Genomic DNA, 225667 nt, shown 5'->3' with positions numbered 1-225667 from the left:
CCCACCCCTACCCGGCCCCGGGGAGCGGGACGGTCTCCGGCCATCAGGTCGAGCTCATGTACCACCACATCGTGCCCAAGAGCCCCAGAGTCGGGCTGATCTGGTTGTGGAACGCGGTCCTGGAGGACAAGGTCCTGACCGCCGCGGACCCGGTGCTCAACGCGATCATCCAGAACGTCGACAAGTACGGGACCACGCTGGTGCCCGCGGACCGTCAGCACGTCAAAGACCTCGCCACCGGCATCAAGAACAAGACCATCACCCACCAGGCCGGTGCCGCCCGGCCTACCGGCTGGGACAGCTTCGCCCAGGTCTACATATGGCTGCCCGGCAACCTCTTCACGGGCCCCAAGAACCGCGCCGACGACCCCGGCGACCAGTTCGACGCCGCCGTCCGCTTCATCATCGGCGTCGGCAGCGCCCAGTACACGACGCTCCAGACGGTGAACGGCAAGATCGACCAGTACGCCAAGGACCGTAAGAAGACCGGTTACGCCGAGGAGGCATACATGAGCCTCGGCACCATTGCCCGCACCTGCTTCCAGCGCACGCCGTTCACCAGCACCCAATGGACCTGGGACTCCGGCACGAACAAGCCGAAGGTCAAGGGCTCCTGACCCAGCCGCGCCGCACGCTCTCGCAGGAGCAATGGTCAAACCCCGTGGGTCAATGGGCCGTTCACGCGGCTTGTGAGCACGGGCGTTTGACGAGCTGCCCTCGTCCTGCGGGCAAACTCCCTGGGTGGGCTGCGGGTTGACATTGACGTCCGGTCTCCCGGTGTCCGGTCAGAACAGCGCCAGCCCTTCACCGCTGGTGTCCGCGATGACTGGCCGGGGCTGGGCGGGGAGGTCGTCCAGGCGGTCGGGACCGGCCGCGGCGGACACGGCAGGGGCGGTCTCGGCCAGCCAGGTGCGGAACTGCCCGGCGGCTTCGCGGTAGGGGACGTGCGCCAGGAAGCGGTGCTCGCCGGAGGGGCAGAAGTCGACGGTGACCGTGAGCAGGCAGGAACGCGGCGCGTTCTGGCTGCCGGTCCAGGACACGCGCAGCACACCGCAGGGTTCGCGCCCTCGGGAGACGCGGTGGGTCGGGCGCAGCGGCCGGCAGGCTATGTGGGCGGTCCATGCGGCGAGGTGGGGCAAGGGCAGGGTGGTGCGGGCGCGGCAGCCGGGGCAGCGGTGCCAGTGGCGCAGCCAGTCCGCGGCGTGGGTGTGGAAGAGGTGCCGGTAGTGGCCGGCCACGCGGATGTCGTTGCTGTACAGATGGTCGGGCCGCTCTTGCGTGTTGCAGGACCGGCAGACGGGGGCACGGGCGTAGCCGTGTTCGTGGCAGTGGTCGAGCACGGTGGCGGGTGCGGTGCGGCACACGGCGCAAGCCCACTGGGCCACCTTGCGGGAGATGCCAGGTTTCCTGCTGAGCGCCGAGTACAGCTGGCCCTCCAACTCCCCGTTGTACGGGCGCAGCGGGGCGGTTGGGCCCTCGGGGCCCGCCGTCTGCCGGCTGTCGGCAGCACGGGTCTGCCGGTGGTGAGAGGCCCGCTCGGTGGCGACCGCGCTTGCCTGACGGGCCGGCGCGGCGTGCAGCCACTGCGATTCGGCGTGCTCGGCCGCGTCCAGCAGCCTGACCACGGCACGCGGCAGCCACCATGTCCGCCCCGCCCCCTCACGGGTCCGCTCCACCATTACCTGCCGCCAGTCGATCCCCGCCAGATGGCATGACCTGCCATCTTCACCTCGTGCTGCCCGCCCCGGGCCGCCCGGTTCCTGCACTTCCCGCATGACGCGCCGGCGCCAGCGCAGCAGCGTCCCCTCGTTGCACTGCTGCTCCGGCGCGCCACGGAACGGACCGATACGGAACGGACCGATACGGACCAGGTCCCGGCAGTCCATCTCCAGCGTGCTCAGCTCCGCCGCCGCCCGGCGCACCTCATGCTCCGCAACACTCCACCGGCCGCCGCTTGTCTTCGCCATCCCCACCACACGGCCGCCGAGCAGGACGTACTCCACCCGGGCATCGGCAGGAGGGCCGGTGAACACCCCAGAAGCCGTTGGCACAGCACTGTCAGCCGTCAAACCGGCCCACAGGGCGTCCGCAGCGCCCAGAGAGATCAGGCCACCCGTGCGACCCAGGACGACATGCTCTGACATAACGACAGGCTATCGACCGGCATGCCAGACCAGTGGCGAACGGTGCGCTACCCGACGTCGGAAGCCGTCGGCTGACCCGGAGCAGGACAGTGCCCTGGCCGGCGTTCGTCCCTCCGTGGGGCTCTTGAAGCCTTCGGCCTCGATGCACTCGCCTGCGCTTCGACCCGCGTACCCAGGACTACTACGAACGCCGCATCAAGGAGGGCAGGACCCACATCAGGCCCCCCCTCATAGGGGCTGTCGTGACAGATGAGAGGGTCTGGCGGGTGAGTGAGACACCGGCGAACACCCTCCAATACCGCTCTGACGGGCCAGAAGACGCCCCAGTCCTGGTCCTGGGGCCCGCGTTGGGTACCACATGGCACAGGTAGGCGAAGTCGTCTTCTGGTGTCCATGTGGTCCAGGTCGGGTGTGTTTGACCGAGTTCGGATCTCACCGTCCAGGTGCGTCAACGCTGTTGGTGACACCGGCGTGACAGATGTTGACCCCCGTCGGCTTGTTTCGGCGGGGGTGCTGTCTGCGAGTTCGATGGTACGGCGGTGGTCGGCAGCGGCTGGGGAGGAGATGATTCCGGTAGGTTGCGGGACCCAATTATTCGAACAACTGTATGCGCCGTGGCGTGGTATGGCTACGATCGCAGTCGCTCGTCCGTGGCCTGTTGTGGGTGGAGATTGTGCAGCGAGGCGGCGGCGGATGACCGATGCGGAGCGATCCCGGGAGGCGGCCTACAGTCGCACGAGTGTCCGTACTAACCTTGCCGTTCGCTTGGACGCATTCCCGTGCCAGGGTCGGTTGAGGTCCGTTGGTTTTGTTGTTGAGGTTGCTTCCGGTGGCGCGGGGCAAGCGGTAAGGATGAGCGCGTACAGCCCTGCTGGGGAGAGCGTTGGTGCAGGACGAGAGCGGGTTGATCGATGGCGATCGCGGCACGAGAGCCCTTGGGTGTGGTTGCGGAAGCACTGTCTCCCGGTGATCTCGTACCCCGCGAAGCGAGCTTGGGAGTCATTGAAGCTTTTGGGGCGAAAGTCGTTGCGGCCTACCGTTTCGATGCGGGAGAGCGGGAGCGACGGGCAGCTGCAGGGATGGCTGCGCTGACGCGACCTGATGCCCTGAACCTCTTGATGGCGCTGCCCCTCGGCGAGCCTGTTCCTGCCGGATCACTGAGCGATAGGGAACGCCGGGCATTGATGTGCCTCCCCAAGGGGGCGGTGATTCGACGCGACGGATTGATTACCCGACAGGCGACCCAGCCGGTCCACGTCGACATGGTGTTCGTGCCCGGACGCAGCTGGGAGTCGGCGATGGAGCAGGCGGAGCGGTTCACACCGTTCACTGCTCGTTCCGTACTGATCGATGGTGTGTTTCGGCGCAAGGGCGAGGCTGCGATGCGCGCTGACTTCTACGGCATCGGATTGCTGCATGTTCAGGGGGCTGCGGTCGAGGTCGTTGTGCCGCCAAGCCCCTTCGTGCGCAGGCGCCATACGGTTGCCGGCTGGAGGTTCCTGGAAGACGTCCACCGTCAGCTGGCCTGAGGTTTCGCGTCCGATTACGGCGTGATGGGCAGCGTCGCCCATGCCTTGAGCGGCGCGGGTGCTTGGAATCCGGACCTGGGGGTAGCCCCCTGCCCGATGCGCTGGTTTTCCAGTGCGTAGCGGTCGACGGCGGCAGCGCACTTGTTGCGCCACCACGCCTTGCGCTCGGTTCCCGCCCGGTAGCTGGCCATGTCGCTGACCCATTCACTCCAGGTGAAAATGTTGTGGCTGTCGGCCTCACGCCGCGTTTCACCGTCGGACAGGAAGAAGCGGTCGAGACCCCGCCCGTTGCACTCCTCGCAGGCGCAGGCTGCCGGATCTGCGTTGGCGTAGAGGGTGGACAGCGACTCGGCGCCTTTAAAGCACATCAGCTGTGGCATCAGCACGTGCGGATACGTTGGTCCGCCACCTCGCTTGCCTGTCTGGGCCTTCTCGTCGGGCGGTATCGCGTGGCGGAGTGAGCTTCGGACGCCGATTCCCGCGCAGAGGGCGCCATGCGCCATCACGTCGAGTGCTGCGAGGTCTGTACGCAATAGCGACATGTGCTCGACCTCGGTGAATAGCCGCCGCAGGTTGGCCGGAATGTCCTTCGCTTGTTCCAGCGGGTCGAACTGGCGAAAGAGGATGACGGCCTTGGGGTGACGAATCTTGGCGCAGACCGCGATCAGCTGACTGATGTTCTCCCGGTTCAGCCAGGTGGCATCGATCGGCAGGGAGACCAGGGTGTCTGCTCGCTCGATCCGGTTGGCTTCCCTCAGTACTGCCTTGAGGGCAAGGGAGTTTGCCGGCGGTATGTAGCCGGTGGGTGTCAGCGCTGCGCTTGCTCCCCGAGCCTTTTGGAAGTTCAAGGAGTCGTGCACGGTGGCGAACAGTTCGTCGGGGGGAGCCATGAATGGCCTTTCCGCCGTTGCCGTGTAGGTGGTGTACGCGGCGCTGTCGATCAGAAGCGTGCCTGTGAAGCCGACATCGGCGCGGAGCTGGAAGGCGCGTGCGTCGGCGTTGGGGCCGGTCATGACCACGCCGCCCAGGTCATCATCCAGGGCCGGGCGCGGCCGGGGAATTGGCTGGGTATGTTCGTGCAGCAGTACGCGGCCCTGTAGGAGCGGCACCGCTGCCACGGTGTGGTCGAGCGTCTTCACGGCGGATGGTCGCCGCCTGGGATCGGGGGCGTTGCTCATGAATCACCTCGCAGAAGGGTCCGGCACGTCCTTGTGTCCGGACGGAGAAGAAGCGCACAAGTAGATCTCGTGGAACTCCTCGCGACCCAGGCCCGCCAGGTGAGCGGCCTCGGTTGCACTGAGGTGGTGCTGTCCCTCAAGCCGGGTGACGGCCTGAGCGATGTAGCGCGGGGTCTCGCGCCGGATGACGATTGGTTCGTTGGTGCGGTAGCCGAGTGCGGACAACTCGACCATGAGCGTGCGGTACTGCCATTCGCTGATGACTCCCAGGTCCACGGCCCGCCGGGTGAGTGCGGCCATCGACACCCCCCACCGTGCTTTGAGATCCATGAGGCGGGCCACGTCGATGCCGGGCTTCAGCTCGCCCAGGATCACCTCGTGTGGCATGAGGAACTCGGCGGCGAATCGGTCGGCTTGGACCTCCTGCGCGCGTCCTTCGCCCGGTTCGAGGTGCATGATCAGATGGCCCAGCTCGTGAGCGAGGCTGAAGCGTGAACGGTCACCGGGGGCAGTGGAGTTGAGGAGCACCAGCGGCGCCCTACCAGGCGGCCACTGGCTCACGGCGTCGAGTTCGGTGGTGCCCAGGTCGCGGACTACGACTAATGCGCCGGCGTCTTCGAGTAGAGCGACCAGGTCGTCGATGGGGCCGGCAGGAACGTTCCACTCTTCGCGTACCATCTCCGCAGCGTCCGCGGGAGTGTCGAAGTCATTGACCTCAATGTGCCTGAACCGGTGGGGATGACGGAGGGCGGCCGCTTGGGTCACCGCTTCGACCTGGAGGCGGGTAAGCGCCAGCGTCGCATGGATCCGGCGCAGCGCGGGGGCTCCCAGAGACGCCCGTTTGTGGTGGTGTATCAGCCCGATGCCGGCCCCGGTGGCATCAGCGGCCTGGCACAGCATTTCGGGAGTGAAGCGAAGCGCGGCAGCGAACAGGCGCACCCGCTCGGCCCGGACCGGGATGCGTCCGGCTTCGGCCCGGCTTACGTACCCCTGCGTGATGCGGGTGCCGTCCACGCGCGACATCTGGTCAGCGAGCTCGGACTGGGTCCATCCCCGCGAGTCGCGAGCCAGGGTGAGCATGGCGGGATCCGCGACCCACTCCTTCTGATCACTCACAGCCCACCTCCAATCCCGTTACGTCTCAACTCCGCTGAGGATACACAGTTTTATGCCCAAAAATATTCCGCTCATGATTCGCGGGATGTCATGCCTTCAGGGATACCACACGCCGCTGACAGTCCAACTGCACTGCTGCTTCCCGGCGTTAGGTCCAACCCTTGGGCGCTCACCCAACGAGGACGTAGGCGGAGGTCAGTTGACCCGCGTTGGTGGGGCAGTAAGGCGCAGGATAGGCGGCCCTCCGGTCCGCCCACGGACGCTGGCTCGGACCTCGTCTGAGGGTCGGTCGATGTTCACGCGGGGCGCGTTGAAGCGCGCTGGAGCCGCCCCTGCGGCGCGTGGAGCTTGAGGGAATAGGGGCGGGCTGTCGTCGGGAAGCATGACGACCACCACTGCTGCTGCACTGCGGATTGGCTCCTGACATCTCGGACCGACGTGTCCTAACCATCCTGTGTCGACGCGGGGCGATGCAGTGCGCTTGGACGCCGGACCGGGCGAACGTGTCTGGAGCACTGGAATGCGGGGTGTCCTTCTGCGCCGGGTGAGAGCGCGCCTATGAAGTTGAGCAGACCGTCCTTGCCCACCACGCCCTGCTCGGTCCGGCAGCAGCCGCGCCCAGTTCCATCGGTCAGTGGGACGACAGCCTTGGCCATTCCTTCCGGCGGTCACTTCGGAGAGTTCCCACCCGCTGCGATCGCGCCAGCTGGGCGCTCCCCAACGATGCCAACGTGGGCCAGCCCACACCGCTAGCGATCTGTCCATCGACGTCCAACCCATTGCGTTCACTGCCGCCTCGCCGCCAGATGCGGCCGGATACAAACAGCAGCGAACCCCTCAAGGGTCTACACAATCCCCGGTTCGTAACCGGGGATCACCTGCTATAAAGCGTCTCCCTCAATGCCCCTCACTCCGTGCCGCGACTTCGGCCAGGAGGCGGATCGGTATGGCAGAAGTACGGGGACACACGAACCGCGGAGAGGTCTGACACTCCAAAGGTGACGGCTCTGGCGGCATAGGTGAGCAGGAGGCTGGAGATGCTCAACAGCCAGCACAGCTCACTCGGACTCGGCGCCCCTGAGGCGGAGTTGAGCTCCACACCCTCCGTTCGGAGACAGTGCTTCTTGGTCGCAGAAGTGACGTCCACGGCGCGCTCCCCGAAGCACGCTCACGATGACGATCGCGTAGCGGCCGCGAAGGGCGGGGCAGACGGCGATCGCTCAAAGGAGAGGCCCGCCACCGGCGTTACTGCCGCGGCTCACTTCCGACGTGGAATGACTGGCGGCTGCGGATGGCGGGCGGGCTGCCACACCTGCGCCCCACGAGCATTCGCACTTGGATGTCAGAGGCCGCCGGTAAGTTGACGTCGTCTGTTGAATGGCCTGATGAAGGGGTGGTCGTAGGTGGCGGAGCGCGGTGGGCAGGCGGCAGCCGATGGTTTCCAGTACCAGTACCTTGTCACGTTGGAAGCGCTCCTTGACGCTGTAGAAGACCGCTTCCCTGGAGTCGCCTCCGCACTGATCGAGCCGGCGCTCACCCCAGATGGGGATGCAACCGACCCTGACGCCATCGACTTCGAACTCGTGAGCCATGACCGTCTCTCCGTGCGCGCAGTCCAGGTGAAGTCGGGCGGAACGGGCACCGAGATGTCCGGCCCGGAGGCCTTCGGCATCCTGCTGCGCATGGTCCGTGCACGTCCACGGGCGCAGACGTATCAACTGATCACGAACATGCGGCTGCATCCCAAGACCGTGCAGCTGAACCTGGCATTGGCATTGGATGATCCACAGAAGGTCCGCGCTCAGCTGCGGCAGTTGATGGAGCGCAGCCGACGCTGGCACCACGAGCCCGCAGCGTTGAGCGACGACGAGGTGGACCGTCTGCGCCACGCTCGCGTCGTGGTGGATGGCAGGGAGCGGTTTGAGCTGCGTGAGCAACTGCGGGAGCGGATGCGACGGATCCGTAATGAGCACCGCAGCGGACTCGGCTACGAATCCGCCGGCCGTCTCACGAACTACCTGGCGTTCGAGATCTTCCGTCGTGCTTCAGGCGAGTTCAGCGGAGTGTTTTCGCTCGGGGAGTTCCGCGAGGAGTTGCTGACGTCGAGCCGGTATCTCGCCTACGAACTCGGCGCGTTCGACTGGGGAATCATGGTGGGCGCGGTACCTGCCCCTCCTGACATTCCCCGCCCCGACCTCGTCAGCCGGATCCGCACGAGCTTGGCCGACAGCAGCGGAGAGCGCATCGTGGCCAGATGCGCGCTGCTCGGCCCGTCCGGGATCGGCAAGACCAGTATCGCCGCCGCGTACGCCCACGACGTCGCGGATTCCTACGACCACATCTTCTGGGTCAACGGCGAGAACGGTGCGTCCATCCGCGCCTCCTTCCAAGGCATTCATGACGTACTGCCCCACACGGACATGGGCGCTGCTGCGGACAGCAGCCGACTTCGCACCCGGGTGCGTGCCTTGTTGAGTGCCTCGCCACGGCCCTGGCTCATGATCATCGATAATGTCGTAGATCATGAGATCCTGCAGCCGTGGGTGCCCACCAGCGGACGTGGGCACGTCATCATCACCTCGACGAACCAGGCCAAGTGGGCAACGCACCGGGCCAAGGTAGTGGTGCAGAGCATGACGCCGGATCAAGCCACCGCCCTGATCCGGATGCGCATGTGCCAAGACGACGAATGGGATAGCCACAGCGAACAGACTGCGTCAGGTCTGGCCGAGCGGCTGGAGTACTGGCCACTGGCCATCGAGCTGGCCTGCGGCCATTTGGCAGGCGGCGAGTTCGGGCTCAACGAGGCAGCTCGATATCTCGAGCAAATCCGCGACTGGGCGCTGGACGACACGTCCTCCATCCCGGATGGATACCCCCACACGCTGGTCGGAGCAATCCGGCTGGCCCTGCGGCGCCTGCTGGACAAGGGAGACGAGCAGCCGGCATGTGCCGGTGCGGCCAACGCGCTCTTTCCTGCCGCCTACTTTGCGTCCAGGCAGATACCGATCTGGCTGCTCTACTTCTCCACCCTGATGTCCCCCGAGGACGCCACCCGGGTCGGGCTCCGCCATCCAGCAGTCCTTGATGCAACCGCCAGGGTCCCGTTCACCGTTGTCGACATGCATCGCGCACTTCGCACTGAGTCGCTGGCCCAGCGCGATGAGTCGCTGTGCGCCTTGCCGCCGCAGGAGTGGTCTGCCGTACACCGCGAGGGCGTCGACGACACCATCAGCGTGAATGAGATCGTGCAACACGTCATCCGCACGCTGGCGGAACGCGGCAGCGGCGTGTCCGGAATCCTGAGCCAAGCCGCCTACCACGCTCAGAGCTGGCTGACGTCGTTCAACGAGGCGGATGACGAGACACATCTGCTCGCTGTGCTGCCTCACGTGCAAAGCCTCGCCGACCACGCGCGCCGACTCGGCATCGCCACCGACGTACTGGCCGTCATGTGGGGCAACCTGGCCGGGATTTATGTAGCCCTCGGGGAACTTGCCGAAGCCCAGGCAGCGTTGGAGAACGAGCTCGCACACCTGCTCGCACGTCCGGAGCCTGCGCCCCTACTGGAACTCAAGACCCGCACCCAGCTCGCCGACGTCCTCTCCAACACAGGCGGGCCTGCGACCGTTTGGCTGCAACACCTGCACCACGCGCGCGACCTCGCCCGTCAGCTGGCCGAGTCACGGCCCCAGGACGTCTCAGTCGTCGTCGCGAACTGCCTCACCGTTCTCCTCAACCAAATCCGCCGCGGGTCAGCCTCAGCAGAACTACAGGGCCTTGTCAACGACTTCGAGGCGCTGCACCAACAGTTGCCGCACACGCCACGCTCACACGCTCAACGCGAGATCGGCCGGATCAACGCTGCGTTGAGTTCGGAGAACCTCACCAACGAGGAAGTAGAGCAGCGATGCCGGACACTCCTGGACAGCGGCGATCTTTCCCGCCCCCAGAGCCTCCAAGTGACCGCGTTCCTCACCGAGGCACTTGCGTTCCAGCATCGCTGGAACGCTGCCTTGGAACAGCTGCAGATCATCCACGAGTACATGATCGAATGGCCGCTGCACCCACAGCTCACGGCCAGAACCCTACACAATGTCGGCCTGCGTGTTGGACTGGCCGTGGCATCCGGCGAGCCGGAGTGCCGTGCAGCCTGCATCGCGCTGGTCGGCGGTGCCGAGCCCTCGCCCGTACCTGAGTGCCGACCACTCCTGTCCCTCCTCGTCACCATGGCATCACGCATGCCCGCCGAATACCTCAGCCTGGAAGCCGGGATGACGTGCATGCCATACAAACTGCAGACACTCTGCCTCCTTGAAGCAGTCTGCGATCAAGACCACGACAGGATCCGCGCCATTTACAGATCCATGGCCGATCTGGACACGGATGCCCTTACTCAAGATCACGAAATCGGTTGGCGGACCCTGTCCAACATCGTCACGGCCTCGAGCGTGAGCATGATGCTCGGAGGATCCTGACCTGGGCAGTTTCCGCGGCCGCCGGACGAGCGCGGGTTCCTTCGCCGTCCCCGTGCTCTTGTAGGGAGGATCCCTGAGAGTTCAGGGTGAAGGTTGACCGACCTGCGGTCGCGCAGGTCCGCGTAAATCGCGATGGCACCCTGTCGGCGGTCGGTCCAACAGTCTGCCGCGCGAGGCGCATCGTGTTCAGTTCGTCAGACGCGGCACGGAGGGAGCCTCCGAGCAACCCCGCGTCGTCGTAGTCCGGGTGGGAACAGGCGGATCGCGTCGGCATTCACAGGCGCGTGACGCGCGTCGCCAAGCGGTGCCAGTGCGGCCCGAATCCGGTGGTCGAGATCGACGTCGCCAGCGACGTGACTGAAATGCTGCACTGGTCAGACAGCTACAGCCAGGACCCCGTCATAGGGGCAGTCGTGAGAGATGAGAGGGTCTGACGGGTGAGCGAGAGACCACCGAACACCCTCCAATACCGCTCTGACGGGCCAGAAGACGCCCCAGTCCTGGTCCTGGGGCCCGCGTTGGGTACCACATGGCACATGTGGGACCGGCAGATCCCGGAGCTGAGCCGGAACCGGCGCGTCCTGCGCTTCGACCTGCCCGGTCACGGCGGCTCGCCCGCCGAGCCCGCGAGCACGGTCGGCGAGCTCACCGACCGGCTCGTCGCCACCCTCGACGCCCTGGGCATCGAGCGCGTCGACTACGCCGGCTGCTCCTTCGCCTCCGCCCTCGGCACCGACCTCGCCCTCCGCCACCCGCACCGCCTCTCCGGGCTCGCCCTGCTGGGCTCCGCGGCCCGCTTCAGCGCGGTCGAAGCGGAGGGGGTGCGCCGGAACGGTCTCGAACCGGTCGCCCGCGCCGTACCGGAGCGGTGGTTCGCACCCGCGTTCGCGAGCGCACAGCCGGCCATCGTGGACTGGGCCGTCCAGATGGTCCGCAGCACCGACCTCAACTGCTTCGCGGCGGCGTGCGAGGCGCTGGCCGCGTTCGACGCGCAGACGGACCTGGCCCGCATCGCCGCCCCCACGCTGGTGGTCGTCGGCGCGGACGACCAGGTCACCCCGCCCTCCCAGGCCCGCGCCCTGGTCGCGGGCATCCCCGACGCCCGCCTCGCGGTCGTACCGGGCGCCTGCCACCTGACGCCGGTGGAACAGCCTGCGGCGGTGACGGACCTGCTGCTGCGCCACTTCACGACACCGGCGTCCGTGCGCCCTGGTGGGCGCACGGACGATTGGCCGGTGCCGTCGGGGAGCACTCCGGCGGGCCCGGCTTCCGGGCCTGCTCGTCTTGGCGATGCGGCGGCGGGTGCGGGTGCCAGGCGGGATGACTGGCCTGTTCCGTCGGGGAGCACCCCGGCTTCCGGGCCCGGCCGCCCTGGTGACGCGGGGGCCGGTCGGGGCGATTGGCCGGTGCCGTCGGGCAGCGGGCAGGCGTCCGGTCCCGGGGGCGCGGTTGGCGACTGGCAGCCGGTGCCGGGTCCGCGCCCGGACGCCGCACCGAGGGGCGCCGCTCCGGCGGGCCCGGCCTCTGGGCCTGCTCGCCTTGGTGATGCGGGTGCAGGTACGGGTGTTGGGCGGGATGACTGGCCTGCGCCGTCGGGGAGCACCCCAGCGGCCCCGGCTTCCGGGCCCGGCCGCCCCGGTGATGCCGTGCCGGGCACGGGTGACTGGCGGGTCGGGCAGGCGTCCGGCCCTGGGTCCCCGTCCGGTGACTGGTCGTCGGCGCCGGCTCCGCGTCCGGATGCTCCGGCGGCTGCCTCGACGGTGACGGTCGGTGGCCGGCCTGTTCCGCCGACTGCCTCGCCGTCCCGTTCGGACGACTGGCCGGTTGCGGCGGGCAGCACCCCGCCGGGGACCGCCGTGCCCGCTCGCGCGGCAGGCGTGACGGATGACTGGCCTGCCCAGGCGCCGGGTGCGGTGGGCGGTGCCCTGAAGAACGGCACGCCCGGCGGAGGGGCTGCGCCCGCCCGGCCGCTGACGATCGGCGACTGGCCCGCTCCGGCCGCCCCGGGGACGGCTGGTGACTGGCCTGCCCCGCCTGCCGGTTCTGCCGCAGCCGGGCCGAATGGCGCGCCTGCCCGGCCGATGACGGTGGACGATTGGCCGGTTCCGGCCGGCAGCACTCCGGCGACGGATTCCGGCGCGCCCTCGGTTCGCCCGGCAGTCCCGACGGCTGCCGGGCCCGCCACGCAGGACGGCAACCCGGCCACCGTGCGTCCGACAGGGGCCGCGACAGGTGCCGTCGGCGTGCCGGTTCGCCCGTCGGGCGCGGTCGACGACTGGCCCGGGGCCGATGGCCCGTCCGCTCGTCCCGCAGTGGCGGTTGACGGTCGTGCCGTCCCGCAGGGCAGCGCTCTGTCTGGTGACTCGGCCGCGACTGGTGCCGCTGCTGTGTCCGTCGGCCCGTCGGGCGCGGTCGGCGACTGGCCGGTCCCGCCGGGCAGCGCCCCGGCTCCGGCAGGGCCCGTCGACGGCCCTTCCGCCTCGCCGTCCGGTGGCCCGGTTACCGCAGGTGCCGCTGCCGCTGCCGCTGCTGTGTCCGTCGGCCCGTCGGGCGCGGCCGACGGCTGGCCCGTCCCGCCGGGCAACGCTCCCTCCGGGACCGATGCCCCGTCCGCCCGTTCGGCGGCGACGATCGACGGCCGCCCCGTCCCGCCCCGCGAAGCCCCGTCCACGCGTCCCGCAGCGACGGTCGGCGGCCTCCCCGTTCCGCCGCCGCCCGGCGGCCCGTCCACGCAGTCCGCAGCGGCCATGGACGGCCTCCCCGTCCCGCCGCCCGGCGGCCCCGCCACCGCAGGAGCCGTCGCCCCGGCCGCCCGCCCGGGCGGCGCCGTCGACGGCCTCCCCGTCCCGCCCGCCGGTGTCCCCTCCGCCCCCGACGCCCTGGCCACGCGTCCGGCCGCGACCGTCGACCGGCGCCCCGCCCCCGCCGCGGGAACCCCTTCCGCGGCGGGCGCCGCGGCCGTGCCCGCCGCCGGGCTCCCCGTGCCGTTCCCGCTGCCCGCAGGGCTGCCGGGCGAGGACGATTTCCACGAGCTCGTCGTGGCCCGCGACGCCGCGATCTGGGCCCGGCCGGGGCTCGATCTGCGGAGCCGGCTGCTCGTCACGCTCGCCGCGCTCACGGCCGGCGGGCATCTCGACGAGCTGGAGTTGCACCTGCGGGCGGCGCTCCGGCACGGCGTGGCGGCCGAGGAGGTCAAGGAGGTGCTGCTGCAGTGCGCGGTCTCGTGCAGTCCTCCGGCCGTTCGCGCGGCCTACGCCGTGGCGCGGCGGGTCGTCGCCGAGGAGGGCGAGCAGGAGGAGGCCGGGGAACCGCAGCCGTAGCAAGATGGGCGGCATGAAGCTGACCAAGCACTCCCACGCCTGCGTCCGGTTGGAGAAGGACGGCCGGACGCTCGTCATCGACCCCGGCGGGTTCAGCGAACAGGACGCGGCCGTCGGGGCGGACGCCGTGCTCGTCACGCACGAGCACCCGGACCACTTCGACGAGGGTCGGCTGCGCGCAGCGCTGGAGGCGAACCCGGCCGCAGAGCTGTGGACCCTGCGCAGCGTCGCGGAGCAGGTGTCGGCGGCCTTCCCGGGCCGGGTGCACACGGTCGGCGAGGGGGACGCCTTCACCGCCGCCGGGTTCGACGTGCGCGTTTACGGGCAGCTGCACGCGGTGATCCACCCGGACATCGACCGGATCACGAACGTCGGCTACTTCGTCGACGACTCCGTCTTCCATCCCGGCGACGCGCTCACCGTCCTCGACCGTCCCGTCGACACGCTGATGCTGCCGGTGATGGCCCCGTGGAACAAGGTCTCGGAGGTCGTCGACTACCTCCGCGAGGTCAAGCCGCGCCGTGCGATCGACATCCACGACGGGCTGCTGAGCGATCTGGCCAGGCCGGTCTACGACCGGATGCTCGGCCCGCAGGGGCCGGGCGGCACCTCGGGGGCCGACCACGAGCGGATGATGGCGGGGGAGAGCCGGGAGCTGTGAGGGGCGACGCGGGGGCGTTGTCGGACCCGGCCGTTAGGGTGGCCCCATGCGCATCGCCACCTGGAACGTGAACTCGATCGGCGCCCGGCTGCCCCGGCTCCTGGCCTGGCTGGAGAGCAGCGGTACGGACGTGCTGTGCCTGCAGGAGGCCAAGTGCACGGCGGAGCAGTTCCCGACGGCGGAGCTGCGCGAGCTGGGCTACGAGGCGGCGGTCAACGCGACGGGCCGGTGGAACGGGGTGGCGGTGCTCTCCCGGGTCGGTCTGGACGAGGTGGTCACGGGCCTGCCGGGCGGTCCGGAGTACGAGGGCGAGCAGGAGCCCCGCGCGATCTCCGCGACGTGCGGGGGCGTGCGCGTCTGGTCGGTGTACGTGCCCAACGGGCGCGATGTCGAGCACGACCACTACGGCTACAAGCTCCGCTGGTTCGAGGCCCTGCGCGATGCGGTGGCGGCGGACGCCGCGGCCGACCGCCCGTTCGCGGTCCTCGGCGACTACAACGTGGCCCCCACCGACGAGGACGTCTACGACCCGGCCGTCTTCGAGGGCCTCACGCACGTCACGCCCGCCGAGCGCGCCGCCCTCGCCGCCCTGCGCGACACGGGCCTGTCCGACGTGGTGCCCCGCCCGCTGAAGTACGACCGTCCGTACACCTACTGGGACTACCGGCAGCTGTGCTTCCCCAAGAACAGGGGCATGCGCATCGACCTGGTCTACGGCAACGCCCCCTTCGCGGGCGCGGTGAAGGACGCCTACGTGGACCGCGAGGAGCGCAAGGGCAAGGGCGCCTCGGACCACGCCCCGGTCGTCGTCGACCTCGACGTGTAGGGCAACGGCTCGGCCGGTCAGACGAGTTCGCGCAGTTCCACGGAGTCGCTGAAGGCCCGCATCCCGGCGTCGTTGGGGTGCAGGTGGTCGCCACAGTCGAAGCGCGCCAGCATCCGCTCGGGGTGCTGCGGGTCGTGGACGGCCGCGTCGAAGTCGAGGACGGCGTCGTAGGAGTCCTCGTCGCCCCGGATGTGCCGGTTGACGGCGACGCGTTTCGCCTCGGCGGCGGCCGTGCAGTCGTGGAAGCCGCCGCACGGCGCAATGGTGGCCGCCACCACGCGCATCCCGCGCTCGTGCGCCTGTTCCGCGATCGAGCGCAGGGCGGCGACGATCTGTTCGGCCGTCGTGTTCGTCCGGATGTCGTTGACGCCCTCGAAGACGATCAGCGTCCGGGCCGAGGTCTGGGCGAGGACGTCGCGCTCCAGCCGGTGGCCGGCGCTGACCCCGGCCATGACGCCGCTGGTGCCGTTGCCGGGATAGCGGTCGGCGACGACCTGGTTCCCGGAGATCCCCGCGTTGAGCACGCCGAGGGCGGGCACGGTGTGCTGGGCGCGCAGCCTCCGCGCCAGCAGGTCGGGCCACCGGCCGTTGGTGCCGGGCGTCGAGCGCTCGCCGTCGGTGATCGAGTCGCCGAGCGCCACCACGGAGCCGGGCCCGCCCTCGGCGTCCACGCCGGTGAGCAGCGGCCAACTGCCCAGCGTCTGCCGGAAGGAAGCGTCGCCGCCCTCCAGCGTGCGGTCGCCGGCGCCGTCGACGGTGAGGTACGAGACCTGGTTGGTGGTGTAGCTGTGCACCGGCAACGACCGTACGGTGCCGGGCAGATGGAGGCTCACCAGCAGATTGCTGTCGGCCGGCACCCGGAAGCCCACGGGGTCGCTGAACTGCTGGGCCCCGGCGGGGATCTCGGTCCCGGGCCGGCCGCCGAAGGCGAGGGGGACGGGCCGTCCGGCCGCCGTGGCCCCCCTGCCCTGCAGGGCCACGCTGGCGGCGCCGATGCGCACCGGGCGCCCGGCGAAGGTGTTCTCCAGCCGGATCCGGGTGCGCGGGCCGCCCGCGCTGCTGTGCACGACGAGCCGTAGCGTCCGCTCGTTCCACGGGCCGACGGAGGCGTACCCGGACGTGGGTGCCGCCCAGCTGCCGGTCCACCCGTTCGAGGGAGTGCGGAGCGCCAGTGCGAACACGTGGAGCGCGGCGGAGCCGCCGGTGCGCGGCAGGACGACGGAGCGGACCTCGCGGTTGCGGACGACCGGCACGGTCACCGCGTACAGCCGTGCGGTCGTGGTCTGCTGTCCCGCCGGGGAGTTGATGTGGGGCAGCCCGACGGCCTTGGTGGCGAGGGGGCCGCGCTTCCAGTCGGGGGCGGTGAGGGTGTAGCCGCCGGAGGAGCCGTCGCGGTAGCGGACGGTGCCCCGGCCGCTCGCCCGGCCACCGGTGCCGGCCACGAGGAAGGTGAGTGCCTCCCCGCGGCCGGTCAGCTGTACGGCCTGCCCGGCAGCCCGTACGTTGTCGGGCTGCCCGGCGCCGGAACGGGGCCAGTGCAGCGGTGAGGCGTCGAGGGTCAGGGTGCGGCCGGGTGTCCAGCCCGCGGCCCGCAGGTCCTGGGCGGAGAGCGAGGCGCCCGAGCCGTCGAAGTCCGCGGCCCGGGCGCGGCCGTCGTCGCTGACCGCCGTATTGTCGAAGAGCCGCTCCAGGGGGAGCGGCTCTCGTGCTGCTGCCGCCGGGGCGGCGAGGGCGGGGGAGTGCGGGAGGATCAGGGCGCACACGGCCCCCGCGGCGACGGCGCCGGCCGCCCTCCGCCACCGTCTGTGCCGGGTCCCGCCGATCTTCGCTGTGCGCAGCATGCGACTCGTGCCTTCCTGCGTACCCGCTCCGACTGTGGCGGGATGAAGTTAAGGAGACGCCGGGGGAACGTCAAGGAGGCCGTGCCGCCACGTCGTGTGCAGCGCGCCTGTGGTGGGGCCATCCGTGCGAGTGACATCCTGGCCGGTATGAACATTCCCTTCTTGGACGGCTGGCGCAGGCGGCACGGCGCTGCGCGCGGGGTGGCGCTGCTCGGGACGGGAGAGTGGGACCCGGAGGGCCTGGCCGCGCTGCTGTCGGAGTGCGAACTGCTGCGCGCGCACGCGCAGTCGGCGGGGGTCGCGCTCGACGACTCGCCGGAGTCCCTGGAGGGGCTGGACCAGCTGCAGCCGCGCTGGCGCGAGGACCCGGAGCTGGTGCCCTGGCTCGGGAACGACGCGGGGCTGTACCTGGGCACGGTGGTGGTCCGCACGGTCGCGGGCGCGGGCTGGCGGGTCCGGTCCGACGGACAGCCGGTGGTGCTGCTGGCGAACGGCCGCGAAGCGGACGTGGTCGGGGCGGGGCGGGAGTGGGCGGCGGACGGTGCCCCGGAGCTCTCCCAGCTCTATGCGGAGCTCGCCGAGGGCTGACGCTCCGTCAGTTCCGTCAGGCCCGCCAGATCCGTCAGATCGGCTGGAAGGGGCTCAACTGGTGAACGGAATCGTGTACTCCAGCCGCCAGCGGTCCGCGCGGACCACGATGTCGGAGGTCTCCACGGCCCGGTCCTCGCCGTCGAAGTGGGTGCGCTCGACGACCGTGACGCACTGCCCGGCCGTACAGCCGAGCGCCTCCGCCTCCGGTGTGGTGGCCGGCCGGGAGCCGACCAGCTCCCGGGCCCGGACGACCCGGATCCCGATGGCCGCCAGCCGGCCGCGCACCCCACGCCGGGCGTAGGGGCCACGCTCGGGGAGGGCGACGTCGGTGCCCGCGGTGATGGTCAGCGGCTCCCAGCTGGTGGCCAGCTGCACCGGGTGCCGATTGGCCAGGTACTCGTACTGCGTGCACAGCACGGGCTCGCCGGGCCCGATCCCGAGCCGCTCGGCGATCGGTGCCGGGGCGGGCGTCTCGGCGGAGGTCGCCTCCCAGGTCAGGGCGGTCGCGGGGCGGCCCTGCGGCGGCACGGTCCCGTAACCGCGGATCTGTGCGGCGAACGGGGTGTCGACCGCGCCCGTCGAGCGCAGCAGCGTCCCCAGCGGTGCCCGGTCGGTGACGAACACGCCCCGCCCGAACTGCCCTTCCGCGTACCCGGCCGCCTTGAGCACCCGCACCGCGCGGTCCACCGTCTGGTCGCTGGCCGCGTAGGCGCGCTTGAGCTCGGAACGGGACGGGATGCGGTCGCCCACGGCGAGCCCGCCCTCGTCGATGCGCCTCCGCAGATCGTCCGCGATGCGCAGATACACCGGCCTGCTGTCCCCCACGCCAGGCTCCCCTCTCCCGGGCTCCCCCGTATGGACCCACAGGCTAGGTACCCAGGCTCGGTCTGTGTACCTAGGGCAAATGGCGGCTGATGCGGCCTCTATTCTGATCAATCCCCTTTTGCGTGCGTGTCGCCGCCGAAGTCCCGTACCGATGCGGATAGTTTGCGGCGACTGCGGGGCAGCTGAGGACAGGTAGGGCTGGTATGGCCGTCGAGCCGTTGATCGAACTGCGCAACGTCAACAAGCACTACGGCAAGGTGCACGTGCTGCAGGACATCAACCTGACCGTCGGCCGCGGCGAGGTCGTCGTCGTCATCGGCCCCTCCGGCTCCGGAAAGTCCACCCTCTGCCGCACCATCAACCGCCTGGAGCCCGTCGAGTCCGGCACCATCCTCCTCGACGGGCAGCCGCTGCCCCAGGAGGGCCGGGCGCTGGCGAAACTGCGCACCGAGGTCGGCATGGTCTTCCAGTCCTTCAACCTCTTCGCGCACAGGACCGTGCTCGCCAACGTCTCGCTGGCCCAGGTCAAGGTGCGCAAGCGCGGCAAGGAGGAGGCCGACCGGCGCTCGCGCGAGCTGCTGGAGCGCGTCGGGCTGCTCGCCCACGCCGAGAAGTACCCCGCGCAGCTCTCCGGCGGACAGCAGCAGCGCGTGGCCATCGCCCGCGCGCTGGCCATGGACCCCAAGGCGCTGCTCTTCGACGAGCCGACCTCGGCCCTCGACCCGGAGATGATCAACGAGGTCCTGGAGGTCATGCGCCAGCTCGCCCGGGACGGCATGACGATGGTCGTCGTCACCCACGAGATGGGCTTCGCGCGCTACGCCGCCAACCGCGTCGTCTTCATGGCCGACGGGCGCATCGTCGAGGACCGCACACCCGAGGAGTTCTTCACCGCCCCCGAGAGCGAACGGGCCAAGGACTTCCTTTCCAAGATCCTCAAGCACTGAGCGGGGTGACGACGCATGCGACGCCGCATTGCCGCACTGGCCCTCACCGCCGTGGCCCTCCTCGCCGCCGCCTGCGGCAAGGAGGGCAGCCCGCCCGTCAAGGGCCCCAAGCCCGAACAGCTGCCCGCCTACCACGTCGCCACCGGCTTCGAGCTGCCCGACTCGCCCACCTGGCGCGCCGCGAGGAACCGCGGCCACCTCGTGGTCGGCGCCAAGGAGGACCAGCCCTACCTCGGCGAGAAGGACCCCGCCACCGGCGTCTACTCCGGCTTCGACATCGAGATCGCCCGGATGATGTCCGCCTCCCTCGGCTTCGACCCGAAGACCATCGTCTTCCGCACCATCGCCTCGGCCAACCGCGAAACCGCCCTGCAGAACGGTCAGATCGATTACTACGTCGGCACCTACACCATCAACGACCTCCGCAAGAAGCAGGTCGGCTTCGCCGGGCCCTACTACATCGCCGGCCAGTCGCTGCTGGTCCGCAAGGACGAGAAGGGCATCAACGGCCCCCAGGACCTGGACGGCAAGAAGGTCTGCTCCGCGGCGGGCTCCACCCCGCTGCAGCGCATCCAGCGCGACTACCCCAAGGCCAAGGCCGTCGCCTACGACACCTACTCGATCTGCGTCGACAACCTCCTCACCCTCCAGGTGGACGCCGTCACCACCGACGACACCATCCTCATGGGCTTCGCCGCCAAGGCGCCCGACGAGCTGCGGATGGCCGGAAAGCCCTTCTCCCGGGAGCCCTACGGGATCGGCGTGCCCCGCGCCGACACCGCCCTGCGCCTCGCGCTCGACGACGCCATCGAGGAGCACGTGAAGAACGGCGACTGGAAGAAGGCCTACGACGCGACCCTCGGCCTGTCCGGGGTGCCCGCCCCGCAGCCCCCCGCCGTCGACCGCTACGGGACCGCCACATGAACGTCCTCACCGACAACCTCTCCCTGTACGGCAAGGGGCTGCTCGGCACCGTCGAACTCACCGTCTACGCCTCGCTGCTCGCACTGGCCCTCGGCTTCGTGATGGCTTCCTTCCGGGTCGCCCCCGTCGGCTCGCTGCGCGCCTTCGGCACGGCGTGGGTCGCGGTGCTGCGCAACACCCCGCTGACGCTGCTGTTCTTCGCGGTGCTGCTCGGCCTGCCGCGCTTCGGTGTCGTCCTGCCGTTCCAGCTCTTCGCCGTCCTCGCCCTCGGCTGCTACACCTCGGCGTTCATCTGCGAGGCCGTGCGCTCGGGCATCAACACCGTGCCCGCCGGCCAGGGCGAGGCGGCCCGCAGTCTGGGCATGACCTTCGGGCAGACCCTCGGCACCGTCGTGCTGCCGCAGGCCTTCCGCTCGGTCATCCCGCCCATCGGCTCGACCCTCATCGCCCTCGCCAAGAACTCGGCGATCGCCGGGTCGTTCAGCGTCACCGAACTCCTCGGCACGTACAAGACGCTCAACGAACTCGGCTACAGCATCATCTGGTCCTTCATCTGGATCGCCGTCGGCTACCTGCTCGTGACCCTGACCATCAGCGCGCTGTTCAACGCGTTGGAGAAGCGCTGGGGGATCGCCCGATGAGCACGACCGGCACCGCGCTGTACGACGTCCCCGGCCCGAACGCCGTCCGGCGCCACCGCCTCTACGGCGTCGCGGCGACGGCCGTGATCCTGGCCGTGGTCGCCCTGGTGCTCTATCTCCTGTTCGACACCGAGCAGTTCACGACGGCGAAGTGGCGGCCCTTCGCGTACAAGGGCATCCAGGAGATGCTGCTGCGCGGCCTCGGCAACACGCTCAAGGCGTTCGCCTACGCCGCCGCGCTCTCCCTCGTCCTGGGCGCACTGCTCGCCTGCGGGCGGCTGTCCGAGCACCGCGCCGTGCGCTGGGCGGCCACCGTGCTCGTGGAGTTCTTCCGGGCGATGCCGGTCCTCGTCATGATCTTCTTCGTCTTCGTGGCCCTGAAGGTCCAGCCCCTGCCCGCGCTGGTCACGGGGCTGACCCTCTACAACGGCTCGGTGCTCGCGGAGGTCCTGCGCACCGGCGTGAACTCCGTGGAGCGCGGGCAGCGGGAGGCGGCGTACTCGCTGGGCATGCGCAAGACGCAGGTGATGTCGTACGTGCTGGTGCCGCAGGCGGTACGGGCCATGCTGCCCGCGATCATCAGCCAGCTGGTCGTGGCCCTGAAGGACACCTCGCTCGGCTTCCTGATCACCTACGAGGAGTTCCTGCACGCGGGCAAGCTGATCGCGAGCAACCTGGACTACGACCTGCCGTTCATCCCGGTCGTGATGATCATTTCCCCGATCTACATCGGGATGTGCATGCTGCTGTCACGCTGCGCGACATGGGCCTCGCGCTGGGAGCGGCGCAGCGTCAAGACGGACGCGGTGGAGGTGGCCCCCGCAGAGCCGGGCATGCTGCTGCCGGGGGCCGAGGCGACTCACCCCTCCGCGCCCAGCCACAGGTCCGGGCCGAACACCTCGTAGTGGATGTCCGCGGCGGCGACACCGGCCTCCAGCAGCTGCGCCCGCGCCGCGCGCATGAACGGCAGCGGACCGCACAGGTAGGCGACGGTTCCCGAGGGGATGTCGAGCTGCGAGAGGTCCGCGCGGCCCGTCCGGTCGGCGGGCCAGTCCTCCTCCGGAGCCTCGTACCAGACGTGCGCCGCGGCGTCCGGCAGCTTGGCGACCAGCGAGTGCAGGTCGGCCCGGAAGGCGTGCACCGACGGGCTGCGGTCGGCGTGCACGGCAATCACCTTGCGCTGCGCGCCCGTTGCGGCCAGATGCGTCAGCATGCCGACGACGGGCGTGCACCCGATGCCGGCCGAGGCGAGCAGCACCGGCGCGTCCCCGTCCTCCAGGGCGACGTCGCCGAAGGGGGCGCTGACGAGAATCGTCTCTCCCACCCGCACGTGGTCGTGCAGGTGGGCGGACACCTCGCCGTCGCCGACCCGCTTGACGCTGAACTGCAGGGCCCCGTCCGGCTGTCCGGACAGGCTGTACTGGCGGATCTGCCGCGCCCCGTCCGGGAGCGTCACCTGGACGGACACGTACTGGCCGGGCCGTCCGGCCGGCACCGGCCGTCCGTCGGCCGGCTGTACGACGAAGGTCGTCACCTCGTCCGTCTCCCGGAAGCGGCCCACGACCTCGCAGGGGACCCCGGCCTCGCCGGGGACCGTCCCGGCCTGCTCGTAGAGCCGCGCCTCCAGCGCGATGAGCGCGTTGGCCATCAGCCAGTACACCTCGTCCCAGGCCGCGGCGACCTCGGGGGTGACCGCGTCGCCGAGCACCTCGACGATCGCGGCGAAGAGGTGCTCCTGGACGATCGGGTACTGCTCGGGGGCTATGCCCAGCGACGCGTGCTTGTGCGCGATGCGCGCGAGCATCGCGTCGGGGCGGACGTCCGGGTGCTCGACCAGCGCCGAGGCGAACGCGGCTATGGAGCCCGCAAGGGCCTGCTGCTGGCTGCCGTTGGCCTGGTTGCCGCGGTTGAACAGGTCGCGCAGCAGCGCGGGGTGGGCGGTGAAGAGCTTGTTGTAGAAGAGCGGCGTGATCTCGCCTATCGCACCGCCGACCGCGGGCAGGGTGGCGCGGACGACCTCGGTCGACTTGGGTGACAGCATCGACGGCTCAGCTCCTTAACTTGCATCTTGGATTCGCATTAAAGGGTGCGAGGAAGCGCCCCCGGTGAAGGCGGAGGGCCTGTCAGGTCTGCGGTGGGTGCGGGCTCAGGCTCAGCAGGACCGGTCCGGTGGGCGGGCCGGTCAGCTCCTCGACGGTGAGCGGGTCGAGGGCGGCGAAGAAGGCCTCCTGCGCGGCGCGCAGCGCACTGCGCAGCCGGCACGCCGAGCGCAGCGGGCACGGTGGGTCGTCCTCGCAGCCGACGACGTCGCCGGCGCCCTCCAGCTCGCGCACCAGCCGGCCGACCGAGCCGGTCCGCCCGGCGGGGGTGAGGCTGAGGCCGCCGCCCCGGCCCCGGCGGGCCTCGACGACCCCGAGGTGCTGAAGGCGGCTGACCACCTTGGCGGCGTGCGTGTACGGCACCCCGACCGCACCGGCCACCTCGCGGGTGGTCGGCGCCTGCGCTTCTTCGTCGGCAACCGCCAGGCGCATGGCGATGCGCAAGGCGATATCCGTGCTTTTGGTCAGTCGCACGACAGCAATCTATCTAATTGGATTCTTGAAGTCCAATTAAAGTGCCGCGCCGATGAGATTGACAGGCCGTTGACACGAGGTGAATCTGACCTGATGTTGATCACTCAACAGTGATCGCGTACAGATCTTTTTTCGACATTCCAGGAGGCGATGGTGTCGCAGGTGCAAGGACGCGGTGGGCAGTACGGAAAGGCACTGGCGGCGTTCGGCGCGGCCACGGCCCTGGCGGCCGGCGCGGCCGCCCCCGCGGCCGCCGCCCCGGCCGCCCGCGGCGGCGAGGCCTACGTCGCCCTCGGCGACTCCTACACCGCCGGCCCCGGCATCCCGCAGCAGTCCGGCGGCGACTGCGCCCGCTCCAGCGTCAACTACCCGTCGCTGACGGCCGAGAAGCTGCACGCGTCGTCCTTCAAGGACGCCAGCTGCAGCGGCGCCACCACGGACGACCTGTGGCGCGCGCAGGGTGCCAACCCGCCGCAGCTGAACGCCCTGAGCAAGCGCACCACGCTCGTCACCGTCGGCATCGGCGGCAACGACATCGGCTTCGGCAGCATCATCGGCACCTGTGCCCAGCTCTCGCCCACCGACCCGGCCGGCGCCCCCTGCCGCAAGCAGTTCACCGCGGGCGGCACCGACCGGCTCGTGAACCGCATCAACGATGCCGCGCCCAAAATCGCCAAGGTGCTCAAGGCCGTTCACCAGCGCGCCCCGCACGCGCGCGTCGCGCTCGTCGGCTACCCCGCGATCATGCCGGACAACGGCGTCGGCTGCTTCCCGGCCGTGCCGATCGCCGCGGGCGACGTTCCCTACCTGCGCGACACCGAGAAGTGGCTCAACGCGATGCTGCAGCAGCAGGCCCGCAAGGCGCATGTCCGCTACGTCGACACCTACCGCCCGACCGTCGGCCACGACGTCTGCAAGCCCGCCGCCGACCGCTGGATCGAGGGCGCCCACCCCGAGAACCCGGCCGCGCCCTTCCACCCCAACGCCAAGGGCGAGCAGGCGATGGCCGGTTCGGTGCTCGGTGCACTGCGCCGGCACTAGCGCCCCGAAGGGGCGCGGGGAACTGCGCGATCAGCCACGATGCACCTGCAGTTGAGGTTCTCGGGGCTCCGCCCCGGTCCCCGGGATGGTGCGTCGGCTGCGGGCGGTCGGGGGTTGCTCGCGCAGTTCCCCGCGCCCCTTACGGGGCGCTAGGCTCCGGGGCCCGTACGCCCGATCGGAGACAGTGATGGCACTCCCCAGACCGATCAACCACCGGCGCCTGACCGTTCTCGCCGCGGTTGCCGCCCTCGCCGCGGGGGCGGCAACCGCCCCCGCCCACGCGTCCGTTGCCGCCGCTCCGCCCTCGAAGTCCCCCGTCGCCGCCGGTTACGGCGGCGCGGTCGCCAGCGTCGACGCCGACGCCACGGCCGCGGGCATCGAGGTGCTGCGCAACGGTGGCAACGCGGTCGACGCGGCCGTGGCCACCGCCGCCGCCCTCGGCGTCACCGAGCCCTACTCCGCCGGCATCGGCGGAGGCGGCTACTTCGTCTACTACAACGCCCGTACGCACAAGGTCGCCACGCTCGACGGCCGCGAACGCGCCCCGCTCGGCGCGAGCAAGGACCTCTTCCTGGAGAAGGGCAAGCCGCTCGCCTTCGCCGACGCCGTCACCAGCGGCCTGAGCGTCGGCACGCCCGGAACCCCCGCCACCTGGGACACGGCCCTGCGCGCCTGGGGCAGCCGGCCGCTGGCCCACGTGCTGCGCCCGGCCGAGCGGCTGGCGCGCAACGGCTTCGTCGTCGACGCCACCTTCCGTCAGCAGACCGCCGACAACCAGGCGCGCTTCAAGGACTTCCCCGCCACCGCCAAGATCTTCCTGCCCGGAGGGAAGCCGCCCGCCGTCGGCAGCACCCTCAAGAACCCCGACCTGGCCCGCACCTACGCCCTGCTGGCCGAGCAGGGCGTGGACGCCGTCTACCACGGAGCCGTGGGGCGCGACCTCGTACGGACCGTCCGCAAGCCCCCCGTCGACCCGGCCTCGCACCGCCTGGCGCGACCCGGCGGCCTGACCGCGAAGGACCTGGCGGCGTACGGGGTGAAGCAGCAGGCGCCGACCCGGGTGACGTACCGCGGGCTCGACGTCTACGGCATGGCCCCGTCCTCCTCCGGCGGTACGACGGTGGGGGAGGCCCTCAACATCCTGGAGCACGGCAACCTCCGGAAGGCGGACCAGGCGACCTATCTGCACCGCTACCTGGAGGCCAGCCGGATCGCCTTCGCGGACCGCAACCGATGGGTCGGCGACCCGGCGCAGGAGAGCGTCCCCGAAAAGGGGCTGCTGTCCAAGAAGTTCGCGGACTCGCGCGCCTGCCTCGTCACGGACGACAAGGCGCTGACCAGCCCGCTGGCCCCCGGCGACCCGCGTCACCCGGCGCCGTGCGGGACGCAGGCCGGCACGCCCGCCCCGACGCCGTACGAGGGGCAGCAGACCACGCACCTGACGGCGGCCGACAAGTGGGGCAACGTCGTCGCCTACACCCTCACCCTGGAGCAGACGGGCGGCAGCGGCATCACCGTGCCCGGGCGCGGCTTCCTGCTCAACAACGAGCTGACCGACTTCTCGTTCACCCCCGTCACCCCGGGTGTGCACGACCCCAACCTCCCCGGTCCCGGCAAGCGCCCGCGCTCCTCGATGTCGCCGACGATCGTCCTGGACCACGGCAGGCCCGCCTTCGCGCTCGGCTCGCCCGGCGGCGCGACTATCGTCACGACCGTGCTGCAGACCTTCCTCAACCACGTGGAGCGCGGCATGCCGCTCGTCGACGCGATCGCCGCGCCGCGGGCCAGTCAGCGCAACGCGGCGAAGACCGAGCTCGAACCGGGCCTGTGGAACAGCCCGTTGCGCGCCCGGCTGGAGGCGCGAGGGCACGCGTTCAGCCTGAACCCGGAGATCGGTGCGGCGACCGGGGTGCAGCGCCTGCCGGACGGGCGGTGGCTGGCGGCGGCGGAGAAGGTGCGGCGCGGCGGCGGCTCGGCGATGGTGGTGCGGCCGAGCGGTCCGTCGCACTGAGCACCGGTCCATCCCCCGTACGGGTGTATCGGCCTGCGGATCCGGTTGATCCGCGCGGGCGCTGCACAGCATAAGTCCCGTGGGGGAGAATGCAGTTCACGCAGTCCGGCGAGTCCTGCTCGCCGGTACGGCCGCGTCGGTCCTGCTGGCCGCCGTGCTGGCGGCGTTGGGGTTGTGGTCCGCCGTCCCCGCGGCGGCGGCCACGGTCCCGGCTGCCGCGTCGGGCGTTCCGACGTGCGAACTCGGGGCCTATCTCAACGACTTGTACAACCTGGACCCGGTCAAGCACTCCTTCGACGCCCGGTTCACCCTGTGGTCCGTGTGCCCGCAGAAGGACCTGGACCCGCTGCCCACGGTGTCCTTCAGCAACGGCAACAACCCGCAGAAGGACGACCCCAGGCTGTCGGAGTCCCGGGGCATGTTCCGCGATCTGGTGCGGGTGCAGGGGACGTTCCGGCAGGACTGGGACCTGCGCGCCTTCCCCTTCGACCGGCACCGGCTCGAGATCGTGCTCACGGCCAACTCCGACATCGAGCACTTCCGGTTCACCCCGGACAACGCCAACTCGGCACACAACGCGGCGATCGCGCCGGACGGCTGGAAGCTGACGGGCTTCCGGCTGGCTCCCGCCGAGCGGAACTTCCCGACCAATTTCGGTGACCCCGCGCTGCCCCACGGCGCGGGCAGCACCCGCAGTGCGGTCGTCATCGAGGCCGACCTGGTGCGTCAGGACCCCACCGTCTTCTGGAAGCTCACCGGTCCGCTGTACCTCACGCTGCTGCTCGTCACGGCGACGTTCCTGCTGCCCGCGCACCACAGGGAGTTGGGCGTGGCCGAGCGCCTGGACTCCCTGCAGAGCCGGCTGGCCCTGCTGGGCGGCGGGCTGTTCGTCGTGATGCTGAACATGCAGCAGGCCGGCACGGTGGTCACCAGCACGCGCGGGCTGACGCTCGTCGACTGGCTGCACCTGCTGACCCTGGCCTACGTGCTCCTCGCCGTGCTGGCCACGGTGCTGTGCTGGCGCTGGACGGTCGACGGGGACGACCCGGCGAAGGTGGAACGGCTGAACCGCCGTGCGGCGGTGCTGGGGCTGGTGGGGTACTGCGCGGTCGCCGGCGTGCTGGTGGGGCTGTCGGTCGGCTGACCGGCCGGGTCAGCCCAGCAGCGCGATGACCGCGTCGGTCGTGTCCGTCTCCGCCAGCCGGGGAAAGATCTTCTCCAGGCTGTTGCGGTGCGCCTGCGCATCCAGGTCCGTGACCGCGTCCGTCGCGATCGTCACGTGGTACCCGTGCTCGTGCGCGGCGCGCGCCGTCGACTCGACGCCGATGCTCGTCGAGATGCCCGCCAGCACGATCTGCGTGACGCCCCGCCGCCGCAGCTGCAGGTCCAGGTCGGTGCCGTAGAACGCGCCCCACTGGCGCTTCGTCACGACGATGTCGTCGTCCGTGCGGCCCAGTTCGGGCCGCAGCTCCGTGAACTCCGCGGGGAATTCGGCCGCGTGCCCGGCGACGTCCGCCCGCCCCGGCGGCGTGGCGGCGACGCGGACGAGGATCACCGGCAGGCCGTGCTTGCGGAACGCCTCGGCCAGGCGGGCGCCGCGTTCGACGATCTCCTCGGCGGGGTGGACGGTCGGCAGGGCGGTGATGCCCTTCTGGAGATCGACGAGAACGAGTGCGGTCCGAGGGTCGAGCGTGGTGGCAGTCATGCCGCCAGCCTACGAAATAAAAAGGGAAACTTGCAAGCCTTCCTTTCGAGTGCGTGCCTCCGGCAAACCGCGGGAGCGATGGTCTTGCCACGGCGAGTGACGGGTCCTACGGTCGCATCCATCCCCACGCGGAGCGGATCTTCGCGTGCCAGCCAGGCGCAAGCCGGTTCCGGCAGAGGAGCAGCTCATGGCCAACGTTGTCCGCGCCGCCCTGGTCCAGGCCACCTGGACCGGCGACACCGAGTCGATGATCGCCAAGCATGAGGAACACGCCCGCGCCGCCGCTGCACAGGGTGCCAAGGTGATCGGGTTCCAGGAGGTCTTCAACGCGCCCTACTTCTGCCAGGTGCAGGACAGTGAGCACTACCGCTGGGCCGAGCCCGTCCCTGACGGGCCCACCGTTCAGCGCATGGGCCGGCTCGCCCGCGAGACCGGCATGGTGATCGTGGTGCCGGTCTTCGAGGTCGAACAGTCCGGCTTCTACTACAACACCGCCGCCGTCATCGACGCCGACGGCAGCTACCTGGGCAAGTACCGCAAGCACCACATCCCCCAGGTCAAGGGCTTCTGGGAGAAGTTCTACTTCAAGCCGGGCAACGCCGGCTGGCCCGTCTTCGAGACGGCCGTCGGCCGCGTCGGCGTCTACATCTGCTACGACCGGCACTTCCCCGAGGGCTGGCGGCAGCTCGGGCTCAACGGCGCCCAGCTCGTCTACAACCCCTCCGCCACCTCGCGCGGCCTGTCCGGCTACCTCTGGCAGCTCGAACAGCCCGCGGCCGCCGTCGCCAACGAGTACTTCGTCGCCGCCATCAACCGCGTCGGGCAGGAGGAGTACGGGGACAACGACTTCTACGGCACCTCGTACTTCGTCGACCCGCGCGGCCAGTTCGTCGGCGACGTCGCCAGCGACACCAAGGAGGAACTCGTCGTCCGCGACCTGGACTTCGGCCTCATCGACCAGGTGCGTCAGCAGTGGGCCTTCTACCGGGACCGCCGCCCCGACGCCTACGAGGGGCTGGTCCGGCCGTGACCGGCCTGCATGCGCGGCACCGCGCCGTCATGCCCGAGTGGCTCGCCCTCTACTACCGCGAGCCGCTCGAACTCACCCACGGCGAGGGCCGGTACGTGTGGGACGCCCAGGGGCGGCGCTACCTGGACTTCTTCGGCGGCATCCTCACCACCATGACCGCCCACGCACTGCCCGAGGTCACCAAGGCCGTCGCCGAGCAGGCGGGCCGCATCCTGCACACCTCCACCCTCTACCTCGACCGGCACATGGTCGAACTCGCCGAACGCATCGCCGCCCTCTCCGGAATCCCGGACGCGCGCGTCTTCTTCACCACCTCCGGCACCGAGGCCAACGACGCGGCCCTCCTGCTGGCCACCACCTTCCGGCGCTCCAACCAGGTGCTGGCCATGCGCAACAGCTACCACGGCCGCTCCTTCTCCGCCGTCGGCATCACCGGCAACTCCAGCTGGTCGCCCACCAGTCTCTCCCCGCTCCAGACGCTCTACGTGCACGGCGGGGTGCGCACCCGCGGCCCGTACGCGCAGCTGTCCGACGCGGAGTTCACCGCGGCGTGCGTGGCCGACCTGGAGGACATGCTCGGCCAGGCGCACGGCACCGTCGCCGCCCTGATCGCCGAACCCGTCCAGGGCGTCGGCGGGTTCACCGCCCCGCCCGACGGCCTCTACGCCGCCTTCCGCGACGTCCTGCAGCGGCACGGCATCCTGTGGATCACCGACGAGGTGCAGACCGGCTGGGGCCGCACCGGCGACCACTTCTGGGGCTGGCAGGCCCACGCCGCGAGCGGCCCGCCGGACCTGCTCACCTTCGCCAAGGGCATCGGCAACGGCATGTCGATCGGCGGCGTCGTCGCCCGCGCCGAGGTCATGAACTGCCTCGACGCCAACTCCATCTCCACCTTCGGCGGCAGCCCCGTCACCATGGCCGCCGGCCTCGCCAACCTCACCCACCTGCTGGAGCACGACCTCCAGGGCAACGCCCGCCGCGTCGGCGGCCTGCTGGCCGAACGGCTGCGCGCCGCCGCCGCGGGCCTGGCCGTGGTCCGCGAGGTCCGCGGCCGCGGACTCATGATCGGCATCGAGCTCGCCGAACCCGACGGCACGCCCTCGCCGCGCGCCGCCTCCCTCGCCCTCGAACACGCCCGCGAGGCCGGGCTGTTGATCGGCAAGGGCGGCCGCGAGGGCCACACCCTGCGCATCGCGCCGCCGCTCAGCCTCACCGTCGCCGAGGCCGAACAGGGCGCGGAGATCCTCGACAACGTGCTGCGCCGGGTCCAGGAGGCCGTCGGCGGGAAGGAACGGCCATGACGCAACGGACCGTCATCCGCGGCGGGCTCGTCATCACCGCCGCCGAGGAGACGTACGCGGACGTCCTCGTCGAGGGCGGCACGATCGCGGCCCTGGCCGCGTCCGACAGCGACTGCGCCCGGGCGTGGACGGCCGACCGCACCATCGACGCGACGGGCAAGTACGTCATCCCCGGCGGCGTCGACGGCCACACCCACCTCGAACTGCCCTTCGGCGGCACCTCCTCCTCCGACACCTTCGAGACCGGCACCCGTGCCGCCGCCTGGGGCGGCACCACCACCATCGTCGACTTCGCCGTCCAGCCGCGCGGACAGGCCGCGCGCGAGGGGCTCGACGCCTGGCACGCCAAGGCCGAGGGACGGTGCGCCGTCGACTACGCCTTCCACATGATCCTCTCCGACGTGAACGAGGGCGTGCTGAAGGAGATGGACCTCCTCGTCGGCGAGGGCGTGACCTCCTTCAAGCTCTTCATGGCCTACCCGGGCGTCTTCTACAGCGACGACGGGCAGATCCTGCGCGCCATGCAACGGGCCTCCGGCAACGGCGGGCTGATCATGATGCACGCGGAGAACGGCATCGCCATCGACGTCCTCGTCGAACAGGCCCTCGCCGCCGGGCGGACCGACCCCCGCCACCACGGCGAGGTCCGCAAGGCCCTGCTGGAGGCCGAGGCCACCCACCGCGCGATCCAGCTCGCCCGCGTCGCCGGCAGCCCGCTGTACGTCGTGCACGTCTCGGCGCAGGAGGCCGTCGCGGAGTTGGCGCAGGCCCGCACGGCCGGGCTGCCGGTCTTCGGCGAGACCTGCCCGCAGTACCTGTTCCTCTCCACCGACAACCTCGCCGAACCGGGCTTCGAGGGCGCCAAGTACGTCTGCTCCACACCGCTGCGCCCCCACGAGCACCAGGCGGCCCTCTGGCGCGGGCTGCGCACGGACGCCCTCCAGGTGGTCTCCACCGACCACTGCCCGTTCTGCTTCGCGGGCCAGAAGGAGCTCGGCCGCGGCGACTTCTCGAAGATCCCCAACGGGCTGCCCGGCATCGAGAACCGGATGGACCTCCTCCACCAGGCCGTCGTCGACGGGCACCTCACCCGCCGCCGATGGATCGAGATCGCCTGCGCCGCCCCCGCCCGGATGTTCGGCCTGGCCCCGCGCAAGGGCACCATCGCCCCGGGCGCCGACGCCGACATCGTCGTCTACGACCCGCAGGCCCGTCAGACCCTCTCCGCCCGGACCCACCACATGAACGTCGACTACTCGGCGTACGAGGGCAAGGAGATCACCGGACAGGTCGAGACCGTCCTGTCCCGCGGCGACGTCGTCATCGACCGGCGGACGTTCACCGGACGCGCCGGACACGGCCGCTACATCCCCCGCACCACCTGTCAGTACCTCCCGTAAGGAGCACGTGCACCGTGGACTTCGGCCTCGTCCTGCAGACCGACCCGCCCGCCACCGCCGTCGTGGAGCTCATGCACCGCGCCGAGCGCGCCGGCTTCCGCTACGGCTGGACCTTCGACTCGGCCGTGCTGTGGCAGGAGCCGTTCGTCATCTACAGCCGCATCCTGGAACGGACCGAGCGGCTGATCGTCGGCCCCATGGTCACCAACCCCTCCACCCGCACCCCGGAGGTCACCGCCTCCACCTTCGCGACCCTCAACGACATGTACGGCAACCGCACGGTGTGCGGCATCGGCCGCGGCGACTCGGCGATGCGGGTCGCGGGCCGCAGGCCGAACACCCTGGCCGCGCTCAGCGAGTCGATGCGCATCATCCGTGACCTCGCCGAGGGCCGCGAGACGGACGTCCACGGCACGGCGCTGCGCATCCCGTGGGTGCGCGACGGCCGGCTCCCGGTGTGGATGGCCGCGTACGGGCCCAAGGCGCTGGCCCTGGCCGGGCGGGAGGCGGACGGCTTCATCCTCCAGCTCGCCGACCCGTACCTGACGGAGTGGATGGTGAAGGCGGTGCGGACCGCGGCCGAGGAGGCCGGGCGCGACCCCGCGTCCCTCACGATCTGCGTGGCCGCGCCCGCCTACGTGGGCGACGACGTGGCCCATGCGCGGGAGCAGTGCCGGTGGTTCGGCGGGATGGTGGGCAACCACGTGGCCGACCTGGTCGAGCGCTACGGGGAGGCCTCGGGGGCCGTTCCCGAGGCCCTGACCGCGTACATCAAGCAGCGGCACGGCTACGACTACAGCCACCACGGCCGGGCGGACAACCCGTCCACGGACTTCGTGCCGGACGACATCGTGGACCGCTTCTGCCTGCTGGGCCCGGTGGCCGCGCACCGCGAACGGCTGGAGCGGCTGCGGGAGTTGGGCGTCGACCAGTTCGCCATCTATGCGATGCACGATGCGCGCGAGGCGACGATCGACGCGTACGGGGAACACCTGATCCCGGCCTTCGCCTGACGTTCGCCCGACACGGCGGAGGCCGCGGGGCCCGGTGCGGCACTGCGCGCCCGGTCCGCGGCCTCCCCGGCTCATGCCGTGAACGGCGTCAGCCGGCCGTGTTGGTCTGCCAGATCGCCTGTCCCTTGGAGTAGATGACCACGTTGTGGTCGTCCTGGACGACGAGGACGGCTCCGGGGTGGCCGGAGGTGTTCGAGGCCCAGACGGCCCTGCGGTCGCGGTTGTAGAGGACGAAGTTGCCGTCCTCCTGCATGATGGCCTCGTAGCCCTGGTGCCAGGCGTTTTCGGCCTGCCAGGCGGGCTTGGGCTCGCCGGTCACCTTGTAGACGACGAGGTTGCCGTCCTCCTGCAGGCGCAGCAGGGTGTTGCCGCTTCCGGATGTGAACGCCATGTTGTGGGTCATCCTCGACCCTGCGGGGAAGTCCGCGTTGGCCATGTCCGCACCTCCTGGAACCGGACCGGGGTCCCTCCCCGGACGCCCACCACGCTAGTCACGGGCCCGTCGCGGCCGGAGAGCGAATGCCGCTGACCGGAAGAGGCGGGGGAATACCGTCGGTTCACGGCCATGAGTGCGAGAGAGGGTATAGAGGGAGAAACCCCTTGTGCAGGTGGGGAGTTGGCTCATTCCCGCCCTTATCTCTGGCGTGAGGTGTGACGTGGGTCACGCACTCCCGGCCATGCGCCGGTCCTGTCCGGATCGTCGAATGTCCGGCAGTGCACGGTTGACGCGCGCCGGAGCGCGCCCCTGCTACGGGACGCGCGCGGTCCACTCCTCCGTCGCGAACTTCGCCGCGGCCAGCTCCTCGGCCCGCGCCAGCTCCTCGGGCGTGACCGCGCCGTCCGTCAGCCCGTAGCGGCTGCGGAAGGTGTCGATCATCCGCTCGATGACCTCGGCGCGGGGGAGCCCGGTCTGCCGGCGCAGCGGGTCCACGCGCTTCTTGGCGCTCTTGGTGCCCTTGTCGGAGAGCTTCTCCCGGCCGATGCGGAGGACGTCCGTCATCTTGTCGGCGTCGATGTCGTAGGCCATGGTCACGTGGTGCAGCACGGCGCCGTCGCCGGAGACCATCCGCTTCTGTGCCGCGCCCGCGATCTTCCCGGCCTCGGTGGCGATGTCGTTCAGCGGCTGGTACCAGGCCTTGACGCCCATGCCCTCCAGGGCGCCGAGCACCCAGTCGTCCAGGTAGGCGTAGCTGTCGGCGAAGGACAGCCCCTGCACCAGGGCCTCCGGCACGCTGAGCGAGTACGTGATGGTGTTCCCCGGCTCGATGAACATCGCACCGCCCCCGGAGATCCGCCGCACCACCGTCATCCCGTGCCGGGCCGCGCCCTCCGGGTCGACCTCGTTGCGCAGCGACTGGAAACTGCCGATGACCACGGCCGGGGCGCCCCACTCCCACACCCGCAGGGTCGGCGGGCGGCGGCCGGCGGCGACCTCGGCGGTGATCACCTCGTCCAGCGCCATGTGCAGGGCGGGGGACTGGGGGCCGGTGTGGATCAGCTGCCAGTCGTAGTCGTGCCAGTCGGTCGCATTGGCCAGCGCCCGCCGTACGGCGATGCCCACGGCCTCGGAGGAGAACCCGAACATCACGGTGCCCTCGGGCAGCGCCGCGTCGATCCGCGCCCCGAGCTGCGGGGCCGTCAGGTCGGCTGGGGCGCCCTCCAGGGCACGGTCGATGTCGAGGAGCGCCTCGTCGGGCTCGAGGAAGAAGTCCCCGGCGACCCGGACGTGGCGCAGCACGCCGTCCTCGGCTTCGAGGTCCACGACGACGAGCTTGCCGCCGGGCACCTTGTACTCACCGTGCACGGTATGTCTCCTTCTGCGTGAATGCTGCCGGGGTGCCACGGTAACCCCGCCCACGGGCACCCTTGCGCACGGGTCGCGAACATGCCTTGCTGGGGCCCATGTTCACCACGCGCCCCACCCTGCAGGGCACCTTCGGCATGGTGTCGTCCACCCACTGGCTCGCCTCGCAGTCGGCCATGGCCGTGCTGGAGAGCGGCGGCAACGCCTTCGACGCCGCCGTGGCGGCCGGGTTCGTGCTGCACGTCGTGGAGCCGCACCTGAACGGGCCCGCCGGGGAGGTGCCCGTCGTGTTCGCGCCGGCGGGCGGGGCCGTGCAGGTGCTGTGCGGGCAGGGGCCGGCGCCCGCGGGGGCGGACATCGCGCACTACACCTCGCTCGGCCTCTCCCTCGTCCCCGGCACCGGGCCCCTCGCGGCGGCCGTGCCGGGCGCGTTCGACGCCTGGATGCTGCTGCTGCGCGACCACGGAACCAAGCCGCTCGCCGAGGTCCTCGGCCACGCCATCGGGTACGCGGAGACCGGCCACGCCCCCGTCGGGAGCGTCGGCCGGTCCGTGGCGGCCGTGGAGGGGCTGTTCCGGAGCGGGCCCGAGTGGGCGGCCTCCGCCGAGCTGTACCTGCCCGGTGGCAGACCTCCGGCCATGGGCCGGCTCTTCCGCAACCCCGCGCTCGCCGCCACCTGGCGCCGCCTCCTCGCCGAGGCCGACGCGGCGGGCGGCAGCCGCGAGCAGCGGATCGACGCCGCGCGCCGGACCTGGCGCGAGGGCTTCATCGCCGAAGCCCTCCTGCGCACCGCCGCCCGCCCCACCCTCGACACCAGCGGCGAGCGGCACACCGCCACCCTCACCGGCGACGACTTCGCCGGCTTCCGGGCCACGTACGAGGACCCGGTGACGTACGACTGGAACGGGTGGACCGTCTGCAAGCCGGGCCCCTGGTCCCAGGGGCCCGTCCTGCTCCAGCAGCTCGCCCTGCTGCCGGACGCGCTGCCGGAGTACGGCACCGCGGACTACGTCCACACCCTGATCGAGGGCAGCAAGCTCGCCATGGCCGACCGCGAGGCCTGGTACGGGGACGCCTCCGGCGGCGCCGGCGTGCCGCTGCACACCCTGCTCTCCGGCGAGTACAACGCGGCCCGCCGCGCCCTGATCGGCGCCACGGCCTCGTACGAGCTGCGCCCCGGCAGCCCCGACGGCCGCACCCCGCGCCTGGCCGCGGCCGCTGCGGGCGAGGTCCAGGGGGGTACCGACATCGGCGAGGGCGAGCCGACGGTCGCCATGAACGGTGTGGTCCACGGCGACACCTGCCACGTCGACGTCGTCGACCGCCGGGGCAACATGATCTCCGCAACGCCCAGCGGCGGCTGGCTGCAGTCCAACCCCGTCGCACCGGAGCTCGGCTTCCCGCTCGGCAGCCGGCTGCAGATGACCTGGCTGGAACCGGGGCTGCCCAGCTCCCTCACCCCCGGCCGGCGTCCGCGCACCACCCTGTCGCCCTCCCTCGCGCTGCGCGGCGGCGAGCCGGTGATGGCTTTCGGCACCCCCGGCGCCGACCAACAGGACCAGTGGCAGCTGCACTTCTTCCTCGCCGTCGCCCTGCGCCCGTCCTGGCGCGGCGGGCCCGATCTCCAAGGCGCCGTCGACGCGCCCAACTGGCACCAGGCGGGCTTCCCCGGCTCCTTCCACCCGCGCCGGGCGCAGCCCGGCAGCATCACCGTCGAGTCCCGCATCGGCGAGGAGACCATCGCGGAGCTGCGCCGCCGGGGGCACGACGTGACCGTGGGAGGGCCGTGGTCGGAGGGGCGGCTGTGCGCCGTGACCCGCGACCCGGAGACCGGGGTGCTGTCGGCGGCCGCCAACCCGCGCGGGATGCAGGGGTACGCGGTGGGGCGCTGAGCCGGCCGCGCGGCCCGGCCGGCCACCTGTTCACCTGTAATACGTGCTGCATACACCCGGGCCTCATCGATTGTCGGTGGGGCATGGTTCGATGGATGCATGATCGATGAGTTTCTCGCGGGTGATCTGAACGATGTCGAGGAAGCGGTCCGCAAGGCCGCGGCCGCCGAGATCATGCCGCGATTCCGGCAGCTGGCCGCCGACGAGATCGTCGAGAAGAACGGCCCGCACGACCTGGTGACCGTCGCCGACCGGCTCGCGGAGGAGCGCCTCACGGCGGATCTCACGGCGCTGCTGCCCGGCTCCGTGGTCGTCGGCGAGGAGGCCGTGCACGCGGACCCGGCCGTCCTGGACGCGCTCGGCGGCGACGCCCCGGTGTGGATCGTCGACCCGGTCGACGGCACCCGGCAGTTCGTCCACGGCGACTCCGGCTTCGCCACCCTCGTCTGCCTCGCCCACCACGGCGAGCTGCTCGCCTCCTGGACCTACGCCCCCGCCCTGGACCTGATGGCCGTCGCCCGCCGCGGCGGAGGAGCGGTGCTCAACGGCGAGCGGATCCACAGCGGTTCGCCCGGGCCCGGCAAGCACCTCGAAGTCGCCATATCCCACTACGACTTCACCACCCCCGAGGAGAAGCGCGTCCTCGGCACGCTGCTGACCGACGGCATCACCCCGCGCCCCTGCGGCTCGGCGGGCCTCGAATACCTGCACGTCGCCCAGGGATCGCTCGACGGCCTGGCCTTCTCCTGGGAGAACGCCTGGGACCACGCCGCGGGACTGCTGCTGGTCGCCGAGGCGGGCGGCGCGAGCGCGACCGTCGCCGGCGAGCCCTTCCGCATCACCGGGGGCAACGCCCTGCCGTTCGCGGCCGCCCGGGACGCGGAGACGCTGCGGCATATGCTGGGCCTGCTGGCGTCCGCCGGCTGACCAGACTGCAGGGGATCCCGCAGGGGAGCTCGCAGGGGACGAGGGGAGTCCGACCGGTGGCCACCATGCTCGACGCGGTCGTTGTAGGGGCCGGACCCAACGGGCTCACCGCCGCCGTCGAACTGGCCCGCCGCGGCCTGGCGGTCGAGGTGTACGAGGCCGCCGACGGCATCGGCGGCGGCGCCCGCACCGAGGAGCTGACCCTCCCGGGCTTCCGCCACGACCCCTGTTCCGCCGTGCACCCGCTCGGCGTCCGCTCGCCGGCCTTCAGCGCCATGCCGCTCTCCCGGTACGGACTGGAGTGGGTCCACCCCGACCTGCCGATGGCCCACCCCTTCCCCGACGGCACGGCCGCCGTGCTCTCCCGCCTGGTCGGCGAGACGGCCGGCTCGCTCGGGCCGCGCGATGCGGGTGCGTACCGCCGGCTCGTCGCACCGTTCCACGGCAAGTGGCCCACGCTCGCCGCCGACTTCCTGCGCACCCAGTGGGACGGGCTGCCGCGCGACCCCGTCACCTACGCCCGGTTCGGCCTGCTCGCCGCCCAGTCCGCCGCGCTGCTCACCCGCCGCTTCCACGACGAGAAGGCCCGCGGCCTGTTCGCCGGGCTCGCCGCCCACGGCATCGCCCCGCTCACCGGCTTCGGGACCGGCGGCATGGCCCTGATGTTCGCGATCGCCGCCCACGAGTGCGGCTGGCCCGTGCCGCGCGGCGGTTCGCAGTCCATCGCGGACGCCCTCGCCGGGTACCTGCGCGCCCTGGGCGGCACGATCCACACCGGCTTCGAGGTCAAGCGGCTGGACGACCTGCCGCCCGCCCGTGCCTACGTCTTCGACACCTCGCCCACGGCCATGGCGCGCATCGCCGGGCTCGGCAACGCGTTCGCGAACTACCGGTACGGCCCCTCCGTCTTCAAGATCGACTACGCGCTGGACGGCCCCGTCCCCTGGACCGCGGAGCCGGCCCGCAAGGCCGGTACGGTCCACATCGGCCCCACCTACGGGGAGATCAAGGGCGCCCTGGGCGCCGCGCTCGACGGCAGCGACCCCTCCGTCCCCTTCCTCATCACGGCCCAGCCGACCCTGGCGGACCCGACCCGCGCCCCCGAGGGCAAGCACACGTTCTGGGTGTACGGCCACGTGCCCAACGGCTGGGAGGGCGACGCGACCGAGGTGATCGAGCGCCAACTGGAGCGCTTCGCACCGGGGTTCCGCGACCTCGTCCTCGCCCGCGCCACGGCCGGGCCGCCGCAGCTCGCGGTCCGCAACGCCAACTATGTGGGCGGCGACATCGCGATCGGCTCGGTCGCGGCCCTGCGGCTGGTCGTCCGGCCGAAGCTGGCCCGCGTGCCGTACGCGACGGCGCACCCCGCCGTCTTCCTGTGCTCCTCGGCCACCCCGCCCGGCCCCGGGGTGCACGGCATGTCCGGCCACCACGCGGCCAAGGCGGTGTGGCGGAGCCTGCGCCGCGCGCGGTAGCGCCCCGTCAGGGGTGCGGGGCGGTGACATTGTGCGGCTTCGCCGCGTGGGTGCGACCAGCCACCGACGGCCTGCAGCCGGAGCACTGCCCCAGAGGTCCGGGGCGAAGCCCCCTGGGGGAGGTAGCCGGGGGAGTCGGCTGCGGGCGCGTCGTGGCTGGTCGCGCAGTTCCTCCCCCAGCTACCGCTGGGAGGTGCCCCCAGCGCCCCTGACGGGGCGCCGTGGCTCAGGCGGCCTGTTCCAGCTCCGCCAGCAGGCCGGCCCGTACGGACTCCATGTCCGTGCCGAGCCTGACCAGCAGTGCAGAGGTCTGCTTGTCCTCCGGGTCGAGGATCCCGAGCAGCACGTGCTGGGTGCCGATGACGTTGTCCTTGCGAGCCTTCGCCTCCCGCAGTGAACGTTCCAGCACCTTCTTCGCGCGGGGCGTGAACGGGATGTGCCCCTTCGGCACGCTCTTCGTGCGGTCCAGCGCTCCGGGGCCGAACACCTCCTCGACCCTGTCCCGTACGGCACTGAGGTCGATGCCGATCGCGCCGAGCGCGGCCGCGTCCTCCTCGTCGAGCTCGCCCGCCCCGGCCGGCGTGAGCGCGGCCCGGCACGCCGAGGGCGTCACGCCGAGCCGCTCCAGCGTGGCCGCACCGGGCGCTCCGGTGCGGGAGGCGATGCCGAGCAGCAGGTGCTCGCTGCCGATCCACGAGTGGTGCAGCATCCGCGCCTCCTCCTGCGCGAGGACGACGACGGTGCGGGCTTCTTTGGTGAACCGTTCGAACATGCCTACCTCCTGGCGTGTTTCTTGTGCACTGCCTGCCTGCTGACTCCCAGGGCGGCCCCGATCTCCTCCCAGGACCAGCCCTGTGTACGCGCGTTGTCGACCTGCAAGGCCTCCAGTCGTTCGACGAGCCGCCGCAGCGCGGCGACGGCGCGCAGTCCCACGCGGGGGTCTGCGTTCATGGCTGCCTCGGTGGTGCCGAGCGCGTCCTTCGCATCCGTTCCGGCCATGGTGTCAATGTAGGTTGACGGCCCACGGCGTGTCAACGTCTGTTGACGGTGGATGTTGGGTGTGATGTCGATTTTGTGGATGTGTCGACTTTTCGATGGCGCCATCACTCCCGCGGAGTCGTTTTGTATGCCCGCGCATCCCCTGCCGGGGTGATGCGTCGATGGCATCCGGGCCAAGGTCCGGGCCCGTCTCGGCAGGGTGTTCCCGGCGGTGTGGTCCTGTGCGACTCGAGGGTCCCTGAGGGTGAAAGGAGAGACATGTCGCTATTTCGAGGACGAACGGCGACGGCGGCATCGATGCCGGGACGCGGCGCTGTCACGACGGGCGTGGTGTTCGCGCTGTGCGCGTCGGCGGGCGGGGCCGCGTTCGGCCTCGCCGGCGGTAACGAGCAGGACGGGGTGCCCGGGAAGGTGGTCTCCCGTACGGGCCAGCACGTGCGCAGTGAGCCCACGACGACCTCGCGGATCGTCGGTACGCGCGCGTCCGGCGAGCGGGTCCTCATCGCCTGCAAGGTCGTCGGCGAGGTGGTGTCGGGGGACGGCTACTGGTATCAACTCGCCGATCGTGCCGGGTGGATGAGCGCGCACTACGTGCAGAACTACGGGGAGGTGTCGCTGTGCGGGGGCGGGCCGGGTGGCTCGCAGGGGGGTAAGGGGGAGGCCGGATCCGCCGGTCCGGCGGGGCCTGTCGGACCGAAGGGCGACAAGGGCAACCCGGGGCCGACGGGACCGGCAGGACCGATAGGGCCTGTTGGCCCTGCGGGGCCAAGGGGAGACAAGGGGGAGAGGGGGGAGAGGGGCGATGCAGGGGGGTCGGGAGGCTCGCCCGGGCCCAAGGGGGACAGGGGTGACAAGGGGGAACGAGGGCCTGCCGGGCCGACGGGGCCTGCCGGTCCTGCAGGACCGGCAGGACCGAAGGGGGACAAGGGGGATCAAGCTGCCCCCGGGGGTCCGGGGCCGCAGGGGCCTGCCGGGCCCAAGGGTGAGAAGGGCGACCCGGGCGCGGTCGGTCCGGTCGGCCCGAAAGGCGACAAGGGCGACCCCGGGGCCGTGGGTCCGGCGGGACCTGCCGGTCCGCAGGGGTTCGTCGGCCCGAAGGGTGACAAGGGCGACGTGGGTCCTGCGGGACCAGTGGGAGCAGGAGGACCAGCGGGCCCAACAGGGCCGTTGGGGCCCGTCGGCCCTGCCGGGCCCAAAGGTGACCCGGGCGTCGTAGGTCCTGTAGGTCCGGCCGGTCCCGTCGGCCCGGTCGGTCCCGCGGGGTCGGCAGGCCCCGGTGGTCCCGTGGGCCCGGTCGGCCCCGCCGGTGCCGTTGGTCCTGTGGGTCCGGCGGGGCCCGCCGGCCCTCTCGGTCCCGTGGGGCCCAAGGGCGACCCGGGCGTCGTGGGGCCTGTGGGTCCGGCCGGCCCTGCCGGTCCGGTCGGTCCCGCGGGCTCGGTCGGTCCCGCCGGTCCCGCCGGCGTCATTGGTCCTGTGGGCCCGGTCGGTCCCGTCGGCCCTCTCGGTCCCGTAGGTCCCAAGGGTGACCCCGGCCTCACTGGCCCTGTGGGTCCCACGGGCCCCCTTGGCCAGCAGGGTCCCGTCGGCCCGCAAGGACCCGTCGGGCCGCAGGGAGCCAAGGGGGACAAGGGCGAGCCGGGTGTCACGGGCCCTGCAGGTCCCGTGGGGGCAGTCGGTCCGGCGGGACCCGGGGGACCGGCCGGGCCCACCGGTCCGTCCGGTCCGGCGGGGCCCACAGGGCCCATCGGTCCCGCTGGTCCCAGAGGTGACAGGGGAGAGCAAGGACCCACGGGCCCTGTGGGTGTTCAGGGGCCCATGGGCCCTGCCGGTCCCGCGGGCCCCGTGGGGACTGCCGGGCCGCAAGGGCCCGCAGGGGCCAACGGGCTCACCGGTCCCATGGGGCCGAAGGGCGACAGGGGGGACGTCGGACCGATGGGCCCGACCGGTCCCGTAGGCCCCCTCGGTCCGCAGGGGCTCGTCGGCCCCGCCGGCCCTGCCGGTCCGAGCGGCCCCACCGGCCCCATGGGCCCGACCGGGCTCACCGGCCCCGTAGGCCCTCCCGGCCCCCTGGGACAGGTCGGCCCCGCGGGACCGGCCGGACCGCAAGGACCTGCAGGGCCTGCCGGACCCGTCGGCCCTCCCGGTCCCGCGGGTGGATCCGGCGGCGGCGTACGGCCGTTGCTGGTCCAGCAGGACTTCACCGTGCCGGGCACGGCTGCCCGTGGCCCGGCGCCCGCGGGGCAGCGCATCGTGCTGAAGAGCCCGCCCTGTCCTGCGGATTCACGGATCATCAGCGGCGGCTACTTCCAGGTCGGCAGCTGGGACGGCACCCTGCAGAAGATCGACTCCTATCCCAGCTTCGAGGAGAACCTCTACCTGGTGGGGGTGAACAACACGAGCCCGACCGCCGTCACGCTGAGGGTCTACGGGGTCTGTCTGCCCACGTGACCGGAACGGCACCGGCGGCAGCCGCAGGGCGGGTCAGGTGGGAGAACCACCGGACCCGCCCTGTGCCGTGTACCGATCCAGCACCTCCGGCAGCGCATTCCCGATCGGCTCCCGCACCAGTTCGTCGGCCCGATCGTCATAGGGGGTCGGCTCCGCGTTCACGATGACCAGCCGCGCCCCGTGGTCGGCCGCCAGGCCCGTGAGCGAGGCCGCCGGGTGCACCGTCAGGCTCGTACCGACCGCGACGAAGACGTCGCACGCCTTGGTCACGGCCACCGCCTCGCCCAGCACCGCCGGGTCCAGGCCCTCGCCGAACATCACCGTCGCCGACTTCAGGATGCCGCCGCACGCCGTGCAGGCGGGGTCCGGATCCCCCGCCTCCACCCGGGCCAGCGCCTCCGCCATGTCCGAGCGGGCCTTGCAGCGCGTGCACACCACCGCCCGTGCGGTGCCGTGCAGTTCGAGCACCTTGCGCTCCGGCATGCCCGCCGCCTGGTGCAGTCCGTCGACGTTCTGCGTGATGACGCGCACCGGGGTGCCGGACCGCTCCAGCCGGACGACGGCCTCGTGCGCGGCGTTCGGTCGTGCGTGCCGTGCCGGGGACGAGAGCCGCATCTGCCAGGAGCGCCGCCGGAGGGCGGGGTCGGACATGTAGTACGCGTACGTGACGAGCTTCTCGGCCTCGGGGTCGCGGCGCCACAGCCCGTGGGGGCCGCGGTAGTCGGGGATGCCGGAGTCGGTGGAGATCCCGGCCCCGCTGAGGATGGCCACCAGGGGGCGGGCTCCCGGACGTGTGCTCTCGCCGCTGCTCATGGCGTGAGAGTAGACCGTGGGCAGACGGGCTGGATCTATGGATGTGTCGACATTTTCGGTTCGCGGCGCCGGTCACCTGCGTGGAGTCGTTCTGTATGTCCGTAGGTCCCTCGGGTGGGTGATGAGACAGCGGCATCCGGACCAGGAACCGGACCCGTCTCGCAGCTGTATTACGACAAATATGTTCCTGTGCCACTTCAGAGTCTCTGTGAGTGGAAGGGGCGACATGTCGCTTTTTAAGACTCGGGCCGCGTTCTTTATGACAGGGCGCGGAGCCGCCGCCATGGGGGTGACGCTCGCCCTGTGTGCCACGGCGGGCGGGGCCGCATTCGCCATCGCGGGGGACGGGCACAGCAGCAGGGTGCCCGGCATGGTGGTCTCCCGTACGGGCCAGTACGTGCGCAACGGGTCGACGACCACCTCGAAGGTCATCGACAGCCGTGGGCCGGGGGACGGGGTCCTCATCGCCTGCAAGCTCCAGGGCGAGACCGTGCAGGGCGAACGCTACTGGTACCGGCTCGCCGAGAACCACCAAGGCTGGATGAGCGCGCACTACGTGAAGAGCTACGGCGTGGTGCCGCTCTGCCACGCGGGCGGCGCCGCCGGAGGGGCTTACAAGGGGCCCGGAGGCAAGGGGCAGGGGCACGGGAAACCCGTCGCTCCCGCGAAGCCTGCGGGAGCCGTGAAACCCTCGGGGCCCGTGAAGCCCGGCGGCCCTCCCAAGCCCCTCGTGCCGAAGGGGAGCGGCGGCCCCGTCGCCCCCTCCCGCCCGCCCAAGGGCAATCCCGCGGCACCGGTGAAACCCGCCGCGCCCCCGCGGCCGAGCGCGCCCGTGTCCCCCGCCGTGCCGAAGAGCGACCAGGGCAGACCGCCGGGCCTCGCCCCGTTGGCGCCCTCCCGGCCCCCCAAACGGTGAGCGGCATCCCGTAGGACCCGTACCCCCCTGAGGAACGGCCGGTGGCCCGCCAGCAATGGCGGGCCACCGGCCTTTTGTCGTCGTGGGTCCGCGCCCCGGAATATCGTTCGAACTGGCGACTCGTCACCCGTATCGTTCCCGGTCGAACGTCCGATACATGAGAAGGCAGTGGCCAGGTGAAGCACAACGGTTGGGCCGACGAGGGGTTCGGGCCCGTCGCGGACGAGTTCTCGCGCAACTTCGACGAGTTCGGGGAACTCGGCGCGGCCGTCTCCCTGTTCGTGGGCGGGCGCAAGGTCGTGGACCTGTGGGGCGGCATCGCGGACGAGCGGGACGGCAGGGCCTGGGAGGCGGACACGGCCGCCCCGGTGTTCTCCACTGCAAAGGGCATCGTGACCGTCTGCGCCCTGCTGCTCGCCCAGGAGGGCCGCCTCGACCTCGACGCCCCGATGGCCTCGTACTGGCCGGAGTTCGCGCAGCGCGGCAAGGAGGGGATCACGCTGCGCATGGTCCTCGCACACCGCGCCGGACTGCCCGTCATCGACCTGACGCCGACCTTCGCCGAGATCATGCAGTGGGACCCGGTCGTCCGGGCCCTGGAGGTTCAGGAGCCCTACTGGGAACCGGGCACCGCGCACGAGTACCACGGCCACACCCTCGGCTGGCTCGTCGGCGAGGCGATCCGGCGCGTCACCGGCCACACCCCGGGCGCCTACTTCCGCAAGGCGATAGCGGACGACCTGGGCCTGCGCACCTGGATCGGCGTGCCGCAGGAGGAGGTCCCCCGCCTGGCCCGGCTCACCGAGGCCGAGGGCCGGCCCGGGCTGCCGGGCACCGACTCGATCTTCTACCGGATCCTCACGATGAACGGCGAGTTCGTCTTCCCCGGCATCGACGACCCGCGCGGCTGGAACTCTCCCGCGATGCTGACCGCCGAGGTCCCCGCGACGGGCGCGGTCTCGTCGGCGAGCGGCCTGGCGGCGCTGTACGCGGCGGTGGCGACCGGTGTGGACGGCCGGCCGCGCCTGCTGTCGCGCGAGACCGTCACCGATGCGTTGCAGGAGCAGACGGCCGGTGCGTCGTGGGGCGGTCTGCCGGACATGGGCGCCCGCTGGGGCACCGGCTTCAAGCTCGACGCGCCGGGCCTGTTGCCGATGCTCGGGGCGCGCAGCTTCGGTCACGACGGTTCGGGCGGCCCGGTGGCCTTCGGCGACGACGAGTTCGGCGTCGGGTTCGCCTATGTGCCCAACCGCATGATCGGTTACGGGGACCCGCGCGCCGAGCGGCTGCTGGCGGCGGTCCGGGGGTGCGTGAAGGGCTGAGCGGCTTCTGCCGTGCACAGAGCGCCGCCCGGGGGTTCCGCACGCCCGGGCGTCCGCCTGTGCGCCGCACCCTACGGGGAGACGGAAGCGGTACCTCCGCCCACACTCGTACCGCCAACCCGAAGGAGGCGCATGATGCACGCCATACGCATGCACACCACCCGCCGGTTCAGCGGTCGCGTCAGGAGACTGTCGGCGTGGGCCGGTTCCGTCGCCCTGATGGCGACCGTGGTCGTCGCCGGACCGGCCGCCGTCCCGGCCCGGGCGACCCAAGGGGACCTGGCCTGCGAGGGCCAGTTCACGATGGCGATGAGCCCCGCACTCAAGCCCGGCGGGAGCGCGTCCGTCAACGTCTCGGCCACCCTGGCCAGTTGCACGTCACCCGACGGCAACTACCCCCAGCTGCAGTCCGCCACGGGACAGGCGAGCGGCACCGCCACCTCCAGCGGTACGGGCAAAGGCCCGTGCGGTGTGCTGTTCACGGCACAGGGCACCGGCACGCTCACCTGGTCCGACAAGTCCACGAGCACCATCGCGTTCACGGTGAACACCGACCCCACCAACGGGACCGTCACCTTTCACTGCGTCATCACCGGCGGCGCGATGAACAACGACGGGGACACGGTGGTACCCGTCATCTCGAACGCCCAGTGCTGCCCGGGCGGGCTGCAGTCGATGAGCGCCCACATGGCGGTCGACTTCGCCTGAACGCGGACGCGACGCGCCCGAAGGGGCGCGGGGAACTGCGCGATCAGCCACCGCCGGCTCGCAGTCGACGTACTGCCCCTGGGGTCCGGGGCGAAGCCCCGAAAACCTCGACTGCGGGAGCGCCGTGGCTGGTCGCGCAGTTCCCCGCGCCTCTGACGGGGCGCGAAGATCCGCTGGACACCCCCTAGCCCTTGCCCCCCTCCGTGTCGTCCCCCCGCTCCCGCGCGCTCTTCGCCACGCGCCGCAGCCGCGGGTGCCGCACCGGGCCCGTCTCCGTGACGGCCTCGCCGACCATCGTGCGCAGCGCGTCGCCCAGGCCGTGCAGCGCATGGTGCCGGGCCGGGCCCGCGCCCGGGTCCTCGCGGAGTTCGCTCAGCAGGGACCAGCACAGGGCCAGCATCACCAGGACGAACGGCAACGCCACGAGGATCGTCGCCGACTGGAGCGAGCCCAGCCCGCCGGCCACCAGGAGCACCGCCGCCACCGCGGCCATCAGCACGCCCCACGTCACCACCAGCCACGTCCGCGGGTGGAGCGCGCCCCGGCTGGACAGCGAACCCATCACCAGGGACGCGGAGTCCGCGCTCGTGATGAAGTACGTCATCACCAGGACCATCGCCGGCCACGACACCACCGTCGACAGCGGCAGCGTGTCCAGGAGCGCGAACAGCGAGGCCTCCGCGCCCTCCTTGACCGTTCCCGCCATGTCGGCCGCACCGGTCATGTCCAGCCGCAGGGCGCTGCCGCCCATCACGCAGAACCACACCACCGTCGCCCCACTGGGCACCAGCAGCACGCCGATCAGGAACTCGCGGATCGTCCGGCCGCGGGAGATGCGGGCGATGAAGGTGCCGACGAACGGGGCCCACGACAGCCACCAGGCCCAGTAGAAGACCGTCCACGCGCCGAGCCACTTCGAGTCCGTGAAGGCGCCGGTGCGCGTGGCCAGCGTCAGCAGGTCGTGGAGGTAGCCGCCGGCCGCGGCGGGAATCGTGTTGAGGACGAAGACCGTCGGGCCGACCACGAAGACGAACAGCATCAGGCAGGCGGCCAGCACGATGTTGAGCGTGCTGAGCCACTTCACGCCCTTGTGCAGGCCCGAGAAGGCGGAGAGCACGAAAGCGGCCGACAGGACGGCGATGATGACGAGCTCCAGCGAGCGGGAGTCCTGGACGCCCGTGGTGATGTTGAGGCCCTTGGAAACCTGGAGGGCTCCCAGGCCCAGGCTCGTCGCCGTGCCGAAGACCGTGGCGAAGACGGCCAGCAGATCGATCACCCGGCCCGGCCAGCCGTCCGCCCGCTCCTCGCCGAGCAGCGGGGCGAACGCCGCGCTCAGGCGGTTGCTCCGGCCCTTGCGGAACCCGGCGTAGGCCAGGGCCAGGCCGGACATCCCGTAGATGGCCCACGGGTGCAGGGTCCAGTGGAAGAACGAGTACTCCAGCGCCGTCCGGGCCGCCGCGGGGGAGCCCGCGGTCACCCCGCTGCCCGGCGGCGGGGAGACGAAGTGCTGCAGCGGCTCGCCGACCCCGTAGAACATCAGGCCGATGCCCATCCCCGCGCTGAACATCATCGCGATCCAGGCGAGGTTGCCGAACTCGGGCTGGTCGTCGTCCTTTCCGAGCCGGATCCGGCCGAACCGGCTGAAGGCGATGACCACGCACAACGCGAGGAAGACGTCCGCGGCGATCACGAACAGCCAGGCGAAGTTGTTCAGCACCCAGCTCAGGGCCGTCCCCGACACCCGGTCGAAGGAGTGCTTGCCGAGAGCCGCCCAGGCGACCACCGCCAGCACGGCGAGACCGCCGATGGCGACCAGCGGCCGGTCCGGAGGGCCCGCCTGGGGATCGTGTACGTCGGTGCTCATGACGCCCCACTATGGCCGGGAAGAGGTCGATTGCCCGGCCTGGCACGCCGCCCTGCCCCTGGGCGTCACCGGTTCCCGCCGATAGGGTCACTGCGGCGCGACGGACGGAGGGTGGCGGAGCGATGCGAGTGCTGATCGCCTCGGACAAGTTCAAGGGCTCGCTGACGGCCGTCGAGGTCGCCGAGCACGTCGGTGCCGGGCTGCGGAGGGCTGCGCCGGGGACCGAGGTCGTCGCGCTGCCCGTCGCGGACGGGGGCGACGGGACGGTCGACGCGGCCGTCGCGGCCGGCTTCGAGCGGCGCGAGGTGCCGGTCACCGGCCCGGCGGGCCGGCCGGTCCGGGCGGCGTACGCCCTCCGGCGCGCGGACGGCACCGCCGTGGTGGAGATGGCCGAGGCGTCCGGACTGCGGTACGGGGCCGGGGCGCCGCTGACGGCCACGACGTACGGCACGGGCGAGCTGGTGCGGGCCGCGCTCGACGCGGGGGCGCGGACCGTCGTCCTCGGCGTGGGCGGCAGCGCCACCACCGACGGCGGCGCCGGGATGCTCACGGCCCTCGGGGCGCGGTTCCTGGACGCGGGGGGACGTCCCGTCGGGCCCGGGGGTGCGGGGTTGGCCGGACTCGTCACGGCCGATCTGTCCGGGCTCGACCCGCGGCTGCGCGGGACGGCGGTCGTGCTCGCGAGCGATGTCGACAATCCGCTGACCGGGCCGCGGGGCGCGGCCGTGGTGTACGGGCCGCAGAAGGGGGCCTCGCCCGAGGACGTGGCCGTGCTGGACGCGGCCCTCGCGCACTATGCGCGGGTGCTGGACGGCGCCGGGGGCGCCGATGCCCCCGGCGCCGGGGCCGCGGGCGGTGTCGGGTACGGGGCGCTGGTGGGGCTGGGCGCGACGTTCCGCCTGGGCATCGAGGTGATGCTGGACGTCCTGGGCTTCGCCCGCGCCGTGGCCGGCTGTCGCCTGGTGATCACGGGGGAGGGGTCGCTGGACGGCCAGACCTTGCACGGGAAGGCCCCGGTGGGGGTTGCGGCGGCTGCGCGTGCCGCGGGCGCCGAGGTGGTCGCCGTCTGCGGACGGCTCGCCGTTGCGCCTGCGGCGCTGGCCGGGGCGGGGATCTCGCGCGCCTATGCTCTGGCCGAGCTGGAGCCGGACGCGGCGCGGTGCATGGCCCACGCCGGTCCGCTGCTGGAGCGGATTGCGGAGTCCATCGCGCGGGACTTCCTGGGCTGAGCTCAGAGCCTTTCCCGCCCACCCGCCCGTTACCCGGAATCCGGGCTGTGCCGTGAACGGCATTGGGGGCACAGGCCAGGTGCCGGGTAACGGGCGGGTGGGCGGGAAAAACAACGGGCCCCGAACCATGACGGTTCGGGGCCCCACGTGTTACCCGGAACTACGGCAGCTGCGCGGCACGCGCCTCGCGGCGGTTGTCGCGGAACGTGTTCACCCGGCGTGCCGTGGCGAACAGCGGAATGACCGCACCCAGGACCACCTGCAGCGCGCACCCCGTCTGCATCAGCAGCTCGCCGCCGGGGGCCTCGAAGGCCCAGGCCGCCAGCAGGCCCATGCTGAGGACGATCCAGCTGAGCATCGCCACCGCAAGCCGGCCCCGCGGCTTGGGGTACTCGACCCGGCTCACCATCAGCCACGCCACACCCACGATGGCGAGCAGCGTCGGCACGAAGGGGAGCTCCAGCAGCACGATGGAGACCACCGTCAGCGCCCCGAAGGGGCTCGGCATGCCCCGGAAGATGCCGTCCCGCATCGGTACGCACGAGAAGCGGGCGAGCCGCAGCACCACGGCCAGCAGCACCACGATCGCCGCCACGGCCGAGACGCGCTGCATGGCGTCGTCGGCGACCATGCCCCAGACGACCACGAAGTACGCGGGCGCCAGGCCGAAGCTGATCAGGTCGGAGAGGTTGTCCAGCTCCGCCCCCATCGCCGAGGCGCGCAGCTTGCGTGCCACGAGCCCGTCGAAGAGGTCGAAGACCGACGCGAGCAGCATCAGCATCACCGCGGTCGCCGCGCTGTGCCGGGACATGCCGCCGTCCTCGTTGCCCGTCAGGTGCGGGATGAGGACGCCGGTGGTGGTGAAGTACACCGCCATGAACCCGCAGATCGCGTTGCCCAGGGTGAGGGTGTCCGCTATCGACAGCCGGGTCGACAGCGGCATGTCGTCCGTGCCGTCGGGGTCCAGGGGGTCCGCCTCCGGGACCCAGGCGGCCTGTGTGTCGGGATCAATCACGGTCAAGGCGGGTCACTCCTGCCGTGGTGGCCTGACCGACCTCGACCGCGACCTCGACGCCCTCGGGGAGGTAGATGTCGACGCGCGAGCCGAAGCGGATCAGGCCGATGCGGTCGCCCTGCTCCACCTTGGTGTCCGCGGTGACGTAGGGCACGATGCGACGGGCGACGGCGCCGGCGATCTGCACCATCTCGATGTCGCCGAGCTCGGTGTCGAAGTGCCAGACGACGCGCTCGTTGTTCTCGCTCTCCTTGTTGAACGCCGGAACGAAGCCGCCGGGGATGTGCTCGACGGACGTCACCGTGCCGGCCAGCGGCGCGCGGTTGACGTGGACGTTCAGCGGGCTCATGAAGATGGCGACGCGGGTGCGTCCGTCCTTCCACGGCATGATGCTCTGCACCACACCGTCGGCGGGCGAGATGACCCGGCCCCGGGTGATCTCACGTTCCGGGTCGCGGAAGAACCACAGCATGCCCGCCGCGAGCGCGGTGGCGGGCACGGCCAGCGCCGCCCAGCGCCCGGAGCGGCGGGCCCGGGTGAGGCTGACCGCGGCCGTGGCGACGGTCGGGAGGAGCCACGGCGATGCTCCGCGCGCGAGGCGTACGCCGGCGAGGCTGTCTCGATGTGCAGAGGAAGAGCTGTGGGGCATGGGTGACCTTCGTAGCGGAGGGTGCCGCGTAATGATCGGGGGACGGCGGCTTTCCGGGGATGTTATCGGTTGCGGGCGGCAACTGGCCAAGCGCCAGGGCCAGTCACTGGCCGGACAACGATGACGGGGTGTGATCTTCTTCTCTGCTATATCGCCTCTTACCGGACATTCAACCCTGGATCCGGTACTCCTCGAGTAGCCGGCGCCCAATGATCATTTTCTGGATCTCGGCGGTACCTTCACCGATGAGCAGCATCGGCGCCTCGCGGTAGAGGCGCTCGATCTCGTACTCCTTGGAGAAGCCGTAACCGCCGTGGATGCGGAAGGAGTCCTCGACGACCTCCTTGCAGTACTCGGAGGCCAGGTATTTGGCCATTCCGGCCTCCAGGTCGTTGCGCTGACCCGAGTCCTTCTTCCGCGCCGCATTCACCATCATGGCATGGGCCGCCTCGACCTTTGTAGCCATTTCGGCCAGTTTGAACTGGATCGCCTGGTGTTGTGCGATGGGCTTTCCGAAGGTTTGACGCTGCTGCGCGTAGGAGACGCCCAGTTCGAAGGCACGCTGTGCGACACCGCAGCCACGCGCCGCGACGTTGACGCGGCCCACCTCGACGCCGTCCATCATGTGGTAGAAGCCACGTCCGGTGACCCCGCCGAGCACGCGATCGGCCGGAACCCGCAGGCCGTCCATGATCAGTTCGGTGGTGTCGACGCCCTTGTACCCCATCTTGTCGATCTTGCCGGGGATGGTCAGTCCCGGCTTGACCTGTCCGAATCCGGGTTCCTTCTCGACGAGGAAGGTCGTCATCGACTTGTGCGGCGCCGTCCCCTCGGGATGGCCCTCGTCGGTCCGGCACAGCACCGCGACGAGGGTCGACGAGCCGCCGTTCGTCAGCCACATCTTCTGGCCGTCGAGAACGAAGTCGTCGCCGTCGCGCACCCCCTTGGATGTGATCGCCGACACATCCGAGCCCAGGCCCGGTTCCGACATGGAGAAGGCGCCGCGCACCTCGCCCGTGGCCATGCGCGGCAGGAAGTGGTCCTTCTGCTCCTGCGTGCCGTGCTGCTTGAGCATGTAGGCGACGATGAAGTGCGTGTTGACGATGCCCGACACGCTCATCCAGCCGCGGGAGAGCTCCTCCACGCACAAGGCATATGTGAGAAGGGACTCACCGAGGCCGCCGTACTCCTCCGGGATCATCAGCCCGAACAGGCCGAGTTCCTTGAGGCCCTCGACGATCCGCGTCGGGTACTCGTCGCGGTGCTCCAGGCCGGTGGCGACCGGGAGGATCTCCTTGTCGACGAAATCGCGGACGGTGGCGAGGATTTCCCGCTGGACGTCCGTCAGGCCGTCGGTCTGCGCCAGGCGCCCCATGTCACTTCTCCCGGACGATCGGCTCGGGGCGGCCGGGCTGTTCCCCGCCGCGCTTGTCGGTGTATTCGGCGGTGGGAACCATCACCTTGCGCCGGAAGACGCAGACGACGGTGCCGTCCTGTTTGTAGCCGCGGGTCTCCACGTACACGATGCCGCGGTCGCTCTTGGACTTCGACGGCGTCTTGTCCAGCACGGTCGTCTCGCCGTAGATCGTGTCGCCGTGGAAGGTCGGCGCGATGTGCCTGAGCGACTCCACCTCGAGGTTGGCGATCGCCTTGCCCGAGACGTCCGGCACGGACATGCCCAGCAGAAGTGAGTAGATGTAGTTGCCTACCACCACGTTCTTGCCGAAATCGGTGGTCTTCTCGGCATAGTTGCCGTCCATGTGCAACGGGTGATGATTCATCGTGAGCAGACAGAACAGGTGGTCGTCGTATTCGGTGACCGTCTTTCCCGGCCAGTGCTTGTAGACGTCCCCGACGGTGAACTCTTCGTAGGTACGGCCGAACTGCATCGCCCTCACGCCTCCGGGATCTCGAACTTGGACGTGCGGGTCATGCCGGCCGCCCGGCCCTTGCCGGCGACGACCAGGGCCATCTTGCGGCTCGCCTCGTCGATCATCTCGTCGCCGAGCATCGCCGAGCCCTTCTTGCCGCCCGCCTCGGAGGTGCAGTAGTCGTAGGCGTCCAGGATCAGCTCGGCGTGGTCGTAGTCCTCCTGCGAGGGCGAGAAGACCTCGTTGGCCGCCTCCACCTGGCCCGGGTGCAGCACCCACTTGCCGTCGAAGCCCAGCGCCGCGGCGCGGCGGGCGACCTCCTTGTAGCCCTCGACGTTGCGGATCTGCAGGTACGGGCCGTCGATCGCCTGCAGGTCGTGCGCACGGGCCGCCATCAGGATCCGCATGAGGATGTAGTGGTAGGCGTCCGCCGGGTAGCCGGGCGGCTGTTCGCCGACCACGAGCGACTTCATGTTGATCGAGGCCATGAAGTCCGCGGGGCCGAAGACGATCGTCTCCAGGCGCGGCGAGGCGGCGGCGATGTCGTCGACGTTCACCAGGCCCTTGGCGTTCTCGATCTGCGCCTCGATGCCGATGCGGCCCTGCTCGAAGCCCATGGTCCGCTCGATCTGCGTCAGCAGCAGGTCCAGGGCGACGACCTGCTGGGCGTCCTGCACCTTGGGCAGCATGATGCAGTCGAGATTGGGGCCCGCGCCCTCGACGACCGTGATGACGTCGCGGTACGTCCACTGCGTGGTCCAGTCGTTGACCCGCACCACGCGCGTCTTGCCCGACCAGTCGCCGGTGTTGAGCGCCTCGACGATGGTGTGCCGGGCACCCTCCTTGGCCAGCGGTGCGCAGGCGTCCTCCAGGTCCAGGAAGACCATGTCCGCGGGGAGGCCCTGGGCCTTCTCCAGGAAGCGCGGGTTGCTGCCCGGGACGGCGAGGCAGGAGCGGCGCGGGCGCAGCCGGTTGACGGGGGCAGGCGTGGAAGACGCGGTCATGCGGAAACCTCCAGAGGGTCGAGCCGGTTTGCTGTACGGATCTCGTCGACGATACGGCCGATGATCTCCGTGATCCCGAAGTCCTTCGGGGTGAAGACCGCTGCGACGCCAGCTGCCCGCAGGGCGGTGGCGTCGGCGGACGGGATGATGCCACCGACGATCACGGGCATGTCCTCCGCCCCCGCGCGCCGCAGCCGGGCCAGGACGTCCGGGACGAGTGCGGCGTGCGAGCCGGAGAGGATCGACAGGCCCACGCAGTGGACGTCCTCGGCGACGGCCGCCGAGACGATCTGTTCCGGGGTGAGCCGGATGCCCTGGTAGACCACCTCGAACCCGGCGTCGCGGGCCCGTACGGCGATCTGCTCGGCGCCGTTGGAGTGGCCGTCCAGGCCGGGCTTGCCGACCAGCAGGCGCAGCTTGCCGCAGCCCAGGTCGGCGGCCGTGCGCGCGACCTTCTCGCGGACCGCGGCCAGCGGGGTGCCGGCCTCGGCGGTCACGGCCACGGGGGCGCCCCCGACGCCCGTGGGCGCCCGGTACTCGCCGAAGACGTCCCGCAGGGCCCAGGACCACTCGCCGGTCGTCACGCCCGCGCGGACGCACTCCAGGGTGGCGGCCATCAGATTGCCGTCCCCGGCCGCGGTCTTCTTCAGGGCCGACAGGGACTCCTGGGCGCGCACCTCGTCGCGGTCGTCGCGCCAGGAGTGCAGGGCGGCGACGACGCGGGCCTCGTTCGCCGGGTCGACGGTCATGATGGCGGTGTCGAGATCGGCGGTGAGGGGGTTGGGCTCGGTCGTCTCGAAGCAGTTGACGCCGATGATCTTCTCCTCGCCCGCCTCGATCCGGGCGCGCCGCTCGGCGTGCGAGGAGACCAGCTGGGACTTCAGATAGCCGGACTCCACGGCCGCCAGTGCGCCGCCCATCTCCTGGATGCGCGCGATCTCGGCCGTGCACTGTTCGACGAGGGCGCCGACCTTGGCCTCGATCACGTGCGAGCCGGCGAAGATGTCGTCGTACTCCAGCAGGTCGCTCTCGTGCGCCAGCACCTGCTGGATGCGCAGCGACCACTGCTGGTCCCAGGGGCGGGGCAGCCCCAAAGCCTCGTTCCACGCGGGCAGTTGGACGGCGCGGGCGCGGGCGTCCTTGGAGAGGGTGACGGCCAGCATCTCCAGGACGATCCGCTGGACGTTGTTCTCCGGCTGTGCCTCGGTCAGGCCGAGGGAGTTGACCTGCACGCCGTAGCGGAAGCGGCGCTGCTTGGGGTTCTCGATGCCGTAGCGCTCGCGGGTGACCGTGTCCCAGATACGGGCGAACGCCCGCATCTTGCACATCTCCTCGATGAACCGGACGCCTGCGTTGACGAAGAACGAGATACGGGCGACGACCTCGCCCCTGCGCTCCTCGGGAACCTGGCCGGAGGCGAACACGGCGTCCAGTACGGCGATCGCGGTGGACATCGCGTACGCGATCTCCTGCACCGGCGTGGCGCCCGCCTCCTGCAGGTGGTAGCTGCAGATGTTGATCGGGTTCCACTTCGGGATGTGGTTCACCGTGTAGGTGATCAGGTCCGTCGTCAGCCGCAGGGACGGCCCCGGCGGGAAGACGTGCGTCCCGCGCGAGAGGTACTCCTTGACGATGTCGTTCTGCGTCGTCCCCTGCAACTGCGTGATGTCGGCGCCCTGTTCCTCCGCGACCACCTGGTACATCGCCAGCAGCCACATGGCGGTGGCGTTGATGGTCATGGAGGTGTTCATCTGCTCCAGGGGGATGTCCCGGAACAGCCGCCGCATGTCCCCGAGATGGGCGACCGGGACCCCGACCCGGCCCACCTCGCCGCGGGCGAGCACGTGGTCGGGGTCGTAACCGGTCTGCGTCGGGAGGTCGAACGCGACCGAGAGGCCGGTCTGGCCCTTGGCGAGGTTGCGCCGGTAGAGCTCGTTGGACGCCTCGGCGGTGGAGTGGCCGGCGTACGTCCGCATCAGCCACGGACGATCCTTCTGACGCTCAGTCATATCGTGGTCTCACACGTTCCTGAAGCGGTTGATGGCGTCGATGTGCTGCGCCCGCATCTCCGCGTCACGCACGCCCATGCCCTCCTCGGGCGCCAGGCACAGCACGCCGACCTTGCCCTGGTGCAGGTTGCGGTGCACGTCGTACGCCGCCTGCCCGGTCTCGGCCAGGGCGTAGGTCTTCGACAGCGTCGGGTGGATCTTCCCCTTGGCGATCAGGCGGTTGGCCTCCCACGCCTCGCGGTAGTTGGCGAAGTGGGAGCCGATGATGCGCTTCAGCGACATCCACAGGTAGCGGTTGTCGTACTGGTGGTTGTAGCCCGAGGTCGAGGCGCAGGTGACGATCGTGCCGCCCTTGCGCGTGACGTACACGGACGCGCCGAAGGTCTCGCGGCCCGGGTGCTCGAAGACGATGTCCACGTCCTCGCCGCCGGTGAGTTCGCGGATGCGCTTGCCGAACCGCTTCCACTCCCGCGGGTCCTGGTCGTGCTCGTCCTTCCAGAACCGGTAGCCCTCCGCGCTGCGGTCGATGATCGCCGTGGCGCCCATCCGGCGGCATATCTCCGCCTTCTGCTCGCTGGAGACCACACAGATGGGGTTGGCGCCGCCGGCGAGCGCGAACTGCGTGGCGTACGAGCCGAGTCCGCCGCTCGCGCCCCAGATCAGCACGTTGTCGCCCTGCTTCATCCCGGCGCCGTTGCGGGAGACCAGCTGCCGGTACGCGGTGGAGTTGACCAGGCCGGGGGCGGCGGCCTCCTCCCAGCTGAGGTGGGCCGGTTTGGGCATCAGCTGGTTGGACTTCACCAGGGCGATCTCGGCGAGCCCGCCGAAGTTGGTCTCGAAGCCCCAGATGCGCTGCTCGGGGTCGAGCATGGTGTCGTTGTGCCCGTCGGCGGACTCCAGCTCGACGGAGAGGCAGTGGGCGACCACCTCGTCGCCGGGCTTCCAGGCGTTGACGCCGGGGCCGGTGCGCAGCACCACGCCCGCCAGGTCGGAGCCGATGACGTGGTACGGCAGGTCGTGCCGCCTGCCGAGCGGGGAGAGCTTCCCGTAGCGCTCCAGGAAGGCGAAGGTGGGGACGGGCTCGAAGATCGAGGTCCACACGGAGTTGTAGTTCACCGAGCTGGCCATGACGGCCACGAGTGCCTCGCCGGGCCCGAGTTCGGGCACCAGCACCTCCTCGACGTGGAGCGACTTGCGCGGGTCCTTCTCCCGGGAGGGGAGTCCGGCGAACATCTCCGCTTCGTCCTTGTGCACGGTGACCGCGCGGTACGACTCGGGGACGGGCAGCGAGGCGAAGTCCTCGCTCGATGTGTCGGACGCGAGGATCGCGTCGAGTATCTGGTTCACGGTGGGCCTCCGGCGAAGCACGTCTACGAACGGCTCGAGGGAACGTCGGGGGTGGTGCAGAGGCGGTGCCGTCGGTTCGGCGGGGTGGTGCTCGGCGAGCGCTGGTGGCGCAACTGATGCCTGTGACGCAGGCGTCCGGGCGCACAAGGTGCTTGTGGGGACAGCCGGCACACGACGTTGGTGTCTGCGTGCCGGCCGCCCGGACATGCACAACGTATGACACCGCGTGCCACTCGACAAGGCACTGCGTGCCAACAATTTCTCTCAGATGTCATCTGAGGGGCGCGAATGAGCAACAATGGCCGCCCCGTTGGGGCAGCCATTGTGCCGATATGGGTGGTATCGCGCCTCGTAAGGGGCGCGGGGCTGTTACTCCCCCAGCTACCGCTGGGGGTGCCCCCAGCGGCTCCGCCGCGTGGGCGCGACCAGCCACAGCCGGCCCGCAGCCGCTCAAACCTCCTTGAGCGCCCTCTCGATCGTGCGCATGACCTCACCGAGCGGCGCATCGGTACGCGCCACGGTGACCAGTACCTGCCCCTCCGCCCGCGCCGAAGCGGCAGGCGCCCCCGCGTCCCGCCCCGCCCCGATCCCCGTACCGAAGGTCGCCCGCACGATCGCGAACGCGTGGTCGAGCTGCGCCTCCAGATCGCCCTCCCCGCCGCCGCGCAGCCAGCGCCGCAGCACGTGGTTGTGCGCCGTGACCACTGCCGAGGCGGCGACCTCGGCGAGCAGCGGGTCGTCGCCCGTGTGGTGGGCGCTCTCGTCGAAGTGGCCCAGCAGATAACGGGTGAACAGCCGCTCGTAGCGGGCCACCGAGGCGATCTCGCGCTCGCGCAGCGCCGGTACCTCGCGCGTCAGCTGGTAGCGCTCGACGGAGACGGCCGGGGAGGCCGCGTACATCCGCATGACCTCCTTGATCCCCCGGCAGACGGTGTCCAGCGGGTTCTCGTGCGCGGGAGCGGCCTCCAGCACGTCGGCGGCCCGCACGAGGGTGTCGTCGTGGTCGGGGAAGATGGCCTCTTCCTTGGAGCGGAAGTGGCGGAAGAAGGTGCGGCGGGCGACCCCGGCCGCGGCCGCGATCTCGTCGACCGTCGTCGCCTCGTAGCCCTTGGTCGCGAACAACTCCATGGCGGCCGTTGCGAGTCGGCGGCGCATGGTGAGCCGCTGGGCTGCGGCACGGCGGGAGCCGGCGCCCAGGGAACTCGCGCTGCGCGGCGCCCGGGCACTCGCGGGCGCGGCGGGTTCGGATGCGGCGGCGCTCCGGGAGGCGCGGGTGCCGTGGGCGGACTTGGCGGGCTGGGACATGTGGGGAACGTAACACGCGTCCGAGTGGGCGTGCCGGGGCGGACCGCCCGTGGGCTCCAGCAGTCCGCCCCAGCCGGCGTCCGGGTCAGGCCTTCGCATACTCGCGGAAGCCGCGGCCCGTCTTGCGCCCCAGGCGCCCCGCCGCCACCAGGTGTTCCAGCAGCGAAGCGGGCGCGAGCCCGGGGTCGCGGAACTCGCGGTGCAGGACCTTCTCGATGGCCAGCGAGACGTCCAGGCCCACCACGTCGAGGAGTTCGAACGGTCCCATCGGGTATCCGCCGCCGAGCTTCATCGCCGCGTCGATCTGGTCCAGCGACGCGTAGTTCTCCTGCACCATCTTCACCGCGTTGTTGAGGTACGGGAACAGCAGCGCGTTGACGATGAAACCGGCGCGGTCCCCGCAGTCCACCGCGTGCTTGCCGACTCCGGCGCACACGTCGCGCACGGTGGCGTGCACCTCGTCGGAGGTGAGCACCGTCCGCACCACCTCGACCAGTTTCATCGCGGGCGCGGGGTTGAAGAAGTGCATGCCGATCACGTCCTGCGGGCGCGAGGTCGCGCGGGCGCAGGCCACCACGGGCAGCGAGGACGTGGTCGTGGCCAGCACCGCCCCCGGCTTGCAGATCTTGTCGAGCGCCGCGAAGAGCTGCTGCTTGACCTCCAGGTCCTCCGCCACCGCCTCGACCGCCAGGTCGACGTCCGCGAGCGCGTCGAGCGAGCCCGCCGTGGCGACCGCCGCCAGCGCCGCCGTCCGCTGCTCCGCGGTGATCCGGCCCTTCTCCACCGAGCGGGCCAGGGACTTGGCGATGCGCGCCCTGGCCGCCTCCGCCTTCTCCGGGGTGCGGGCCACGAGCACCACCTCGTAGCCCTTCTTGGCGAACACCTCGGCGATCCCGCTCGCCATCGTTCCCGACCCCGCGACGCCGACGCTCCGCACGCCGCGTCCGACCGTCGCGCCCCGCGTCCCGCCGGGGCTCTCCGCATCCGCGACGACCACGGCGGAGCCGGGGGCCTCGTAGGTGTAGAAGCCGCGGCCCGCCTTGCGGCCGGTCAGTCCCGCCTCCGACAGCTGGCCCAGGATCGGGGCGGGCGCGTGCAGCCGGTCGTGCGAGGCGGCGTACATGGCCTCCAGGACCGTGCGGGCGGTGTCGATGCCGATCAGGTCCAGCAGGGCGAGCGGTCCCATGGGCAGTCCGCAGCCCAGCCGCATCGCCGCGTCGATGTCCTCGCGGCTGGCGTAGCGCGCCTCGTACATCGCGGCCGCCTGGTTGAGGTAGCCGAACAGCAGCCCGTCGGCGACGAATCCGGGTCGGTCGCCGATCGCGACCGGCTCCTTGCCCAGCTCGCGGGCGAGCGCGGTGACGGCGGCGACGGCGCCGGGCGCGGTGAGCACCGAGGAGACGACCTCGACCAGCTTCATGGCCGGCGCGGGGTTGAAGAAGTGCAGGCCCAGGACGCGTTCGGGGCGGGCGGAGTCGGCGGCCAGCCGGGTCACCGACAGCGCGTTGGTGCCGGTCGCCAGGATGGTGTCCGGGCGCACCACGGCGTCGAGGGCGGTGAACACCTCGTGTTTCAGGGCGTAGTTCTCGGGCACGACCTCGATCACCAGGTCCGCGCCGGAGGCGTCCCGCAGCTCGCAGGAGGTGCGGAAGCGGGCCAGGGCGGCACGGCGCTCGTCGTCGGTGATCCGCCCGCGCTCCACGGCACGGGCGGTCGCGGCCTGGAGCGCGGCGGTGGCCCGGGCGGCGGCCGCCTCGCTGACGTCGATGCCCACGACGGTCCGGCCGGAGCAGGTGAGCACTTCGGCGATGCCGGTGCCCATGGTGCCGAGGCCGACCACGGCGACGGCCGGGAACGGGGGGAGGGGGGACGGATCGGGACGGGACGGTCGGTCCATCACGGACTCCAAGGGAAGCCCCCGTCTGCGGACACGGGGGAGACGGCGGCCGGCGGGCCCCGCACGGGGCGCGGCGACTGAGGAAAACCGCGGACGGGTAACGGGTAAAGGGGGTCCGCGGAACGGGAGTTGCTGGCGGCGGGCCCTGTCCCGGGGCCTGCCGTACTGCCGAACCGACGTCAATGCAGGGGCGGCTGCGTCACCAGGCCGCCAGAGCCGGGGGTACCTCCTGGGGGCACCTCCTGGGGGCACCTCCCAGCGGTAGCTGGGGGAGGTAGCCGGGGGAGGGGCGGCCCGCTCTTGCCGGGAGATTAACTCACGGGTAACCAAGAGCACCAGGGGCTGTGCGCGCGACTTACGATGTGGTCCAGGCCACTCGGGGAGGAGAGCGGGAAATGGAAGAGGAATTCCGCGCGCTGCTGAAGCGGGTACGGGCCGAACTGGTCTCCCCTGCCGAGTTCTCGGCGTACGAACAGCTCCTCGCGCTCGTCCGCACCGACGGCCGCGCGGCGCGCGACGAGCTGGCGCACGTCCTCGTCGCCCCCGAACGGCCGCTGTGGGCGCGGGAGATCGCCGCCTTCGCCCTCGGCTCCCAGGGCGACCGCCGGGCCTTCGAGACGCTGGTCCTCCTCCTCAACTACCGCGAGCCGGTGCGCTGCGCGACGGCCGCGCGCGTCCTGGCCCGGCTGCGCGACCCGCGCACCGCCAAGGCCGCGGCGGCCCTTGCCACCAATCCGCTGCGCACGGCGTACGCCCTGCACCCGGTGCGGCTGCTCACCGAGCTGCGGGCCCCCGAGTCGGTGCCCGCGCTCCTCTCCACGCTGGAGCGGCTGCTCGCGGCGCGCGACCACTGCTGGCCGGTCGCCCGCGCGTGCGTGGAGGGGCTGGGGGTGCTGGGCGACCGGCGCGCGGAGGCCACCTTGGTGGCCGCGCGCGAGCATGAGCGGTTGCGGCCCGCCGCGGTGGTGGCGCTGGCGCGCCTGGGGGGCCGGGCGCCGCGGTAGGGCTCGCGCCCGTAGGGGCGCGGGGCTGTTTTGATGTGCGGCTCCGCCGCGTGGGCGCGACCAGCCGCGACGCGCCCGCGCCGGGCGCCCCGTCAGGGGCGCGGGGCTCCTCTCGATATGCGGCTCCGCCGCGTGGGCGCGACCAGCCCCCACCGGCCCGCAGCCGACGCACCACCCCAGGGGTCCGGGGCGCAGCCCCGAGAACCTCGACTGCAGGCGCGTCGTGGCCGGTCGCGCCCACGCGGCGGAGCCGCACATCGAAACAGCCCCGCGCCCCTGACGGGGCGCCCCGGTGCCCCGCACCCGGATTTGGGCGGCTACCCGCAAGGGTGGTTGGCTGAGCCCACACCAAGTACGAAACGTCCGGAGGACAATGCCATGGGCCAGGTCGAGGCGACCACGGAGCGGATCATCGCGGCGAGCGCGGAGGACGTGTTCGACGCGCTGGCGGACTACAGCGGCGTCCGCCCCAAGCTGCTCCCCGAGCACTTCAGCGAGTACGAGGTGCGCGAGGGCGGCGACGGCGAGGGCACCCTGGTGCACTGGAAGCTGCAGGCCACCAGCAAGCGGGTCCGTGACTGCCTGCTGGAGGTCTCCGAGCCGTCCACCGGCCGCCTGGTGGAGAAGGACCGCAACTCCTCGATGGTGACGACCTGGACGGTCACCCCGGCCGGCGAGGGCCGCGCCAAGGCCGTGGTCCACACCGTCTGGAACGGCGCCGGCGGCATCGGCGGCTTCTTCGAGCGGACCTTCGCACCGAAGGGCCTCTGCCGCATCTACGACGCCGTGCTCGCCCGCCTCGCGGCCGAGACCGAGGGCGGGCAGAGCGCCGGCTGAGCGTCTGCCGCATCCCCGGCACCCGGGCCCGGACCGGAACAGGCCGTTCCGGGCTCACCGGTTCGAGTGGTTTTCCCGGCCGGGCTTCCCCCTTCCGACCGCCCCCGACCCCGCTCCGACCGGCGGAAAGTCCGTCTGTACGGCAATCTGGGGTGAATCGTCGCGCTTGCCCGCCCTTGCAGCTAAATGCGAGAAAAAGGCGGCAACGCAGGCGCGACGAAGGGGAGAAGTTACGTGGGCGGGTCCATCGTCGAGACCACCGTGGTGAAGGGCGACAGCACACTCCCCCCGCCCCCGGCCGCAACCGTACCCGTCGACGGGGAACCCCCGCCGGGCCCCGCGAGAGTGCGCGTGGTCTTCGCCGGGCTGATGCTCACGCTTCTCCTCGCCGCCCTCGACCAGACCATCGTCGCCACCGCCCTGCCCAAGATCGTCGGCGAACTGCACGGTCTCGGCAGGATGTCCTGGGCCGTCACGGCCTACCTCCTCACCTCCACGGTCGTCCTGCCGCTCTACGGCAAGTTCGGCGACATCTCCGGGCGCAAGACCGTCTTCGTCTTCGCCATCGTCGTCTTCGTCGCGGGCTCCGGCCTGGCCGGCTGGTCCCGCACGATGGAACAGCTCATCGCCTTCCGGGCGTTGCAGGGCGTCGGCGCCGGCGGGCTGCTGATCGGCGTGCAGGCCATCATCGCCGACATCGTCCCGGCCCGCGAGCGCGGCCGCTACATGGGCATGATCAGCGCCGCGTACGGACTGGCCTCCGTCGCGGGCCCGTTGCTCGGCGGCTTCTTCACCGACCACGCCTCCTGGCGCTGGTGCTTCTACGTCAACGTCCCCTTCGGGCTCGTCACGCTCGCCGTCGTCGGCGCCGCCCTCAAGCTGCCCCGGCCGCCGCGCCGGGCCCGCTTCGACGTCCTCGGCGCCCTGCTGCTGACGACGGCCTCCGTCTGCCTGGTGCTGCTGACCACGTGGGGCGGCACCGAGTACGCCTGGACCTCCCGCACGATCCTCGGACTCGGCGCGGGGGCGCTGGGCACGACGCTGCTGTTCGCCGTGGTCGAGCAGTTCGCGGCGGAACCGATCATGCCGCCGCACCTGTTCCGCGACCCGGTGTTCACCGTCACCGCGCTCGTCGGGGCCGTCGTCGGCGTCGCCATGTTCGGCGCCGCCAGCTATCTGCCCAGCTTCCTGCAGATGGTCGACGGCGTCGGCGCGACCGCATCGGGCCTGCTGATGCTGCCCATGATGGGCGGCATCGTCGTCGCCTCGCTCCTCGCCGGCCACCTCATCAGCCGCACCGGTCACTACAAACTGCTGCCCATCCTCGGCCTCGCCCTCTCCTCCGAGGGCATGTACCTGCTGTCCCACCTCGACACGAGCACCGGCCGGATCGTCTACAGCCTCTGGATGGCCATCCTCGGCGTCGGCATCGGCCTGTCCCTGCCCGTCCTCGTCCTCGCGGTGCAGAACTCCGTGCACCCGCAGGACCTCGGCACCGCCACCAGCGCCAACAACTACTTCCGGCAGATCGGCGGTTCGCTCGGCGCGGCCGTCTTCGGCACGCTCTTCGCCCACCGCCTCTCCGCCCGGCTCGTCACCGAACTCCCGCACCGCGCGGACCTCCCGGCCCCGGACTCCATCACCCCGCAGCTGGTGCACGCCCTGCCCGCATCCCTGCGCGACGGCTACGTCCGGGCCTACGCCGAGGCCATGCCGCGGATCTTCCTCTACCTCGTACCGGTGCTCATCGTGGGCTTCGTGCTCGCCTTCCTGCTGAAAGAGAAACCACTGGTGTCCCACCCCAACGCCCCCGAGGCCGCCATCCCGTCCGCGCGCACCGCATCCTTCATCGACCCGGTCACCCCGGCCCCGGCGCCGCCCCCGCTCGTCGCGGGCATCCCGGTGACGGGCGCCGTCCAGCACCTCGACGGCAGCACCGTGCCGCGCGCCGCGATCACCCTCATCGACGTCCACGGACGCCAGATCGGCCGCGGCGCGAGCGGCGACGACGGGCGGTACGCCCTGAGCACCCCCGGCACCGGCTCGTACGTCCTCATCGCCGCGGCCGGCGGACATCAGCCGCAGGCCGTGACCGTGACGGTCGGCGAACGCCCCGTCGAACTGGACGTGGTCCTCGGCGGCGCCGGCCGCCTGGCCGGGACGGTCCGCACCGCCGACGGCTCACCGGTGCGGGAGGCGCTCGTCACGCTGACGAACGTGCACGGAGAGGTCGTCGCCTCGACGCGGACCGGCCCCGAAGGGGGCTATGTCATCGCGGAGTTGATCGCCGGCGAGTACACGCTGGCATCGAGCGCTCCGGCGTTCCGCCCGGCCGCGCTCCCGGTGACGGTCCAGTCCGCGCGCGAGACCCGCCAGGACATCGAGCTGGCGGGCGGCGCGGTCCTGCGCGGCACCGTCCGCGCGGGCGGCGGCCGCCTGGTGGAGGACGCGCGGGTGACGCTGCTGGACGCGGCGGGCAACGTGGTCGACTCGACGGTGACGGGCCCGGACGGCACGTTCCGTTTCGTGGACCTGTCGGCGGGCGAGTACACGGTGATCGCGGCGGGGTACCCGCCGGTGGCCACGGTGCTGCAGGTTGCCGGGGGCGGGCGGACGGAGCGGGATCTGATGCTGGGTCACGCGGACTGAGCCCCGTAAGGGGCGCGGGGAACTGCGCGTTCAGCCACGATGCGCCTGCAGTCGGGGTTCTCGGGGCTGCGCCCCGGGCCCCTGGGGTGGTGCTTCGGCTGCGGGCCGGTGGGGGCTGGTTGCGCAGTTCCCCGCGCCCCTTACGGGGCGCCTGGTCGCGCCCACGCGGCGGAGCCGCATATGTCAACAGCCCCGCGCCCCTTACGGGGCGCGGACCGGGGCCGAAACCCCCCTTGTCGCCCTCCCGCCCCGCACTCGATACTCAACGCATGGTGAATAATCGATACCGTCAATCCTGGGAAGGCTTCTGGAGCGAGGCCTCCGACGCGCCGGGGGAGGTCCTCTGGGATGCCGACCCCTCCGTCACCTCCCAGCGGCACCTCGAACTGCTCACCCCGCACATCGACCCCGCCCTCCCCATCGTCGACGTGGGCTGCGGCAACGGCACCCAGACCCGTTACCTGGCCACCCGCTTCGCCCGCGTCGTCGGTGTCGACCTGTCCCAGGCCGCCGTGGAGTACGCCCGGCGCGTCGATGCGACGACGTCCGCGGAGTTCGAGCAGCTCAACCTGGCGGACATCGACGAGGTCCGCGCCCTGCACAAGCAGCTGGGGGATGTGAACGTCTACATGCGCGCCGTGCTCCACCAGTGCGACCCGGAGGACCGGGCTCCGGTCGCGGCCGCCGTGGCGGAGCTGGTCGGTGCCCGCGGCCGGGCCTTCGTGCTGGAAGTGGCCAGTACCGCACGACAGTTGATCGAGGAGCTGGCCCGGCAGCCCTCGGAGCAGGTCGTCGCGGCCGTCGCCCACGACCTGAAGCCGGCCCGTACGGAGCCCGGCGAGGTCGAGGCGCTGCTGCGCGGCGCGGGCCTGGAGGTCCTCGCCTCGGGGGCGGCGGAGATCGTCACCACCCTGCCCGGCCCGGACGGCGGTCACGGCGCCCTGCCGGGCGAGTGGTTCGTGGCAGGCCGCGGCTGACGCTCCCGCGTTCCGCTGACGTGTCCCCGTTCCTGCGATAGAACGGGGACATGGTAAAGATCCTGATCTCGGCCGACATGGAGGGCGCCACCGGGGTCACCTGGCCCGGCGACGTGCTGCCCGGGGCGTCGCAGTGGGAGCGTTGCCGCCACCTCTTCACCTCGGACGTCAACGCCGCCGTCGAGGGCTTCTTCGACGGCGGCGCCGACACCGTCCTCGTCAACGAAGCGCACTGGAGCATGCGCAATCTGCTGCTGGAGAAGCTGGACGAACGGGCCGAGATGCTCACCGGCAAGCACAAGGCCCTGAGTATGGTCGAGGGCGTGCAGCACGGCGACGTCGACGGGATCGCCTTCGTCGGCTACCACGCCGCGGCCGGCGCCGAGGGCGTGCTGGCGCACACGTACCTGGCCAATTCGCTGACCGGCGTCTGGGTGGGCGGCACGCGCGCCAGCGAAGGGTTCCTCAATTCCCTGGTCGTGGCCGAATACGGTGTGCCCGTGGTGCTGGTGACCGGCGACGACCGGACGTGCGAGGACGCCAAGGGGTATGCGCCCCGGGCCCGTTCGGTCGCGGTCAAGGACTACGTCTCGCGGTATGCGGCCGTGTGCCGCCCGCCGGCCCGTACGGCGGCCGACATCCGGGCTGCGGCCAAGGAGGCCGCCGGGCTCGCCGTGCGGCACGAGCCGGTGCGAGGCGGGCCGTTCGCCTGGGAGCTGGAGTTCGACGCCGAGCATCTCGCCGGCCAGGCGACCTGCGTGCCCGGCGTCGCGCAGTGCGGCGAGCGCCGGATCGCCTTCACCACGCCGACCATGTACGACGGCATCCGCTGCTTCAAGGCGGTCACGACCGTCGTGTCGGCGGCGGTGGAGGAAGCTTATGGATGACGGCACGGCGGACCGGGTGGACGGGCTCGCGCTCGACGAGGTGGTGCGGTTCACCTCGGACCTGATCCGGATCGACACCACCAATCGCGGTGGCGGGGACGGCAGGGAGCGCCCGGCCGCCGAGTACGTGGCGGAGCGGCTCGCCGAGGCGGGCCTGGAACCGGTGCTGCTGGAGAAGGAGCCGGGGCGGGCCAACGTCGTGGCCCGCCTGGCCGGTTCGGACCCGGGCGCCGCGGCGACGCTGGTCCACGGGCACCTGGACGTGGTGCCGGCCGAGCCCGCCGAGTGGAGCGTCCACCCCTTCTCGGGCGAGGTCCGCGACGGGGTGGTCTGGGGCCGCGGCGCGGTCGACATGAAGAACGCGGACGCGATGGTGCTGGCCCTGGTGCGTTCCTGGGTCCGGGCCGGGGTGCGCCCGCGCGGCGACGTCGTGCTCGCCTTCACGGCCGACGAGGAGGACCGCGCCCTCACCGGGGCCGACTTCCTCGTCCGGGAGCACGCCGGGCTGTTCGAGGGGTGCACGGTCGGCATCGGCGAGTCCGGCGCGTACACCTTCCACGGCGACGGCGGTCTGGAGCTCTACCCCGTGGGTGCGGGGGAGCGCGGCACCGCCTGGCTGAAACTGACCGCGCACGGCACGGCGGGGCACGGCTCGAAGGTCAACACCGACAACGCGATCGTCCACCTCGCCGCCGCCGTCCAGCGGATCGCCGGGCACGAGTGGCCGGTCCGGCTCTCCCCGCTCGTCCGGTCCGCGCTGCGCGAACTCGCCGCGGCGCACGGCATCGACGCCGACCCGGACGCGCCGGACTTCGACGTGGAGTTCCTGCTGCACAAGCTGGGCGCGGCGGCCAGGCTGGTCGCGGCGACCGTGCGCAACAGCGCCAACCCGACCATGCTGCACGCCGGATACAAGGTCAACGTGATCCCCGGCACGGCCACCGCCCACGTGGACGGGCGGATCGTGCCCGGCGCCGCGGAGGAGTTCCGGGACACCCTCGACCGACTCACCGGGCCGCACGTGGACTGGGAGTACTACCAGAAGGGCGAGGCGCTCCAAGCGCCCGTCGACACCGCGATGTTCGCCCGCATGAAGGCGGCGATCGAGCACTTCGCCCCGGAGGGGCGGGTGGTCCCGTTCTGCATGTCCGGCGGAACGGACGCCAACCAGTTCTCGCGCCTGGGCATCGCGGGGTACGGCTTCAACCCGCTGCGGCTGCCCGCCGGCTTCGACTACCAGGCGATGTTCCACGGCGTCGACGAGCGGGTGCCGGTCGAGGCTCTGCACTTCGGCGTCCGCGTCCTCGACCGCTACTTCATGGATGAGCCCATGGATGAGCACAATGAACGGGCACGACGTGAGGAAGACAGCTCGGTGAACTGAGCGAACATCGTCCCGAGGAGGAGTGGCCCATGGTGTCCACGGCGCCGTACGGAGCCTGGCAGTCCCCGATCGACGCGGAGCTCGTGGCGTCGCGCAGCGGCCGGCCCACGTGTGTGGGCACGGTGGGCGACGAGGTGTGGTGGATCGCCCCGCGCCCGGCCGAGGCGGGCCGGGCCACCCTGGTGCGGCGGCGTGCCGACGGCACCGAGGAGTCCGCGCTGCCCGCGCCGTGGAACGTGCGCAACCGGGTCTTCGAGTACGGCGGTTTCCCGTGGGCGGGCGTGCCGCGGCCGGCGGGCGGACCGCTGCTGGTCTTCACCCACTTCGGGGACCAGCGGCTGTACGCCCTGGAGCCGGACGCGCCCGGGGGTGCGGAGCCCCGGGCGCTGACCCCGGTCTCGGCGGTGGGCGGGGGCCTGCGCTGGGCGGCCCCGGTGATCCTGCCCGAGCGCGGCGAAGTGTGGTGCATGGCCGAGGAGTTCACGGGCGAGGGCCCGTCGGACGTGCGCCGCTTCCTCGCGGCCGTCCCGCTGGACGGCTCGGCGGCCGAGGACCGTTCGGCGGTGCGGGAACTGTCGGACGACGCCCACCGCTTCGTCACCGGTCCCCGGCTCTCCCCGGACGGGCGGCAGGCGGTGTGGCTCGCCTGGGACCACCCGCGCATGCCGTGGGAGGGCACCGAGCTCAAGACGGCCCGGGTGACGGAGGACGGCCGCTTCACGGACGTCCGCACGCTGCTGGGCGGGCCGGAGGAGGCCATCGCCCAGGCCGAGTGGGCGCCTGACGGCTCGTTGATCGTCGCGACCGACCGCACGGGCTGGTGGAACCTCCACCGCGTCGACCCCGCCACGGGCGCGGCCACCGAACTGTGCCGGCGCGAGGAGGAGTTCGCGGGGCCGCTGTGGACGCCGGGCCTGCGCTGGTTCGCGCCGCTGGCCAACGGGCTGATCGCGGTGGTGCACGGCAAGGGCGCGGCCGTCCTCGGCATACTCGACCCCGAGTCCGGGGAACTGGTCGACGCGGCCGGGCCGTGGACCGAGTGGGCGGCGACGCTCACGGTGAACGGCACCCGGGCCGTGGGCGTCGCGGCGAGCCCGCGCACCGCGTACGAGGTGGTCGAACTGGACACGGTCACCGGCCGGGCCCGCACGATCGGCGCCCGGCACACGGACCCCGTGGACCCCGCCTATTACCCCGAGCCGCAGATCCGCACCTTCACGGCCCCCGACGGCCGCGAGATCCACGCCCACATCTACCCGCCGCACAGCCCCGACTTCACCGGCCCGGCCGACGAACTCCCGCCGTACGTGGTGATGGCCCACGGCGGCCCCACGTCCCGCGTGCCCGCCGTCCTCGACCTGGACATCGCCTACTTCACCTCCCGGGGCATCGGCGTCGCCGACGTGAACTACGGCGGCTCGACGGGCTACGGGCGCGAGTACCGCGAACGCCTGCGGGGCCGCTGGGGCGTCGTCGACGTCGAGGACTGCGCGGCCGTGGCCGCTGCGCTGGCCGAGGAGGGCACGGCGGACCGCGCCCGGCTGGCGGTGCGCGGCGGCAGCGCGGGCGGCTGGACCGCGGCCTCGTCGCTCGTGTCGACGGACGTGTACGCGTGCGGCACCGTCCTCTACCCGGTGCTGGACCTGGTGGGCTGGGCGGACGGCGGCACGCACGACATGGAGTCCCGCTACCTCGACTTCCTGATCGGCCCGCCCGACGAGGTCCCCGAGCGGTACCGGGACCGGGCCCCGCTGACGCGGGCGGACCGCGTGAAGGCTCCCTTCCTGCTCCTGCAGGGCCTGGAGGACCCGGTGTGCCCACCGGCCCAGTGCGACCGCTTCCTGGAGGCGGTGGCGGGGCGCGGGGTGCCCCACGCCTATGTGTCTTTCGAGGGGGAGGGGCACGGTTTCCGGAGGAAGGAGACGATGGTGCGGGCGCTGGAGGCGGAACTGTCGCTGTATGCGCAGGTGTTCGGCATCGATGCGCCGGGGGCGCCGTTGCTGAAGCTGGGGGAGTAGCCCGTCTGCGGGTCGGTTGTGGCTGGTCGCGCAGTTCCCCGCGCCCCTGACGGGGCGCACCGTGGTTGTGGGCAATCGTTCCGCTGGGCGGAACGGGTGGGCACAACCTGACCACCGGGCAGCAACCGTCCCGCGGTCACCCCGGTAGGGTGATCCACATGGTGATACGGCCCCGCATCCTGGGCAACGATCCGTTGCCGCAGCAGTGGACCCGCGGCGGCCCGCCGCACGTCTGGCTCCTCCGCATCGCCGACCACGGCGCGCCCTCCGCGGAGGAGTGCAACGCGATCCTCGACCCCGAGGAGCGCGACCGCGCAAAGGCCTTCATCCACGACCTGCACCGCACCCGCTACGCCGCCTCCCACCTCGCCCTCCGCCGCCTCCTGGGCGCCTACCTCGGCGAGGCCCCCGAAGAAGTGCGGCTCACCCGTGAGCCGTGCCCCGGCTGCGGCGGCCCCCACGGCCGCCCGGCCGTGGCAGGGGCACCCCTGCACTTCAACCTCTCCCACGCCGGCGACCTCGCCCTCCTCGCCTTCGCCGACACCCCGGTCGGCGCCGACGTCGAGGTCCAGCAGCCTCTGTCCGTCGTGACAGAGGTGTCCCGCATGCTCCACCCCCGCGAGGTCGCGGAACTCGACGCCCTCCCGGCCTCCGCCCGCCCGCAGGCCTTCGCCCGTTGCTGGACCCGCAAGGAGGCCTATCTCAAGGGGACGGGCACCGGCCTCTCCGAGAGCCCGGCCGTCACCTACGTCGGTTCCGGCGAGGTCCCGGCCTCGCCGCCCGGCTGGGGGCTCACGGACGTCGACGCAGGTCAGGGCCATGCAGCGGCCATCGCGGTGGCGTCACCCGGGGGACGCTGGGATCGTTGAGGCATGAGCCTGGCACGTCGCGTCCGTGACGCGCTGACGCCCTCCAGGGTCGTGGTGCTGGCCGTCCTGGTGCTGCTGCTCGTCTTCGTGCTGGAGAACACCCAGCGCCTCACGATCCGCCTGATCGTCCCCGAGGTGACCGCGCCGCTGTGGCTGACGCTGGTCGCGATGCTGGTGATCGGCTGGGTGCTGGGGCGCTTCGTGCACATACGGCGGCGTCCCTAGGCGGTGAAGGGTGATGGCGCTCCTGGAGAAGAAGGTCGCCCTCCTCTACGGCGCGGGCGGCCCTGTCGGCGGTGCGGTGGCGCGTGCCTTCGCCCGTGAGGGGGCGAAGGTGTTCCTGTCGGGCCGGTCCTTCGAGTCGCTGGACGCGGTGGCCGACAAGATCCGCGCGGCGGGCGGTTCGGCCGAGACGGACCGGGTCGATGCCCTGGACGAGCAGGCGGTGGACCTCTATGTCGACGCGGTGGCCGAGCGGGCCGGGCGGATCGACATCTCGTTCAACCTGATCTCGTACGGCGACGTCCAGGCGCCGCTGATGGAGATCTCGGCCGAGGACTTCCTGCGGCCGGTCGTCACGGCCAGCCGCACGCACTTCCTCACCACCCGCGCCGCGGCCCGTCACATGATCCCGCGCGGCTCGGGCGTGATCCTGGCCTTCGGCGGCTCGGGTCCGCACACGCTGCCGGAGCTCGGCGGCTTCAAGATCGCGCTGGACGCGCTGGAGGGCCAGCGCCGCCAGTGGTCGTGCGAGCTGGGGCGGCACGGCATCCGGTTCGTCACGCTCAAGACGGGCGGGGTCCCGGAGACCATTCCGGAGGGCTTCCCCGGCCGCACGGAGATGATCGCCGGCCTGGAGCGGGCGAGCCTGCTCACGTGGACGGCGAACCTGGCGGACGTCGGCCACGTGGCGGCCTTCGTCGCCTCCGACCGGGCCCGCACGATGACGGCGGCCACGGTGAACATCTCGTGCGGGGCGATCATGGACTACTGAACGGCCGCCTCGTCGCAGGTGCCGCAGACCCGGTCGGCGTACTCCGGCGGGTACCACGGCTCACCGGGATGCTCCGAGGGCCGCCACGAGGCCGCCCGCATCGCGAAGGTGTCCTTGCCGCAGAACGTCCGCGGACCGGGAAGCCCCGGGTCCCCCGGAGTACTCGGCGCCGCGTGCACCTCGTGCACCGGGACCCGGGCCCCGGCGGGCTGGTCGAGCTCGTACACGACGAAGATCTCCATGTGCCGACGGTAGTCCAGGCCGGCCGGCGGCGCCGTGCGCAGGACCGGCCCTGTCGCCTGGCCGGCTTGCCCGGCTGATCGTGGGTCGAGCAGTGGGTGCCGCCACCGCCCGAGGCGATAAGCGCTGTCCGGTGGGTCGGGACGGTGCGACTCACCGGACGCACTGCCTAGGGCCCCACGAACCGCCGGGCCGATTCCTGGATGTGGGCCAGTCTGCGCAGGCTGAGCAGCACCGGTTCGTACAGCACGGTCAGTGCGACGGCCGCCTCGATCTGTCCGTCCGCCGTGGGCTGTTCCTCCACCAGGTCCAGGTCGGTGACGGCGAGTTCGGCGGCGAGGCGGCCGTACGGCAGCAGGTGCGCGGTGTCGCAGGGGTAGCCGAGGCGGCCGAGCGCGGCGACGGAGGCGACGAGCGTGGCGAGGGCGGGGGAGGGCTCGTCGTGCATGCCGTGCCAGCCCAGTTGCTCCAGCAGTGCGTCCACCGAGCGGCGTGCGGTTGTGGCCGCCTCGTCGTCCTCGGCGGGTCCGGGGTCGTGCGGCAGTGCCCGGGTGGCCGCGCCGAGCCGGAGGTGGTGGTCCTGTGATGCGTCCTCCGCGGCGCCGATCACTTCCCGCGCGACGGCCACCGGCACCTTGCCGATCTGGATCAGCGCCCGCACCAGGCGCAGCCGGCGCAGGTGGTCCTCGCCGTACTCGGCCTGGGTGGCGGTGACCCGGCGGCCGGGCTGGAGCAGCCCTTCCCGCAGGTAGTACTTGATCGTGGCGGTGGACACCCCGCTGCGCTCGCTCAGTTCGGCCAGTCGCATCCTCTTGCACCCTCCTTCGGATACTGGCACTATCCAAGCATGGATAGCGACGCTATCCAATGATGGGGAGTGGGGGAGAACGGCATGGGTAGGGCACCGATAGCGGAACGGGTCACGACGGCGGCCGAGGGGGAAGTGGTGGTCTTCCTCATCGGGATGCGCATCAACCGGTGGCGGGCGGTGCGCCATTGGCTGCCCGTCCTCAGGGCCATGCCGCGCATGCTCAAGGAGCTTGCGCGCGAGGAAGGCAGCGGGCTGCTGGGACACCAGGCGTACACGTCCGGGCCGCGCACCTATACGACCGTCCAGTACTGGGAGTCGCGCGAGAAGCTGCTCGCCTACGCCTCGGCCCCGGACCGGCAACACCGCCCCGCCTGGGCCGCGTTCAACCGCAGTGCGCGCAGCGCTGCCGGGAGCGTCGGCATCTGGCACGAGACGTACATCGTGCCGGCGGGCTCGTACGAAGCGATCTACCACGGCATGCCGGCGACCGGGCTCGGCGCGGCGTTCGGAGTCGAGCCGGTCGGGCGGCGGGGCGAGCGGGCCGCGGAGCGGCTCGCGGGCTGACCGGGGCCGGCACCGAGGCGCCCCGTGAGGGGCGCGGGGCGAAGCCCCGGGACGTCGACTGCGGGCGCGTCGTGGCTGATCGCGCAGTTCCTCCCCCAGCTACCGCTGGGAGGTGCCCCCAGCGCCCCTTACGGGGCGCTGCGCTCGGCCAGGAAGTCCTCCCAGGTCCGCCGGCCGACCGAGGCGCCCTCGAGCGTCAGGTTCTCGCCCGCGCGGTAGGCGCGGCCGACCTTTCCCGGCACCCGGACGGGCAGCGTCAGCCGGTGCTTGCCGCGCGCCTGCAGGTAGCCGCGGCTGAGGTCGCCCAGCTCGTACACCTTCGGCCCGGCGAGGTCCGGCACCAGACCCGCCGGCCGGCCGAGGGTCAACTCCGCGAGCCGGGACGCGACGTCGCGCGCGTCGACCGGCTGCCAGCGCAGGCCGCCCGGGGCGGGGACCACCGGCAGCTTCGCCATCTTCTCGACGACCGTCAGGGTCAAGTCGTGGAACTGGGCGGCCCGCAGCGTCGTCCACGGAATGCCGGATTCGGCCACGGCCCGCTCCGCGCCGAGCTTGGCCCTGAAGTAGCCCAGCGGCAGCCGGTCCGCCCCGATCACCGAGATGTACACCAGGTGTTCCACCCCGGCGCGCTGCGCGGCCCGCACCAGGTTCCGGGTGGCCTCGTCGTCGCCCTTGGGGCCGCCCGCGAGGTGCAGGACGGTCGTGACGCCGTCGAGCGCGGCGTCGAGGCCCTCGCCCTTGAGCAGGTCGGCGGCCACGTGCTCGACACCGGCGTCCTCGGACGCGCCGCCGCGCCGGCTGAGCACCCGCACGGTGCGGCCGGCGTCCCGCAGCAGCGGCACGACGTGGCGGCCGAGCGTTCCCGTGCCACCGGTGACCAGAACGGGAGCGGTCTTCGCGGTCTTCGCAGCCATCTCGGCACCATCCTCTGCGCTCGCCCGGGAGATGATCTCCCGGGTCTCTGGCCCTATGACCCGACGCGAGCAAGGAATGTGACAGGTGGACGAGAAAACTTCCGTGACCGTGCTTTTCGAGGAACACCGGCCGCGCCTCAGGGCGGTGGCCTACCGGATGCTCGGCTCGCTGAGCGAAGCCGAGGACGCGGTCCAGGAGACCTGGCTGCGGCTCGACCGTACGGACACCGCTGCCATCGAGAACCTCGGCGGCTGGCTGACCACGGTCGTGGGGCGCGTCTGCCTCAACATGCTCCGCTCGCGCGAGCAGCGGCGCGAGGACCCGCTGGAGACGGAGATACGGGTCCCCGACCCGGTCATCAGCAGTGAGGGGGGTGCCGTCGGTGTCGTCGACCCGGAGCGGGAGATCCTCCTCGCCGACTCGGTCGGCATCGCCCTCATGGTCGTCCTGCAGACCCTCGGCCCCGCGGAGCGGCTCGCCTTCGTCCTGCACGACATGTTCGCCGTGCCCTTCGACGAGATCGCGCCGCTGATCGAGAAGACGACGGCCGCGACCCGCCAGCTCGCGAGCCGCGCCCGCCGCCGGGTCCAGGGCGGGGCCGCGGTACCCGACCCCGACCTCGCCCGCCAACGCGCGGCCGTCGACGCGTTCTTCGCCGCCGCGCGCGAGGGCGACTTCGAGGCGCTCGTCTCGGTCCTCGACCCCGACGTCGTCCTCCGCTCGGACGCCGGCGCCGGCGCCGGTCTGACGCTCACGCTCCAGGGCGCGGGAACGGTGGCAGCCCAGGCGACCACGTGGGGCAAGCTCTCCCCGTTCGTGCGCCCGGCGCTCGTCAACGGCACCGCGGGCGCCGTGGTCGCCCCGAACGGGCGGCCGCTGTCCGTCATGGCCTTCACCGTCGTGGCCGGGAAGATCGCCGCCATCCACGTCCTGGCCGACCCGGAACGGCTCGGCCGGCTGGACCTGTCGGTACTGGACGCCTGACGGCGACTGTCCGGACCGGGCGGGCGCCGATAGGTTCACGCCCATGAGGTCATCACAGGCGGTTGTGCATCATTCGGCTTCGTCCTGGAGGCAGCCGTGCCCTCCGGCTGCCTCCGTCGAGCGCAGCATGCTGGTCGAGGGAATAGCCGAGCGCATCCTGGCCCTCGGCCAGGGCCGCCTGCTCGTGGGGGTCGACGGCTCCACCGCTGCCGGGAAGACGAGCTTCGGACATGAACTGGCCGAGCGGGTCAGTGCTGCGGGGCGGCCGGTGCTTCGGACGACACTCGACGACTTCAAGAAGCCGTGGAGGGACAGGCACCTCTACGACCGGGAGTCCGGTGAGGGGTACTACCGCAACGCGTACGACTATGAGGCGGTCAAGCGCCTGCTGTTGGACCCCTGCAGGTCACCGGAAGCGACAGCCTGTGCGCTGTGCAGCATCGACCCGCTGACCCAACGGGACCACTCGTCCGACGTGACGCAGCTCGGGGCGGACACGGTGCTGATCGTGGACGGTGTCTTCGCCTTCCGCCCCGAGATCGACGACTACTGGGACTTCCGCATCTGGCTGCAGGTGGATGAGGACCTGTCCGTTCAGCGGGGCGCCGAGCGCGACCGGAACTGGGCCGGAAGCGAAGCGGAGTCGATCCACCGCAACAGGTATCTGGTGGCCGAGCGCATCTATCGTCAGGAAGTCGACCCGTTGCCGGTGATGGACGTCGTCATCGACAACTCGGTGTTCGCGCGTCCGCAGATCGTGACCCCGTGACGAGGAGGTCATCATGCGGTGACCTCGGAGCGGGCGGGGACCGGCGGGCGAACGCCGGTGAGTGCTTCCGCGTGGGCAAGCAGGCGGGGTCCGAGCTCCCGGTACCAACCTCGGGCCACGGCTTGCAGCATCTCTGCCACCGCCGACAACTCCCCGATACGACCGGCGGGCGTGTTGAGGATCGCTGCGAACTCTGCGCGAATGCGCGCTGCAACGTCGGGGACGAGAAGGCTGTTGGCGTGGAGGAGCCCCGCGTCGTAGCCCATGGGGACCAGGCCCCACCGCTCCCAGTCCAAGAGCTTCAAGGGGGCGGTCGTCAGGTTGCCCCAATGCAGGTCACCGTGACCGGTCACTCTCTCCATGCGTGCCGGGGCGGGGACACCGAGGAACTGTGGGAAGGCGCGCTCGATCCATCTGTCCCGGACGGTCGCCTTCACGCCTTCCGCCTCGGCCAGCAGAGTCAGAGCTCCGCGCAGGTCGTCCCACCATTCGTCGGGCAATCCGGGGTCGCGGTCGAGGTCGGCCCGCTCCGGGGACACGACGGGCTGCGTCACGTAGCCGAGGACTTCCGCTTCGAAAGCCCAGTCCCCGTCAACCCAGTCGTGCACGGCGTACAGGCGGGGACGCGGAACGCCATCAGGCACCAACTCGGAGGCACCCACGATGCCTTCGCCCTGCTTCCTCCCCGCGTTGGCCCTGGCCGTCCGGCTCACCCTGAGCCATCGGTCCCCGGCGCGGCGCCCCAGGGTCACGCCGAGGAACCCCCACGCCGGCGGACCTGTGCACGTGAGGCCCAGAGCCCTGGCCGCCCGGTCGTGGGCGGCTTCCATCAGGACCTTCACCTCCTCATTCAGAGGCGAGTTCATCGATCACCCTCCTGAGTTCCCGGGCTGTCAGCGGCGCAGCCAGAGCCTTGGCGGCATCGTCCCAGTGTTCCCGGCTGCTCGCGGAGGTCAGGACGACATCGAGGGCCGGGCACGATCCGACAGCCAGGAGGGCGGCGGCTGCGGGCGACAAGCCGGGGCGGATGAGGTTCACCAGTTCGGGGGTCATGGCGCCGAGCAGTTCGCCGCCGTGCAAGGGCGCGGAGCCGAATGTGATCAGCCCGGCGTCCCTCGCCTGCACCAGCGGCCCGCCGCCGTTCAATGCCTGCCGGATCGGATCATCCATGATCAGGCTGACGGGCATCTGCAACCCCGTGAAGTGATGCTCGGCGGACCCCGCCGCCTGCCGGGCCGATGCGATCAACTCGGGAACAGTGAAAGTCCCGGAGAGCAGGCCCGACCAGGTTGCGACACCGTATCCACCGATCCGGCCCGCGTGGGCGAACTCTTCCAGGACCGTGAAGGCATCGCGGACACGCTCGTGCAGAGCAGCACGGGCAAGGCCGCGATCGTCATGCTCCGGGTTGTGTACAAAGACCAGGTCCACGCGGCCGAGCACGTCCAACGAGCGTTCCGTCTGCCGGCGGACGAAGCCCGGTTCAAGGCTGTGCCCGCCCGTGAAGAACCCCGTCTTGGTGGCTACTCGAACGGTTGAGTACTCCTCCAGAACGGGACGCAACTCCTCATGCGCCCGGCCCTGTGCGTAGTTGGGGGCCGTGTCCACCCAAGGGCTGCCGGCAGCCAGGGCGGTGCGCGCCGCATGACTGACGGCGCGCACCCGGTATGTCCCCAGGGAGAGCGCGGCGGTCACCGCGCGGTCCGCACAACTGCGACGGCATGGCCGTCGATGAGGAGGGCGACCAGGTCGGCCACTTCCTTGACCTTCAGTCCGGCGGAGTCGGCAAGTTCGCCCAGCGTGGTCGGCTGATTGTTCAGCAACGCATTCAGGACGGGCGCGGCGGATTCGGCGAAGTCCCACGCAGTGCCGGCCGCCGAGAAGGTGACCGTGCCCTTTGCCCGGTTCGCCGTCACACGACCCCTGGGAGTGGTGAGCTTGACCGTGATCTCCGGCCGTGCGGGGAGCCCGTCCACGTACGGCAACGAGGGAATCGCGTGTCCCGGATCGGTCGTGTCGATCGACTCCGCCCACCGCACGATCAGACCGGGGTCCGCCAACTCGTCCACCAGCTCACGGCGGAGCACGGTGGTGAAGTCCGACTGCTCTGCCGACGAGCCGAATCGTGGAATGTCCTTGCGCAGCGCGAGGGACGCCCGAAGCTGATCCACCACCCAGAGCAGCAGATCGGCGCCGGTGTGCGGGACCATGCCGAACGTCAGATGAAGGGACTCCGTGCCCTGGTCGGCGGTGACCGCGTGCCACCAGCCGCGCGGGAGATAGAGCAAGTCACCACGGGTCAGGACGATGTCCGCCACCGGGTCGCCCTCGGGCTTCTCCGGCGACTCCACGTCGCGGAAGGCTGGAGCCTCACGAGTGACTCCGTACAGGCGCCACCGCTTCGAGCCGTGCAACTGGATCACGACGACATCGTGGTCGTCCCAGTGCAGGCCGAAGCCCTCCCGCTCGGTCCACGACGCGTATGCGTTGGCCTGCACGGAAGTGCCGAGGAATCGTTCAAGGCCTTCGGCGGCCGCGCCAACGACAGGGTGGATCTTCTCGACCGCATCGAGGACGAGCGACGCCCCGTCTCTGAGCTGGGCGTGGAAGTCGGTTGGCTGGATGCGGGACCAGGTGACCGCGCGGCGGTTCGTGGTCGGTACCGCGTAACGGTGGAGCGGGACCAACTCCCCATCCACCGACAGGCGCAGCCGGGGCGGTTCAAGGCGTTGCGCCGCGATGATCCGGTTCAGGTCGTCCCACGAGAACAGACCCGCCACGTCGGCTGTACCGGGGATGTGAGCATAGGAGCGGTGGTACGTCTGGGCGAGGAATGTGTCCCCACCCAGACGCCCCGCCCACGAGGCGGCGTCAAGCATCGTGGGCGCCTCCGTCAGTCGTTGCCGTCGGAGCGGCCGCTGCTGACGTCGGACTCCTGCTCGGCCCGCGTCCGCGCAGTCATGATCTTGCGCTTCGCGACAAGCAGGCTGCTTCCTTCGGGGGTCGAGCCGTCGATTTCCTCCACCATGGGACCACCTTTCTTCTCGGGGACTCCACCAAGGACTTGGGGAAATGATTGCCCCGGAAGGCAGCGGCTGTGCAGTTCTTTCCCGTCATGGACTAAAGATCATGAACGGTAGGCAGCTGACCATGACGTCAACAGGGCCCTGGCTTCCTGACCGAAGAGCGCATATCCCTCCAGCGTGGAGAACAGTTCCAGATGCATCTCGATGTCCCTCGGATCTCTCAGGACGACGACACCGGTGGTGTTCTCCACGGTGGCCAGGGTGTTGTCGTAGACGGTGAACGTGTCCATCGGAGCCATCGGCTTGTATCCGGCCATCGGGATCACGCCGAGCTTCACATTCGTCAGGTGCGTGAGCGAAGCAAGCCGGTCGATCTGCAGCGCCATTGCGGCAGCCGGCAGAAGCGGCCACCTGACAGCCTGTTCGGTGAGGAGGAACGTGAACCGCTTCGTCGTGTCGTAGAGAACCTCCTGCCGTTCCAGTTTCCTCGCGATCGTCTTGGTGACATCAGCCGGAGAGTGGGCAAGGCTGGCCCGAACGTAGTCGGGTGTGGACAGGAGCCCAGTGATCATCGACAGCAGAAAGAAACGGAACTCCGTGGACGAGGATTCCAGGGCGGCAAGTTCGGTCTGTTTCTTCTCCAGGCCCCTCCGGCGCAGTGAGCGCAGGTCCTGCCATTCGGTGTTGGCCAGCCTTGCGAGAGCAATGACATCCTCGATGACCTCGGGTGGAGCGACAACAGCCCGGAGGATCCGCTCCAGATCGAGCAGGCTCGGCTGCACCTTCCCGTTCTCGATCCGACTGACCTTTGACTGGGACATGTTGCAACGCCGAGCGAGCCGATCCCCAGTGAGACCGGCTCGCTTGCGCAGTTCTCTCAGCAGGACGGCCAGCTCCTGTTTCGGCTGCCCCAGCTGGCCCGGATCGAACGTCACCCGCTCACGTACTCCAAGAACGGTACGGATTCGGCGACGGCAATTCGCTTCCACCGCCGGTACGGCTCCGGGTCACCCTCGTGGAGTTCCCGGTTGATCTGCGTTCCGTCCGTCCGGTAGTTCATCAGGACCACCTTGGAATCGTCGAACATCCAGAAGTCCTGGTCCGGTAGGCCGGGGTTCTCCCGGTCGGTGAGATCGAGAATGCGGATGTCTTCGCCGGCCTTCACGTGGTGCCGGTAGTAGTACTCGAACTCGAACCGAAGGTAGTCAGAGAGCGGCCGGGTCACAACGTGCACCCTGCCGACGTTCTTGCCTTCCGAGGCCCATCGTCGAACCTCGTCCATCCAGACCGAGGTGTAGTCGTCCGGCGACTTCTCCCCGTCGAGAAAACGCTGCAGCTTCTCCGCTTCCTGGGGCATGGTGTAGACGGGCAGCATCTCCAGTCGCCACGCCTCGTGCTCCATGGAATCGAAGCAGTCGTTCCACGCGTCACCATCCAAGTGCACGGATCGCCTCCCTGAGAACAGACTCCGGGATTTCCACGAGTCCTTCCCCTGCGGGCGGGGCGAACGCCTCGGACACGTCGCCCTGAACGATGAACGATCCGGTCGCCGTGCGGTACACGTTCGGGCAGTCCTTCTCTCCGCACTCGCCGTTGCCGTTGCCGCTGCCCGTGAGCCGGGTGAGTGCCGCACGTTCAGACATGCCAACCCCCTTGCTCCGGCCCAGGTTGGGCCGCCTGACCCCCGACGGTAGAGAGGGTGACGCTCGGCGTCCATGCGTGCGCGCGACTATGCGTGTTGTTGCATAAAGAGGCAGGTAGGCCGTTTGTTCGTAGGCGGCTTGACCTCAACCGCAGTTGAGGATCTAGCGTGTGGCAGGACGTGACCTCGGGGGAGGGAAACGGAGACGTGAGCATGATTCTGGTGACCGGCGCGACGGGGACCGTCGGCAGCATCCTGCTGGAGCAGTTGCACCGTTCCGGAGTTTCGCCTGTGCGTGGGCTGACGCGCGACCCGCAGCGGGCCGCGTTCCCGGAGGGGATCGAGGCCGTGGAGGGCGACTTCGCCCGGCTCGAGACGCTCAAGAACGCGCTGGACGGCGTGCGTTCGCTCTTCCTCGTGCCGGGCTTCGGCGGCGAGGCGGACGTCCTGGCCGCCGCCCGCTCCGCCGGCGTGGAGCACGTCGTCCTGCTGGGGTCCCTCGGCGCCGGGACCCACCCGCACCTCATCACGAGCCGGGAGCGGCTGGCCGTCGAACAGGCCCTGAAGGACAGCGGGATGACCTGGACGATCCTGCGCCCGACGCAGTTCGACTCGAATGCTCTGTGGTGGGCGGTCCCCATCCGCGAGCACGGGTCGGTGTTCTCGCCGTTCCCCGACACCGGCCTGCCTGCCGTCCACCCCGCCGACATTGCGGCCGTCGCACACGCCGCCCTCACCGACCCGGCTCGCCACCGCGGGTGCACGTACCCGCTCACCGGCCCCGAGACGGTCACGCCGCGGCAGCAGACCGCGGCCATCGCCGAGGCGCTGGGCCGGGAGCTCACCTGCGTCGAGGTCGCGCGGGACGCCGCGCACCGGCAGTACGCCGCCGGCCTGGGCGACGAGAGGGCCAAGGAGGTGCTGGACCTCATGGGCGGCGACCCCCGGCCCGGCCTGTTCGAGGTGCACGACACGGTGCAGCGCGTCACGGGCCGTCCGGCCCGGACCTTCGCGCAATGGGCGCGGGAGAACGTGGCCGCGTTCCGCTGACGAAGAGACCAGTTGACCATCAGCACCGCGCAGCGGATCCGCTGCGCGGTGCTTGATCGCGCCCTGAAGGGGCGCGGGAACGGAGTGCTCAGTACAGGACTTCGCCCATCGGGGAGTCGTCACCGACGACGTAGGCGCGGATCGCCGCCAGATACGCGTCGCGGGCGACCCGCCCGTCGCCATCGGTGTCCAGCGCGTCGAACGCGGCCTCGGCGTTGCCGGGCGGATTGTTGAGCGCGGTGCGCAGGGTGGTGAACTCGGCGCAGTCCAGGGCGCCGTCCCCGTCGGCGTCGACGAGGTCGAACAGCGAGCCCAGTGCGTACTGGCAGACGTTGTCGAACTTGTCGCCGTCCACCCATGCGTCGTAGTCGTCGAAGGCCAGTCGGCCGTCTGCGTCGGCGTCCATCGTCTCCCAGGCCTTGAGCCCTGCCGCACGGGGCGGTGGCGACGAGGGGGTCCTCCTCCGTGCGCCCCGTCGCGCTGACCACCCGGTCGATGCGGGAGAGGTAGTCGTGCGCCGAGATCACGCCATCCCCGTCCCTGTCCATCATGGCGAAGACGCGCCGGGTGGGGGTGGCGGCGGCTGTGGTGCTCGTACGGTCCACGCGGATTTCCTCCTGCTCGCATCAGCTCGACGATGTCTCGTCCCGCCCTTCCTACCCAGCGTGCTCCGAGACCTCGTACGGCCGTCGCAACAGGTGAAGCCGACGGAAGCGGTGGCGTGTGGGGCCGCGCGCCAGGGAGGGCGCGCGGGCGGCGCGCTGCGAGGCGCCGGGGTGGCGACTGCGGCCGGGGGCAGTCAAGTGGCAAGCGGTTCGGACGTTTTGGAGGGTATGTGTTCGGAATGCGTGGTGCGGCGGTGGCGCTGGGCTCTCTGGCGCTGGTGGTCTCGTCGTTGGTGTGGGCGCCGGACAGTCAGGCGTGGCCCGGCGGCGGGCAGGGGGCTGTCACCTGCACGGGCAATTCCGAGGGCCGCTACGCCCCGCCACTCGTTCTCCTGCCGCAGCCGACCCGCATTCACGCGGACGTGCGCTACTTGTGCACCGTACGTACCGGCCACACCGTCCCGGCCACCAGCTCCTTCGACTCCTCCCTGACCATGGCGTCCTGCGCCTCGGATTCCGATGCGCTCGGCGTGGAGAAGGTCCGGTACGACGGCGGCGGACGGTCGGTGATCGTCATCGACAGTGCCACCACAGCTCGTGTCGCGGGAGTCCTGTTCGTCCTGCAATCGGGCCGGGTCACCGAAGGACGCGGCGCAGGGCACCAGGTACGGCGAACCGTGGCCGCCCCGCCCCGGCAACTGATCACGGACTGCCTCACTTCCGGCCTCCGAGGCAGCAGCAGTGGCGTTCAGCTGGAGATCCTGCCCTGACACCGGAGCAGGGATACTGAAGGCATGGAGCTGCGTGGGGACAAGGTTGTGCTGCGGCCAGTCGCAGAGAGCGACGGGGAAGTCTTGGGCAGGATCGTGCGGGAGCCGGAAGTGGCGGCGTGGTGGTCGCCCCCGGAGGACTTCGAGGGCATGCTCGTCGTCGTCTTCGAGGACGAGGTCGTCGGGGCGGCCCAGTTCGAGGAGGAGACCGACCCCGAGTTCCGCCGAGCAGGCATCGACATCTTCCTGACGGCACGGCAGCACGGAAAGGGAGTCGGTACCGACGCCGTGCGCACGCTGTCCCGATGGCTGGTGCACGAACGCGGCCACCACCGACTGACCATCGATCCCGCTGCGGCCAACACCGCGGCGATCCGCAGCTACAGCAAGGTCGGGTTCAAGCCTGTGGGGATCATGCGCGCTTACGCTCGCGACCACCGGACGGGTCTGTGGCAGGACGGGTTGCTCATGGACCTGCTGGCCGAGGAGCTGACATGACCGGTCAGCGGGCTACGTTCCGCTGACGCGGTGACCATCAGCACCGCGCAGCGGGGCCGCTGCGCGGTACCGGCTCACCCTCCAGACCGTCCTGGCAATCATGCGGCCGAGGATGCTCACCAAGAGGTAGTCCCGCATAGCGCTTCCTGTGCGGTGCCTTGGACTTGCTGCAGTCAGCCACGCTTCCACCACCATGCAAGGCACGCGATGGTCATGATGAGCAGGATCAAGAGTGCGGCGAACGCAACTCCTATGACGGCCATGGCGTATGTGTCGTCGGTGATGGTCATTCATCCCCCTGCCGGACGTCCCTGGCATCGTTCCTCCTGTCAAGCTCTGCGTCTATCGCTCGCATGAGCGCATCTTTCAACTTCGGCGAACGCGCTTCGCGCCATTGGTCGGTGAGATGCTCGAGGAAGCGCTCGGAAATCCCACTCGTCCCCGGCGGGTGCTTGCTCGGCATGATCAACCCCGTTGCGTACGTGGAGTCAGAGGTCGTAGTAGGGCTCTTTCTGGCCGTCGGTGTTGATCGTTTCGGGCTGGCAGAGTCGGTGCTCTCCTTCGGTGACGATGTTGGTTTCGGCGGTTCCCAGCAGCATGGCTTTTCTGTTCCCGTCGGCCATGTCGAAGGAGTTGGTGTTGTTGGCGATTTCGGCGAGCGGCCATGCGATGACCTGGGCGTAGTTCGGCGGGGTGGGCTGGGGGCCGGGTTGGGGCGGCGGTGGCGTCCACGTCGGTGCCGGCGGTGGCGGGACCTGTACGGGTACGGGGTAGTGCACGGCGACCCACCCGCCGAAGGTGACGGGGATTTTGTAGTTGTAGGTGCAGATGCGGCGCCGGACCGTGGCGATGACGTCCACCCGGCTGGGAATAGTTCCACTGATCTCGGACTCGCGTGTCCATTCAGTGGTCAAATCGCCGCTGATAGAACCGGTGATCCCGAGCATCAGCTGTGCCGACACCTCCCCGGTGCCCGTGGCGCTACCCGTTGCGGTTGTCGAGCTTGTCGCCTGCGTCTGGGTCTCGTTGTCGACGCCGATGTCGTCTTTGCTGTTCTTCAAGGTGGTCGTCTGGGACTGGAGCAGCTCCATGCTCTTCTCCAGGTCCTGTTTCAGCTCGGCGGTGGCCACTGCCCCGTACGTGAGCTGGATGTCCCCCTGGAGCGACCAGCTGATGGTGGCCTGCATGCCGAAGGTGACAGTGTCTGTGAAATTCCTTGTGGTTTGGTCGGTTCCGTTGATGTACGTGTTCTTGGAGACCACTTCGGGGGGAGGTTTCATGATGGGGCATTGTTCTTCGATGAGTGGCACGCCCAGATTGAAGTAGGGGTGCCATCCGCGCTGGTTCGCGGTGGGCTCGCCCGAGGGGTATGCGAGATAGATCGAGTCGCCCAGGGAGAATCCGTCGGGGGCGACTGGGTTTCCCCCTCCTTCGGGGGTCAGCTTCAGCCTGTCCTGGTTCCGTGCCAGGATGTCTGCGGCTTTGCCGCTGATATTGAGCTCCGATTGGTTCAGTGTCGTCAGGGGGTGGCGTACAAAGATATCGGGGAGAAAGCATGTGCCTACAGGGTTGATGATGTCTTCGCCGCTAGGGCCCTTTGTGTAGCCGGTCATTGCCTTCAGGCCTCCTTCCGCCGCAGTGCTGCATGATTTGTCGATACTGGCAACCACGGTTCTCTGCGCGGGAAGCGCAAGGGTGGACAGCCAACGAGGCCCCCGGGCTGTGGTGTCGAGACGTCAGACGTCTAGATCAACAGTCCGGGGGCCTCGCCTGTTACAGGCCGTTACTCGTCACTTGACCGTGGCCGAGTTGAAGATTCTTGCTCGAACCCTGCGCGGGTCCGTGTCCGTCAGGCAGGCTGGGCCACCGCGCCGACGCCGCCCCTGGCCTTGGTGGAGTCCTGGTCGATCTGCCACAACTGGTTATTGCGGTTGCTGATGTAGAACTTGCGGTTGACGGGGTCCAGTGTGAGGCCTTCGCAGTCCTTGAGGTTGCTGGCCACCGAGCGGTACGCGCCGTTGGCCAGAGTGATCTCGTACAGGCGCCCGCCGCCCGAACCGGAGTTCAAGTGGCTGATGGTGTATGCCAGGCCGGCGGAAAGGTCGAGCGCTACGCGAATGGTGCTGTCCCCGGGAATGGAGGTCACGACGCTGACGGTGCCGCTGTCCACGTTGACCTGGTACAGCTGGTAGCCCTGGGAACCAGGGTTGTCCTTCCGGCCGACGTACGCCGTGCGGTTGGCCATGTCCAGCGCCACTCCGGCGACACCCGCCGGCGAAAAGGTGGTGATGGGGGTGGGTTTCACCGGCAGCGGCTGCGACAAATCGACCGAGTACAGCGTCCCGCTGCTCCAGCTGGCGACGTAGGCAACATTGCCCTTTGTATCCAGCGCGAGGCCGTACGCGCCGGAGATGCTGGCAACCGTTGTGGGGGTGGGAGAGCTGGCGGTCAGGTCCAGTGAGGCCAGGCGTCCACCGCTGTAGTCGGCGTAGTAGGCCACCTTGCCCTGCTGGCCCAACGTCACATCGCGGATGTCGCCCAGGCCGCTTGCGATCAGGTCCACGGCGCCGGTGGCGATCGTCACCGCGTACAGCCGTCCGCCGGCCTGGTCGCCGACATATGCCGTCTTCCCCAACGGGTCCACCGCGACGCCTTCGGACACCCATTGACCCGTCGCGATCAGGGCGTACTTCGTCGTCGGGGGGCCCATGAGCCTGTTGATGTCGCCCGTGCTCGGAACGTCTGCGTCGCTGATGCTCACATTCACCGATTTGTTCGACGTGTCCCTGGTCGACGATGCCACATCGGACGTCGTGCTCGGGTTCTCGAAGTCTTTGTCCTGTTGCGTGAATGCAGCCTGGGAACCGCCGAAGAAGGTGGGGAAGAAATTCTCCATCAGATTGAACGATTCAAGTGACACGGGGGGCACGGCGCTCGGCCCGTATTTCATCTCCCAGTCGCGAAAATCCGCCGAGCGGCCCTTGGAGCCGGAAGTGGTGCCAAGGATCCCTTGAATGGTCTTCTGCCCGGAAGCGGCTTGGTCTCCGCCAGTTCCGAAGATTTTACTAAAGAACATGACTTTCCCTCCTCGTGGCCTCGGCGGACGTAGAATCAGAGATCATAGTAGGGTTCCTTCTGGCCGTCGGTGTTGATCGTTTCGGGCTGGCAGAGTCGGTGCTCTCCTTCGGTGACGATGTTGGTTTCGGCGGTTCCCAGCAGCATGGCTTTTCTGTTCCCGTCGGCCATGTCGAAGGAGTTGGTGTTGTTGGCGATTTCGGCGAGCGGCCATGCGATGACCTGGGCGTAGTTCGGCGGGGTGGGCTGGGGGCCGGGTTGGGTCGGCGGTGGCGTCCACGTCGGTGCCGGCGGTGGCGGGACCTGTACGGGTACGGGGTAGTGCACGGCGACCCACCCGCCGAAGGTGACGGGGATTTTGTAGTTGTAGGTGCAGATGCGGCGCCGGACCGTGGCGATGACGTCCACCCGGCTGGGAATGGTTCCGCTGATCTCTGAAGTGCGTGACCACGAAGTGGTCAACGAACCGCTGATAGAGCCGGTGATCCCGACCATCAGCTGTGCCGACACCTCCCCGGTGCCCGTGGCGCTGCCCGTTGCTGTTGCCGTACTTGTCGCCTGTGTCTGGGTCTCGTTGTCGACACCCTGATTGTCCTTGCTGTTCTTCAGTGTGACCTTCTGATATTGCTGCAACTGCATGCTCTTCTGCAGTTGCGCCTGCACTGATGCAGAGGCTCTGGCCCCGAACGTGAGCTGGATTGTGCCCTGGAGCGACCAGCTGATGCTGGCCTGCATCTGGAACGTGACACTGTCCCTGAAGTTCCTTACAGTTTGGTCGGTTCCGTTGATGTACGTGTTCTTGGAGACCACTTCGGGGGGAGGTTTCATGATGGGGCATTGTTCTTCGATGAGTGGCACGCCCAGATTGAAGTAGGGGTGCCATCCGCGCTGGTTCGCGGTGGGCTCGCCCGAGGGGTATGCGAGATAGATCGAGTCGCCCAGGGAGAATCCGTCGGGGGCGACTGGGTTTCCCCCTCCTTCGGGGGTCAGCTTCAGCCTGTCCTGGTTCCGTGCCAGGATGTCTGCGGCTTTGCCGCTGATATTGAGCTCCGATTGGTTCAGTGTCGTCAGGGGGTGGCGTACAAAGATATCGGGGAGAAAGCATGTTCCTACAGGGTTGATGATGTCTTCGCCGCTAGGGCCCTTTGTGTAGCCGGTCATTGCCTTCAGGCCTCCTTTCGCCGCTTTTTCCGTTCGACGGCATCGAATTCGGAAATTACAATTCTTTCGGTGTCTGCCACTGTTCCTCTTCGGGGGTTCGGGTCGAGGTCGGTCAAAAACGTTGTTCCTGAGGGGTGTTGGTTCCGTTGTGGGTCAACGCCCGGCCAAGGTGGACCACACGGTCAGAGCGGCGGTCACCAGCAGTGCCGCCATGGGGATCACGGCCTGGTACATACGGACCTGCCGGTCCCGTTCCGCCCGTTCCCGGTCGGCCATCCGTCCCTCTTCCAGGTGCTGCAACAGCGCCCGGTGTTCCGTCTGCTGTTGGTCGACCCGGCTTTCCAGTGCCTGCAGACGCATCTCGTCCCCCCTGCGCGACGCAGTCCACACCGCCAGGGGAACGTAACGGGCGAGGTCCTCCTTCAACTCGGTCATGTCGTCCCGGATGAGCCGTGTTTCGCGTTCGATCATTCGCCACAGCTCGCCGAGCGTCGGCCCGCCCCCGCTGGTGTCCGTTTCCATTGCGGGGCCCTTCCGTCGTGCTGCTTGCAGGCCGATGGCATCGGCCTGCCGGTACCGGGCCCGGCCGGGGAAACTCGTCGGCCTCGGCCTCCGGAGCGGCCCGGGAGTCTCAGGTGTGGGTCCAGGTGTTCCAGTCCATGTTCCAGGCGTTGAGCCCGTTGTCGGGGCGGACGGCGGGTGCAGTGGAATGGGTGACCACGATGATGTCGCCGGGCTGGGAGTTGTTGTAGAACCAGGCGGCGGGGGCGTGGGGGTCGTGCGCGTGGCGGGCGTCTTCGAGGCCGATGCAGCCGTGGGTGATGTTGGTGGTGCCGAAGATGGCTTTGGGGGTCCAGTAGTTGCCGTGGATGAAGGTGCCGGTGTCGGTCAGGCGCATGGCGTGCGGCACATCGGGGATGTCGTAGCCGCCGGCTTGGTCGTGGGGGAAACCGACGGTGGCGCCGTTCATGCGGATCGTGGGGTGTTTTTCGGAGATGACGAGGATGCCGTTGTAGGTGGGGAGTTGGGGGGCGCCGGTGGTGACGGGCAGGGTTCTGAGGTGGACGCCGTCGCGGGTGACGGTCATGTGGTGGGTGCGGGTGTCCACGGTGGAGATCTGGGCGTGGCCGGTGGTGAAGTGCACCGTCAGTTTCTGGATTCCGCGGATGCCGGGGGCGGTTTCGACGCCGTCGAGGTCGATGTCCAGGGTGATGTCGCTGTGGTGGCGCCAGTACCGGCAGGGGCGGAAGACCAGACGGCGGTCGCCGAACCAGTGCCCGACGACTCTCTGGCCACTGCTGGAGCGGACGGTGACATGTGAGCGGACGGCGTCGCGGTACTGCACGGGCTGATCGAAGACGAGGGAGACGGGCATGCCGACGCCGACGAGGGCACCGTCGTGGGGGGTATAAGCAGCTGTGGTCCGCCGGGAGTTGACGACGGCGAGTGCGGTGGAAGTGCTGGGCGGTGCGATGATTCCGGCGCCGGCGGTGAGGATGCCGGTTCGGCCCGGGTGGGTCTGCGGCGTCCCGTCGGGATGTCTTGTGCTTTCCCGGACGTCCCGGACGGCCACTCGCGCCTGGACGCGTGCATCGCCGGGGGATGTTGCGGCAGGTAACCGGGCAGTGGTTCCCGTGGGGGTGGCGCAGTCCTGCTGCGCGGTGGTCTGCGGGGGACGGGGGGCTTCCTCCGCCTCGGCGGACCTGTGGCTGCCTCTGGGCCGGGTGCCCTGCAGCGTTTCGTAGACGGCGAAGTTGATGACGAGGAGCCCGCACAGGGCCACTGCCGCGATCAGGTACGTGGTGGGGTGGGTCATGGTGCTTCTCCGGGCTGTACTTCGGCGGTTGAAGGACGGGCGGGGCCCGGCCCGGCGGTGGCGACGCGGGTGGTGAAGGAGAGGGTGGCTCTTCCGTGGTGTCCTTCGACGGGTACGGCGTGGCTGCCGAGGCGTGCGCCGGCCTGCCACCAGACGGTTCCGTAGGCGAGGGTGCGGTGTCGGCCGCGGGGGGCGGGGCTGCGGTGGAGGAGGTCGGTCTGGAGGGCGAAGGAGCTCGCGGCGGGGAAGAGCAGGGGGTGGGAGAGGAGATTGGCGCCGGGGCGGTGGCTGTGGGGGCGGGGGAGGGCACATTCCCAGACGGTGTGGGGGCCGCCGGTGTCGGTGGTGACGGTGACGGTGCCGTACGGGGCGGGTGGGCCTGTAGTGGTGGGGTGGGTGGCGAGGCGGATGGCGGTGAGGCAGAGGTCGTAGCGCCCGGGGCGGCTGGTGATGCAGGCTCCGGCGAGCACGGGCTGGTGGTCGCTGTAGTCGGTGTAGTGGCGGGTGCCGGCGGTCCAGGGGGTGCGGGAGACGAGGACGCGGCTGTTCCACTTCGACGGGCGGGCGTGCCCGCGGCGCAGGAGGACGTGGTCGAGGTCCTGGGCCGGCCGTCGGGGCGGGCCGGAGGGACGGGCGTGGCGCCGTCGGGCGATGGTGTTGTTGGTGGTGTCGAGGGAGTAGGGCCAGCCGGTCTTCGCGGTGGGTTGCTCGGCGTGGAGCGTGGCCAGCATGCGGGTGAACTCGCCGCTGCCGCAGGGCACGTTGAGGGTGCCTGCCACGGCCACGGTGTCCTCGGGCGGCAGCGTGCCGTCCTCTTCCCGTTCCGCGAGGTAGTGGGCGAGGCGGGCGAGCTGGTCCTCGCGGATCCTCTGCGCCTCGTGGTCCTGTCCGCTGTACAGGTGGGTGTCGATCAGGTGGAGGGTGCCGCTGCCGGTGCGGACGGCCGCGTAGGTGAACCCATTGCTCATGCCGTTGCGGGCACGGGGCGGCTCCGGGAAGAGGTGCTCTTCCGCCCGGGTGATCGGATGACGGCTCACCACGGCGGTGCCTCCGCCGACGGAGCTGTCGTACATGCCACCGCCCGGTGTCCCGGAGACCCGTCGGGAGGCGTCCGGGCGGGACACGGCAGGGCTCTGGTGGGTGAATCCGCGGCGGGCCAGGGCACGGAGCAGGCTGCGGGAACCGGCCGTTTCGAAGAGTCCCTGGAGGACGACGACGTTGGCGTCGTGGAGGAATCCCGCCGCCCCGATCAGCTGTGCTCTGCGGGCGTTGGCGAATCCGTCCTTCCCGGCCGGAGAGATGTGGAGCATGGTGTTGTAACTGACGATGCGCCAGGTGTCGGGGAGCGTCACCTGCCCGCCTTCCCCTCAGCAGCCCGGGAGTTCTTCGGGGGGAGCGTCCTCGGGGAGCACCCGGACCTGTTCGGCCTGCGGGCCCCGTGTGCTCTCGGCGACTATGAACTGGACTCGCTGGTTTTCGTGGAGCAGCCGGTAGCCGGGCATGTCGATCTGCGAATGGTGCACGAAGATGTCGGGCCCGTCGTCCCGGGTGATGAATCCATAGCCTTTATCCGGGTTGAACCATTTCACTGTTCCTGTGGTCACTGAGGTGCCTGCCTTGCTGGTGTGTGAGGGGTGGGTGAACTGCCCGTTTCCCGCCCGGAGATGACAGCCGGGGAGCGTTGGTTGCGGCGGGTGCGTTCGGCCTCGAGAACGTGGTCTTCGCGGTAGAGGTTGGTCCTGCCCTGGCGGGCTGCGGGCACGAGATGGCCGCGGTGGGTCCACTGTCGGATGCAGGACGGGGAGACGCGGGCGACGGCGGCGGCCTCCTGGGTCGTCAGGAGCCGGTGGCGAGGGGAGACGCTGCGCAGGGCGGCTGCGGCAGCGGTACGGCGGGTGGGGGCCATGGTTGGTGCCTCCGCAAGGGGTGGGTGGACGACCGGGCCGCTTCAGTCCGGGGTCCCGGTGAAGCGGCTGTGGCAGGAGTGGCAGACGGTTCCGGCAGCGTCGCGGTACAGGGAGCGCAGGTCGCAGCCGGGGCACGGGGTGTCCAGACGCTGCGGTGCGGTGTCCTGGTGGAGCAGGTGCAGGGCGCGCAGGTAGGCGTCCTGGACGGCCTGGGGGTGTTCCGGGAGGACGGGAGGCTGCACGGCTGTGGGCAGGTTCCGGGCCAGCGAGCGGCACAGCTGCTGCAGGAGGGGGCCGGGCCGGACCGGGGCGGTGGGCAGGCTTCCGGGCAGTGCATGCAATGCCCAGGTGCGGACGGTGTGGACGGTGTGTTCGGCGTGCACCAGGAGGGGCATGCGCACAGGCTCCGGGGAGGCGCGGTACCGCCAGGGAAGCCGGGCGGTACGGGCGGTGCCCAGGCGAGGGGCGGTACGGGGGGAGAGCTCTGTGTGGAGTCGGACGTAGAGGACGGGCAACTGGTCGAGGACGTGCCGGAGGCGGGCGAGACAGGCGGGGCATGCACGCAGGCTCCTGCCTTCGGGCAGGGTGACTGCGCACATGGGGCAGGCGGCTTCCATGGGCTCGGGTTCCTGGGTGGTCGACGGGGCCGGCGGCCTCTCCCGGCCGCGTCCGGGTTCAAGGGCCGACGGCGTCCCCCGGTGCGAGGGCCGGTGCCACGCGGGCGGCGGAGCAGGGCTGTTCGGGAGGAGGGCAGCAGGCGTCGAGGCGGGCGAGATCGCCGGGGGTGAACACCGGCTGGTCCAGAGCGGCGCGGGCTTCGGCGAGATGGCGGGGGCGGGTTGCGGTGATCAGGGCCGAGGTGATCCGCCGGTCGCGCAGGGCCCAGCTCAGGGCGAGCTGGGCAAGGTTCTGCCCGCGGTCCGTGGCGATGCGTGAGAGGGCGGGCAGGGGAGGCATCTCCTCGTCCTGGGGAGCGGCCGGGGGAGCGGGAGTGAGAGCCCCGTGGGCCAGCGGAGCGGCAGCCACACAGCCGATGCCGTTGCGCTGCAGGAGGTCCAGCAGGCTGTCCTCGATCCACCGGTCGAGCAGGGAGTAGGAGGCCTGGCAGGAGACCAGGGGGGTGCCCAGGGCCTGCAGACGGCGCAAGGCGACGCGGACCATGGACGGGGCATAGCCGGAGAGGCCGATGTACATGGCTTTGCCCTGCTGCACGGCGGATGCCAGTGCTGCGGTGGTCTCCTCCAGCGGGGTGCCGGAGTCGAAGCGGTGGGCGTAGAGGATGTCGAGGTAGTCCAGACCTGTGTGCAGCAGCAGGCTGTCCAGCCCGGACAGCAGGTGCTTGCGGGAGCCGAAGCTGTGCATGCTGCCGTGCCGGCGGTCCAGGCCGATGCGGGCGGAGAAGACGAGCGCGTCACGGTAGGGGATGAGGGGAGACAAGGCCTGGGCCGTGGCCGCCACGGTGCTTTCGGGGTTGCGGGCATCGGGCGTGATGTCGAAATGGGAGATCCCCAGATCGGTGGCGTGACGTAGGAGAGTCCGCAGCGGGGTGGGGGCGGTGAGGTCGGCGGCGCAGCTTCCCACGCTGAGGCTGATGGCTGACAGCTGTAGTCCGTGGGTGCCGCTGCGGCGGTGGGGCATGGGCTCATTGGTGCTCTGGCTCGGGGGGCAGGGCATGGCCGTCCTTCGTACGGAACCGGGTGGAATGATGTGAACAGAGGGAGGGAAGAGGGGAGTTGGCGGTGCGGCCTCCACCTCTCCCGAGGGGTGAGGCGTGAGGGACTTGAACCCCCGACCGCGGGATTATGAGTCCCGTGCTCTGACCGACTGAGCTAACGCCTCCTGTTGCTGTCTGCCAGATGCACGGTGCCGGTGGTGCCGGTGCTCGTGGTGTAGTGGGCCAGGGTGACCCCGCAGGAGACGAGGAGATGCTGGCAGCGGGGGCAGGGGCGGGCGAGCATGGGGGCTCCGGTGCTGCTCAGCCGGGCCACGTAGACCTCGGATCGGCGCGGTGCATCGATGCTGCGCATCAGCATTTCCTCGGCGTGGAACGTGGCGTGCCGGAAGTCGGTACGGGCGCTGTTGCGCCTGCGGTTGCACGAACGGCCCAGGATGCGGCCGCCCTTGACAAGAACGGCACCCACCCTGAAGCGGCACTGGGAGCGGGTGGCCTCCTTGAGCGCGATCGTCACGTGCCGGTGTGCCATCCGGCCTCCCGGGGAAAGGGCGGTCAGCCGAGTGCCGCCGTGCTGTTGTCGTCTCCTGCTTGCAGGGCATGTCCGGCCCTGTGCGGCCGTGTGCCCGCCTGGGGAAGGGGTTGTGCGGGCACACGGTGTGGGCGAGGTGGGATTCGAACCCACAAGCCCGTTGAGGGCGACGGATTTTAAGTCCGCGGCGTTTGCCGATTTCGCCACTCGCCCCGGCACGCAGTGGCTCACGCCGGCTGCTCGGCACAGTATTCGGCCCGGGCGCGCTCCAGCAGGGCACGCCAGGAGGTGACTTCGGGACGTCGTGCAAGGAGGTTCCCGCGCCACCGGGCGGTGGTGCCGCCGAAAATCCCTTCGGCGATGCGCTCGTCCAGCGCATAGGCCAGGCACTCGGTGGTCACCGGGCAGCGACGGCAGATCCGCACCGCCTCCTCCTGTCGGAGGGCCTCGTGCCCGAAGAACAGGCTGTCGCCCTGACGGTGAGTGCAGACGCTGCGTCGACGCCAGTGAGGGTCCCAGCCCTGCACACGTGCCCGGGTCAGCTCGCCCACAGCGTTCGCCACGTCTCGGCGTCGGGGTAGCCGTCCGCGCGGTCGCCACGACGGCCCTGGCCGAGCTGGAACCGCGTGCATGCCGCCCGCAGGGCATCGTCCCACTGCCGGGCAGCTTCCCATCCGGCGTACTGTTCCAGGGACTTGCGCTGCTCCGGTGCCCATCCCGTGGTGATCAGCTTCAGGCGCAGCAGCAGGATCCAGATGTTCGCCCGGCCGGGTCCGAAGTGCTCGCGGCCGGGATACTCGGGGGCCGGTCCGGTGGGCAGGTCCCCCCGGCTCGGATGCGGACGGGGCCCCGGCCCACGGAGGGCCAGGCTTCTGTGCGCGGCCCGTCTGCGCGGACCGAGCAGGGCAAGACATCGTGTTTGACGGACAGTCCTCACCACAGCAATTCCTCACTTTGTGTTTCAACGATGCGGCGACGTCAAGGCGAAGAGCACCACAGTTATTGCAAACACCGCAATTTCCGCCACTACGGATGCATGCGATGGTTATCAGCCGTTCAATTGCCCTTCAGTGCCGGTGTTGTTGGGGCGCCACCTGTCTGCTGCCCCGTATCCGTTGAGTCGAGGTGTGTCAGCAGTTATCGCCGCCGGCGTACGCCACGTGGGCGAGAGTGGGGCTGCTGTCTTCCCGTCCGGTTATCTCCGGCATCGCTTGCGGATGCGACGCCCTGGCAGGAGTGGACGGCCGGAGATGCCGGAAACAGAAGAAGCCCGGCACGCGGAGGCGGGCCGGGCTGCATGCGTCACGTTCACCCGGTGAGGGCGCAACTGCAACAGCTTGTATGGAAAGAGTGACAGCATGGGGCAAAAAAGTCAAACGCCGTCAGATGTGCTCAAGGGGAGGGCTGTGGCCGCGGCTCGCCGCCCGTACCCGCTCACCGGGCCGGACACGGTCACGCCTCGGCGGCAGACGGCAGCCATCGCGGAGGCGCTGGGACGTGAGCTCTCCTGCGTCGAGCTCACCCGCGTCGCCGGGCGCCCCGGCGCGGACGTTCGCGCAGTGGGCGCAGGAGAACGTGGCGGCCTTCCGCTGACCGCCTTCCCATTACCGGGCCTTCGAGCCGACCGGCGCCGGCAACTCTCACGGAGGAACGGCGCCGGATAACTCTGCGCTGCCCTTGTGTGCTTGCCTGCCGGTCCGCCGCCGGGTGTCACCGTCGTGCCCACGATGACCACGGTGCGACGCGACAGGCCCGTTCATTGCCGTCGTGCGGATAACTGTGTTGCTCTGTCGGCCATGCAATACCGGGCAAGTGGAAACAGCGGGTTGTTCATGTCGCCGGTGGGGGTGAGCCTGAAGAACCACTTCGGCCATGACCGGCCCCTGAACAGCATGCACAAAATCCTGGACACTGCAGTGGCGAGTGGTGTGACACACTTCGATCTGGCTCCTCACTACGGGCCCCCTTACGGAGGGGCGGAGGAGAATTTCGGGCGACTGCTCCACGGTCTCCGTTGCCGGCCGGAAGAGATTGTGGTCTCGGCGCGGTCCGGTCACGGGCCGCAGACCAGATTCCTGGCAGGGTTCGGCTCGCGCAAGGTTCTGATGTCCTCCCTCCATGCAACCCTGCGCAGGACCGGCCTGGATCACGTCGACATCTTCTATGCACATCGATACGACCCGTTCACGCCGGTCGAGGAGACGGTCACGGCCCTGGATTCCCTGGTCAGGCAGGGAAAGGCTCTCTACGTCGGGCTTTCCGGCCATACGCTCGCCACCTTCCGCTTGGTGTCGGAGGCGTTGAGCGACCTCGGTACTCCGGTCACGGCCTGCAGGATGACCTACTCGATCCTCGACCGCTGGCCGGAGTGCGGCCTCTTCGCTCTGCTGAAGGAACAAGGCGTCGGCTGCGTCGTCGACGATGCGCTCGATCTCGAGGGCGAGTTCCGAAGACGTCTGAAGAGTGTTTCCGGGGAACGGGGCCAGACCTCCGCGCAATGCGCGTTGAGCTGGACGTTGAGGAAACAATCGGTGACGTCGGCATTGACAAGTCCCGCCTCATCTGAAGAGTTGGAGCAATATTGTGCCGCCGCAGCGCAGACCTATTTCACGGAAACGCATCTTTCGGTTATCGACAGTCTTCTCCCGGGGTTTGAGAAGCCGCGGCAGTGAGCCGGGCCGAGCCGGCCTCATGGTGATAGTGATCGCAATCGCATCTCCCATGCTCTTGTTGCCGCCCTCGGACGCGCAAGCCGACAGTCTTTCCTCGAAGGCCCTGCGGATCGCTGCAAGCAAGAGGGGCTCGCCCTACCGCTACGGGGCTCAGGGGCCAGATCGATTCGACTGCTCCGGCCTGACGTTCTATGCGTTCAAGAGAGCGGGCCGGAAGATCCCCCGCACGGCTCAGGCGCAGTACCGGAAAACGGTTCACAAGAACCCGTCGTCCAGAGTTCCCGGCGATCTGGTCTTCTTCCATCGGCGTGGCGTCGTCTACCACGTGGGGATCTACTCCGGGCGCAACATGATCTGGCATGCGCCGAGGCCCGGCAGGGTCGTCCGGCGCGAAACCATCTGGACGAACCAAGTGTGGTACGGGCACGTGTTCTGACGGTCGGCTCCAACTGCCCTGTGTCCGCGAGGGATCGATTCGATAGCGGAAGGCCTCATGCGCTATGGTGTGCCATACACCTTCAGTGTCAGCCATGACGGCTGGTCGCCTGTATTCCGGAAGCAGCTTTTCCGCTGTGTCACTTACATGAACATCCGGACAACGCGCCTGCCTTCCTGGGCAGCCGGTCCCTTTGCTGCTCGAGAGGTGCTTGCCCGGTCTTCATGTGCACAAACAGCTCATCCACCCGAACACCCAGCGCATGGGCGATGCGCCAGGCCGTCACCGGGCGTGCGGTCCGACTCCCGCGCAGTAGCTGGGAGATGAAGGCCTGTGACACTCCGGCCTTCACAGCGACCCTGCGCTGGGACATGCCGAGGAGGAACATGAGGTCCGAAAACGTTTCTGGATCGGTCACTTCGTACATGAAGTCTCCTTGGTCCTGGGTGATTTCACGGTTCCCTTGGTTCGGTCGAGACGGTTCGGAAAGGTGACGGTCCGGTACTTGTCCTATCACGCGCCAACTACGCCGTTGTAATTGCCGGCAGGGCTTGGTCAAGTTGTGTGGTGTGTTGGTATGTTGTGCTGGCTGCCACAGGAAAGCGAGACCGGCTCCTCGGACCGCTTCGCCAGCCTTTGAAGGGTGCCGAAGGCATGTGCTGCGGAGACGAGGGCGACATGATGATGCCAACCTCTCCAGGTGCGCCCTTCGAAATGAGTCAGGCCGAAATCGTCTCTTATCTCGCGATGGCATTCCTTGCTCCGTCGTCGCAGATACACCAGTTCCACAAGCGTGTGGAGAGGCGTCCTGGTGGCCAGGTTCGAGAGCCAGAACCGTGGCGGTCCGGTTCGTTTTGCGGGCCATTCGACCAGCAGCCAGCACGTGTACCGTGTCGGCTCATGGTTCGGCCCGGCAGGCCGGACGCGCAGGGCTGCGAATTTTGCCGACTGCTGTGGGAACCCTTCTCCGGTGCGTACAGGAGTGCACTGATGCCACGCTGCTGCGCCCTTGGCGGCCCGGCTGACCGTGGTGATCAGCTTCTCCACGCTGATCGGAGTCACGCTCCCCACGGGCAGTTGCTCCGGTCGGCATCCGTGCACGACCGGGTACAGCCGGGCATCAGCCGGGTGGGCGGCCATCGAGTCGGAGATGCCCACCAGGTACCTGAGGCCTTGCATTTGCAGATTCCGGCGAAACGCGGCGGAGTCTCCGTATTCGGTGTCTGCCATGATCAGAGGTGGTCTCACGTTCCATGAGTTGACCTCGTCGATCATGTCCAGAGCGAGCTGCCATCTCTCGACATGGCCCACGTCGTGGGGGATACCGCAGGCGACGCGGCGGCGTACCCTCGCAGGATCTGCGGCTGGCAACGCCGGATCCCAGGACTTCGGGACGAAGAGCCGCCAGTTCACTGCGCTCCAGGCGCGGAGGGAGGCGAGGTTCAGCGAGACACCCACCTGACAATTGGTGATCTTCCCGTGCTCGGCGGTGTATTGCGGCGCCACACATACCGACGCATCACCCTCTTTGGGGAAGACGGCATCCTCGATCACCAGAGCGGAAGGCTCGATGAACGGCTGTATTTTCCAGGACACCTGAGCGAGCACGTGGGCGGGATCCCAGGGACTGGATGTCACGAAGTGGGCCAGTGCCTGTCGGTTCATCTCCCCGCCGAGCCGTGCCGCCATGGCCTTCACGGACTTGCGTCCGCCTTCTTCCAGTAACAGTCCGTTGAGGTAGGCCAGTCCGCACCGGCGTTGATCCATCCGGCCGAACGACTCGAACACCTCTGCCGCGAAGTCTTCCAAGCGAAGCACTGTCTCTGACAACTCGCCAGGTTTCACACCATCCCAACAACATGCCTGATCAGCTGGACACGATTTCAGTTAGTAAAGCGATGCCCAAGAACCTGCTGGCGCCCTGGCGAACTGAGGTCTTGACACAGAGGTCGTTGCCCCTTCAAGCAGGTAGGGCGCCATTGCGGCAACGTCGCGGCTGTGTTGCTCGCAGATGACCTGGCGCTGGTCGTGTGTCGCCCACACAGTCAAGTCGGCAGACGACGGGTTGACGGACATCAGCGGGGGGGCACCTGCAGGGGGGGTGAGGCATGAGAAGCAGCTGAGGCCGGCCTGCAGGGTTCACCAAAGAAGCTCCCGGTCGGGAATGCAGCGGTCGATGGTCGAGACGTCCGAGTCGGTGAACCGTGTCTGCCCTGCTGCTGCACAGTACTTCAAGAGTTCGCGTACTGAACAAGGGGTGATCAGGACCGATGTCACCACCGGCTTCCTCAGGACCCAGCTCAGTGCACATTGACTGGACGACTGTCCACGCTGCGCTGCCACGCTGCTCAGGCGTTCCCAGAACCTGTCCATCTCGGCTTCCGAGAGATGCGTACTCGCATTCCGTTTGAAGTCCAGCGCTCCCTCCACCACGCACCCGAAACCCTCCTGCTCCAGCAACGAGAGAAGGCCGTATTCAGGCCAGCGGTTGAGCATGGAATACGTGACCCGGAAGGCAGCGACAGGGGTTCCCAGGTCCCGCAGCAGGTCCGAAACCTTGCCCGCGATCGCAGGAGAATATCCCGAGAGGCCCACGTACAGCGCCTTGCCCTGACGGACGGCGGCATCAAGGGCCGAGGCGGTCTCCTCGATCGGGGTGAGCGGGTCGTGTCTGTGCGCGTAGAACACATCGATGTACTCGAGGCCCGTACGGCGCAAGGTGGCGTTGAGGGAGGACAGCAGGCGTTTGCGTGAGCCGAACCCGACCAATGGCCCGGGTTGCGTGCCGAGCCCTGAACGGGTCGATACGACGAGCTCCTCCCGTCGGCAGGGGAGAGCGTGAGCCAGATGCCCGAAGTTCTCCTCCGCTGCTCCGTAGGGGGGTCCGTAGTGCGGCGACAGGTCGAAGTGGGTAATGCCGTTCTGCAGGGCTGCATCCAGCAGATTGTGCATCTTCTGGAATGCCTGGTCGTATCCGAACTGCCCTTCCAGGCTCAACCCGACCGATGACATGTAGAGCCCGCTCTCCCCGCTTGCCCGTAGTTGCACGGGGTGGTGCTCCTTCTTGCGGGCGTCGGCGATCTCGACAGTTGTGCAGTTCATTTACGTGTTCCAGACGTGACGTGGAAGTGGAATGCTGATCACCGGTAAGCGGCAGTCACGCGATGGCCGATGCGTGTCATCCCCTGTCGATCACGGGGACGTCCGCGTCCGAGGTGAGTTCCTGGATGCTGTTCGCCTACGGCTCCGACGGCCCTGCTGTGCGGGGTTGTCGAGTTGAGGGTTGCCACGTGTCCGGCGGTACCGATGCCCATCCCGACCCTGCGAACGAAGAGTTCCTCAGTGAGAACTCCGAGGGCTGTGGCGATCCTCCATGCAGTCTCCGGTCTGACGCCACGCTGCCCTTGCATGACCAGCGAGATGAAGGGTTGAGTCACGTGGGACTTTTGCGCCAAAGCGCGTTGGGAGATTCCTTTGAGCTGCATGAGCTCGATGAAGCGTTGTCGATCGCGGAGGTACATGTCTTCTCCTCGTGAAGCGAGTGGCGATGTGCGGTCTTGATGACAGGTCAACACAGTTATCGCAACTTGGGCAATTTTGGCCCTGCTTAAGTGTCGCCCCAGTTATCGGCGTTCAGGCCGGGAGTGCGGCGATGGCTGGGAAAGCGATCCCCAGGAGCCGAACTGTGGTTATACGCGCGACTTCCTCCGTTGAGGTGCACCGGATCCGCGTCGAGCAGTAACTCGGTTATGCCCGGTCATATCGCGCCGGTTGCGGAGGGGAGGCCGTGCTGTCGAAAAGGCGGCTGCCCCTGGGGTGTTCACCCCAGGGGCAGTAGTGTCCGGTCAGCCATCAGCACCGCGCAGCGGGGCCGCTGCGCGGTGCTGAATCCCCCTTGCCGGCGCCGTTCGGGCTGTTCGGCGGCAGCGGAATGAATCCTATGGGCACGGGTTCCGGTATTGGCTCGTTTCCTGCTTGCGCAGTTGAACAGTTGCGTTCGGCGATGTCGATGCGGAGTGCCTCGTACCCGGGGTAGCGTCGTGTCCCGCAACCGGCGGCGCAGTGGGCGACGCCGTCGTGGACGGCCCACCCTTGCGGGTGGGCGCAGTTGTTCACCCGTGGTCCGAGCGCTGGTGACGGCCCATCAGGACGACCCATTTGTCGGCCGCCATGCGGTCGCCCGCCGCCGTCGCCTTGGCATGCTCGTCCTTGATCCACGCACACGCCGCACAACGGGGTGCCCTGCGGGCGGCTTCGCGGGTCGGTTCCGGGGTATGGGGCATCGGGGCAACCTTTGTTTGCCGGTCGCTCACTCACGCGAGCGATGTTCTTCGGGGTTCGCCCCCAGCGTGGTGCTCCGCCCGTACGGTGAACCAGAGGGAGCGCCTGGACGGCGCCAACTGTCCAGCCATCGTTTGGAGTTCTTGCGGTGATCGAAGACGCAGACCCCGCGGACCCGGGGGTGTCGCCACTCGCGCACTTCGGGGCGGAAGTTCGCTTGGAACGTGAACGGTTGGGGCTCACCCGTGAGCAGGTTGGCAAAGCGGCGCATTGCGGCTACTCGCTCGTCGCCAAGATCGAGGCCGGGAAGCGAGTTCCGACGCTGGACTTCGCGGAGGCCTGTGACCGGCTGTTTCCGCACGGGCATGGGCGATTCGGCCGACTGTGGCCTCTGGCTCTGAAGTGCGCCTTCCCGACGTGGTTCCGCAGGTACGTGGAGCTGGAATGGGAGACGAAGGCGCTCCGCATGTTCCATCCCGTGATCCTGCCCGGGATCGTGCAGACGGAGGCGTATGCACGTGCCATCTTGAGCTCCGGCCGACTGGCCGACACCGACGATGCGGTCACTGCCCGCATGGAGCGACAGCGCATCTTCGAGCGCAACGATCCGCCGGAGCTGTGGGTGGTGCTGGACGAAGGGGTCCTCACGCGCACGGTCGGCAGCCCGGACGTGATGAGGGAACAGCTCGTCAAGTTGCTGGACTTGGCCGAGACGCGGCCGCACGTGGTCCAGATCGTCCCGGAAGGCGGCGGCCACACGTATCACGGGTGGGGGAGCCCGTTCGGCCTCATGTCTTTCAACGAGGGCGCAGACGTGGTCCATGTCGATGGTTGGCCGAAGGGCTATTTGCTGGCAGAGCCGGGCGACGTCGGCACAGCCGGCCGCACGTACGACCTTCTCAGGGCGATGGCTCTGCCACCCAAGGAATCGGCTGGATTGATCGAATCCGTGATTAAGGACAGATATTCATGACCCGCACCTCGACCATGCCGGATTCGGCATGGCGTAAGTCCAGCCACAGCATGCCGAATGGCGGCGAATGCCTGGAGGTCCTCGACCTCATACCCGGCACTGTCCCCGTCCGGGACAGCAAACGCCCCCGCGGGGCGATCCTCGCCATCCCCGTCCCCGCCTGGGCCGCCTTCATAGCCGCCCTGCAAGGGCAACCGTAGCCGCCCGCAAGGCATCCGCGTTGAGCGGGTATGAACCGAATCGCGAGGGCACTCGCAATCGCAGCCGTCCTGCTCGGCACCGCCACGGCCCCGGCGGCGAGCCGACCCGCGGCGAGCCGACCGGCGCAGCCCGACGTCTGCCGCACCGAGGTCCGCCGGATCCCCACCACCGAGCGCGTCGTCGCGCTCACCTTCAACGCCGCCTGGGACGAGGGCGGCATCGCCGCCACCCTCGCCACCCTCCGCCAACGCGCCGCGCCGGCAACCTTCTTCCCGACCGGACAGTTCGCCGAGCGGCACCCCGCAGCCGTACGGGCCGTGGCCGCCGCAGGCCATGGCCTCGGCAGTCACTCCTACAGCCACCCGCACTTCAGCACCCTCACCCGTCTCGCGATGGCCAGAGAGGTGTGGCGTGCCGATGCCGCCATCCGCAGAGCGGGACACGCCGAGCCGTTGCCGCTGTTCCGGTTCCCGTACAGCGAGACCACCCCGCAGGCGATTGCGGAGGTGAACGCCTTCGGTTTCACCGACGTCGAGTTCACCACCGACACCAAGGGCTACCTCGGTACCGCGCGCGGGATGACCGTCGACAAGGTCGTGGAGAGGGCCCTCGCGGCCCTCACGCCCGGCGAGATCGTGCAGATGCACGTGGGCAATGACGTGGGGGACGGCGGGCACGTCCTCGACGCCGAGGCCCTGCCGCGGATCATCGACGCCGTGCGGGCACGCGGCTACCGGATCGTCGGTCTCGGGGCCCTTATCCGGCTTTGCCCTCAAGGGGGTTAGGGTGAGCTGACTCGAATCCGAAGGGGTGTCGTATGACCGAGTACCGCTCACGGATGATGCAACTGGCGTTCGGCCCGATGATCGGGCATCTGATAGGCACCGCACTGCGTCTCGGGGTGCTGGACCGGATAGGCGAGGGCGAGCGCAGCGCGGAGGAGCTGGCCGCGGAGGGGAAAGCCGACCTGCAGTCGACGACCCGGATGCTCCGGGCGCTGACCGGGATCGGGCTGCTCGCCGAGACCGCCCCCGGCACCTTCGCCGCGACCGAAACCGGTGCGTTCCTGCGCACCGATCACCCTGAATCCATGGCCTTCATGGTCAAGTTGCTGACCGATCCGTCGATGCTCCGCTCCTGGGAGCACCTCGGGGAGAGCGTACGGACCGGCGAGCCATACTTCGCGACGGTCTTCGGCAAGGACTACTTCAGCTTTCTCAAGGACAACCCGGAGCTGTCCGAGCACTTCAACATCGCCATGAGCCAGGGCACCCGGGTCACCGCGCAACTCCTGCCCAAGGCCTGTGACTTCGGGCGGTTCGGCGTCGTCGCCGACATCGGGGGCGGCGACGGCACACTCCTCGCGGGCATACTCCGGGCCCATCCCGCCCTGCGCGGAATCCTCTACGACTCCGCCGAGGGGCTGTCGCAGGCCGGGGCGAAGCTGGAGCGGGCGGGGCTGGCGGGGCGCTGCGAGCTCGTCGCCGGTGACTTCTTCGCCTCCGCTCCCGCGGGCGCCGACGCGTATGTGATCAAGAGCGTGCTGCACGACTGGTCGGACGACCAGGCCGCGACGATCCTCGGCCATGTCCGGGCCGTGCTGCCCGCGGACGGCCGGGTGATCGTCATCGAGACGGTGCTGCCGGATGTGGCGGACGACCGGCAGGAGGGGCTGAACTATATGAGCGACCTCAACATGCTGGTGAATCTGGGCGGTCGGGAACGGACGCGCGACGAGTTCGCGGAGCTGTTCTCGCGGGCGGGGCTGTCGCTGGCGTCGGTCGTCCCCGTGGGGCCGCAGGTGCCGTACTGCGTGATCGAGGCGGAAGCCGTCTGAGACGGCGGGTCAGCAACGGCTTCGGCTGCGGACCGTGCGTGGCTGGTCGCGCAGTTCCCCGCGCCCCTGACGGTGCGCGGTAGCCCTTCCCATCACCTGGCACCGAGTGCCAGACTGCGGGGATGATCAACCACGCCTGGGCCGTCCTCGGCGGGGACCCCGCCCACACGGCCGCGATCGAGTACGGCGGCCCCGTCGCCGTACTCCCCGCGCGGCTGCCCGTGCGGGAGTTGGCGCGTTCCACCGTCGCCGTGTGCGCCCTGGCCGCCGCGGAACTGGCCGGTGCGCGGAGCGGCGGCCCGCTGCCGACCGTACGCATCGAGGACGGGGCCGTCGCCACCGCGTTCGTCAGCGAACGGCACCTGCGCATCGACGGCCGCGCCCAGGTCAATTTCGCGCCCCTGTCCCGGTTCTGGCACACCGCCGACGGCCGGGTGCGGACGCACGCCAACTACCCGCACCACCGCGCCCGGCTGCTCGCCGCGCTCAATGTCGCCGACTGCGGTGACGACGAGGCGCTCGTCCCGCGCGTGGCCGCCGAACTCGCCCGCCGCACCGCCGTCGACGTCGAGGAGACCGTGTACGCGGCGGGCGGGCTGGCCGTCGCCGTACGCACTCCCGAGCAGTGGGCCGCCCACCCGCAGGGCGCGGCCGTGGCGGAGCGCCCGTTGCTCACGCTGGAACGGTTCGCGGACGGGCCGTTGCGGACCCTCGGTCCGGCCGAACCCGCTGCCCCGGCCGCGGGGCTGCGCGTGCTGGACCTCACCCGTGTCATCGCCGGGCCCGTTGCCACGCGCACCCTCGCCCTGCTCGGCGCGGACGTCCTGCGCGTCGACTCGCCGCAGCTTCCCGAGAGCCAGGACGCCCACAGCGACACCGGTTTCGGCAAGCGCTCGACCGTCCTCCACCTCGCCCGCCGCACGGACCGGGCCGTCTTCGAGGGGCTGCTCGCCTCCGCCGACGTCGTCGTCACCGGCTACCGGCCCGGCGCGCTCGACGCCCACGGGCTGGCCCCGGAGGACCTGGCCGCGCGCCGGCCGGGGCTGGTCGTCGGGCAGTTGAGCGCCTGGGGCGCGTACGGGCCGTGGGGCGGGCGGCGCGGGTTCGACTCCCTGGTGCAGGCCGCCTGCGGCATCGCGTCCGTCGAGGGCGACGGCGGCGAACCCGGTGCCCTGCCCGCCCAGGCCCTCGACCACGGCGCCGGGTACCTGCTCGCCGCCGCCGTACTGCGGGCCGTCACCGAGCAGTTGACGGACGGCGGCAGCCGGCTCGCCGTCCTCTCCCTCGCGCAGACCGCGGCATGGCTGATGCGGGGCGTGGGCAGGGACGGGGGAAGGCCCTCGGGGGCGTACGACCCCGCCGCATGGCTGGCCGAGGCGGACGGGCCGCTGGGGCGCGTCCGGTACGCCCTGCCGCCCGTGTCCTTCGACGGCGGGCCGCGCGACTGGTCCCGTCCGCCCGGGCGTTGGGGCAGCGATGCCCCTGCCTGGCGCGGACAGCAGACGTCCGATGCCGAGAGGTGAGGTTTCCGTGGCCACGACCACCATCCGCCGAGCCGTCCTGTCCCTGCCCGCCGCTCCGCTGGGCCCCGAGAACCCGCTGCCCGCGCTGCGGCCCCCGGGGGACGTGCACCGGATCGACCCGGAGGAGGCCACGGGCCTGCCCGCCGACATGGCGCGGCAGATAGGCAACGCCCCGCTGCGCACCGTGCAGCCCGTGCGCCGCCGCGACGACTACTCCCGCAAACGCGTGCAGACCGACCTCGATGCGATCGTGATCGAGAACGACCGGCTGAAGGTCACCGTCCTCCCGGGACTGGGCGGCCGGGTGCACTCCATCGAGCACAAGCCGACCGGGCGTTCGCTGCTGTACACCAACCCCGTGTTCCAGCCCGCCGGTTTCGCTCTCAACGGTGCCTGGTTCTCCGGCGGTATCGAGTGGAACATCGGCGCCACGGGCCACGCCACCCTCTCCGTCGCCCCGCTGCACGCGGCCCGCGTGCCTGCGCCCGACGGCGGCGAGATGCTGCGGCTGTGGGAGTGGGAGCGGCTGCGCGACCTGCCGTTCCAGGTGGACCTGTGGCTGCCCGACGGCTCGGACTTCCTCTACGTGGGCGTGCGCATCCGCAATCCGCACCACGAACCCGCGCCCGTCTACTGGTGGTCGAACACCGCCGTACCCGAGACGCCGCACACGCGTGTCCTGGTACCGGCCGACTCTGCTTGGTACTTCGGCTACGAGCACACGCTGCGCCGCGTCCCGGTGCCGGTCCGGGACGGGGCCGACCGCTCGTACCCACTGAGCGGCGAGGAGCCCGCCGACCACTTCTACGAGGTGCCGGACGGCGAACGCCGCTGGATCGCCGCGCTGGACGAGCACGGCCACGGCCTGGTGCAGACCTCCACCGACCTGCTGCGCGGCCGCAAGCTGTTCACGTGGGGCACGGGAGCGCGCGGGCGGCGCTGGCAGGAGTGGCTCACCGAGCCCGGCACGGGCGGGTACGCGGAGATCCAGGCCGGGCTGGCCCGCACCCAGCTGGAGCACGTCCTGCTGGACGGCGGCGGGGAGTTCGCGTGGCTGGAGGCGTACGGGCCGCTGGCCGCCGACCCGTCCGTGGTGCACGGTGCGGACTGGGCAGCGGCCCGCGGCGAGGTGGCCGGGCGGCTGGAGGCGGCGCTGCCGCGGGCCGCGGTCGATGCCGCGTACGCGGCGTGGCGGCCGTTCGCAGACCACGAGCCGAAGGAACTGCTGGCGGTGGGCTCCGGGTGGGGCGCGCTCGAAGTCGAGCGCGGGGGATTTGAGCTGCCCGGGACGCCCTTCGGCGCGGCGACGCTGGGCGAACAGCAGGCGCCCTGGCGCGCGTTGCTGCACACCGGGGCGTTCCCGGACGAGGGGCCCGAGCCGGGGCCGTCGCTGGTCTCGCCGCACTGGCGCGAGGTGCTGGAGGCGGCCGAGCCCGGTGCGCACGGCGCGTATCACCTGGGTGTGGCGCAGTGGCACGCGGGGGACCGCTCGCAGGCGGTGCGGAGTTGGGAGCGGGCGGGTCGGCTCGGGCTCGGGTGGGCGGCGTTGCGGTGCCTGGCGGCTGCGGACGCCGCGTCCGGGCACCCGGAGCGGGCCGCCGAACGGTATGCGCAGGCCGTGGCCGGGGCCCGCGAGGCGGGGGCCTCGCGGGCGGCGCGGGTCGCGCTGGCGCGCGAGGCCGTGGGCGCGCTGCTGGAGGCGGGGCGGGCGGAGGATGCGGCCGCCGTGCTGGCTGCGCTGCCGGCTGCCGTGCGGCAGCGGGGGCGGTTCCGGCTGTTGCACGCGCGGGTGCAGGGGGAGCCGTTCGACGAGGGCATCGAGGTGGAGGACCTCGCCGAGGGCGAGGACCTCGCCCCGTAGTTCTCTGCGGGCGCGTCGTGGCTGGTCGCGCAGTTCCCCGCGCCCCTAAGGGGCGGCGTCCGCTTTACGGTCCACGTATTCGAAGACCGAGCCGTCCGGGTGGCGTGCCACCAGGTTGCGGCCGATCGGGGTCGGGACCGGGCCTGCGATGATCTCCGCGCCCACCGCCCGGAGGTCGTCGGCGGCCTCGTCGACGTCCGACACCGCGATCGTCGCCGTGATCTTCCGCAGAATGGAGAGCTCCGCCTCGGGGCCGCTCATCAGGAAGAAGCAGCCGACCGCCGCCACCTTGACGCCCCCGCGCTGGAAACGCAGCGCCTCCGTTCCGGTCAGTCGTTCGTACACGGCGACCGCGTGGTCCAGATCGCCGACGCACACCCTTAGCGAGGTCCCCAGAATGTTCATGGGATCAAGGCTAGTTGGCGAAGGGTGTGCCGCGGGAGCATGCCGTGGCCTCAACCTTCAGGCGTGGCACAGCAGTTCGCCGTTCAGGACTGCGAACCAGCCGTCCTCCTGCCGCCCCCATTCCCGCCAGGCCTCCGCAACGGCCTCCAGGCCGGCGCGGTCCGTGTGCCCGCCGTCCACGGCGAGGGCGGCGTAGGAGGAGGCGACCGTGCGCTCGGCCCACAGGCCGCTCCACCACGCCCGGTCCTCCGGCGTCGCGTAGCACCAGGTGCCGGCCGAGGCGGTGACGTCCGTGAACCCGGCCGCGCGCGCCCACGACAGCAGCCGCCGCCCGGCGTCCGGCTCCCCGCCCGCGGCGCGGGCGACGCGCCCGTAGAGCTCCCGCCAGTCGTCCAGCCCGGGTATGTGCGGGTACCAGGTCATGGCCGCGTAGTCCGCGTCGCGCACCGCGACCACGCCGCCGGGTCGGCACACCCGCCGCATCTCGCGCAGCGCGCCCACCGGGTCGGGCACGTGCTGGAGCACCTGGTGCGCGTGGACGACGTCGAAGGAGCCGTCGGGGAAGTCCAGCGCGTGGATGTCACCCGTGGTGAACTCGACGTTCCCCAGGCCGCGTTCGTGCGCCACCGTGCGGGCCCGGTCCAGCACCTCCGCCGCCGCGTCCAGACCGGTGACCCGGCCCTGTGGGACGAGCGCGGCCAGGTCGGCCGTGATGGTGCCGGGTCCGCAGCCCACGTCCAGGATCTCGTGGTGCGGCCGCAGCGCGGGCAGCAGGTAGGCGGCGGAGTCGGCGGCCGTGCGCCGGCTGTGCGAGCGCAGGACGGACTCGTGATGGCCATGGGTGTACACGGGTTCCACGGGTTCCCCTTTCGGTGGTTCGTCGCTCCGACGGTACGCGCGCGTCCCGCATGGCGAGAACCGTGTTTCATCATGTGGGACCACTTCGTCACCCGCCCGCCCGTGTCGGCCCGCCGCCCACCACACGCGTCTGCAAAGGTGTAGCCAAGGCGTGTCCGGCGCCCCGTCAGGGGCGCGGGGAACTGCGCGACCAGCCACCGACGGCCTGCAGCCGATGCACCACCCAGGGATCCGGGCAAGCCCCTGGGGGAGTCGTCTGCGGGTGCGTCGTGGCTGGTCGCGCAGTTCCCCGCGCCCCTGACGGGGCGCGAAGGTCCGCCGGACACTCCCCGGAGAAGGCCGGGTGGAGCCGAGCGCGTCGGAGGTACGGATGCAGAAGGGCAAGGGCTCTCCGGCGGCCCCCGCCCTCCCGGCGGCCGAGCACGGTCTGCCCGTCCTGCCGGAGCTCGCCGCACGGCTGGCGGAGGCGGCCGGGCGCAGCGGGCCGGAGCCGGTGGGCGGCGGCACGGAGGTGCGCGAGGCCGCCTGCCGCTACTGGGCGCGGCGCGGCCTGCCCGTGGGGCCCGAGCGCGTGGTCGCCGCCTCCGGCGCCCAGCCCCTGCTCATGGCGCTGCTCGCCGCGGCGGGCGGCGAGGTGCTCTTCACCCGCCCGTGCGCCGCCTGGTACGCGCCGGTCTCCCGGCTCGCCGGGCGGTTCGCCTACCCCGTGCCCGTACCGGCCGAGTGCGGCGGCGTCCCCGACCCGTTCGCGCTGCTGGAGACCGTCCGCAGGATCCGCGCCGAGGGCGGGCGGCCGCGGTTCCTGGTCCTGTCCGTCGCCGACGACACCACCGGCACCGTCGCCCCGCCGGAGATCCTGCACGAGGTCTGCGAGGCCGCCGCCGCCGAGGAACTGACCGTCATCAGCGACGAGACCTGGCGCGACACCCGGCACGACCCGCACGGCACCGTCTACGTCGGCCCCGCCGAGATGCGCCCCGACAACGTCGTCGTCCTCACCGACCTCGCGGGCACGATCCTCCCGGCCGGCTGGCCCGCCGCCGTCGCCCGCTTCCCGGAGGACGGCCCCGGCACCGTGCTGCGCACCCGCGTCCTGTCCGTCCTCACGGCCCTGCGGGCCGAACTCCCGCCCCCGCTCGCGGCCGCCACGGCCTGGGCGCTGACCGAGCCCAAGCCCGTCCGCAACCGGATCAACGCCGCCGGGCGGCTCTACGGGGCCCTGGCCGGCGCCGCGCGCGAACGGCTTGGCGCGGCCGGGGTGCTCTCCCGCCCGCCGCAGACCGGACCGCACCTCTACGCCGACCTGGGCGAGCTGCGCGAGCCCCTCGCCGCCCGCGGCATCACCGACTCCGTCGAACTGGAGGCCCACCTCACCGAGGCGCTCGGCCACCCGGCGCCCGGCAGCCACCACTTCGGCGACGAACCCGACGCCCTGCGCGTCCGCCTGGCCACTCCACCGCTCCTGGGTCCCACCGACGAGCAGCGGCAACGCGCCCTGGACGCCCGCGACCCGCTGGCCCTGCCGGACGTCGCGGAGGCGTTGTCCACTTTTGGATCGGTGTTCAGTGAACTCGCCGGTGGCTGACCTACCGTCATGAGCGAGCCTCGGTTCCCCACGAATGGAGCCCGTAGATGACCGAACAGACCGAGCGCCCCCTGGCGGGTCCACGCCCCTTCGGCGAGCGCCGCATCTGGCCCCGGTCGTTCACCGACCGCCTCACCGCACCGCTGCCCGGGGTCCGCGCCCTGGCCCGCCTCGCCCGCGAGGGCCGGCTGCGCCCGGGACCCGAAGCCCTGCTGGAGATCGCCGAACTGCCCGTCGAACCCGGTCCCGTCCCGGCCGCCCCGCCCGCCTCCGTCGCCGCCACCTGGGCCGGGCACGCCAGTTGGGTGCTCTCCGTCGGCGGGCTGACCGTGCTCACCGACCCCGTGTGGTCCCGCCGCATCCTGGGCACGCCGTCGCGGATCACCCCGGTCGGGGTGCGCTGGGAGGACCTGCCGAGAGTCGATGCGGTCGTCATCAGCCACAACCACTACGACCACCTCGACGCCCCCACCCTCAAACGGCTGCCCCGTGACACCCCGCTGCTGCTCCCGGCGGGCCTGGGCGGCTGGGCGCGCCGCCGGCGGTTCACCCGGGTCACCGAGCTCGACTGGTGGGAGGGGGTCGAACTGCCGGGCCCGGCGGGCATGGTGCGCTTCGACTTCGTCCCCGCGCACCACTGGAGCAAACGCGGCCTGCTCGACACCTGCCGCTCGCTGTGGGGCGGCTGGGTCGTCACCGCACCCGGCGGGCGGCGCGTGTACTTCGCGGGGGACTCGGGCTACGGCCACTGGTTCGAGCGGATCGGGGAGCGCTACCCGGGCATCGACCTCGCCCTGCTGCCCATCGGCGCCTACGAGCCCCGCTGGATGCTCGGCACCGTCCACACCGACCCCGAGGAGGCCGTCCGCGCCTGCCAGGACGTGGGCGCGCGGATGATGGCCCCCATGCACTGGGCCACGTTCCTGCTCTCCGCCGAGCCGCCGCTGGAGCCGCTGCTCCGCGTCCGGGCGGCCTGGGCGGCCACGGGCAGGCCGCGCGAGGACCTGTGGGACCTGCCGGTCGGCGGGTCGCGGGTGATGGACGCGGCGGGAGTGAGCGTCACTCCCGAGCCGTCGCCGTCGCCGTCCAGGTGAAGGTGAAGCGGTTGGCGCCGTGGCCGGTGCACAGGAGATGGGACGGCGGGCGGCCGGCCCGGGTGTCGATGCCGACGACCCCGGTGATCTCGTCGTAGGTGAAGCACACCGAGCCGTCGCCCAGCACCTCGTCCCGGCCGGGCGCCATCCGCCGCACCACCACCTGGACGGGCACGCCCTCCCGGATGCCGAAGTCCCGGGCGGGCTGCCCGGAGACCAGGGTCGCGTCGAGGCCGTCGTCCGCGCGCAGGAACTGCAGGGACAACCGCTCGCGGACGCCGGCCGCGGTGCGGAAGTCCGCCCGGACCGCCCGGCCCCGGGGCCCGTCCGGCGCGACCACCGCGAGGCTGTGTGCACCGCCCGCCGCGACGGCGAGGACCGTCCGGCCCTCCACGGCCGCCGCGATCTCCGACACCTGGCCGTCCCGGTCCCGGCCGGCCGCCAGCAGCCGGCCGTCCTGCGTCACGGCCAGCCCGTGCAGGCTGCCGACCGAGGCCGCGCGGATCCGCTTGCCCTGCGCGGCCCGCAGCAGCCCGGAGACCTGGTGGTGGTCGTCGCGGCCGGATCCCAGCAGCTCGCCGTCCTCGGTGACGGCGAGGCTGTGCATGCCCATCGCGGCCACCGACGCGATCCTCCTGCCCTGCGCGGCCTGCAGGATCGCCGACACCTGCCCGAGGTCGTCCAGGCCCGCGGCGAGCAGCCGCCCGTCCTCGGTCACCGCCAGGCTGTGCAGCTCGCCCGCGGCCACCGCGGCCACCTTCGCGCCCTCGGCCGCCGCCATGATCCCCGACACGCTGCCGTGCCGGTCCTGGCCCGCGGCGAGGAGCCGGCCGTCGGCGGTGACCGCCAGCGCGTGGAACCCCCCGCAGGCGGCGGTGACGACGTGCCGGCCGTGCGCCGCCTCGACGATGCCCGCCACCTGCCGGAAGTCGTCCAGGCCCGTGCCGAGGAGCCGCCCGTCCGCGGTCACCGCCAGACTGAACAGCGGCCCGGCGGCGACCGCGGCGATCCGCTTGCCCTGCGCCGCCTTCCACAGGCCGTGCGCCTGCCCGTCGCTGTCGTACCCGGCGGCGAGCACCTGCCCGCCGGCCGTGACGGCCAGACTGTGGTGCGCCCCGGCCGCGATCGCGGTGACCTCCTGGCCCTGCGCCGCCTGGAGAATGTCCCGCACCTGCCCGTAGCCGTCCTGGCCGGCGGCGCGCAGCTGTCCGGGTGTCCGTGTCCTGCCGTCCGCGACGTGTTCTCCCGGGGCGGTGGACGTGGACATGGGCCCTCCTGGCGATGCAGTGCGGTGCGCGGTGGTCTCCCGCACGCCTCCACGCTGGGCGCTGTGCCGTGCACCGGCATCCGCGGACCGGCGAACGGGTGATGCCAGGGCGCCCCGTAAGGGGCGCGGGGAACTGCGCGACCAGCCACAGACCACCCGCAGTCGAGGCACCACCCCAGGGGTCCGGGGCGAAGCCCCGGGTACTTCAGCTGCGGGAGCGTCGTGGCTGGTCGCGCAGTTCCCCGCGCCCCTTACGGGGCGCCCGGTGCAGGCGCGTCGTGGCTGGCCGCGCCCGCGCGGCGGAGCCGCTGGGGGTACCTCCTGGGGGCACCCCCAGCGGTAGCTGGGGGAGGTAGCTGGAGGAGAAACAGCCCCGCGCCCCTACGGGGCGCTACGTCAGGGGCGCGTCTCCAGGACATGCACCCGCAGCGGCGTCCCGAACTCCGGGTGCACCGTGTCCCGCTCCGGACGCATGCCGAGCTTGCGCATGACCCGCTGGGAGGCGGTGTTCCCGGCGGCGCTGATGCTCACGATCCGGGCCAGGCCGCGCTCGCGCAGCGCGAAGTCCAGCGCCGTGCGGGCCGCCTCGGTGGCCAGCCCGTGCCCCCAGAACGGCCGCCCCAGCCGCCAGCCGATCTCGAAGGCGGGCAGCACCTCCGGCAGGAACAGCGGCACCGATAACCCGGCGAATCCGGCCAGTTGGCCGCTGTCCCGGCATTCCACCGCGAACAGCCCGACCCCGCGCTCCTCCCACGTGCGCTCCCACACCGCGATCCGGGCCGCCGTCTGCTCCCGGTCCTGCACCGAGCCGTCCCCGATCCAGCGCATCACCTCGGGGTCGGCGTTGATCGCCGCCATCGCGTCGAGGTCGTCCTCGCGCCAGCGGCGCAGCGTCAGCCGGGGCGTGCACAGGGTGGTCGTCATGGGGGGATCCTGCCCGCGGGGATGCGGATGTCACCCGCGCGGGCCGTTCCGCTCAGCCCGTCGCCGGCACGGAGGTCGCCGCCGAGGTGTCCGACGGCAGGGGGCCCGCGGTCCGCCACCACTGCAGCAGCTGCGTGTACGAGGACGAGTCGCCCGACGTGGTCTTCGCCAGCGAGAGGATCGACAGGTCGTTGTTGATCCACTCGACGTAGGTGGAGCCGTCCTGGGCGTCCTTGTAGCAGGACATGACCCCCACGGGCTTCTGGCCGACCTGGTACGACTGCTTGCCGTTGAGCGGTGTGGACGCATTGCAGGCGTCGTAGCCGAAGGAGTACGGGTTCAGGTCCGCCTCCCACTGCTTCTGCATGGCGTCCTTGTCCGGGAACTGCTCGTACAGCACGGGGAATCCGGCAGCGGACTTGCAGGTCGCCGCGGCGACGGCGGCGGCCGGGAGGTCCGGCTTCCCGGTGGGGGTGCAGGCGCCGCGGATGGCGGGGGGTATGTGCGAGAGGAGCGAGTCGTCGGCGGCGGCCGCCGCCCGGGCCGGCGCCCCGGCGAGCAGGGCGAGGCCGGCGACTCCGGCCGCCACCGCCCCGGTCCTGAGGAAGGCCGACGACGGGCGGAAGACGGCGGGCACGCTGCGCATGGCTTGCTCCTCGGGACGGGCGGCGGCAGGTCTGCGGAGAGTTTGTTGAACATCGCACCGGCTACGGTGGGGTACACCACCGTGCGCCCCTTTTCCTGCGCCTTTGCGCTTCGCCGCTGCGGGCGAACCGTTACTGCAACACAGTCTCCGGACCGTGGACGAATCACGGCCACCGACCATGATCGCCACACCTTTTACGGTTCCCATGCGCTCCTCGCAGGACAAAAATCGCTGATTTTGCGGGGTGCGATGCCAGGGTGAACATGTGCAGTCGCACAGCCCTGTGCTGTCGCCCGGAACCGGCGACCTGCCACGCCAGACGAGAGGCGCACCACACCCATGCACGACACCGACGACGGCACGCAGTCCCGCCGCTTCGGCCTCCCCACGGCCACCGCGCTGGTCATGGGGAACATCATCGGAGGCGGCATCTTCCTGCTGCCCGCCTCCGTCGCCCCCTTCGGCACCGTCAGCCTGCTCGCCTTCGGCGTGCTCACCGTCGGCGCCATCGCGCTGGCCCTGGTCTTCGGCCGGCTCGCCGAGCGCGACCCGCGCACCGGCGGTCCGTACGTCTACGCGCGTGAGGCCTTCGGCGACTTCGCCGGGTTCCTCTCGGCCTGGTCGTACTGGACCATGACCTGGGTCAGCAACGCCGCCCTGGCCGTGGCGGGCGTCGGCTACTTCCACTTCCTGACCGGCGTGAAGCCGTCGACGGGCGCCGACCTCACCGTGGCCCTGGCCTTCCTGTGGCTCCCGGCGCTGGCGAACCTCGCCGGCACGCGCTGGGTGGGTGCGGTGCAGATGGTCTCCACGGTGCTGAAGTTCCTGCCGCTGCTGTTCGTGGCCGTCGTGGGCATCTTCTTCTTCGACCCGAAGAACCTCGGCCCCTTCACCGAGGGCGGCGGCAACTGGACCGGCGGCCTGACCGCGTCCGCCGCGATCCTGCTCTACAGCTACGTGGGTGTGGAGTCCGCCTCCGTCAGCGCGGGCGCGGTCCGCAACCCCGAGCGCAACGTGGGCCGCGCGAGCGTCCTGGGCACCATCGGTGCCGCTCTGGTCTATCTGCTGGGCACCCTGTCTGTCTTCGGGAGCGTCCCGCACGACAAGCTGGTCAAGTCCACCGCGCCGTTCTCCGACGCCGTCGACGTGATGTTCGGCGGCAGCTGGGGCGGCATGCTCATCGCGGCCGCCGCGGCGATCTCCATCTTCGGCGCGCTCAACGGCTGGACGCTGATGAGCGCCCACTCGCCGTTCGCGGCCGCCAAGGACGGCCTGTTCCCGGCCGCGTTCGCCAAGGAGAAGCGCGGCGTGCCGACCTTCGGCGTGCTGGCCGCGGCCGTGCTGGCCACCGGCCTGACCGTCATCAACTACACGTCCGGCTCGGGCGGGGTGTTCAACATCCTCGTCCTGGTCACGACGTTCTCCGCGACGGTCCCGTACCTGCTCGCCGCGGCGGCGCAGGTGTACTTCCTGCTGACGGGCCAGGGCCACAAGGTCAACCCCGGCCGGATGACGCGGGACATGGTGCTGGCGGTGGGCGCGTTCGCGTTCTCCTTCTGGCTGGTGGCGGGCGCCGGTTACGCGGCCGTGTACCAGGGCACGCTGTTCCTGTTCGCGGGCATCCTCGTCTACGTGTGGATGGCCGGCCGGCGCAAGGCGGCCGAGGCCGCCGATGCGGCTCCCGCTGCCGCGGAGCAGGTGTCGGAGCCGGTCGCCGGCTGACGACGCTCATCTCCGACGCAGCGGGCTGCCGGTTCGGACCGGCAGCCCGCTGCTGTCTTCACCAGCCTTGCTTCACCTTGGCGGGTGCGGTGTTCCAGCTCTTGGGTATGAACGTGATGGCGTAGGTTCCGCGGTCGAAGTCCGCGTATCCGGCGGACCAGTTCCGGAACTTGCTCTCGTATACGTGCATGGGACCCAGGTCGCTATTGGGCGCGTGATAGTGGTTGGCGTGGGTCCATATGGTGTTGTCGGCATCCGCTTCCGTCTGGGCCCCGAACCAGCCGTAGTCGAAGTTGACCCAGCCTTCGCCGGGGTTGGCGGGGCTGCGCGGAATGTTTCTGTCCTTCGACATGTCGACCAGGCCTGTGCCCTGGTCGGGGCGGAAGGCGTCCGGGTCGCCGTACTTCCTCTTGTCGGAGGAGCCCCGCTGGTCCTGCCCGCTCCAGAAGTGCTTCGAGTAGATCACCGCCTTCATCTGGGACGGGTCGTAGTTGCCTCCGTCTCTTTCCCGGAAGGACGGTGTGTTCCTCAGCGCCGAGTAGAAGTTCGAGCGGCTGTCCTCGTGGAGCAGAGCGTCGTTGCTGTTCGTGAGCTCCGTCTTGAGGTTGTCGAGGTACGTCCCCTCGTCGTGCGCGTTTTCCAGGGCCTTGTTCATGATGGCTGCCACATCACGCGCCCGCTGGAAACCCTTCCCCTCGTCGAAGCTGTCCTTGGCGATGCGCCCCTCGAACTCCGCCTGCGTTTCGTCGGGCCGGGGCCTGGCGTTCTTCAGGTTGTTCTTGTACTTGTTCTCATCGAAGTACGCGAACGCCAATTTGTTCGTCGGGTAGGGGCCCGAATTGACCCAGGTGACACCGACGCAGCCGTAGGACAGCTTTTCCCGCTCTTCTTCGGTCATCTGCTGCTTCGCGCCGTCGTGTTGGCTGTAGACCTGCTGCCACTTGCGTATGTAGTTGTTGACGATCGTGGTGGCCCTGCCTCCGTAGGCACGGTACGCGTCGGGCATCCTGTTGAGCGGCTCGGCGGGAGGGGTCTCCCTGTCGTCGGAGGCCCGGAAGGAGGCGCCGGGGCTCGGCGACAATCCCGCCGGAGGCTTGCCGGGCTGACCCGCGGTCAGGGCCGCTTCGTTCAGTGCGTTGATGTTCTCGACATCAACTGCCGTCAGGCCGTGCGTCGTGGCGTAGGAACCCTTCATTTCCGCGTCGCTGCCGCCGGCGGCCTGGCTGACGGACGGCACGAGTCCAGCGGTGCATATGACCGCACCCACAGTGGCGAAGGCGAGGAATCTCCGACGGTGATACACGAAAATCAATGACTCCCTTGTATTGGAATTCCATGACATGAGGGCGTGCGAGACCGCAGACGCAACCGTCAGGGTCGTCACGTCTCGGCTCCTGGATGAGTGATCAGGGCGATACGAGGAGTGATCATGTCCCCCGGTTAACTCCCCGGCAACATCACGGCTTTGAAATCGGCCACTCTGTGACGTACGGCGGTATCTGGCCAGGTATCCGGTCCGGCCGGCGTGGGGTGCAGGCAACTACCCCTGAGGTAATCGCGCCGGGAACCGTCCCACGGCAAGGTGATGGCCACGGACCTCCGGACCCGCGCACTCGGGTCCGGAGGGACGTGGCCCTTTGCATTCAGCCGTCCGAGGAGATCCGTCATGTCGCAGTACGAGACCGCCGTCGCCCGCTACTTCGCGGCCTGGAACGCCACCGACCCCGCCGCCCGGGCCGAGGCCGTGGCCGCCGCGTGGAGCGAGGACGGCTCCTACACCGACCCGCTCGCCGACGTCAGCGGGTACGAGCACCTCGCGGCCGTGATAGCCGGTGCACACGAGCAGTTCCCCGGCTACGTGTTCCGGCAGACCGGCGCCGTGGACGGGCACCATGACACTGCGCGGTTCTCGTGGGAGCTGGTGTCCGCCGCCGACGGGTCGGCGCCCGTCGCCGGTTCTGACGTGATCACCCTGGCCGGGGACGGCCGGATCCGTACCGTCCTCGGCTTTCTCGACCGGGTGCCCTCCGCTAGCGCGTGAACTCCTTGAGGGCAGCGGCCGTTTCCGGATCGGCGGGGAGGAAGGCCTCCAGGGCCAGTTCGGAAACGGTCACGTCCATGGGGGTGTTGAACGTCGTGATGGCCGAGACGAACGACAGGGTCCGGCCGGCGTGCTCGATCACCAGCGGCAGCGCGAGGGGCGCGGCCGCCCGCCCGCCCGCCGTGACCTCCTCGCCGGGCCGCTCCGCCTGCTCCGGCAGGGGATACGCGCTCACCTCGTCGTAGACGGCCCGCAGGGCGGCCGACCGCACGTGTGCCAGCTGCCGCTCCATCTGGTGCAGCAGGTGCCCGCGCCACTCGCGGAGGTTGCGGATGCGCGGAGCCATGCCGTCCGGATGCAGGGTGAGACGCATGGCGTTCAACGGGGGAGTGAGCAGCGACTCCGCGACGCCCTCCAGGAGCATCGCGATGCCGCTGTTCGCCGCCATCACCTGATAGGCGCCGTCCACCACCAGCGCGGGGAAGGGCTCGTAGCCCTTCAGCAGGCTCTCGACCCCTTCCCGCAGGCCGTCCAGCGCCGGGTCGTCCAGCGGACGTTCCGGGTAGTGCGGTGCGTAGCCGGCGGCCATGAGCAGGACGTTGCGCTCGCGCACGGGGACGTCCAGATGATCCGCGAGGCGGAGCACCATCTCGGGGCTCGGGCGGGAGCGCCCGGTCTCGATGAAGCTGATGTGCCGGGCGGAGGAGTCGGCACGCAGGGCGAGTTCGAGCTGGCTGATACGGCGCCGGGTACGCCAGTCGCGCAAGAGCGCGCCCACGCCGCCCACACCGGTTCCGGGTGTCACCACAGTTGTCATGGCCCGACCGTACAAACGGCCGGTGTGCATGGGCGCGACAACGCCCCAGTCCCATGGGACGCTTGCATCACTGCGGATGCGACGACGAAGGGACGGGCGATGGCTGTCGAACCGCTCTCGCAGAAGGACGTGGAGGTACGCCTTCAGGAACTGCCCGGCTGGGCCGTCGACGGTGACCGGATCACCCGGACGTATTCCTTCGACGGGCACTTCCAGGCTGCCGCCATGGTGATCCACATCGCGCAGATCCAGGAGGAGCTCAACCATCATGCGGACGTGATGCTGGGGTACAACACGGTGTCACTCGCCGTGAACACGCACAGCGCCGGGGGCAAGGTCACGGAGCTGGACGTGCAACTGGCCCGCCGGGTGGAGGCGGTTGCCTCGGGTCACGGAGCGCGGTGACCCTTCACGCCGGACGGACCGGAGCGGTCCGCCCGGCGTGTCATCGACTCAGTTCCAGTCGAAGTCGTCCGGGTTCGGGCCCAGTCGGGTGCCGTTGTCGAGGGCGGCGATCGCCTTCATGTCGTCCTCGTCGAGGGTGAAGTCGAAGACGTCGATGTTCTCGCGGATGCGGGAGGGCGTCACCGACTTCGGGATCACCACGTTGCCCAGCTGCAGGTGCCAGCGCAGCACCACCTGGGCCGCCGACTTGCCGTGCTTGGCGGCGATGCCGGCCAGCACCGGGGCCTTGAGCAGCTCGCCGCCCTGGCCGAGCGGCGACCACGCCTCCGTCGCGATGCCGTGCTCGGCGTGGAACGCGCGCAGCTCGGCCTGCGAGAAGTGGGGGTGCAGCTCGATCTGGTTGACGGCCGGGACGAGCGACGTCTCGGCGAGCAGCCGCTCCAGCTGCGGGACGTGGAAGTTGGAGACGCCCACCGCCTTCGCCCGGCCGCTCTCGGCGATCTCGGCGAAAGCGCGCCAGATGGTCAGGTAGTCGTCGCGCATGGCGCGCGGCCAGTGGATGAGGTACAGATCCACGTAGTCGAGGCCCAGCTTGGCCAGGGACGCGTCGAACTCCCGCAGGACGCCGTCGCGCGTCCAGGTCTCGGACGCGCTGTTCCACAGCTTGGTGGTGACGAACAGCTCGTCACGCGGGATGTCCGAGGAGGTCAGCGCCTTGCCGGTACCCGCTTCGTTCTCGTACACCGCAGCCGTGTCGATGCTGCGGTAACCCGCCTCGAGGGCGGTCGACACCGCGGCGGTCGCCTCGGCATCCGGAACCTGCCAGACGCCGAGGCCGAGCTGCGGCATCTCGACGCCGTTGTTGAGGGTGATGGACGGGACCTTGCTCACGAGCAATCGATCCTTACTGGTTCGGTTCGGAAGCGCTTACTCCAAGCGTCAACCGGAACCACTCGCGTCGCATTCCCGCACACCTGGCTCATTTGCCGTAGAGCGCCTCGACCTCCACGGCATACGCCTTCTCTATCGCCCTGCGCCGGAGTTTCAGCGTCGGTGTCAGCAGGCCCTGCTCCTCGGTGAACTGCGCGCCCAGGATCCGGAAGGTCCGGATGGACTCGGCCTGCGAGACCAGGGTGTTGGCGGCCACCACGCCCCGCCGGATCTCGGTCTCCAGATCCGGGTCGCGCACCAGCTCCGCCGGCTCCATCGGCGGCTTGTCGCGCATCTGCAGCCAGTGGGCCACGGCCTCCGGGTCGAGGGTGACCAGCGCGGCGACGTAGGGGCGGTCGTTGCCGACCACGATGCACTGGGAGATCAGCGGGTGCGCCCGCACCCGCTCCTCCAGCACCAGCGGCGAGACGCTCTTGCCGCCGGAGGTCACCAGGATCTCCTTCTTGCGGCCCGTGATCGTCAGATAGCCGTCCTCGTCCAGCGAGCCCAGGTCCCCCGTGGCCAGCCAGCCCGACCGGAGCGCCGCCTCCGTCGCCCGCGGATCGCCGAGGTAGCCGCTGAAGACCTGGCCGCCGCGCACCCACACCTCGCCGTCGTCGGCGATGTGCACCGTGGTGCCGGGGACGGGCACCCCGACGGTGCCGAAACGGGTGCGCTCGGGCGGGTTGGCGGTGGCGGCGCCGGTGGTCTCCGTCAGCCCGTAGCCCTCGAAGACGGTGATGCCCGCGCCCGCGAAGAACAGCCCCAGACGCCGCTCCATCGCCGAACCGCCCGACATCGCATAGCGCACCCGCCCGCCCAGCACCTCGCGGAAGCGCGCGTAGACCAGCCGGTCGAACACCTGGTGCTGCAGGCGCAGGGCGGCGCCGGGCCCGGGCCCCGTGCCGAAGGCGCGGGCCTCCTGCGCCTCCGCGTAGCGCACGGCCGCCTCGGCGGCCCGCTCGAACGGGCCCTCCCGGCCCGTGCGCTCGGCCTCGCGGCGGGCCGTGGCGAAGACCTTCTCGAAGACGTACGGCACCGCCAGGACGAACGTCGGCCGGAACGCCTGCAGGTCGGGCAGCAGTTCCTCGGCCGACAGCTGGGGCTGGTGGCCCAGCTTGACCCGGCCGCGCACCGCCGCGACCTGCACCATCCGCCCGAAGACGTGGGCCAGGGGGAGGAAGAGCAGGGTGGACGCCTCGTCGCCGGGCCGGGAGCGGAAGACCGGCTCGTAGCGGCGGACGAGGTTGTCGGTCTCGGTCATGAAGTTGGCGTGGGTCAGCACGCAGCCGCGGGGGCGGCCCGTGGTGCCCGAGGTGTAGATGACGGTGGCCGGCGAGTCGGGGGTGACGGCCATGCGGTGCCGGTGCACGACCTCGTCGTCGATGCGGGCCCCGGCCTCGGCCAGCTCCTCCAGCGCCCCGGCGTCGAGCTGCCACAGCCGGGCCAGGTGCGGGAGCCTGCCGATGACCGAGCCGATGGTCATGGCGTGGTCCTCGTGCTCGACGACGCAGGCGGTCACGCGGGCGTCGTGCAGCATCCAGAACACCTGCTCGGTGGAGGAGGTGGGATACAGCGGCACGGGCTGGGCGCCGATGCACCACAGCGCGAAGTCGAACAGCGTCCACTCGTAGCGCGTACGGGACATGACGGCCACCCGGTCGCCGAACCGGACGCCCTGCGCGAGCAGGCCCTTGGCCAGGGCGAGCACCTCGTCCCGGAAGGCGGCCGCCGTGACGTCCTGCCACGCGCCGGCCACGCGGCGGCCGAGGGCGACCCGCCCGGGGTCCGCCTCCGCATGGTCGAAGACGACGTCCGCCAGACCTCCGGCCCGGGGCGCCGTCACCAGCGACGGCTCGGTGACTTCGCGCAACGGCTCCTCGCTCCTCGCGGTGTCCGGGCGTGCGGCGGCACGGCCGGCGCGGCACGGCAGGGTGCCCGCACAGCGCCGTGACCGTACCCGGCTCCTCGGCGGAGCGAACCCCTCCGCCGCGCCGCGCCGCGCGGCCTCGACGGGATCCGCACGGAACCTCCGCGCCGTCCGACGGCTATCCGCACAGGAACGTCACGGACCCACGGGGGACCCGGCAACACCGCGGGCATCAGGGCACCATGTCGCCCCGTGAGGGGCGCGGGGCCGTTTCCATATGCGGCTCCGCCGCGTGGGCGCGACCAGCCACGACGTACCCGCGGTCGAAGTCCCGGGGCTCTGGGGTGGTGCGTCGGCTGCGGGCGCGTCGTGGCTGAGCGCGCCCACGCGGCGGAGCCGCATATGTGAACAGCCCCGCGCCCCTCACGGGGCGCCAGGGCGTCACGGGCCCGTCGTCGTGGCCGCGGGGGCCTGGAGACGGTCGCCGCCCGCCAGGATCGCCTCCGCGAGCGCCTCCGCGGCACCGCGGGCCGCACTGCCCCGGGCGGCGCCGTGGAGCAGCACCACGTCGATGCCGCCGAGCTCCGGCAGCCCGGCCCGGGCCGGGAGCCGCACCAGGCCCGGCGGGATCATGCCGCTGGTGTGCGCCATGACGCCCAGGCCCGCGCGGGCCGCCGCCACCAGACCGTTGAGGCTGCCGCTGGTGCAGGTCACCCGCCAGGCGCGGCCGTGCTGCTCCAGCACCTCCAGGGCGCGGGCCCGGGTCACGGCGGGCGGCGGGAAGACGACCAGCGGCAGCGGCCGGTGCGGGTCCAGGCGCAGCCGCTCGCTGCCGATCCACACCAGCTGGTCCCGCCAGACCAGGCGGCCCGGCGGTTCCTGCGGGCCGCCGGGGTGGTCCGGGCGGCGCTTGGCGAGCACCAGGTCCAGCCGCCCGGCCGCGAGCCGGCGCTGCAGGGTGCCGGAGAGCTCGACGGTCAGCTCCAGGTCCACCTCGGGGTGGTCGCGGCGGAAGGTCTCCAGGATCTCCGGCAGCCGGGTCAGCACGAAGTCCTCCGAGGCGCCGAAGCGGAGCCGCCCGCGCAGCCGGGTGCCCGCGAACCAGCTCGCGGCCCGCTCGTTGGCCTCCAGGATCGTGCGGGCGAAGCCGAGCATGGCCTCCCCGTCCTCGGTCAGCGTCACGCTGTGCGTGTCCCGGGCGAACAACTGCCGCCCGGCGGCCTCTTCCAGGCGCCGCACCTGCTGGCTCACCGTCGACTGCCGCACCCCGAGGCGGCGCGCGGCCTGGGTGAAGCTGAGCGTCTGGGCCACGGTGAGGAACGTGCGCAGCTGCGTCGGATCGAACACATGGCCAGAGTAGCTCTGGTTATCGGATGGCGTGATGGCAGTGAGCACGGTGAACGGGGTTCCCGATGAAACGGGGGAAGGGCAGGCTGGACGGCATGCGCCGCCTCCTCGCCCGTCTCCCCGTGGACCCCTACATAGCCGCCCTGCTCGGCACCGTCCTCCTCGCCGCCCTGCTGCCGGCCCGCGGCACGGCCGCGACCGCCGTGGACGGCGCCTCCACCGGCGCGGTCGCCCTGCTCTTCTTCCTCTACGGCGCACGGCTCTCCACCCGTGAGGCCATGGACGGTCTGCGCCACTGGCGGCTCCATCTGACCGTCCTGGCCTGCACGTTCGCCGTCTTCCCGCTGCTCGGGCTGGCCTCCCGCGGCCTCGTCCCCTACGTCCTGACCCCGCAGTTGCAGACCGGGCTGCTCTTCCTGTGCCTGGTGCCGTCCACCATCCAGTCCTCGATCGCCTTCACCTCCATCGCCCGCGGCAACGTGGCGGCCGCGATCTGCGCCGGCTCGTTCTCCAGCATCGTGGGCATCGTGCTGACCCCGCTCCTCGCGGCGGCACTACTGGGCAACAACGCCGTCGGCTTCTCCCTCGACTCCCTCCTGTCCGTCGTGCTGCGGCTCCTGGTGCCGTTCGTCGCCGGACAGCTCCTGCGCCGCTGGATCGGCGGCTTCATCACCCGCCGCAAGAAGGTCCTGGGCTACGTCGACCGGGGCTCGATCCTCCTCGTCGTCTACGCCGCGTTCAGCGAGGGCGTGGTCCGGGGCATCTGGCACCAGGTCACCCCGCTGCGGCTGCTGGCGCTCCTGGGGGTGGAGGCCGTGCTGCTGGCGGTCATGCTCGCCTTCACCAGCCTCGGCACCCGCCGGCTCGGCTTCGGGCGCGAGGACCGCATCGCCATCACCTTCGCCGGATCGAAGAAGAGCCTGGCGGCCGGGCTGCCGATGGCGACCGTGCTGTTCGGCGCGGACGCCGGGCTGATGATTCTGCCGCTGATGCTCTTCCACCAGCTGCAGTTGATGGTGTGTGCGGTCCTCGCCAAGCGGTACGGGCGGCAGTCCGGGACGCCTGCGCCCGCGGGCCTGGCGGCGGAGGCCCCGGCTGCTGCCGGCTGAGCGCCGGGTGCGGGCCGGTTGTGGCTGGTCGCGCAGTTCCCCGCGCCCCTTCGGGGCGCGGTTGCCTTACGGGGTGCCGTTGTTGACCGTGTCCAAGGGCAGCCACAGCACCGTCTTGCCCTGAGACGTCACCTTCACCTCGTCCAGCTCGCCCGTCAGGAACTCGCGTGCGTCCGGTTTCTGGCCCAGGTGCACCCCGAACGTCGACGTGCGGCTCACCGACCCGGGGACGTCGGGCACTGCTGTTGCGGTGTCGTCGACGGTCAGCGTGAGCCGGCCCGCCGCGCGGCGCAGCGTCAAGTGGTGCCACTGGCCGTCGTTGTACGCCCCGGCCGAGTACACCGTCGCCGTCCGGGCCGGCGCCGCCCCGGCGACGGCGGTGACCTGCGCCGCGACCCGCCCCGCCGCCGGCTCGCCCCGCAGCGACACCTGCGGGGACCCGCCGACCCCGCCCATCCACAGGAACGGCTGCTCCCCGTCCTCCGCGCTGTATCGGAACCACAGGGATGCCGTGAACTCCCGGGTCCCCAGGGGGAGTTCGCCCCGGTAGGGCAGGCGCACCGCGCTGTCCTCGCCGTCGAAGGCGAGCGCCCCGCCGAACCGTCCCGCCACCGGGCGCGCTCCGCCCAGGACCGCGGCGCCCTCCGCGCCGGGTGCGCGGTCGGGAGTCGCGGGGTCCGGCCCGCGCCGGGGGCCGAGCCAGTCCTCGGTGAAGCGGGCGAAGCGGATCTCGTCGCGCGCGTCGCGCTTCCCGGCCTCGTAGAGCAGCCCGACCGTGCCCGGGCCGGTCACGGTCATGTCGGAGTACCCCGACCAGTCGGCCGTGACCCGCCGGCCGTGATCGGCGCTCTCCCAGGTGCGCCCCTGGTCGTAGGAGGACCGGATGGTCATGGTGCGGCGCCGGTCGGGATCGGCGGGTGCCGAGATCAGCCAGCGGCCGGGGTGCAGGGGGACGACGGCTCCCTGCACCATGGGCGTGTAGAGATCCGGCAGGGCCCGGAACGGCGCGGCGAAGCTCGCGCCGCCGTCCCGGCTCACGGCCTCGTCGCGGTTGCCGAGGTCCGTGCCGCCCTGCTCGCGGCCGTTCACATAGATGTCTGCGTCATCGCGCTCCGCAAGGGTGAGTTCGGAAGGCTTCTGGCGGTAGGTGTCGTCCCGGGCGATGGGGTAGGTGTCGGTGGCGCCGAGGCGCCAGTGGGCTCCGCCGTCGTCGCTCAGGGCGAGGGCGGCGTGGTTGGCGGAGGTGTGCACACCGTCATGGCTCTCGGCGTTGACCCCGATCACCAGGCGGCCGCGGTGCGGGCCGTGCGCGAGCTGGATGCCGTGGCCGGGGCCGGTGGCGTACCAGGAGTTCCAGCCGGACGGCCGGAGTGCCGCGGTCAGATCGCGTGGCTCCGACCAGTTGGTGCCGTCGTCGTCGCTGTACTGCAGATGCGGGGTGCGATTGCAGGGCACGTCGCAGTTCGCGGCGTCGTCGCGCCCCTCGTTGTAGGTGCTGGCCAGGACGATGCGCCCGGTGCGCCGGTCCACGACGGGCGCGGGGTTGCCGTGGGTGTCGCCGTCACCGGGGTCGACGACCTGGAGCGGCCCCCAGGTGCGGCCGCCGTCGGTGGAGCGCTTGAGGACGATGTCGATGTCGGTGGCGTCACCGCAGTTGCGCTTGCGGCCCTCGGCGAAGGCGAGCAGGGTGCCGTGGGTCGTGGTGACGATGGCGGGGATGCGGTAGCAGGCGTATCCGGGGTCCTGTTCCGCCGTGAACAGCACGCGCTCCTCGAAACCGCCGCGCGCGTCACCGGTGTTCACCGCCGCGCCCTCGGCCCCGGCCGGGGCCGGGTGGGGGAGCAGGGCGAGCAGGGCGCCGGAGAGCAGCGCCGCCGTGGCCCGTCTGGCTTTACGGGAACGGATGGTGACGAACCGTCGGAAACCACACCTGATGCCGTGTCTGATGAACGCAAGGTGAAGGTTGCTGGAATGGTTGCCGCAAAGGCTGTTGGGAGGATGCGCCGCCGCCATGGCCCGTCCCTTTCGCGTACGGGCCGCCGGGGCCCCACGTGTCCGGTGGGTCAACGTACGGGGCGGTCTCCGCTCTCACAAGGAACCCTCGGCGACCGTCAGTCGAAGGAGGCACAAAGGCTTACGCGGGCCGCAGTATCACCTTGCCCTGATTGGTGCGCGACTCGATGATCTCGTGCGCCTTCGCCGCATCCTCCAGCGGCAGTTCCGCGTGGACGTGCGGCCGCAGCCGGCCGGCCACGAACAGCTCCCACAGCTCCTGCCGCCACTGCTCCATCAGCGCGGGTTGACTGCGCGCTATGAGCGCCATCTGGAAACCGATCGCGGATTTCGCGCCCACCAGGAGGTCGTACGCCTGCAGGGTGCCGCCGCCCGAGCTGTAGGTCACCAGTCGTCCGCCCGGCGCGAGCGCGGCCAGGCACGGGGAGAGCAGCTCGCCGCCGACCGCGTCCAGGGCGATGTCGACCGGGTCGCCCCAGGAGGCCTCCTCGTACGTGACGACCTCGTCCGCGCCCAGGGACCGCACGAACTCCGCCTTGGCCGCCGAGCCCACCGCCGCCACGACCCGCCCTGCGCCACGCGCCTTGGCGAGTTGCACGGCCAAGTGGCCAACGCCGCTGGCCGCGCCCGTCACCAGCACCGACTCGCCCTCGGCCGGCCTGGCGGCCTCGTACGCCCCGAGGGCGACCAGACCGCAACGGACCAGCGCGACGGCGTCGGCCGGGGTCGCCCCGTCGGGGATGCGCGAGGCCATCGCGGTGTGCAGCAGGGCGAAGTCCGCATAGCCGTCGCCGAAGCAGAGGCCCGTCACGCGCTCGCCCACCGCGAACTCCGTCACCTCCGGGCCGACGGCGACGATCTCCCCGGCGACCTCGCCGCCCAGGCTTGCCGGCAGCGGCATTCCGCCCTCGCGCACCTTGCGGACGACGGGCAGCGTCACCCCGATCGCCTCGGCGCGCACGAGCAGCTCGCCCGGGCTGGGCCGGGGCGCCTCGGTCTCCTCGATGCGCAGGACCTCGGGGCCGCCGTTCTCGTGATACCGGACGCGACGCATGGCATGCACCTCCATAGTCTTCAGTCTTCGACAGGGCTGGCTGCTGAGCTTGGCCGGAGCCGTCAGGGCTCCCATCATTGGGCTCCCCATCGTTGGGCTCCCCAATGAATGACTCCACCGTACACGACTTCATTGGGAACTCCAATGGTTTTCCGGATAGGCTCACCCCATGGCAGACACCAAGGCGCAGACCACGGCGCAGGCCGAGGCGCAGAGCGCGGCAGAGACCGCGGCACGGACCACGGCACGGGCCGCGGCGGACCCCACGCCCGCGCTCGACCGGATCCAGGCCCTCCCCAGCTGGCTGCTCAACCGCGCCTCCGTGCGCGGCCGCCGCCTCGTGGCCGAGGCGCTCGCGCGCGACGGGATGCGGATGCCGCACCACGCGGTGCTCTCCGCCGTCGCCGACCTCGAACCGGTCGCCCAGGCCGAACTCGGGCGCACCACCGGCTTCGACCCCAAGGACATGGTCGGCCTCCTCAACGACCTCCAGGACCAGGGCCTCGTCACCCGCGCCCCCGACCCCAACGACCGCCGCAAGAACTCCATCACCCTTACCCCCCAAGGCCGCAAGCGTCTCACCCGCCTCGCCAAGCTCGGCGAAGAGGCCAACGAGTCCCTGCTGTCCGCCCTTTCGCCCGCCGAGCGCGAACTCTTCCTCGCCCTCCTCCAGCGCGTCGTCGAAGGCGAGGACTGACCCCGGAGGTTCCCCCCGGCACTCTCCGCCCGCCTTTGTGCCGGAGTCGTGACGATCTTTCTGGGAAAACCTCCGCAGCGGCGCTCCCGATCTGGTGAGATGTCCCCTTGCACGCGATCGGATGTGCGAAGCCAGGACACGGCAGAGGCGCGGGGGCAAGTGCGGATGGCACGGGAATTCGGGGATCTCCTGGGATTGCCCCGGGCGCTTCCCGACATGCCGGTCTCGCCCCTTGTCCCGGCTTACGCGGACCTCCGTGCGCAACAGACGGCACTGGGCCTCCGACACGTCGCCGACGGGCTGTTCCCGCCGGTTCCGGGGCGGCCCGCACCCACCGTGCGCTTCCTCGTCCTCGACGGCCTGCGCATCCCCGGCCGGGGCGGCCGCCCGCGCCACGTCGACCGCGATCTCCTCGCCCGGATCGGTGCCGCACTGCCCCGGACCGGGACACCGTCCGGCACGGACGGGACACCGTCCGACACGGACGCCTGGACCGGGCTCCTGGCCCGTTACGACGCCGCGCTCGCCGACGACCCGATGGGGCTGCGCCGCATCGTCCTGTACGAACTCCTGCGCCTGCTGCACGAGGAACCGCGCGGCCCCCGGCCCGAGGCGGCCGTCGACCTGGGCGTCGACCCCTCGGAGGCCTCGGCCCTCGCCTTCGCCGCCCGCCGGGCGCCACGCCTCGACCCCGTCCGGCGCGCTGCCGCCGAGACCCTCCCGGACGCCTGGCGCGAGCGCCGCATCCGGCACGCCCGGTCCCTCGCCGCACAACTGCCGACTCCCTTGGGCGATCAGCGTCTCTCCCGTCTCGTCGCCCGCATCGACGCCCGCGCACGGCACGTCGACGACCTGGTGCGCGAAGCGAACGCCCTGGCGCGGGCCGACGTCCCCGCGGCGGCCGAGCGCTACCTGAGCGCTGCACAGGCCGCCGAGGACGACCCGCACGCCCTGCGCGGCCTCATCCGCACCGGCCGACGGGAAGGCCTCCGGACGGAGCCCGGCCAGGACGGCGTTCGCCTCGCCTGGCGGCCCGACGCCACCGGGCCGGGCGTCCGGACCTGGCGGATCCTGCGCCACACGGCCGGTCACGCCCCTGTGGCGGCAGGGGAGGCCGAGTCCCCCGGCGACGGCGCGGGCAGCGCCGTCCTTCGCTTCACCGACACCGCCGCGCCCCTGGGCGAGCGCGTCCGTTACGCCGTCCTGCCGCTCGACGCCGGCCGGATCGCGGGCCTGCCCCTCGTCGGTACGGACGTGCTCGTCGCACCCGAGGCCGGTGACATCGCCCTGGCCGACGCCCGTGCCCGCATCGACGCCACGTGGCGCACTCCGCCGGGCGCCCGGCGTGTCACGGTCGTCCGCACCGGCCCGCATCCGGAAGCGCAGGCCGTCGAGATATCCGTCGGCCCGCACGGTTTCCGGGACGACGGGCTGCCGCCGGGGACGTACACGTACCGGATCGGCTGCGTCTACCGCACGGCCGCCGGCCGCGACGTCCGTTCGCCGGGAGTGTGCGTACGCCGGACGGTGCACCCCTGGCCCGATGCCGTCACGGCCCTGACCGTGCGGCCCGGTGACACGCCCGGCACTCTGACCGTGGCCTGGACGGGCGGGACCGTGGGGGAGGTCCGCCTGGTGGAGTGGTCCGGGCCGCCGCCACCGCCCGGGCAGGACGTCCCCGTGGGCGATCCTCTGCCGCCCCGGCTGCCCTGGCCGGGCTCGGGGGCGGCCGGGCTCCGGCCGCCGTGCGGCACCACGACGACCATCACCGCCGTCACGGTTCTCGGCGAGCGTGCCGTCACCGGCGCCAGCGTCCGGGTCCATGTTCCCGAATCCATCGGAGCGTTGACGGCCCGCCGGCCCGAACCCGGCCGCGTGCGGCTGACCTTCGACTGGCCGCGTCCTGCGGACAGCGTCCTCGTCCGCTGGTGGCAGGACGGCGCGGCACGGGAGCGCAGCATCGCCCGCAGCACCTATCTTCGCGAAGGGCTGTACCTCGACGTCACCGGCTCGGCGGCACGGTTCGAGGCCGAACCGCTCATCGCCACGGACTGCGACGTGACGCTCCCGCCCGTGCCCGCGGAAGCGGAGATACCGGCCGACGTCGCCGTCGCGTACACGGTCGAACGCACGGGACGGTTCTCCGGCCGGCGCCGCGTGAGCCTATGCGCCGGCGTTCTCGGCGGAGCCGGCCGCGAGCTGCCCGAGCTCCCGGAACTGCTGCTCGTCGCCCGTACCGCGGCCGAGCCCCTGCCCCGCACGCCCGACGACGGAACCCTCGTGCTGCGGGTGAGCGGAGGGGAATTGAGCGAGGGCCCGGTGTGCCGCGACGTGGGCGCGGCAGTGGCCGCCGCAGGCATCCGCCGCCCCTACACGCTGCGCGCCTTCCTGCTCGGTCCGCACGCCCGCGCCGTACGCCTCGAAGACCCTCCGTACAAGGACCTGGTGGTGCGCTGACATGACGACCGTCATCTGCCCCTACTGCTTCGCGCGGGACCGGGCCGCCCGGCTCGGCTACCGCTGCCTGATGTCCGCCACCGGGATCCGCGGCGGGGCCAAGTGCGATCCCGAACGCGACGACATCTGGGCGGACTTCAAGGGCCCCGCGGTCCCGCCGCAGGCGCGGATGCGCGGTCCCGTCTTCGACGCCCCGCGCACCCTGCGCGGCAGCGGCGGGCGGGCGGCCTGTCCCGGCTGCGGCGTCGCCACTCCCGTACGCGTCTGCCGCAGCTGCCACAGCGACCTGCCCAGCGACTACTGCGACCAGGACAGCCGCATCATCGCCCTCGTGGGGGCCAAGGCCACCGGCAAGAGCACCTACGTCACCGTGCTCGTCAACGAACTGCGGCACCGCGTCGGAGGCGCGTACCGGGCGTCGCTGGCCGCCATGGGCGCCGACACGCAGCGCCGCGACCGCGAGATGGCCGCCGAACTCTACGAACGGCTTCAGCTGCCCGGTGCCACCAGGCCTGCGGCGCTGGGCTTCAACGACCCACTGCTGTACCGGCTCAGCGTCCCCGCCCGCAGCCGGCTCGGTGCGGGCAGCAGGCACACCGCACTGGTCTTCTTCGACGCGGCCGGCGAGGATCTGCGCAACGCCGAGGCCATGGACCGCTACACCGCCTATCTCGCCGCCGCCGACGGCATCGTCCTGCTCGTCGACCCCCTGCAACTGCCCTCCGTCCGCGACGAACTCGCGGGCACCGGCGGACCTCCACTGCCGTCCGTGGAGACCTCGCCGCAGCAGATCGCCGCCGATGTCGCGGCCCAGCTGCGCAGTCACCGCCGTGCGGGTTCGCGCGGCAGGCTGTCGACACCCGTCGCCGTGGCGCTCACCAAGACCGACATGCTGCGTCCCCTGCTCTCCCCGCACTCGCCCCTGCACGGCAGCGCCTCCCACCACGGTGGCGCCCTGGACGACGCCGACCGCACCGCGGTCCACGAGGAGGTGCGCTCGCTCCTGGGCAGCTGGGACGGCGGAGCGCTGCACCGGCAGCTGGAGAGCGACTTCTCCGACGTCGGGCTCTTCGGCCTGTCCGCTCTCGGCGCGCCGCCCCCGCCCGATGCTCCCGCCGACGCGCCCAAGTCGGGGCCGCAGCCCGTCCGGGTGGAGGACCCCCTGCTGTGGCTGCTGGCCCGCCGGAGCCTGCTGCCGGTGCGCAAGCAGGGCAGGGCCGCTCGTGCGGAAGGGGCGGGCATCGCATGAACGTGCAGCAACTGCACTACACGTCGGCCGCCCCGGGCCCGGACGGATCGGGCTTCCGCTTCACCGCGGTCAGCGACGACCTGCCCGCCGCCCTGCTGGGAGAGGTGGAGCAGCTGGTGGGGTACGAGCCCCCGCGTGACGCTCCCGCCCGCCCGAGCGCCGCCGAACTCGCCGCATTCCCGGTGGCGTTCAGCCATCACCGGCTCTCCGACGGCAGCCGTCTGCTCTGCCGGGCGGTCTACACCGGCACGGACTACAGCGGACGCTACGGCAATTTCCACGCCCACGCCGTCCGGCTGCCCGACGGCGACGGCCTGCCCGGCCGCATGCTGCCCATCGAGGCGTGGGAGTCACCGTTCTGGGCCGACCGCACGCCCGAGGACGGCGTGCCCGACCGGTCGGCCGCGTTCACCCCGGGCCGGCACATCGACAGGACCCGTCTGCTGGAGTTCGTCCGTGCGCGTGCGCAGCGGCTCGAACCCTTCCTGAGGGACGTGCGCACGCTCTTCCGCTCGCCCGACGCCCCCCAACTCCTCGTCGTCGAGCACGACAGCGTCCACATCGCGCACTGGATCGCCGTCGCCAGCTCCGTCCTCCCGCGCGAGCTCGCCGACCGGCTGACGTTCACCACCTACACCCGCCGCCCCCTGCTGGCCCGGCAGCAGATCGTCGGCACTCTGCCGGACGCCGATGCGGGCGGGTTCGCGTCCGACCACCGCTACCGCATCCACGACTGCACCGGCGGGCGTTCCAGCCCCGGCCGCGAGGAACCCGACCCCTGGGCCGCCGTCGCCGCCCGCCTGTGGCTGGCCGGGCGCCCCGAACTCGTCGCAGCGGCGGTGCACCAGCGGGCGGGCGCCGACCACGGTGCGGCGGACGACGTCGGGCACCTCGCCGCCCTGGCCGCCGTCGAGGGCGTCGCCCTCGACACGGCCGGGCGCACGGCAGCGGCGCACTGGGCCCGCGTGCGTTCCGCCGAGGCTCCCGAAGCCGCGCTGCTCCTCGGTCTCGCCGCCGGCGGCACGGACCGCTCGGCCGGGGAATGGGCGGAACTCGCCGGTCTCGCGGACGAGTTCGCGCCCCTGGCCGAACAGCCGGCCATGCACCCGCTCAAGCGCGACCTGCTCGGGGAGCTGGAGCGGGCGGCAGCAGCGCCACTCGATGCCCTGCTGTCCCTGTTCCGCCTCGCCGAGGCGCTCGACGTCGACCGGACCGCTGTCCTTCCCGTCCTCGCGGCACGGCTCGGCACGGCCCTCCTCGACGGGCCGGAAGAAGAGCGCAGTTGCGCGCGTGTGGCCCTGGACGGCCGGCCCGTACTGGCCGCCGCCGTCCTCGACACCCTCGACCGGGCGGCCGCGACGGGCGACCCACGGGACGTCGCCCGTGTCCTCGCGGCCGAACTCCCCGGCGCCGACCTCGCGTTCCACCCCCACCTGCGCGTGGCCGCCGCCACGGCCGCCGCCGACGACCCGGCGCGGGCCGACCGTCCCGGACTCTTCACCGCACTCCTGAAGGCGGCGGGCACCGAGCACCGGAGCACACCTTCCGTCCTCCGCACGGCCTTCCGGCTCGTCTGGGGCGACACCCCGCTCCGGCCGGTGGAGGCCGGCACCCTGCTCGCCGAACTCCCCGCAGCGTGGCACCGTGCAGCAGGCCTCGACGACGCCTTCGTCCGGGCCGCCCTCGACAGCACGCCCGGCGACCCGGAGGCACCCGAGCTCGCCAAGCTCCTGCTCCTGCACTGCGCCGGGACCCTCGAACCCCGGCACCGGGCCGCTCTGCTGCTGCTCGAACTGGCCGGTGACATCGCGGCGGGCGAGGCCCGGGCCGGCTGCGCGGGCCACGCGGTCGCCCTGCGCGCCCAGGCCCTCCCGCTGGAGGCCGGCATCGAGGAGCGGGTGAGCGCCGCACTCGCCGGGCGGCTCCTGGGCGCGGACCCGCCGCTGGGCGAACTGCTCGCCCTCGTCCGATCCGGCGACGAGCACTTCCTGCGCGCGTACGCCGAGGCCGCCCGGCACGAGAGCGTCGCCGACCGGATGCGCAGTACCCCCGCCTACGCCGCGGACTGCTTCACCGCATGGCAGACCGCACCGGGCGACGGCGGCACCTGGGACGAGATCCGCACCGGCCTGCTCGCCTCGGTCCTGCGGCCCGTGGTGCGCCGCATGCCCGCCGAGGACGTCGAAGCGCTGCTCGCGAGTCTTCGACGGCGCGGCGGGCCCTGGGCCGAGCAGTTCCGGGACTGGAACCGGCCCGGTGTCCTGAGCCGCGTCACCGGCCGCTGGCGGGCCCGGAACGGCAACCGACACGGTCCGGGCGACATCGAACCGCCCCGAGAGGAGCGCCACCGGTGACCGATGCCCTGCTGTGGGTGCTGAAACCCTTCGCTTTCGTCAACTCCCTGGTCGCCATAGGCATCTTCCTGCGCACCGCACCCGAGTTCCTGTGGCGGGCCCTGTACGCGACGGGCCGTTCCCTGGGCCCCTGGCATGCGGGCGCCCCGGACCCCCGGCTCGATCCTCCCGGCGGACCGGGGGAGCCCGCCCACCTGGCGTACTGGTACCGCCAGGTGTGGAAGGACGTCGGGGCCGCCGTGCTCAGCGGCGTCCGCATGGTCCGGTACCTGCTGATCCGCGAGTGGTGGGGACGCGTCAGCCGCAACCTGTTGCGCGGCTGCACCCCTGCGGGCCCGCGGGGGGACAGCCCCTTCACCCGGACGGTGATGCGTGCCATCGGGATCGGCGTCGGTGCGGGGGCGGGTGCGGCCGCCGTCTTCGCCGGGATCCTTCTCGCGGAGGCCGTGACGCTGCTCGTGCTGGCCGTCGCCCTGGTGTCCACGGCCCTGGCCCTCGCGGTGCCGGCCGTACGGGCCGTGGAGCGCGTGGGCACGCTCGTCCGCGGCGTCCGGATGACCTGCCCCCACCCCGGCTGCTACCGGCGGATCGCCCTGCCCGTCCACCAGTGCCCGCTGTGTCAGGCGCGTCACGAGCGGCTGCGGCCGGGCCGGTTCGGCGTGCTGCGGCGGGTCTGTGCGTGCGGCAACGGGCTGCGCACCAGCCTCCCCGGCGGGCGCGGCAAGCTTGCCGCGCTGTGCCCGCACTGCGACCAGCGTCTGCCCGCGGCGCTGGGCACCACGCGGACCGTGCACCTGCCCATCGTCGGAGGCACGTCGTCGGGCAAGACCATGCTGCTGGCGGCCGTCGTCGCCGGTCTGGCCTCGTGGAACCGCCGCGGCCTGCTGGGCATGGAGTGCGCCACCCGGTACGACGCGGACGAACTCGCCGCCCTGACACGGCAACTGGACGGGCAGGGCTGGGCCCACGCCACCACCGGCCGGCAGCCCCGCGCCATCATGCTCCTCGTCTCGCGGGGCCGCAGGCGACGGTTGCTGTACCTGTACGACCCGATGGGCGAGAGTCTGCGCGACGCCGGAGCGGTGCGCGAGCAGCAGTACCTCGCGCACGCCGACGGGGTGGTGCTGGTCGTCGACGCGCTGGCCGAACCCGGCGTGCGCTCCCGGCTGGGCGGCGAGGACGGACACCGGGCCGTGGCCGCCCGGCCCTCTCCCGAGGGCCCCGTGGCCACGTACGAGCGGCTGGCGGGCGAGATGCAGGCGCTGACCGGCCGGCGCAGCCGCACCCCCGTCGCCACCGTGGTCACCAAGCGGGACGTCCTGGACACCCTGGTCTCACTGCCCGTGCCCGGCCCCCGCATCGACGCATGGCTGGAGAACGTCGGCCTCGGCAACCTCGTCCGCGGTCTGACTCACAGCTTCGGCCGCACCCGGTACTGGGCCGTCAGCGCCCACGCCGCCACGGGGGCCGGTGCCCTCGGCGGCGAACAGCGGCGCGCAGCCGAGCCGGTGCTGTGGCTGCTGGGTCAAACCGGACTTCCTGTAGGGAAGTTGCTCACCGATGAGGTCCGCGCGCCGGGCGGGACGGTCAGGGCGTGACGTGACGTGCTGCTGCGGATAGGGTCGGAACATTCGGACGGTGAGGGAGAGAAGACGGCGCACGGTGACATCCGTATCCACCCAGAAGCCCACCCCGGTACCCGCCCATGTGGCACGGCAACGCCGGGTCGTGCTGGGCCTGTTCGTCGCGGCATGCGTCGCCCTCACCGGCGCGACGGTGCTGTCCTTCTTGTTGCTGCTGAACGGAGCGTTGGAGTGATGCCTGCGTGAGCGATATTCCCGGTGGCCCGATGGAGAGCCGCCCGGTGCACTTCATCTGGATCCTCGACTGCTCGTACTCGATGCTCGGGGAGAAGATCGGCACACTCAACTACGCGATCCGGGAGGCGATCCCGGAGATGCAGTCGGTGGCGCACGACAACGCCTCCGCCCAGCTGCTGATCCGGGTCCTCACCTTCTCCAGCACCGCGCAGTGGCACCAGGCGGCGCCCGTCCCGGTCGACGACTTCACCTGGCAGGACATCCAGGTCGACGGCGGCACCAACCTCGGTGCGGCCCTGTCCCTCGTGGCCCGCGAGCTCGAGACGCCGCCCATGCCGCAACGGGCGCTCAAGCCCGTGCTCTGCCTGGTCTCGGACGGCCAGCCGCTCGACGAGTGGCGCGACGGCCTGAAGGCCATCGACGCGACCCCGTGGGGCAAGAAGGCCGTCCGGGTCGCCATCGCCATCGGGGCCGATGCCGACCGCAGTGTCCTCCAGGAGTTCCTCGGCAACCCGGAGCTCCCCGTCCTGGACGCCAACAGCCCCAAGCAGCTGGCAGCGGCCATCCGCTGGGCCTCCACGGCGGCGGTCAAGGCCGCCTCGCAGCCCGTCGCGGCCGGTGCGGCGACCAAACAGCTCGGCCCCGCGTTCGCGCCGCCCAAGCTCCAGGACCACGATGACGACGACGTGTGGTGAGCGTGCCGCACTGGGAGATCCTGCGCGGATCGGTCCGAGGGCCGGGCAAGGTGCGCAACCAGGACTGGTACGACGCCGACGACACGGCGGACGGGACTCTCGTGCTGGCCGTGGCCGACGGTCACGGCTCGGCCGTCCACTCCCGTAGCAAGGAGGGCGCACGCTTCGCCGTCGACATCTTCATGCGCTGTGCCCGGGAGTTCGCCGCACGCGCCGGGGAAACCCCCGGAAACCTGCGGCAGTTGCGCCACGACGCCTGCCGCCGGGTACCCCGCGAGGTCGTGCGGGACTGGCAGGAGGAGGTGCGCCGTCACCTCAAGGACCATCCGCTGGCAGGCGTGCCCCGGGGCGACGAGCTGCTGCCGTACGGCACCACGCTCCTCGGCGCGGTCTGCGTGCCCGGCCTGCTGGTCGCCTGGCAGCTCGGGGACGGAGACCTGATGCTCGTCGAGGCCGACGGCACGATCAGCGCGCCGCTCGCACCGTCCGAACCGGAACTCGGTGACGAGACGGAGTCCTTGTGCAGTCGGCAGGCGTGGGACCTGATGCGCGTGCACTGGGCGCCCGTTCCCGATCCGGGGCGGCTGCCGCGGCTGTTGATGCTGTCCACGGACGGGCTGTCGAAGAGCTTCGCGGCGCAGGAGGGTTTCGTTCAGTTCGTCCGCGAGGTGAGCGAACGCCTGGTGGCGGAGGGCCCCGGGGCGATCGGTGAGGCACTGCCCGGATGGCTGGCCCGGGCGAGCACGTACTCGGGCGACGACACCACCGTGGCCGCCGTGTGGCGGCGGCCGGACGACCCGGCTCCGTCCGAGGGCGGGCCGCAGGACCGAGAAACGGAGAACGACTGATGTCCGGCATGCTCGACAACGGCGACCGGCTCACGACCGACGCAGGCGACGAGATCGTGGTCTCCGGGATGCTGGGAGCCGGTGGCCAGGGCGAGGTCCACCGCGTTGCCACGCCGTCCGGCGAGAAGGCGCTCAAGTGGTACTACCCGAGCTGCGCCACCCCCGAGCAGCGCAAGATCGTGGAGGAACTGGTCAGCCGGGACTTCGACGACGACCGCTTCTTGTGGCCCCACGCGTTCGTCACCGACGGCGGCGGGGGATTCGGCTACCTCATGGACATCCGCCCCGACCGGTTCAAGGGCCTGCCCGCGCTCTTCCGGCGCCAGTTGCGCACCACGCCCGTCGCCCTGGTGACCGCGGGACTGAACATGGTCGAGGCCTACCAGGCCCTGCACTCCCGGGGCATCGCCTACCGCGACATCTCCTGGGGCAACATCTTCTTCGACCCCGCCAACGGCGACGTCCTCGTCTGCGACAACGACAACGCAGTGGTCGAGGGGGAGGCCAGCGGGATCTCGGGAACCATGGAGTTCATGGCCCCGGAGCTGGTGCGGGGCGAACCGGGCGCCATACCCGGCACCCAGACCGACCTCCACTCGCTCTCCGTCCTGCTGTTCATGCTGCTCATGAACCACCACCCGCTCAAGGGCAAGGCGGAGCTGGCCATCCGCTGCCTGGACGAGGCCGCCGAGAAGCGGCTGTACGGCAAGAACCCGGTCTTCGTCTTCGACCCCGTCGACAAGAGCAACGAGCCCGATCCGGACGAGCAGACCACGGTCCTGGCCACCTGGAGGCTGGTGCCCCCGGTCCTGAGCGAGCTGTTCGTCAAGAACTTCACCGGGGGGCTGCGCGACGCGTCCCGCCGCGTGCGCGAGTCGCAATGGCGCGACGCCCTGCGACAGGTTCGCGACACCATCGTCGACTGCGCGAACTGCGGCCGGCAGAACATGACCGAGCCCCGTTCCTCCAAGGCCCGCACCTGCTGGTCGTGCGGCAGCACGCTGATCCTGCCGCCCCGGCTCGTGATCACCACGGCCGTACTGCACGCCGAGCGCCACCTGCGACTGCGCCGCACGGCACGCGTGCACGCACACCACGTGCTGGACGAACCCACGCGGCACGACTACGGCGACGGCACGCTCGTCGCCGAACTCGTCGAACACCCCGCGAAGCCCGGCCGCTTCGGCCTGGCCAACCGTTCCGCGACGACCTGGAGGGCGCGCCGCTCCGACGGCACCGTCCAGGACGTGGCACCCGGGCAGACCGTCCCGCTGCGGTCCGGGCTCGAGGTCGATCTGGGCGGCGCCCGGGCCGTGGTGCACGCCGGGTGAGCCGACGGGCCGCGCTCACATCCCCAGAGCGCGGCCCAGTTCCTGGACCAGGGCGAGCGAACCGCTGCCCGCAGCCGTCCCCGTGGTGATCAGCTCCAGCCACGTGCGGACCCGCCCCCGGTCGACGGGCCGCCGCTCCTCGTCCGCGCGCACCAGCTCGCCCTGCACGAGGCCGGCGGACTCGGCGAGTTCGGGATGCTCAACACGCAGCAGGCGTACGAGCTCACCGGCCAGCCGGAGCGTCTCGGCCGGGGACTGACTGTGGTGGATCTCTATCCTGCCGTTGTCGCCGAAGTTGCCCGGCCCCGAGATGTTGCCGCTGAAGTTGTAGGTGCTCATGGGGACTCCTTCTCGCTTGTCCGACCGCCCGGCTGCTCAGTTTCCGCCCTGTGCGGCTCCCGGCTGGCCGTAGGTGTTGATCTGTCCGTTGGCGCCGATGTTGGCGTTGCCGGTGATGTCGCCGGAGATGTTGTACGTCTGGGTGGCGATCACTTGCTGGGCACGGTCGAAGTCGCCGGTGTCGATGTTGTGATCCTGCAGGAAGCGCTCCGTGGCGATCAGCACGCCCTGCTGGAGACGCAGGAAGGTGTCCCGGGAGTCCGTGCGCTCCGTGTGCCCCATGGCGCCCCAGTCGGAGCAATGGTTGCGCAGGCTGTCCAGGGCGCCGTAGTCGTAGGCCAGATGCTGCTTGGTGATGCTTCTCCGCGTCTTCTCCAGTTCGCGGGTGTACCGGGCCTGTTCACCGCGCCGACGGGCGGCCCGCCCGGGGGCGCCCCACACGCCGCGCCAGGTGTGCGCCGTGGCGAAACGCAGCAGGCTCCACCAGTACTCGAAGCCCCCCAGGGGCAGGAACGCGACCGTGCCGAACCGGTGTTGCAGCGGAGGCAGCACGTAAGCGGCCACCTCCCAGGACAACCGCGGGTACAGCAGCCGGGCGCGCAGATGCATGGACACCACGATCCTGCCGCCCTCGCCCACCATCTCCAGGCTCAGATACGTGCGCATGCCCGCGCCCGACTGCACCACGGCGGACTGCACGTACTGCCGCGGGACGCGCACGGCGGGCCGCTGCAGCCGGTTGGGCAACAGGTCGGACAGATGCAGGGCGCTCTGGCCGTTGACGTACAGCCGGTTCTGCGCCCTGAGTCCCTCCAGGCCGACGATGTCCGCCATCTCCTCGGCCACGTAGGTGTGGAGGTCGACGGCGTCGAAGGGTTTGGCGGTCAGTTTTCCGCCGGTGGGCGCGTCCGCGGCACGGCTGATGTCGATGGACTCCCAGACGACTTCCTTGATTTTCCGGCCGCTGCCGACGAAGGGGTTCGTCGACTCGAAGGACGCGTCGTACGGCAGGACGTTCGCGCGCCGTAATTCCCGCAGCCGGTCCTCCACTTCGGCTGCCACTGCCGGTGCCTGGTCCGCAGGCTTGCCCGACCCCCGGTACACCTCCAGTGCGGACTGCCGGGCCTGATGCTCGGCGCGGCAGACCAGGACCGCCCCGCAGCCGAAGAGGGCGACGAGCAGGAGCAGAAAGCCCGAGACACCGGCGGACGACCCCTGACCGAGGCTCACCACGGTTCCGAGCAGGGTGCCGACCACGCCGAGGAGGACGAACGAGAGATGCCTGTCCCGCAACTCCAGCCGCCGCCAGGCCGCTTCGGCATGACGCACCAGCGCGACGAGGTTCACCCCGAGCGGCAGGCCGTTCGCCTTGAGGCGGTCGGCCGTGAACTCCCGCCGCACGTCGTGCGCGAAGGCCTCGTCGAGGTGCGTCGTCGCGCACAGCCGTCGTGTGACGCCGTCGCGCCGGTACTGCGGCAACGGCGGCAACTGTCTCGGCGCCATGCTGCTTCCTCCCCTGCGCCCGTTCGGAGCCGGGCCCGACTCACCCTAGGGCAATGCGTTCCTCACCGGCATACACGTTCATCGACGCCCCCCGCAGAAAGCCGACCAGCGTCATCCCCGTCTCCGTCGCCAGGTCCACGGCCAGGGACGACGGGGCCGACACCGCTGCCAGCACCGGGATGCCCGCCATGACCGCCTTCTGCGCCAGCTCGAACGAGGCGCGGCCGGAGACGACCAGCACGGTGCCCGACAGGGGGAGCAGGCCCTGCTGGAGGGCCCGGCCCACGAGCTTGTCGACCGCGTTGTGCCGGCCCACGTCCTCGCGCGCGTCCAGCAGTTCGCCCTCCGGCGAGAACAGTGCGGCGGCGTGCAGGCCGCCCGTGCGGTCGAAGACGCGCTGTGCCTCGCGCAGCCGACCGGGCAGCTCCGCCAGAAGTTCCGGTGCCAGGCGCAGCGGTGACGGGCCGTCGGTCACCGGCCAGCGGGCGGTGGTGCGGACGGCGTCCAGGCTCGCCTTGCCGCACAGGCCGCAGGAGGACGTGGTGTAGACGTTGCGTTCGAGCGTGATGTCGGGGACGGGCACGCCGGGGGCGAGGCGGACGTCGACGACGTTGTAGGTGTTGCGGCCGTCCTCGGTCGCGCCCGCGCAGTAGACGATGTTCGCCAGTTCCTCGGCGCTGCCCAGGACGCCCTCGCTGACGAGGAAGCCGGCCGCGAGCGCGAAGTCGTCGCCCGGCGTGCGCATGGTGATCGCGAGGGGCTTGCCGTTCAGCCGGATCTCCAGCGGCTCCTCGGCCACGAGCGTGTCGGGGCGGGCGGTCGCGACCCCGTCCCGGATGCGGATGACGCGGCGTCGTTCGGTGACCCGTCCCATGTGTCGATCAGTCCTGGTGCGCGTTGGCGGCAGTGTCGGAAGAACCGTCTCACGTGACCTGGGCCTCATCGGAGCCGGGCACCCTTCGCGCAGCCCGCACCGGGGCTACCGTTCGGTAGCAAGCGGCGAGCACCACAGCACTACAGCACCGCAGCACCACAGCGCCACCTTCCCCGCCCCGAACGACCCGATCGTGCACCGAGAGCGGAGATCCTGATGGCACCCACCCTTCCGCACGTCCCGCACGTTCCGCGCATTCCGCGCGTCCTGAAACCCGGCACCGAATGGGCAACCGCCTGGCAGCGCTGCCGGGCCGTCGCCCCCGAGGCCTTCCGGGACGACCGCGTCCTCAACCTCTGGAACGGCGCCTGGCAGTTGGACGGCCGTCCGCTGCCCGCCGCCACCCCCGTCGACGGCACCCCGGTCCCGGGCCCGCCCCGCCTCGACCGGGCCACCGCCCGGCACGCCGTGCGCGCCTCCCTGGACCAGCACCGCGCCTGGCGCGACCTGCCGCTCGCCGAACGCAGGGCACGGGTGGGCGCCGCCCTCGACGCCCTCGCCGAGCACCGCGACCTCCTCGCCCTGCTCCTCGTCTGGGAGATCGGCAAGCCGTGGCGGCTCGCCCGGGCGGACGTCGACCGGGCCGTGGACGGCGTGCGCTGGTACGTCGACGGGATCGACGGCATGCTCGCCGGGCGCACCCCGCTGCCCGGCCCCGTCAGCAACATCGCCAGCTGGAACTACCCGATGAGCGTGCTCGTCCACGCCGTGCTCGTCCAGATGCTGGCCGGCAACGCCGCGATCGCCAAGACGCCCACGGACGGCGGTTTGTCCTGTCTGACCCTGGCCGCCGCCCTCATGGCCCGGGAGGGCCTGCCGCTGACGCTGGTCAGCGGCAGCGGCGGCGAGCTCTCCGAGGCGCTCGTGCGTGCCCCGGAGATCGGCTGCGTGTCCTTCGTCGGCGGCCGCGACACCGGCGCCCGCGTGGCCACCGCCGTCGCCGACCTCGGCAAGCGGCACATCCTGGAGCAGGAGGGCCTCAACGCCTGGGGCATCTGGAACTTCACCGCCTGGGACGCCCTCGCTCCGCAGATCCGCAAGACGTTCGACTACGCGAAGCAGCGCTGTACGGCCTACCCGCGCTTCGTCGTGCAGCGCAGCGCGTTCGCGGAGTTCCTGGCGGTGTACCTGCCGGCCGTGCGGTCCGTGCGCCTCGGCCATCCGCTGGCGGTCGACGACCCGGCGGACGAGCTGCCCGAGCTGGACTTCGGGCCGCTCATCAACGCGGCCAAGGCCGAGGAGCTCAGGGCCCAGATCGACGAGGCGGTGGATCGCGGCGCCGTTCCGCTGCACCGCGGCACGCTCGACGAAGGCCGCTTCCTGCCGGGTCAGGACACCCGGGCCTACGTCCCTCCGGTCACTCTCCTCAACCCGCCTCCGGCGTCGCCGTTGCACCACGCGGAGCCGTTCGGGCCCGTCGACACGATCGTCCTCGTCGACACGGAGGCCGAGCTGCTCGCCGCGATGAACGCGAGCAACGGCGCGCTGGTGGCCACGCTGTCCTGTGACGACCCTGCGGTGCACGAGCGCCTCGCCCCGCAGATCCGCGCCTTCAAGGTGGGCCACGGCGTGCCGCGTTCGCGGGGTGACCGCGAGGAGCTCTTCGGCGGCTTCGGGGCGTCGTGGCGGGGCGCGTTCGTGGGAGGAGAGCTGCTGGTGCGGGCGGTGACGGAGGGGCCGGGGGAGGACCGGGTGCCGGGGAACTTCCCGGAGTACCACCTGATGCCCTGAGACTGATGCCGTGAGACGGCCCCGCCGGCTCAGCCGATCCCCTGCCGGTCCGGCAGCAGGGCAAAGGCGCGGTTCGGCGCCTCCGGCACCTCCCGTTCCACGGCCTGTGCCAGGAGCGCGCGGTGCCGTTCGAGCGGCGGGCGGCGCTCCTCGGGCGCCAGGTGCAGCAGGTCGTCCAGCCCGGCGATCAGACGGCGCGTCACCTGGGGCTGGCCGGTGGCGCAACCGCGGATCTCGGTGAAGCCGAGGTCGACCAGGTCCGTCCAGCCGGGCAGGTCCTGTACGAGCCGGATGGTGCCCTTGCGGTCGTGGTGGTGCAGCGAGCCCAGCGGCCGGTCCGCGATGGCCGCCAGGAACTGGACGATGCGGTCCAGGCACTGCACGGCCGTCGTGGGGTCGTTGACGGCGGGGGACAGGGCCCGCTGGGCGATGTCGGACAGTTGCCGCAGCCCGAAGCCCAGGTCCTGGTGGAAGGTCCGTTCCACGCCCACCGACACGGTGTAGCGGAGCGCCCGCGGTGGCGGCACCGTCCCGCCGTGCACGGCCAGCACCGGGGTGCCCGGCACCACGTAGTCGCCGATCCGCGGGATCAGCCGCAGCACCGCGCCGTGTCGGCGGGCCACCCGCACCAAGCGCGTGATGTGGACGTCCCGCAGTACCCCGGCCCGCCCCCGGTGCACGATCTCCGCTCCGGCGGGCGGGAGGTCCGGGGCGCCCGGGACGGTCCGTACGTGCCGGTCCAGCATCCGGAAGGACTCCCGGATGATCCGGTCGATGACGTGGGCGACCCGCATCAGCCGGAGCGTGGAGTTCACGTACGCGACGAACAGCCCGAGGCTGACCAGCACCATCAGCACGCAGAGGATCGCGGAGACGAACGGCACGGTCGTCACCGTGCGCGGATCGGTGTTCCCCTCGTACGACGCCTGCACCAGCAGTGCGAACAGGAACGTCGCCAGGAACACGGCGAATGTGCACTTGGTGACCCGGCTGCGGACGTACAGCCGCACCACGCGCGGCGTCATCTGCCCGGCAGCCATCTGCAGGGCGACGAGCGAGATCGAGAAGACGACACCGACGAAGGTCAGCATCGCCGAGCCCACGGTGCCGATGATCGTCTTGGCGTCGTTCGCGATCTTGATCAGTGCGTCGACGTCGCCGTAGTCCCCGTCCTCCTGCAGCGTCCGGATCAGCAGGTGATCCACCTCCAGCACCCCCGAGGCCAGCACCACGGCACCGGCGAGCCCGACGGTCGGCGCGAACCAGAACGTGTCCCGCAGGTGCTCCCGCAACGGCGACAGGGGGCGCGGCACGCGCCGCGATGCGGAGGAGTGTCCGTCATTGCCCATAAACCGACCTTATGTCTGCGGCGAAGGTGCTGGTCAACGGCACTCCGAAACCTTGATAGAGTTATCCATGTCGCCGCGGGGAACACCCCGCAGAGACAAACACCTAGTCCGGGTGGCGGAATGGCAGACGCGCTAGCTTGAGGTGCTAGTGCCCTTTATCGGGCGTGGGGGTTCAAGTCCCCCCTCGGACACCAGCAAGATCAGACGAAACCCCAGCTCAGCTGGGGTTTTTCTGTTTTCCCGGGCCGGCTCGGCGGCCAGTGTGACCAGTAGCGTAACCAGCAGCGTGACCAGTGCGTTTCGAACTTTCCGCGACCGGCGGCGTGACCGACAAGGGCTGCAATGGAGATGTGTCTGCGGGACCTGCCGCGGATGCAGATAACCGGGGTGATCCTGCGCCGGGACCAGGTGCGGGCTTTTGCCGGCGCCATCGAGAACCTGGCCTCGTCTTCGAACGCGAGCCAGGCGTCGGGCGCCGCCGCGGTCATTCCGCCGTCCAGTGTCCACTTCTGGTCTGGCCATCCGTGTGCGGCCGGGCCCTTGGCTGGCTCCTGCTCCAGGACGGCGAACAGCTCGCCACTCAGATGCGGCAGGGTCGCCGGACCCTTCGAGCCGGCGCGCGAGCATCCGGTCCGGCTGTACAGCATTGCCGCCGCTGCCGCGGCCCTTGGTCGCCCTCTGCGTCCCCGGCTTCCTGCAGGAAGCGATTCTTGGCCTGGTGGCCGCGCTCCAGGACGCGGGCGAGGTCACGCAGCGCGTGGAGAACTCGAAGGCAGCCGAGGCGTTCGAGCTGCTGCACGTAGGACTCCCTGACGGCGAGACAGCCCAACGGAAGCGGGCTGCATGCGTCACTCATCGACCGATAGTTATCAGCCAATCAGCAAGCCTGAAGGTCAAGTGCGTTGAAAGGCGGCGTAAAGGACGATTAAGATCCACTTCTCGCCGGTTGGTGCGACCCTTTCAGGGCGCCTCGTCCAACGCGGTACTGACAGAAGGGGAATGGCATGAAGAATATCAAAAAGAGGGCGCTGGCCCGTCTGGCAACTGCCGCAATCGCACTTCCGTTGACGGTGGTTGGAGTTTCGGGCGAGGCCTCCGCCCGTGATGGCGACACGGAGAAGTGGAGAAACGTGGCTACCGACCTGTGCCTGAACCATGACGGAAGGCATGACGTTTTCACTTCACGCGATTGCTCTCGGGGCTGGACCGATCGCGCCGTCAGCGAAGACTCTTCCGGGCAAGGAACCTACCGGATGGCATGGCATGTAGCCGGGAAGGACCAGCTGTGTCTCGACAGCAGCGACGCGGGCAGGGTCTACATGAACCCGTGCAACGGGGGTAAGTACCAAATGTGGCGGCAAATCAAGACCTCCAAGGGCTGGCAGATCATCAACGTTGCAACGAACAAGGCTCTTGACAGCAGCGACGGCGGCAAGGTGTACACGAAGCCCATCAATACCGGCTCGTACCAGCTCTGGAAGTAGAATTCAGGCGAACCGCCCGGTATTGACCGTATCGCGAACGCGAACCAACTGATCGCGAATCGCAACGATGCCGATGTAACGAAGCCCCGCCTGTCCGGTTGGACCGGCGGGGATTTTCGCCTTCAGCCTTACGTACGGGAGGAGTTGACTGCCGGTGTCGGTCCGTCAGATCTCCTGCGAGTCAAGCGCATTGAAACGCTACGTAAAGGGGGGTGAGGCCAACTTGTCGTTGGTCGAGAGAGGGAAGGGTATGAAGAAAATCAAGAAGAGGGTGATGGCCCGCCTGGCGACCGCTGCGGCCGTTGTTCCGGTGGCGATGGTCGGGGTTTCAAGTGAGGCTTCTGCCCGTAATGGCGAGCAGGTGACGTGGAGAAATCTGGCCAGCGGCCGATGCCTGACGCATGATGCAAGTCATGAAGTTTCCACTATGCCTCAGAGCGATTGCTCCGACGGCTTCAAATGGACTGAACATGCCATCCGTGAAGACTCTTCCGGGCAAGGGGTCTATCGGATTTCAGCGAGTGGTTTCAAGGGGGATGTCTGTCTTGACAGCAGTGACGCGGGCAGGGTCTATCTGAACCCGTGCAACGGCAGTAATTATCAAAAGTGGAAGCAAGTAAAGACCTCCATCGGGTGGAAGCTCACTAATGTCGCGACGGGCCGCGTTCTCGACAGCAGCGACGGGGGCAAGGTGTACACAAAGCCTGATAATGGCGGAAGGTACCAGCGCTGGACCTAGCATCCGGACGCCCCGTCCGACGTGGTGCTTGCAGAAGGGGGAAAGGGCATGAGGAACATCAAAAAGAGGGTGCTGGCCCGTCTGGCGACTGCAGCGGCCGCAGTTCCGCTGGCAGTGGTGGGAATTTCAGGCGAGGCTTTCGCCTATGATGGCGAACGCGTTCCGTGGATAAATGTGGCCACCGGTCGATGCCTGGCGCATGACCAAAAGCATGACGTTTTCACCATGGATATGAAGGGGTGCGTCGCCTACTGGGTCGAGTACGAGCATGGGGGCAATATCTATACGCTGACGTATCACACGGGGAACGGGGGGCCTGGTCGCTTGTTGTGTCTTGACAGCAGCGATGCGGGCAGGGTCTACCTGAACCCGTGCAACGGCAGTAATTATCAAAAGTGGAGGCAAACGAAGACCTCCACTGGGTGGAAGCTCACCAATGCCGAGACGGGCCGTGTTCTCGACAGCAGCGACGGGGGCAAGGTGTACACGAAGCCCGACAACGGCGGAAGGTACCAGCGTTGGCGTTAGCGCTCGGGTGAGCCGCCCGCCCCGGATTGGCGCGGCCTCTTCAGGGGCGACCTGTCCAACGTAGTGCTTACAGAGGGGGAAGAGCATGAAGAACATCAAAAAGAGGGTGCTGGACCGTCTGGCGATTGCCGCGGTCATAGCCCCGCTGGCGGTGGTCGGGGTTTCAGGTGAGGCTTCCGCCCGTGACGGAGAGAAGGTGTCATGGAGAAACGTGGCCACCGGCAGGTGTCTGAACCATAACGGATCGAGTGAAGTTTTCACTTCACGTATGAGCGATTGCAATGCCAGTCGTCCATGGACCGAGCATGCCATCAGAGAAGACGCTTGGGGGCAAGGCATCTATCGGTTTTCATTTCTGGACCGCTGCCTCGACAGTAGCGACGGCGGCAAGGTCTACCTGAATCCGTGCAACAAGAGTGATTACCAAATGTGGGATGTAACCAAGTTTCCATCCGGCAAATGGAGACTCATCAACGTTGCGACGGGCCTCGTTCTTGACAGCAGTGACGCGGGCAGGGTGTACACGAAGCCCGACAACGGCGGCAGTTACCAGCGCTGGACCTAGGATTCCGATGAGCCGCCCGGTATTGAGTATCGCGTGAACCGACTGACCGCGAACAGCGCGATACCAATGAGGTGACGCCCCGCACGTCCAGTCGGACGTGCGGGGCATTTTGTCGTCTCAGGCGTTCTTGAGTACCCGTCCGTCTGCAGGTAGGGCCGGCTGCCCGGTCGACTCAGGGGGCCGTGCGGAGTCCGACCGTGGCTCAGACCGCCCCCGGTTCCAAGCGGTCCAGCAGTCCGGCCGCGGTGAAGGCGTCGATCAGGTGAGTGCGGCCTTCGGTGAAGTGGCCCCAGCTGTCGAAGTGGACGGGGATCACTCGGCGGGCGGCGAGGAGGGTGGCGGCCTCGGCGGTCCGGGTGCTGTCGAGGGTGAGCAGGGCGCCGTCGAAAAGGGCGGTGCGGGCGGCGCCGGCGAAGAGGACGGCGGTGTCGACGGGGGCGAAACGGTCGGCGATCTGCCGGACCACGTCCAGTGAGGCGTTGTCGCCGCTGACGTAGACGGTGGGCAGGTCGGGGGCGGTCAGGACGAAGCCGATCACCTCGCCGGTGACGGGTTCGCAGCCCTCGGGTCCGTGCTGGGCGGGAGTGGCGGTCACGGTCAGGGTGCCGCCGTCGGGGCGGGGGAGGTCGACGGTCTCCCAGGGGGCCAGGCCCCGGGCGGTGCCGCCGAGGCGTGCCGCGCCGCCGCGGGTGGTGAGGGTCAGGGGGATGCCGGCCAGCAGGGCGCGGCCGGAGTGGTCGAGGTTGTCGGGGTGTTCGTCGTGGGAGAGCAGGACCGCGTCGACCGGGGCGAGTTCGGCGGGGTCGATGGCAGCGGGGGCGGTCTTGGTGAGGACGTGGCCGTTGCCTCTGGGGTACTCGCCCGGGGCGTCGAAGGTGGGGTCGGTGAGGAACCGCAGTCCGCCGTACTCGATCAGGGCGGTCGGACCGCCGAAGACGCTGACGGGGGTCGTCTGCTCGGTGGGGGTGCCGGCCTTGGTCATCGCATCCACATCCTCACGGTAAACGGGAAGTTTTCCGTGAGGCACGGTAGTCGAGTCTCACGGAAAACTGCAATGGTTAGCATGAGAGGCATGAAGGAGACCGCGATCAGCGAGCCCGCCGACCTTGCCCCGCCGCCCGCACCGGGCGCGGAGCAGTACCGTGCGCTCGACTTCGCCAACACCGCGCTCGCCCTTCCGGGCGGCCAGTTCCTGGACCTGCTCGGCTCGCCCGAGGCGGCGGCGCGCTGGCTGGCCGAACGCGAACTCGCGCCGCCGGACGTCGAGTTGTACGAGGTGTGCGTGGCCCGGCTGCGCGCCCTGCGGGATCAGCTGCGGGCGCTGCTCGCCTCACGGACCGACGCCCTCCCCGCGCCGGACGAGGCGCTGCGCGCCGTCAACGATGCACTGACCCGCGCCCCCGCGGCCGCCCTGCTGCGCTGGGATCCTGCGCAGGGCCTGCACCGGGTCCAGGCGCACCCCACCGACCGGATCGTCGACCACGCCCTCGCGGTCCTCGCCGCCGACGCCGCTGACCTGCTCACCGGCCCCGACGCCGAGCGGCTCGCCGCCTGCGACTCGCCCCCCTGCCGGCGCTACCTGCTGCGCACCCACGCCCGCCGCCATTGGTGTTCGGTGCGCTGCGGCGACCGCGCCCGCGCGGCCCGCGCCTACGCTCGCCGCACGCGCCGCCCTACTGACCGTCCTACTGGCTGAAATTCCAGTCAGCCCATCCGGGGGAAGCCGCGCGCGAGGGCTGGTTAAGCTGGGTGACCGTGAGCGACCGTAGAACAGCGATCATGGAGGCGGCCGCGCGGGTCATCGCCCGGCGCGGAGTCCGCGGACTGCGGGTCGAGGAGCTGGCTGCCGAGGCCGGGGTGTCCACGGCGCTCATCTACTACCACTTCAAGGACCGGGCAGGCATCCTGCGCCAGACCTTGGAGTTCATCAACGACCGCGCCGGGAGCTACACCACCGGGCGCGATCCGGACGCCGCCCCGCTCGAGCCCCGGCAGGCATTGGAACAGACCCTGCTGTTGGAGCTCCAGGACGACGAGACCGTCCGCGAGAACAGCACCGCATGGGGAGAGCTGCGCGCCAGCGCCATCTTCGAGCCCCACCTGCGGGAGGACCTGGCCAAGGCCACGCTGATCTGGGTCCAGGAGATCGCTGATCTGCTCGGCCGGGTGCGCCCCATGGCGACCGCCGCCGACCTCGCCATCACCGCCGAGCGGCTGACGGCATTGGTGGAAGGGCTCAGCATGCGCTGGCTCGGCGGCATCCTGCCCCTGCGGCATGCCCGCGCGTTGGTGTTGGACGCCGTCGATGCGGAGTTGGAGCGGCTGGGGGGCCGGTAGGCCCCGGCGATTCCGTTTTCCGTTCCGTTTTCCGTTGCCTTGCACGGCAAAGCCGCAACCTGCCTGACGATCAAGTTGACTGAAAATTCAGTCAGTGCCAGAGTGCAGGGCGCAGCGGCGAGATGCGATGTGGAGCCCCCCATGAACGAGTGGCGCGTGCCGGCCGACGACGTTCCGCATACCCGGACCTGGATGTCCTGGCCGTCCCGGAGGTCCGTCTGGGGCCGCCGGCTGGCAGGTGTCCAGCAGGACATCGCCCTCATCGCCCGCACGGTCGCGGCATACGAGCCCGTCATCATGTGCGCGCCGGACGAAACCGCCGCCCGGGCCGCCCGGGCCGCTTGCGGGCCAGGGGTGACGGTCATCGGCTCGATCCCCACGGACGATCTCTGGATGCGCGACACCTGTGCCGTCTTCCGGCGTGACGGCCGGGGACATCTCGATGCCGTCAGCCTCAACTTCAACGGGTGGGGTCGCAAGCAGACGCACCGCGATGACGCCGAAGTGGCATGGGGCGTCGCCGAATTCAACGGGATCCCCATCAGCGAGGCGGGCTTCGTCGGAGAAGGCGGAGCGATCGAGACCGACGGCGACGGCACGGTGATGGCCACCGAGAGCAGTCTGGTCAACAAGAACCGCAATTGCGGAATGAGCCGGGACGAGATCGAAGGGGAGGTCCTGGCGGCGTACGGGGCCGAGAAAATGATCTGGGTTCCCGGCGTCCGGGGCCGGGACATCACCGACGACCACATCGACGTCACGTCCCGCTTCGCCGGACCCGGCGTCGTCATGGTGCAGGTTCCTCCGGACTACCGGAACGACGTCTGGGCCCGGGATGCGCGTGAGCAGTTCGCCGTTCTGTCGGCCGCGACCGACGCGAAGGGGCGGCGCCTGCAGGTGATCCGTGTGGAGGGGCCGGACACCGTGCGATCGCGGAGTTCGGCGTTCGTGGATTCGTACCTCAATTTCCATCTCGTCAACGGCGCGGTCATCGCGGCGCAGTTCGGCGACGCACGGAAGGACGACGCGGCCCGCCGCACCCTGGCCGAGGCATTTCCTGGACGCCAGGTCGTACAGCTGGACGTCGACCGTCTCATGGACGGCGGCGGTGGAATCCACTGCTCCACCATGCATGAACCCATTCCGTAGCCCTCAGGCCCGTCAGCTGAATGCCGGAGTTCTCTGTGCCTCATTCCCCTGTGTCCCGCCGCAACGTCCTGCGCTCCTTCGCCGGCATCGGCGCCCTCGCACTCGGCGCCGTGGCCTGCAGTCCGGGCGACAATCCGGCTGCCCCCGCCTCCTCGTCGTCCCCCCGGAAGCAGAAGGGCCGCCGGTTCGGTGCCGAGTGGGAGAGTCACACCCGCACCTTCATGTCCTGGCCTGCCCTGGAGTCGGTCTGGGGCGATCAACTGCCGTCCGTGCGCGAGGACATCGCGCGGGTGGCCCGTGCCGTCGCGGAGTACGAGCCCGTGGTGCTGATGGCCCGCCCCGAGCATCAGGCCGCGGCCCAGCGGGCCTGCGGCTCCCAGGTCGAGGTGATCCCGCTCATGGTCGACGACCTGTGGGCGCGCGACACCGTCCCCCTGTTCGTCGAGGACTCCGGGGCCGTCCTCGGCGTCGACCTCAACTTCAGCGGCTGGGGCAACAAGCAGGAGCACGCCAACGACGCCCAGGCCGGCCACCTCCTGCTGGGGAAGTACGACATCCCGCGCGCCAAGGCCCAGCTGGTCGCCGAGGGCGGCTCCTTCGAGACGGACGGCGAGGGCACCTTGTTGGTCACCGAGAGCTCGGTGGTCAACGAGAACCGCAACCCGGGGAAGAGCCGCGACCGGATCGAGGCCGAGATCAAGAGCAGTCTGGGCATCGAGAAGGTGATCTGGCTGGCCGGTGTGCGCGGCAAGGACATCACCGACGCGCACGTCGACAGCATCGCCCGGTTCACGGCGCCGGGAGTCGTCCTCGTGGACCGCGCCTTCCCCGGCAGCCCCCCGGACGTCTGGTCCCGCGCAGCCGACCAGGCCAGGTCGGTGCTCCAGGACACCACGGACGCTCGCGGCAAGTCCCTGGAAGTCATCGACCTGCCCCAGCCCGACCTCGACAGGATCACCGGCCGGGGCGACGCCTTCGTCTCCACCTACGCGAACTTCTATGTCGCCAACGGTGCGGTGTTCATGCCCCGCTTCGGCGACGCCAAGGCCGACGACCATGCGAAAGGGGTTCTGCAGGACCACTTCCCCCAGCGCGACATCGTGCAGGTGAAGATCGACACCATCGCCTCGGGCGGAGGCGGCATCCACTGCTCGACCCACGACCAGCCCGGCAAGCCGGTCGCGTAGCGGCCGCGATGCCGCGTTCAATGAGGGGTGCATTTTTCCGGGTCGAGGACGCGAGCTTGCTGCCAAGCTCAGGGAACGGGGCTGAATGCAGATGCCCCTGCCATCCCCTGAGAAGGGGGACGACAGGGGCATCTTGAGAGTCACTCAGGCGAGTTGACCGACCACCTGGTAACGAACTCCGGGATCTTCCAGGACGCTCTCGTGGAAGAAGGGTTCTTCCAGATCGTTTGTGAGGGCCTTCAGAAGGAACTCACAGAACCCGTAGTCGTAGTAACTCCACGAAGAGCGCCAACCGACGACCGTTGCCCAACTGTCCCTGTCAGGCCCGGGCGGCGCCAGACAGACGATTGCTCCAGCCTCGGTCTCGGCTACTGGGATCAGGCCGTTCGGGTCCGGGTGGAGTGCGTACGGGTAGCTCTCGGGGAACTGACTGCGCATGAAATTGGCTTCCGAGAGCACACGGTCCATTGCCGCAGGAAGGTTGAGGACGTCGGCTCTGGGGTGCCAGACCCACAGGTCACCGAAGATCTCACATGGCCCGTAGGCCGATACGAACTCTTTGTAGTCCACCGGAAGGTGTCGGCCAACCTGCTGCTCGAAGCGGGACCAGTCGGCTGACACGTCGGAATTCATTCCGGGCATCCCGAGAACATCACCGAACAGAGATAGGTCCACCAGAACTCCTTTCAGAGCACGAGTAGCCGCCGGAGGCCGTGTTGTACACGGAACAGTCCAATCGGTAGCCCCCGTCTCCAACGGCCTTGATACGAATTTCGGTCGGGATGGCGGGGCGACTGTCGTCCCCGTATATGGGCAGGACTCCGTAGGTGATCGACTCGCCTCTGCTCGCGGCCACCTCTGCGTCGTACTCGAGGGAGCGCATGTGCGGAGTGTTCGCCGGCGTCTGGTAGCCGGCCACGAAGTTCCGCAGGGTGTAGGGAGCACCGCCCAGGTTGTCTGCGATCAAGTGGAGCGCTGCCGCGTTGTGCGGCCGCCCGGCAACCGTACCCGCCGTTTCCTGCTTGATCTCATCGAACCCCGACGGCTTCCACTTCGGGTCCCGCCTCTTCAGGCCGGCGCGCACAGTGCTCGAGGTTATCTCGCCGATGGCGCCGGTGGCCCGGCAGTCCTCGTCACCGGGACCGAACCGCGTCATGGGAGCGTAGTAGTACCCGGGGTCCTTGGACGGGAAGTCCCTGGAACACGAGTTACGCGTACGTCGACTCGTCGGATCAGCTCCTGAACCGCCTCCCTGGTCGGGATCGATCTGTTCGCCCGGGAACATGTTCCTCAGCGCATCCATGCCAGGACCTGCCGCCCCATGACCACCCTGGGTATGGGGGTGGTACGTATTGCTGTGGAACATGTCCAGGATCCGCGCCGCCGTGAGGGCGACCTTGACGACGTCGCCGGCCTTCCAACCGCCCCCGCCCGGCTCCCAGTCCGGCTTCAGCGGCGGTCGCGCCGGGGCCGGCCTCGGGTGCAGGCCGCGGTTCGGGTTCTGCTCGATGCGCGGGCGCGGGGGGCGGGATGGGCGGGTGCGGAGGCGGCCGCTCTCACGGTATTCGGAGCGGTAGGAGGGCTCGTCGTAGCTGCCCTCGTCGTCGCCGCGGTAGTAGCCGTCGTCGTCGGAGCCGTTGTCGCCGTTACCGTCGCCGTCGTTGCTCCCCTCGTCCTCGGATGCAGCCTCATCGGCCTCCGCCCGCTCCAGCCGATATGCCTCTTCCGTGTCGGCGGCGCCGTCGGGGTCGTCGGCCCAATCTGTCGTACCTGCATCGTTGCTGGAGTAGTCGGTACCCGAGTCGGTATCGTCCTCGGTCGCCGAGTCCCAGGCATTACGGATGCTGTGGGACAGCTCACTGCAGTAGCGTGCGCATGTTCCGATGAGGGCAGTGCCCAGCAGCAGGGCACCCTCGGCCTCACCGATGCACAGGTCCCAGAAGCAATGCCCGGTCGGATCCGTCCCGTTCAGGTGCGAGCCGTTCCCGTACCCGTACCGGTTCGCCTGCGCCGCAGGCGACGGGTCCAGCTGCCAGGTGTCGCGGGAGGTGAAGCGGCCGGTGCCCGGCTGGTACCAGCGGGCGGACATGTTGACGTCGCCGCTCTTCGGATCCGTCCAGCCGGACTGGTAGCCGAGCGACGGACGCGCACCGCTCTTGCTGCGGACGACACCGAAGGGGTCGTAGGACGTGGAGCCCACGAGCTTGGTGCCGTCGGGGGTGAGGCCGGCCGTCACGTCCGTGTGGCGGTCCGTCACGGCGCGCTGGGCGGTGGTGCCGTCCGTGCTGGCGAGCACGCCCCCGCCGGGCAGGCGGCTGTACGTGCTGGAGCCGTCGGACACCAGGGAGTTCGAGCCGCCGTCGTAGGTGAAGGTGGTGTCTCCTCGCTGCTTGACGCGGTCAAGGGAGTCGTAGACGTACGTCGCGTCACCGTCGCTGATGCGGCGCTCGAAGGCGTCGTGGCGCAGCTTGCGGACGGCCCCGCCGTTGCCGGGGTCGACCGAGGCGAGGGTGCCCCGGGGGGTGTAGGAGTAGTGGCTCGAAGGGTCGGAGATCAGACGGTTCCGCTCGTCGTACGAGGACTGTGCGTCGCCCGCCTTGATGCGGTTGCCCGCCTCGTCCCAGGCATATGTCGTCGTGTTGCCGTCGGCCGTCCAGGACGTCATGCGCCCGGACTGGTCGTAGGCGTAGGTGTTCGTCCCCGAACCTGCCGTGCCGCTCGTCGTCTTGGCCGTGAGACGGTCGTCGGCGTCGTAGCCGTACGTCGTCGACATGACCTCGGACTTGCCGTCGGCGTTGGTGACCTTGTCCGTGGTCAAACGGCCCAGTGGGTCGTAGGCGTAGGTGCGTCGTGCGCCCACGGCCCAGTCACTCGCGCCTGCGGCCGGCTTCGTCGCGTACTGCTCCTGGGCCGGGCGGCCCGCCGCGTCGTAGTCGGTCCAGGTCTGGGCGCCGGTGACGGCGTCCTGGGTGCGTGCCAAGCGGCCCTGGTCGTTGTAGGCGTAGGTGGTGGTGCCGGACTTGTCCGTGCGGGACGTCATGTTGCCGTCGTCGTCGTACGTGTACGCCGACTTGCCGGCGGGGCCGTCGCTGGTGAGCAGCTGGCCGCGGTCGTTGTAGGTGTAGGTGTTCTGGTTGAGGAGGTCTCCCGAGCCGGCTGCGGTGAGCCGGCCGAGGGGGTCGTGGGTGAGGGTGCGGTCGGTGGTGTCGGCGTCGGCTCCGGTGCCGGTCTCCTTGTTCAGCTGGCCGTAGACGTCGTACGTGCGGTTGCGCTGTACGCCGCCGGGCAGCAGCTCGGACACGCTCTGGCCGGCCGCGTCGTAGGTGGTGGTCCAGGTGCGGTCCTCGGGCTTGGGGTGGTCCTTCGTCGCGGGTTCGACCGTGGACTCGGGGAGACCCCACGGCGTGAAGGAGTACGTGGTGGTGTTGCCTCGGCCGTCGGTCAGGCGCGTGCGGTGGCCCGCCGCGTCGTAGCCGAAGGCCACGGTGATGGACTTGCCGTCGGCCACCGGCTCCACGCGCTGGGTCACGCGGCCCAGGGCGTCGTAGGTGACGGTGGTCTTCGCCCCCGCCGCCGTCGTGACGGACGTGCGGTTGCCGTCGGCGTCGTACTCGGCGGCGGTGGAGCGCAGTGCGGTGTCGCCGGTGCCGTAGTCCGCGGTGCCGACAGCCTCGCCGAAGGCGTCGTAACGGGTGGTGCTCCTGCGGCCCGTGGCGTCGGTGACGTCGGTCTTGCGGCCGAGCGCGTCGTAGGCGAGCTTCGTCGTGCCGCCACCGGGAGCCGTGAGGGTCAGCGGTTCGCCGACCGCGTCGTAGGTGGCCGAAGTGACCCGGCCCGCCGGGCTGGTGGACGCGGTCTGGTGACCGGCGTCGTCCCAGGTGTAGCGGGTGGTCAGGTTGACCGGGGACGGGTAGCGCTCGACGGTCGTCGCGGTCAGTTGCCGGCCGAGCTCGTCGTAGGTGGCCTCGGTCCGCGCGCCGGTGGGGCCGGTGGCGGAGAGCTGGAGACCGGTGGGCGTCCAGGTGAAGCGCGCGGACTTGTCGTCGAGGGGCGAGGTCTGCGCGCGGTCGAGCAGGCTGCCGACCGGGAGCGACTTCCGGACGAGGCTGCCGAGTTGGTCGTAGGTGTAGGTCACGGACCGGCCCAATGGGTCGGTGGAGGTCGCCTGGTGGCCGAGCGCGTCGTAGGAGACGCGGGCGACGGCGGTGATGGGGGTGGTGCCTCCCGGCGGGGTGTAGTCGGGCAGGGTCGTGGCGGTCGGGCGGCCGAGCCGGTCGACGGCGGTACGGGTGACCGCACCGTTCGGGTCGCGGGACTCGGTTGCCTCGCCGAAGGTGTCGTAGCCGGTGAGCGTGGACGGCTTGACGGCCGTCGGCGCCTGGCCCGGCTTCTCGGCCTGGACCTGCGGGGCGTCCTGCTCCACGAGGTGGCCGAGAGGGTCGTAGCGGTAGGTGGTGGTGTAGGCGGTGGCGTCGGTGCCACTGCCCGTGCCGCGCGGGCTGGTTGCGGCGGTGCGCAGGCCTCGCTGGTCGTAGGCGTACGTCACCGTGCGGGTGTTGTCGCCGTCAGCGGCAGTACGAGTGAGGAGGTTCCCCGCCTTGTCGTAGGTGGAGCGCTGGTCGGTGAGCGCGGTTTTCTGCTCGACCGGCCGGTCCTCGTCGTCGTAGGTGAACTGGGTCCAGCGGTTCAGCCCGTTGGGGTCGAGGACGCTGCGGGTCACGCGGCCGGTGGCGTCCACGTCGCTGGTGACGGTGGTCGCACCGCCGCCGGTGGTGCGCTGGGTCAGGTGGCCGGCGCCGTCGTAGGTGTCGGCTTCGAGCGCGATGTCGTGCTTGCTGCCGTCCGCCTGCGTCACCGCCCTGGCCGTCTTCGTCGCAAGGGTGCCGTCGTCGTAGTAGGCGTACGCGGTGGTGGCGCCCATGGCGTCGGTCGTGCTCGCGAGACGCCCCGCCGGGTCGTAGGAGTTGGAGACCAGCACCAGGTCCTTGACGGTGCCGGACGGGTCGCCCTTCCAGTCCTTGAGGACGGTCGTGGCCTGGCGGCCGGCGGGCGTGTAGGTGAAGGCGTAGCCGGTGCCGAGGGCGTCGGTCGTGCCGGATGTGCGGCCGAACGCATCGTGGGCGTAGGCCGTGGCGTTGCCTTCGGCGTCGGTGGCCTTGTCCTCCAGTCCGTGGTCGTCGTAGTGGTGCGTGGTGGTGCGCTTGGCGTCGCCGCCCGTGAGGTCCTCCACGGACTCCGTCAGCAGCTTGCCATCCGGGTCGAACTCCCGCGACGTGCGGGACGTGTGCGTGGCGCCGGTGATCTCGTTCTTGACGGTGGCGCCGGTCTCGGCGACGACGCGCGACATGGCGTCGTACGCGAAGGCCGTCGTCACCCCCTGCGGGTAGCTGTCGGAGACCTGCGTCTCGGAGAGCTTGCGGCCGATGCCGTCGTACGTGTAGCGCGTGATCAGCCCGGAGGGGGCCGTCGTCCGGGCGAGGTCGCCGCGGCTGGCGTAGTCGTACGTGGTCACGGCACCACCGGGAGTGGTGACGGTACGGACGAGCCCGGCGGGCACGGTGCCGCCGTCGACGGCGGCTTCCTGACCGGTGGTGTACGTGGTCGTGGACCTGCGGCCGTCGGGCAGCACGGTGGTGTCCGGCAGGCCGAGCGCCGTGTAGGTCAGCGACGTGCGGTAGCGGTCGTCCGTGGCGCTCGTGGAGCGGGCGTCGCGGACGGCGGTGGGCTTGTCGTTGCGCGGGTCGAGCGGGTCCTTGTCGTTGACGTAGTAGTCGGTGAAGGAGGTCCAGCAGGAGCGCACGTCACGGCAGGTGGTTCGGGAGAGCGTGTTGCCGCGCGCGTCATGGCCGGTGACGGTGGTGTGCCCGTTCGGGTCGGTGACCGTGTGCAGGAAGCCGCCGGTGTCGTACGCGTACGTGGTCCGGCCGCCCTCCGCGTCCGTCGCCGCCAGCAGGCGCTGACCGCGGAGGGCGTCGTAGGAGACGCTGCGGGTGCCGCCGGCAGGGTCGGTGACCGTGACGGTCGAGGTGAGCGAGGATGCGCTGGAGTGGCGCATGGCGCTGTAGTGCTCGGCGACCTGGTCCTCGGTCAGGGCCTTCGGGTAGACGGCGAACTCGTCGAGCTGGCCGGTGAAGTAGCGGGTGCCGGGCTTCTGCCCGTCCCACGCCTCGCTGGAGTAGCCGGCGCCGAGGTAGAGGTGGGCGAGCGTCTCCGGCTTGGACGGCTCGCTGAGGTCACCCGCTTTCGTGCCGTCGAGGTAGAGCGACTGGCCGGTGGGTGATCCGGTGATGACCACGTGGTGCCAGGCGTTGTCCGTGACCGGGGAAGGCGAGACGATCGGCTTTCCCGTACCGCCGTGCCACAGCTGACCACGCAGCTTGCCGTCGGCGTCGATGAGCAGGCTCGGGTTCCAGTCCTTCGGGGTCGAGCCCAGCGGCACGTCCTGGAGACCCAGGAGCACGCCATTCGGCTTGGCCGTGCGGAACCACAGTTCGGCGGACATGGCCGGGGTGTCGCCCATGATGCGGTACGGCATCTCGACGGAGCCGTCGCCGTTCAGGGTGACGGCGGTGTCGTCGCCCGGTCCGAAGGCACCGGTGGTGCCGAGGGCTGCCTTGCTGTACGTGCCGCTGCCGGCGTACGCGGCGGTCTGGCTGTGCGCCGTGGTGCCGTCGGACTCGTCGAGACGCCAGTAGCCGGTGGGTGCGTCCGCGGTGACCGTACCCCGGTAGTGGGCGCCGTCGCCGGAGACGAGGGCGGTCCGGGAACGGTAGTGCGCGGCGACGTCGCCGGCGGTCAACGCCTTGGTGTAGAAGGCGGCTTCGGCGAGTTGGCCGGTGAAGTAGCGGGTGCCGGGCTTCTGCCCGTCCCACCCCTCGCTGGAGTAGCCGGCGCCGAGGTAGGCGCGGGCGAGCGTCTCCGGTTTGGAGGACAGGTCCAGGCTGCCGGCCTTGGCACCGTCCAGGTAGAGCACCTGGCCGGCGGCCGAGCCGGTGAGCACGACGTGGTGCCAGGCGTTGTCGGTGACCGGCGACGCCGAGGTGATCGGCTTCCAGGAACCGCCGTGCCAGAGTTGGCCGCGCAGCTTGCCGTCGGCGTCGACGAGCAGGCTGGGGTTCCAGTCCGTCGGGGTCGAACCGAGGTCGGCGTTCTGGATGCCGAGCAGGACGCCATTGGACTTGCCCGTGCGGAACCAGAGTTCGAAGGAGAGCGCGTCGGCCCCCTTCACCGGGTCGGTCGGGACCTGCACCGCCCCTGCGCCGCCGTCGAGGGTCACGGCGCCGTTGTCGCCGTCGGCGAACGCCCCGGCCGCACCGAGCGTCACTCCGTCGCGGTACGCACCGTCCGCACCGCCCGCGATCTCGTTCGCCGCGGTGGAACCGCTGCGGTCGCCCAGGCGCCAGTACTCGACCGGACCGGACGCGCGCACGGCGTCGGCGTAGCCGGCCGAACCGGCGGAGTAGGCGGGCGCGGAGACCTTCCAGGTGCCGCCGTTCTCGTCCGTTGTCTGCGTGACGCGACCGGTGCCGGAGTCGTAGGACACGGTGGCATGGACGCGGCCCGAGGGCAGCGTGACCTTGGTCAGCCGGCCCGACGCCGCCCGGGCGCGGTAGTGCTCGGCGATCGTGGTGGCGTCGAGGGCCTGGTGGTAGACGGCGACCTCGTCCATGAGGCCGGTGAAGTGCCGTACGCCGCCGGGTTGTCCGTCCCACGCGGCGCTGGAGTAGCCGGCGCCGAGGTAGGTGAAGGACTGCTTGCGGTGGTCGATGACACCGTCGAGCGTGCCGACCAACGCCCCGTCGAGATAGAGCGACTGCGTGGTGCCGGCTGCGGTGAGTGCTGCGTGGTGCCAGGTGTCGTCGTTGACGGAGGCCGGGCTGACGATCGGCTGGACGTGACCGGTCCAGTACTCACCGACGAGCTTGCCCGCCGAGTTGACGGACAGGGTGGGCGTCCAGTCGTTGGGCTGGCCGTCGGTGAGGCGGCGGTCCTGGAAGCCGACCAGGACACCGGGCTTGCCGGTCTTGAACCAGAGCTCGGTCGTCAGCAGGGTCGAGGTACGGATCGTGTCCTCGGGCAGCTCGACGTAGGAGTCGGTCCCGTCGAAGGAGGCGGCGGTGTCGCTGGTGCCGAACATCGCGCCGGATGCGCCCAGCTTCACGTCGCGGTAGAGAGCCTGGTTGAGGCCGGTGGCCGAGGGGGCGTCGCTGGTGGCGACGGGGCCCGTGTTCTCGCCGAGGCGCCAGTACGACACAGGGTTCTGGTCGAGGACCATGCTGCGGTAGAGCGAGCCGTCGCCGTACTCGTACACCGTGCACTTGTCGGAGGCACCGGGCGGGCAGACCTTGGTGAGACGGCCGCCGGTGTAGGCGTACGTCCACGTCAGGCCGGTGCTGCCGGAGTCCGCCGGGCCGGTGCTCACCGACGCGACCCGTCCGTCGGTCCAGGAGAAGGCCAGCGTCCGGCCGGAGAGCATGTCCCGGGCCTCGGTGAGCCGACCGCCGGTGTAGGTCAGGTGCTGCTCACGGCCCGCACCGTCGACGATCTTCGTGAGCCGCCCGGAGGCGTCGAAGGAGTAGGTCGCGGCGGACTTGTCGCGCAGCACCCACCCGCCGCCGGTCACGACGGTGAGGGTGACGGGGCTGCCGGCCGGGGCGGCGTACGTGCCGTCCGCGTTGCGGCCGAAGCGGATGCGGCTGCCGTCCTGCGTGGTGACGACCACGCTGCCCGTGGGTTCGGCGACGGCGCTCATGTCCCAGCGGGTCGACCAGCCTGCGCCGAAGACGTTGTCGGTGCGCGGGTCGAGCGAGTTGTAGCTGCGGACGACCGAGAGTTCGGGGCCGACGGTCGGGATCGCCGCATCGGTGGCGGCGGTGGAGTAGTTGCCGGCGCGAGTGCCGAATTCGTGTCCGCCGTCACCGCCGAGGCGCCCGGTCACGGAGGGCTGGGCGACCTGGGTGGTGAAGTAGGCGGCATCGGGCCGGGCCGAGCTGTCCTTGCCGTCGTAGGCGTAGGCGTACCAGGCATAGGACTTGCTCCAGGAGAGCCAGCCGCTGGGCACGGTCCACTGCTGGGACGTGCTGCGCGTGCCGCTGCGGCAGTTCTTGCGCGCGTCCTTGCCCTCGACCTCGCAGATCTCGAAGGTGTACTGCAGAGTGCCGTTCGGCGAGTGGTCGGGATCGGTGGCCGCGGCCCACAGGGTCGGGGTCAGCGACGAGAGCACGGCGCCGCCGGCCGGGGATTCGGCGGTCAGCTGCGGCGGCAGGTTCACGGCCGCGAACTTGATGGCCGGACCGGGTACGCCCTCGGTGGTGAACCGCGGTCCGTCGAGGACGTCCATGGTCCACTGCAGCGTGTAGTCCGCGGGCTGCAGCGGCGCGATCTTCGCGTCGAGCGTGACGCTCTGCCCAGGAGCCACGTCCTGCGGCATCGGGGTCCAGACGATGTGCGACGTGTCGTTGATCTCCTTGCCCGACGCGTCGAAGAGGTTGTACCGGAGCTGGATGTGGCCGCCCTTGGTCCAGGTGTCCTGTCCCTGGTTGGTGACGGTCACCTTCATCGAGCCCTGGGTGGTCGCGGTGACCGGCGCGGTGAAGTCACCGAGCTGGTAGGCGGCCCCGTAGCGGGTCCAGGTGACGTCCAGGCTGGGCTTGCCGTTCGGGTAGTTGACGGAGCCGAACTGCTTCCAGGCCTTGGCATCGGAGTCGGACGCCTTCACGGCGAGGCCGTAGTTTTTCTTCCGTCCGTGGGTCCAGTCGTCGACGAGCTGCCGGCCGTCCGAACCGAGGTCCATGGACTCCCAGGCGGGGTCGCAGGCCCAGGAGTTGGTGTCCGGCGGTCGCCAGCCGTGGGCGAAGCTCCGGGACACCAGGGACGGCCCGGTGTCGGGGCCGGGCCAGGAGGCCACGGAGGACGCGGACCAGTTCGAGGTGATCGGATGGACCGTGACCGGCCGCGCGTCGCAGGAGTACGACCACGTGTTGTACAGCGACAGCCGGGTGCCGAGCACCCAGGCGTTCTTCAAGGAGTTCTCGACACCGTCGAAGCGCAGGAACGAGGCGGCCTTGTGCGTGCCGCCGTCGTAGCTGCCGGCCTTGAGGATGGTGTCGCCGGAGAAGTCCTGGCTGTAGGGGGTCTGGACGTAGGTGCTGGAGGTGCCGTCGACGCCGTTGACCGAGGGGTCGACCTTCACCGGGAAGATGCGTTCCGGCGCGGCCAGCCAGTCCTTGTCGAGGGAAACGACGAGGACCTGGCGGCCCTTGTCGTTCTCCAGGCGGTAGCGGACGCCCGAGGAGATGTCGCCCTGGTTGGCGTGCTCGTCGTGGCGGGAGTCCTCCATCCAGCCCGCGGGGATCCGGGCGCGCTGCCGGCCGTTCTTGTCGTTGAAGACGACCGCGCCGTGCTCGTCCAGCCCGGCGGTGAGCCCGTCCGTGCGGAGCGGGAAACGCCACTCGGTGGGCGCCTCTTTGCTCTTGAGGACCAGCGTCTCCTTCACCGAGCTGCTGCCGGCGACGTACTGGAGGTCCGCGGAGGGACGGACGTCGGGGTAGGCGATGAGGTTGCCGTCGGTCTTGCCCGTGGTGTGGGCGGCGCCTGCGAGGGCGTATCCGAGTACGGGTCCGTCGGCGAGCTTCATGCTCAGCACCGGGTCGGCGTCCGCCGCGGCGGCGAAGGTGATGCCGGCCGCGGTCGAGTGGGTCTGCCAGAGGGGACCCGCAGCGCCGGTGTCACGGGTGCCCTGGCCCGGCCGGACCAAGGTGGGGTCGATGGCCTGCCAGGTGCCGTCAGCTCCCCGGAAGTTGACCGGCTCGTCGTAGTAGCGGGTGGTGTAGGTGCCGTCCTCGTTGCGGAAGGTGCGCTGCCGCTCCTGCCGTGCGGACGGTATCTCCTGGCTGTGCTGTGCGGAGAAGCCGCGGGGTGCCGGGGTGGCAGGGGCCCTGACGGCTTCGACGGGGCCCATGACGGGCTTTTTCGGGGTGCCGCGGAGTTCCTTGGGCGTGAGCCGGTGCTCCTGAGGCAGCTGGCCGGGAGCTTCCAGCGGGCTGCTGTGGCCGCCCCGGGCCGCTGCCTCGGTGGCTCCGGCGGGGGCCCGGTGGCCGTGCCCGGAGGCAGAGCCCCAGCGCTGGTCGGGTCGGGTGCCCGGATCTCGTCCGGACGTTATTCGGCTTGCCCATTGACCGAGAGCCAGCGCGACCTGTTCGGTCCCGCACAGCACGGCCATGGTCAGAGCCATGACAAAGGCTATAGAGCGTGAAAAACGCACGAGTATCCCTAGGAGTTGGACAAAAGCTTGTCATGTCTACAACGTGATGTGATCTTTACTCAAGTAAAGTTGTTGGCATACCCATGCGCTTCGTGGTGAATCGGACAAGCCTGGGCGACCCTGTCCAGGTCCACAGGCTGTTGCTCCGGTGTCACCGCCGCATGGGGCTGCACCTCATGGGCCGCGTCCGCGCAGGGACCCCAGGCGCTGGGAAAGGCGTCACGTGTACGGCACCTCGGTGGCCGAGTTGCTCGGCCCGGGCTGAGGACCTCATGTCCGGCACCGTTACGAACAGCGTCCCGCCGAGCGTGGCGAGCCGGTTGTGCAGGGCGTCCGGCCTTTCGGTCGTTGCCGGTTCCTCGCGCTGGGCGGACAGGAGGAGCGTGGACGTGGCGATCAGGGCGGCCAGGTGGATTGAGCTGCTGCCCGAGTGGATGCGCGTAAGTCCCTCTGGCGAGAGCGGTCCAGTCCAACCTGACCAGGTCGGACCGCACGTGTTGCCCGGCGGCCCGATCGTTATCGGCCATTCAATCCACCGGTGGGTCAAGTACGTTGATGGCTTGCATAAAGGACAGGTAAGATCAACTTCTCGTCGCTCGGTGCAGCTCTTTACGCTATGCCGAGAGGGCGAGGCCCCGCCTATCCGACTGGACGGGTGGGGCTTTGTGTCATGTCAGTTCTTTTGGCAGGGCGAGGAGTTGACGTTCCGACCGAGCGGGCGCCGGTGCGGCAGCCATTGCACCTGCCCGGAATTCGCGGAACCTTCGGGCCGTCGCTGGTACAGATTCCCGCCCTCGTCGACCTCGGCATCAACGGCGGCTGGTGGTCCGCCGCATGCACCCTCCCCACATTCCCCCGTAATTCCCTGCAATCCTCCGACGAATAGGTTCGGCATGCCTGCTTCCTCTCGTATCCGCACGCTCCTCGGCCCGCTCGGTCTCGCCCCGGCCGTCGCCGTGTCCCTCCTCGCCTTCGGCCCGGCCGCGCACGCCGCTCCCTTCCCGTCGGAGCCGCTGCCCGCCGACCCCGGCATGACCGAGCTGGTTGCGGGCGACTTCAATCACGACGGCAAGAAGGACCTGCTGGCCGTCCAGGTCTCCACCGGCAAGCTGTTCCTCTACCCCCGGGCCAACGGCAAGGGCCTCGACACCTTCGGTCAGCGGATCGAGATCGGCTCCGCCGCCTGGAACGGCATGCGGAACCTGACCGTCGGCGACTTCGACGGCGACGGCATGGACGACCTCGTCGCCGTCAAGAAGGAGACCGGCGAGCTCTTCCTGTACCCCGGTACCAAGGGCAAGGGGCTGGACACCCTCGGACACCGGGTCCTGATCGGTACCGGTGCCTGGAACGGCATGAACCACCTCGCCGCAGACAACAGCGACGGCAGCAGGGCCGGCCTCTTCGCGGTGAAGGCCGACACCGGCGAGCTGTTCCGCTACCCCAACACGGGCAAGCCCGGTACCGACATGCTCGGCAAGCGCGTCAAGGTGAGCAACCGCAACTGGAACGGCATGAACAAGCTCGTTCCGGCCAACGGCTTCGACGCCCTCGGCGGACCCGAGCTCATCGCCACCGAGACCAAGACGGGCAAGCTGTTCCTCTTCCAGCCCACCCCCGGCCCCGAGGGCAGGATGTTCGACGGCCCCGGCATCGAACTCGGCGCCGCAGGCTGGAACGGCATCTCCGACTACGCGGCCGGCGACTTCGACGGCGACAGCCAGACCGACCTGGTCGCCGTGGCCTCCGCCCCGCACGAGACCGGCAAGCTCTACCTCTACTCGAACGACGGCTCCAGCGGCGGCTTCAAGGGTCGCGTCGAGATCGGCGCGGGTGGCTGGTAGTCGGCCCGACGGCCCGGACCGGCGGTTTGGATCAACAGCCCTGTTCCTTATATCGTTTGGCGCTGGAACCGTGGAGGGAAGCGCCTGATGGCAACCAAATTTGAGCAGGTCGAAGAAGCCGAAAAGGATGCACCGGGAGTCGAGCCGGTCGCCGTTCCGGTCGGTGGTCAGGAAATCACAACGTACTGGCGGAAGATTCATCACGATGATCTCAACCCGGCAGTGACGGAAGACGTGTTCACCGTCGAAATTCTCGTTCCCGTCGTGGGCACCGAGGAGTACGAGACCGGCGAGACGAACGAGGACGGCAGCCTCGTGCTCGCCACCCGCCCGTGCCTGACCCACGAGCGGCGGGAGGTGGACCTCGGCAAGGAGTCCATGGACAAGCTGCTCGAGGCCCTGCAGCCGTTCCTCGCGGTCTCCCGCGAGCCGCAGACGGTTCCTGCGCAGGGGCGGAAGCGGAAGGCCAAGGCATCCGCGTAGTCCTTGCCGCCGGGCGCGGCTGGGCCTGCTCTTGCCGGCTCAGCCGTGCGCCGCGGTGCGCACGAATCGGGCCCATTCCGCTCGTGCGACGGTGAGCCGGGCTCTTGCCCGACCCTTCGAGTCCCTTATGTGGACGACCTGTTCCGTTATGGCGACCTCTATGCACTCGCCGCCCTCATTGGTGCTGTGACTGCTTTTGAACCAGGCCAGCTGCTTGGTGCTCATGTGTCTCCCAGCAATTTCTCGATCAGACTCAAGGAATCCCCGGGGGTCAGGGCCTGGGCCCTGATGCTGCCGTAACGCGCCGCCAGCATTCGGACTTCCTCGTGCTCGATGATCAGCCTATTGACGTGCTGCACTTCCACGTGGGCGACCTGTAGCTGCCCCTTTGGGGTGAGCAGCGTGAAGGGGCCGCCCATGCCCGCGTGCTCGCTGCGGTCGGTGGGCATCACCTGAAGCTCCACACTCCGCAACCTGCCAAGCGAGAGCAGCTGTTCCAGTTGCCGTTGCCGGACGTCGCGGCCCCCGATCGGGCGGTGGAGTACGGACTCCTCCACGACGTACGTGACGATGGGCGCCGGCCAGCGGGTCAGCAGCTCCTGGCGGGCCAGACGCGCAGTCACCCGCATCTCGATGGTCTGCTCGTCCAGCAGTGGTGTGCGCATCCCGAACAGGGCCCGCGCATAATCCTCGGTCTGGAGCAGTCCGGGGATGACGTGGTTGCAGTAACTGTGCAGCTCGACTGCTTCGGCTTCCAGCCGCGCATAACCCCGGAACCACGCCGGATGCAGGATCCGCGTTTTCTTGGCCCGCTCCACCGCATCCGCCGCGGCCGTCAGGACGCCACCGGCATCGAGCAGTTCGTCCATCGCCGCCAGCAGCTCCGGCTGCGGCACCCGCCGCCCCTGTTCGATCGAGGCGATCGTCTCCTCGCTGTATCCCAGCCGGCGGCCCAGCTCCCGCTGTGTCAGTCCGGCGCGCTCGCGCAGAGCCTTCACCTGCCGTCCCAGCACGCGGAACAGGTCCGCCGCGCCCTGGTCGGCGTCCTCGTCCGTCGGGTGCGCCAACCTCATCACCGTCCTCTGGCCGTACACAAGTACAGCTACCACTCCGGAATTCCCGCGGCCACCTTAGAGTCGTGCGGACACGCTCCGTCATGCGAACCAAAGGGATTCACCCCCACCCGGACAGGAAGTAAAACCAGGCGATCGACGGATTTTTTCCGCCAATTCCTGACGATCTACCGCCCCGCCGAGGCACAGTGGGAGCACCATGCACTCCGCAGGGGGAGGAGCTCGCAGTGAATGCAGCGAACGCAGCGAATGACGTCCGGGACGTGGTGGTCATCGGTGCCGGGCCCACGGGGCTGGCACTTGCCGTGGGGTTGCGGCAGTACGGGGTGGACGTGGTCCTCGTGGAGAAGGAGGCGCGGGAGAAGCGGGAGGCGCGGGCCGGGGTCATCTGGCAGCGGGAGTTGGAGGTGCTGGACGACCTCGGGTGCGCCGAAAGGTTTCTCGCCGCCGGACTCCCGTTGCGCCGGGTCGAGGTGCACGCCGAAGGGCGCAAGGTCGGCGCGATCGATCTGACGGCCACCCGCACACCGTTCCCGCGGCCGCTGGCCATCGAACAGGACGCCGTGGAACGGCTGCTCGGCGAGCGGCTCGTCGAAGTGGGCGGTGAGGTGGAGTGGTCCACGGAGGCCGTGGGCGTACGGACGCACGAGGGCGGGGCCGAGGTCGATCTGCGTTCGGCCGACGGGACGCAGCGGACCGTGCGGTGCGCATGGGTCGTGGGGTGCGAGGGCTCCCGCAGCATCGTGCGCAAATCGCTCGGCATCCCCTTCGAGGGGGACAAGCGCCCGAATTTGCAGTGCGTGCAGCTCAACGCCGAAGTCGAGTGGAAACACCCGTACCATCCGGACCAGAGCTTCTTCTTCCTGGAGCGCGGGGCGTCGATGGGCGTCTCGCCCCGGCCCGGCGGCGGGTACCGGTTCTTCTGCTTCCGCACCGACCCCGACCCCTCGCAGGTCGAGCCGCCCGGTGTCGAGGAGATGCGCGCGCTCCTCGCCGACACCGTCCACGACCCCGACGTGCGACTCGTGCCGACCGACCCTCCGTGGGCCAACCGGGCCCGCTTCCAGGACCGGTTCGCCGCGACGCTGCGCGAGGGGCGGGCCCTGCTCGCCGGGGACAGCGCGCACCTGTGGGCCCCCATCGGAGGGCACGGGCTCAACACCGGGCTGCGCGGGGCGCACAACCTCGCCTGGAAACTCGCCGCCGTGCAGCGCGGCTGGGCCGACGAGGCGATCGTCGGCACCTACGCCTCCGAGCAGCGGATCACGGCGCAGAAGGTGATGCGGGAGATGCAGCACGACGTGCTCGAACTGCCGCCCACGGCCGTGACCCTGCTGGGCATGCGGACGCTCGGGCCCCGGCTGCTCGGCAGTACGTGGTTCCCGGCGCGCATCCGCACCATCCTCAGCGACCTCACCATGCATCACCGCGAGGGCGCACTGGCCGAACACCGCGCCGCACGCGGCGGGTTGCGGGCCGGCGACCGGCTGCCGGACCTTCCCGTCACGGTGGACGGGGAGCCGTGGCGGCTGCACGACCTGCTCTCGTACGAGCGGTGGACGCTGCTGGTCGCGCCCGGCGCGGACGTGGACGGGGGCGAGTTGGGGGACGTGCTCGCACGGTGCGCTGTGCCGGTGGAGGTGTTCCGGCCGAAGCTGGAGAGGGGTGCGCCGGGGCGGCTGCCCCGTGCCCGGCTCGTCCTGGTGCGGCCCGACCGGCATATCGGGCTGATTGCCGACCGGGCCGATGTCCTGGACGCCTACTTGCACCGGTGGTTCGCCGCTAAGCGGTGAGTGGTTCGTCGGCTGCAGGCCGTCCGTGGCTGGTCGCGCAGTTCCCCGCGCCCCTTCGGGGCGCGATCACGTACCGGCCACCGTCGCGAAGCCGATCCGCCGGGGCTGGTGGAAACCGCTCGACCGGCGCATCCCGGCCAATAGGGATAGATTGGGTGGAGGTGTACGGGAGAGGAGGGACGTCATGTCCTCGAAACGACGCCGTAAGAAGAGGAAGGCGCGCGTGAAGGCCGCCAATCACGGCAGTCGGCCGCAGTCCTGAGTGGGGCCGGGGGCGGCGGGGCCCCGCCTAGTACGGCGGCTGCGGGTCCCCCTAGGCCGGGCGTGCGGTGCCCCGCGCTCCTCGCGGGGCACCGCCCGGCCGCACCATCAGCCGTTCCGGGCCGTGGAAGACCAAGTCTTCCGCGTACCGCACCGGTTCGTCCGCCAGCGTCAGCTGCGGGAGGCCCCGCAGCAGTTCCCCCAGCCCCAGTTCCGCTTCCGCGCGTGCCAGCGGGGCGCCGACGCAGTAGTGGATGCCCATGCCGAACCCCGCATGGCGCCGTGCGTCCCGGCGGATGTCCAGGTGGTCGGGGTCGGTGAAGTGGTCCGGGTCGCGGTTGGCCGAGCCCAGGACCATGGTGACCTTTTCGCCTTCCTTGATCGTCCGGCCCCCGATCTCGTCGTCCCGGTGCGCCCAGCGGCTGATCATCTGCACCGGCGAGTCGTAGCGCACCAGTTCCTCGACCGCCGCCGGGAGCAGCTCCGGCCGTTCGCGCAGCAGCGCGAGCTGTTCCGGGTGGGCCAGCAGGGCCAGCAGGCCCTTGCCCAGCAGGTTCGTCGTCGTCTCGTGGCCCGCCGTCAGGAGGTGGATGCACGTGCCCACGAGTGTGTCGTCGTCGTCCGGCTCCGCGGCCCCGAGCATGGCCGCGATCAGGTCCGTACCGTCCTCCGCGTCCTCCGCGTCCTTCGCCCGGCGCCTCGCCAACTCCTCGCGGAAATAGGCGTCCAGTTCCCGCGCAGCCGCGTCCGCGACCGCGAAGGCGTCCGGCCTGCGGGCCACCCGTGAGCTGGTGGCCTGCTGGAGGTCCACCGCGCGGGCGCGGAACCAGGGGCGGTCCGACCGTGGCACGCCCAGCAGTTCGCTGATGACGAGGATGGGGAGGGGGGCCGCGAAGCGGTCGACCAGGTCGGCCTCCTGCTCCGCGCCCAGTTCGGCGATCAGCCCCGCCGCCAGTTCGCGGATGCGCGGGCGCAGGCCCTCCACGATGCGCGGGGTGAAGGCCTTGGCCACCAGCGCCCGTACCCGGGTGTGCTCCGGCGGGTCCATGAAGACCATCCAGTGCGAGGCGGTCCGCTTGAGGTGCGGGCAGGTGTCCGGGATGCGGGAGGGGAGCGCCCCGCGTCCGTACCCGCGCCCGGTCAGCACGTGGGCCACGTCGTCGTGGCGGAAGAGGTACCAGGTGTCCTCCGCCCGGTGCACCGGGTCGTGTGCGCGGTAGTGCCGGTAGAGGGGGTACGGGTCCGGGAGGTGGACGTCGGCCGTGCGGAAGGGCCCGGGGGGTCCGGGGGTCTGTACCGTCATCGTGCACCTCGTACCGTGTCGGCGAGCCGGCCCGGATCGGCGGGCAGTTGCGTACCGCGCCAGGCCACGTGTCCGTCCGGGCGGACCAGGACGTGGGGCTTCCCGTAGAGGGCTGCGACCGATGCGTCGTGGCAGCGGGTCGTCCCCAGCGGAACCCGCCGGTCCGCGAAGGCCGTTGTCAGGGCTGCCAGGGCCGTCGGAGGGGCCGCGGGCTCGTCGGTGAAAGACAGCAGGCGGAAGCCCTGCCCGAAGAGGTCCAGCGTCGACGTCCCCTCGTCCAGCCAGGCGTGCGGGGCCCGGCCGCCGGGCACCGCATCGGTGCGCCAGTCGCCGTCGCCGTCGCCGTCGCTGTCGCTGTCGCTGTCGCCGTCGCCGACGACGAGGTCCGAGGCGTAGCGGAAGCCGAAGTGCACGTCCGGCGCCTCGAACTCGCCCCGCACCCCGCCCCGTTCGAGCTCCTTCGCCAGCTCGGCGCGGGCCCGGGCGCCGTCCTCCGAGTTGAGGAGGATCTCCTTCGGCAGCTCGCGGGCCATCGTCCGCATCAGGTTCACGTTGGCCTCCTCCAGGCTGCGCTCGGCCACCGGGCGCCGCTCTGTGTCGTAGGAGTCGAGCAGTCCGGGACCCGCCCAGCCCGCCAGGTCGGCGGCCAGCTTCCAGCCCAGGTCCGCGGCGTCGCAGATGCCGGTGTTCATGCCGAAGCCGCCGGAGGGCGAGAGCGTGTGCGCCGCGTCGCCGGCCAGCAGCACCCGGCCGCTGCGGAAGCGCCGGGCGACGCGGTGGGTCAGGTACCAGACGTTCTCGGAGACGATCTGCAGCGGGGTGTCGAAGGCGATGGCCGCCCGGACCATGGCCAGGGCGTCCTCGTCGAGGTCGCGGTTCCCGGCGTGCCCGCTCGCCGCCACCGTCAGCCGGTACAGCTCGCGCCCGTCCATGGAGCGCAGCGGGAAGCGCAGGGCGGGCGGCTGGGTGAGGAAGTGCACCAGGGCGCCGCGTGCGCCCAGTTGGCGGCGTAATTGTGGTGCCCGGAAGAGGATGTTGCGGAAGACCCTGGTCGCGTGCCGGGACGGTGCCGGGATCCCCGCGGCCTTGCGCAGGGAGGAGGAGGCGCCGTCGCAGGCGACCAGATAGCGGGCCCGCACGGTCATCCGCTCACGGGTGCGCAGGTCGGTGGCCCACGCCGTGACGCCGTCGGGGTCCTGGCGGAAGCCGTCCACCCGGCACTCGCGCCGCAGCGGCCCCTCGGGGTGCACGCCCACCTCCCGCGCCAGCAACGGGGAGAGCCAGTGCTGCGGGCAGACCTGCTCCGGCTCGGGGGTGTACGGCAGGGGCGGGCGGGTGTCGGTGGTGCCGAAGGGGAGCCGGTGGATCTCGTGGCCGCCGACCGCGGTCACCCAGGCGATGTCCAGCGGGTGATCGCCGGGCCAGCCCGCGTCGCGGATCCGCCCGGCAACTCCCCAGCGGCGGAAGAGCTCCATGGACCGCGGGCCCACCGTGCCCACCTTCGGGTGGACGACCGTGCCGTCCGAGGCGTCCAGTATCGAGAACCGTATGCCGCGATAGCGCAGGTCCAGGGCCAGCGCCATGCCGACCGGGCCGGCGCCCACGATGAGGACGTCGGTGTCGAGCATCGTCGGTGTCGTCTGGTGCGTCATGCCTCAGGTCCCCTCACGGCGGAAGAAGTCGGCGAAGAAGGCGCTCAGTTCGGCGACCTGCGCAGGCACCGGAGCACACTTGCGCGCGGCCGCCGACAGGTGCTCGAAGCGCAGCGCCAGCGAACGGCGCGCCACGTCCGGGCGGGGGATGCAGGCCGGTACGGCGTCGAGCTCGAAGGTCGGGCCCGCGGTGCGGCCGCGCCGCCCCGACTCCATGGTGACCAGCAGTTCCGCGAGCGGGCGCATCATGCCGGTCATCACGTCGATGGAGGCGTTCATCAGCTTCGACCGCCGCAGACTGCCGTCCGGGCTCTCCCCGAAGTGCTGCACCATCAGCTGCAGCATCATGTGGTACGAGCGGTTGAACAGCCGCCCCACCGCCCGCGCTTCGGGGTCGGTCACCGACTCCATGGCCGGGTTGCCCGCCCCCAGGGTGGGGTTGCGCAGCACCGGGTAGGCCGGGTTCCACGGCAGCAGCCTGCCGTGCGGGCCCGGCACGCGCTCGCTCGTCAGCACCTCGCCCATCCGCAGGAAGGTGTGGAAGTGCGAGGCCTCCGCGGGCCCGGCGGACCCCGCTGGCACCGCCCCGCCCTCGCCCTGCTCGGTGATCAGGTCGACGGCGAACAGGGCGCTGGTGAGGTCGTCCACCTCCAACTGGTAGTCCGGGTGATGAGCGTTGACGGACTCCCGCAGGAACAGATGGTGTTCGCCGCCGCCGCGCCCCTTCTCCACCAGGAACAGGTCCGGGACGCGCTGCAGGCCCTCCCGGATGCCCGCGTACAGCTCGCTCACCGAGTTCCACGTGAAGCCCAGCGGCACCACGCGGCTGCGGCCGTCGCCGTTCTCCCGGCGGACGTCCGGGGCGAGGCCCGCCGGCTGCTCGATCGCGATGTAGCGCTGCACGCTGCCGATGCTCAGCCCCTCCAGGGCGAAGTCCAGCGGCACCGGCAACTCCGCGTTGAGCGTGCCGAAATCGATCGCCGGCACGTGGAACGGCTCGCCCAGGGCCGTGATGATGTTGTTCACCAGCAGGAAGTGGATCATCTCCTCGCGGGCCACGTTCAGCAGGCTGCCGCGGATCCCGTCGTCCAGTGTCGCCCCGCCCTGCCCGCAGGCGATCTCCAGCTGCTCCGGCGTCCACAGGCCGCGCCGCACGTACTCCTGCCCGGCGCCGTAGGCCGGTACGGAGAAGGCCGCGTACAAGTACTCCAGGGTCACGGCCAGTTCGAGTGCGGCTCCCTGCTTGAGCGTGGTCAACAGCTCGCCGCGGGTGCTGATCGCCGGGCCGGTGCCCGTCAGCGCCGGGACGGTGAGCGGCGGGCGCACCCGCGCCTGCTGGTTGCGCAGGTACGCCAGCAGCAGGCGGGCCTTGGGGTCGGACAGGTCGCGGGTGGGCGGCATGTAGTAGGTCTTCGGCTTGTTGCGCGGGTCGCACATCTGCCAGGCGAGCTCCGCGTACGTCTCCACCTTGCACTGGTCGGCCAGGCTGAAGACCTCCGAGCGCATGAAGGTGGAGATCTGCTCGTAGTAGGCGAAGATCTCCCGGTGCAGCAGGGCGAAGTCCACGTCCCGGCGCGGGATGTCGTCGAGGTGCCAGTCGTCGGGCAGGACGCGCACGGCCAGCCAGCCGGCGCCCGCCCAGAAGCCGAGCGCGTCGGCGTCGTCGTAGGCCTCCCACGCCGAGCCCGGGCCGCCGGGCCCGGGACACGGCACGTCGTCGGGGTCGGCGGAGAGCAGGACGCGGCAGGTGCCCGCCCGCTCGCCGCGCAGCACGAGCGTTCCGTCGCCGTGCTCGTCGGTCCGTACGACGCACTCCTCCGCGTGGCCGCCGGCCCCGTCGCCCACGCCCACGATCACCGCGTCGCCGGTACGGGCCTGCGGGGAGCCCGCCGCCTTGTCGGCGGGCAGGGCGCGGGGGTTGAAGTACTGCCGGACGTGCACCCGCTCCACGCCCGCGGGGCGGCCGCGGACGTACGAGCGCAGCGGTACGCGCACGGTGTGGTCGTCTCCGCGCGCGAGGTCGCGGTGGTGCAGGACCAGGAGCGCGTCGTCGGTGTGGACGGTGGTCTCCTTCTCGGTCAGCAGTGTCACCCGCCGCCCGCCCGGGGTGGAGCCGGTCAGGCACAGGGCCTGGTGCTCCGCCTCCTCCCAGCCCGGCTCGGCGGGCACCTGGACGATGCCCGAGGTGAGGTCGCCGGCGCGGTAGACGGCCGCCGGCAGCCGGGCGACGAGGCGCCCGGACACCGCGGTCTGCAGCTCCAGGTCGCCGGCGTCCAGCGGCGGGCCGAGCCGGTGCAGCGGGCCGGGGCCCGGCTGCGCGGCCCGGGTGGTGACCGGCACCGCGGAGACCATGTTGAACTGCGCCCGCCCGTCGGCGACATCGACGGTGAGGTGGTGCAGCACGCGCTCCTGCCGGGGGACCAGGAGCCGCCCGGCCGGGTGGGTGCGCAGCTCGTGCGCGTGCCAGGGCGCGATGGTGCCCCGGACGCGCCAGTGGCTCGGCGCGTCCGGGACCAGCGGTGTGGTCATGCCGTCCAGCGCGAACTGCACGACGAGCCCGTCCGCACCCCTTTCGACGGCCTCCCGCAACGTACGTACCGCGGGGGAGGACTCCGCGTCGGGCAGCCACTCCGGCCCGCCGCCGTCGCCGTCCGCGGTGACCACGAACTGGTGCACCGCGCAGTAGCGCAGCTGAGACGCCCACGGGTGCCCGGAGGCCTCGCCCAGATCCCGGATCCGGGCGAAGTCCACCCAGCGCGGCGGCAGGAAGCCGCCGACCGGGCCGCTGAGCATGTAGCCGCTGCCCTCGTCGTGCGAGCGCCCCACGCGCCCGAAGCCGAACCGCCCCACCATCAGGGCCGTGGTCCAGCGGGACGCCGGGTCGAGATCGAAGATCCGGGCGCGGTTCACGGTGGTGCGCAGATACTCGTTGTAGTGGCCCCAGACGTCCACCGTCCGGCCCACCACCGGGTCGCCGGTGTCTGCGCGTCCGTCCGGTCCTTCTACGCTCACGATGCGCGCATCGAGCCAGAAGTGTCCGTTGCCGTCGAAGTTCCAGCCCTTGGCGGCGCTGAACTCCCCGTGCGGATCCGGCCGTCCGTCGGCGCCGAAGCAGGGGCCGCCCTGCTGCAGCTGGGCGTGGTACTCGGCGGCGGGCCGGTCCGCGGGGAACGGCCGCCCGTCGTGCGCCAGCGCACGCTGGGCGGCCAGGTCGACCAGCCCGCTGCGCGGGCCGGTCGGCAATTTGGTCGTCGCGGTGCCCGCGAAGTGCAGCCGCGGCAGGTCGAAGACGCTCATCACAACGCTCCGGCGGGGTCGTGGTGGCCGGATACCGCCGGGGCCCGGCGGCCGGGCGCGAAGGACTCGACCTCCTCGACGGCGCGCAGCGCCGACTCGATCGCCCCTTCGATCCACGCCGGGGCGGTCGAGCAGTGCTCTCCGGCGAAGAACAGCCGGTTCACGGGACGGGAGGAGCGCGCGAGCTCCTCCTCGCACTCCTGCGCGCTCTTGCCCCACCGGGTGGTGCAACCCCCGCCCGTCCAGGGGGAGTCCGCCCAGGCCGCGCTCACCGCGTCCAGGACCATGCCCGGCGAGAGCAGCTCGGGGTGGACCTCGCTCAGCTCCTGCAGCACCAGCCGGTGCCGACGCCGGGCCGGCATCCTGCCCAGCCGCCCGGCCTCGTCGCCGATGGTGTAGCTGGCCAGCAGCGCGGCGCCGCGGCCCGGGTCGCCGTCGACGGGCGGGTAGTAGGTCTGCCGGATCCGCCCGCCGGTGAAGGAGGCGCCCCCGCGTATCCCGCCCTCGCGCCAGAACGGTTCACGGCAGTGGAACGCCACCTTGGTGGCCGGGCAGTAGTCGACCTCCTCCAGCACCGCCACCTTGTCGGGGTCCAGCCCCGTCAGACGCATCCTCCGCAGTGCCGGGAACGGCACCGTGCAGACGACGAAGTCGCTGCGCCGGACGATGATGCGCGGGCCCGAGCGGATGCGCAGCACCACGTCGTCGCTGCGCACGTCGATGCCCACGACCCGGTGCCCGAAGGACACCGGCGCGCGCAGCTGCCCCGCAAGCCGGCGCGGCAGCTGGTCCATCCCGCCGTCCAGCCGCAGCAGCGCCGGGGACGTCTCGGTCAGGATGTCGTCGAGGAAGCTGTTCAGCCGCCCGCTGCAGCCCGCCCGGACGCCCGGGTGGGCCGTGAAGAGCGAGTGCAGGTCGACCCGGTCCCGGGCGGCGCCGCGCAGGTGACGGGCGAGGTCCACGTGGGCCACCAGGTCCAGCAGTTGGCGGCGCAGGTCCTCGCGGAGCGCCTCGCGCAGGTCCGGCGGGGCGGTCGCGTCGACGATGGCCGTCAGCCACGCGCCGAAGGTCACGACATCGTCGCCGTACTCCCGCCCGGGGCAGTGCGCGGCCAGGTCGGCCCGGAACGCCTCGCGCAGCGGGCCGGAGGCGTCCTTGATGCGGACGAAACCGCCCGCCGTCTGCAGAAATGCATTTTCCTCCGACAGGAGTGTCGTGAACACGCGCAGCTTGCTGCCCAGGCGCAGCCGCCGAATGTATTCGAGAGTGCGCCGGTGGTGCGTCGGAATGCGCATGGCGCCCAGTTCCACGGACGGCGCACCCGGGCCGGAGCCGAAACGGTGGGTGTGGATGCGACCGCCGATGCGCGTGTTGCCCTCCAGTACGTCCACCCGGTACCCGAGCCGCTCCAGCTCGTAGGCGGCCACCAGGCCGGCTATTCCGGCGCCTATGACCGTGACGTGACCGCCCCCGCCGGCCGGCTCGCCGAAGTCGCGAGCATGCCAAATCCGCGTGGTGTCGGACATGGAATTTTCCCCCCGTAAATGTGCATCAATTCCCCGTTTGAGCCCTCATAGAGTTTTCATAGACGCCTGACGAGTGCAATAAAGTTTCCGGACAGCCCGCAAACCCGTACCGGATTCTTCGCAGGTGTCGACGAATGCTTAGACGGCATACGCCCGTTGTGGTCGCGGGCCCGGGCGCGCGGCCCGGTACCCCGAGGCCGCGTCAGGTCCGTACTCCCCCGGGAGGAGGAAAAGATCCGTCCTCAGGGACGACGACGGGAGCCTCCGGCGCGAGGCATCGTGGAGACATGGACGACTTCGGGACGGCTCGCAGAGGAGAGCGGTGAGCGCGCTGGTGGTGTCCGTCCTGCTCTGCCTGGTCTCCGCCGGCTGCTACGCGGCCGCGGCCATCGCACAGGAGCGGGTCGCCGCCACCGAGGAGGACGACGGAGGGGCGTATCTGCCGCTGCGCCGCGCAGGCTGGTGGGGCGCGGTCGCCCTGACGTGCGCCGGCGCAGGGCTGCACGTGGTGGCGCTCGCCTTCGGGCCGCTCAGCCTGGTGCAGCCGCTCGGCGCGCTGACGATCGTCTTCGCGCTGCCCATGGCGGCGCTCTTCGACCGGCGCCCCGTCGGGGCCGCCGGATGGCGCGGCGCGCTCCTGGCCACCGCGGGCCTCGCCGGGCTGCTGAGCCTGACCGGCCCGTCGCGCACCGAGTCCCTGGGCAGCGCCCAGCGCACGGCCCTCACCGTCGCCGTGCTCGCGGCCGTGGCGGCGCTGCTGCTGCTCGCGCGCTGCATGCGCAGACCCGTCGTGCGGGGCGTGGTGCTCGCGGCGGCCGCGGGGGCGGCCTTCGGGATGGGCTCGGTCTTCACCAAGGCCGCCGACGAGGACCTCGAGGCGCACCGCATGAGCGCGCTGCTGCCCGCCCTCGCCGTGATCGCCGCGCTCGCCACGGCCGGGATGCTGCTGTCCCAGGCCTCCTACCGGGGCGCCGGACTGGCGGCCCCGCTGTCGACCGTCACCATCGTCAACCCGGTGGTGGCCGCGGCCGTCGGCGTCGTGGTGCTGGGGGAGGGCTTCCGGTACGGCCTGGCCGGCGGCCTGCTGGCCGTTGCGGCCGGAGCCGTGGCGGCGGCCGGCGTGGTCGTCCTGACGTACCGGTCCGCCGGTGAACCCGGCGTTGCGGCACGGGAGATCGTGGTGACGGAGCACCGGGTGCCTGCGGCGCGGGTGCCGGACCGGTGCCCGGTAGGGGCGCGGGGAACTGCGCGAGCAACCACGACGCGCCCGTAGTCGACGTTCTCGGGGCTTCGCCCCGGACCTCTGGGGTGGTGCGTTCGGCTGCGGGCCGGTGGGGGCTGGTCGCGCAGTTCCCCGCGCCCCTTACGGGGCGCCATGGCGCGCGGGGGCGTACCGCGCCACCATGGGGTGCCGGCCGGCCCACCGCTACCGAGGAGCGCGCCCGTGGAGTTCGACGTCGTCGTGGAGATTCCGCAAGGCAGCCGCAACAAGTACGAGATGGACCACGAACGGGGGCGCATCCGGCTGGACCGGATGCTGTTCACCTCCACCCGCTACCCCGCCGACTACGGATACGTCGACGGCACGCTCGGCGCGGACGGGGAGCCGCTGGACGCGCTCGTCCTCGCGGGCGACCCCACCTTCCCCGGCGTCTTCATCCGGTGCCGCGCCATCGGCATGTTCCGCATGACGGACGAACAGGGCGAGGACGACAAGGTGTTGTGCGTCCCCGTCGGCGACCCCCGGCACGAGCACCTGCGCGACCTGCGCCACCTGCCCGAGTTCGACAAGCTGGAGATCCAGCACTTCTTCGAGGTCTACAAGGAGCTCGAACCCGGCAAGTCCGTCGAGGGCGCATGCTGGGCGGACCGGGCCGCGGCGGAGGCGGAGATCACCGCGTCCCGGGAGCGGGCGAAGGGGACGGAGAAGGGGACGTCGAAGGGACCGCAGACGCGGTAGCCGCAGACGCGGTAGTCGCGGATGCGGTAAAAGAGGCGCATGGCAACTACGGGGCGGCGGGCGCCCGATGGGTGGCTCGTGGCCGTCGCGGCCGGGTACGCGGTGGTGCAACTCTGCTACGCCGTCGCGCACATGGACCTCGGCTGGGACGAGACCGTGTACCTCTCCCAGGTCGATCCCCGCCACCCGGCCGCGTTCTTCAGCGCGCCGCGCTCGCGCGGCGTGAGCTTCCTCGTCGCCCCCGTCGTCGCCCTCACCTCCTCCGTGCCCGTGCTGCGCGTGGTGCTGGTGCTGCTGTCCTCGGCCGCGCTCCACGCCGCGTTCGCGGTCTGGCAGCCGCTGGTGGGCCGGGCGCGCGTCGCACTCGCGGCGCTGCTCTTCGCCGGGCTGTGGATCACGGTGCTCAGCGGGCCGGAGGTGATGCCGAACCTGTGGATCGCGCTGTCGGCCGTCGCCGCGGCGGGGTGGTTCCTGCGCACCCGCGGCGACGGACGCCGCCGCGCCCTCGCCGCCCTCACCGCCACGCTCGCCGCGGCCGCCCTCTTCCGCGCACCCGACGCCGTCTGGCTCGCCCTGCCCCTGCTCGCCGTGTGCGCCGGGGTCCGGGACTGGCGCCGGCCCGGCACCGTGGCCGCCGTGTTGGGCGGGCTCGCGCTGGGCGGGGTGCAGTGGGCGGTGGAGGCGTACGTCCGCTTCGGTGGCATCGGGAACCGGCTGTCGCTCTCCAGCGACACCGAGGGCGGCATGGGCGCCCACCTCGGCGCGGGCCTGCGGGCCGCGTACCGCAGCCTCAACGGGCCGCAGCTGTGCCGCCCTTGCCACATCGCCGGACCGTCGGTGACGCATGCACTGTGGTGGCTGCTGCTGCCGTTGCTGGTCACGGCGGCGTGCGCGGTGGGGGAGAGGGCGGAGAGGGCGGTGACGCTGCTGCCCGTCGCCTGCGCGGTGGCCCTGGCGGCGCCGTACCTGCTGTTGCTGGACTACTCGGCGCCGCGGTTCCTGCTGCCCGTGTATGCGCTGCTTTCCCTGCCGGTGGCGGGACTTGTGGTGCGGGTGGCCCGGGGATGGCGCGTGGTGACGGGCGTGGTGTGCGTGGTGCTGGTTGCCCACGGTGCCGTGCAGCTGAAGGAGTTGCGGCTGAACACCGCCGATGCGCGGGACACGACCGTGCGGTACCGGCGCGCCGCACAGGAGTTGGGGCGGCTGGGGGTGAGGGCACCGTGCGTGGTGACGGGGCCGCGGGCGCAGCCGATCGCGTACGAGGCGGGGTGCGCGTCCGCGGAGACGATGGGGAACAACCGGTCGACGACGGTGCGGGGCATCGTGGATGCCGCATCCACGATGCCGGTGGCGATGCTGTACGACCCGGGGGATCCGTATCTGCCCGCTTATGCGCGGGCGTGGCATGCGCATGTGCTGCCGGGGACGGACTGGTCGGTGTACCTCAGCGTTCCGTAGGGAGCGCGACACGTCGTCTGCGGGCGCGTCGTGGCTGGTCGCGCAGTTCCCCGCGCCCCTTACGGGACGCGACCAGCCGCGACGGCGCTGCAGCCGAGGTGCTCGCCCGCTACGGGGCGAGGAGCGCCGCCAGGTCGCCTTCCACGTCCAGGTGGACCCCCTCCGCCCCCGCAGGGACCACCGCGTACGAGCCCGCCAGGAAACCGCGCAGCTCCGCCGTGTCGATCTGCACCATCGCCACGCCCTCCGTCGCGTGCAGCTCCAGCACCGTGCGCTGCGGCCCGCAGGGCCAGACGCGGACGTCGCCCGTGCCCGAGGGTGTGAGCAGGCCCCGTGCCAGCAGTTCCCGCGCGAAGATCCACGAGACCTCGGATCCGTCGAGCGAGGCCGCGGGCGGGAAGACGACGTGGACGGCGAAGGGATCGGCACTCGCGTACCGCAGACGGGCCCGGACCGTACGGGTCGGCGGAGTCGACGCGATGAGCCGTGCCTGGACAGCCTGGTCGATGACAGTGGACAACGCCTGCTCCCTTGCGGTTGATGTCCGGGTGGTGCGGTCCGTGCCTTCCTCGAAGGGTGAGACGTTGGAACCATTACGACAGTGCGATGAATCGAGCGTGACCTGCGTCACGCTTGGACCGGCAGGACGGCCAGCACCTCCCACCCGCCCCCGGGCGCCGGCCCCGCCGTCAACGAGCCCCCGATCGCATCCGCGCGCTCCGTGATGCCCACCAGGCCCAGCCCGCCGCTCTCCTCGGGCGGCCGCGGAGGTGCCCCGCGGTCACCGTCGTCGCGGACGGACACGAAGAGCCGCTCCCCGGAGCGCTGCAGCGTGATGTCCACCGCCGAGGCGCCGGGGCTGTGCTTGGCCACGTTGGCCAAGGCCTCGTCCATGATCCGGTGTACGGACGCGGCCAGTTCGGGGGCCAGCCCGGCGCCGAAGCACGGGTCGACGTCGAAGGTGACGTGTGCGTCGGGATGCGCGCGGCGGTAGGCCTCGACGGGCTCGGCGATCCGGTCCGGACCCGGCAGCGGCTCCCGGCGCGGGTGGTCCTGCTGGAGCACCTTGAGCAGCCGCTGGGCCGTCGTCATGGCCACGTCGCCGGCCTCCTGGATGTTGCGCAGCGAGGCGGCCACCCGCTCGTCCTGCGCCAGCGATCCGGTGGCCTTGGCCAGCAGGGTCATCGCCTGCACGTGGTGGGCGACGTAGTCGTGCAGCTCGCCCGCCAGCTCCAGGCGTTCGGCCTCGCGCGCGGCGGCCACCGCCTGGGCGCGCTCGGCGTCCCGGTAGCGCAGGCACAGCCCGAGCGCGGCGACGCCGGCCACGACGAGCGCGGACGCGACGACGGTCGTGCCGCTCGCGTCCGCGTCCCGGACCGGCGCGGCCAGCACCCCGGCCGCCAGGGCGATCCCCAGCGGCACGGCCGGCCGCACCGTGGTGCGCCAGGAGACCAGGCACAGCAGCACCAGCAGGGCCGCGCTCTCGGTCAGGCCCCAGACGGGGATCGGCTGCCCGGCCGCCAGCAGCCGGCCGGTCACCGCCCAGGACACCCCGACGGCCGCCGCGGCCCGCACGGCCAGCGGCCCCCACGGCAGCACGCACAGCGCCACCAGCAGCCCGGCGATCCACACCAGCAGATGCGCGTGGTGCGCGGCGGCGGAGTACGACGAGTAGGTGCCGGTTCTGCCGAGCAGACGGCCCTCGCACACCCACAGTCCGCAGAGGGCGGCCGCCAGCCAGCCTCGTCCGCGGGCGGTCCTGGGGCGCGCACCGGCGACCGCCGGCGGAGGCATCTGCGTCATGCCCTCGACGCTAGGCAGCCGCCCGCACGCGCGGATCGACCGTCCAGCCACAAGCCACTGGCCGAAAGGATGAACGTTTGACGGTCTCGGGGCGTGGACGCCACCGCCCGGCCTCCGCTAGCTTGCCCGTCCATGACAAGTGGGACAGTGAGACGCGGCCTGGCCGCACTGGCCGCAGTCGTCTGCGGGCTCGTTCTCCAGACACCGGCCCAGGCGGCCCCGCACCCTTCCTGGTCCTGGGAGGTCAAACCGGCCGGCACCGACGCCCGCTTCCGCGGGCTCGCGGCCGTGAGCCGGTCCACCGCATGGGCCGCCGGAACCAAGGGCACCGTGCTGCTCACCCGCGACGGCGGTCACCGCTGGCACACCGTCTCCCCGCCCGGCGCAGGCGCCCTGGAGTTCCGCGACGTCAAGGCCTCCGACGCCCGGCACGCCGTGGTCCTGGCCATCGGCGAGGGCGAGGCCTCCCGCATCCTGCGCACCGACGACGCCGGCCGCACCTGGACGGAGGCCTTCCGCAACACCGACCCCAAGGCCTTCTACGACTGCATGACCTTCTTCGACCACCGGCACGGCATCGCCCTCGGCGACCCCGTCGACGGGCGGTTCCGCGTGCTGAGCACCGGCGACGGTGGCCGCAGCTGGCACGTCCTGCCCTCCGCCGGCATGCCGCCCGCCCTGCCCGGCGAGGCCGCCTTCGCGGCCAGCGGCCAGTGCGTGGTGAGTTCGGGCCGCCACGACGCGTGGATCGCCACGGGAGGCGGCGCCGTCTCCCGCGTCCTCCACTCCGCCGACCGCGGCCGCACCTGGACGGCTTCCGCCGCACCCGTACCGGCGGGCGACCCCGCCCGGGGCGTCTTCGCGCTCGCCTTCCGCGACCGTACGCACGGGCTGGCCGTCGGCGGCGACTACCGCGCCGGTCAGGCGTCCCCGCACGCCGCCGCGCTCAGCCGCGACGGCGGCGCCACGTGGACGGAGGCCGGACTCCCGCCCGCCGCCTACCGCTCCGGTGCCGCCTGGCTGCCGCACAGCCGCACCACGGCCCTGGCCGTCGGCCCGACGGGCAGCGACCTCACCACGGACGGCGGCCGCAGCTGGCACGGCTTCGACACCGGCTCGTACGACACCGTCGTCTGCGCCCCGGACGGCGGCTGCTGGGCGGCGGGGGAGAAGGGCCGGATCGCCCGGCTGGGGCGATCAGGACGGTAGCGTCTCGCGGTACTGCTCCAGCGGTTCGGCGGTCTTCGTCGCGATGAACTTCGTGATCGTGTACTCGCACACCCCCGCGACGCTGAAGGGGTCGCTCTTGGCGATCTCCTCGATCTTCGTGCGGTCGTCGCCGAGCGCGATGATGATGCCGCCGTCCCGCGGGTCCTTGCGCCCGGAGGCGATGAAGACCCCGGACGCGTAGTGCGAGTCCAGCCAGGCGACGTGCTCCGGCAGGGCGGCCTCGATGCGGTCGATGGGTGCGATGTACGTCAGCTCCATTACGAACATGATCGACAGGCTACGCCCGTGCCGTAGCGTGGGAGCCACTATGACCAGTGCCATGACCGATACGTCCCGCAGTGTGCCGCCCGACTGGCCCACGACCGAGGCGGAAGCGACCGCCGTCCAGGACGAGTTGCGGGGCCGCGTGATCCTGGACGAGCCCGGCCCGGCGCCGGACGCGCCGCTGGTCGCGGTGGGCGTGGACGTCGCCTACGACGACGAGCGGGACGTCGTCGCCGCGGCGGCCGTGGCGCTGGACGCGGCCACGCTGGAGGTCGTGGGACAGGCGACGGCCGTGGGCCGGGTGAGCTTCCCGTACGTGCCCGGACTGCTGGCGTTCCGTGAGATCCCCACCGTGCTGGCCGCGCTGGACCGGCTCACGGTGGAGCCCGGCCTGGTCGTCTGCGACGGCTACGGCCTGGCGCACCCGCGCCGTTTCGGCCTGGCGAGCCACCTGGGGGTGCTGACCGGCCTGCCGACCGTCGGGGTCGCGAAGAACCCGTTCACCTTCCGCTACGAGCAGCCGGGTCCCCTGCGGGGCGACACGGCGCCGCTGCTCGACGGCGAGGAGGAGGTGGGGCGGGCGCTGCGCACCCGGGAGGGCGTGAAGCCGGTGTTCGTGTCCGTGGGACACCGGGTGAGCCTCGACGGCGCGTGCGCCCAGGTGCTGCGGCTGGCGCGGGGATTCCGGCTGCCGGAGACGACGCGGGCGGCGGATGCGCTGTGCCGTGCGGCGCTGCGGGGGGTTTAGGGGCACCGTTCTCCGTCGGCTGCGGGTCGGCTGTGGCTGGTCGCGCAGTTCCCCGCGCCCCTGACGGGGCGCGCCCCGGAGCCCCGCCACGCGGCGGAGCCGCAGATCGATGGAGTGGGAAGGGGCGGGTCAGGGGAAGAACCACCGAGTGACCCCCATCCTCACCGGCGTCATCCCGCCCCTCTGCACCCCGCTCACCCCGGCTGGCGAGGTCGATCGCCGCTCCCTCGCCGCCCTCGTCGAGCGCACCCTCTCCGCCGGCGCGGCAGCGGTCTTCGCGCTCGGGTCCAGTGGTGAAGCCGCCCTGCTCGACGACGCGCAGCGGCGCACCGTCCTGGCGACGGTCGTCGAGGCCGTCGCAGGGCGGGTGCCCGTGCTCGCCGGGGTCATCGACATGAGCACCGCCCGCGTCCTCGCCCATGCCCGGGCCGCCGCGGCCCTCGGGGCGGATGCGGTCGTCGTCACCGCGCCCTTCTACGTCACGCCCCATCCGGACGAGACCGCCGCCCACTTCCGGCGCGTTCGCGAGGGCGCCGGGCTGCCGGTCGTCGGGTACGACATCCCCTCCTCCGTCCACACCAAGCTCGACGCACGCACCGTGCTCGCCCTCGCGGAGGACGGCACCCTGGCCGGGCTCAAGGACAGCAGCGGCGACCTCAACGCCCTGCGGCGCCTGCTCGTCGCGCTGCGCGAGCGGGGCCTGCACGGCACGTTCTCCGTGCTGACCGGCTCCGAACCGGCCGCGGACGCCGCCCTGCTGGCCGGTGCGCACGGGATCGTGCCGGGGCTCGGCAACGTCGACCCGGATGGGTACGTACGCCTTTACGAGCACGCCCGCGCGGGCCGCTGGACGGAGGCCGCCGCCGAACAGGACCGGCTGGCCGCCCTGTTCGCCCTGACCGGTGCCGGGGATCCGGCCGTCATGGGCGGCGCGTCCTCCGCGCTCGGCGGTTTCAAGGCCGCGCTGCATCTGCTCGGCGTCATCGACTGCCCGGCCACCGCGGCCCCGCTGGCGCCCCTTCCGGACAGCGCGGTGGCGACCGTGCGGCGCATCCTGCAGGAGACCGGACTGCTGTGATCCGGTTCCGCCGCGTTGTCAGTGGTGCGGGTTAGCTTGGGCACATGGCAGGCAACGCAACCGGATCCGCTCCCCTCAAGGCCCGCGCCGCCGTGCGCACGTTCGCGCTGGGGCTCCCCGGCGCGGTCGAGGAGTTCCCTTGGGAAGAGGACGCGGTCGTCAAGGTCAACAAGAAGATCTTCGTCTTCCTGGGGTCGGAGGGGAACACCGAGACCCCCGGCATCGGCGTCAAGCTCAAGGACGAGGAGGCGCACGGTCATGCGCTCGCCGTTCCCGGCGCGGTGCCGAGCGGGTACGGGCTGGGGCGGCACGGCTGGGTGTCGATCCCGCTGACGGGCGAGAGCGCGCCCGTCGAGCTGCTCTGCGACTGGGTCGAGGAGAGCTATCGCACCATTGCGCCCAAACGGCTCGTCGCCGAGCTCGATGCCCGCTGACGGGCGTCAGCGGACGCGGATGGCGTTGAGTTTTTCTCTCAGGTAGCGGTGTGAGTCGATACCGAGCACGTCTGTACCCGGGTTGCACTCATAGAAGTAGACCAGTGACATCAGCTCTTCGGACGGCTCGTCGACCGGTGGCGGCAGCACGCGGTGCCGGCCGGAACGCCAGCGGCCTCCGGTCCAGAACGCCATGAGATCACCGATGTTGACGGTGAGTGCCTCCGGGTCGTACGGGGCGTCCTGCCAGCCGTCCTCGTCGGTGAAGACCTGCAGCCCTCCCCGGCCCTGCTGCCGGTCCAGGACGGTGACCGTGCCGAAGTCGGTGTGCGGCCCGATGCGGAACTGGCCGGGCTGCGGGGCCCCGACCGTCTGTACGCCCGGGTACCAGTTGATGTTGAATCCCCATGTGGGGCGGGTGGTGTGCCGGGTGAAGAAGTTCTCGCCCTCGCCGAGGGCGACACCCAGCAGTTCCAGGATGCCGTCCGAGAGACGGCGCATCCGGTCCAGGTATACGGTCACCAGGGGCCGGAGCGACGGGACCTCCGCGGGCCAGGTGTTGGGTGCGAACCACTCGGGGTCCGCGGGCGGGGCCCCGCCCGGGGCCTCCGCCGCGAAGGACAGGGACTCCTTGAGGTCGGGCGGCGTCTCGGTGCCCTCCGCATACCCGTTGGCCTCGGCACCCGGCCCGAGCCAGCCGCGCTCGCCGACCTCGACGGCGTACGGGCGCTTGGTCCTTTCCGGAAGCCGGAAGAACGCCTGGGCCTGCGCACGGACGGCGGCACGCAGGTCCGGAGCGATGCCATGCCCGGTGACGAGCAGGAACCCGGCGGTGCGCAGCGCTCGGTCGACCACGGCAGGGCTGTCGTCGATCCGCCAGGTGCGGAGATCGACAACCGGGAGGGAAGCCATGAAGCGACTCTTCTCGCACGCGCGGGATGCCAAACCCGCGTGACTCTCGGTGGGAGCCTGTAGAAGGGCTTGTGGAGAGTGGAACACGTTCTTAACATCACGGGTGTTACAGCAAATGTGTCACATGGCATGGGTGTTGGGGGACGCATGGCAAGGACAGGAGCAGGGGCGAGGAGCGGTCCGGACGGTCCGCTCGGCGGAGTGCGGGTCGTCGAGCTCGCGGGCATCGGCCCCGGGCCGTTCGCCGCCATGCTCCTCGCCGACCTGGGCGCCGACGTCGTCCGCGTCGACCGGCCCGGCGGCCCCGGGCTCGGCGTCGACCCGCGGTTCGACATCACCAACCGCAACAAGCGCTCGGTCCTCGTCGACCTCAAGACGGAGGCCGGCCGGGAGGCCGTCCTCGAACTGGCCGCCCGCGCCGACGTGTTCCTCGAGGGCTACCGCCCCGGCGTCGCCGAGCGGCTCGGCGTCGGCCCCGAGGCCGCCCTCGCCCGCAACCCCCGCCTGGTGTACGGGCGGATGACCGGCTGGGGCCAGGACGGTCCGCTGGCCGCCACCGCCGGGCACGACATCGGCTACATCGCCGTTACCGGCGCCCTCGGCCTGACCGGCCCGCCGGACGGGCCCCCGTACGCCCCCGCCAACCTCCTCGGCGACTACGCGGGCGGCTCCCTCTACCTGGTCGTCGGCGTCCTCGCCGCCCTCCACCACGCCCGCGCCGCCGGCACCGGACAGGTCGTCGACGCCGCCATCGTCGACGGCACCGCGCATCTGACCGCCATGCTGCACGCCATGACCGCGGCCGGCGGCTGGCAGGACCGGCGCGGCGTCAACCTCCTCGACGGCGGCGCCCCCTTCTACGGCACGTACGAGACCGCCGACGGGGGATACATGGCCGTCGGCGCGCTGGAGACGCGCTTTTACGCCGAGTTCGCCCGGCTCCTCGGCATCGAGAACATCGAGAACGTCGAGAACGTCGAGAACACCGCCGACGCCCGTACCGACATGGCCCGTTGGGGCGAGCTGCGCACGGCCGTCGCGGCCCGCTTCCGGCAGCGCACCCGCGCCGAGTGGACCGAGGTGTTCGCCGGCACGGACGCCTGCGTCGCGCCCGTCCTCTCGCTGCGCGAGGCGCCGCAGCACCCGCACCTCGCCGCCCGCGGCACCTTCGCCGCGCCCGGCGGCCTCGTCCAGCCCGCCCCCGCCCCGCGCTTCTCCGCCACCCCGGGCACCCTGCGCCGCCCGCCCGCGCAGCCGGGGGCCGACACGGCGGAGGTGGCCCGTGACTGGGACGTACCCGGACTCCACCAGCTCCAGAAGGGCCCGCACGATGAAGCGTGAGATCTACGGTGCCGAGCACGAGGCCTTCCGCGCGACCGTGCGCGCCTTCCTGGCCAAGGAGGTCGAGCCGCACTACGAGCAGTGGGAGAAGGACGGCGTCGTCTCCCGCGAGGCCTGGCTGGCGGCCGGCCGGCAGGGGCTGCTCGGCATCACCGTCCCCGAGGAGTACGGCGGCGGAGGCAGCACGGACCACCGCTTCGGCGCCGTGCTCACCGAGGAGTTCGCCCGCTCCGGCGCCGCCGGCTTCGGCGTCGAGCTGCACAACGACATCATCGGCCCGTACCTGATCGCGCTGGGCACCGACGAGCAGAAGCGCCGCTGGCTGCCGGGCTTCTGCACGGGCGAGACCGTCACCGCCATCGCCATGACCGAGCCGGGCGCGGGCTCCGACCTGCAGGCCCTGCGCACCACCGCCGAGGACCGCGGTGACCACTGGCTGCTCAACGGCTCAAAGACCTTCATCTCCAACGGGATTCTGGCCGACCTGGTGATCGTGGTGGCCCGCACGAAGCCGGAGGGCGGCGCGAAGGGCATGAGCCTGCTGGTGGTCGAGCGCGGCATGCCGGGCTTCGAGCGCGGCCGCAACCTCGACAAGATCGGCCTCAAGGCCCAGGACACCGCCGAGCTCTTCTTCCGCGACGTCCGCGTGCCCAAGGAGAACCTGCTCGGCGAGCTCCACGGCGCCTTCGTGCACCTGATGCAGAACCTCCCGCAGGAACGCCTGTGCATAGCGGTCGGCGCGATCGCCGCCGCCGAGTACCTGCTGGAGACCACCCTGCGCCACGTCAAGGAGCGCGAGGCCTTCGGGCGCCCGCTCGCCCGGCTCCAGCACGTCCGCTTCGAACTCGCCGAGATGGCCACGGAGTGCGCCGTCACCCGCACCTTCGTCGACCGCTGCATCGACGCACACGACCGCGGCGAACTCGACGCCGTGCACGCGGCGATGGCCAAGTGGTGGGCCACCGAGCTGCAGAAGCGCGTCGCCGACCGGTGCCTGCAACTGCACGGCGGCTACGGTTACATGACCGAGTACCGGGTCGCCAGGGCCTTCACCGACGGCCGTGTCACGACCATCTTCGGCGGGGCGACCGAGATCATGAAGGAGATCATCGGCCGTTCCCTGCTCGCGTGACCCTCTACGAATCCTTCTCGAAAGGCTGCCGACCCTTGAGCACCGAAGCGTACGTCTACGAAGCGATCCGCACCCCGCGCGGCCGCGGCAAGGCCGACGGGGCCCTGCACGGCACCAAGCCGATCGACCTCGTCGTGGGCCTCATCCACGAACTCCGGCACCGCCTGCCCGGTCTGGACCCGGCGGCGATCGACGACATCGTGCTCGGCGTCGTCAGCCCGATCGGCGACCAGGGCTCCGACATCGCCCGCATCGCCGCCATCGCCGCCGGACTGCCGGACACGGTGGCCGGCGTGCAGGAGAACCGCTTCTGCGCCTCGGGCCTGGAGGCCGTCAACCTGGCCGCGGCCAAGGTGCGTTCGGGCTGGGAGGACCTCGTCCTGGCGGGCGGCGTCGAGTCGATGTCCCGGGTGCCGATCGGCTCCGACGGCGGCGCGTGGTTCGGTGACCCGATGACCAACCACACCGTCGGCTTCGTCCCCCAGGGCATCGGCGCCGACCTCATCGCCACCCTGGGCGGCCACTCCCGCCACGACGTCGACTCCTTCGCGGCCCGCTCGCAGGAACGGGCCGCCGCGGCCTGGAAGGACGGCCGCTTCGAGCGCTCGGTGGTGCCGGTGCGCGACCGCAGCGGGCTCGTCGTCCTCGACCGCGACGAGCACTTGCGGCCCGGCACGACCGCCGAGACGCTGGCGAAGCTCAAGCCGTCGTTCGCGGCGATGGGCGAGGCGGGCGGCTTCGACGCGGTGGCGCTGCAGAAGTACCACTGGGTCGAGAAGATCGACCACGTGCACCACGCGGGCAACTCCTCGGGCATCGTGGACGGCGCGTCCCTCGTCGCCATCGGCAGCCGCGAGGTGGGCGAGCGGTACGGACTCACGCCGCGGGCGCGCATCGTCTCGGCGGCCGTCTCCGGCTCGGAGCCGACGATCATGCTCACGGGGCCGGCCCCCGCGACCCGGAAGGCGCTGGCCAAGGCCGGGCTGACGATGGACGACATCGACCTCGTCGAGATCAACGAGGCGTTCGCGGCCGTGGTGCTGCGGTTCGTCGAGGAGACGGGCGTCGACCTGGAGAAGGTCAACGTCAACGGCGGCGCCATCGCCCTGGGGCACCCGCTGGGGGCCACCGGCGCCATGCTCGTCGGCACGGTCGTGGACGAACTGGAGCGGCGCGGCGGGCGCTATGGGCTCGTCACGCTGTGCGTGGGGGGTGGGATGGGGATCGCCACCGTTGTGGAGCGCATTTAGGTAGCGCCCGGTACCACGGCGCCCCGTCAGGGGCGCGGGGAACTGCGCGAGCAACCCCCACCGGCCCGCAGTCGACTGCGGGTGCGCCGTGGCTGGTCGCGCAGTTCCCCGCGCCCCTGACGGGGTGCAGATTCCTTCCGCCCCCCGAACACGCCCTCAGGAGCCCCGACATGAGCAGCACCATCCGCTGGCAGCGCAGCGACGACGGCATCGTCACCCTCGTCCTCGACGACCCCGGTCAGTCCGCCAACACCATGAACGCCGCGTTCCAGCAGTCCCTCGCCGAGGTCGCCGACCGCCTGGAGGCCGAGAAGGACGGCATCCGCGGCATCGTCGTCACCTCGGCCAAGAAGACCTTCTTCGCCGGCGGCGACCTGCGCGAGCTCATCGCCGTCACCCCCGACCGCGCGCAGCAGGCCTTCGACGCCGGCCTGCGCGTCAAGCGCGACCTGCGCCGCATCGAGACCCTCGGCGTGCCCGTCGTGGCCGCCCTCAACGGGGCCGCGCTCGGCGGCGGTTACGAGATCGCCCTCGCCTGCCACCACCGCATCGCCCTCGACGCCCCCGGCTCGAAGATCGGTCTCCCCGAGGTCACCCTCGGCCTGCTCCCCGGGGGCGGCGGCGTCGTCCGCACCGTACGGCTCCTCGGCATCGCCGACGCGCTCCTCAAGGTGCTGCTGCAGGGCACCCAGTACAGCCCGCGGCGCGCCCTGGCGGCCGGGCTCGTCCACGAAGTGGCCGACACCGAGGAGGAGATGCTCGCGAAGGCCCATGCCTTCATCAACGACCACCCCGACGCCCGCCAGCCCTGGGACGCCGAGGGCTACCGGATCCCCGGCGGCACCCCGGCCGACCCCACCTTCGCCGCGGCCCTGCCCGCCTTCCCGGCCACGCTGAGCAAGCAGACCGGCGGCGCGCCCTACCCGGCCCCGCGCAACATCCTGGCGGCCGCCGTCGAGGGCGCCCAGGTCGACTTCGAGACCGCCCAGGTCATCGAGGCGCGGTACTTCACGGAGCTGGTGGCGGGCCAGACCTCCAAGAACATGATCCAGGCCTTCTTCTTCGACCTCCAGGCCGTCAACGCCGGCCGCAGCCGCCCGCAGGGCACCGAGCCGCGGCCCGTGCGCAGGGCGGCCGTGCTCGGGGCGGGCATGATGGGGGCCGGCATCGCCTACGCGTGCGCCCGCGCGGGCATCGAGGTCGTCCTCAAGGACGTCACCCTGGAGAACGCCCGGCACGGCAAGGCCTACTCCGAGGGCTTGTTGGACAAGGCCGTCGCCAAGGGCCGCACCACCGAGGCCGAGCGCGACGTCGTGCTCGCCCGCATCACCCCCACCGCCGACGTGGCGGAGCTGGCCGGCTGCGACGCCGTCATCGAGGCCGTGTTCGAGGACCCCGCCCTCAAGCACAAGGTCTTCCAGGAGGTCCAGCACGTCGTCGCCCCCGACGCCCTGCTGTGCTCCAACACCTCCACCCTCCCCATCACCCTGCTCGCCGAAGGCGTCGAGCGGCCCGCGGACTTCATCGGCCTGCACTTCTTCTCGCCCGTCGACAAGATGCCGCTGGTGGAGATCATCAAGGGCGGGCGCACCGGCGACGAGGCGTTGGCCCGCGCCTTCGACCTCGTCCGGCAGATCCGCAAGACGCCCGTCGTCGTCAACGACTCGCGCGGCTTCTTCACCTCCCGCGTCATCGGCCGCTTCATCAACGAGGGCGTGGCCATGATCGGCGAGGGCGTCCCCGCCGCCTCCGTGGAGCAGGCCGCCGCCCAGGCCGGCTACCCGGCCAAGGTGCTCTCCCTGATGGACGAGCTGACCCTCACCCTGCCGCGGAAGATCCGCGACGAGACCCGCAAGGCGGTCGAGGAGAGCGGCGGCACCTGGACCCCGCACCCCGCCGACACCGTCATCGACCGCATGGTCGAGGAGTTCGGCCGCCCGGGCCGCAGCGGCGGCGCGGGCTTCTACGACTACGTGGACGGCAAGCGCGCAGGGCTCTGGCCGGGCCTGGCCGAGCACTTCGGCCGGGCGGGGGCGGCCGTGCCCTTCGAGGACCTGAAGGAGCGGATGCTGTTCTCCGAGGCGCTGGACTCCGTCCGCTGCCTGGAGGAGGGCGTCCTCACCTCCGTCGCCGACGCCAACATCGGCTCGGTCCTCGGCATCGGCTTCCCCGGCTGGACCGGCGGCGTCCTGCAGTACATCAACGGCTACGAGGGCGGCCTGCCCGGCTTCACGGCCCGCGCGCGGGAACTCCAGGCCGCCTACGGCGAGCGCTTCGCCCCGCCCGCCCTGCTGCTGGAGAAGGCGGAGAAGGGGGAGACCTTCACCGACTGACCGCCCGCAGCTCCTCCTTGAGCGACCGCTGGAAGGCCGTCACCAGGGCCTGGACCACCAACGGCTGCATGTGGGCGGAGAGCGACTTCATGGCGTCGACCCGCTCGGGGTCCCACACCTCGTCGTGGAAGAGACGGGTGAGTTCCCGGGCGGTCGCGCGCGCCTGGTCCACCAGCACCGTGCGGGCCTTGAGGAGGGTCTCCAGCGGGATCGGGACGTCCAGCAGCTGCACGCCCAGGCCCAGCAGCCCGCGGTCCACCCGGAACACCCCGTCCCCGTCCGCCCGTTCGAGGACGTCCATGGCGGCGAGCCGCTCGACGTCCTCCTCGGTCAGGGCCCGGCCCGCGCGGCGTTCGAGCTCCTCGCGCGTGGTCTCCTCCGCCGCGTCCGGCGTCCAGGAGGCCACCACCGCGCGGTGGATGGCCAGGTCACGGGCGCTGAGGTCCGCGGGGAGGCCCTGCACGTAGCGCTCGATGGCGGCGAGCGTGAGGCCCTGGCGCTGCAACTCCTCGATCAGGGCCAGCCGGGAGAGGTGTTCGGGCCCGTAGTGCCCGACCCGGCGGGGGCCGATCTCGGGCGGGGGCAGCAGCCCGCGGGTGCCGTAGAAGCGGACGGTGCGCACGGTCATCCCGGCGCGGGCGGCCAGTTCGTCGATGGTGAGCATCACCATGTCAGTATTGCTGTGACACCACCGGTGTGAAACCGGTGGTGTCACAGCAGGGTGTCACAGCAGAAAGTGCGGTCGGTCGGTCAGTGCTCGTGGCCGAGCTGGGCCGACTGGATCTTCTTCCAGGACTTCGGCTCCGCCGGCTTGCCGGCTGCCCGCAGGGAAGCGCCCGCCGGGGCCTTGCCGATGCCGTACGAGGCGGCGTCCGCGGCGGAGGGCTTGGCGGTGGTGAACAGCCAGGTGTCGAACAGCTTCTGCAGGTTCTTGCCCGAGACTTTCTCGGCGAACGCCTGGAAGTCCTGGACCGAGCCGTTGCCGTACTTGTTCACGGTCGGCCACTTCTTGAGGGTCTCGAAGAACGCCTTGTCGCCCACGGTGTTGCGCAGCGCCTGGATCGCGATCGCGCCACGGTTGTACACCGCGCCGTGGAACTGGTTCTCCGGACCCGGGTCGCCCGGCTTGACCTTCCAGAAGTCGTTGTCTGCCGGGACGCTCGCGTAGATGTAGTCCGCGAGCTGCTGGGCGGTGCCCTCGTTCTCCTTCTCCGACCACAGCCACTGGGCGTAGGAGGCGAAGCCCTCGTTGACCCAGATGTCACGCCAGTTCTTCACCGACACACTGTCCCCGTACCACTGGTGCGCCAGCTCGTGCACCACCACCGAGGTGTTGGCCCCGTTGGCGAACTGCGCCGGGCTGTAGAACGGGCGGGTCTGGGTCTCCAGCGCGTAGTGCGTGGGCACGTTGGGCACGTAGCCGCCGGCCGCGGTGAAGGGGTACGGGCCGAAGACCGACGACTCCCAGTCCAGGATCTCGTTCGTGCGCTCGACGCTCGCCTTGGCCGAGTCGAGGTTGTCGCCCAGGTCCTTGCTGTACGCGTTGACGATCGGCAGGCCGTTCGACGTGGTGCCGGTGGTGATGTCGAACTTGCCGACCGCCAGCGTGGCCAGATACGTGGCCTGCGGCTTGGTGGAGCGCCAGTTGTAGCGCGTCCAGCCGAACTTGGAGGACTTCGAGGCCAGCACGCCGTTGCTGATCGCCTGGACGTCGTCCGGCACGGACACCGAGACGTCGAACGTCGCCTTGTCGCGCGGGTGGTCGTTGCTCGGGAACCACCAGGCCGCGGCCTCCGGCTCGTTGGCGATCACCGCGCCGTCCGGGGTGCGCATCCAGGAGCTTGAGCCGTCGACCTTCACCTGCGAGGGGATGCCGCTGTAGCGGACGACGACGCTGACCTGCCTGCCCTTCTCCAGGGGCGCCGCCGGGGTGATCTCCAGCTCGTGGGTGCCGGACTTGGTGAAGAAGGCCTTCTTGCCGTCGACCAGCACGTCCTTGACGTCCAGCAGGAAGTCCAGGTTGAAGCGCGAGAGGTCCTGGGTGGCGGTGGTGATCAGGGTCGCCGTGCCGTCCAGCCGGTCGGTCCTCGGCTGGTACGTCAGACGCAGGTCGTAGTGGGAGACCTGGTACCCGCCGTTCCCGGCCTCCGGGTAGTACGAGTCCCCGATGCCGGGTGCGCCGGGCGTGGGCTCGGCTGCGGACGCCGGGACGGCCAGCATGAGGAACGCCGCGGCCGCGCCGGGGACGATGAGTCTGTGACGCACGAGTCACTCCAACTCGTAGGGGGCGAAGGGCTGATCGCAGCCTATGTACTCACCGGGGGCCAGGGTATGTCCATGGCGGATTGCGACATGTGATCGACATGCGCCTGACATCAACGCCTCCCGGACCACTTCCGGCCACCGTCACCCCCCTTCTGTACGGGAGTTGACTCGCGCTACGGTCCCGCCGTGCCCATACACAGGCGGGTCACCCGCATACCCTGGACCACCCTGCTCGTGGCGGTTCTCGCCGCCCTGACCACTGTTCTTGCGGCCATTCCCGGCACTGCGCGCGCCGCGACGGCACAGCATGGCGGAAAACCGCCGGGAGAAAGCAGACCGGTCTACTCGTACGACCGCGCCGTGCGCGAATCCGTGTGGGTGGACACGGGGATCGACGGTGACGGCGACGGCCGCACCGACCGGGTCGCCGTCGACATCATCCGCCCCCGGGAGGCGGCCGAACAGGGCCGCCGCGTCCCCGTGATCATGGACGCCAGCCCCTACTACTCCTGCTGCGGCCGCGGCAACGAGAGCCAGCGCAAGACGTACGACGCACAGGGCAACCCCGTGCAGTTCCCGCTGTACTACGACAACTACTTCGTCCCGCGCGGCTACGCCGTCGCCCTCGTCGACCTCACCGGAACCAACCGCTCCGACGGGTGCACGGACATCGGCGGCCGCTCCGACGTCCAGTCCGCCAAGGCCGTCGTCGACTGGCTGGGCGGCCGTGCGCACGGCTGGTCCTCGCGGAGCGGCGGCCACGTGGTGCGCGCCGGCTGGACCACCGGGGCCGTCGGCATGATCGGCAAGAGCTACGACGGCACGATCGCCAACGCCGTTGCCGCGACGGGTGTCAGGGGACTGCGGACCATCGTCCCGATCGGGGGCATCAGCTCCTGGTACGACTACTACTTCTCCCAGGGCGCGGCCCTCTACGACGGCGGGCCCGATCAACTGTCCGACGTCGTCGAGAGTTCCGCCGCGCGCGGCCGCTGCGCAGCCGTCCAGCGCAGGCTCGTCGAGGGCGCACCGCGCACCGGCGACTGGACCGCGTTGTGGAGCGCGCGCGACTACGTGCGGGACGCGGGCAGGGTACGGGCCAGCGTCTTCGCCGTCCACGGCATGCAGGACCTCAACGTCCGCACCAAGCACTTCGGCCAGTGGTGGAACGCGCTCGCCGCGCACGGCGTGGAACGCAAGGTGTGGCTGTCGACCGCGGGGCACGTGGATCCGTTCGACTTCCGCCGCGCGGAGTGGGTCGGCACGCTGCACCGCTGGTTCGACCACTACCTGCTGGGCTACGACAACGGCATCCAGCGCGAACCCATGGCCGACATCGAACGCGCGCCGGGCCGGTGGACGACGGACACGGTGTGGCCGCCGCGCGGCACGCGGACGGTGTCCCTGTACCCGGCGCCGGACGGCGTGCTGAGCACGCGGCCCGCACCGCGGGGGACGACCGCCGAGTTCACGGACGACCCGAAGCGGAGCGAGACGGACTGGGCGGCGCAGATCGACACCGTCACGCCGGAGAAGGCCGGATTCGTCACGCGGCCGTTGACGCACGACCTGCGGGTGTCTGGCTCGTCGTCGGTACGGCTGACGGTGACGCCGTCGACGGAGTCGGCACACCTGTCGGCGGTACTGGTGGACGTGGGCCCGGCCGAGATCCGCAACTACGCGGCCCGCGGGGAAGGCGTCACCACGCTGGCGGACCGCGACTGCTGGGGCAGCGGCAACGCCGGGGACACGGGGTGCTTCCTGCGGACGGTGCCTGACACGGAGCGGGTCGGCTTCACGGTGTTCAGCCGGGGCTGGGCGGATCTGGGCCACTATGCGGGGCTTGCGCGGGGGAGGGCGCTGGTGCCGGGGCGGGCGTACACGATGACGGTGGACCTGGCGGCCACCGATCATGTCCTGCAGGCGGGCCATCGGCTGGCGCTGATCGTGGCGGGGACGGATGGAGGGCTGGTCCAACCGGCGTCCACCACGCCGCGGTTGACGGTGGATTTGCGGGGGTCGGGGGTGCGGGTGCCGGTGGGGTAGGGGGTGTCGGTGCCCCGGTCCCGCCCTTTCGCCGTTTCCTGGGGGCTGCCGCCCTCAGACTTGCCCCGCCCCGTCAGGGGCGCGGGGAACTGCGCGACCAGCCACAGCCGGCCCGCAGCCGCACAACCAAGGGGGTTCGGGGGCTTGCCCCCAAGAAACGGTGAAAGGGCGGGACCGGGGCATCACCCCCCAACCAGCCCCGCCACCGCCTCCGCACACCCCCACGACACCGTCACCCCCGCACCCCCGTGCCCGTAGTTGTGCACCAACCTCCCCCCACCCGGCAGGGTTTCCGCCTCCAGGCGTACCGCCGCCCGCGCCGGCCGCAGGCCCACGCGGTGCGCGAGCACGCGGGAACTGCCCAGCCCCGGATGCACCCGTGCGCACCGCGCAATGATCGCCTGTGCCGTCGACGGCACAGGCGCCCGGTCCCACACATGGCTGCGCGCCGTTCCCCCGAGCACCACCCCGTACGGCTGCGGGAAGACGTACACGGAGTCCGTCCCCCGGTCGTCCGCGTTCGCGAACCACTCGTGCACGCCCGGGTTCTCCACCACGACCAGCTGGCCCTGCACGGGGTACACCCCGGGATCGGGGACCAGGTGGCGTGCCCCGAGCCCGGTGCAGTTGACCACCGTCGGCGCGCGGCGCGCCGCCTCGGCGAGCGAGGACAGCGGGCGGCCGGCCGTGACCGAGCCGCCTGCCGCGGCCAAGCGCCGCTGCAGGTAGGCGAGATGGGCCGGCATGTCCAGCAGCGGCACGTGCACCCGCACCGCGCGCCCGTACCCCGGCGGCAGTTCGCCCCGCATGGCGGCCCGCAGCCCGGGCACCCCGGCCGCCCACGGGCCGAGCTCCGCGGGGCCGGCCCCCGCGTACGTGCCGGCGACCAGGCGCACCCCGGTCTCCTCCGGCCGCGCGGCGAGCGCGGCCAGGACCGTGAGCGAGCGCAACGACCAGGCGGCCACGGCCTCTTCGGGATCGATCCGGTACGGCCACCACAGCGCGCCCGCCACCGCCGACGTGGTCTCCGCCGGGGCCTCCCGGCTCCACACCGCGACCCGGAGCCCGCGCTCCGCCAGCACGACCGCACTGGTCAGTCCGGCTATCCCGGCACCGACCACGATCACATCGCTCGCCATGGGCCGACGGTACCGGCGAATTCCCCGCTTCCGGGCTCGAAGTGGCACACCGAGGGGAATACTCCGGGCATGGCAGCGTACGCGACCTTCGGTCTGGCCCCGGCGACGCGCGCCGGCGCGCTCCTCGCCGACGGGGCGTACGAAGTGCACCGGGAATTCCTGGACTTCGTGGTGGACGGCAGGCCGCTGCTGGGCCGGCTCGCCGACGTCGACGGCGTCTCGCCGCTCGCCGCCGACCTCGGGCCCACGGTCTTCACCTCGCAGGTGCGCGCCCTGCTGCTGGAGGGCCTGCCGCCGCTGCCCGGCGGGCGGCACGTGATCTACGCCTGCCCCGAGTGCGAGGGGCTGGAGTGCGGGGTGGTCACGGCCGTGATCGAGCGGGACGGCGCGGACGTGGTGTGGCGGGACTTCGTCTGGCAGACGGCCCCGGCGCCCGACCCGGCGCGCGACGGCTACCGCGGGGTGGGCCCGTTCCGCTTCCGCTCCGCCGAGTACCGGGCCGTGCTGGAGCGGCTGCTCGCCGACGGGACGTGCGGCGCGCGCCGGGTGCTGCTGGTGGGTCCGCGCGTCTCCCTGTTCGGCCGCCTCGCGGCCGCCCTGAGGTCGATCGGGATAGGAGCCGAGATCACCCGGGACGCGGCGGGGGCGCACGCGGAGGAGATACGGACCTACGGTGCCGTCGCGTTCGAGCGGGACGTGGGGGAGGGCGAACGGTCGGCCGTGCGGGCCGCCTTCGCGGCCGCCGGTTCGGACGCGGTCTTCATAGAGGCTCCGGCCCCGGCCGTCCCGCTGCTCGTCGCCCAGGTCGAACAGGCCCTCCAGCGCGCGCCGCACGCCCTGCGCCGGCTCACGGGGCTGACCGCGGGCGCGGGGCGGGTGCACGTCGGGGTGGCCGCCGCCTGCCGGGTCCGGCTCACCGGTTACCGGCAGGACCGTTTCCGCCGCACGCGCGCCGTCGAGGTGTTCGAGGGACGGCTGGAGCCGGGGGAGCACACCGTGCCGCTGGACGCCGGGCTGCGCGCGGGTGCCTTCCTCGTCGCCCGCACCACGAGGGACGTGCTGGTCACCCGGCTCACGTCCTGAGGGGCCTGCGGGCGAACGCCCGGAGAAGACGCCGGGAAAAGTATGGGAAAACCATTACTGTGCGAATCCTGTGAGCGGATAGAGTTTCCGCTGCTATGACTGCAACGCTCGTCGCCAAGGACCTCGCCGCCGGACACGGCGACCGCACCCTGTTCTCGGGTCTCGATCTGGTCGTCGCCCCCGGCGACGTCATCGGCCTGGTCGGGGCCAACGGCGCGGGCAAGTCCACCCTGCTGCGCCTGCTCGCCGGCCTCGGCACCCCCGACGAGGGCACCGTGCGCACGGGCCCGGCCTCGGCGACCGTGGGGCACCTGCCGCAGGAGCCCGAGCGGCGCGAGGGCGAGACGGTGGGCGCCTTCCTCGCCCGCCGCACCGGTGTCACCGCGGCCCAGGCCGCGCTCGACGCCGCCACGCAGGAGCTCGTCGACGGGGCCCCCGGCGCGGACGACGCCTATGCCGTCGCCCTCGAGCGCTGGCTCGGCCTCGGCGGCGCCGACCTGGAGGAGCGCGCCGAGGACATCGTCGCCTCGCTCGGCCTCACCGTCGGCCTGGACCGGCCGATGACGGCCCTCTCCGGCGGCCAGGCCGCCCGGGCCGGTCTCGCCTCGCTGCTGCTCAGCCGGTACGACGTCTTCCTGCTCGACGAGCCCACCAACGACCTCGACCTGGACGGCCTGGCCCGCCTGGAGGAGTTCGTCACCGGGCTGCGCGCCGGGACGGTGCTCGTCAGCCACGACCGCGAGTTCCTGGCCCGCACCGTGGACCAGGTGCTCGAACTCGACCTGGCCCAGCAGCAGGTCAACCTCTACGGCGGCGGCTACGAGGCCTACCTGGAGGAGCGCGCGACCGCCCGCCGGCACGCCCGCGAGGCCTACGAGGAGTACGCGGACACCCGCGCCGGCCTGGAGGCCCGGGCCCGCACCCAGCGGAACTGGATGGAGAAGGGCGTCCGCAACGCCCGCCGCAAGGCCACCGACAACGACAAGATCGGCCGCAAGCTCCGCGCCGAGTCCACCGAGAAGCAGGCCGCCAAGGCCCGCCAGACCGAGCGGCTCATCGAGCGGCTGGACGTCGTCGAGGAGCCCCGCAAGGAGTGGGAGCTGCGCATGGAGATCGCCGCCGCACCCCGCTCCGGCGCTGTGGTGGCCACCCTGCGTGGCGCGGCGGCCCGGCGCGGAGCCTTCGCCTTCGGCCCGGTGGACCTGCAGATCGACTGGGCCGACCGGGTCGCGATCACCGGTGCCAACGGCTCGGGGAAGTCCACGCTGCTCGCGGCCCTGCTGGGCCGGCTGCCGCTGGAGGCGGGCAGCGCCGCGCTCGGCCCGGGCGTGGTGGTGGGCGAGGTGGACCAGGCGCGGGCCCTGTTCTTCGGGGACGAGGCGCTGCTGGATGCCTTCGGCGCGGCGGTGCCCGACACGGCGCCCGCCGACGTCCGCACCCTGCTCGCCAAGTTCGGCCTGAAGGCGGCGCACGTGCTGCGCCCGGCGGCCACGCTCTCGCCCGGCGAGCGCACCCGCGCCGCGCTGGCCCTGCTCCAGGCCCGCGGCGTCAACCTGCTCGTCCTGGACGAGCCCACCAACCACCTCGACCTCCCCGCGATCGAACAGCTGGAGTCGGCGCTGGCCTCCTACCGCGGCACGCTGCTCCTGGTCACCCACGACCGGCGGATGCTCGACGCGGTGCACACCACCCGGCGGATCGAGGTCGCGGAGGGCCGGATCACCGAGCGCTGAGGCTCCCCTCCGGTCCCACCGGCCCGAACGGGTGAGAGGGTGACCGAAAACAACCCCAGGTACAGGCCAAGTCTTCCCCAAGGCATGGTCACGCTGGGTGACGCGCGCGGTCGTATTTCAAGGGTGTTACGAGGGCCTGCAGGCCGCTTCCCGCGGCGGATTTGAATCGTTGATGGGATGGGTGCAGCACGCGTTCGATTTACGGAACGTTGGTCCTCGGTTTCCGAACCGGCGGCAAGATGCCTTCGTCTGTACCGGGCGTAACGCGTCCACAGGACGTGCGCACCACCTTTGACGTCGAAACAAGAGGCACACACATGCCGCCGACCCTTCCAGGCCACCTGCCCGCTCCACGAGGTCCACTCGTGGGGAAGGCGCGCTACGGCAGCGCACCGCCGCCGCCCGAGCGCACCCTCCTCGACGTGCTCGACTCGACCGCCGCCGCTCACCCCGACGCGCCGGCCGTCGACACCGGCACCGAAGTGCTGACCTACCGCACCCTGTGCGCCGAGGTCGCCGCGCGTGCCGAGATGCTCCGCGGCGCGGGCGCCGGCCCGGGCGACCGCATCGGCATCCGGGTTCCCTCCGGCACTGCCGACCTGTACCTCTCCGTGCTCGCCGTGCTGCGCTGCGGCGCGGCCTACGTGCCCGTCGACGCCGACGACCCCGACGAGCGCGCCGCCACCGTCTTCGGCGAGGCCGGCGTCTGCCTGGTCCTGGGCGCCGAAGGCCGCATCAGCGCGGGGCCCGCGCCCGCCACGGGCGGCGCCCTCGGCCGCCCCGCGCTCCCGGACGACGACGCCTGGATCATCTTCACCTCCGGCTCCACCGGCGCCCCCAAGGGCGTCGCCGTCAGCCACCGCAGCGCGGCCGCCTTCGTCGACGCCGAGGCCCGGCTCTTCCTCCAGCCGCAGCCGCTCGCCCCCGGCGACCGGGTGCTGGCCGGCCTGTCCGTGGCCTTCGACGCCTCCTGCGAGGAGATGTGGCTGGCCTGGCGGCACGGCGCCTGCCTGGTCCCCGCCCCGCGCTCGCTGGTGCGGGCCGGCCACGAGCTCGGCCCCTGGCTGGTCGAGCGCGGCATCACCGTCGTCTCCACCGTGCCCACCCTCGCCGCGCTGTGGCCCCCGGAGTCCCTGGACCGGGTGCGGCTGCTGATCGTCGGCGGCGAGGCCTGCCCCGCCGAGCTCGTCGACCGCTTCGCCGTGCCCGGCCGCGAGATGTGGAACACCTACGGGCCCACCGAGGCCACCGTCGTCGCCTGCGCCGCGCAGATGTTCCCGGGCCGCACCGTGCGCATCGGCCTGCCGCTCGACGGCTGGGAGCTCGCCGTCGTGGACGAGGCCGGCGAGCCGGTCCCCTTCGGCGCCGAGGGCGAACTCGTCATCGCCGGTGCCGGCGTGGCCCGTTACCTCGACCCCGTCAAGGACGCCGACAAGTTCCGTCCCTCGGCGGCCCTGGAGACCCACCGCGCCTACCGCACCGGCGACCTCGTGCGCGCCGACCCCGAGGGCCTGGTCTTCGCCGGCCGCGCCGACGACCAGATCAAGCTCGGCGGACGCCGTATCGAGCTCGGCGAGATCGACGCCGCCCTCAGCGCCCTGCCCGGCGTGCTCGGCGCCGCCGCGGCCGTCCGCACCACCCCGGCCGGCGGCCAGATCCTCGTCGGCTACGTGGTGACCGGCGCCGGCTACGACCGGCAGGACGCCCGGAAGCTGCTGCAGGACCGGCTGCCCGCCGCCCTCGTGCCCGTCCTGGCCGAGATCGAGGACCTGCCCACCCGCACCTCCGGCAAGGTCGACCGCAACGCCCTCCCCTGGCCGCTGACCACCGCCGACACCGCCGACGGCCCGGACGCCGACCGCGAGCTGTACGGCACCGCGGCCCGGCTCGCCGACCTGTGGGAGAAGCTCGTCGGCTTCCGCCCCACCGCCGACTCCGACTTCGTGGCCATGGGCGGCACCAGCCTCACCGCCGCCCGCATGGCCTCCACCCTGCGCGAGACCCACCCCGGCGTCTCCGTCGCGGGCCTCTACCAGCACACCGTCCTGCGCGACATGGCCGGGTACATCGACTCGCTCGCCCCGCACACCCCGCAGAGCGACGCCCCGCCCCGCCGGGTCCGGCCCGTGCGCCGCCGCACCGGCGCCGCGCAGATCGCCGTGCAGTGCGCCCTCTTCGGCGTCCAGGGCCTGCGCGGCGTGGTCGGCCTCGCCCTGGCGGACAACGTGCTCGGCATCGTCGCCCCCAGGGCATGGGCGCCGCACACCGCCTGGTGGATGGTGATCGTCGGCTGGTTCGTCCTGTTCAGCGCCCCCGCCCGGCTCGCCATCGGCGCCGCCGCGGCCCGCCTGCTGACCCGCGGCATCACCCCCGGCGTCCACCCGCGCGGCGGCCGCGCCCACCTGAAGCTGTGGACCGCCGAGCGGGTCGTCTCCTCCTTCGGCGTCCCCGCCCTCCTCGGCACCCCGTGGGCCGCCCGCTACGCCCGCGCCCTCGGCTGCTCGACGGGCCGGCACGTCAACCTCCACACCATGCCGCCCGTCACCGGCCTCGCCACCTTCGGCGACCGGTGCAGCATCGAACCCGAGGCCGACATCTCCGGCTGGTGGATCGACGGCGAGGACCTGCACATCGGGACCGTCCGCATCGACGCCGACGCCCGCGTCGGCCACCGCACCATGCTGATGCCCGGCGCCTCCCTCGGCCCCGGCGCCGAACTCGCCGCGGGCGCCTGCCTCGACGGCCACGTCCCGGCGGGGGAGACCTGGGAAGGCTCCCCGGCGCGCCCCGCCCCCGGCAGCCACGGCGGACTCCGCTCCGCCGGCGCGCCCGTCGACCCGCTCGCCTGGCCCGCCCCGCGCCGCGGCCGCTCCCGCCGCTGGGACCTCGCCTACGCGCTGACCCTGCTCGGCATGCCGCTGATCGCGCTCGTCGCCTCCGCGCCCGCCCTCGTGGGCACGTACTTCCTGGTCAAGGGCGCCTCGACGCTGTCCTCGGCCGGACTGCTGCTGCTCGCCGCAGTGGCGCCGGCCACCCTCGTCACCACCGTGTGCGGCCTGCTGATCGTCGCCGCCCTGGTCCGGATCCTGAGCCGGGGCATCGTCCCCGGCGTGCACCCGGCCTGCGGCGGCGTCGCCTGGCGCGCCTGGCTCGTCAACCGGCTGCTGACCGACGCCCGGGCCACCTTCTTCCCGCTCTACGCCAGCCTCGGCACCCCCGTCTGGCTGCGCCTGCTGGGCGCCCGCGTGGGCCGCCGTGTGGAGGCCTCCACCGTCCTGCCGCTGCCCTCGCTGCTCACCGTCGGCGACGGCGCCTTCCTCGCCGACGACACCCTGGTCGCCCCCTACGAACTCCGCGGCGGCTGGCTGCGGCTGGGCCCCGCCCACGTCGGGCGGCGCGCCTTCGTCGGCAACTCCGGCATCGTCGGCCCCGGCCGCACCGTGCCCGACAACGGCCTCATCGGCGTCCTCTCCGACGCCCCCGAGCACAGCGAGCCCGGCAGTTCCTGGCTCGGCCGCCCCGCGATGCCGCTGCCGCGCGTGGCCACCCAGGGCGACGCGGGCCGCACCTTCGACCCGCCGCGCCGCCTCGTGCTGGCCCGCGCCGCCGTCGAGATCTGCCGCCTGCTGCCGCTGATGGTCGGCTTCGCGATCGGCCTGGGCGTGTTCCTCGTCGAGCAGGACGCCTTCGACGAGGGCGGCCCCGGGCTCGCCGCCCTCGTCGGCGCCCCGCTCCTGCTGGCCGCGGGCCTCACCGCCGCGCTCACCGCGACGGCCGCCAAGTGGCTGCTCATGGGCCGCTTCAAGGCCGGCGAGCAGCCGCTGTGGAGCTCCTTCGTCTGGCGCAACGAGCTGTACGACGTCTTCGTGGAATCCCTCGCCGTGCCCTTCTTCGTGGGCCCCTTCACCGGCACCCCGGTGCTCAACTGGTGGCTGCGCAGCCTGGGCGTCCGCGTCGGACGGGGCGTCTGGTGCGACACGCACTGGCTGCCCGAGACGGACCTCATCACCCTGGAGGACGGGGTCAGCGTCAACCGGGGCTGCGTCCTGCAGACCCACCTCTTCCACGACCGGATCATGCGCATGGACGCCGTTCACCTCGCGGAGGGCTCCTCGCTGGGCCCGCACGGCATCGTGCTGCCCGGCAGCTCCGTCGGCGCGCACACCTCCGTCGGCCCGTCCTCGCTCGTGATGCGCGGCGAGAGCGTGCCCGCCGGGACGCGCTGGACCGGCAACCCCATCGCGGGCGAGCCGCAGGTGCCCGTCGCCGCCGGTGCCGTCGCCAAGGAGTACGCGGCATGACGGGCAGCACACCGCGATGACGCTCAGGGAGCGGTTCCCGTGCAGCCGCCGCACCGTGCTCACGGCTGCGGCGGCCCTCCCGCTCACCGCTGCGGCGGCCGCCGACACCGGCGGCCCCGCGCGGCTCCCGAGCGCGGAGCGCTACTTCCCGCGGCAGGGCTCCGACGGCCACCGCACGCTCGCCTACGACCTGCGGCTGGCCTACGACCCCGAGCGGGCCTGGCTCGACGGGCACGCCCGCATCGAGGCCGTCGCCGTCGAGCACACCGGCCGGATCGCACTCGACCTGGCGAAGCTGAAGGTCGAATCCGTCGAACTGGACGGGGAGGCGGTGGCCTTCCACCGCCGCGACGGCAAGATCCTGATCACCGCGCCGCGGGGGCTGGCCCCCGCCCAGCCCTTCGTCCTCGACGTCCGCTACGGCGGGCGGCCCGCCCCGGTGCACACGTCCTTCGGCCCCATCGGCTGGGACCGCACCGGGGACGACCACGACGGCACGCTCGTCGCCTCCCAGCCGGTCGGCGCACCGTCGTGGTTCCCGTGCAACGACCGGCCCGACGACAAGGCCGCCTACACCTTCACCGTGACCGTGCCCCAGGGCCACCACGTCCTGGCCAACGGCACGTTGCAGGACCACCGGGAACTGGACGACGGCACGGCGCGCTGGACGTACCACCACGCCGGGCCCATGGCCCCCTACCTCGCCGCCGTCTACACCGGGCGCTTCGTCCACGCCGCGGCGCCCGACGGACACGCACCGGTCCCGGTGCGCAACGCGTATCCGGCCGACCTCGCCGAGGAGGCCCGGCACGACCTGGCGCGCCAGCCCGAGATGCTGCGGGCGTTCACCGAACTGTTCGGCCCGTACCCCTTCGAGGCGTACGGGGCCGTGGTCGTCGACGCGGAGCTGGCCGAGCCGGTGGAGAACCAGACGCTCTCCGTCTTCGGCAGCAACCACATGGACGGGCAGCGCGGTTCGGAGACGCTCGTGGCGCACGAGATCGCCCACCAGTGGTTCGGCAACAGCGTCGGCCTGTCCGACTGGCAGCACATCTGGCTCAACGAGGGCTTCGCCACATACGCGGAGTGGCTGTGGTCGGAACACATCGACGAGGACGACGCGGACACGCTCGCGCGCGAGGCCTGGGCCGACCTGGCGGGCCGCCGCCAGACGCTGCGCATCGCGGACCCCGGGCACCGGCACCTCTTCGACGACCGGATCTACGTCCGGGGCGCGTGCACGCTGCATGCGCTGCGGCTGACCGTGGGCGACGAGCGCTTCTTCACGGTGCTGCGGTCATGGCACGAAGTGCATCGGGGCGGCAGCGCCGACACGGAGATGTTTCTCCGCCACGCGGAGCGGGTCGCAGGTCGCCCGTTGGGCGACCTGCTGCATCCGTGGTTGTACGAGAAGGCGTTGCCGGCGTTGCCGGCGGCCCCGTAACGGGGGCGCCCCCCGTAGGGGCGCCCCCGTCAGGGGCGCGGGGCTGTGTCGATATGCGGCTCCGCCGCGTGGGCGCGACCAGCCCCCACCGGCCTGCAGTCGACGCATCACCCAGGAGGTCCGGGGCGCAGCCCCGGGAACTTCGACCACGGGCGCGTCGTGGTTGCTCGCGCAGTTCCCCGCGCCCCTACGGGGCGCACCGAAACGCAGGGCTCAGCCCTTAGGCCCCAACAAGCCCGCGCGGCGCAGAGCATCGGCCATCGCGCCGTCGGCCGGCGCACCGGGCTTGGCGCCGCGCGAGGCACCGCCCTTGCGCTGGCGCGGCGCGGAGCGCCGCTCCCGCTCCGCCCCGGCGGCGGCCGGCGCCGCCTCGTCCTCCAACCTGAGCGTCAGCGAAATCCGCTTGCGCGGAACATCCACCTCCAGCACCTTCACCCGCACGATGTCCCCCGGCTTCACCACGTCCCGCGGGTCCTTGACGAACGTCTTCGACATCGCCGACACGTGCACCAGGCCGTCCTGGTGCACCCCGATGTCCACGAACGCGCCGAACGCGGCCACGTTGGTGACGACGCCCTCCAGCACCATCCCCGGCTGCAGGTCGCCGAGCTTCTCGACGCCCTCCTTGAACGTGGCGGTCTTGAAGGCCGGTCGCGGGTCGCGGCCCGGCTTCTCCAGTTCGCGCAGGATGTCCGTGACCGTCGGCAGACCCACCGCGTCGCTGACGAAGTCCTGCGGCCGCAGCGAGCGCAGCGCACCGGTGTTGCCGATGAGCGCACCGACGTCACCGCCCGCCGTCTTCACCATCGCCCGCACCACGGGGTACGACTCGGGGTGGACGCTGGACGCGTCCAGCGGGTCGTCGCCGCCGCGGATGCGGAGGAAGCCCGCGCACTGCTCGTACGCCTTCGGGCCCAGGCGCGACACGTCCTTCAGCGCCTTGCGGCTGCGGAACGGCCCGTTGGTGTCCCGGTGCGCCACGATGTTCTCCGCGAGGCCGGCGCCGATGCCCGACACCCGCGAAAGCAGCGGCGCGGACGCGGTGTTGACGTCGACGCCGACGCCGTTGACGCAGTCCTCGACGACCGCGTCGAGCGAGCGCGACAGCTTCACCTCGGACAGGTCGTGCTGGTACTGGCCGACCCCGATCGACTTGGGGTCGATCTTGACGAGTTCGGCGAGCGGGTCCTGCAGGCGGCGCGCGATCGAGACGGCGCCGCGCAGCGACACGTCCAGGCCGGGCAGCTCCTGCGAGGCGAAGGCGGAGGCGGAGTACACGGAGGCGCCGGCCTCCGAGACCATCACCTTCGTCAGCTTCAACTCCGGGTGCCGCGCGAGGAGATCGGCGGCCAGCCGGTCCGTCTCGCGGGAGGCCGTGCCGTTGCCGATGGCGACGAGCTCGACGCCGTGCTCGCGGGCGAGCCGGGCCAGGGTGGCCAGGGAGGCGTCCCACTTGTTCTGCGGGACGTGGGGGTAGACGGTCTCGGTGGCGGCCACCTTGCCCGTCGCGTCCACGACGGCCACCTTCACGCCCGTGCGGAAGCCGGGGTCGAGGCCCATCGTGGCGCGGGTGCCGGCGGGGGCGGCGAGCAGCAGATCGCGCAGGTTGGCGGCGAAGACGCGCACCGCCTCGTCCTCCGCGGCCTGGCGCATCCGCAGCCGCAGGTCGATGCCGAGGTGGACGAGGATGCGGGTGCGCCAGGCCCAGCGCACGGTGTCGCCGAGCCACTTGTCGGCCGGGCGGCCGCGGTCGGCGATGCCGAAGCGCCGTGCGATCGCCTGCTCGTACGCCGTCGGCCCCGCCTCGGCGGACGGCTCCTCCGGCTCCAGCGTGAGGTCGAGGACCTCCTCCTTCTCGCCGCGCAGCATGGCCAGGACGCGGTGCGAGGGCAGGGCGGTGAAGGGCTCGGCGAAGGCGAAGTAGTCGGCGAACTTCGCACCCGCCTCCTCCTTGCCGTCGCGCACCTTCGCCGCCAGGCGGCCCCGCGTCCACATGCGCTCGCGCAGCTCGCCGATGAGGTCCGCGTCCTCGCCGAACCGCTCGGTCAGGATGGCCCGCGCGCCCTCCAGCGCGGCGGCCGCGTCCGCCACGCCCTTGTCCGCGTCGACGAAGGCCGCCGCGGCGGCCGCCGGCTCGGTGCCGGGGTCGCGCAGCAGCCCGTCGGCGAGCGGCTCCAGCCCGGCCTCCCGCGCGATCTGCGCCTTGGTGCGCCGCTTGGGCTTGAAGGGCAGGTAGATGTCCTCCAGCCGGGCCTTGGAGTCGGCCTCGCGGATCCGCGCCTCCAGCTCGGCGTCCAGCTTGTCCTGGGACCGCACGGACTCCAGGATCGCGGCCCGCCGCTCCTCCAGCTCCCGCAGATAGCGCAGCCGCTCCTCGAGGGTGCGCAGCTGCGCATCGTCCAGCGCCCCGGTCGCCTCCTTGCGGTAGCGCGCGACGAAGGGGACGGTCGCTCCGCCGTCGAGCAGCTCGACGGCGGCCCTGACCTGCCCTTCCCGCACACCGAGTTCCTCGGCGATCCTGCCTTCGATCACGATCACGCTCTGCTTTCTCCCGGAAGCCGTGACCTGTCATTGTGGCAGGAACCGTGTCGCGGCCCGAAGGGGCGCGGGGAACTGCGCGCTCGGCCCGAGCCGATCCGCAGCCGAAGCAGCCGAAGAAGAACCTCAGGCCCTGCCCCTCAGATCCGCCGGGAAGGCACCCCCCTTGAGCAGGTCCGCGGTGAAGCCCGTCATCAGCTCGATCAGGCGCTCGACGCCGGCCGCGCCCAGGTGCACGTACGGGGCACGGTCCAGACGGTCCGTCTCGCGCTCGATGTCCTCGCGCAGCGCGTCGCCCTTGGCCGTCAACCCGCCGTCCGCGTCCAGCAGTCCGCGCTCGCGCAGCCGGTCCTTGGCCGTGTCCAGCTCCTCCTCGGTCCAGCCGCGCATGGTGATCAGCCAGTTGCGCGCCATCCCCTTGCCGGTGGCGCTGTGGCTGACGAGCGCCTCGACGGGGTCGAGCCCGGAGTGGGCGAGGGCGATCAGGTGGCCGTCGCCACGGTGCTCGCGCAGCAGGGTGCTGGCGTGCCACAGGGCGAGGTGCGGCGCGTCGGGCACGGGCAGGTCGGCGTGTGCCGCGTACAGCGGGCGGACCGCCCGCTCGCACGCCTCCGCGGCCCGCAGCGCGAGCTCGGCGGCCTCGGTCATCTCGGCGGAGGCGAGGGCCTCTTCGCCGAGCAGCCGCCGCAGGTGGGCGTCGGCGGCGCGCATCCGGGCGTCCAGCACCTGCTGGGGCGAGGCGACGTCCCAGATGTGCGGCACGTGTTCCGCGATCACTTCGTGCTTGAAGCTGTGGAACGCAGCCGTGACGACCCCCGCGCCGACACGGCCGAACGCGGCGCTGCGCCCGGCGAAGTAGACGGCACGGCCCTGCGCGATGCCGAGCGCCGTCAGTTCCCGGGTGATCTCGGGACAGAAGTAGTGGGCGGCGTGGAAGGGGTTGACGACAGTGTTGCAGCGCCGTGGGGCGTCTGCGGGCACTTCCGATGCAATGGTCATGTACCGCACGTTACCGACTGGTTGGTACAGCGGGAAGGCCGGGGCGGACACTTCCGCCCCCGTGCAGGTCAGTGGCAGGAAAGGTGGGGAATCCGGCGTTGCGGACGGCATGACGCCCGGCCAGCATGAGTGTCATGACCACCCGTCGCACCGTCCTGATCGTCCTCTACGAGGGCGTCCAGAGCCTCGATGTCACCGGCCCCCTCGAAGTGTTCAACGGGGCCGGGTCGCGGGGCGGGGAACACGGCGCCTACGAGGTGCGCACCGCAACCGCCGACGGCGAGCCCGTCCGTACCGGGAGCGGCCTGCGGCTCGCCCCCGACACCACGCTCGCGGACGCCGGCGTCCCGGACATCGTCCTGGTGCCCGGCGGCGACTGCACCGGCGAGGCCGATCCCGGGCTGACCACCTGGCTGCGCGACCACGGAGCCCGCGCCGAGCGGCTGTTGTCGGTCTGCACGGGCGCCTTCCTGCTCGCCGCGGCCGGGCTGCTGGACGGCCGCCGGGCCACCACGCACTGGGCGTACTGCGAGGCCTTCGCCGAGCGGTACCCCGGGGTGCTGCTGGACCCCGACCCCATCTTCGTGAGGGACGGTCACATCTCCACCTCGGCGGGCGTCACCGCGGGCATCGACCTCGCCCTCGACGTCGTCGAGGAACAGCTGGGCCGGGCGGCCGCGCTCGCCGTGGCCCGGCACCTGGTGGTCTTCCTGCGCCGCCCGGGAAACCAGCGGCAGTTCAGCGCCCGGCTCGCCGCCCAGACCGCGCGGCGCCCGCCGCTGCGCGACCTCCAGCACTGGATCGCCGAACACCCCGGCGCCGACCTCTCCGTCGAGGCCCTCGCCGCCCGCGCGAACCTCTCGCCCCGGCACTTCGCCCGGGCCTTCCGGGACGAGGTCGGCATGCCGCCCGGCCGCTACGCCGCGAAGGCCCGTATGGAGGCCGCCCGGCAGCTGCTGGAGGAAACCGCCGACGGCGTGGAGGAGGTCTCCCGCGCCTGCGGCTACGGCACCCCGGAGGCCATGCGCCGCGCCTTCGTGCGGGATCTGGGCACGGCACCCGCCGAGTACCGGCGCCGGTTCGTCAGCAACGGAACGAAGGACTGAAAGGCTCCTCATGCAGCTCGCCATCCTGCTCTACCCGGACTTCACCGCGCTCGACGCCGTCGGGCCGTACGACGCGCTGGCCCATCTGCCCGGTGCCGAGGCCGTGTTCGTCGCCGAGCGGCGCGGTCCGTTCCGCAACGAGTCGGGCACGCTCACGCTCGTCGCCGAAGCCGCGCTCGACGAGGTGCCGCGCCCCGACGTCGTCGTGGTCCCCGGCGGCCCCGTCCACAAGCTGCCGCTGCAACCGGGCCCGTTGCACGAGTGGCTCCGGGAGGTGGACCGGCACACGGCCTGGACGACGTCCGTGTGCACCGGTTCCCTGATCCTCGGCAGCGCCGGACTGCTCGCCGGGCGCCGGGCGACGTCGCACTGGACGGCGCTGGAGCACCTGACCGGGTACGGCGCGGAGCCGACGCGCGAACGGGTCGTCATGGACGGCAAGTACGTGACGGCGGCCGGGGTCTCGGCGGGCATCGACATGGGCCTGACCCTGGCGGGGCGGCTGGCCGGGGACCGGGCGGCGCAGGCCGTTCAGCTGATGCTGGAGTACGATCCGGCTCCGCCGTACGGTGCGGGGTCGCCGGAGACGGCTCCGGCTGATCTGGTTGCGGAGTTGCGGGCGGCGCGGGAGCTTTAGGTCGTTTTCCGGGTGCGGGTCCGTTGTGGCTGGTCGCGCAGTTCCCCGCGCCCCTTATGAGGCGCCCGCCTTACGGGGCGCTCGTCCAGCCGAACCGCGGCGTCCGGCGTTCCAGGAACGCCGCTACGCCCTCCGCCGTCTCCCCGCTCCTGCGGGCCTCCAGGGGCCACTCGGCGCCGTCCCCCTCCGTCGTCATCAGTGCCGTCTTCGCCGCCACCTGGGTCAGCAGCGACCGTCCCGCCAGCACCTCGGCGAACTCCGCCACCCGTGGCCCCAACTCCTCCTCCGGCCACACCTCGTCCACCAGCCCCACCCGCAGCGCCCGTTCGCTGTCGATCAACTCCGCGGAGAACAGCAGGTACTTGGCCGCGGCCGGTCCGACGAGCCCTGCCAGCCGGCGCGTGGAGGCCGCCGGATAGGCGATCCCCAGCCGTGCCGGGGTCACCCCGAACAGGGCCCCCTCCGCGGCGAACCGCAGGTCGCACGCGGCGGCCAGCTGGCAGCCGCCGCCCACGCAGTGGCCGCGCACGGCGGCGATCGTGGGCTTGGGGAAGGCGGCCAGGGCCTCCTCGGCCGCCACCGACAGGCCCTGCGGGACCGCGCCGTCGCCGACGGCGAGCGTGGAGATGTCCGCCCCGGCGCAGAACGTCCCGCCCTGGCCGGTCAGCACCAGCACGCGCACGGCCGGATCGGCGGCGCAGCGCTTCAGCAGGTCCGGCAGCGTCTGCCACATCTCCGTGGTCATGGCGTTCCGCTTGGCCGGGTGGTCGATGCGGACCGTCGCGGTGGCACCGGCGACGTCCAGGTGCAGTGCTGCGGGCTCCATGCGCCGGATGCTATCCGGCACCGGCACCCCTATGATCAAGATCAGGGGGCGCTGTGAGGAGGCGCTCATGCCCAAGGGACGATCGGCGCGGCTGAGCCGCGGTTTCGGGGTGCTGGCCCTGCTCGGCGGGATCCTGGTGCTCGCGGGGGTGGTCGGCCTCGCCTACGCCGGCTTCGCGACCCTCACCACGATGCTCCTCTTCGGCTGGCTGCTGCTGATCGGCGGCTTCGTCGGTCTCCTGCACGCCGTCCAGTCGCGGGCGAGCAACTACTTCTGGCTGGGCGTGGTGGTCGCCGCGCTGAACATCGCGGCCGGCGTCGTGGTCATCAAGATGCCCGTGGGCGCGGCCGAGGCGCTGACGATGTTCGCGGCGCTGCTGTTCCTCACCGGCGGCCTGTTCCGCCTGGTGGGCAGCCTGGTGGTGCGCGGCCCGCAAATGGCCTGGACGCTGCTGCAGGGCGCCTTCGATCTGCTGCTGGGCATCCTGGTGCTCGGCAACTGGCCGCACAGCAGCCTCTATGTGATCGGTACGTTCATCTCGCTGGCCCTGCTCTTCGACGGGCTCGGGCTGATCGCCCTCGGCGTCGGCGGCCGGCGGGCCGTGCGCTCCGTGAAGAGTGAACTGGACGGCCAGTAACAGTCGCGTGAGTGACCACGGCATACGCACCCGGTCAAATCCCGTCGATAGGGGCTGACTTCCGTTCAGCGCCCCGGTACGGACCGTTGAATTCCCAACACTCGACGTGTGCGGTCGAGCCACGGCGAGGGGTTGGTATCGGACATGGAGATCCTCGGGAGCGCCTCCAAGGGGCCCAGCCGGGCGGTGGTGCCCCCGCCCCGCAGACCGGGCGGCTACGAGGGCAGCTGGCGGCTGACCGTCCCGTCGCTCGACTGCTCCGTCCCGGGCGCCCGGCACGCAGTCCGCGACCTGATCGCCCGTCAGGGCGTGCCGATCCGCCCGGACCTGCTGCACGGCCTGCTGCTGATCGTCTCCGAGCTGGTCACCAACGCCGTCCAGCACGCGGCCCTGCTCTCGCCGGAGGTGGGCGTCGAGGTCTCCATCGGCCCGGCCTGGGTACGGGTGGCCGTCGAGGACAGCCACCCGTACCGGCCCCGGCCGATGGAGGTCGGCGACGAGTGCACCGGCGGCCGCGGCCTGCTGCTCGTGCAGGCCGTCGTCGAGGAGGCCGGCGGCTGCCACGACGTGGAGCACACCGCCGGGGGCGGCAAGGTGGTCTGGGCCGCCCTGCCGCTCACCAGCCCGCAGCGGGGCCGGTGAGCTCCCGGACCACCGGCCGGGCGGCGTCCAGCACCGTCATGAACCATGCCGAGAAGTCGGCCTTCTCCCGCAGCGCGTCGAGCTCGGCCGGGGTCACGAACGCCGTCTCCGCGATCTCCGCCGGGTCCGGGCGCGGGGTGTCCCGCACGATCCCGGCGAAGAGGTGGTTGTACTCCTGCTCGACCAGGCCCGAGGCCGGGTCGGGGTGGTTGTAGCGGACCGTCCCCGCCTCGCGCAGCAGCTCCGGGGCGACGCCCAGCTCCTCGGCCGTGCGCCGGGCCGCCGCGACGAACGGCGGCTCCGCCGGGTACGGGTGCCCGCAGCAGGTGTTCGACCAGACGCCGGGGGAGTGGTACTTGCCCAGTGCCCGGCGCTGCAGCAGCAGCCGGCCGCTGTCGTCGAAGAGGAAGACCGAGAAGGCGCGGTGCAGCCTGCCGGGTGCGACGTGGGCGGAGAGCTTCTCGGCGGTGCCGATCGTCCTGCCGCTCTCGTCGACGAGCTCCAGCATGATCGGTTCGGCGGTGCCCTCGGAAGCCGCGGCTGACATCATCGGCGTGACCATCCCTCGTTCTCGGTCGTCGTGCTTGGAGTCTGCCTCAGAGCCTGTCCGGCATGCGGTACCCCCGCCCCGTAAGGGGCGCGGGGAACTGCGCGATCAGCCACCGACGGCCTGCAGCCGACGCACCACCCCAGGGGTCCGGGGCGAAGCCCCCTGGGGGTACCCCCAGAGGTAGCTGGGGGAGGTAGCTGGGGGAGTCGGCTGCGGGCGCGTCGTGGTTGCTCGCGCCGTTCCCCGCGCCCCTTCGGGGCGCTAGTGGCACAGCCGCGCCTCGTGCTCCGCGTGCCCGCTGGGCTCCAGCTGGAAGGTGCAGTGCTCGACGTCGAAGTGCTCGCCCAGACAGCCCTGCAGGTCGTGCAGCATCTTCTCGTGCCCGGCCGAGTCCAGCGTCTCCGGGTCCACGACCACGTGCGCGGAGAGCACCGGCATGCCCGAGGTGATCGTCCACACGTGCAGGTCGTGCAGGTCCTCCACGCCCGGCAGGGCCATGATGTGCGCCCGCACCTCGTGCATGTCGACGTTCTTCGGGGCGGCCTCCAGGAGCACGTCCAGCGCCTCCCGCAGCAGCTTGACCGTCCGCGGCACGATCATCAGGCCGATCAGCAGCGAGGCGACCGGGTCCGCCTGCTTCCAGCCGGTGGCCATGATGACCAGCGCCGAGATCACCACGGCCAGCGAACCGAGCGCGTCCGAGAGGACCTCCAGGAACGCCCCGCGCACATTGAGGCTCTCCTTCTGGCCGCGCATCAGCAGCCCCAGGGAGACGAGGTTGGCGACCACGCCCACCAGGCCGAAGAGCACGGTCGTCCCGCCCGGCACCTCGGTGGGCTCCACCAGCCGCTGCACGGCCTCGAAGAGGATGAAGCCGCCGACGCCGAGCAGCAGCAGGCAGTTCAGCAGCGCCGCCAGGATCTCCGCCCGCGCATAGCCGTAGGTGCGCCGCCCGCCGGCCGGCCGGTTGGCGAAGTGGATCGCCACCAGCGCCATGCTCACCCCGACCGCGTCCGTTGCCATGTGGCCCGCGTCCGCGATCAGTGCCAGCGACCCGGTCAGCGCGCTGCCGACGATCTCCGCGACCAGCACCGTCAGGGTGATGCCCAGAGCGATCCGCAGCCGGCCCTTGTAGGCGGCCGCCGCGGTGCCGCTCGTCGGCGGGGGTCCCCCGTGCGAGTGGCCGTGGTCGTGCCCTGCACCCATTGAAATGCCGCCTCTCCCGAGCGCTCGCCGAAACGGCCGGCGGGGCCGGCCGAGACCCCAGTGAACTACGGGTGGGGGGTATTGGCAACGCGGCACTGAACACCGTTGTCATTGCCTCTGACCTGCGGCAATGGCTCAGCGCTGTGATCAGCGAGGACGTGCCTCGGGGTGGTGCAGGCACCACCCTTCCCAGGCCGAAACGACCATGCTGCGGAGGTCGTGCCGGGCGGTCCAGCCGAGCTCCTCGGCGATCGTCGCGTTCGAGGCCACGACCCGCGCCGGGTCGCCCGGACGGCGCGGCGCGACCTCGGCCACCAGGTCCGTACGCCCGGTGGTCTCCGCGATCAGGTCCGCCATCTCGCGCACGGACACCCCGCGCCCGGTGCCGACGTTGAGCGTCAGGTCCCCGCCCCCGGTCCGCCCGGCGAGCCGGCGGGCGGCGGCCAGGTGCGCGGTGGCCAGGTCCTCGATGTGGATGTAGTCGCGGACGCAGGTGCCGTCCGGGGTGTCGTAGTCGTCACCGAAGATCAGCGGGCGCTCCCCGCGGGTGATCCGGTCGAACATCATCGGGATGATGTTGAAGATCCCGGTGTCGGCCAGCTCCGGCCGGGCCGCGCCCGCGACGTTGAAGTAGCGCAGGCAGGCCGTGGAGATCCCGTACGCGGCCCCCGTCGCCCGCACCAGCCACTCGCCCGCGAGCTTGGTCTCGCCGTAGGGGTTGATCGGCAGACAGGGCGTCCGCTCCGTGACGAGGTCCACATCCGGCATGCCGTAGACGGCCGCGGAGGACGAGAAGACGAAGCTGCCGACCCCGGCGGCCACCACGGCCTCCAGCAGCACGGTCAGGCCGTGCAGGTTCTCCCGGTAGTAGAGCAGGGGCTTCTCGACCGACTCCCCGACCTGCTTCTTCGCCGCGAGGTGCACCACACCCGTCACGTCCAGGTCGGCGAGGGCGCGGTCCAGCAGCTCCCGGTCCGCGACCGTGCCCTGCACCAGCGGGACGCCCTCCGGCAGCCGGGCGGCTCTGCCCGAGGACAGGTCGTCCAGGACGGCCACCTTCTCCCCGGCCTCCACCATCGCCCGCGCTACGTGCGCTCCGATATATCCGGCTCCGCCTGTGATCAGCCACGTCATGCACGGCACCCTATTCCAGCCAAGGTGCCGCGCCCGTTTTGTCCCCGGCGGGCCCGGCACCGGCCGCGGAACCCCCGGAGCCGCCCGCGCGTCCTGTCAACCGAGGGAGGCCGCCCGGTGCACGTGCGGTGAACGGCGACTTCCGGTGATCCGATAGCCTCTGCCGACGTGCCGTGCGCCGCCCCGCAGCCGGGCCCTGCGCGCCACACCCGCCGTCCGGCCCCGCGGGGCCCCGGCCGGCCACGTCAGCTTCCAAGGAGTGAGTTCGTCTGTCGACCGCCATCCTTACCGGCCCGCCGCCCGCAGGCTCGTCCCTCGAGGACGACCTGCGATCGCTCGGCTTCGACGTGCGCGTGGCGGCGGACGCGGCCGCGCTGCGTGACGGGCTCGCGGCCGTGCCCGCGGCCGAGCGGGTCGCACTCGTCGACCCCGGCTTCGTCGGCCACGTCCACGCCCTGCGGCTGGCACTCACCGACCCGCGCTTCCCGGCGGCAGCCGTCGAGGGCGCGGTATCGGCGCAGCCGGAGGCGCGCGCAGCACTGGCGCGCGCCGTAACGGAGGCGGGGGGCGCCCCCGGGGGCGCCGACGCCGAGCCCGGCGTCGACGCAGGCGCCGGTACGGGCCGTGGCGCCGACCTCGCCCCTGGCGCCGATACCGACGCCGGCCGTGGCGCCGGCTCCGGTCCCGGCGCCGAGCCCGGTGTCCCCGAGAGCGCCGAATCCGGAGTGTCCGGGGCCGCCGAGCCCGGCAGGCCCGCACCCGGCGCCGCGGCGCACGACCGTTCGCGGGCCGCGGCCACTCCGGCCACCGGTGCCGGCGCCGCCCCCGGGCGCCCCCCGGCATCGGCAGGCGCCGTCCCGGTCGGCGCCGTCATCGCCCGTCTCGAAGCCGAAGGCGTCGCCGTGCACCGCCCCGAGCTGGGCGTGCTCGTCGCCACCGTCCCCGCCGACGACGACACCCGGACCAAGGCCCTGGCCGAGGTCTCCGCCGTCGACGACGAGGCCGTCCGGCTGCGCAGCGCCGTGAAGTCCCGCGACGGGTTCTTCACCACCTTCTGCATCAGCCCGTACTCCCGCTACATCGCCCGCTGGTGCGCCCGGCGCGGTCTCACCCCCAACCAGGTGACCACCGCCTCGCTGCTCACCGCCCTGATCGCGGCCGGCTGCGCCGCGACCGGCACCCGGCCCGGCTTCGTCGCGGCGGGCGTGCTGCTGATCGCCTCGTTCGTCCTGGACTGCACCGACGGCCAGCTCGCCCGCTACTCCCTGCAGTACTCCACGCTCGGCGCCTGGCTCGACGCGACCTTCGACCGCGCCAAGGAGTACGCCTACTACGCGGGCCTGGCGATCGGCGCCGCCCACGGTGGCGGCCACGACGACGTGTGGGCCCTCGCGCTGGGCGCCATGGTCCTGCAAACGTGCCGCCACGTCGTCGACTTCTCCTTCAACGAGGCGAATCACGACGCCACGGCCAACACCAGCCCCACCGCCGCCCTCTCCGACCGGCTGGACAGCGTCGGCTGGACGGTCTGGGCCCGCCGCATGATCGTCCTGCCGATCGGTGAGCGCTGGGCGCTGATCGCGGTCCTGACCGCGCTCACCACCCCGCGCATCGTCTTCACCGTGCTGCTGATCGGCTGCGCCCTGGCCGCTTGCTACACCACGGCCGGCCGCGTCCTGCGCTCGCTCACGCGGAAGGCCCGCCGCACCGACCGCGCCGCGCAGGCGCTGGCGGACCTGGCCGACTCCGGCCCGCTGGCCGAGCTGTCCGCCCGGGCCGCAGCGCGCCGCCCCGGCGGCGGCGCCACGGCCCCGGTCCTCGCCTTCGCGGGTACGGGCGTGCTCCTGGTCCTGCTGTGGTGGCACGCGGCCCCGGGCTGGTGGCCGGTCCTGGGCGCGGGCCTGTACGCGGTCCTCGCCGGCGCGGCCGTCGCCCGCCCCCTGAAGGGCCCGCTCGACTGGCTCGTCCCGCCCGCCTTCCGCGCGGCCGAGTACGTGACGATCCTGGTCCTGGCGGCCCGCTCCGGCGCCCCCGGCGCCCTCCCGGCGGCATTCGGCCTGGTGGCCGCGGTCGCCTACCATCACTACGACACGGTGTACCGCATCCGCGGCGGCACCGGGGCGCCCCCGCACTGGCTGGTGCGGGCGGTCGGCGGGCACGAGGGGCGGGTCCTGGCGGTCACGACCGCCGCCGCTCTGTGGCAGCACGGCCAGGGATTCGCCATCGCGCTGACGGTCCTCGCCGTCGCCATCGCGCTTGTGGTGCTCGGCGAGAGCATCCGGTTCTGGGTGTCCTCCGGGGCACCCGCAGTCCACGACGAAACAGGAGAACCCGCATGATCGGCCTCGTGCTGGCCGCCGGCGCCGGACGGCGTCTGCGCCCCTACACCGACACCCTTCCGAAGGCCCTGGTGCCGGTAGGCCCTGAAGGGGAGGAAGAGGCGACGACGGTCCTGGACCTGACCCTGGCCAACTTCGCCGAGGTCGGCCTGACCGAGGTCGCGATCGTCGTCGGCTACCGCAAGGAGGCCGTGTACGAGCGCAAGGAGGCGCTGGAGGCCAAGTACGGCGTCACGCTGACCCTCATCGACAACGACAAGGCCGAGGAGTGGAACAACGCCTACTCCCTGTGGTGCGCCCGTGACGTCCTCGGCCGCGGCGTGATCCTCGCCAACGGCGACACCGTCCACCCGGTCTCCGTCGAGAAGACGCTGCTCGCCGCCCGCGGCAACGGCCAGAAGATCATCCTCGCCCTCGACACGGTGAAGAAGCTCGCCGACGAGGAGATGAAGGTCGTCGTGGACGCCGAGAAGGGCGTCCAGAAGATCACCAAGCTGATGGACCCGGCCGATGCGACCGGCGAGTACATCGGTGTCACCCTCATCGAGGCCGAGGCCGCCGCCGAGCTGGCCGACGCGCTGAAGACCACCTTCGAGCGCGACCCCGACCTCTACTACGAGGACGGCTACCAGGAGCTCGTCCAGCGCGGCTTCAAGGTCGACACGGCCCCCATCGGCGACGTGAAGTGGGTCGAGATCGACAACCACGACGACCTCGCCAAGGGCCGGGAGATCGCGTGCCAGTACTGACGAGGCTCATCCCCTCGCCGGTCGTCGTCGACATCCGCGCCGGAGCGCTGAACGATCTGGCCGACGTCCTCGCCGACCAGCGCATCTCCAGCTCCGGCAAGCTGGCCGTCGCCATCAGCGGCGGCTCGGGGGCGGCGCTGCGCGAGCGGCTCGCCCCCGCGCTGCCCGGCGCCTCCTGGTACGAGGTCGGCGGCGGCACGCTGGACGACGCGATCCGGCTCGGCGACGCGATGAAGTCCGGCCGCTACGACGCGGTCGTGGGCCTCGGCGGCGGCAAGATCATCGACTGCGCCAAGTACGCCGCGGCGCGGATCGGCCTGCCGCTGGTGGCCGTGGCCACCAACCTCTCGCACGACGGCCTGTGTTCGCCCGTCGCCACCCTCGACAACGACGCGGGCCGCGGCTCCTACGGCGTGCCCAACCCGATCGCCGTCGTCATCGACCTGGACATCGTCCGTCAGGCCCCGGTGCGCTACGTCCGCTCCGGCATCGGCGACGCGATCTCCAACATCTCCTCCGTCGCGGACTGGGAGCTCTCCCACCGCGAGACCGGCGAGGCGATCGACGGACTGGCCGCCGCCATGGCCCGCCAGGCCGGCGAGGCCGTGCTCCGGCACCCCGGTGACGTGAGCGACGACGGCTTCCTGCAGGTGCTGGCCGAGGGGCTGGTGCTCACCGGCATCTCGATGTCCGTGGCCGGCGACAGCCGCCCGGCCTCCGGCGCCTGCCACGAGATCAACCACGCCTTCGACCTCCTCTACCCCCGGCGCGCCGCCAGCCACGGCGAGCAGTGCGGCCTCGGTGCCGCCTTCGCGATGCACCTGCGCGGTGCCCGCGAGGAATCCGCGCTGATGGTCGAGGTGCTGCGGCGGCACGAACTTCCCGTGCTGCCGGGCGACATCGGCTTCACCGACGACGAGTTCGTCAGAGCGGTGGAGTACGCGCCCCAGACCCGCCCCGGGCGGTACACCATCCTGGAGCACCTCGACCTCTCCACCGACCAGATCAGGGACGCATTCTCCGACTATGCAGAAACCGTCAGTCGCTGAACTGCGCCCGGTCGTCCACCCCGCGGGTGTGAAGGACCGGCGCAGCGGTGAGCACTGGGCCGGCCGCCTCTACATGCGGGAGATCTCGCTGCGGGTGGACCGGCACCTGGTCAACACCAGGGTCACGCCCAACCAGCTCACCTATCTGATGACCGTCGCGGGCGTCCTCGCGGCCCCGGCCCTCCTGGTGCCGGGGATCGCGGGAGCCGTGCTCGGCGTGGTCATGGTCCAGCTCTACCTGCTGCTGGACTGTGTCGACGGCGAGATCGCCCGCTGGAAGAAGCAGTACTCGATCTCCGGGGTCTACCTGGACCGGGTCGCCGCCTACCTGTGCGACGCCGCGGTCCTCGTCGGCCTGGGCCTGCGCGCCGCCGACCTGTGGGGCGGCGGCCGGATCGACTGGCTGTGGGCCTTCCTCGGCACGCTCGCCGCGCTCGGTGCCGTCCTGATCAAGTCCGAGACGGACCTCGTCGGCGTCGCCCGTCACCAGGCCGGCCTGCCGCCGGTCAAGGAGTCGGCCGCCGAGCCGCGTTCGTCCGGCATGGCGCTGGCCCGCAAGGCCGCCGCCGCGCTGAAGTTCCACCGCCTGGTCCTCGGGATCGAGGCGTCCCTGCTGATCCTGGTCCTCGCGATCGTGGACGCGACCCGGGGCGACCTGTTCTTCACCCGCCTCGGCACCGCCGTCCTGGCGGGCATCGCGATGCTGCAGACCCTGCTGCACCTCGTGTCGATCCTGGCGTCCAGCAGGCTGAAATGAGGAGCGAGAACACCATGAAGCTCGGCGCCGTCGTGCTGACCATGGGCAACCGCCCCGAGGAGCTGCGGGCCCTGCTGGAGTCCGTCGCCAAACAGGACGGCGACCCCATCGAGGTGGTCGTGGTGGGCAACGGTTCCCCGTTGCCCCCGCTGGCCGTCCCCGGGCTGACGGTCCGCACCGTCGAACTGCCCGAGAACGTGGGCATCCCGGCCGGCCGCAACGTCGGCATCGAGGCCTTCGGGCCCGCCGGGCGGGACGTGGACGTCCTGCTGTTCCTCGACGACGACGGGCTGCTGCCCGGCCAGGACACGGCCGAGCTGTGCCGCGCCGCGTTCACGGCCGACCCGAAGCTCGGCATCATCAGCTTCCGCATCGCCGACCCCGACACCGGCGAGACCCAGCGCCGTCACGTGCCGCGCCTGCGGGCCTCCGACCCGTTGCGCTCCTCGCGCGTGACCACCTTCCTCGGCGGCGCCAACGCCGCGCGCACCCGGGTGTTCGCCGAGGTCGGCGGCCTGCCGGACGAGTTCTTCTACGCCCACGAGGAGACCGACCTCGCCTGGCGGGCGCTGGACGCGGGCTGGATGATCGACTACCGGTCGGACATGGTGCTCCACCACCCGACCACGGCCCCCAGCCGGCACGCGGTCTACCACCGCATGGTGGCCCGCAACCGGGTGTGGCTCGCCCGCCGCAACCTGCCCGCGCCCCTGGTCCCGGTCTACGTGGGCGTGTGGCTGCTGCTCACCCTCGCGCGCCGTCCGTCGCTCCCCGCGCTGCGCGCGTGGTTCGGCGGTTTCCGCGAGGGCTGGACGACGCCGTGCGGCCCGCGGCGCCCCATGAAGTGGCGTACCGTGTGGCGCCTGACCAGACTGGGCCGCCCGCCTGTGATCTGACAGGCTCGTGTCCGAGAGCCCCGGGCGCGGTCCGGGGTATCACTCCGGCAGCGCACCCAGAGGACGAGAGTGTCGACTGTGAGCGAGACAACGCACGACCGCGCGGTCGCCATGAGTGCCCCGCCGTCCCCCGACAACGGTCCGACCGCCGCCGAGCTGGCCGGCAAGTACGGCCTCGCGGTCAGCGGCGCCCGGCCCGGACTCGTCGCGTACGTGCGGCAGCTGTGGGGGCGGCGGCACTTCATCGCCGCCTTCTCCAGCGCCAAGCTGACCGCCCAGTACAGCCAGGCGAAGCTGGGCCAGGTCTGGCAGGTGGCCACGCCCCTGCTGAACGCCCTGGTCTACTACTTCATCTTCGGCATCCTGATGAACACCAAGAGGGGGATGTCGACGAACACGTTCATCCCGTTCCTGGTGACGGGTGTGTTCGTCTTCACGTTCACGCAGAGCTCGGCGATGGCGGGCGTGCGGGCGATCTCGGGGAACCTGGGCCTGGTGAGGGCGCTGCACTTCCCGCGGGCGGCGCTGCCGGTCTCCTTCGCGCTGCAGCAGCTCCAGCAGCTGCTGTACTCGATGCTCGTGCTCGTCCTGGTGCTGGTGAGCTGCGGTCACATGCCCCGCATGTCGTGGGTCCTCGTGGCGCCGGTGCTCCTGCTGCAGTTCGTCTTCAACACGGGCCTGGCGTTGGTCCTGGCGCGGATGGGCAGCAAGACGCCGGACCTGGCGCAGTTGCTGCCGTTCATCATGCGGACGTGGCTGTATGCGTCCGGTGTGATGTACCCGCTGGTCTACAACCTCAAGAGGGCGCACGCCGCCCCGTGGCTGATCGATGTGATGAGTGCGAATCCGGCCGCGGTCTACATCGACCTGATGCGTTACGCGCTCATGGGCCACTTGAAGACGTCGCCGCTGCCGCATCATGTGTGGCCGCTGGCGGTCGGCTGGGCCCTGGCCGTCGGGATCGGTGGTTTCGTGTACTTCTGGAAGGCTGAGGAGCGTTACGGCCGTGGCTGACGAGATGATTCCCACCGTCATCGCCGATGACGTGCACATCGTGTACCGCGTCTACGGCGCGGACACCGGCCGCGGGAGTGCGACCGCGGCGCTGAACCGCATCATCAAGCGCCGGCCCGGCACGGGCGTGCGCAAGGTCCATGCGGTCAAGGGCGTGAGCTTCACGGCCTACCGCGGGCAGGCGATCGGTCTGATCGGTTCGAACGGTTCGGGCAAGTCGACGCTGCTGAAGGCGATCGCGGGTCTGCTGCCGACGGAGAGCGGCAAGGTCTACACCGACGGCCAGCCCTCGCTGCTGGGCGTCAACGCCGCCCTGATGAGCGATCTGACCGGTGAGAAGAACGTGATGCTCGGCGGTCTGGCGATGGGCATGACGCGCGAGCAGATCCGCGAGCGCTACCAGTCGATCGTCGACTTCTCCGGCATTAACGAGAAGGGCGACTTCATCACCCTTCCGATGCGCACCTACTCCTCCGGCATGGCCGCCCGCCTGCGCTTTTCGATCGCCGCGGCCAAGGACCACGACGTCCTGATGATCGACGAGGCCCTCGCCACCGGCGACCGCGCCTTCCAGAAGCGCTCGGAGGAACGGATCCGCGAGCTGAGGAAGGAAGCGGGCACGGTCTTCCTGGTCAGCCACAACAACAACTCCATCCGTGACACCTGCGACCGGGTGCTGTGGCTGGAGCGCGGCGAGCTGCTGATGGACGGGCCGACGGACGAG

Annotated in this window: 196 protein-coding genes and 3 tRNA genes (2 of these 199 running past the window's edge); 105 read left to right on the top strand and 94 right to left on the bottom strand. The window is 71.2% G+C overall.

The features are described 5' to 3' along the window. On the top strand, positions 1 to 617 hold the 3' portion of the coding sequence (locus tag ACMATS_RS09165; RefSeq protein ID WP_414167607.1) for a hypothetical protein. It extends 34 nt beyond the left edge of the window; the window shows 617 of its 651 coding nt (coding positions 35-651); its start codon lies off the left edge, out of view; it ends in the stop codon at positions 615 to 617. Between the two features lie 168 nt (positions 618 to 785). Here the strand turns inward: ACMATS_RS09165 and ACMATS_RS09160 are convergent, their stop codons facing one another. After that, positions 786 to 2144 carry an endonuclease domain-containing protein gene (locus ACMATS_RS09160; protein WP_414167606.1) on the bottom strand — a complete coding sequence of 453 codons (1359 nt, stop codon included), beginning with the start codon at positions 2142 to 2144 and terminating at the stop codon, positions 786 to 788. 911 nt (positions 2145 to 3055) lie between these two features. Here ACMATS_RS09160 and ACMATS_RS09155 point away from each other — a divergent pair. Further along, on the top strand, positions 3056 to 3673 hold the full coding sequence (locus tag ACMATS_RS09155; protein WP_414167605.1) for a hypothetical protein: 618 nt from the start codon (positions 3056 to 3058) through the stop codon (positions 3671 to 3673). A gap of 14 nt (positions 3674 to 3687) precedes the next feature. Here the strand turns inward: ACMATS_RS09155 and ACMATS_RS09150 are convergent, their stop codons facing one another. Next, the gene (locus ACMATS_RS09150; protein ID WP_414167604.1) at positions 3688 to 4851 is read right to left on the bottom strand and encodes a hypothetical protein; all 1164 of its coding nucleotides are present in this window, start codon (positions 4849 to 4851) and stop codon (positions 3688 to 3690) included. Between the two features lie 3 nt (positions 4852 to 4854). After that, the gene (locus tag ACMATS_RS09145) at positions 4855 to 5967 is read right to left on the bottom strand and encodes an XRE family transcriptional regulator (RefSeq protein ID WP_414167603.1); all 1113 of its coding nucleotides are present in this window, start codon (positions 5965 to 5967) and stop codon (positions 4855 to 4857) included. Between the two features lie 1403 nt (positions 5968 to 7370). On the opposite strand from ACMATS_RS09145, the gene ACMATS_RS09140 reads away from it, so the two are divergent. The 4 genes from ACMATS_RS09140 (at position 7371) to ACMATS_RS09125 (ending at position 15252) form a co-directional block, all read left to right on the top strand. Continuing rightward, positions 7371 to 10445 (top strand): NB-ARC domain-containing protein, encoded by a 3075-nt coding sequence (locus ACMATS_RS09140; protein WP_414167602.1) that lies wholly within the window; start codon positions 7371 to 7373, stop codon positions 10443 to 10445. 437 nt (positions 10446 to 10882) lie between these two features. After that, entirely contained in the window at positions 10883 to 13765 is a 2883-nt protein-coding gene (locus tag ACMATS_RS09135) for an alpha/beta fold hydrolase (RefSeq protein ID WP_414167601.1), read from the top strand. A gap of 13 nt (positions 13766 to 13778) precedes the next feature. Next, the gene (locus tag ACMATS_RS09130; protein WP_414167600.1) at positions 13779 to 14426 is read left to right on the top strand and encodes an MBL fold metallo-hydrolase; all 648 of its coding nucleotides are present in this window, start codon (positions 13779 to 13781) and stop codon (positions 14424 to 14426) included. A 46-nt stretch (positions 14427 to 14472) separates the two neighbouring features. Then, complete coding sequence (locus tag ACMATS_RS09125; protein WP_390778127.1) at positions 14473 to 15252, top strand: exodeoxyribonuclease III; 780 nt, start codon at positions 14473 to 14475, stop codon at positions 15250 to 15252. Positions 15253 to 15269: 17 nt separating this feature from the next. On the opposite strand, the gene ACMATS_RS09120 is transcribed toward ACMATS_RS09125, so the two are convergent. Then, positions 15270 to 17093: an SGNH/GDSL hydrolase family protein gene (locus tag ACMATS_RS09120; protein ID WP_414167599.1), complete on the bottom strand. Its 1824-nt coding sequence runs from the start codon at positions 17091 to 17093 to the stop codon at positions 15270 to 15272. 147 nt (positions 17094 to 17240) lie between these two features. On the opposite strand from ACMATS_RS09120, the gene ACMATS_RS09115 reads away from it, so the two are divergent. Next, a complete protein-coding gene (locus ACMATS_RS09115) occupies positions 17241 to 17681 on the top strand; it encodes a DUF6278 family protein (protein WP_390778125.1) in 441 nt (146 codons plus the stop codon). Between the two features lie 54 nt (positions 17682 to 17735). On the opposite strand, the gene ACMATS_RS09110 is transcribed toward ACMATS_RS09115, so the two are convergent. Further along, positions 17736 to 18509 carry a GntR family transcriptional regulator gene (locus tag ACMATS_RS09110; RefSeq protein WP_390778124.1) on the bottom strand — a complete coding sequence of 258 codons (774 nt, stop codon included), beginning with the start codon at positions 18507 to 18509 and terminating at the stop codon, positions 17736 to 17738. Between the two features lie 203 nt (positions 18510 to 18712). Here ACMATS_RS09110 and ACMATS_RS09105 point away from each other — a divergent pair, with 203 nt between their 5' ends. From ACMATS_RS09105 to ACMATS_RS09090, 4 genes are read left to right on the top strand one after another with little or no spacing between them, the layout of a single operon-like run. Next, the gene (locus ACMATS_RS09105; RefSeq protein WP_391151138.1) at positions 18713 to 19456 is read left to right on the top strand and encodes an amino acid ABC transporter ATP-binding protein; all 744 of its coding nucleotides are present in this window, start codon (positions 18713 to 18715) and stop codon (positions 19454 to 19456) included. A gap of 15 nt (positions 19457 to 19471) precedes the next feature. After that, entirely contained in the window at positions 19472 to 20380 is a 909-nt protein-coding gene (locus ACMATS_RS09100; protein WP_414167598.1) for a glutamate ABC transporter substrate-binding protein, read from the top strand. Continuing rightward, a complete protein-coding gene (locus ACMATS_RS09095; protein ID WP_390778121.1) occupies positions 20377 to 21021 on the top strand; it encodes an amino acid ABC transporter permease in 645 nt (214 codons plus the stop codon). The genes ACMATS_RS09100 and ACMATS_RS09095 overlap by 4 nt, the downstream gene beginning before the upstream one ends. Beyond that, the gene (locus ACMATS_RS09090) at positions 21018 to 21926 is read left to right on the top strand and encodes an amino acid ABC transporter permease (RefSeq protein WP_390778120.1); all 909 of its coding nucleotides are present in this window, start codon (positions 21018 to 21020) and stop codon (positions 21924 to 21926) included. Before ACMATS_RS09095 ends, ACMATS_RS09090 begins: the two co-directional genes overlap by 4 nt. Here ACMATS_RS09090 and ACMATS_RS09085 read toward each other — a convergent pair. Both ACMATS_RS09085 and ACMATS_RS09080 read right to left on the bottom strand, forming a co-directional pair. After that, positions 21881 to 23062 (bottom strand): globin domain-containing protein, encoded by a 1182-nt coding sequence (locus ACMATS_RS09085; protein WP_414167597.1) that lies wholly within the window; start codon positions 23060 to 23062, stop codon positions 21881 to 21883. The genes ACMATS_RS09090 and ACMATS_RS09085 overlap by 46 nt on opposite strands. Before the next feature lie 82 nt (positions 23063 to 23144). Beyond that, on the bottom strand, positions 23145 to 23594 hold the full coding sequence (locus ACMATS_RS09080) for an RrF2 family transcriptional regulator (protein WP_414167596.1): 450 nt from the start codon (positions 23592 to 23594) through the stop codon (positions 23145 to 23147). Positions 23595 to 23756: 162 nt separating this feature from the next. On the opposite strand from ACMATS_RS09080, the gene ACMATS_RS09075 reads away from it, so the two are divergent. The 3 genes from ACMATS_RS09075 to ACMATS_RS09065 all read left to right on the top strand — a co-directional run bounded on the left by ACMATS_RS09075 (position 23757) and on the right by ACMATS_RS09065 (position 27790). Continuing rightward, complete coding sequence (locus tag ACMATS_RS09075; protein WP_414167595.1) at positions 23757 to 24635, top strand: SGNH/GDSL hydrolase family protein; 879 nt, start codon at positions 23757 to 23759, stop codon at positions 24633 to 24635. 187 nt (positions 24636 to 24822) lie between these two features. Continuing rightward, positions 24823 to 26646 (top strand): gamma-glutamyltransferase, encoded by a 1824-nt coding sequence (gene ggt / locus ACMATS_RS09070; protein ID WP_414167594.1) that lies wholly within the window; start codon positions 24823 to 24825, stop codon positions 26644 to 26646. Between the two features lie 79 nt (positions 26647 to 26725). Beyond that, positions 26726 to 27790, top strand: coding sequence for a hypothetical protein (locus ACMATS_RS09065; RefSeq protein ID WP_414167593.1), 1065 nt, complete (start codon positions 26726 to 26728; stop codon positions 27788 to 27790). A 9-nt stretch (positions 27791 to 27799) separates the two neighbouring features. Here the strand turns inward: ACMATS_RS09065 and ACMATS_RS09060 are convergent, their stop codons facing one another. Beyond that, on the bottom strand, positions 27800 to 28351 hold the full coding sequence (locus ACMATS_RS09060; RefSeq protein ID WP_414167592.1) for an isochorismatase family protein: 552 nt from the start codon (positions 28349 to 28351) through the stop codon (positions 27800 to 27802). Positions 28352 to 28538: 187 nt separating this feature from the next. Here ACMATS_RS09060 and ACMATS_RS09055 point away from each other — a divergent pair, with 187 nt between their 5' ends. The 4 genes from ACMATS_RS09055 to ACMATS_RS09040 are packed head-to-tail and all read left to right on the top strand — an operon-like array spanning position 28539 to position 33098. Beyond that, on the top strand, positions 28539 to 29381 hold the full coding sequence (locus ACMATS_RS09055; RefSeq protein WP_414167591.1) for a nitrilase-related carbon-nitrogen hydrolase: 843 nt from the start codon (positions 28539 to 28541) through the stop codon (positions 29379 to 29381). Between the two features lie 29 nt (positions 29382 to 29410). Then, positions 29411 to 30685, top strand: a complete 1275-nt coding sequence (locus ACMATS_RS09050; protein ID WP_414170685.1) for an aspartate aminotransferase family protein — start codon at positions 29411 to 29413, stop codon at positions 30683 to 30685. Next, on the top strand, positions 30682 to 32085 hold the full coding sequence (gene hydA / locus ACMATS_RS09045) for a dihydropyrimidinase (RefSeq protein ID WP_414167590.1): 1404 nt from the start codon (positions 30682 to 30684) through the stop codon (positions 32083 to 32085). The genes ACMATS_RS09050 and hydA overlap by 4 nt, the downstream gene beginning before the upstream one ends. A 14-nt stretch (positions 32086 to 32099) precedes the next feature. Next, positions 32100 to 33098 (top strand): TIGR03842 family LLM class F420-dependent oxidoreductase, encoded by a 999-nt coding sequence (locus ACMATS_RS09040; RefSeq protein WP_414167589.1) that lies wholly within the window; start codon positions 32100 to 32102, stop codon positions 33096 to 33098. 88 nt (positions 33099 to 33186) lie between these two features. Here ACMATS_RS09040 and ACMATS_RS09035 read toward each other — a convergent pair whose 3' ends face one another. After that, positions 33187 to 33534 (bottom strand): hypothetical protein, encoded by a 348-nt coding sequence (locus tag ACMATS_RS09035; RefSeq protein WP_390778110.1) that lies wholly within the window; start codon positions 33532 to 33534, stop codon positions 33187 to 33189. Positions 33535 to 33846: 312 nt separating this feature from the next. Further along, positions 33847 to 34902, bottom strand: a complete 1056-nt coding sequence (locus ACMATS_RS09030; protein ID WP_414167588.1) for a biotin/lipoate A/B protein ligase family protein — start codon at positions 34900 to 34902, stop codon at positions 33847 to 33849. A gap of 98 nt (positions 34903 to 35000) precedes the next feature. Here ACMATS_RS09030 and ACMATS_RS09025 point away from each other — a divergent pair, with 98 nt between their 5' ends. The 3 genes from ACMATS_RS09025 (at position 35001) to ACMATS_RS09015 (ending at position 39196) form a co-directional block, all read left to right on the top strand. After that, positions 35001 to 36794 carry a gamma-glutamyltransferase family protein gene (locus tag ACMATS_RS09025; RefSeq protein WP_414167587.1) on the top strand — a complete coding sequence of 598 codons (1794 nt, stop codon included), beginning with the start codon at positions 35001 to 35003 and terminating at the stop codon, positions 36792 to 36794. A 99-nt stretch (positions 36795 to 36893) separates the two neighbouring features. Further along, positions 36894 to 37721, top strand: a complete 828-nt coding sequence (locus ACMATS_RS09020) for an inositol monophosphatase family protein (protein WP_390778107.1) — start codon at positions 36894 to 36896, stop codon at positions 37719 to 37721. Between the two features lie 65 nt (positions 37722 to 37786). Continuing rightward, positions 37787 to 39196, top strand: a complete 1410-nt coding sequence (locus ACMATS_RS09015) for a phytoene desaturase family protein (protein ID WP_414170684.1) — start codon at positions 37787 to 37789, stop codon at positions 39194 to 39196. A 226-nt stretch (positions 39197 to 39422) separates the two neighbouring features. Here the strand turns inward: ACMATS_RS09015 and ACMATS_RS09010 are convergent, their stop codons facing one another. After that, positions 39423 to 39968 (bottom strand): Clp protease N-terminal domain-containing protein, encoded by a 546-nt coding sequence (locus tag ACMATS_RS09010; protein WP_414167586.1) that lies wholly within the window; start codon positions 39966 to 39968, stop codon positions 39423 to 39425. A gap of 2 nt (positions 39969 to 39970) precedes the next feature. Next, complete coding sequence (locus tag ACMATS_RS09005) at positions 39971 to 40195, bottom strand: hypothetical protein (RefSeq protein WP_336413936.1); 225 nt, start codon at positions 40193 to 40195, stop codon at positions 39971 to 39973. A gap of 2178 nt (positions 40196 to 42373) precedes the next feature. On the opposite strand from ACMATS_RS09005, the gene ACMATS_RS09000 reads away from it, so the two are divergent. Beyond that, complete coding sequence (locus ACMATS_RS09000; protein WP_390778105.1) at positions 42374 to 42643, top strand: hypothetical protein; 270 nt, start codon at positions 42374 to 42376, stop codon at positions 42641 to 42643. Positions 42644 to 42676: 33 nt separating this feature from the next. Here the strand turns inward: ACMATS_RS09000 and ACMATS_RS08995 are convergent, their stop codons facing one another. Next, a complete protein-coding gene (locus tag ACMATS_RS08995; protein ID WP_391151158.1) occupies positions 42677 to 43456 on the bottom strand; it encodes an SIR2 family NAD-dependent protein deacylase in 780 nt (259 codons plus the stop codon). A gap of 283 nt (positions 43457 to 43739) precedes the next feature. Between ACMATS_RS08995 and ACMATS_RS08990 the strand changes: the two genes are divergently transcribed. The 3 genes from ACMATS_RS08990 (at position 43740) to ACMATS_RS08980 (ending at position 46402) form a co-directional block, all read left to right on the top strand. Further along, positions 43740 to 44372, top strand: a complete 633-nt coding sequence (locus ACMATS_RS08990; protein ID WP_390778103.1) for a hypothetical protein — start codon at positions 43740 to 43742, stop codon at positions 44370 to 44372. A gap of 176 nt (positions 44373 to 44548) precedes the next feature. Beyond that, on the top strand, positions 44549 to 45694 hold the full coding sequence (locus ACMATS_RS08985; protein ID WP_414167585.1) for a serine hydrolase domain-containing protein: 1146 nt from the start codon (positions 44549 to 44551) through the stop codon (positions 45692 to 45694). 132 nt (positions 45695 to 45826) lie between these two features. Next, positions 45827 to 46402, top strand: a complete 576-nt coding sequence (locus tag ACMATS_RS08980) for a hypothetical protein (RefSeq protein ID WP_414167584.1) — start codon at positions 45827 to 45829, stop codon at positions 46400 to 46402. Positions 46403 to 46586: 184 nt separating this feature from the next. On the opposite strand, the gene ACMATS_RS08975 is transcribed toward ACMATS_RS08980, so the two are convergent. Further along, on the bottom strand, positions 46587 to 48266 hold the full coding sequence (locus ACMATS_RS08975; RefSeq protein ID WP_390778100.1) for a BCCT family transporter: 1680 nt from the start codon (positions 48264 to 48266) through the stop codon (positions 46587 to 46589). Positions 48267 to 48388: 122 nt separating this feature from the next. Here ACMATS_RS08975 and ACMATS_RS08970 point away from each other — a divergent pair, with 122 nt between their 5' ends. Then, entirely contained in the window at positions 48389 to 49495 is a 1107-nt protein-coding gene (locus ACMATS_RS08970; protein ID WP_414167583.1) for a glycerate kinase, read from the top strand. 160 nt (positions 49496 to 49655) lie between these two features. On the opposite strand, the gene pssA is transcribed toward ACMATS_RS08970, so the two are convergent. From pssA to ACMATS_RS08925, 9 genes are all read right to left on the bottom strand, one after another. Further along, positions 49656 to 50516: a CDP-diacylglycerol--serine O-phosphatidyltransferase gene (gene pssA, locus ACMATS_RS08965; RefSeq protein ID WP_336413944.1), complete on the bottom strand. Its 861-nt coding sequence runs from the start codon at positions 50514 to 50516 to the stop codon at positions 49656 to 49658. Next, a complete protein-coding gene (locus ACMATS_RS08960; RefSeq protein WP_336413945.1) occupies positions 50503 to 51159 on the bottom strand; it encodes a phosphatidylserine decarboxylase in 657 nt (218 codons plus the stop codon). Before ACMATS_RS08960 ends, pssA begins: the two co-directional genes overlap by 14 nt. A 169-nt stretch (positions 51160 to 51328) precedes the next feature. Continuing rightward, on the bottom strand, positions 51329 to 52534 hold the full coding sequence (locus ACMATS_RS08955; RefSeq protein ID WP_391151166.1) for an acyl-CoA dehydrogenase family protein: 1206 nt from the start codon (positions 52532 to 52534) through the stop codon (positions 51329 to 51331). A gap of 1 nt (position 52535) precedes the next feature. Continuing rightward, positions 52536 to 53048 carry a MaoC family dehydratase gene (locus tag ACMATS_RS08950; protein ID WP_414167582.1) on the bottom strand — a complete coding sequence of 171 codons (513 nt, stop codon included), beginning with the start codon at positions 53046 to 53048 and terminating at the stop codon, positions 52536 to 52538. A 5-nt stretch (positions 53049 to 53053) separates the two neighbouring features. Next, complete coding sequence (locus ACMATS_RS08945) at positions 53054 to 54034, bottom strand: HpcH/HpaI aldolase/citrate lyase family protein (RefSeq protein ID WP_414167581.1); 981 nt, start codon at positions 54032 to 54034, stop codon at positions 53054 to 53056. Next, positions 54031 to 56043, bottom strand: a complete 2013-nt coding sequence (locus ACMATS_RS08940) for a protein meaA (RefSeq protein ID WP_414167580.1) — start codon at positions 56041 to 56043, stop codon at positions 54031 to 54033. The genes ACMATS_RS08945 and ACMATS_RS08940 overlap by 4 nt, the downstream gene beginning before the upstream one ends. Before the next feature lie 9 nt (positions 56044 to 56052). Further along, positions 56053 to 57390 (bottom strand): crotonyl-CoA carboxylase/reductase, encoded by a 1338-nt coding sequence (gene ccrA / locus ACMATS_RS08935; protein ID WP_414167579.1) that lies wholly within the window; start codon positions 57388 to 57390, stop codon positions 56053 to 56055. Between the two features lie 450 nt (positions 57391 to 57840). Then, the gene (locus tag ACMATS_RS08930) at positions 57841 to 58695 is read right to left on the bottom strand and encodes a TetR family transcriptional regulator (RefSeq protein ID WP_414167578.1); all 855 of its coding nucleotides are present in this window, start codon (positions 58693 to 58695) and stop codon (positions 57841 to 57843) included. Between the two features lie 85 nt (positions 58696 to 58780). Continuing rightward, a complete protein-coding gene (locus tag ACMATS_RS08925) occupies positions 58781 to 60592 on the bottom strand; it encodes a 3-hydroxyacyl-CoA dehydrogenase family protein (protein ID WP_414167577.1) in 1812 nt (603 codons plus the stop codon). Between the two features lie 395 nt (positions 60593 to 60987). Here ACMATS_RS08925 and ACMATS_RS08920 point away from each other — a divergent pair, with 395 nt between their 5' ends. From ACMATS_RS08920 to ACMATS_RS08875, 10 genes are all read left to right on the top strand, one after another. Then, on the top strand, positions 60988 to 61596 hold the full coding sequence (locus ACMATS_RS08920) for a HEAT repeat domain-containing protein (RefSeq protein ID WP_390778093.1): 609 nt from the start codon (positions 60988 to 60990) through the stop codon (positions 61594 to 61596). A gap of 378 nt (positions 61597 to 61974) precedes the next feature. Beyond that, positions 61975 to 62433 carry an SRPBCC family protein gene (locus ACMATS_RS08915; RefSeq protein WP_336413954.1) on the top strand — a complete coding sequence of 153 codons (459 nt, stop codon included), beginning with the start codon at positions 61975 to 61977 and terminating at the stop codon, positions 62431 to 62433. A gap of 234 nt (positions 62434 to 62667) precedes the next feature. Next, the gene (locus ACMATS_RS08910) at positions 62668 to 65082 is read left to right on the top strand and encodes an MFS transporter (protein WP_390778092.1); all 2415 of its coding nucleotides are present in this window, start codon (positions 62668 to 62670) and stop codon (positions 65080 to 65082) included. A 269-nt stretch (positions 65083 to 65351) separates the two neighbouring features. Beyond that, positions 65352 to 66059, top strand: a complete 708-nt coding sequence (locus tag ACMATS_RS08905; RefSeq protein WP_414167576.1) for a class I SAM-dependent methyltransferase — start codon at positions 65352 to 65354, stop codon at positions 66057 to 66059. Between the two features lie 50 nt (positions 66060 to 66109). After that, positions 66110 to 66946, top strand: coding sequence for a M55 family metallopeptidase (locus tag ACMATS_RS08900; protein WP_414167575.1), 837 nt, complete (start codon positions 66110 to 66112; stop codon positions 66944 to 66946). Further along, positions 66939 to 68330 (top strand): M20/M25/M40 family metallo-hydrolase, encoded by a 1392-nt coding sequence (locus ACMATS_RS08895; RefSeq protein ID WP_390778089.1) that lies wholly within the window; start codon positions 66939 to 66941, stop codon positions 68328 to 68330. The genes ACMATS_RS08900 and ACMATS_RS08895 overlap by 8 nt, the downstream gene beginning before the upstream one ends. Positions 68331 to 68359: 29 nt before the next feature. Continuing rightward, a complete protein-coding gene (locus tag ACMATS_RS08890; protein WP_414167574.1) occupies positions 68360 to 70348 on the top strand; it encodes a S9 family peptidase in 1989 nt (662 codons plus the stop codon). 158 nt (positions 70349 to 70506) lie between these two features. After that, entirely contained in the window at positions 70507 to 71217 is a 711-nt protein-coding gene (locus ACMATS_RS08885) for a 4'-phosphopantetheinyl transferase family protein (RefSeq protein ID WP_414167573.1), read from the top strand. Between the two features lie 3 nt (positions 71218 to 71220). After that, the gene (locus ACMATS_RS08880) at positions 71221 to 71442 is read left to right on the top strand and encodes a DUF1049 domain-containing protein (RefSeq protein WP_390778086.1); all 222 of its coding nucleotides are present in this window, start codon (positions 71221 to 71223) and stop codon (positions 71440 to 71442) included. Positions 71443 to 71455: 13 nt separating this feature from the next. Further along, the gene (locus ACMATS_RS08875; protein ID WP_390778085.1) at positions 71456 to 72211 is read left to right on the top strand and encodes an SDR family NAD(P)-dependent oxidoreductase; all 756 of its coding nucleotides are present in this window, start codon (positions 71456 to 71458) and stop codon (positions 72209 to 72211) included. Here ACMATS_RS08875 and ACMATS_RS08870 read toward each other — a convergent pair. Further along, positions 72205 to 72453: a hypothetical protein gene (locus ACMATS_RS08870; RefSeq protein WP_390778084.1), complete on the bottom strand. Its 249-nt coding sequence runs from the start codon at positions 72451 to 72453 to the stop codon at positions 72205 to 72207. The genes ACMATS_RS08875 and ACMATS_RS08870 overlap by 7 nt on opposite strands. 167 nt (positions 72454 to 72620) lie before the next feature. Continuing rightward, positions 72621 to 73259, bottom strand: a complete 639-nt coding sequence (locus ACMATS_RS08865) for a MerR family transcriptional regulator (RefSeq protein WP_414167572.1) — start codon at positions 73257 to 73259, stop codon at positions 72621 to 72623. Between the two features lie 84 nt (positions 73260 to 73343). Between ACMATS_RS08865 and ACMATS_RS08860 the strand changes: the two genes are divergently transcribed. Next, positions 73344 to 73826 (top strand): DUF4188 domain-containing protein, encoded by a 483-nt coding sequence (locus tag ACMATS_RS08860; RefSeq protein WP_414167571.1) that lies wholly within the window; start codon positions 73344 to 73346, stop codon positions 73824 to 73826. A 128-nt stretch (positions 73827 to 73954) separates the two neighbouring features. On the opposite strand, the gene ACMATS_RS08855 is transcribed toward ACMATS_RS08860, so the two are convergent. After that, on the bottom strand, positions 73955 to 74740 hold the full coding sequence (locus ACMATS_RS08855) for an SDR family oxidoreductase (protein ID WP_390778081.1): 786 nt from the start codon (positions 74738 to 74740) through the stop codon (positions 73955 to 73957). An 85-nt stretch (positions 74741 to 74825) separates the two neighbouring features. Here ACMATS_RS08855 and ACMATS_RS08850 point away from each other — a divergent pair, with 85 nt between their 5' ends. Together ACMATS_RS08850 and ACMATS_RS08845 are read left to right on the top strand one after the other, a co-directional pair. Continuing rightward, complete coding sequence (locus ACMATS_RS08850) at positions 74826 to 75725, top strand: sigma-70 family RNA polymerase sigma factor (RefSeq protein ID WP_390778080.1); 900 nt, start codon at positions 74826 to 74828, stop codon at positions 75723 to 75725. Between the two features lie 127 nt (positions 75726 to 75852). Continuing rightward, the gene (locus ACMATS_RS08845) at positions 75853 to 76494 is read left to right on the top strand and encodes a uridine kinase (protein WP_414167570.1); all 642 of its coding nucleotides are present in this window, start codon (positions 75853 to 75855) and stop codon (positions 76492 to 76494) included. A gap of 11 nt (positions 76495 to 76505) precedes the next feature. Here the strand turns inward: ACMATS_RS08845 and ACMATS_RS08840 are convergent, their stop codons facing one another. The 7 genes from ACMATS_RS08840 to ACMATS_RS08810 form a co-directional block, all read right to left on the bottom strand. Further along, a complete protein-coding gene (locus ACMATS_RS08840; RefSeq protein ID WP_414167569.1) occupies positions 76506 to 77360 on the bottom strand; it encodes a hypothetical protein in 855 nt (284 codons plus the stop codon). Next, positions 77341 to 78189, bottom strand: coding sequence for an aldo/keto reductase (locus ACMATS_RS08835; protein WP_414167568.1), 849 nt, complete (start codon positions 78187 to 78189; stop codon positions 77341 to 77343). Before ACMATS_RS08835 ends, ACMATS_RS08840 begins: the two co-directional genes overlap by 20 nt. Beyond that, a complete protein-coding gene (locus ACMATS_RS08830; RefSeq protein WP_414167567.1) occupies positions 78186 to 79373 on the bottom strand; it encodes a cupin domain-containing protein in 1188 nt (395 codons plus the stop codon). Before ACMATS_RS08830 ends, ACMATS_RS08835 begins: the two co-directional genes overlap by 4 nt. Positions 79374 to 79387: 14 nt before the next feature. Then, on the bottom strand, positions 79388 to 79522 hold the full coding sequence (locus ACMATS_RS08825; protein ID WP_414167566.1) for a hypothetical protein: 135 nt from the start codon (positions 79520 to 79522) through the stop codon (positions 79388 to 79390). A 99-nt stretch (positions 79523 to 79621) separates the two neighbouring features. Next, positions 79622 to 80455: a helix-turn-helix domain-containing protein gene (locus ACMATS_RS08820; RefSeq protein WP_414167565.1), complete on the bottom strand. Its 834-nt coding sequence runs from the start codon at positions 80453 to 80455 to the stop codon at positions 79622 to 79624. Beyond that, entirely contained in the window at positions 80452 to 80964 is a 513-nt protein-coding gene (locus ACMATS_RS08815) for a DUF6879 family protein (RefSeq protein ID WP_414167564.1), read from the bottom strand. The genes ACMATS_RS08820 and ACMATS_RS08815 overlap by 4 nt, the downstream gene beginning before the upstream one ends. Further along, positions 80948 to 81163, bottom strand: coding sequence for a hypothetical protein (locus ACMATS_RS08810; RefSeq protein WP_414167563.1), 216 nt, complete (start codon positions 81161 to 81163; stop codon positions 80948 to 80950). The genes ACMATS_RS08815 and ACMATS_RS08810 overlap by 17 nt, the downstream gene beginning before the upstream one ends. 212 nt (positions 81164 to 81375) lie before the next feature. Between ACMATS_RS08810 and ACMATS_RS08805 the strand changes: the two genes are divergently transcribed. Beyond that, entirely contained in the window at positions 81376 to 82212 is an 837-nt protein-coding gene (locus ACMATS_RS08805) for an NAD(P)H-binding protein (protein WP_414170683.1), read from the top strand. 88 nt (positions 82213 to 82300) lie between these two features. Here the strand turns inward: ACMATS_RS08805 and ACMATS_RS08800 are convergent, their stop codons facing one another. Continuing rightward, the gene (locus ACMATS_RS08800) at positions 82301 to 82618 is read right to left on the bottom strand and encodes an EF-hand domain-containing protein (RefSeq protein WP_414167562.1); all 318 of its coding nucleotides are present in this window, start codon (positions 82616 to 82618) and stop codon (positions 82301 to 82303) included. Between the two features lie 429 nt (positions 82619 to 83047). Between ACMATS_RS08800 and ACMATS_RS08795 the strand changes: the two genes are divergently transcribed. Next, positions 83048 to 83587 carry a hypothetical protein gene (locus ACMATS_RS08795; RefSeq protein WP_414167561.1) on the top strand — a complete coding sequence of 180 codons (540 nt, stop codon included), beginning with the start codon at positions 83048 to 83050 and terminating at the stop codon, positions 83585 to 83587. A 24-nt stretch (positions 83588 to 83611) separates the two neighbouring features. Next, positions 83612 to 84085, top strand: a complete 474-nt coding sequence (gene aac(6'), locus ACMATS_RS08790; RefSeq protein ID WP_414167560.1) for an aminoglycoside 6'-N-acetyltransferase — start codon at positions 83612 to 83614, stop codon at positions 84083 to 84085. Positions 84086 to 84573: 488 nt separating this feature from the next. Here the strand turns inward: aac(6') and ACMATS_RS08785 are convergent, their stop codons facing one another. The 15 genes from ACMATS_RS08785 to ACMATS_RS08715 all read right to left on the bottom strand — a co-directional run bounded on the left by ACMATS_RS08785 (position 84574) and on the right by ACMATS_RS08715 (position 95185). After that, positions 84574 to 85698 (bottom strand): gluconolaconase, encoded by a 1125-nt coding sequence (locus tag ACMATS_RS08785; RefSeq protein ID WP_414167559.1) that lies wholly within the window; start codon positions 85696 to 85698, stop codon positions 84574 to 84576. A 236-nt stretch (positions 85699 to 85934) separates the two neighbouring features. Beyond that, positions 85935 to 87161, bottom strand: a complete 1227-nt coding sequence (locus ACMATS_RS08780) for a hypothetical protein (RefSeq protein WP_414167558.1) — start codon at positions 87159 to 87161, stop codon at positions 85935 to 85937. 35 nt (positions 87162 to 87196) lie between these two features. Continuing rightward, on the bottom strand, positions 87197 to 88321 hold the full coding sequence (locus ACMATS_RS08775) for a gluconolaconase (RefSeq protein ID WP_414167557.1): 1125 nt from the start codon (positions 88319 to 88321) through the stop codon (positions 87197 to 87199). Between the two features lie 153 nt (positions 88322 to 88474). Continuing rightward, positions 88475 to 88843, bottom strand: a complete 369-nt coding sequence (locus ACMATS_RS08770; protein ID WP_414167556.1) for a hypothetical protein — start codon at positions 88841 to 88843, stop codon at positions 88475 to 88477. Positions 88844 to 88952: 109 nt separating this feature from the next. Continuing rightward, positions 88953 to 90137 carry a L,D-transpeptidase gene (locus ACMATS_RS08765; RefSeq protein WP_414167555.1) on the bottom strand — a complete coding sequence of 395 codons (1185 nt, stop codon included), beginning with the start codon at positions 90135 to 90137 and terminating at the stop codon, positions 88953 to 88955. Then, complete coding sequence (locus ACMATS_RS08760) at positions 90134 to 91489, bottom strand: sphingomyelin phosphodiesterase (RefSeq protein ID WP_414167554.1); 1356 nt, start codon at positions 91487 to 91489, stop codon at positions 90134 to 90136. Before ACMATS_RS08760 ends, ACMATS_RS08765 begins: the two co-directional genes overlap by 4 nt. A gap of 15 nt (positions 91490 to 91504) precedes the next feature. Further along, positions 91505 to 91741, bottom strand: coding sequence for a cold-shock protein (locus ACMATS_RS08755; protein ID WP_414167553.1), 237 nt, complete (start codon positions 91739 to 91741; stop codon positions 91505 to 91507). Beyond that, a complete protein-coding gene (locus ACMATS_RS08750; RefSeq protein WP_414167552.1) occupies positions 91738 to 92043 on the bottom strand; it encodes a helix-turn-helix domain-containing protein in 306 nt (101 codons plus the stop codon). The genes ACMATS_RS08755 and ACMATS_RS08750 overlap by 4 nt, the downstream gene beginning before the upstream one ends. A 42-nt stretch (positions 92044 to 92085) precedes the next feature. After that, the gene (locus tag ACMATS_RS08745) at positions 92086 to 92643 is read right to left on the bottom strand and encodes a hypothetical protein (protein WP_414167551.1); all 558 of its coding nucleotides are present in this window, start codon (positions 92641 to 92643) and stop codon (positions 92086 to 92088) included. 76 nt (positions 92644 to 92719) lie between these two features. Next, a complete protein-coding gene (locus ACMATS_RS08740) occupies positions 92720 to 93625 on the bottom strand; it encodes an aldo/keto reductase (RefSeq protein WP_414167550.1) in 906 nt (301 codons plus the stop codon). A 184-nt stretch (positions 93626 to 93809) separates the two neighbouring features. Further along, a tRNA-Ile gene (locus tag ACMATS_RS08735) sits at positions 93810 to 93883 on the bottom strand. After that, entirely contained in the window at positions 93874 to 94248 is a 375-nt protein-coding gene (locus ACMATS_RS08730; RefSeq protein ID WP_414167549.1) for a hypothetical protein, read from the bottom strand. The genes ACMATS_RS08735 and ACMATS_RS08730 overlap by 10 nt, the downstream gene beginning before the upstream one ends. A 128-nt stretch (positions 94249 to 94376) precedes the next feature. Continuing rightward, positions 94377 to 94461: transfer RNA gene (locus tag ACMATS_RS08725), tRNA-Leu, on the bottom strand. Positions 94462 to 94475: 14 nt separating this feature from the next. Further along, complete coding sequence (locus ACMATS_RS08720) at positions 94476 to 94880, bottom strand: WhiB family transcriptional regulator (RefSeq protein WP_414167548.1); 405 nt, start codon at positions 94878 to 94880, stop codon at positions 94476 to 94478. After that, positions 94787 to 95185 (bottom strand): hypothetical protein, encoded by a 399-nt coding sequence (locus tag ACMATS_RS08715; protein WP_414167547.1) that lies wholly within the window; start codon positions 95183 to 95185, stop codon positions 94787 to 94789. The genes ACMATS_RS08720 and ACMATS_RS08715 overlap by 94 nt, the downstream gene beginning before the upstream one ends. Before the next feature lie 790 nt (positions 95186 to 95975). On the opposite strand from ACMATS_RS08715, the gene ACMATS_RS08710 reads away from it, so the two are divergent. Further along, complete coding sequence (locus tag ACMATS_RS08710) at positions 95976 to 96920, top strand: aldo/keto reductase (protein WP_414170682.1); 945 nt, start codon at positions 95976 to 95978, stop codon at positions 96918 to 96920. 49 nt (positions 96921 to 96969) lie between these two features. Next, positions 96970 to 97356 (top strand): C40 family peptidase, encoded by a 387-nt coding sequence (locus tag ACMATS_RS08705; RefSeq protein ID WP_414170681.1) that lies wholly within the window; start codon positions 96970 to 96972, stop codon positions 97354 to 97356. 139 nt (positions 97357 to 97495) lie between these two features. On the opposite strand, the gene ACMATS_RS08700 is transcribed toward ACMATS_RS08705, so the two are convergent. The 6 genes from ACMATS_RS08700 to ACMATS_RS08675 all read right to left on the bottom strand — a co-directional run bounded on the left by ACMATS_RS08700 (position 97496) and on the right by ACMATS_RS08675 (position 101639). Continuing rightward, on the bottom strand, positions 97496 to 97783 hold the full coding sequence (locus tag ACMATS_RS08700; protein ID WP_414167546.1) for a helix-turn-helix domain-containing protein: 288 nt from the start codon (positions 97781 to 97783) through the stop codon (positions 97496 to 97498). 128 nt (positions 97784 to 97911) lie between these two features. Further along, on the bottom strand, positions 97912 to 99174 hold the full coding sequence (locus tag ACMATS_RS08695) for an IS701 family transposase (RefSeq protein ID WP_414170680.1): 1263 nt from the start codon (positions 99172 to 99174) through the stop codon (positions 97912 to 97914). 321 nt (positions 99175 to 99495) lie between these two features. After that, on the bottom strand, positions 99496 to 100458 hold the full coding sequence (locus ACMATS_RS08690) for an aldo/keto reductase (RefSeq protein WP_414167545.1): 963 nt from the start codon (positions 100456 to 100458) through the stop codon (positions 99496 to 99498). Between the two features lie 38 nt (positions 100459 to 100496). Beyond that, the gene (locus ACMATS_RS08685) at positions 100497 to 100841 is read right to left on the bottom strand and encodes a helix-turn-helix domain-containing protein (protein ID WP_414170679.1); all 345 of its coding nucleotides are present in this window, start codon (positions 100839 to 100841) and stop codon (positions 100497 to 100499) included. A 367-nt stretch (positions 100842 to 101208) separates the two neighbouring features. Further along, positions 101209 to 101514 carry a DUF6255 family natural product biosynthesis protein gene (locus ACMATS_RS08680; RefSeq protein WP_414167544.1) on the bottom strand — a complete coding sequence of 102 codons (306 nt, stop codon included), beginning with the start codon at positions 101512 to 101514 and terminating at the stop codon, positions 101209 to 101211. Then, positions 101469 to 101639 carry a hypothetical protein gene (locus ACMATS_RS08675; RefSeq protein WP_390778061.1) on the bottom strand — a complete coding sequence of 57 codons (171 nt, stop codon included), beginning with the start codon at positions 101637 to 101639 and terminating at the stop codon, positions 101469 to 101471. The genes ACMATS_RS08680 and ACMATS_RS08675 overlap by 46 nt, the downstream gene beginning before the upstream one ends. Positions 101640 to 101785: 146 nt before the next feature. On the opposite strand from ACMATS_RS08675, the gene ACMATS_RS08670 reads away from it, so the two are divergent. The 6 genes from ACMATS_RS08670 (at position 101786) to ACMATS_RS08645 (ending at position 108032) form a co-directional block, all read left to right on the top strand. Beyond that, complete coding sequence (locus ACMATS_RS08670; RefSeq protein ID WP_414167543.1) at positions 101786 to 102610, top strand: helix-turn-helix domain-containing protein; 825 nt, start codon at positions 101786 to 101788, stop codon at positions 102608 to 102610. After that, on the top strand, positions 102607 to 102810 hold the full coding sequence (locus tag ACMATS_RS08665; RefSeq protein WP_414167542.1) for a DUF397 domain-containing protein: 204 nt from the start codon (positions 102607 to 102609) through the stop codon (positions 102808 to 102810). The genes ACMATS_RS08670 and ACMATS_RS08665 overlap by 4 nt, the downstream gene beginning before the upstream one ends. 30 nt (positions 102811 to 102840) lie before the next feature. Continuing rightward, the gene (locus ACMATS_RS08660) at positions 102841 to 103596 is read left to right on the top strand and encodes a polysaccharide deacetylase family protein (RefSeq protein WP_414167541.1); all 756 of its coding nucleotides are present in this window, start codon (positions 102841 to 102843) and stop codon (positions 103594 to 103596) included. A 32-nt stretch (positions 103597 to 103628) separates the two neighbouring features. After that, positions 103629 to 104648, top strand: a complete 1020-nt coding sequence (locus ACMATS_RS08655) for a methyltransferase (protein WP_414167540.1) — start codon at positions 103629 to 103631, stop codon at positions 104646 to 104648. A 122-nt stretch (positions 104649 to 104770) separates the two neighbouring features. Further along, entirely contained in the window at positions 104771 to 106171 is a 1401-nt protein-coding gene (locus ACMATS_RS08650; RefSeq protein ID WP_414167539.1) for a CoA transferase, read from the top strand. Positions 106172 to 106178: 7 nt separating this feature from the next. Continuing rightward, positions 106179 to 108032, top strand: coding sequence for a DUF5107 domain-containing protein (locus ACMATS_RS08645; protein WP_414167538.1), 1854 nt, complete (start codon positions 106179 to 106181; stop codon positions 108030 to 108032). 45 nt (positions 108033 to 108077) lie between these two features. Here ACMATS_RS08645 and ACMATS_RS08640 read toward each other — a convergent pair whose 3' ends face one another. Together ACMATS_RS08640 and ACMATS_RS08635 are read right to left on the bottom strand one after the other, a co-directional pair. Next, positions 108078 to 108437, bottom strand: coding sequence for a VOC family protein (locus tag ACMATS_RS08640; RefSeq protein WP_390778054.1), 360 nt, complete (start codon positions 108435 to 108437; stop codon positions 108078 to 108080). A gap of 57 nt (positions 108438 to 108494) precedes the next feature. Next, positions 108495 to 109295 (bottom strand): class I SAM-dependent methyltransferase, encoded by an 801-nt coding sequence (locus ACMATS_RS08635; RefSeq protein WP_414167537.1) that lies wholly within the window; start codon positions 109293 to 109295, stop codon positions 108495 to 108497. Between the two features lie 370 nt (positions 109296 to 109665). On the opposite strand from ACMATS_RS08635, the gene ACMATS_RS08630 reads away from it, so the two are divergent. Then, positions 109666 to 110880, top strand: a complete 1215-nt coding sequence (locus ACMATS_RS08630; protein WP_390778052.1) for an aminotransferase class I/II-fold pyridoxal phosphate-dependent enzyme — start codon at positions 109666 to 109668, stop codon at positions 110878 to 110880. A 47-nt stretch (positions 110881 to 110927) separates the two neighbouring features. Next, on the top strand, positions 110928 to 111974 hold the full coding sequence (locus tag ACMATS_RS08625; RefSeq protein WP_414167536.1) for an MBL fold metallo-hydrolase: 1047 nt from the start codon (positions 110928 to 110930) through the stop codon (positions 111972 to 111974). On the opposite strand, the gene ACMATS_RS08620 is transcribed toward ACMATS_RS08625, so the two are convergent. The 3 genes from ACMATS_RS08620 to ACMATS_RS08610 all read right to left on the bottom strand — a co-directional run bounded on the left by ACMATS_RS08620 (position 111940) and on the right by ACMATS_RS08610 (position 114811). Then, entirely contained in the window at positions 111940 to 113241 is a 1302-nt protein-coding gene (locus tag ACMATS_RS08620; protein ID WP_414167535.1) for an RCC1 domain-containing protein, read from the bottom strand. The genes ACMATS_RS08625 and ACMATS_RS08620 overlap by 35 nt on opposite strands. 396 nt (positions 113242 to 113637) lie before the next feature. Continuing rightward, positions 113638 to 114165: a GNAT family N-acetyltransferase gene (locus ACMATS_RS08615; RefSeq protein WP_414167534.1), complete on the bottom strand. Its 528-nt coding sequence runs from the start codon at positions 114163 to 114165 to the stop codon at positions 113638 to 113640. 52 nt (positions 114166 to 114217) lie between these two features. Then, the gene (locus ACMATS_RS08610) at positions 114218 to 114811 is read right to left on the bottom strand and encodes a hypothetical protein (RefSeq protein ID WP_390778048.1); all 594 of its coding nucleotides are present in this window, start codon (positions 114809 to 114811) and stop codon (positions 114218 to 114220) included. A 339-nt stretch (positions 114812 to 115150) separates the two neighbouring features. Here ACMATS_RS08610 and ACMATS_RS08605 point away from each other — a divergent pair, with 339 nt between their 5' ends. Further along, on the top strand, positions 115151 to 116533 hold the full coding sequence (locus ACMATS_RS08605; RefSeq protein WP_414167533.1) for an amino acid permease: 1383 nt from the start codon (positions 115151 to 115153) through the stop codon (positions 116531 to 116533). A 58-nt stretch (positions 116534 to 116591) separates the two neighbouring features. Here ACMATS_RS08605 and ACMATS_RS08600 read toward each other — a convergent pair whose 3' ends face one another. Further along, entirely contained in the window at positions 116592 to 117917 is a 1326-nt protein-coding gene (locus ACMATS_RS08600; RefSeq protein ID WP_414167532.1) for a protein-glutamine gamma-glutamyltransferase, read from the bottom strand. Between the two features lie 282 nt (positions 117918 to 118199). Here ACMATS_RS08600 and ACMATS_RS08595 point away from each other — a divergent pair, with 282 nt between their 5' ends. Further along, positions 118200 to 118574, top strand: a complete 375-nt coding sequence (locus tag ACMATS_RS08595; RefSeq protein ID WP_390778045.1) for a nuclear transport factor 2 family protein — start codon at positions 118200 to 118202, stop codon at positions 118572 to 118574. On the opposite strand, the gene ACMATS_RS08590 is transcribed toward ACMATS_RS08595, so the two are convergent. Further along, on the bottom strand, positions 118564 to 119391 hold the full coding sequence (locus ACMATS_RS08590; RefSeq protein WP_414167531.1) for a helix-turn-helix domain-containing protein: 828 nt from the start codon (positions 119389 to 119391) through the stop codon (positions 118564 to 118566). The genes ACMATS_RS08595 and ACMATS_RS08590 overlap by 11 nt on opposite strands. A 99-nt stretch (positions 119392 to 119490) precedes the next feature. Between ACMATS_RS08590 and ACMATS_RS08585 the strand changes: the two genes are divergently transcribed. Next, entirely contained in the window at positions 119491 to 119796 is a 306-nt protein-coding gene (locus ACMATS_RS08585) for a 4a-hydroxytetrahydrobiopterin dehydratase (protein WP_414167530.1), read from the top strand. Between the two features lie 48 nt (positions 119797 to 119844). Here the strand turns inward: ACMATS_RS08585 and ACMATS_RS08580 are convergent, their stop codons facing one another. The 3 genes from ACMATS_RS08580 to ACMATS_RS08570 form a co-directional block, all read right to left on the bottom strand. Then, positions 119845 to 120687 carry an aldo/keto reductase gene (locus ACMATS_RS08580; protein ID WP_390778042.1) on the bottom strand — a complete coding sequence of 281 codons (843 nt, stop codon included), beginning with the start codon at positions 120685 to 120687 and terminating at the stop codon, positions 119845 to 119847. Between the two features lie 88 nt (positions 120688 to 120775). Continuing rightward, positions 120776 to 122599: an AMP-dependent synthetase/ligase gene (locus ACMATS_RS08575; protein WP_414167529.1), complete on the bottom strand. Its 1824-nt coding sequence runs from the start codon at positions 122597 to 122599 to the stop codon at positions 120776 to 120778. Positions 122600 to 123037: 438 nt separating this feature from the next. Further along, complete coding sequence (locus ACMATS_RS08570; protein ID WP_414167528.1) at positions 123038 to 123943, bottom strand: LysR family transcriptional regulator; 906 nt, start codon at positions 123941 to 123943, stop codon at positions 123038 to 123040. A gap of 65 nt (positions 123944 to 124008) precedes the next feature. Here ACMATS_RS08570 and ACMATS_RS08565 point away from each other — a divergent pair, with 65 nt between their 5' ends. Continuing rightward, positions 124009 to 125052: a bile acid:sodium symporter family protein gene (locus ACMATS_RS08565; RefSeq protein ID WP_414167527.1), complete on the top strand. Its 1044-nt coding sequence runs from the start codon at positions 124009 to 124011 to the stop codon at positions 125050 to 125052. Positions 125053 to 125118: 66 nt separating this feature from the next. Here ACMATS_RS08565 and ACMATS_RS08560 read toward each other — a convergent pair whose 3' ends face one another. Both ACMATS_RS08560 and ACMATS_RS08555 read right to left on the bottom strand, forming a co-directional pair. Further along, entirely contained in the window at positions 125119 to 127065 is a 1947-nt protein-coding gene (locus ACMATS_RS08560; protein WP_414167526.1) for an exo-alpha-sialidase, read from the bottom strand. A 121-nt stretch (positions 127066 to 127186) separates the two neighbouring features. Continuing rightward, positions 127187 to 128119 (bottom strand): quinone oxidoreductase family protein, encoded by a 933-nt coding sequence (locus ACMATS_RS08555; RefSeq protein ID WP_414167525.1) that lies wholly within the window; start codon positions 128117 to 128119, stop codon positions 127187 to 127189. A 169-nt stretch (positions 128120 to 128288) separates the two neighbouring features. Here ACMATS_RS08555 and ACMATS_RS08550 point away from each other — a divergent pair, with 169 nt between their 5' ends. From ACMATS_RS08550 to ACMATS_RS08510, 9 genes are all read left to right on the top strand, one after another. Beyond that, entirely contained in the window at positions 128289 to 128816 is a 528-nt protein-coding gene (locus ACMATS_RS08550; RefSeq protein WP_414167524.1) for a MarR family winged helix-turn-helix transcriptional regulator, read from the top strand. Between the two features lie 216 nt (positions 128817 to 129032). After that, positions 129033 to 131273 (top strand): hypothetical protein, encoded by a 2241-nt coding sequence (locus ACMATS_RS08545; RefSeq protein WP_414167523.1) that lies wholly within the window; start codon positions 129033 to 129035, stop codon positions 131271 to 131273. Position 131274: 1 nt separating this feature from the next. Further along, positions 131275 to 132522 (top strand): TRAFAC clade GTPase domain-containing protein, encoded by a 1248-nt coding sequence (locus ACMATS_RS08540; RefSeq protein WP_390778034.1) that lies wholly within the window; start codon positions 131275 to 131277, stop codon positions 132520 to 132522. After that, positions 132519 to 134876: a GTPase-associated protein 1-related protein gene (locus tag ACMATS_RS08535; protein ID WP_414167522.1), complete on the top strand. Its 2358-nt coding sequence runs from the start codon at positions 132519 to 132521 to the stop codon at positions 134874 to 134876. Before ACMATS_RS08540 ends, ACMATS_RS08535 begins: the two co-directional genes overlap by 4 nt. Then, positions 134873 to 136474 carry a TRAFAC clade GTPase domain-containing protein gene (locus tag ACMATS_RS08530; RefSeq protein ID WP_414167521.1) on the top strand — a complete coding sequence of 534 codons (1602 nt, stop codon included), beginning with the start codon at positions 134873 to 134875 and terminating at the stop codon, positions 136472 to 136474. The genes ACMATS_RS08535 and ACMATS_RS08530 overlap by 4 nt, the downstream gene beginning before the upstream one ends. Positions 136475 to 136538: 64 nt before the next feature. Continuing rightward, positions 136539 to 136694 carry a hypothetical protein gene (locus tag ACMATS_RS08525; protein ID WP_390778031.1) on the top strand — a complete coding sequence of 52 codons (156 nt, stop codon included), beginning with the start codon at positions 136539 to 136541 and terminating at the stop codon, positions 136692 to 136694. 31 nt (positions 136695 to 136725) lie between these two features. Next, positions 136726 to 137391, top strand: a complete 666-nt coding sequence (locus ACMATS_RS08520) for a vWA domain-containing protein (protein WP_390778449.1) — start codon at positions 136726 to 136728, stop codon at positions 137389 to 137391. Then, the gene (locus ACMATS_RS08515; RefSeq protein ID WP_414167520.1) at positions 137388 to 138239 is read left to right on the top strand and encodes a PP2C family serine/threonine-protein phosphatase; all 852 of its coding nucleotides are present in this window, start codon (positions 137388 to 137390) and stop codon (positions 138237 to 138239) included. The genes ACMATS_RS08520 and ACMATS_RS08515 overlap by 4 nt, the downstream gene beginning before the upstream one ends. Then, positions 138239 to 139570, top strand: a complete 1332-nt coding sequence (locus ACMATS_RS08510) for a protein kinase domain-containing protein (RefSeq protein WP_391156451.1) — start codon at positions 138239 to 138241, stop codon at positions 139568 to 139570. Before ACMATS_RS08515 ends, ACMATS_RS08510 begins: the two co-directional genes overlap by 1 nt. A gap of 15 nt (positions 139571 to 139585) precedes the next feature. On the opposite strand, the gene ACMATS_RS08505 is transcribed toward ACMATS_RS08510, so the two are convergent. From ACMATS_RS08505 to fdhD, 3 genes are read right to left on the bottom strand one after another with little or no spacing between them, the layout of a single operon-like run. After that, positions 139586 to 139909 carry a hypothetical protein gene (locus tag ACMATS_RS08505; protein WP_414167519.1) on the bottom strand — a complete coding sequence of 108 codons (324 nt, stop codon included), beginning with the start codon at positions 139907 to 139909 and terminating at the stop codon, positions 139586 to 139588. Positions 139910 to 139945: 36 nt separating this feature from the next. Further along, on the bottom strand, positions 139946 to 141412 hold the full coding sequence (locus ACMATS_RS08500; RefSeq protein ID WP_390778027.1) for a hypothetical protein: 1467 nt from the start codon (positions 141410 to 141412) through the stop codon (positions 139946 to 139948). A 40-nt stretch (positions 141413 to 141452) separates the two neighbouring features. Beyond that, positions 141453 to 142286, bottom strand: coding sequence for a formate dehydrogenase accessory sulfurtransferase FdhD (gene fdhD, locus ACMATS_RS08495; protein WP_390778026.1), 834 nt, complete (start codon positions 142284 to 142286; stop codon positions 141453 to 141455). 216 nt (positions 142287 to 142502) lie between these two features. Here fdhD and ACMATS_RS08490 point away from each other — a divergent pair, with 216 nt between their 5' ends. Next, entirely contained in the window at positions 142503 to 144077 is a 1575-nt protein-coding gene (locus ACMATS_RS08490) for an aldehyde dehydrogenase family protein (protein ID WP_414167518.1), read from the top strand. Between the two features lie 29 nt (positions 144078 to 144106). On the opposite strand, the gene ACMATS_RS08485 is transcribed toward ACMATS_RS08490, so the two are convergent. Continuing rightward, positions 144107 to 145426: a DUF2254 domain-containing protein gene (locus tag ACMATS_RS08485; RefSeq protein WP_414167517.1), complete on the bottom strand. Its 1320-nt coding sequence runs from the start codon at positions 145424 to 145426 to the stop codon at positions 144107 to 144109. A 106-nt stretch (positions 145427 to 145532) separates the two neighbouring features. Between ACMATS_RS08485 and ACMATS_RS08480 the strand changes: the two genes are divergently transcribed. Continuing rightward, positions 145533 to 145620: transfer RNA gene (locus ACMATS_RS08480), tRNA-Leu, on the top strand. 6 nt (positions 145621 to 145626) lie between these two features. On the opposite strand, the gene ACMATS_RS08475 is transcribed toward ACMATS_RS08480, so the two are convergent. Further along, positions 145627 to 146073 carry a hypothetical protein gene (locus tag ACMATS_RS08475; RefSeq protein ID WP_414167516.1) on the bottom strand — a complete coding sequence of 149 codons (447 nt, stop codon included), beginning with the start codon at positions 146071 to 146073 and terminating at the stop codon, positions 145627 to 145629. 357 nt (positions 146074 to 146430) lie between these two features. Between ACMATS_RS08475 and ACMATS_RS08470 the strand changes: the two genes are divergently transcribed. The 4 genes from ACMATS_RS08470 (at position 146431) to ACMATS_RS08455 (ending at position 148742) form a co-directional block, all read left to right on the top strand. Continuing rightward, positions 146431 to 146910: an RICIN domain-containing protein gene (locus tag ACMATS_RS08470; protein ID WP_414167515.1), complete on the top strand. Its 480-nt coding sequence runs from the start codon at positions 146431 to 146433 to the stop codon at positions 146908 to 146910. Between the two features lie 250 nt (positions 146911 to 147160). Further along, on the top strand, positions 147161 to 147649 hold the full coding sequence (locus ACMATS_RS08465; RefSeq protein WP_391156463.1) for an RICIN domain-containing protein: 489 nt from the start codon (positions 147161 to 147163) through the stop codon (positions 147647 to 147649). Between the two features lie 48 nt (positions 147650 to 147697). Next, the gene (locus ACMATS_RS08460; protein WP_391156465.1) at positions 147698 to 148177 is read left to right on the top strand and encodes an RICIN domain-containing protein; all 480 of its coding nucleotides are present in this window, start codon (positions 147698 to 147700) and stop codon (positions 148175 to 148177) included. A gap of 85 nt (positions 148178 to 148262) precedes the next feature. Then, positions 148263 to 148742 (top strand): RICIN domain-containing protein, encoded by a 480-nt coding sequence (locus tag ACMATS_RS08455; RefSeq protein WP_414167514.1) that lies wholly within the window; start codon positions 148263 to 148265, stop codon positions 148740 to 148742. Between the two features lie 202 nt (positions 148743 to 148944). Here the strand turns inward: ACMATS_RS08455 and ACMATS_RS08450 are convergent, their stop codons facing one another. Next, positions 148945 to 149724, bottom strand: coding sequence for an MBL fold metallo-hydrolase (locus ACMATS_RS08450; protein WP_391156540.1), 780 nt, complete (start codon positions 149722 to 149724; stop codon positions 148945 to 148947). Between the two features lie 81 nt (positions 149725 to 149805). Between ACMATS_RS08450 and ACMATS_RS08445 the strand changes: the two genes are divergently transcribed. The 4 genes from ACMATS_RS08445 (at position 149806) to ACMATS_RS08430 (ending at position 153415) form a co-directional block, all read left to right on the top strand. Next, positions 149806 to 150438: an ABATE domain-containing protein gene (locus tag ACMATS_RS08445; protein WP_414167513.1), complete on the top strand. Its 633-nt coding sequence runs from the start codon at positions 149806 to 149808 to the stop codon at positions 150436 to 150438. Between the two features lie 83 nt (positions 150439 to 150521). Next, positions 150522 to 151079: a TetR/AcrR family transcriptional regulator gene (locus ACMATS_RS08440; RefSeq protein WP_414170678.1), complete on the top strand. Its 558-nt coding sequence runs from the start codon at positions 150522 to 150524 to the stop codon at positions 151077 to 151079. Between the two features lie 39 nt (positions 151080 to 151118). Beyond that, positions 151119 to 152228: an agmatine deiminase family protein gene (locus tag ACMATS_RS08435; protein ID WP_414167512.1), complete on the top strand. Its 1110-nt coding sequence runs from the start codon at positions 151119 to 151121 to the stop codon at positions 152226 to 152228. Positions 152229 to 152248: 20 nt separating this feature from the next. After that, positions 152249 to 153415, top strand: a complete 1167-nt coding sequence (locus tag ACMATS_RS08430) for an agmatine deiminase family protein (protein WP_414167511.1) — start codon at positions 152249 to 152251, stop codon at positions 153413 to 153415. A 144-nt stretch (positions 153416 to 153559) separates the two neighbouring features. Here the strand turns inward: ACMATS_RS08430 and ACMATS_RS08425 are convergent, their stop codons facing one another. Both ACMATS_RS08425 and ACMATS_RS08420 read right to left on the bottom strand, forming a co-directional pair. Further along, positions 153560 to 154090, bottom strand: a complete 531-nt coding sequence (locus tag ACMATS_RS08425) for an SMI1/KNR4 family protein (protein ID WP_391156474.1) — start codon at positions 154088 to 154090, stop codon at positions 153560 to 153562. Then, positions 154068 to 164648: a LamG-like jellyroll fold domain-containing protein gene (locus ACMATS_RS08420; RefSeq protein ID WP_414167510.1), complete on the bottom strand. Its 10581-nt coding sequence runs from the start codon at positions 164646 to 164648 to the stop codon at positions 154068 to 154070. The genes ACMATS_RS08425 and ACMATS_RS08420 overlap by 23 nt, the downstream gene beginning before the upstream one ends. A gap of 923 nt (positions 164649 to 165571) precedes the next feature. On the opposite strand from ACMATS_RS08420, the gene ACMATS_RS08415 reads away from it, so the two are divergent. Next, the gene (locus tag ACMATS_RS08415; protein ID WP_390778021.1) at positions 165572 to 166522 is read left to right on the top strand and encodes an FG-GAP-like repeat-containing protein; all 951 of its coding nucleotides are present in this window, start codon (positions 165572 to 165574) and stop codon (positions 166520 to 166522) included. A gap of 87 nt (positions 166523 to 166609) precedes the next feature. Further along, a complete protein-coding gene (locus ACMATS_RS08410; RefSeq protein ID WP_414167509.1) occupies positions 166610 to 167005 on the top strand; it encodes a hypothetical protein in 396 nt (131 codons plus the stop codon). A 39-nt stretch (positions 167006 to 167044) separates the two neighbouring features. Here the strand turns inward: ACMATS_RS08410 and ACMATS_RS08405 are convergent, their stop codons facing one another. Next, positions 167045 to 167230, bottom strand: coding sequence for a DUF397 domain-containing protein (locus tag ACMATS_RS08405; protein WP_414167508.1), 186 nt, complete (start codon positions 167228 to 167230; stop codon positions 167045 to 167047). Continuing rightward, positions 167227 to 168078, bottom strand: a complete 852-nt coding sequence (locus ACMATS_RS08400) for a helix-turn-helix domain-containing protein (RefSeq protein ID WP_414167507.1) — start codon at positions 168076 to 168078, stop codon at positions 167227 to 167229. The genes ACMATS_RS08405 and ACMATS_RS08400 overlap by 4 nt, the downstream gene beginning before the upstream one ends. 227 nt (positions 168079 to 168305) lie before the next feature. Between ACMATS_RS08400 and ACMATS_RS08395 the strand changes: the two genes are divergently transcribed. Further along, positions 168306 to 169871: an FAD-dependent monooxygenase gene (locus tag ACMATS_RS08395; RefSeq protein ID WP_414167506.1), complete on the top strand. Its 1566-nt coding sequence runs from the start codon at positions 168306 to 168308 to the stop codon at positions 169869 to 169871. Positions 169872 to 170184: 313 nt separating this feature from the next. Here ACMATS_RS08395 and ACMATS_RS08390 read toward each other — a convergent pair whose 3' ends face one another. Genes ACMATS_RS08390 through ACMATS_RS08375 form a run of 4 tightly spaced genes read right to left on the bottom strand, consistent with a single transcriptional unit; the run spans position 170185 to position 177910 of the window. Beyond that, complete coding sequence (locus tag ACMATS_RS08390) at positions 170185 to 171435, bottom strand: cytochrome P450 (RefSeq protein ID WP_414167505.1); 1251 nt, start codon at positions 171433 to 171435, stop codon at positions 170185 to 170187. Then, complete coding sequence (locus ACMATS_RS08385) at positions 171432 to 173087, bottom strand: FAD-dependent monooxygenase (protein WP_414167504.1); 1656 nt, start codon at positions 173085 to 173087, stop codon at positions 171432 to 171434. Before ACMATS_RS08385 ends, ACMATS_RS08390 begins: the two co-directional genes overlap by 4 nt. Positions 173088 to 173090: 3 nt before the next feature. Then, a complete protein-coding gene (locus ACMATS_RS08380; protein ID WP_414167503.1) occupies positions 173091 to 176384 on the bottom strand; it encodes a ferritin-like domain-containing protein in 3294 nt (1097 codons plus the stop codon). Then, positions 176384 to 177910 carry a flavin monoamine oxidase family protein gene (locus tag ACMATS_RS08375; protein WP_390778013.1) on the bottom strand — a complete coding sequence of 509 codons (1527 nt, stop codon included), beginning with the start codon at positions 177908 to 177910 and terminating at the stop codon, positions 176384 to 176386. Before ACMATS_RS08375 ends, ACMATS_RS08380 begins: the two co-directional genes overlap by 1 nt. A gap of 322 nt (positions 177911 to 178232) precedes the next feature. Here ACMATS_RS08375 and ACMATS_RS08370 point away from each other — a divergent pair, with 322 nt between their 5' ends. The 3 genes from ACMATS_RS08370 (at position 178233) to ACMATS_RS08360 (ending at position 181328) form a co-directional block, all read left to right on the top strand. Continuing rightward, positions 178233 to 179183: a DMT family transporter gene (locus ACMATS_RS08370; RefSeq protein ID WP_414167502.1), complete on the top strand. Its 951-nt coding sequence runs from the start codon at positions 178233 to 178235 to the stop codon at positions 179181 to 179183. Between the two features lie 171 nt (positions 179184 to 179354). Then, positions 179355 to 179870, top strand: coding sequence for an inorganic diphosphatase (locus ACMATS_RS08365; protein ID WP_390778011.1), 516 nt, complete (start codon positions 179355 to 179357; stop codon positions 179868 to 179870). 39 nt (positions 179871 to 179909) lie between these two features. Next, positions 179910 to 181328, top strand: coding sequence for a hypothetical protein (locus ACMATS_RS08360; protein ID WP_414167501.1), 1419 nt, complete (start codon positions 179910 to 179912; stop codon positions 181326 to 181328). A 109-nt stretch (positions 181329 to 181437) separates the two neighbouring features. On the opposite strand, the gene ACMATS_RS08355 is transcribed toward ACMATS_RS08360, so the two are convergent. Both ACMATS_RS08355 and ACMATS_RS08350 read right to left on the bottom strand, forming a co-directional pair. After that, positions 181438 to 181848 (bottom strand): SsgA family sporulation/cell division regulator, encoded by a 411-nt coding sequence (locus ACMATS_RS08355; RefSeq protein WP_390778009.1) that lies wholly within the window; start codon positions 181846 to 181848, stop codon positions 181438 to 181440. A gap of 107 nt (positions 181849 to 181955) precedes the next feature. Further along, entirely contained in the window at positions 181956 to 183131 is a 1176-nt protein-coding gene (locus tag ACMATS_RS08350; protein ID WP_414167500.1) for a sensor histidine kinase, read from the bottom strand. Positions 183132 to 183263: 132 nt separating this feature from the next. Between ACMATS_RS08350 and ACMATS_RS08345 the strand changes: the two genes are divergently transcribed. Continuing rightward, the gene (locus ACMATS_RS08345) at positions 183264 to 184340 is read left to right on the top strand and encodes a WD40/YVTN/BNR-like repeat-containing protein (RefSeq protein WP_414167499.1); all 1077 of its coding nucleotides are present in this window, start codon (positions 183264 to 183266) and stop codon (positions 184338 to 184340) included. Here ACMATS_RS08345 and ACMATS_RS08340 read toward each other — a convergent pair. Further along, entirely contained in the window at positions 184329 to 184628 is a 300-nt protein-coding gene (locus ACMATS_RS08340) for a YciI family protein (protein WP_390778006.1), read from the bottom strand. The two genes, ACMATS_RS08345 and ACMATS_RS08340, sit on opposite strands and share 12 nt — an antisense overlap. A 52-nt stretch (positions 184629 to 184680) precedes the next feature. Here ACMATS_RS08340 and ACMATS_RS08335 point away from each other — a divergent pair, with 52 nt between their 5' ends. The 3 genes from ACMATS_RS08335 (at position 184681) to ACMATS_RS08325 (ending at position 186885) form a co-directional block, all read left to right on the top strand. After that, on the top strand, positions 184681 to 185373 hold the full coding sequence (locus ACMATS_RS08335) for an endonuclease V (RefSeq protein ID WP_391156499.1): 693 nt from the start codon (positions 184681 to 184683) through the stop codon (positions 185371 to 185373). Positions 185374 to 185482: 109 nt separating this feature from the next. Further along, entirely contained in the window at positions 185483 to 186451 is a 969-nt protein-coding gene (locus tag ACMATS_RS08330; RefSeq protein ID WP_414167498.1) for a dihydrodipicolinate synthase family protein, read from the top strand. Between the two features lie 44 nt (positions 186452 to 186495). Beyond that, complete coding sequence (locus tag ACMATS_RS08325) at positions 186496 to 186885, top strand: MmcQ/YjbR family DNA-binding protein (protein ID WP_391156502.1); 390 nt, start codon at positions 186496 to 186498, stop codon at positions 186883 to 186885. A 6-nt stretch (positions 186886 to 186891) separates the two neighbouring features. Here the strand turns inward: ACMATS_RS08325 and ACMATS_RS08320 are convergent, their stop codons facing one another. Beyond that, positions 186892 to 187797, bottom strand: coding sequence for an isopenicillin N synthase family dioxygenase (locus ACMATS_RS08320; protein WP_414167497.1), 906 nt, complete (start codon positions 187795 to 187797; stop codon positions 186892 to 186894). A gap of 147 nt (positions 187798 to 187944) precedes the next feature. Between ACMATS_RS08320 and ACMATS_RS08315 the strand changes: the two genes are divergently transcribed. The 4 genes from ACMATS_RS08315 (at position 187945) to ACMATS_RS08300 (ending at position 193853) form a co-directional block, all read left to right on the top strand. Then, positions 187945 to 189138 carry a CaiB/BaiF CoA transferase family protein gene (locus ACMATS_RS08315; RefSeq protein ID WP_414167496.1) on the top strand — a complete coding sequence of 398 codons (1194 nt, stop codon included), beginning with the start codon at positions 187945 to 187947 and terminating at the stop codon, positions 189136 to 189138. Then, complete coding sequence (locus ACMATS_RS08310) at positions 189128 to 190270, top strand: acyl-CoA dehydrogenase family protein (protein ID WP_414167495.1); 1143 nt, start codon at positions 189128 to 189130, stop codon at positions 190268 to 190270. The genes ACMATS_RS08315 and ACMATS_RS08310 overlap by 11 nt, the downstream gene beginning before the upstream one ends. Positions 190271 to 190305: 35 nt before the next feature. Beyond that, positions 190306 to 191520, top strand: coding sequence for an acetyl-CoA C-acetyltransferase (locus ACMATS_RS08305; RefSeq protein WP_414167494.1), 1215 nt, complete (start codon positions 190306 to 190308; stop codon positions 191518 to 191520). 170 nt (positions 191521 to 191690) lie between these two features. Next, on the top strand, positions 191691 to 193853 hold the full coding sequence (locus ACMATS_RS08300) for a 3-hydroxyacyl-CoA dehydrogenase NAD-binding domain-containing protein (protein WP_414167493.1): 2163 nt from the start codon (positions 191691 to 191693) through the stop codon (positions 193851 to 193853). Here the strand turns inward: ACMATS_RS08300 and ACMATS_RS08295 are convergent. Together ACMATS_RS08295 and ACMATS_RS08290 are read right to left on the bottom strand one after the other, a co-directional pair. After that, positions 193843 to 194523, bottom strand: a complete 681-nt coding sequence (locus ACMATS_RS08295) for a MerR family transcriptional regulator (RefSeq protein WP_390777997.1) — start codon at positions 194521 to 194523, stop codon at positions 193843 to 193845. The genes ACMATS_RS08300 and ACMATS_RS08295 overlap by 11 nt on opposite strands. Before the next feature lie 80 nt (positions 194524 to 194603). Then, on the bottom strand, positions 194604 to 196118 hold the full coding sequence (locus tag ACMATS_RS08290) for a M1 family metallopeptidase (RefSeq protein ID WP_414167492.1): 1515 nt from the start codon (positions 196116 to 196118) through the stop codon (positions 194604 to 194606). A gap of 186 nt (positions 196119 to 196304) precedes the next feature. On the opposite strand from ACMATS_RS08290, the gene ACMATS_RS08285 reads away from it, so the two are divergent. Continuing rightward, positions 196305 to 198164, top strand: a complete 1860-nt coding sequence (locus tag ACMATS_RS08285; protein ID WP_414167491.1) for a Xaa-Pro dipeptidyl-peptidase — start codon at positions 196305 to 196307, stop codon at positions 198162 to 198164. 182 nt (positions 198165 to 198346) lie between these two features. Here ACMATS_RS08285 and ACMATS_RS08280 read toward each other — a convergent pair whose 3' ends face one another. Further along, positions 198347 to 199303: an FAD-dependent oxidoreductase gene (locus ACMATS_RS08280; RefSeq protein ID WP_414167490.1), complete on the bottom strand. Its 957-nt coding sequence runs from the start codon at positions 199301 to 199303 to the stop codon at positions 198347 to 198349. A gap of 69 nt (positions 199304 to 199372) precedes the next feature. On the opposite strand from ACMATS_RS08280, the gene ACMATS_RS08275 reads away from it, so the two are divergent. The 4 genes from ACMATS_RS08275 to ACMATS_RS08260 all read left to right on the top strand — a co-directional run bounded on the left by ACMATS_RS08275 (position 199373) and on the right by ACMATS_RS08260 (position 207864). Then, complete coding sequence (locus ACMATS_RS08275) at positions 199373 to 200386, top strand: oxidoreductase (protein WP_414167489.1); 1014 nt, start codon at positions 199373 to 199375, stop codon at positions 200384 to 200386. 95 nt (positions 200387 to 200481) lie between these two features. Further along, a complete protein-coding gene (locus ACMATS_RS08270; RefSeq protein WP_390777992.1) occupies positions 200482 to 202119 on the top strand; it encodes an ABC-F family ATP-binding cassette domain-containing protein in 1638 nt (545 codons plus the stop codon). Positions 202120 to 202436: 317 nt separating this feature from the next. After that, entirely contained in the window at positions 202437 to 206420 is a 3984-nt protein-coding gene (locus ACMATS_RS08265; RefSeq protein WP_414167488.1) for a Pls/PosA family non-ribosomal peptide synthetase, read from the top strand. 16 nt (positions 206421 to 206436) lie between these two features. Beyond that, on the top strand, positions 206437 to 207864 hold the full coding sequence (locus tag ACMATS_RS08260) for a M1 family metallopeptidase (RefSeq protein WP_390777990.1): 1428 nt from the start codon (positions 206437 to 206439) through the stop codon (positions 207862 to 207864). A gap of 213 nt (positions 207865 to 208077) precedes the next feature. Here the strand turns inward: ACMATS_RS08260 and ACMATS_RS08255 are convergent, their stop codons facing one another. Both ACMATS_RS08255 and ACMATS_RS08250 read right to left on the bottom strand, forming a co-directional pair. Further along, positions 208078 to 210402 (bottom strand): Tex family protein, encoded by a 2325-nt coding sequence (locus ACMATS_RS08255; protein ID WP_414167487.1) that lies wholly within the window; start codon positions 210400 to 210402, stop codon positions 208078 to 208080. Positions 210403 to 210528: 126 nt separating this feature from the next. Then, complete coding sequence (locus ACMATS_RS08250) at positions 210529 to 211401, bottom strand: SCO6745 family protein (RefSeq protein ID WP_390777988.1); 873 nt, start codon at positions 211399 to 211401, stop codon at positions 210529 to 210531. 134 nt (positions 211402 to 211535) lie between these two features. Between ACMATS_RS08250 and ACMATS_RS08245 the strand changes: the two genes are divergently transcribed. Together ACMATS_RS08245 and ACMATS_RS08240 are read left to right on the top strand one after the other, a co-directional pair. Next, positions 211536 to 212507 (top strand): GlxA family transcriptional regulator, encoded by a 972-nt coding sequence (locus tag ACMATS_RS08245; RefSeq protein ID WP_414167486.1) that lies wholly within the window; start codon positions 211536 to 211538, stop codon positions 212505 to 212507. A gap of 10 nt (positions 212508 to 212517) precedes the next feature. Continuing rightward, complete coding sequence (locus tag ACMATS_RS08240; protein WP_414167485.1) at positions 212518 to 213144, top strand: DJ-1/PfpI family protein; 627 nt, start codon at positions 212518 to 212520, stop codon at positions 213142 to 213144. A gap of 70 nt (positions 213145 to 213214) precedes the next feature. On the opposite strand, the gene ACMATS_RS08235 is transcribed toward ACMATS_RS08240, so the two are convergent. Further along, on the bottom strand, positions 213215 to 213970 hold the full coding sequence (locus tag ACMATS_RS08235) for an enoyl-CoA hydratase/isomerase family protein (RefSeq protein ID WP_390777985.1): 756 nt from the start codon (positions 213968 to 213970) through the stop codon (positions 213215 to 213217). A 67-nt stretch (positions 213971 to 214037) separates the two neighbouring features. Here ACMATS_RS08235 and ACMATS_RS08230 point away from each other — a divergent pair, with 67 nt between their 5' ends. Both ACMATS_RS08230 and ACMATS_RS08225 read left to right on the top strand, forming a co-directional pair. Next, positions 214038 to 214607 (top strand): HdeD family acid-resistance protein, encoded by a 570-nt coding sequence (locus ACMATS_RS08230; protein ID WP_390777984.1) that lies wholly within the window; start codon positions 214038 to 214040, stop codon positions 214605 to 214607. A 144-nt stretch (positions 214608 to 214751) separates the two neighbouring features. Next, a complete protein-coding gene (locus tag ACMATS_RS08225) occupies positions 214752 to 215249 on the top strand; it encodes an ATP-binding protein (protein WP_414167484.1) in 498 nt (165 codons plus the stop codon). On the opposite strand, the gene idi is transcribed toward ACMATS_RS08225, so the two are convergent. The 3 genes from idi to galE form a co-directional block, all read right to left on the bottom strand. After that, positions 215224 to 215799 (bottom strand): isopentenyl-diphosphate Delta-isomerase, encoded by a 576-nt coding sequence (idi, locus tag ACMATS_RS08220; RefSeq protein ID WP_390777982.1) that lies wholly within the window; start codon positions 215797 to 215799, stop codon positions 215224 to 215226. The two genes, ACMATS_RS08225 and idi, sit on opposite strands and share 26 nt — an antisense overlap. Positions 215800 to 216060: 261 nt before the next feature. Next, positions 216061 to 217005, bottom strand: a complete 945-nt coding sequence (locus tag ACMATS_RS08215; RefSeq protein WP_390777981.1) for a cation diffusion facilitator family transporter — start codon at positions 217003 to 217005, stop codon at positions 216061 to 216063. A 147-nt stretch (positions 217006 to 217152) separates the two neighbouring features. Further along, on the bottom strand, positions 217153 to 218139 hold the full coding sequence (galE, locus tag ACMATS_RS08210; protein WP_390777980.1) for a UDP-glucose 4-epimerase GalE: 987 nt from the start codon (positions 218137 to 218139) through the stop codon (positions 217153 to 217155). Positions 218140 to 218486: 347 nt separating this feature from the next. Between galE and ACMATS_RS08205 the strand changes: the two genes are divergently transcribed. The 7 genes from ACMATS_RS08205 to ACMATS_RS08175 all read left to right on the top strand — a co-directional run. Then, positions 218487 to 220478 (top strand): DUF5941 domain-containing protein, encoded by a 1992-nt coding sequence (locus tag ACMATS_RS08205; protein WP_414167483.1) that lies wholly within the window; start codon positions 218487 to 218489, stop codon positions 220476 to 220478. Then, positions 220475 to 221227, top strand: coding sequence for a sugar phosphate nucleotidyltransferase (locus tag ACMATS_RS08200; protein WP_414167482.1), 753 nt, complete (start codon positions 220475 to 220477; stop codon positions 221225 to 221227). Before ACMATS_RS08205 ends, ACMATS_RS08200 begins: the two co-directional genes overlap by 4 nt. After that, positions 221215 to 222276 (top strand): iron-containing alcohol dehydrogenase family protein, encoded by a 1062-nt coding sequence (locus tag ACMATS_RS08195; protein ID WP_390777978.1) that lies wholly within the window; start codon positions 221215 to 221217, stop codon positions 222274 to 222276. The genes ACMATS_RS08200 and ACMATS_RS08195 overlap by 13 nt, the downstream gene beginning before the upstream one ends. Further along, entirely contained in the window at positions 222254 to 223033 is a 780-nt protein-coding gene (locus ACMATS_RS08190; protein WP_390777977.1) for a CDP-alcohol phosphatidyltransferase family protein, read from the top strand. The genes ACMATS_RS08195 and ACMATS_RS08190 overlap by 23 nt, the downstream gene beginning before the upstream one ends. Positions 223034 to 223047: 14 nt before the next feature. Continuing rightward, the gene (locus ACMATS_RS08185) at positions 223048 to 223929 is read left to right on the top strand and encodes a glycosyltransferase family 2 protein (protein ID WP_390777976.1); all 882 of its coding nucleotides are present in this window, start codon (positions 223048 to 223050) and stop codon (positions 223927 to 223929) included. Positions 223930 to 224007: 78 nt separating this feature from the next. Further along, the gene (locus tag ACMATS_RS08180; protein ID WP_390777975.1) at positions 224008 to 224943 is read left to right on the top strand and encodes an ABC transporter permease; all 936 of its coding nucleotides are present in this window, start codon (positions 224008 to 224010) and stop codon (positions 224941 to 224943) included. A 4-nt stretch (positions 224944 to 224947) separates the two neighbouring features. Next, a protein-coding gene (locus tag ACMATS_RS08175) for an ABC transporter ATP-binding protein (RefSeq protein WP_414170677.1) crosses the window boundary here: on the top strand, positions 224948 to 225667 show its 5' portion. It continues 36 nt past the right edge of the window; only the first 720 of its 756 coding nucleotides appear in the window; its start codon is at positions 224948 to 224950; its stop codon lies off the right edge, out of view.

The organism is Streptoverticillium reticulum (genome assembly GCF_047456005.1).
GTDB classification, from domain to species: domain Bacteria; phylum Actinomycetota; class Actinomycetes; order Streptomycetales; family Streptomycetaceae; genus Streptomyces; species Streptomyces reticulum.
This window is presented reverse-complemented; position numbering and strand designations above follow the sequence as displayed.

What these genes read in the sequence shown, in the direction of transcription:
- ACMATS_RS09100 (WP_414167598.1), top strand. Translation starts at nt 19,472, where the DNA reads ATGCGACGCCGCATTGCCGCACTGGCCCTCACCGCCGTGGCCCTCCTC.
- ACMATS_RS08460 (WP_391156465.1), top strand. Translation starts at nt 147,698, where the DNA reads ATGAGGAACATCAAAAAGAGGGTGCTGGCCCGTCTGGCGACTGCAGCG.
- ACMATS_RS08625 (WP_414167536.1), top strand. Translation starts at nt 110,928, where the DNA reads ATGACCGAACAGACCGAGCGCCCCCTGGCGGGTCCACGCCCCTTCGGC.
- ACMATS_RS09150 (WP_414167604.1), bottom strand. Translation starts at nt 4,851, where the DNA reads ATGAGCAACGCCCCCGATCCCAGGCGGCGACCATCCGCCGTGAAGACG.
- ACMATS_RS08475 (WP_414167516.1), bottom strand. Translation starts at nt 146,073, where the DNA reads ATGCTGTACAGCCGGACCGGATGCTCGCGCGCCGGCTCGAAGGGTCCG.
- ACMATS_RS09035 (WP_390778110.1), bottom strand. Translation starts at nt 33,534, where the DNA reads ATGGCCAACGCGGACTTCCCCGCAGGGTCGAGGATGACCCACAACATG.
- ACMATS_RS08505 (WP_414167519.1), bottom strand. Translation starts at nt 139,909, where the DNA reads ATGAGCACCTACAACTTCAGCGGCAACATCTCGGGGCCGGGCAACTTC.
- ACMATS_RS08960 (WP_336413945.1), bottom strand. Translation starts at nt 51,159, where the DNA reads ATGCCCCACAGCTCTTCCTCTGCACATCGAGACAGCCTCGCCGGCGTA.
- ACMATS_RS08700 (WP_414167546.1), bottom strand. Translation starts at nt 97,783, where the DNA reads ATGTACGAAGTGACCGATCCAGAAACGTTTTCGGACCTCATGTTCCTC.
- ACMATS_RS08685 (WP_414170679.1), bottom strand. Translation starts at nt 100,841, where the DNA reads ATGCAGCTCAAAGGAATCTCCCAACGCGCTTTGGCGCAAAAGTCCCAC.
- ACMATS_RS08535 (WP_414167522.1), top strand. Translation starts at nt 132,519, where the DNA reads ATGAACGTGCAGCAACTGCACTACACGTCGGCCGCCCCGGGCCCGGAC.
- ACMATS_RS08890 (WP_414167574.1), top strand. Translation starts at nt 68,360, where the DNA reads ATGGTGTCCACGGCGCCGTACGGAGCCTGGCAGTCCCCGATCGACGCG.
- ACMATS_RS08765 (WP_414167555.1), bottom strand. Translation starts at nt 90,137, where the DNA reads ATGACCCACCCCACCACGTACCTGATCGCGGCAGTGGCCCTGTGCGGG.
- ACMATS_RS08590 (WP_414167531.1), bottom strand. Translation starts at nt 119,391, where the DNA reads ATGACAACTGTGGTGACACCCGGAACCGGTGTGGGCGGCGTGGGCGCG.
- fdhD (WP_390778026.1), bottom strand. Translation starts at nt 142,286, where the DNA reads ATGGGACGGGTCACCGAACGACGCCGCGTCATCCGCATCCGGGACGGG.
- ACMATS_RS08920 (WP_390778093.1), top strand. Translation starts at nt 60,988, where the DNA reads ATGGAAGAGGAATTCCGCGCGCTGCTGAAGCGGGTACGGGCCGAACTG.
- ACMATS_RS09050 (WP_414170685.1), top strand. Translation starts at nt 29,411, where the DNA reads ATGCCCGAGTGGCTCGCCCTCTACTACCGCGAGCCGCTCGAACTCACC.
- ACMATS_RS08995 (WP_391151158.1), bottom strand. Translation starts at nt 43,456, where the DNA reads ATGAGCAGCGGCGAGAGCACACGTCCGGGAGCCCGCCCCCTGGTGGCC.
- ACMATS_RS08710 (WP_414170682.1), top strand. Translation starts at nt 95,976, where the DNA reads ATGACCACGGTGCGACGCGACAGGCCCGTTCATTGCCGTCGTGCGGAT.
- ACMATS_RS08300 (WP_414167493.1), top strand. Translation starts at nt 191,691, where the DNA reads ATGAGCAGCACCATCCGCTGGCAGCGCAGCGACGACGGCATCGTCACC.
- ACMATS_RS08190 (WP_390777977.1), top strand. Translation starts at nt 222,254, where the DNA reads ATGCAGAAACCGTCAGTCGCTGAACTGCGCCCGGTCGTCCACCCCGCG.
- ACMATS_RS08945 (WP_414167581.1), bottom strand. Translation starts at nt 54,034, where the DNA reads ATGACCGCGTCTTCCACGCCTGCCCCCGTCAACCGGCTGCGCCCGCGC.
- ACMATS_RS08240 (WP_414167485.1), top strand. Translation starts at nt 212,518, where the DNA reads ATGCAGCTCGCCATCCTGCTCTACCCGGACTTCACCGCGCTCGACGCC.
- ACMATS_RS08375 (WP_390778013.1), bottom strand. Translation starts at nt 177,910, where the DNA reads ATGTCCGACACCACGCGGATTTGGCATGCTCGCGACTTCGGCGAGCCG.
- ACMATS_RS08405 (WP_414167508.1), bottom strand. Translation starts at nt 167,230, where the DNA reads ATGAGCACCAAGCAGCTGGCCTGGTTCAAAAGCAGTCACAGCACCAAT.
- ACMATS_RS08805 (WP_414170683.1), top strand. Translation starts at nt 81,376, where the DNA reads ATGATTCTGGTGACCGGCGCGACGGGGACCGTCGGCAGCATCCTGCTG.
- ACMATS_RS09005 (WP_336413936.1), bottom strand. Translation starts at nt 40,195, where the DNA reads ATGGCCGGAACGGATGCGAAGGACGCGCTCGGCACCACCGAGGCAGCC.
- ACMATS_RS08325 (WP_391156502.1), top strand. Translation starts at nt 186,496, where the DNA reads ATGGCAGGCAACGCAACCGGATCCGCTCCCCTCAAGGCCCGCGCCGCC.
- ACMATS_RS08865 (WP_414167572.1), bottom strand. Translation starts at nt 73,259, where the DNA reads ATGCGACTGGCCGAACTGAGCGAGCGCAGCGGGGTGTCCACCGCCACG.
- ACMATS_RS08185 (WP_390777976.1), top strand. Translation starts at nt 223,048, where the DNA reads ATGAAGCTCGGCGCCGTCGTGCTGACCATGGGCAACCGCCCCGAGGAG.
- ACMATS_RS08950 (WP_414167582.1), bottom strand. Translation starts at nt 53,048, where the DNA reads ATGCAGTTCGGCCGTACCTACGAAGAGTTCACCGTCGGGGACGTCTAC.
- ACMATS_RS08270 (WP_390777992.1), top strand. Translation starts at nt 200,482, where the DNA reads ATGACTGCAACGCTCGTCGCCAAGGACCTCGCCGCCGGACACGGCGAC.
- ggt (WP_414167594.1), top strand. Translation starts at nt 24,823, where the DNA reads ATGGCACTCCCCAGACCGATCAACCACCGGCGCCTGACCGTTCTCGCC.
- ACMATS_RS08875 (WP_390778085.1), top strand. Translation starts at nt 71,456, where the DNA reads ATGGCGCTCCTGGAGAAGAAGGTCGCCCTCCTCTACGGCGCGGGCGGC.
- ACMATS_RS08310 (WP_414167495.1), top strand. Translation starts at nt 189,128, where the DNA reads ATGAAGCGTGAGATCTACGGTGCCGAGCACGAGGCCTTCCGCGCGACC.
- ACMATS_RS08770 (WP_414167556.1), bottom strand. Translation starts at nt 88,843, where the DNA reads ATGGAAACGGACACCAGCGGGGGCGGGCCGACGCTCGGCGAGCTGTGG.
- ACMATS_RS08545 (WP_414167523.1), top strand. Translation starts at nt 129,033, where the DNA reads ATGCCGGTCTCGCCCCTTGTCCCGGCTTACGCGGACCTCCGTGCGCAA.
- ACMATS_RS08860 (WP_414167571.1), top strand. Translation starts at nt 73,344, where the DNA reads ATGGGTAGGGCACCGATAGCGGAACGGGTCACGACGGCGGCCGAGGGG.
- ACMATS_RS09130 (WP_414167600.1), top strand. Translation starts at nt 13,779, where the DNA reads ATGAAGCTGACCAAGCACTCCCACGCCTGCGTCCGGTTGGAGAAGGAC.
- ACMATS_RS08630 (WP_390778052.1), top strand. Translation starts at nt 109,666, where the DNA reads ATGCAGAAGGGCAAGGGCTCTCCGGCGGCCCCCGCCCTCCCGGCGGCC.
- ACMATS_RS08680 (WP_414167544.1), bottom strand. Translation starts at nt 101,514, where the DNA reads ATGGGTCGTCCTGATGGGCCGTCACCAGCGCTCGGACCACGGGTGAAC.
- ACMATS_RS08490 (WP_414167518.1), top strand. Translation starts at nt 142,503, where the DNA reads ATGGCACCCACCCTTCCGCACGTCCCGCACGTTCCGCGCATTCCGCGC.
- ACMATS_RS08560 (WP_414167526.1), bottom strand. Translation starts at nt 127,065, where the DNA reads ATGGCGGCGGCGCATCCTCCCAACAGCCTTTGCGGCAACCATTCCAGC.
- ACMATS_RS08340 (WP_390778006.1), bottom strand. Translation starts at nt 184,628, where the DNA reads ATGTTCGTAATGGAGCTGACGTACATCGCACCCATCGACCGCATCGAG.
- ACMATS_RS08610 (WP_390778048.1), bottom strand. Translation starts at nt 114,811, where the DNA reads ATGCGCAGCGTGCCCGCCGTCTTCCGCCCGTCGTCGGCCTTCCTCAGG.
- ACMATS_RS08930 (WP_414167578.1), bottom strand. Translation starts at nt 58,695, where the DNA reads ATGTCCCAGCCCGCCAAGTCCGCCCACGGCACCCGCGCCTCCCGGAGC.
- ACMATS_RS08520 (WP_390778449.1), top strand. Translation starts at nt 136,726, where the DNA reads ATGGAGAGCCGCCCGGTGCACTTCATCTGGATCCTCGACTGCTCGTAC.
- ACMATS_RS08825 (WP_414167566.1), bottom strand. Translation starts at nt 79,522, where the DNA reads ATGGTGGAGGAAATCGACGGCTCGACCCCCGAAGGAAGCAGCCTGCTT.
- ACMATS_RS08975 (WP_390778100.1), bottom strand. Translation starts at nt 48,266, where the DNA reads ATGAGCACCGACGTACACGATCCCCAGGCGGGCCCTCCGGACCGGCCG.
- ACMATS_RS08880 (WP_390778086.1), top strand. Translation starts at nt 71,221, where the DNA reads ATGAGCCTGGCACGTCGCGTCCGTGACGCGCTGACGCCCTCCAGGGTC.
- ACMATS_RS08330 (WP_414167498.1), top strand. Translation starts at nt 185,483, where the DNA reads ATGGAGTGGGAAGGGGCGGGTCAGGGGAAGAACCACCGAGTGACCCCC.
- ACMATS_RS08915 (WP_336413954.1), top strand. Translation starts at nt 61,975, where the DNA reads ATGGGCCAGGTCGAGGCGACCACGGAGCGGATCATCGCGGCGAGCGCG.
- ACMATS_RS08980 (WP_414167584.1), top strand. Translation starts at nt 45,827, where the DNA reads ATGATGCACGCCATACGCATGCACACCACCCGCCGGTTCAGCGGTCGC.
- ACMATS_RS08430 (WP_414167511.1), top strand. Translation starts at nt 152,249, where the DNA reads ATGCCGGAGTTCTCTGTGCCTCATTCCCCTGTGTCCCGCCGCAACGTC.
- ACMATS_RS08970 (WP_414167583.1), top strand. Translation starts at nt 48,389, where the DNA reads ATGCGAGTGCTGATCGCCTCGGACAAGTTCAAGGGCTCGCTGACGGCC.
- ACMATS_RS08640 (WP_390778054.1), bottom strand. Translation starts at nt 108,437, where the DNA reads ATGAACATTCTGGGGACCTCGCTAAGGGTGTGCGTCGGCGATCTGGAC.
- ACMATS_RS08595 (WP_390778045.1), top strand. Translation starts at nt 118,200, where the DNA reads ATGTCGCAGTACGAGACCGCCGTCGCCCGCTACTTCGCGGCCTGGAAC.
- ACMATS_RS09155 (WP_414167605.1), top strand. Translation starts at nt 3,056, where the DNA reads ATGGCGATCGCGGCACGAGAGCCCTTGGGTGTGGTTGCGGAAGCACTG.
- ACMATS_RS08730 (WP_414167549.1), bottom strand. Translation starts at nt 94,248, where the DNA reads ATGGCACACCGGCACGTGACGATCGCGCTCAAGGAGGCCACCCGCTCC.
- ACMATS_RS08775 (WP_414167557.1), bottom strand. Translation starts at nt 88,321, where the DNA reads ATGACCGGCTACACAAAGGGCCCTAGCGGCGAAGACATCATCAACCCT.
- ACMATS_RS08660 (WP_414167541.1), top strand. Translation starts at nt 102,841, where the DNA reads ATGAACCGAATCGCGAGGGCACTCGCAATCGCAGCCGTCCTGCTCGGC.
- ACMATS_RS09095 (WP_390778121.1), top strand. Translation starts at nt 20,377, where the DNA reads ATGAACGTCCTCACCGACAACCTCTCCCTGTACGGCAAGGGGCTGCTC.
- ACMATS_RS08690 (WP_414167545.1), bottom strand. Translation starts at nt 100,458, where the DNA reads ATGAACTGCACAACTGTCGAGATCGCCGACGCCCGCAAGAAGGAGCAC.
- ACMATS_RS08840 (WP_414167569.1), bottom strand. Translation starts at nt 77,360, where the DNA reads ATGAACTCGCCTCTGAATGAGGAGGTGAAGGTCCTGATGGAAGCCGCC.
- ACMATS_RS08470 (WP_414167515.1), top strand. Translation starts at nt 146,431, where the DNA reads ATGAAGAATATCAAAAAGAGGGCGCTGGCCCGTCTGGCAACTGCCGCA.
- ACMATS_RS08940 (WP_414167580.1), bottom strand. Translation starts at nt 56,043, where the DNA reads ATGACTGAGCGTCAGAAGGATCGTCCGTGGCTGATGCGGACGTACGCC.
- ACMATS_RS08345 (WP_414167499.1), top strand. Translation starts at nt 183,264, where the DNA reads ATGACAAGTGGGACAGTGAGACGCGGCCTGGCCGCACTGGCCGCAGTC.
- hydA (WP_414167590.1), top strand. Translation starts at nt 30,682, where the DNA reads ATGACGCAACGGACCGTCATCCGCGGCGGGCTCGTCATCACCGCCGCC.
- ACMATS_RS08845 (WP_414167570.1), top strand. Translation starts at nt 75,853, where the DNA reads ATGCTGGTCGAGGGAATAGCCGAGCGCATCCTGGCCCTCGGCCAGGGC.
- ACMATS_RS09160 (WP_414167606.1), bottom strand. Translation starts at nt 2,144, where the DNA reads ATGTCAGAGCATGTCGTCCTGGGTCGCACGGGTGGCCTGATCTCTCTG.
- ACMATS_RS08900 (WP_414167575.1), top strand. Translation starts at nt 66,110, where the DNA reads ATGGTAAAGATCCTGATCTCGGCCGACATGGAGGGCGCCACCGGGGTC.
- ACMATS_RS08485 (WP_414167517.1), bottom strand. Translation starts at nt 145,426, where the DNA reads ATGGGCAATGACGGACACTCCTCCGCATCGCGGCGCGTGCCGCGCCCC.
- ACMATS_RS09120 (WP_414167599.1), bottom strand. Translation starts at nt 17,093, where the DNA reads ATGCTGCGCACAGCGAAGATCGGCGGGACCCGGCACAGACGGTGGCGG.
- ACMATS_RS08895 (WP_390778089.1), top strand. Translation starts at nt 66,939, where the DNA reads ATGGATGACGGCACGGCGGACCGGGTGGACGGGCTCGCGCTCGACGAG.
- ACMATS_RS08990 (WP_390778103.1), top strand. Translation starts at nt 43,740, where the DNA reads ATGGGGGTGACGCTCGCCCTGTGTGCCACGGCGGGCGGGGCCGCATTC.
- ACMATS_RS08810 (WP_414167563.1), bottom strand. Translation starts at nt 81,163, where the DNA reads ATGTCTGAACGTGCGGCACTCACCCGGCTCACGGGCAGCGGCAACGGC.
- ACMATS_RS08585 (WP_414167530.1), top strand. Translation starts at nt 119,491, where the DNA reads ATGGCTGTCGAACCGCTCTCGCAGAAGGACGTGGAGGTACGCCTTCAG.
- ACMATS_RS09105 (WP_391151138.1), top strand. Translation starts at nt 18,713, where the DNA reads ATGGCCGTCGAGCCGTTGATCGAACTGCGCAACGTCAACAAGCACTAC.
- ACMATS_RS08750 (WP_414167552.1), bottom strand. Translation starts at nt 92,043, where the DNA reads ATGGCCCCCACCCGCCGTACCGCTGCCGCAGCCGCCCTGCGCAGCGTC.
- ACMATS_RS08455 (WP_414167514.1), top strand. Translation starts at nt 148,263, where the DNA reads ATGAAGAACATCAAAAAGAGGGTGCTGGACCGTCTGGCGATTGCCGCG.
- ACMATS_RS08385 (WP_414167504.1), bottom strand. Translation starts at nt 173,087, where the DNA reads ATGACGCACCAGACGACACCGACGATGCTCGACACCGACGTCCTCATC.
- ACMATS_RS09015 (WP_414170684.1), top strand. Translation starts at nt 37,787, where the DNA reads ATGCTCGACGCGGTCGTTGTAGGGGCCGGACCCAACGGGCTCACCGCC.
- ACMATS_RS08250 (WP_390777988.1), bottom strand. Translation starts at nt 211,401, where the DNA reads ATGACCATTGCATCGGAAGTGCCCGCAGACGCCCCACGGCGCTGCAAC.
- ACMATS_RS08870 (WP_390778084.1), bottom strand. Translation starts at nt 72,453, where the DNA reads ATGGAGATCTTCGTCGTGTACGAGCTCGACCAGCCCGCCGGGGCCCGG.
- ACMATS_RS08925 (WP_414167577.1), bottom strand. Translation starts at nt 60,592, where the DNA reads ATGGACCGACCGTCCCGTCCCGATCCGTCCCCCCTCCCCCCGTTCCCG.
- ACMATS_RS08410 (WP_414167509.1), top strand. Translation starts at nt 166,610, where the DNA reads ATGGCAACCAAATTTGAGCAGGTCGAAGAAGCCGAAAAGGATGCACCG.
- ACMATS_RS08615 (WP_414167534.1), bottom strand. Translation starts at nt 114,165, where the DNA reads ATGACGACCACCCTGTGCACGCCCCGGCTGACGCTGCGCCGCTGGCGC.
- ACMATS_RS08955 (WP_391151166.1), bottom strand. Translation starts at nt 52,534, where the DNA reads ATGGGGCGCCTGGCGCAGACCGACGGCCTGACGGACGTCCAGCGGGAA.
- ACMATS_RS09060 (WP_414167592.1), bottom strand. Translation starts at nt 28,351, where the DNA reads ATGACTGCCACCACGCTCGACCCTCGGACCGCACTCGTTCTCGTCGAT.
- ACMATS_RS08360 (WP_414167501.1), top strand. Translation starts at nt 179,910, where the DNA reads ATGGCAACTACGGGGCGGCGGGCGCCCGATGGGTGGCTCGTGGCCGTC.
- ACMATS_RS08215 (WP_390777981.1), bottom strand. Translation starts at nt 217,005, where the DNA reads ATGGGTGCAGGGCACGACCACGGCCACTCGCACGGGGGACCCCCGCCG.
- ACMATS_RS08885 (WP_414167573.1), top strand. Translation starts at nt 70,507, where the DNA reads ATGGTGATACGGCCCCGCATCCTGGGCAACGATCCGTTGCCGCAGCAG.
- ACMATS_RS08500 (WP_390778027.1), bottom strand. Translation starts at nt 141,412, where the DNA reads ATGGCGCCGAGACAGTTGCCGCCGTTGCCGCAGTACCGGCGCGACGGC.
- ACMATS_RS08650 (WP_414167539.1), top strand. Translation starts at nt 104,771, where the DNA reads ATGATCAACCACGCCTGGGCCGTCCTCGGCGGGGACCCCGCCCACACG.
- ACMATS_RS08720 (WP_414167548.1), bottom strand. Translation starts at nt 94,880, where the DNA reads ATGCACGCGGTTCCAGCTCGGCCAGGGCCGTCGTGGCGACCGCGCGGA.
- ACMATS_RS09085 (WP_414167597.1), bottom strand. Translation starts at nt 23,062, where the DNA reads ATGCTGTCACCCAAGTCGACCGAGGTCGTCCGCGCCACCCTGCCCGCG.
- ACMATS_RS08415 (WP_390778021.1), top strand. Translation starts at nt 165,572, where the DNA reads ATGCCTGCTTCCTCTCGTATCCGCACGCTCCTCGGCCCGCTCGGTCTC.
- ACMATS_RS08565 (WP_414167527.1), top strand. Translation starts at nt 124,009, where the DNA reads ATGAAACGGGGGAAGGGCAGGCTGGACGGCATGCGCCGCCTCCTCGCC.
- ACMATS_RS08830 (WP_414167567.1), bottom strand. Translation starts at nt 79,373, where the DNA reads ATGCTTGACGCCGCCTCGTGGGCGGGGCGTCTGGGTGGGGACACATTC.
- ACMATS_RS08390 (WP_414167505.1), bottom strand. Translation starts at nt 171,435, where the DNA reads ATGACGGTACAGACCCCCGGACCCCCCGGGCCCTTCCGCACGGCCGAC.
- ACMATS_RS09025 (WP_414167587.1), top strand. Translation starts at nt 35,001, where the DNA reads ATGTTCACCACGCGCCCCACCCTGCAGGGCACCTTCGGCATGGTGTCG.
- ACMATS_RS08550 (WP_414167524.1), top strand. Translation starts at nt 128,289, where the DNA reads ATGGCAGACACCAAGGCGCAGACCACGGCGCAGGCCGAGGCGCAGAGC.
- ACMATS_RS08785 (WP_414167559.1), bottom strand. Translation starts at nt 85,698, where the DNA reads ATGACCGGCTACACAAAGGGCCCTAGCGGCGAAGACATCATCAACCCT.
- ACMATS_RS08245 (WP_414167486.1), top strand. Translation starts at nt 211,536, where the DNA reads ATGACCACCCGTCGCACCGTCCTGATCGTCCTCTACGAGGGCGTCCAG.
- ACMATS_RS08620 (WP_414167535.1), bottom strand. Translation starts at nt 113,241, where the DNA reads ATGTCCACGTCCACCGCCCCGGGAGAACACGTCGCGGACGGCAGGACA.
- ACMATS_RS08540 (WP_390778034.1), top strand. Translation starts at nt 131,275, where the DNA reads ATGACGACCGTCATCTGCCCCTACTGCTTCGCGCGGGACCGGGCCGCC.
- ACMATS_RS08280 (WP_414167490.1), bottom strand. Translation starts at nt 199,303, where the DNA reads ATGGCGAGCGATGTGATCGTGGTCGGTGCCGGGATAGCCGGACTGACC.
- ACMATS_RS09055 (WP_414167591.1), top strand. Translation starts at nt 28,539, where the DNA reads ATGGCCAACGTTGTCCGCGCCGCCCTGGTCCAGGCCACCTGGACCGGC.
- ACMATS_RS08605 (WP_414167533.1), top strand. Translation starts at nt 115,151, where the DNA reads ATGCACGACACCGACGACGGCACGCAGTCCCGCCGCTTCGGCCTCCCC.
- ACMATS_RS08260 (WP_390777990.1), top strand. Translation starts at nt 206,437, where the DNA reads ATGACGCTCAGGGAGCGGTTCCCGTGCAGCCGCCGCACCGTGCTCACG.
- ACMATS_RS08200 (WP_414167482.1), top strand. Translation starts at nt 220,475, where the DNA reads ATGATCGGCCTCGTGCTGGCCGCCGGCGCCGGACGGCGTCTGCGCCCC.
- ACMATS_RS08400 (WP_414167507.1), bottom strand. Translation starts at nt 168,078, where the DNA reads ATGAGGTTGGCGCACCCGACGGACGAGGACGCCGACCAGGGCGCGGCG.
- ACMATS_RS09125 (WP_390778127.1), top strand. Translation starts at nt 14,473, where the DNA reads ATGCGCATCGCCACCTGGAACGTGAACTCGATCGGCGCCCGGCTGCCC.
- ACMATS_RS08555 (WP_414167525.1), bottom strand. Translation starts at nt 128,119, where the DNA reads ATGCGTCGCGTCCGGTATCACGAGAACGGCGGCCCCGAGGTCCTGCGC.
- galE (WP_390777980.1), bottom strand. Translation starts at nt 218,139, where the DNA reads ATGACGTGGCTGATCACAGGCGGAGCCGGATATATCGGAGCGCACGTA.
- ACMATS_RS08315 (WP_414167496.1), top strand. Translation starts at nt 187,945, where the DNA reads ATGGCAAGGACAGGAGCAGGGGCGAGGAGCGGTCCGGACGGTCCGCTC.
- ACMATS_RS08665 (WP_414167542.1), top strand. Translation starts at nt 102,607, where the DNA reads ATGACCCGCACCTCGACCATGCCGGATTCGGCATGGCGTAAGTCCAGC.
- ACMATS_RS08275 (WP_414167489.1), top strand. Translation starts at nt 199,373, where the DNA reads ATGGCAGCGTACGCGACCTTCGGTCTGGCCCCGGCGACGCGCGCCGGC.
- ACMATS_RS09115 (WP_390778125.1), top strand. Translation starts at nt 17,241, where the DNA reads ATGAACATTCCCTTCTTGGACGGCTGGCGCAGGCGGCACGGCGCTGCG.
- ACMATS_RS08440 (WP_414170678.1), top strand. Translation starts at nt 150,522, where the DNA reads ATGGAGGCGGCCGCGCGGGTCATCGCCCGGCGCGGAGTCCGCGGACTG.
- ACMATS_RS09020 (WP_390778107.1), top strand. Translation starts at nt 36,894, where the DNA reads ATGATCGATGAGTTTCTCGCGGGTGATCTGAACGATGTCGAGGAAGCG.
- ACMATS_RS08800 (WP_414167562.1), bottom strand. Translation starts at nt 82,618, where the DNA reads ATGGACGCCGACGCAGACGGCCGACTGGCCTTCGACGACTACGACGCA.
- ACMATS_RS08235 (WP_390777985.1), bottom strand. Translation starts at nt 213,970, where the DNA reads ATGGAGCCCGCAGCACTGCACCTGGACGTCGCCGGTGCCACCGCGACG.
- ACMATS_RS08420 (WP_414167510.1), bottom strand. Translation starts at nt 164,648, where the DNA reads ATGGCTCTGACCATGGCCGTGCTGTGCGGGACCGAACAGGTCGCGCTG.
- idi (WP_390777982.1), bottom strand. Translation starts at nt 215,799, where the DNA reads ATGATGTCAGCCGCGGCTTCCGAGGGCACCGCCGAACCGATCATGCTG.
- ACMATS_RS08265 (WP_414167488.1), top strand. Translation starts at nt 202,437, where the DNA reads ATGCCGCCGACCCTTCCAGGCCACCTGCCCGCTCCACGAGGTCCACTC.
- ACMATS_RS08780 (WP_414167558.1), bottom strand. Translation starts at nt 87,161, where the DNA reads ATGTTCTTTAGTAAAATCTTCGGAACTGGCGGAGACCAAGCCGCTTCC.
- ACMATS_RS08450 (WP_391156540.1), bottom strand. Translation starts at nt 149,724, where the DNA reads ATGACCAAGGCCGGCACCCCCACCGAGCAGACGACCCCCGTCAGCGTC.
- ACMATS_RS08705 (WP_414170681.1), top strand. Translation starts at nt 96,970, where the DNA reads ATGCTCTTGTTGCCGCCCTCGGACGCGCAAGCCGACAGTCTTTCCTCG.
- ACMATS_RS08510 (WP_391156451.1), top strand. Translation starts at nt 138,239, where the DNA reads ATGTCCGGCATGCTCGACAACGGCGACCGGCTCACGACCGACGCAGGC.
- ACMATS_RS08225 (WP_414167484.1), top strand. Translation starts at nt 214,752, where the DNA reads ATGGAGATCCTCGGGAGCGCCTCCAAGGGGCCCAGCCGGGCGGTGGTG.
- ACMATS_RS08855 (WP_390778081.1), bottom strand. Translation starts at nt 74,740, where the DNA reads ATGGCTGCGAAGACCGCGAAGACCGCTCCCGTTCTGGTCACCGGTGGC.
- ACMATS_RS09090 (WP_390778120.1), top strand. Translation starts at nt 21,018, where the DNA reads ATGAGCACGACCGGCACCGCGCTGTACGACGTCCCCGGCCCGAACGCC.
- ACMATS_RS08350 (WP_414167500.1), bottom strand. Translation starts at nt 183,131, where the DNA reads ATGACGCAGATGCCTCCGCCGGCGGTCGCCGGTGCGCGCCCCAGGACC.
- ACMATS_RS08675 (WP_390778061.1), bottom strand. Translation starts at nt 101,639, where the DNA reads ATGCCCCATACCCCGGAACCGACCCGCGAAGCCGCCCGCAGGGCACCC.
- ACMATS_RS09010 (WP_414167586.1), bottom strand. Translation starts at nt 39,968, where the DNA reads ATGTTCGAACGGTTCACCAAAGAAGCCCGCACCGTCGTCGTCCTCGCG.
- ACMATS_RS08905 (WP_414167576.1), top strand. Translation starts at nt 65,352, where the DNA reads ATGGTGAATAATCGATACCGTCAATCCTGGGAAGGCTTCTGGAGCGAG.
- ACMATS_RS08380 (WP_414167503.1), bottom strand. Translation starts at nt 176,384, where the DNA reads ATGAGCGTCTTCGACCTGCCGCGGCTGCACTTCGCGGGCACCGCGACG.
- ACMATS_RS08445 (WP_414167513.1), top strand. Translation starts at nt 149,806, where the DNA reads ATGAGAGGCATGAAGGAGACCGCGATCAGCGAGCCCGCCGACCTTGCC.
- ACMATS_RS08320 (WP_414167497.1), bottom strand. Translation starts at nt 187,797, where the DNA reads ATGGCTTCCCTCCCGGTTGTCGATCTCCGCACCTGGCGGATCGACGAC.
- ACMATS_RS08230 (WP_390777984.1), top strand. Translation starts at nt 214,038, where the DNA reads ATGCCCAAGGGACGATCGGCGCGGCTGAGCCGCGGTTTCGGGGTGCTG.
- ACMATS_RS08465 (WP_391156463.1), top strand. Translation starts at nt 147,161, where the DNA reads ATGAAGAAAATCAAGAAGAGGGTGATGGCCCGCCTGGCGACCGCTGCG.
- ACMATS_RS08335 (WP_391156499.1), top strand. Translation starts at nt 184,681, where the DNA reads ATGACCGATACGTCCCGCAGTGTGCCGCCCGACTGGCCCACGACCGAG.
- ACMATS_RS08295 (WP_390777997.1), bottom strand. Translation starts at nt 194,523, where the DNA reads ATGGTGATGCTCACCATCGACGAACTGGCCGCCCGCGCCGGGATGACC.
- ACMATS_RS08655 (WP_414167540.1), top strand. Translation starts at nt 103,629, where the DNA reads ATGACCGAGTACCGCTCACGGATGATGCAACTGGCGTTCGGCCCGATG.
- ACMATS_RS08745 (WP_414167551.1), bottom strand. Translation starts at nt 92,643, where the DNA reads ATGTGCGCAGTCACCCTGCCCGAAGGCAGGAGCCTGCGTGCATGCCCC.